The organism is Paractinoplanes aksuensis (genome assembly GCF_024137025.1).
Taxonomy (GTDB): domain Bacteria; phylum Actinomycetota; class Actinomycetes; order Mycobacteriales; family Micromonosporaceae; genus Actinoplanes; species Actinoplanes aksuensis.
In genome coordinates, this window is sequence record NZ_JAMYJR010000030.1 from 1 (window position 1) to 183,011 (window position 183,011).

Annotated in this window: 174 protein-coding genes, 1 tRNA gene and 3 riboswitches; of the genes, 91 read left to right on the plus strand and 84 right to left on the minus strand. The window is 70.8% G+C overall.

From position 1 onward, the window contains the following. Positions 1 to 2,124: BTAD domain-containing putative transcriptional regulator (locus tag M1L60_RS26725; protein ID WP_253240279.1), on the minus strand; the 2,124-nt coding region annotated here is incomplete at its 3' end. 105 nt (positions 2,125 to 2,229) lie between these two features. Between M1L60_RS26725 and M1L60_RS26730 the strand changes: the two genes are divergently transcribed. The 4 genes from M1L60_RS26730 (at position 2,230) to M1L60_RS26745 (ending at position 5,817) form a co-directional block, all read left to right on the plus strand. Continuing rightward, on the plus strand, positions 2,230 to 3,294 hold the full coding sequence (locus M1L60_RS26730) for a class I SAM-dependent methyltransferase (RefSeq protein ID WP_253240280.1): 1,065 nt from the start codon (positions 2,230 to 2,232) through the stop codon (positions 3,292 to 3,294). Between the two features lie 885 nt (positions 3,295 to 4,179). Then, positions 4,180 to 4,614, plus strand: coding sequence for an SRPBCC domain-containing protein (locus tag M1L60_RS26735; protein WP_253240281.1), 435 nt, complete (start codon positions 4,180 to 4,182; stop codon positions 4,612 to 4,614). Beyond that, positions 4,601 to 4,930, plus strand: coding sequence for an ArsR/SmtB family transcription factor (locus tag M1L60_RS26740; protein WP_253240282.1), 330 nt, complete (start codon positions 4,601 to 4,603; stop codon positions 4,928 to 4,930). Before M1L60_RS26735 ends, M1L60_RS26740 begins: the two co-directional genes overlap by 14 nt. Positions 4,931 to 5,406: 476 nt before the next feature. Further along, positions 5,407 to 5,817, plus strand: a complete 411-nt coding sequence (locus M1L60_RS26745; RefSeq protein WP_253240283.1) for a hypothetical protein — start codon at positions 5,407 to 5,409, stop codon at positions 5,815 to 5,817. Between the two features lie 63 nt (positions 5,818 to 5,880). On the opposite strand, the gene M1L60_RS26750 is transcribed toward M1L60_RS26745, so the two are convergent. The 4 genes from M1L60_RS26750 to M1L60_RS26765 all read right to left on the minus strand — a co-directional run bounded on the left by M1L60_RS26750 (position 5,881) and on the right by M1L60_RS26765 (position 9,000). Then, positions 5,881 to 6,870, minus strand: a complete 990-nt coding sequence (locus tag M1L60_RS26750) for a LacI family DNA-binding transcriptional regulator (protein WP_253240284.1) — start codon at positions 6,868 to 6,870, stop codon at positions 5,881 to 5,883. A gap of 229 nt (positions 6,871 to 7,099) precedes the next feature. Further along, positions 7,100 to 7,669, minus strand: coding sequence for a DUF6518 family protein (locus M1L60_RS26755; protein WP_253240285.1), 570 nt, complete (start codon positions 7,667 to 7,669; stop codon positions 7,100 to 7,102). Beyond that, the gene (locus M1L60_RS26760) at positions 7,666 to 8,523 is read right to left on the minus strand and encodes a LysR family transcriptional regulator (RefSeq protein WP_253240286.1); all 858 of its coding nucleotides are present in this window, start codon (positions 8,521 to 8,523) and stop codon (positions 7,666 to 7,668) included. The genes M1L60_RS26755 and M1L60_RS26760 overlap by 4 nt, the downstream gene beginning before the upstream one ends. A 93-nt stretch (positions 8,524 to 8,616) precedes the next feature. Beyond that, positions 8,617 to 9,000, minus strand: coding sequence for a DoxX family protein (locus tag M1L60_RS26765; protein WP_253240287.1), 384 nt, complete (start codon positions 8,998 to 9,000; stop codon positions 8,617 to 8,619). A gap of 76 nt (positions 9,001 to 9,076) precedes the next feature. On the opposite strand from M1L60_RS26765, the gene M1L60_RS26770 reads away from it, so the two are divergent. Further along, the gene (locus M1L60_RS26770) at positions 9,077 to 9,922 is read left to right on the plus strand and encodes a sigma-70 family RNA polymerase sigma factor (protein WP_253240288.1); all 846 of its coding nucleotides are present in this window, start codon (positions 9,077 to 9,079) and stop codon (positions 9,920 to 9,922) included. A 167-nt stretch (positions 9,923 to 10,089) separates the two neighbouring features. Next, positions 10,090 to 10,860 (plus strand): SigB/SigF/SigG family RNA polymerase sigma factor, encoded by a 771-nt coding sequence (locus M1L60_RS26775; protein WP_253240289.1) that lies wholly within the window; start codon positions 10,090 to 10,092, stop codon positions 10,858 to 10,860. A 6-nt stretch (positions 10,861 to 10,866) separates the two neighbouring features. On the opposite strand, the gene M1L60_RS47600 is transcribed toward M1L60_RS26775, so the two are convergent. Beyond that, positions 10,867 to 11,760, minus strand: a complete 894-nt coding sequence (locus tag M1L60_RS47600; RefSeq protein WP_274622907.1) for an AbfB domain-containing protein — start codon at positions 11,758 to 11,760, stop codon at positions 10,867 to 10,869. A gap of 211 nt (positions 11,761 to 11,971) precedes the next feature. On the opposite strand from M1L60_RS47600, the gene M1L60_RS26785 reads away from it, so the two are divergent. The 8 genes from M1L60_RS26785 (at position 11,972) to M1L60_RS26820 (ending at position 17,095) form a co-directional block, all read left to right on the plus strand. Next, a complete protein-coding gene (locus M1L60_RS26785; protein WP_253240290.1) occupies positions 11,972 to 13,072 on the plus strand; it encodes a hypothetical protein in 1,101 nt (366 codons plus the stop codon). 60 nt (positions 13,073 to 13,132) lie between these two features. Next, positions 13,133 to 13,879, plus strand: coding sequence for a hypothetical protein (locus M1L60_RS26790; RefSeq protein ID WP_253240291.1), 747 nt, complete (start codon positions 13,133 to 13,135; stop codon positions 13,877 to 13,879). Between the two features lie 11 nt (positions 13,880 to 13,890). Next, positions 13,891 to 14,208, plus strand: a complete 318-nt coding sequence (locus tag M1L60_RS26795) for a type VII secretion target (protein ID WP_253240292.1) — start codon at positions 13,891 to 13,893, stop codon at positions 14,206 to 14,208. Continuing rightward, positions 14,201 to 14,926 (plus strand): hypothetical protein, encoded by a 726-nt coding sequence (locus M1L60_RS26800; RefSeq protein ID WP_253240293.1) that lies wholly within the window; start codon positions 14,201 to 14,203, stop codon positions 14,924 to 14,926. The genes M1L60_RS26795 and M1L60_RS26800 overlap by 8 nt, the downstream gene beginning before the upstream one ends. An 8-nt stretch (positions 14,927 to 14,934) precedes the next feature. Beyond that, the gene (locus tag M1L60_RS26805) at positions 14,935 to 15,273 is read left to right on the plus strand and encodes a hypothetical protein (protein WP_253240294.1); all 339 of its coding nucleotides are present in this window, start codon (positions 14,935 to 14,937) and stop codon (positions 15,271 to 15,273) included. Next, positions 15,270 to 15,923, plus strand: coding sequence for a hypothetical protein (locus M1L60_RS26810; protein ID WP_253240295.1), 654 nt, complete (start codon positions 15,270 to 15,272; stop codon positions 15,921 to 15,923). The genes M1L60_RS26805 and M1L60_RS26810 overlap by 4 nt, the downstream gene beginning before the upstream one ends. Positions 15,924 to 15,933: 10 nt before the next feature. Beyond that, positions 15,934 to 16,560, plus strand: a complete 627-nt coding sequence (locus M1L60_RS26815; RefSeq protein WP_253240296.1) for a LysE family translocator — start codon at positions 15,934 to 15,936, stop codon at positions 16,558 to 16,560. A 118-nt stretch (positions 16,561 to 16,678) separates the two neighbouring features. After that, a complete protein-coding gene (locus tag M1L60_RS26820; RefSeq protein WP_253240297.1) occupies positions 16,679 to 17,095 on the plus strand; it encodes a hypothetical protein in 417 nt (138 codons plus the stop codon). Between the two features lie 4 nt (positions 17,096 to 17,099). Here M1L60_RS26820 and M1L60_RS26825 read toward each other — a convergent pair whose 3' ends face one another. Continuing rightward, the gene (locus M1L60_RS26825) at positions 17,100 to 17,927 is read right to left on the minus strand and encodes a HEAT repeat domain-containing protein (protein WP_253240298.1); all 828 of its coding nucleotides are present in this window, start codon (positions 17,925 to 17,927) and stop codon (positions 17,100 to 17,102) included. Between the two features lie 64 nt (positions 17,928 to 17,991). On the opposite strand from M1L60_RS26825, the gene M1L60_RS26830 reads away from it, so the two are divergent. Both M1L60_RS26830 and M1L60_RS26835 read left to right on the plus strand, forming a co-directional pair. Next, the gene (locus M1L60_RS26830; protein ID WP_253240299.1) at positions 17,992 to 18,834 is read left to right on the plus strand and encodes a GNAT family N-acetyltransferase; all 843 of its coding nucleotides are present in this window, start codon (positions 17,992 to 17,994) and stop codon (positions 18,832 to 18,834) included. A 34-nt stretch (positions 18,835 to 18,868) separates the two neighbouring features. After that, entirely contained in the window at positions 18,869 to 19,879 is a 1,011-nt protein-coding gene (locus tag M1L60_RS26835; RefSeq protein ID WP_253240300.1) for an aldo/keto reductase, read from the plus strand. A 68-nt stretch (positions 19,880 to 19,947) separates the two neighbouring features. Here M1L60_RS26835 and M1L60_RS26840 read toward each other — a convergent pair whose 3' ends face one another. The 4 genes from M1L60_RS26840 to M1L60_RS26855 all read right to left on the minus strand — a co-directional run bounded on the left by M1L60_RS26840 (position 19,948) and on the right by M1L60_RS26855 (position 23,614). Further along, positions 19,948 to 21,084, minus strand: coding sequence for an alpha/beta hydrolase family protein (locus tag M1L60_RS26840; protein WP_253240301.1), 1,137 nt, complete (start codon positions 21,082 to 21,084; stop codon positions 19,948 to 19,950). Positions 21,085 to 21,171: 87 nt separating this feature from the next. Next, positions 21,172 to 22,281 carry an o-succinylbenzoate synthase gene (menC, locus tag M1L60_RS26845; RefSeq protein WP_253240302.1) on the minus strand — a complete coding sequence of 370 codons (1,110 nt, stop codon included), beginning with the start codon at positions 22,279 to 22,281 and terminating at the stop codon, positions 21,172 to 21,174. Continuing rightward, the gene (locus M1L60_RS26850; RefSeq protein WP_253240303.1) at positions 22,278 to 22,910 is read right to left on the minus strand and encodes a MurR/RpiR family transcriptional regulator; all 633 of its coding nucleotides are present in this window, start codon (positions 22,908 to 22,910) and stop codon (positions 22,278 to 22,280) included. The genes menC and M1L60_RS26850 overlap by 4 nt, the downstream gene beginning before the upstream one ends. Then, a complete protein-coding gene (locus M1L60_RS26855) occupies positions 22,907 to 23,614 on the minus strand; it encodes a GNAT family N-acetyltransferase (protein ID WP_253240304.1) in 708 nt (235 codons plus the stop codon). Before M1L60_RS26855 ends, M1L60_RS26850 begins: the two co-directional genes overlap by 4 nt. 55 nt (positions 23,615 to 23,669) lie before the next feature. Between M1L60_RS26855 and M1L60_RS26860 the strand changes: the two genes are divergently transcribed. The 3 genes from M1L60_RS26860 to chrA are packed head-to-tail and all read left to right on the plus strand — an operon-like array spanning position 23,670 to position 26,586. Beyond that, positions 23,670 to 24,752, plus strand: coding sequence for a M20/M25/M40 family metallo-hydrolase (locus M1L60_RS26860; RefSeq protein WP_253240305.1), 1,083 nt, complete (start codon positions 23,670 to 23,672; stop codon positions 24,750 to 24,752). Between the two features lie 9 nt (positions 24,753 to 24,761). Next, positions 24,762 to 25,454 carry an arsenate reductase/protein-tyrosine-phosphatase family protein gene (locus M1L60_RS47965; RefSeq protein ID WP_253240306.1) on the plus strand — a complete coding sequence of 231 codons (693 nt, stop codon included), beginning with the start codon at positions 24,762 to 24,764 and terminating at the stop codon, positions 25,452 to 25,454. Further along, the gene (gene chrA, locus M1L60_RS26870; protein ID WP_253240307.1) at positions 25,447 to 26,586 is read left to right on the plus strand and encodes a chromate efflux transporter; all 1,140 of its coding nucleotides are present in this window, start codon (positions 25,447 to 25,449) and stop codon (positions 26,584 to 26,586) included. The genes M1L60_RS47965 and chrA overlap by 8 nt, the downstream gene beginning before the upstream one ends. Positions 26,587 to 26,621: 35 nt before the next feature. Here the strand turns inward: chrA and M1L60_RS26875 are convergent, their stop codons facing one another. Together M1L60_RS26875 and M1L60_RS26880 are read right to left on the minus strand one after the other, a co-directional pair. Continuing rightward, positions 26,622 to 27,299 carry a DUF899 domain-containing protein gene (locus M1L60_RS26875; RefSeq protein WP_253240308.1) on the minus strand — a complete coding sequence of 226 codons (678 nt, stop codon included), beginning with the start codon at positions 27,297 to 27,299 and terminating at the stop codon, positions 26,622 to 26,624. A gap of 70 nt (positions 27,300 to 27,369) precedes the next feature. Continuing rightward, complete coding sequence (locus M1L60_RS26880; RefSeq protein WP_253240309.1) at positions 27,370 to 28,023, minus strand: hypothetical protein; 654 nt, start codon at positions 28,021 to 28,023, stop codon at positions 27,370 to 27,372. 311 nt (positions 28,024 to 28,334) lie between these two features. Here M1L60_RS26880 and M1L60_RS26885 point away from each other — a divergent pair, with 311 nt between their 5' ends. Next, complete coding sequence (locus M1L60_RS26885; RefSeq protein WP_253240310.1) at positions 28,335 to 29,243, plus strand: DUF5995 family protein; 909 nt, start codon at positions 28,335 to 28,337, stop codon at positions 29,241 to 29,243. On the opposite strand, the gene M1L60_RS26890 is transcribed toward M1L60_RS26885, so the two are convergent. Further along, complete coding sequence (locus M1L60_RS26890; RefSeq protein WP_253240311.1) at positions 29,233 to 29,703, minus strand: RrF2 family transcriptional regulator; 471 nt, start codon at positions 29,701 to 29,703, stop codon at positions 29,233 to 29,235. The two genes, M1L60_RS26885 and M1L60_RS26890, sit on opposite strands and share 11 nt — an antisense overlap. A 90-nt stretch (positions 29,704 to 29,793) precedes the next feature. Between M1L60_RS26890 and M1L60_RS26895 the strand changes: the two genes are divergently transcribed. After that, positions 29,794 to 30,534, plus strand: a complete 741-nt coding sequence (locus M1L60_RS26895; protein ID WP_253240312.1) for an SDR family oxidoreductase — start codon at positions 29,794 to 29,796, stop codon at positions 30,532 to 30,534. Here the strand turns inward: M1L60_RS26895 and M1L60_RS26900 are convergent, their stop codons facing one another. Together M1L60_RS26900 and M1L60_RS26905 are read right to left on the minus strand one after the other, a co-directional pair. Next, positions 30,535 to 30,855, minus strand: a complete 321-nt coding sequence (locus M1L60_RS26900; RefSeq protein WP_253240313.1) for an STAS domain-containing protein — start codon at positions 30,853 to 30,855, stop codon at positions 30,535 to 30,537. Between the two features lie 44 nt (positions 30,856 to 30,899). Further along, positions 30,900 to 32,552, minus strand: coding sequence for an FAD-dependent oxidoreductase (locus M1L60_RS26905; RefSeq protein WP_253240445.1), 1,653 nt, complete (start codon positions 32,550 to 32,552; stop codon positions 30,900 to 30,902). A 109-nt stretch (positions 32,553 to 32,661) separates the two neighbouring features. Here M1L60_RS26905 and M1L60_RS26910 point away from each other — a divergent pair. The 4 genes from M1L60_RS26910 (at position 32,662) to M1L60_RS26925 (ending at position 37,283) form a co-directional block, all read left to right on the plus strand. Next, positions 32,662 to 32,733, plus strand: a tRNA-Gly gene (locus M1L60_RS26910). A 162-nt stretch (positions 32,734 to 32,895) separates the two neighbouring features. Further along, entirely contained in the window at positions 32,896 to 34,437 is a 1,542-nt protein-coding gene (locus M1L60_RS26915) for an alpha/beta fold hydrolase (protein WP_253240314.1), read from the plus strand. A gap of 120 nt (positions 34,438 to 34,557) precedes the next feature. Continuing rightward, on the plus strand, positions 34,558 to 36,630 hold the full coding sequence (locus M1L60_RS26920) for an adenylate/guanylate cyclase domain-containing protein (protein ID WP_253240315.1): 2,073 nt from the start codon (positions 34,558 to 34,560) through the stop codon (positions 36,628 to 36,630). Between the two features lie 50 nt (positions 36,631 to 36,680). Beyond that, on the plus strand, positions 36,681 to 37,283 hold the full coding sequence (locus tag M1L60_RS26925; RefSeq protein WP_256517171.1) for a Crp/Fnr family transcriptional regulator: 603 nt from the start codon (positions 36,681 to 36,683) through the stop codon (positions 37,281 to 37,283). Positions 37,284 to 37,325: 42 nt separating this feature from the next. Here the strand turns inward: M1L60_RS26925 and M1L60_RS47605 are convergent, their stop codons facing one another. Continuing rightward, positions 37,326 to 38,495, minus strand: coding sequence for a calcium-binding protein (locus M1L60_RS47605; RefSeq protein ID WP_274622909.1), 1,170 nt, complete (start codon positions 38,493 to 38,495; stop codon positions 37,326 to 37,328). A gap of 199 nt (positions 38,496 to 38,694) precedes the next feature. Next, positions 38,695 to 40,329 (minus strand): methyl-accepting chemotaxis protein, encoded by a 1,635-nt coding sequence (locus M1L60_RS26940; RefSeq protein WP_253240317.1) that lies wholly within the window; start codon positions 40,327 to 40,329, stop codon positions 38,695 to 38,697. 178 nt (positions 40,330 to 40,507) lie between these two features. On the opposite strand from M1L60_RS26940, the gene M1L60_RS26945 reads away from it, so the two are divergent. Together M1L60_RS26945 and M1L60_RS26950 are read left to right on the plus strand one after the other, a co-directional pair. Next, positions 40,508 to 41,680: an alpha/beta hydrolase family protein gene (locus M1L60_RS26945; RefSeq protein WP_253240318.1), complete on the plus strand. Its 1,173-nt coding sequence runs from the start codon at positions 40,508 to 40,510 to the stop codon at positions 41,678 to 41,680. A gap of 12 nt (positions 41,681 to 41,692) precedes the next feature. After that, a riboswitch (SAM riboswitch) is annotated at positions 41,693 to 41,804 on the plus strand. 10 nt (positions 41,805 to 41,814) lie between these two features. Next, on the plus strand, positions 41,815 to 42,426 hold the full coding sequence (locus M1L60_RS26950) for a GNAT family N-acetyltransferase (protein WP_253240319.1): 612 nt from the start codon (positions 41,815 to 41,817) through the stop codon (positions 42,424 to 42,426). Here the strand turns inward: M1L60_RS26950 and M1L60_RS26955 are convergent. Beyond that, complete coding sequence (locus tag M1L60_RS26955; RefSeq protein ID WP_253240320.1) at positions 42,417 to 43,181, minus strand: sulfite exporter TauE/SafE family protein; 765 nt, start codon at positions 43,179 to 43,181, stop codon at positions 42,417 to 42,419. The two genes, M1L60_RS26950 and M1L60_RS26955, sit on opposite strands and share 10 nt — an antisense overlap. A 49-nt stretch (positions 43,182 to 43,230) precedes the next feature. On the opposite strand from M1L60_RS26955, the gene M1L60_RS26960 reads away from it, so the two are divergent. Beyond that, positions 43,231 to 43,749 (plus strand): CGNR zinc finger domain-containing protein, encoded by a 519-nt coding sequence (locus M1L60_RS26960; RefSeq protein WP_253240321.1) that lies wholly within the window; start codon positions 43,231 to 43,233, stop codon positions 43,747 to 43,749. 12 nt (positions 43,750 to 43,761) lie between these two features. On the opposite strand, the gene M1L60_RS26965 is transcribed toward M1L60_RS26960, so the two are convergent. Then, a complete protein-coding gene (locus tag M1L60_RS26965) occupies positions 43,762 to 45,951 on the minus strand; it encodes a glycoside hydrolase family 3 C-terminal domain-containing protein (protein WP_253240322.1) in 2,190 nt (729 codons plus the stop codon). A gap of 78 nt (positions 45,952 to 46,029) precedes the next feature. On the opposite strand from M1L60_RS26965, the gene M1L60_RS26970 reads away from it, so the two are divergent. Both M1L60_RS26970 and M1L60_RS26975 read left to right on the plus strand, forming a co-directional pair. Then, positions 46,030 to 46,587 carry a TetR/AcrR family transcriptional regulator gene (locus tag M1L60_RS26970; RefSeq protein WP_253240323.1) on the plus strand — a complete coding sequence of 186 codons (558 nt, stop codon included), beginning with the start codon at positions 46,030 to 46,032 and terminating at the stop codon, positions 46,585 to 46,587. An 88-nt stretch (positions 46,588 to 46,675) separates the two neighbouring features. Beyond that, positions 46,676 to 47,113 carry a CBS domain-containing protein gene (locus M1L60_RS26975; protein ID WP_253240324.1) on the plus strand — a complete coding sequence of 146 codons (438 nt, stop codon included), beginning with the start codon at positions 46,676 to 46,678 and terminating at the stop codon, positions 47,111 to 47,113. On the opposite strand, the gene M1L60_RS26980 is transcribed toward M1L60_RS26975, so the two are convergent. Both M1L60_RS26980 and M1L60_RS26985 read right to left on the minus strand, forming a co-directional pair. After that, complete coding sequence (locus M1L60_RS26980) at positions 47,094 to 48,107, minus strand: glutamate-cysteine ligase family protein (RefSeq protein WP_253240325.1); 1,014 nt, start codon at positions 48,105 to 48,107, stop codon at positions 47,094 to 47,096. The two genes, M1L60_RS26975 and M1L60_RS26980, sit on opposite strands and share 20 nt — an antisense overlap. Before the next feature lie 72 nt (positions 48,108 to 48,179). Beyond that, positions 48,180 to 48,773, minus strand: a complete 594-nt coding sequence (locus M1L60_RS26985; RefSeq protein WP_253240326.1) for a TetR/AcrR family transcriptional regulator — start codon at positions 48,771 to 48,773, stop codon at positions 48,180 to 48,182. Positions 48,774 to 48,886: 113 nt separating this feature from the next. Between M1L60_RS26985 and M1L60_RS26990 the strand changes: the two genes are divergently transcribed. After that, positions 48,887 to 49,174: a DUF1905 domain-containing protein gene (locus tag M1L60_RS26990; protein WP_253240327.1), complete on the plus strand. Its 288-nt coding sequence runs from the start codon at positions 48,887 to 48,889 to the stop codon at positions 49,172 to 49,174. Between the two features lie 3 nt (positions 49,175 to 49,177). On the opposite strand, the gene M1L60_RS26995 is transcribed toward M1L60_RS26990, so the two are convergent. Beyond that, positions 49,178 to 49,750, minus strand: a complete 573-nt coding sequence (locus tag M1L60_RS26995; RefSeq protein ID WP_253240328.1) for a DinB family protein — start codon at positions 49,748 to 49,750, stop codon at positions 49,178 to 49,180. A 93-nt stretch (positions 49,751 to 49,843) separates the two neighbouring features. Here M1L60_RS26995 and M1L60_RS27000 point away from each other — a divergent pair, with 93 nt between their 5' ends. Together M1L60_RS27000 and M1L60_RS27005 are read left to right on the plus strand one after the other, a co-directional pair. Further along, positions 49,844 to 50,683, plus strand: coding sequence for an alpha/beta fold hydrolase (locus M1L60_RS27000; RefSeq protein ID WP_253240329.1), 840 nt, complete (start codon positions 49,844 to 49,846; stop codon positions 50,681 to 50,683). Between the two features lie 10 nt (positions 50,684 to 50,693). Continuing rightward, complete coding sequence (locus M1L60_RS27005; protein WP_253240330.1) at positions 50,694 to 51,041, plus strand: cupin domain-containing protein; 348 nt, start codon at positions 50,694 to 50,696, stop codon at positions 51,039 to 51,041. Here the strand turns inward: M1L60_RS27005 and M1L60_RS27010 are convergent. The 3 genes from M1L60_RS27010 to M1L60_RS27020 are packed head-to-tail and all read right to left on the minus strand — an operon-like array spanning position 50,986 to position 53,846. After that, positions 50,986 to 51,858, minus strand: coding sequence for an SDR family NAD(P)-dependent oxidoreductase (locus M1L60_RS27010; RefSeq protein ID WP_253240331.1), 873 nt, complete (start codon positions 51,856 to 51,858; stop codon positions 50,986 to 50,988). The genes M1L60_RS27005 and M1L60_RS27010 overlap by 56 nt on opposite strands. Beyond that, positions 51,855 to 53,294, minus strand: coding sequence for a flavin-containing monooxygenase (locus tag M1L60_RS27015; protein ID WP_253240332.1), 1,440 nt, complete (start codon positions 53,292 to 53,294; stop codon positions 51,855 to 51,857). Before M1L60_RS27015 ends, M1L60_RS27010 begins: the two co-directional genes overlap by 4 nt. 48 nt (positions 53,295 to 53,342) lie before the next feature. Continuing rightward, positions 53,343 to 53,846, minus strand: coding sequence for a GyrI-like domain-containing protein (locus M1L60_RS27020; RefSeq protein ID WP_253240333.1), 504 nt, complete (start codon positions 53,844 to 53,846; stop codon positions 53,343 to 53,345). A gap of 216 nt (positions 53,847 to 54,062) precedes the next feature. On the opposite strand from M1L60_RS27020, the gene M1L60_RS27025 reads away from it, so the two are divergent. The 9 genes from M1L60_RS27025 (at position 54,063) to M1L60_RS27065 (ending at position 63,211) form a co-directional block, all read left to right on the plus strand. Continuing rightward, positions 54,063 to 54,248 carry a hypothetical protein gene (locus tag M1L60_RS27025; RefSeq protein WP_253240334.1) on the plus strand — a complete coding sequence of 62 codons (186 nt, stop codon included), beginning with the start codon at positions 54,063 to 54,065 and terminating at the stop codon, positions 54,246 to 54,248. After that, positions 54,249 to 54,446, plus strand: coding sequence for a hypothetical protein (locus tag M1L60_RS27030; protein WP_253240335.1), 198 nt, complete (start codon positions 54,249 to 54,251; stop codon positions 54,444 to 54,446). A gap of 72 nt (positions 54,447 to 54,518) precedes the next feature. Then, positions 54,519 to 55,622, plus strand: a complete 1,104-nt coding sequence (locus tag M1L60_RS27035; protein ID WP_253240336.1) for a uroporphyrinogen-III synthase — start codon at positions 54,519 to 54,521, stop codon at positions 55,620 to 55,622. Between the two features lie 185 nt (positions 55,623 to 55,807). Further along, a complete protein-coding gene (locus M1L60_RS27040; protein WP_253240337.1) occupies positions 55,808 to 56,656 on the plus strand; it encodes a sirohydrochlorin chelatase in 849 nt (282 codons plus the stop codon). 68 nt (positions 56,657 to 56,724) lie between these two features. Next, positions 56,725 to 58,782 (plus strand): molybdopterin oxidoreductase family protein, encoded by a 2,058-nt coding sequence (locus M1L60_RS27045; protein ID WP_308208542.1) that lies wholly within the window; start codon positions 56,725 to 56,727, stop codon positions 58,780 to 58,782. A 2-nt stretch (positions 58,783 to 58,784) separates the two neighbouring features. After that, positions 58,785 to 59,132: a molybdopterin oxidoreductase gene (locus tag M1L60_RS27050; protein ID WP_253240338.1), complete on the plus strand. Its 348-nt coding sequence runs from the start codon at positions 58,785 to 58,787 to the stop codon at positions 59,130 to 59,132. Then, positions 59,132 to 61,588, plus strand: a complete 2,457-nt coding sequence (gene nirB, locus M1L60_RS27055) for a nitrite reductase large subunit NirB (protein ID WP_253240339.1) — start codon at positions 59,132 to 59,134, stop codon at positions 61,586 to 61,588. Before M1L60_RS27050 ends, nirB begins: the two co-directional genes overlap by 1 nt. Beyond that, a complete protein-coding gene (locus M1L60_RS27060) occupies positions 61,585 to 61,881 on the plus strand; it encodes a Rieske (2Fe-2S) protein (RefSeq protein ID WP_253240340.1) in 297 nt (98 codons plus the stop codon). The genes nirB and M1L60_RS27060 overlap by 4 nt, the downstream gene beginning before the upstream one ends. Before the next feature lies 1 nt (position 61,882). Further along, positions 61,883 to 63,211, plus strand: a complete 1,329-nt coding sequence (locus tag M1L60_RS27065) for a nitrate/nitrite transporter (RefSeq protein ID WP_253240341.1) — start codon at positions 61,883 to 61,885, stop codon at positions 63,209 to 63,211. Positions 63,212 to 63,287: 76 nt separating this feature from the next. Here the strand turns inward: M1L60_RS27065 and M1L60_RS27070 are convergent, their stop codons facing one another. After that, complete coding sequence (locus M1L60_RS27070) at positions 63,288 to 63,623, minus strand: hypothetical protein (RefSeq protein WP_253240342.1); 336 nt, start codon at positions 63,621 to 63,623, stop codon at positions 63,288 to 63,290. A 34-nt stretch (positions 63,624 to 63,657) separates the two neighbouring features. Here M1L60_RS27070 and M1L60_RS27075 point away from each other — a divergent pair, with 34 nt between their 5' ends. Next, positions 63,658 to 64,695: a LacI family DNA-binding transcriptional regulator gene (locus M1L60_RS27075; protein ID WP_253240343.1), complete on the plus strand. Its 1,038-nt coding sequence runs from the start codon at positions 63,658 to 63,660 to the stop codon at positions 64,693 to 64,695. Between the two features lie 59 nt (positions 64,696 to 64,754). Here M1L60_RS27075 and M1L60_RS27080 read toward each other — a convergent pair whose 3' ends face one another. The 10 genes from M1L60_RS27080 to M1L60_RS27125 form a co-directional block, all read right to left on the minus strand. Beyond that, positions 64,755 to 65,414 (minus strand): hypothetical protein, encoded by a 660-nt coding sequence (locus tag M1L60_RS27080; protein WP_253240344.1) that lies wholly within the window; start codon positions 65,412 to 65,414, stop codon positions 64,755 to 64,757. 197 nt (positions 65,415 to 65,611) lie between these two features. After that, a complete protein-coding gene (locus M1L60_RS27085) occupies positions 65,612 to 66,565 on the minus strand; it encodes a glycine betaine ABC transporter substrate-binding protein (protein WP_253240345.1) in 954 nt (317 codons plus the stop codon). After that, positions 66,559 to 67,155: a GTP-binding protein gene (locus tag M1L60_RS27090; protein WP_253240346.1), complete on the minus strand. Its 597-nt coding sequence runs from the start codon at positions 67,153 to 67,155 to the stop codon at positions 66,559 to 66,561. Before M1L60_RS27090 ends, M1L60_RS27085 begins: the two co-directional genes overlap by 7 nt. Then, entirely contained in the window at positions 67,139 to 67,465 is a 327-nt protein-coding gene (locus M1L60_RS27095) for a DUF742 domain-containing protein (RefSeq protein WP_253240347.1), read from the minus strand. Before M1L60_RS27095 ends, M1L60_RS27090 begins: the two co-directional genes overlap by 17 nt. Next, positions 67,462 to 67,878: a roadblock/LC7 domain-containing protein gene (locus M1L60_RS27100; RefSeq protein WP_253240348.1), complete on the minus strand. Its 417-nt coding sequence runs from the start codon at positions 67,876 to 67,878 to the stop codon at positions 67,462 to 67,464. The genes M1L60_RS27095 and M1L60_RS27100 overlap by 4 nt, the downstream gene beginning before the upstream one ends. Next, a complete protein-coding gene (locus tag M1L60_RS27105) occupies positions 67,875 to 69,935 on the minus strand; it encodes a sensor histidine kinase (protein ID WP_253240349.1) in 2,061 nt (686 codons plus the stop codon). Before M1L60_RS27105 ends, M1L60_RS27100 begins: the two co-directional genes overlap by 4 nt. Before the next feature lie 201 nt (positions 69,936 to 70,136). Further along, positions 70,137 to 70,772 (minus strand): hypothetical protein, encoded by a 636-nt coding sequence (locus tag M1L60_RS27110; RefSeq protein ID WP_253240350.1) that lies wholly within the window; start codon positions 70,770 to 70,772, stop codon positions 70,137 to 70,139. Then, on the minus strand, positions 70,765 to 71,109 hold the full coding sequence (locus tag M1L60_RS27115) for a VOC family protein (protein ID WP_253240351.1): 345 nt from the start codon (positions 71,107 to 71,109) through the stop codon (positions 70,765 to 70,767). The genes M1L60_RS27110 and M1L60_RS27115 overlap by 8 nt, the downstream gene beginning before the upstream one ends. Before the next feature lie 5 nt (positions 71,110 to 71,114). Then, positions 71,115 to 72,449 (minus strand): reverse transcriptase family protein, encoded by a 1,335-nt coding sequence (locus M1L60_RS27120; protein WP_253240352.1) that lies wholly within the window; start codon positions 72,447 to 72,449, stop codon positions 71,115 to 71,117. 423 nt (positions 72,450 to 72,872) lie between these two features. Continuing rightward, positions 72,873 to 73,286, minus strand: a complete 414-nt coding sequence (locus tag M1L60_RS27125; protein WP_253240353.1) for an ankyrin repeat domain-containing protein — start codon at positions 73,284 to 73,286, stop codon at positions 72,873 to 72,875. 571 nt (positions 73,287 to 73,857) lie between these two features. On the opposite strand from M1L60_RS27125, the gene M1L60_RS27130 reads away from it, so the two are divergent. Next, a complete protein-coding gene (locus M1L60_RS27130; protein WP_253240354.1) occupies positions 73,858 to 74,211 on the plus strand; it encodes an immunity protein TriTu family protein in 354 nt (117 codons plus the stop codon). On the opposite strand, the gene M1L60_RS27135 is transcribed toward M1L60_RS27130, so the two are convergent. Next, positions 74,190 to 74,795 (minus strand): TetR/AcrR family transcriptional regulator, encoded by a 606-nt coding sequence (locus M1L60_RS27135; RefSeq protein ID WP_253240355.1) that lies wholly within the window; start codon positions 74,793 to 74,795, stop codon positions 74,190 to 74,192. The genes M1L60_RS27130 and M1L60_RS27135 overlap by 22 nt on opposite strands. 95 nt (positions 74,796 to 74,890) lie before the next feature. Between M1L60_RS27135 and M1L60_RS27140 the strand changes: the two genes are divergently transcribed. Together M1L60_RS27140 and M1L60_RS27145 are read left to right on the plus strand one after the other, a co-directional pair. Then, entirely contained in the window at positions 74,891 to 75,688 is a 798-nt protein-coding gene (locus tag M1L60_RS27140) for a siderophore-interacting protein (RefSeq protein WP_253240356.1), read from the plus strand. Positions 75,689 to 75,877: 189 nt separating this feature from the next. Next, on the plus strand, positions 75,878 to 76,978 hold the full coding sequence (locus M1L60_RS27145) for a DNA alkylation repair protein (protein ID WP_253240357.1): 1,101 nt from the start codon (positions 75,878 to 75,880) through the stop codon (positions 76,976 to 76,978). Here the strand turns inward: M1L60_RS27145 and M1L60_RS27150 are convergent. Next, positions 76,927 to 78,084 carry an acyl-CoA dehydrogenase family protein gene (locus M1L60_RS27150; RefSeq protein ID WP_253240358.1) on the minus strand — a complete coding sequence of 386 codons (1,158 nt, stop codon included), beginning with the start codon at positions 78,082 to 78,084 and terminating at the stop codon, positions 76,927 to 76,929. The genes M1L60_RS27145 and M1L60_RS27150 overlap by 52 nt on opposite strands. A 162-nt stretch (positions 78,085 to 78,246) precedes the next feature. Between M1L60_RS27150 and M1L60_RS27155 the strand changes: the two genes are divergently transcribed. From M1L60_RS27155 to M1L60_RS27190, 8 genes are all read left to right on the plus strand, one after another. After that, a complete protein-coding gene (locus tag M1L60_RS27155) occupies positions 78,247 to 79,980 on the plus strand; it encodes a flavin-containing monooxygenase (protein ID WP_253240359.1) in 1,734 nt (577 codons plus the stop codon). Positions 79,981 to 80,055: 75 nt separating this feature from the next. Continuing rightward, positions 80,056 to 81,174, plus strand: coding sequence for a substrate-binding domain-containing protein (locus tag M1L60_RS27160; RefSeq protein WP_253240360.1), 1,119 nt, complete (start codon positions 80,056 to 80,058; stop codon positions 81,172 to 81,174). 67 nt (positions 81,175 to 81,241) lie between these two features. Beyond that, positions 81,242 to 82,024, plus strand: coding sequence for an ATP-binding cassette domain-containing protein (locus M1L60_RS27165; protein ID WP_253240361.1), 783 nt, complete (start codon positions 81,242 to 81,244; stop codon positions 82,022 to 82,024). Continuing rightward, positions 82,021 to 83,217 carry a sugar ABC transporter permease gene (locus M1L60_RS27170; RefSeq protein WP_253240362.1) on the plus strand — a complete coding sequence of 399 codons (1,197 nt, stop codon included), beginning with the start codon at positions 82,021 to 82,023 and terminating at the stop codon, positions 83,215 to 83,217. Before M1L60_RS27165 ends, M1L60_RS27170 begins: the two co-directional genes overlap by 4 nt. Before the next feature lie 44 nt (positions 83,218 to 83,261). Beyond that, entirely contained in the window at positions 83,262 to 85,388 is a 2,127-nt protein-coding gene (locus M1L60_RS27175; RefSeq protein WP_253240363.1) for an AMP-binding protein, read from the plus strand. 20 nt (positions 85,389 to 85,408) lie between these two features. Continuing rightward, the gene (locus M1L60_RS27180; RefSeq protein ID WP_253240364.1) at positions 85,409 to 86,023 is read left to right on the plus strand and encodes a TetR/AcrR family transcriptional regulator; all 615 of its coding nucleotides are present in this window, start codon (positions 85,409 to 85,411) and stop codon (positions 86,021 to 86,023) included. 137 nt (positions 86,024 to 86,160) lie between these two features. Beyond that, positions 86,161 to 86,892: an SDR family oxidoreductase gene (locus tag M1L60_RS27185; protein ID WP_308208543.1), complete on the plus strand. Its 732-nt coding sequence runs from the start codon at positions 86,161 to 86,163 to the stop codon at positions 86,890 to 86,892. Beyond that, positions 86,889 to 87,893 (plus strand): phosphotransferase family protein, encoded by a 1,005-nt coding sequence (locus tag M1L60_RS27190; protein ID WP_253240366.1) that lies wholly within the window; start codon positions 86,889 to 86,891, stop codon positions 87,891 to 87,893. Before M1L60_RS27185 ends, M1L60_RS27190 begins: the two co-directional genes overlap by 4 nt. A 41-nt stretch (positions 87,894 to 87,934) precedes the next feature. Here M1L60_RS27190 and M1L60_RS27195 read toward each other — a convergent pair whose 3' ends face one another. After that, a complete protein-coding gene (locus M1L60_RS27195) occupies positions 87,935 to 88,273 on the minus strand; it encodes a hypothetical protein (protein ID WP_253240367.1) in 339 nt (112 codons plus the stop codon). A gap of 698 nt (positions 88,274 to 88,971) precedes the next feature. On the opposite strand from M1L60_RS27195, the gene M1L60_RS27200 reads away from it, so the two are divergent. The 6 genes from M1L60_RS27200 to M1L60_RS27225 all read left to right on the plus strand — a co-directional run bounded on the left by M1L60_RS27200 (position 88,972) and on the right by M1L60_RS27225 (position 93,719). After that, entirely contained in the window at positions 88,972 to 89,259 is a 288-nt protein-coding gene (locus M1L60_RS27200; RefSeq protein WP_253240368.1) for a DUF4287 domain-containing protein, read from the plus strand. Positions 89,260 to 89,298: 39 nt separating this feature from the next. Then, the gene (locus M1L60_RS27205) at positions 89,299 to 89,748 is read left to right on the plus strand and encodes a hypothetical protein (RefSeq protein ID WP_253240369.1); all 450 of its coding nucleotides are present in this window, start codon (positions 89,299 to 89,301) and stop codon (positions 89,746 to 89,748) included. 28 nt (positions 89,749 to 89,776) lie between these two features. Continuing rightward, the gene (locus M1L60_RS27210) at positions 89,777 to 91,192 is read left to right on the plus strand and encodes a pyridoxal phosphate-dependent decarboxylase family protein (protein WP_253240370.1); all 1,416 of its coding nucleotides are present in this window, start codon (positions 89,777 to 89,779) and stop codon (positions 91,190 to 91,192) included. A 62-nt stretch (positions 91,193 to 91,254) separates the two neighbouring features. Continuing rightward, positions 91,255 to 91,635, plus strand: coding sequence for a hypothetical protein (locus M1L60_RS27215; RefSeq protein WP_253240371.1), 381 nt, complete (start codon positions 91,255 to 91,257; stop codon positions 91,633 to 91,635). Next, positions 91,625 to 93,091 (plus strand): sensor histidine kinase, encoded by a 1,467-nt coding sequence (locus tag M1L60_RS47970; RefSeq protein WP_253240372.1) that lies wholly within the window; start codon positions 91,625 to 91,627, stop codon positions 93,089 to 93,091. The genes M1L60_RS27215 and M1L60_RS47970 overlap by 11 nt, the downstream gene beginning before the upstream one ends. Beyond that, complete coding sequence (locus tag M1L60_RS27225; protein ID WP_253240373.1) at positions 93,084 to 93,719, plus strand: response regulator; 636 nt, start codon at positions 93,084 to 93,086, stop codon at positions 93,717 to 93,719. The genes M1L60_RS47970 and M1L60_RS27225 overlap by 8 nt, the downstream gene beginning before the upstream one ends. A gap of 13 nt (positions 93,720 to 93,732) precedes the next feature. Here the strand turns inward: M1L60_RS27225 and M1L60_RS27230 are convergent, their stop codons facing one another. The 4 genes from M1L60_RS27230 to M1L60_RS27245 form a co-directional block, all read right to left on the minus strand. Beyond that, positions 93,733 to 94,224, minus strand: a complete 492-nt coding sequence (locus M1L60_RS27230; RefSeq protein WP_253240374.1) for an anthrone oxygenase family protein — start codon at positions 94,222 to 94,224, stop codon at positions 93,733 to 93,735. 71 nt (positions 94,225 to 94,295) lie between these two features. Next, positions 94,296 to 95,453: a serine hydrolase domain-containing protein gene (locus M1L60_RS27235; RefSeq protein WP_253240375.1), complete on the minus strand. Its 1,158-nt coding sequence runs from the start codon at positions 95,451 to 95,453 to the stop codon at positions 94,296 to 94,298. After that, a complete protein-coding gene (locus tag M1L60_RS27240) occupies positions 95,450 to 97,120 on the minus strand; it encodes an MFS transporter (RefSeq protein WP_253240376.1) in 1,671 nt (556 codons plus the stop codon). Before M1L60_RS27240 ends, M1L60_RS27235 begins: the two co-directional genes overlap by 4 nt. Before the next feature lie 46 nt (positions 97,121 to 97,166). Next, entirely contained in the window at positions 97,167 to 99,059 is a 1,893-nt protein-coding gene (locus M1L60_RS27245; RefSeq protein ID WP_253240377.1) for a Na+/H+ antiporter NhaA, read from the minus strand. A gap of 129 nt (positions 99,060 to 99,188) precedes the next feature. Between M1L60_RS27245 and M1L60_RS27250 the strand changes: the two genes are divergently transcribed. The 3 genes from M1L60_RS27250 to M1L60_RS27265 all read left to right on the plus strand — a co-directional run bounded on the left by M1L60_RS27250 (position 99,189) and on the right by M1L60_RS27265 (position 101,881). Further along, positions 99,189 to 100,286, plus strand: coding sequence for a sensor domain-containing diguanylate cyclase (locus tag M1L60_RS27250; protein WP_253240378.1), 1,098 nt, complete (start codon positions 99,189 to 99,191; stop codon positions 100,284 to 100,286). Positions 100,287 to 100,422: 136 nt separating this feature from the next. Continuing rightward, a complete protein-coding gene (locus tag M1L60_RS27260) occupies positions 100,423 to 101,037 on the plus strand; it encodes an RDD family protein (RefSeq protein ID WP_308208544.1) in 615 nt (204 codons plus the stop codon). Positions 101,038 to 101,092: 55 nt separating this feature from the next. Further along, complete coding sequence (locus tag M1L60_RS27265; RefSeq protein ID WP_253240379.1) at positions 101,093 to 101,881, plus strand: hypothetical protein; 789 nt, start codon at positions 101,093 to 101,095, stop codon at positions 101,879 to 101,881. An 8-nt stretch (positions 101,882 to 101,889) separates the two neighbouring features. On the opposite strand, the gene M1L60_RS27270 is transcribed toward M1L60_RS27265, so the two are convergent. Continuing rightward, positions 101,890 to 102,525 (minus strand): NAD(P)-dependent oxidoreductase, encoded by a 636-nt coding sequence (locus tag M1L60_RS27270; RefSeq protein WP_253240380.1) that lies wholly within the window; start codon positions 102,523 to 102,525, stop codon positions 101,890 to 101,892. Positions 102,526 to 102,599: 74 nt separating this feature from the next. Between M1L60_RS27270 and M1L60_RS27275 the strand changes: the two genes are divergently transcribed. Both M1L60_RS27275 and M1L60_RS27280 read left to right on the plus strand, forming a co-directional pair. Then, positions 102,600 to 103,190, plus strand: a complete 591-nt coding sequence (locus M1L60_RS27275; RefSeq protein WP_253240381.1) for a TetR/AcrR family transcriptional regulator — start codon at positions 102,600 to 102,602, stop codon at positions 103,188 to 103,190. A gap of 155 nt (positions 103,191 to 103,345) precedes the next feature. Further along, the gene (locus tag M1L60_RS27280) at positions 103,346 to 104,443 is read left to right on the plus strand and encodes a GNAT family N-acetyltransferase (RefSeq protein ID WP_253240382.1); all 1,098 of its coding nucleotides are present in this window, start codon (positions 103,346 to 103,348) and stop codon (positions 104,441 to 104,443) included. A 6-nt stretch (positions 104,444 to 104,449) separates the two neighbouring features. Here the strand turns inward: M1L60_RS27280 and M1L60_RS27285 are convergent, their stop codons facing one another. Together M1L60_RS27285 and M1L60_RS27290 are read right to left on the minus strand one after the other, a co-directional pair. After that, complete coding sequence (locus M1L60_RS27285; protein WP_253240383.1) at positions 104,450 to 104,992, minus strand: carboxymuconolactone decarboxylase family protein; 543 nt, start codon at positions 104,990 to 104,992, stop codon at positions 104,450 to 104,452. Between the two features lie 190 nt (positions 104,993 to 105,182). Continuing rightward, positions 105,183 to 105,845, minus strand: coding sequence for an HAD family hydrolase (locus M1L60_RS27290; RefSeq protein ID WP_253240384.1), 663 nt, complete (start codon positions 105,843 to 105,845; stop codon positions 105,183 to 105,185). Positions 105,846 to 105,875: 30 nt separating this feature from the next. Between M1L60_RS27290 and M1L60_RS27295 the strand changes: the two genes are divergently transcribed. After that, entirely contained in the window at positions 105,876 to 106,598 is a 723-nt protein-coding gene (locus M1L60_RS27295) for a siderophore-interacting protein (protein ID WP_253240385.1), read from the plus strand. A 221-nt stretch (positions 106,599 to 106,819) separates the two neighbouring features. On the opposite strand, the gene M1L60_RS27300 is transcribed toward M1L60_RS27295, so the two are convergent. Genes M1L60_RS27300 through M1L60_RS27310 form a run of 3 tightly spaced genes read right to left on the minus strand, consistent with a single transcriptional unit; the run spans position 106,820 to position 111,366 of the window. Then, entirely contained in the window at positions 106,820 to 107,185 is a 366-nt protein-coding gene (locus tag M1L60_RS27300) for a hypothetical protein (protein ID WP_253240386.1), read from the minus strand. A gap of 17 nt (positions 107,186 to 107,202) precedes the next feature. After that, entirely contained in the window at positions 107,203 to 108,987 is a 1,785-nt protein-coding gene (locus tag M1L60_RS27305) for a carbohydrate-binding module family 20 domain-containing protein (protein WP_253240387.1), read from the minus strand. A gap of 9 nt (positions 108,988 to 108,996) precedes the next feature. Then, complete coding sequence (locus tag M1L60_RS27310; protein ID WP_253240388.1) at positions 108,997 to 111,366, minus strand: alpha-amylase family glycosyl hydrolase; 2,370 nt, start codon at positions 111,364 to 111,366, stop codon at positions 108,997 to 108,999. A gap of 260 nt (positions 111,367 to 111,626) precedes the next feature. Between M1L60_RS27310 and M1L60_RS27315 the strand changes: the two genes are divergently transcribed. After that, on the plus strand, positions 111,627 to 112,433 hold the full coding sequence (locus M1L60_RS27315; RefSeq protein ID WP_253240389.1) for an AfsR/SARP family transcriptional regulator: 807 nt from the start codon (positions 111,627 to 111,629) through the stop codon (positions 112,431 to 112,433). Between the two features lies 1 nt (position 112,434). Here M1L60_RS27315 and M1L60_RS27320 read toward each other — a convergent pair whose 3' ends face one another. Beyond that, positions 112,435 to 112,656 carry a hypothetical protein gene (locus M1L60_RS27320; RefSeq protein ID WP_253240390.1) on the minus strand — a complete coding sequence of 74 codons (222 nt, stop codon included), beginning with the start codon at positions 112,654 to 112,656 and terminating at the stop codon, positions 112,435 to 112,437. A gap of 225 nt (positions 112,657 to 112,881) precedes the next feature. Between M1L60_RS27320 and M1L60_RS27325 the strand changes: the two genes are divergently transcribed. Together M1L60_RS27325 and M1L60_RS27330 are read left to right on the plus strand one after the other, a co-directional pair. Continuing rightward, entirely contained in the window at positions 112,882 to 113,583 is a 702-nt protein-coding gene (locus M1L60_RS27325; protein ID WP_253240391.1) for a hypothetical protein, read from the plus strand. 63 nt (positions 113,584 to 113,646) lie between these two features. Beyond that, on the plus strand, positions 113,647 to 116,094 hold the full coding sequence (locus M1L60_RS27330; protein WP_253240392.1) for a M36 family metallopeptidase: 2,448 nt from the start codon (positions 113,647 to 113,649) through the stop codon (positions 116,092 to 116,094). Here M1L60_RS27330 and M1L60_RS27335 read toward each other — a convergent pair. Then, positions 116,043 to 116,603: a hypothetical protein gene (locus tag M1L60_RS27335; RefSeq protein WP_253240393.1), complete on the minus strand. Its 561-nt coding sequence runs from the start codon at positions 116,601 to 116,603 to the stop codon at positions 116,043 to 116,045. The two genes, M1L60_RS27330 and M1L60_RS27335, sit on opposite strands and share 52 nt — an antisense overlap. A gap of 35 nt (positions 116,604 to 116,638) precedes the next feature. Next, on the minus strand, positions 116,639 to 117,448 hold the full coding sequence (locus tag M1L60_RS27340) for a phytanoyl-CoA dioxygenase family protein (RefSeq protein WP_253240394.1): 810 nt from the start codon (positions 117,446 to 117,448) through the stop codon (positions 116,639 to 116,641). Between the two features lie 52 nt (positions 117,449 to 117,500). Here M1L60_RS27340 and M1L60_RS27345 point away from each other — a divergent pair, with 52 nt between their 5' ends. Next, positions 117,501 to 118,505: a LacI family DNA-binding transcriptional regulator gene (locus tag M1L60_RS27345; RefSeq protein ID WP_253240395.1), complete on the plus strand. Its 1,005-nt coding sequence runs from the start codon at positions 117,501 to 117,503 to the stop codon at positions 118,503 to 118,505. Positions 118,506 to 118,597: 92 nt separating this feature from the next. On the opposite strand, the gene M1L60_RS27350 is transcribed toward M1L60_RS27345, so the two are convergent. Beyond that, positions 118,598 to 119,506 carry a hypothetical protein gene (locus M1L60_RS27350; RefSeq protein ID WP_253240396.1) on the minus strand — a complete coding sequence of 303 codons (909 nt, stop codon included), beginning with the start codon at positions 119,504 to 119,506 and terminating at the stop codon, positions 118,598 to 118,600. Between the two features lie 56 nt (positions 119,507 to 119,562). Between M1L60_RS27350 and M1L60_RS27355 the strand changes: the two genes are divergently transcribed. Continuing rightward, entirely contained in the window at positions 119,563 to 119,997 is a 435-nt protein-coding gene (locus M1L60_RS27355; protein WP_253240397.1) for a DoxX family protein, read from the plus strand. A gap of 27 nt (positions 119,998 to 120,024) precedes the next feature. Here the strand turns inward: M1L60_RS27355 and M1L60_RS27360 are convergent, their stop codons facing one another. After that, entirely contained in the window at positions 120,025 to 120,177 is a 153-nt protein-coding gene (locus M1L60_RS27360) for a hypothetical protein (RefSeq protein ID WP_253240398.1), read from the minus strand. A 16-nt stretch (positions 120,178 to 120,193) separates the two neighbouring features. Further along, positions 120,194 to 120,433 (minus strand): sigma factor-like helix-turn-helix DNA-binding protein, encoded by a 240-nt coding sequence (locus tag M1L60_RS27365; RefSeq protein WP_253240399.1) that lies wholly within the window; start codon positions 120,431 to 120,433, stop codon positions 120,194 to 120,196. Positions 120,434 to 120,545: 112 nt separating this feature from the next. On the opposite strand from M1L60_RS27365, the gene M1L60_RS27370 reads away from it, so the two are divergent. Then, complete coding sequence (locus tag M1L60_RS27370; protein WP_253240400.1) at positions 120,546 to 121,280, plus strand: SIMPL domain-containing protein; 735 nt, start codon at positions 120,546 to 120,548, stop codon at positions 121,278 to 121,280. Between the two features lie 71 nt (positions 121,281 to 121,351). On the opposite strand, the gene M1L60_RS27375 is transcribed toward M1L60_RS27370, so the two are convergent. Then, the gene (locus M1L60_RS27375) at positions 121,352 to 122,239 is read right to left on the minus strand and encodes an N-acetylglucosamine kinase (RefSeq protein ID WP_253240401.1); all 888 of its coding nucleotides are present in this window, start codon (positions 122,237 to 122,239) and stop codon (positions 121,352 to 121,354) included. Between the two features lie 95 nt (positions 122,240 to 122,334). Between M1L60_RS27375 and M1L60_RS27380 the strand changes: the two genes are divergently transcribed. The 8 genes from M1L60_RS27380 (at position 122,335) to M1L60_RS27415 (ending at position 131,050) form a co-directional block, all read left to right on the plus strand. Beyond that, positions 122,335 to 123,252, plus strand: a complete 918-nt coding sequence (locus tag M1L60_RS27380) for a MurR/RpiR family transcriptional regulator (RefSeq protein WP_308208547.1) — start codon at positions 122,335 to 122,337, stop codon at positions 123,250 to 123,252. Beyond that, the gene (locus M1L60_RS27385) at positions 123,249 to 124,001 is read left to right on the plus strand and encodes a sugar isomerase domain-containing protein (RefSeq protein WP_253240403.1); all 753 of its coding nucleotides are present in this window, start codon (positions 123,249 to 123,251) and stop codon (positions 123,999 to 124,001) included. Before M1L60_RS27380 ends, M1L60_RS27385 begins: the two co-directional genes overlap by 4 nt. Before the next feature lie 87 nt (positions 124,002 to 124,088). Further along, positions 124,089 to 125,432, plus strand: coding sequence for an N-acetylglucosamine/diacetylchitobiose ABC transporter substrate-binding protein (gene ngcE, locus M1L60_RS27390; RefSeq protein WP_253240404.1), 1,344 nt, complete (start codon positions 124,089 to 124,091; stop codon positions 125,430 to 125,432). Then, complete coding sequence (locus M1L60_RS27395) at positions 125,432 to 126,322, plus strand: carbohydrate ABC transporter permease (RefSeq protein ID WP_253240405.1); 891 nt, start codon at positions 125,432 to 125,434, stop codon at positions 126,320 to 126,322. Before ngcE ends, M1L60_RS27395 begins: the two co-directional genes overlap by 1 nt. Positions 126,323 to 126,402: 80 nt before the next feature. Then, positions 126,403 to 127,191 (plus strand): carbohydrate ABC transporter permease, encoded by a 789-nt coding sequence (locus M1L60_RS27400; RefSeq protein ID WP_253240406.1) that lies wholly within the window; start codon positions 126,403 to 126,405, stop codon positions 127,189 to 127,191. Positions 127,192 to 127,234: 43 nt separating this feature from the next. Further along, a complete protein-coding gene (locus M1L60_RS27405) occupies positions 127,235 to 128,428 on the plus strand; it encodes a glycoside hydrolase family 16 protein (RefSeq protein ID WP_253240407.1) in 1,194 nt (397 codons plus the stop codon). 105 nt (positions 128,429 to 128,533) lie between these two features. Beyond that, positions 128,534 to 128,627, plus strand: a riboswitch (glycine riboswitch). Then, a riboswitch (glycine riboswitch) is annotated at positions 128,628 to 128,726 on the plus strand. It begins immediately after the preceding riboswitch. A 23-nt stretch (positions 128,727 to 128,749) separates the two neighbouring features. Continuing rightward, positions 128,750 to 130,078: an L-serine ammonia-lyase gene (locus M1L60_RS27410; protein WP_253240408.1), complete on the plus strand. Its 1,329-nt coding sequence runs from the start codon at positions 128,750 to 128,752 to the stop codon at positions 130,076 to 130,078. A 168-nt stretch (positions 130,079 to 130,246) separates the two neighbouring features. Continuing rightward, entirely contained in the window at positions 130,247 to 131,050 is an 804-nt protein-coding gene (locus tag M1L60_RS27415; protein ID WP_308208548.1) for a lysylphosphatidylglycerol synthase transmembrane domain-containing protein, read from the plus strand. A 5-nt stretch (positions 131,051 to 131,055) separates the two neighbouring features. On the opposite strand, the gene M1L60_RS27420 is transcribed toward M1L60_RS27415, so the two are convergent. Further along, positions 131,056 to 132,057 (minus strand): tetratricopeptide repeat protein, encoded by a 1,002-nt coding sequence (locus M1L60_RS27420; RefSeq protein ID WP_253240409.1) that lies wholly within the window; start codon positions 132,055 to 132,057, stop codon positions 131,056 to 131,058. Positions 132,058 to 132,212: 155 nt separating this feature from the next. Between M1L60_RS27420 and M1L60_RS27425 the strand changes: the two genes are divergently transcribed. The 3 genes from M1L60_RS27425 to M1L60_RS27435 all read left to right on the plus strand — a co-directional run bounded on the left by M1L60_RS27425 (position 132,213) and on the right by M1L60_RS27435 (position 135,869). Next, complete coding sequence (locus M1L60_RS27425) at positions 132,213 to 134,129, plus strand: zinc metalloprotease (protein ID WP_253240410.1); 1,917 nt, start codon at positions 132,213 to 132,215, stop codon at positions 134,127 to 134,129. A 73-nt stretch (positions 134,130 to 134,202) separates the two neighbouring features. Further along, entirely contained in the window at positions 134,203 to 135,165 is a 963-nt protein-coding gene (locus M1L60_RS27430) for a DUF1996 domain-containing protein (RefSeq protein ID WP_253240411.1), read from the plus strand. Next, on the plus strand, positions 135,162 to 135,869 hold the full coding sequence (locus M1L60_RS27435) for an anti-sigma factor family protein (RefSeq protein ID WP_253240412.1): 708 nt from the start codon (positions 135,162 to 135,164) through the stop codon (positions 135,867 to 135,869). The genes M1L60_RS27430 and M1L60_RS27435 overlap by 4 nt, the downstream gene beginning before the upstream one ends. Before the next feature lie 192 nt (positions 135,870 to 136,061). Here M1L60_RS27435 and M1L60_RS47210 read toward each other — a convergent pair whose 3' ends face one another. The 10 genes from M1L60_RS47210 to M1L60_RS27490 all read right to left on the minus strand — a co-directional run bounded on the left by M1L60_RS47210 (position 136,062) and on the right by M1L60_RS27490 (position 146,318). Beyond that, positions 136,062 to 137,729: an NB-ARC domain-containing protein gene (locus M1L60_RS47210; protein ID WP_256517154.1), complete on the minus strand. Its 1,668-nt coding sequence runs from the start codon at positions 137,727 to 137,729 to the stop codon at positions 136,062 to 136,064. Between the two features lie 151 nt (positions 137,730 to 137,880). Next, positions 137,881 to 138,951, minus strand: a complete 1,071-nt coding sequence (locus M1L60_RS27450; RefSeq protein WP_253240413.1) for an MSMEG_0565 family glycosyltransferase — start codon at positions 138,949 to 138,951, stop codon at positions 137,881 to 137,883. Next, on the minus strand, positions 138,948 to 139,772 hold the full coding sequence (locus M1L60_RS27455) for a carbon-nitrogen hydrolase family protein (RefSeq protein ID WP_253240414.1): 825 nt from the start codon (positions 139,770 to 139,772) through the stop codon (positions 138,948 to 138,950). Before M1L60_RS27455 ends, M1L60_RS27450 begins: the two co-directional genes overlap by 4 nt. Continuing rightward, positions 139,772 to 140,593, minus strand: a complete 822-nt coding sequence (locus M1L60_RS27460) for a carbon-nitrogen hydrolase family protein (RefSeq protein WP_253240415.1) — start codon at positions 140,591 to 140,593, stop codon at positions 139,772 to 139,774. Before M1L60_RS27460 ends, M1L60_RS27455 begins: the two co-directional genes overlap by 1 nt. Before the next feature lie 190 nt (positions 140,594 to 140,783). Beyond that, positions 140,784 to 142,220, minus strand: coding sequence for an MSMEG_0567/sll0787 family protein (locus M1L60_RS27465; RefSeq protein ID WP_253240416.1), 1,437 nt, complete (start codon positions 142,218 to 142,220; stop codon positions 140,784 to 140,786). A 79-nt stretch (positions 142,221 to 142,299) separates the two neighbouring features. Continuing rightward, a complete protein-coding gene (locus tag M1L60_RS27470) occupies positions 142,300 to 143,352 on the minus strand; it encodes an MSMEG_0568 family radical SAM protein (protein ID WP_253240417.1) in 1,053 nt (350 codons plus the stop codon). Between the two features lie 5 nt (positions 143,353 to 143,357). After that, a complete protein-coding gene (locus tag M1L60_RS27475; RefSeq protein WP_184950449.1) occupies positions 143,358 to 143,870 on the minus strand; it encodes an MSMEG_0572/Sll0783 family nitrogen starvation response protein in 513 nt (170 codons plus the stop codon). A 12-nt stretch (positions 143,871 to 143,882) separates the two neighbouring features. Further along, the gene (locus tag M1L60_RS27480) at positions 143,883 to 144,686 is read right to left on the minus strand and encodes an amidohydrolase family protein (protein WP_253240418.1); all 804 of its coding nucleotides are present in this window, start codon (positions 144,684 to 144,686) and stop codon (positions 143,883 to 143,885) included. 64 nt (positions 144,687 to 144,750) lie between these two features. After that, a complete protein-coding gene (locus M1L60_RS27485) occupies positions 144,751 to 146,043 on the minus strand; it encodes an MSMEG_0569 family flavin-dependent oxidoreductase (RefSeq protein ID WP_253240419.1) in 1,293 nt (430 codons plus the stop codon). Beyond that, positions 146,040 to 146,318 carry an MSMEG_0570 family nitrogen starvation response protein gene (locus M1L60_RS27490; protein ID WP_253240420.1) on the minus strand — a complete coding sequence of 93 codons (279 nt, stop codon included), beginning with the start codon at positions 146,316 to 146,318 and terminating at the stop codon, positions 146,040 to 146,042. Before M1L60_RS27490 ends, M1L60_RS27485 begins: the two co-directional genes overlap by 4 nt. A 253-nt stretch (positions 146,319 to 146,571) precedes the next feature. On the opposite strand from M1L60_RS27490, the gene M1L60_RS27495 reads away from it, so the two are divergent. Beyond that, a complete protein-coding gene (locus M1L60_RS27495; protein ID WP_253240421.1) occupies positions 146,572 to 147,198 on the plus strand; it encodes a class I SAM-dependent methyltransferase in 627 nt (208 codons plus the stop codon). On the opposite strand, the gene M1L60_RS27500 is transcribed toward M1L60_RS27495, so the two are convergent. After that, complete coding sequence (locus M1L60_RS27500) at positions 147,165 to 147,821, minus strand: response regulator (RefSeq protein WP_253240422.1); 657 nt, start codon at positions 147,819 to 147,821, stop codon at positions 147,165 to 147,167. The two genes, M1L60_RS27495 and M1L60_RS27500, sit on opposite strands and share 34 nt — an antisense overlap. After that, positions 147,818 to 148,912 carry a sensor histidine kinase gene (locus M1L60_RS27505; protein ID WP_253240423.1) on the minus strand — a complete coding sequence of 365 codons (1,095 nt, stop codon included), beginning with the start codon at positions 148,910 to 148,912 and terminating at the stop codon, positions 147,818 to 147,820. The genes M1L60_RS27500 and M1L60_RS27505 overlap by 4 nt, the downstream gene beginning before the upstream one ends. 154 nt (positions 148,913 to 149,066) lie before the next feature. Here M1L60_RS27505 and M1L60_RS27510 point away from each other — a divergent pair, with 154 nt between their 5' ends. From M1L60_RS27510 to M1L60_RS27520, 3 genes are all read left to right on the plus strand, one after another. Beyond that, the gene (locus M1L60_RS27510; RefSeq protein WP_253240424.1) at positions 149,067 to 149,366 is read left to right on the plus strand and encodes a DUF6223 family protein; all 300 of its coding nucleotides are present in this window, start codon (positions 149,067 to 149,069) and stop codon (positions 149,364 to 149,366) included. Between the two features lie 190 nt (positions 149,367 to 149,556). Continuing rightward, complete coding sequence (locus M1L60_RS27515; protein ID WP_253240425.1) at positions 149,557 to 152,412, plus strand: Hsp70 family protein; 2,856 nt, start codon at positions 149,557 to 149,559, stop codon at positions 152,410 to 152,412. Between the two features lie 133 nt (positions 152,413 to 152,545). After that, positions 152,546 to 154,792, plus strand: coding sequence for an Hsp70 family protein (locus M1L60_RS27520; RefSeq protein ID WP_253240426.1), 2,247 nt, complete (start codon positions 152,546 to 152,548; stop codon positions 154,790 to 154,792). A 321-nt stretch (positions 154,793 to 155,113) separates the two neighbouring features. On the opposite strand, the gene M1L60_RS27525 is transcribed toward M1L60_RS27520, so the two are convergent. Beyond that, positions 155,114 to 155,746 carry a YoaK family protein gene (locus M1L60_RS27525; protein WP_253240427.1) on the minus strand — a complete coding sequence of 211 codons (633 nt, stop codon included), beginning with the start codon at positions 155,744 to 155,746 and terminating at the stop codon, positions 155,114 to 155,116. Between the two features lie 79 nt (positions 155,747 to 155,825). Beyond that, positions 155,826 to 157,751 (minus strand): Xaa-Pro dipeptidyl-peptidase, encoded by a 1,926-nt coding sequence (locus tag M1L60_RS27530; RefSeq protein ID WP_253240428.1) that lies wholly within the window; start codon positions 157,749 to 157,751, stop codon positions 155,826 to 155,828. Between the two features lie 101 nt (positions 157,752 to 157,852). On the opposite strand from M1L60_RS27530, the gene M1L60_RS27535 reads away from it, so the two are divergent. Further along, positions 157,853 to 159,001 carry an NAD(P)/FAD-dependent oxidoreductase gene (locus tag M1L60_RS27535; RefSeq protein ID WP_253240429.1) on the plus strand — a complete coding sequence of 383 codons (1,149 nt, stop codon included), beginning with the start codon at positions 157,853 to 157,855 and terminating at the stop codon, positions 158,999 to 159,001. On the opposite strand, the gene M1L60_RS27540 is transcribed toward M1L60_RS27535, so the two are convergent. From M1L60_RS27540 to M1L60_RS27550, 3 genes are all read right to left on the minus strand, one after another. Continuing rightward, positions 158,983 to 161,250: a putative bifunctional diguanylate cyclase/phosphodiesterase gene (locus tag M1L60_RS27540; protein ID WP_253240430.1), complete on the minus strand. Its 2,268-nt coding sequence runs from the start codon at positions 161,248 to 161,250 to the stop codon at positions 158,983 to 158,985. The two genes, M1L60_RS27535 and M1L60_RS27540, sit on opposite strands and share 19 nt — an antisense overlap. A gap of 126 nt (positions 161,251 to 161,376) precedes the next feature. After that, complete coding sequence (locus M1L60_RS27545) at positions 161,377 to 161,514, minus strand: hypothetical protein (RefSeq protein ID WP_253240431.1); 138 nt, start codon at positions 161,512 to 161,514, stop codon at positions 161,377 to 161,379. A gap of 304 nt (positions 161,515 to 161,818) precedes the next feature. Next, positions 161,819 to 163,228: an alpha/beta hydrolase gene (locus M1L60_RS27550; RefSeq protein WP_253240432.1), complete on the minus strand. Its 1,410-nt coding sequence runs from the start codon at positions 163,226 to 163,228 to the stop codon at positions 161,819 to 161,821. Positions 163,229 to 163,320: 92 nt separating this feature from the next. Here M1L60_RS27550 and M1L60_RS27555 point away from each other — a divergent pair, with 92 nt between their 5' ends. Further along, a complete protein-coding gene (locus M1L60_RS27555) occupies positions 163,321 to 164,484 on the plus strand; it encodes an outer membrane protein assembly factor BamB family protein (protein WP_253240433.1) in 1,164 nt (387 codons plus the stop codon). Here the strand turns inward: M1L60_RS27555 and M1L60_RS27560 are convergent. Continuing rightward, positions 164,481 to 165,716: a cytochrome P450 gene (locus M1L60_RS27560; RefSeq protein WP_253240434.1), complete on the minus strand. Its 1,236-nt coding sequence runs from the start codon at positions 165,714 to 165,716 to the stop codon at positions 164,481 to 164,483. The two genes, M1L60_RS27555 and M1L60_RS27560, sit on opposite strands and share 4 nt — an antisense overlap. 122 nt (positions 165,717 to 165,838) lie before the next feature. Between M1L60_RS27560 and M1L60_RS27565 the strand changes: the two genes are divergently transcribed. After that, positions 165,839 to 166,432, plus strand: a complete 594-nt coding sequence (locus M1L60_RS27565) for a TetR/AcrR family transcriptional regulator (RefSeq protein ID WP_253240435.1) — start codon at positions 165,839 to 165,841, stop codon at positions 166,430 to 166,432. A gap of 9 nt (positions 166,433 to 166,441) precedes the next feature. Here M1L60_RS27565 and M1L60_RS27570 read toward each other — a convergent pair whose 3' ends face one another. From M1L60_RS27570 to M1L60_RS27585, 4 genes are all read right to left on the minus strand, one after another. Next, positions 166,442 to 167,218: an MBL fold metallo-hydrolase gene (locus tag M1L60_RS27570; RefSeq protein WP_253240436.1), complete on the minus strand. Its 777-nt coding sequence runs from the start codon at positions 167,216 to 167,218 to the stop codon at positions 166,442 to 166,444. Beyond that, entirely contained in the window at positions 167,218 to 167,772 is a 555-nt protein-coding gene (locus M1L60_RS27575; protein ID WP_253240450.1) for a dihydrofolate reductase family protein, read from the minus strand. Before M1L60_RS27575 ends, M1L60_RS27570 begins: the two co-directional genes overlap by 1 nt. Positions 167,773 to 167,849: 77 nt before the next feature. Next, complete coding sequence (locus M1L60_RS27580) at positions 167,850 to 171,107, minus strand: tetratricopeptide repeat protein (RefSeq protein WP_308208546.1); 3,258 nt, start codon at positions 171,105 to 171,107, stop codon at positions 167,850 to 167,852. Beyond that, positions 171,040 to 172,647 carry a glycoside hydrolase family 13 protein gene (locus tag M1L60_RS27585; protein WP_253240438.1) on the minus strand — a complete coding sequence of 536 codons (1,608 nt, stop codon included), beginning with the start codon at positions 172,645 to 172,647 and terminating at the stop codon, positions 171,040 to 171,042. Before M1L60_RS27585 ends, M1L60_RS27580 begins: the two co-directional genes overlap by 68 nt. Positions 172,648 to 172,753: 106 nt before the next feature. Here M1L60_RS27585 and M1L60_RS27590 point away from each other — a divergent pair, with 106 nt between their 5' ends. After that, the gene (locus M1L60_RS27590) at positions 172,754 to 174,226 is read left to right on the plus strand and encodes an ATP-binding protein (RefSeq protein ID WP_253240439.1); all 1,473 of its coding nucleotides are present in this window, start codon (positions 172,754 to 172,756) and stop codon (positions 174,224 to 174,226) included. On the opposite strand, the gene M1L60_RS27595 is transcribed toward M1L60_RS27590, so the two are convergent. The 4 genes from M1L60_RS27595 to M1L60_RS27610 form a co-directional block, all read right to left on the minus strand. Continuing rightward, on the minus strand, positions 174,192 to 175,835 hold the full coding sequence (locus tag M1L60_RS27595; RefSeq protein WP_253240440.1) for a hypothetical protein: 1,644 nt from the start codon (positions 175,833 to 175,835) through the stop codon (positions 174,192 to 174,194). The two genes, M1L60_RS27590 and M1L60_RS27595, sit on opposite strands and share 35 nt — an antisense overlap. Before the next feature lie 295 nt (positions 175,836 to 176,130). Next, on the minus strand, positions 176,131 to 177,360 hold the full coding sequence (locus tag M1L60_RS27600; protein ID WP_253240441.1) for an MFS transporter: 1,230 nt from the start codon (positions 177,358 to 177,360) through the stop codon (positions 176,131 to 176,133). 9 nt (positions 177,361 to 177,369) lie between these two features. Then, positions 177,370 to 179,544: a putative bifunctional diguanylate cyclase/phosphodiesterase gene (locus tag M1L60_RS27605; protein ID WP_253240442.1), complete on the minus strand. Its 2,175-nt coding sequence runs from the start codon at positions 179,542 to 179,544 to the stop codon at positions 177,370 to 177,372. A 49-nt stretch (positions 179,545 to 179,593) separates the two neighbouring features. After that, positions 179,594 to 181,183, minus strand: coding sequence for an acyl-CoA dehydrogenase family protein (locus tag M1L60_RS27610; RefSeq protein ID WP_253240443.1), 1,590 nt, complete (start codon positions 181,181 to 181,183; stop codon positions 179,594 to 179,596). Positions 181,184 to 183,011 lie beyond the last annotated feature (1,828 nt).

Genomic DNA, 183,011 nt, shown 5'->3' on the forward strand with positions numbered 1-183,011 from the left:
GGTGTTGTATGGCGGTGTCGCGGCGGTCTTGTCGTCAGGCGGCGGCGTGACTGTTTTGTTGTCGTGCGGTGGCGCTGTTGTGTTTTCGTCGGGCGGTGCCGCGGTGTTGTATGGCGGTGTCGCGGCGGTCTTGTCGTCAGGCGGCGGCGTGACTGTTTTGTTGTCGTGCGGTGGCGCTGCTGTCTTTTCGCCGGGCCGCGGCGCGGCTGTCTTGTTGTCGGGCGGTGGCGCGGCGGTCTTGTCGGCAGGCGATGGGGCGGCTTCGGTCTGCGCGAGCACCTCTCGGACGAGACGCGTCTTTCCGATGCCGGCCACGCCGGTGATGGTGATCAGACGCGGTCGCCGGCTGGAAACCGCCTCGTCGATCAGGCCCAGTACGGCGCGCATCTCGTTGGCCCGGCCGACCATCGGCGTCTCGGCGTTCCACCGCACGGCGGCCGATGTCGCCCCTGGCATGGGTGTCGGGCCCTGCGCATCGGCGACCGGCGCGGTAAGCAGGCGGCGGGCGGCCAGCGGCGGATTGCCGACGGGCGTACGGTCGCCGAACTGGAACTCGGGGCGCAAGGCAGCTTGCCGGGTCCGGTCGGTGACCAGCAACGTGCGCGGTGCGGCCGCCGCGCGTAGGCGGGCCGCGGTATCGAGGACGGCGCCGCCGATCCCCGCCAGTTCGGACGCGACGATGATCTGGCCGGTGTCGGCGCCGAGAGCGATCGGGACCGGACTCCGCCGCAGGATCTCGGAGCCGGCCCACAGCGCGCGGTCGGCGTGATCCTCGCGGGCGGTCGGATAGCCGAACACCCCGATCACACCCCCACCGACAAGCGGTTGCACCGCCCCGCCCCACCGCGTGATCACTTCGCGCAGCAGTTCGGTCCATGCGACCATTTCGCGCCGGGCGCGCTCCGGGTCGGCGTCGGCGGCCTGTCCACGGATGCCCCGCAGATCCGCGTCCAGGACCGTGACGAGCTTTCGTTCCTCGTTGCTATAGCGATCGGTGAACCCCGGGGCCTGAGCCACGACGCCGTGGTGATCGGCGAGCCCCGACCCGGAATTTGCGATGCTCTGCTGATCGGCGAGCTCCGACCTCGGAACCGCGAGGTCGTGGTAATCGGGGAGCCGTAACTTCGGAGCCGTGAGGTCGTGGTGATCGGGGAGCCCCGACCTCTGAGCTGCGATGATTTGGTGATCAGCGATTCCCGACTTCGGAGCCGCGAGGTCGTGCTGATCGGCAGGCTGTGACTTCGGAGCCGCGAGGTCGTGCTGATCGGCAAGCTGTGACTTCGGAGCCGCGAGGTCGTGGTGATCAGGGAGCCGTGACTTCGGAGCTGCGAGGTCTTGGTGATCGGCGGGCCGTGACTTCGGAACGGTGAGATTGTGGTGATCGCCGAGCTTTGACCTTGGGCCCGGGGCCGGGGCTGGAGACAGCGCAGCGGGCCCGGCTGCTGCGGTCAGCTCGTGATGCATTTGCTGGAGGTCGGCGCGCGGTTCCACGCCGAGTTCCTCGCGCAATTGGACGACCAGCCGGTCGTACCAGCGCAGCGCCGAGTGCCGCTGGCCCCGGGCGATCTCGAGGCGCATCAACCGGGCGTACGCCTCTTCGTGCAGCGGATCGAGCGTCGTCAGCCGCACCAGGTCGGTTTCCGCCTGGTGCGGCCGAGCGTGGGCTGCGCGTTCGAGCAACAACTGGACGACGGCGTTGCGCAATTGCGCGCGGCGCGGCTCGGTCCAGTCGTCGAATATGTTCCCGGGAAGCAGATCGCCTGTGTACAACTCGAGCGCCGCTTGGCCGTCGCCCTGGTCACTCGCACGGTCGAACGCGTCGACGTCTGTCCACAGGCCGGATGTGTTCAGAACGAGCAGTCCGTCGCGCAGTTCGATGCGGTCGGTGCCGAGCACGCGCCGCGCGAAGTGCAAAGACTTGTTCAAACGCCGTACGCCCAGAGCTTGGTCAGCTTCCGGCCAGAGCAGGTCGACCGCTTCGTCCCGGTGCAGCCGACCGCGCAGCGCCAGCAGCTTGACCAGGGCGGTCGCGCCACTGCGCCGCCATTCACCGTCGGGCACGGACTGGCCGGCGACCTCCACCCGGAAGCCACCGAGCAGCCAAACGCGCAGGTCGGACGGCACGCGGTGATTGTGCGCCACAAACGCTCAGAGTGCGGACAACAAACGGACACAGAAGGGAAAACGTGCTGGCTACGGTGCCGTCAACTTTTCACGGAGGGCACGGACATGACTACGACAACGACTGTGGACGAACAGAAATTGATGGGGTTCGTCTTCAAGGCAGTGGGGGATTTCGGGGCGATGCTGGCCGGGTCGCTCGCGGTGATCGGCGACAAACTCGGGCTGTACCGGGCCATGGCCGGGGCGGGTGCGCTGACGCCGGCCGAGCTCGCCGACCGTACGGGAACGGCGGAACGATACGTCCGCGAATGGCTGTCCGCTCAGGCCGCGACGGGCTATGTGAACTACGTCGGCGACGATCGCTTCGAATTGCCGGTCGAACATGCGATCGCCCTCACCGACGAAAGCAGCCCGGCCTGTGTGATCGGCGGGTTCGAGCTCATGCTGGCCGCCGCGCGCTCGGCCGACCGGCTGGTCACGGCGTTCCGTACGGGAGCGGGGGTGGGTTGGCACGAACACCACGCCGACCTGTTCGAGGGCTGCGAGCGATTCTTCCGTCCCGGATACAACGCGCATCTGGTGGCAGACTGGATTCCCGCGATGGACGGCGTCGCCGACCGTTTGCGCACCGGTATCCGGGTCGCGGATGTGGGCTGCGGACACGGCGCGTCCACGATTCTGCTCGCGGCGGCCTACCCGGACTCGACATTCGTCGGCACCGACTGTCACGCGGAATCGATCGCCTCGGCCCAGGAAAAGGCCGCGGCGGCCGGCGTAGGCAATCGCACCCGGTTCGAGGCGGGCCGAGCCAAGGAACTGTCCGGCACGTACGACCTGATCTGCCTGTTCGACAGCCTGCACGACATGGGCGACCCGGTCGGCGTCCTGCGCCACCTGCACGACCGCCTGGACCCGAACGGCAGCCTGCTGCTGGTCGAACCGTTCGCCGGCGACGCGCTCACCGACAACCTGAACCCGGTCGGCGCGGTCTACTACGGAGCATCGACCCTGCTGTGCACGCCGAACTCACTCTCCCAGGAGGTCGGCGCGGCCCTGGGCGCCCAGGCCGGCGAGGCCCGCCTACGCCAGACGGCAGCGGAGGCCGGCTTCACCCGCTTCGAGCGGGTCGCCGAGACCCCGTTCAACCTCGTCTTCCAGGTACGACCGTAGGCGCTCGGACGAGCCTGAGCACGTCACCGGAGGATCGCCGAGACGTGCTCAGGCTCGCGCAGCCCCGCCCACCATGACGACACCGCCGAGACAGGAACACGTACCAAGACCCCAGTCGCACGCCGACCGACCCGCGGATCGCAGTCGTCGTGAGTCGCGCCGCCGCGATCGCCCACGCGCTGACGCGGTCCGCTCATAAACCCTGAACAGTGCCTTGCTCACCGTCCGATTGTCGGACTATCCGACTGCCGGACTATCCGACGCTTGATCACTTGATCGCCGGCCCGCCCAATTGCGGGCTGCCGGGTAACGGGTTGCCGGGCCGCGGGCTGCCGGTTCGCCGGTTCGCCGGGCCGCGGGGTCGCCGGTTCGCCGGGCCGCGGGGTCGCCGGTTCGCCGGGCCGCGGGGTCGCCGGTTCGCCGGGCTGCGGCTTCGCCGGGCTGCGGGGTCGCTGGGCTGCTGGGCTGCTGGGCTGCTGGGCTGCTGGGCTGCTGGGCTGCTGGGCTGCTGGGCTGCTGGGCTGCTGGGCTGCGGCGCTGCCGGGCTGCGGGGCTGCCGGGGCTGCCGGGGCTGCCGGGGCTGCCGGGCTGCGGGGCTGCGGGGCTGCCGGGTCGCGGGGCTGCCGGGTCGCCGGGTCGCGGAGCTGGGCCGCCCCCCGGACCATCCAATCGCCGGATCGCCGGATCGCCGGATCGCCGGATCGCCGGATCGCCGGATCGCCGGATCGCCGGATCGCCGGATCGCCTTTGGCCCTTTGGCCGGATGGGCTCATGGCCGGGCACGGGACCTCTGGGAAGTGTGGCGGATGGGCGGCTGGTGTTGACGCAACCAAGTGATTGCTATAGCTTGAGTGGCAACTGAATGGTTGCTACTTGGGAGTGAGTATGAGCTTTCCGGATCGGATCGAGCGGACGTTGCAGTTGGCGCAGCCGGTGGAGAAGGTGTGGGCGGCGCTGACGACGGCCGAGGGGCTGGGCACGTGGTTCGGCAACACGGCCGAGGTCGACCTGCGGGTCGGCGGCGAGGCGAAACTCGCATGGGAGAGCGGCGACACGGCGACCCTGACCATCGAGCGGGTCGAGCCGCCGACGGTGTTCGCGTACACGTGGCCGCTGCACGGGCTGCCCGACGGCGACCCGAGGCGTACCTATGTGGAGTTCACGCTGGCGCCCAACGGTGGCGGCACTACGCTGACCGTGGTCGAGTCCGGGTTCGCGCAGGCGAGCGGAGACGAGCACAAGACCGCGTTCTCGGGCAACACCGAGGGCTGGACGAACGAGTTGGGTGAGCTGGTCGCGTATCTCGATGGAAAACTCTGACCTGGAGTCGGTGGCGCAAGAGGTCTTCGCGGCCCTGGCCGACCCGAGCCGCCGGTCGATCCTGGCCACTCTGGCGGCCCGGGGCCCGGCCACCGCCACCGACCTCGCTGCCCAGTTGCCGATCACCCGCCAGGCCATCGCCAAGCACCTCACCCTGCTGGCCGAGGCCGGCCTGGTGATACCCGAGCCGGGGGAGCGCCGCCGAGTTCGCTATCGCCTCGACTCGGCCCCCATGAAAATCGCCCAACAGTTCCTGGGCGCCCTGGCCCGCGACTGGGACGGTCCCCTGGCCGCCCTACGCGACCGCCTCCGGTAACCGGTCGAACCAAACATCACCGTCTCGGCCTGTTGGTTTGGGCCTGGTGGCCTGGTGGCCCGCGAGCGCCGACAGTTGCGCACGCTGCCGTTCGCGGTCGCGGGCTAAATGCAGGCGCTGTCAATTGCGGCCGCGGGTTGTTGCATGCGCTGCCTATGCGGGCGCGGACTGTTGCATGCGTTGTTCGCGCGGGTTGTTGCGGGCACTGCCGGTAGTGGCGGATGGCTTTATTTATCATCGTTTATCAAGTTGGGGAATCGTTGATGTTTGAACCTACTGGCATGATTTTGGCTGATAAGGCGACTCGCCAGCATGTGTTGTCGGCTCGGCCGGACGCGCCTGTGGTGCCTGAGCCTCCGCCTCGGCGTCGAGGGGAGGCGTTGCGGCGGCTGGTGGTGACTGGTTTGCGCCGGCTCGCCGATCGGCTGGAGGCGCGGAGTGGGGCGGCATGTGCGTCCGGCTCGTAGGGTGCTGTCGTGCACGAGCTGAAGGAGTTTCGTCGTACCTGCTGTCTGGTGGCGGCTCGGACCGGTGGGCGGGTGGTCGAGTTTCGGGTCGCTGACGGAGTCACGCCCAACTTTCATCAAGCGATAATCGACTATCGCGAGCGGTTGGTTGCGGTCGTGATGGCTCGGGATACGGGGGTTGTTGCCCTTGCTGTTCCGCGAGGTGTCACCGGGGCGGTGCGGGAGGCGGGGCCGTTGACGTTTGTCGACTTCCCGAAGTTGACCGGGGCGCTGGTGGACAACGGGCGGTTTGTCGTGCTGACGACGGATGAGTTGGCGGGGCCGTTCAAGGCTGCGGAATGGCCGGCGCTCAGCTCGTACGACGTGCAGTCATGGAAGCCGGAAACGTTGGGCGAGACGCTCTACAACTACTGGGACTGATCTGGGTAGAACGGTTGCCGTCGACATCGCGGGCCTGGAAACCGGGGCGGTCTGAGATGGGCGCTAGTCGGGGGCTGTGCTTTGGCGGATCTGGAGGTTGGCGGGGAAGACGCAGCGCCAGTGGGGGGCTATCTGGCGGTTGATCAGGGCTCGGGTGGCGGCGGCGGCCATTTGTTCCACGGGCTGGTGTACTGAGGTCATGGGTGGGTTGGCGCACTCGGCGATCACGCTGTCGTCGAAGCCGACTACGGCTACGTCGTGGGGGATTCGGCGGCCTGCGTTTCCCAGGGCCTGCATGGCTCCGGTGGCCAGTAGGTCGCAGCCGGCGAAGATGGCGTCTATTTCTGGTTCTTCGGCCAGCAGGCGCTGGGTCAGCTCGTAGCCTGCCTCTCGGCGGAATTTGCCGGTGGCGGAGATTTCGGGGAGGCCCAGGTCGCGTACGGCGCGGCGGTAACCGTCGCGGCGGCCCTCGGCGCAGGAGTTGCCGTCGGGGCCGTGCAGGGCGGCGATTCGGCGGCGGCCCGTGGCGTGCAGGTGCTGGACTGCTGCGTACGCACCCTCGGGGTTTTCCAAGCCGACGAAGGGTAGGCCGGGGACGGTGGGGCCGATCGTGACCACTCGCTGGCACTGGCGGTAGAAATCGGAGGCCAGGGGGATCGGCACGTTCACCAGGAGGACGCCGAGGCTTACGGACGTGGCTATCCGGTTGAGCAAGGCTGCCGTGTTCAGTTCGTCGACCACGTGGACGCGTAGTTGGGCGTTGCTGCCGGCCAGCTCTTGCAGGATGCCTGCGGTGACTCGGCCGTAGTAGGGGCTGGTGCCGAAGACTGACGTGTCGTCGACGATCACCAACTCGACGACGTCGCCGTGGCCGGAGGCGAGCGCGCGGGCGATCGGGTCGGGGCGGTAGCCGAGATCGGCGATGACGCCGCGGACGTGTTCGCGGGTCTGAGCCGAGACCCCGGGGGCGTCGTTGATGACCCGGGAGACGGCGGCTTTCGAGACGCCGGCCTGGGTCGCGACGTCGGCCAGCGTGGGTCTCCTCTGCACCATCGGGCCAGTGTAGAAAATTCGGGGCGGTCGACGAATCGAGATTTCAGGCACCCCGGGTCCGCTTGTGGGCAGCATTGCCCGCGCTGATCGGCCCGCCGTCACGCCGCCTGTGATCACTAACTGGGTCATTCCGAGTGCTTTGCGCAATTTGCCCGACCAGGAAAGGCCGGGACGGCAGGGTGGGCCGGCGAAGGGCGGGCTGGAAGAGGGCTGGGCCGGTAGGGAGCGTTCAGCTGGGCGTCGAGGTGGGGCCGGACCGGAGGCGGGAGGACCATAGGGCCAGCCCGAGCAGGGCGATGCCGAGGACGGCTTCGGCGATGTAGACCGGTGCTGACAGGTGCCAGTGGATCACCTCGCGCCAGCCGGGGACGATGCGGGCCGACACGATGACCAGTGGTTCCAGGATCAGTAGCAGGGCTATTACCGTTGTCACGGCCCGGGGTACGTCGGTGGCGCGTCGGTTGAGCCAGGCACCGAAGGCGCCGAGGACAGGCCCGCTCACCAGGCCCGAGAACAGCCAGCGCCGGTTCTCGCGCAGCACATGAACGAGATGCCCGTCGTCGGCAGTGACGGCCACGACCACGTAGAAGCCGAGCAGGGCGGCCCCGGTCGCGATCAGGCCCAGGACGGCGCCGCGCAGCCGGGTGCGGGCGTGCAGCCCGGCCGCCAGCGCGATCAGGAGCCACGGCGTGCTGAGGTTGCCGATCGTGTCCCGTACGCCGTCGTGGTGGCCCTTGACCAGGGCGGCCAGCGCCCCGAAGAGCAGCGCGACCGCGATCACCCCGAGGAGGCGGCTCATCGGGTGCTCCCGTGCAGCCGCTCGAGGAGGGCTGCCACCCGCGGGTCGTCGGGGGCCGAGGGCTGGTGGACGACGTGGTAGGTGACCGGGGGCAGGTCGGCGACCGGTTTCGCCTCCATCCCGGGCGGGGTGGGCACGCAGCCGTTGACGATGGCCAGGCCGACCCCGAGCGCGGCGAAGTGGCTGATCAGCGGCCAGCCCTCGGCCTCCACCGCCACCGACCAGTCGGCGCCGGCCGCTCGTAATGACTGCTCGAGCTGCATCCGCTGCGGGCGGTGCTGCGGCGGCACGACGAGCGCTTCCCCGTCCAGGTCGGGCAGCGTGACCCGGCGTCGGCGGGCCAGGCGGTGGCCGGCCGGCACGAGCAGCACCTGTGGGAACGTGGTGAGCTCGGTGACCGTCAGGTCGTCCGGCAGCACGTCGAGAACGCTGACGCCCAGGTGGGCCTGACCACTGCGTACGGCGGAAAGCATCTGACGGTGATCGCAGTTGATCAGGCGCAGGCGGGTGGGCTGCATGGTGCGGATCGTGTCGCCGAGCAGGTAGAGGTAGGCGCCCTGCCCGGCCGCCAGCACCACGGGCCTGGTGGCGGTGGCCCCGGCGAACTCGCTCAGGAATTGCGTCAAACGCTCGTCGTGCGTGCGCGCGAAACGGGCCACCGCCTCGCCGTCGGTGGTGAGCACGAGCCGGCGCCCGTCGCGGTGGTAGAGCGGGCGGCCCAGTTCGGCCGCCAGCTTGCGGATCTTCACGTGCAGGGCGGGCTGCGAGATGTGCAGCTCGGCCGCGGCCCGGGTGAAGTTCAGGTGGTCGGCGAACACGGCGAACGCCGCCAGCGCGTCGGCCGAGACAGTCATGTCCCGGAACGTTAGTGCAGCGGCCGATGGGCGTCGCAGCGCGCGGACGATCGGCCTGCGCGACAGCCGCGGCCACCCGATGGCCGCTGTGGCTCAGTGGATCGGATAAAGGTCGAACCGACCCCAGGCCAGGAAGGCGAACAGGCTCAGATAGAACAGGTCGCCCGGCAGCAGCTTCCACTCCCGGCGGCGGAAGCGGGTGGTCGCGGCCCCGGCCATGAACAACGCCAGCCCGCAGGCCGCGAGCGGGGTCAGCACGGGCGCGACGCCGGACGCGGCCGGCAGGATCAGGCCCAGACAGCCGATGATCTTGATGGTTCCGATGGCTTTGAGGTGGGCGTCGCCGAAGTCGTCGACCCAGTGCTGGCTGGGCCTGAGGGCGCGGTAGCGCTGCCTCGGCAACAGCAGCAGACTGGCTCCGCCGGCGGTGAACGCGAGGGCGAGAGCACCGGCCAGGATCCACAGGGTGAGGTTCACGGTTGCTCCTTCTTGTTACGTCGGCCCGTCCGGGCTCGTCGTGGGGATGACGAGATCGAACGGGAAGAGGTAACCGATGAGGGCAGAGGCGTTCCAGGCACATCGTGAACGGCTGCTGGCGATCGCCACGCGGGTTCTGGGCAACCGGGCCGACGCCGAGGACGTCGTGCAGGAGGCGTGGCTGCGGCTGGCGCGCCAGGAGCCCGGAACGGTGGACAACCTGGCCGGCTGGCTCACCACCGTGGTCGGCCGGTTGAGCATCGATGTGCTGCGGGCCCGAACCGCCAAAGCCGAGATTCTGTACGACACCCCGCCGCACGAGCCCGTCGTCAGTGAGGACGATCCGGCGGACCAGGCGCTGCAGGCCGAATCGCTCGGGTTGGCGCTGCTGGTCGTGCTGGGCGCGCTGGGCCCGGACGAGCGGCTGTCGTTCGTGCTGCACGACCTGTTCGCGGTGCCGTTCGCCGAGATCGGCCCGATCATCGGCAAGTCGGCCGACGCGGCGAAGATGGCGGCCAGCCGGGCCCGCCGCAAGGTCCATGGCGCCGCCCGCCCCACCAGCGGCCTCAACCAGCAGCGCGAGGTGGTCGACGCGTTCCTGGCCGCGGCCCGCGACGGCGACTTCGAGGGGCTGCTGGCCGTCCTCGACCCGGACCTGACGTGGGAGGTGACGAGCGTCCGGGGTGTCACGGTGACGCGGGGCCGGGCCGAGTTGGCCCACGCGGCCGGGCGTGGTGGCGCGCTGGGCTTCACCGCTCGGCGCGTCCTGGTCGACGGGCAGCCCGGGATTCTCGCCTGGGGGCCGGCTGGGCAGCCGGTGGGCCTGATGGCCTGCACGATCGAGAACGGGCGCATGACCAGAGTCGTCTCGCTCACCGACCGCGCACAGCTGCGACGGATCGACCTACAATCGGCCGGGTGAAGTAATTGACGCACGACAACGACACTCGTACTTTCGGGTGGTCGATGGTCGTTCGTTGGGCTAGGGTCACAGCATTGAGTGACGGATGGCGCGTACCGGCCCGGCCGGAGCAGGCGCGTCAGTGGTGGGGACGTCCGGCAGCTCAACAGTGACGTGAAGGACTGTCCATGCCCACGACCATGACCAGCACCACTCCGGCCGACGCGGCCGAGCTCGTCAACGCCATGGCCGCACTCCCGGCCGAGCACCCGGACCGGTCCCGGCTGCGCGACCGTGCCATCGAGGCCTGGTTACCCCTGGCTCGCCACCTCGCCCAGCGTTACGCCAACCGTGGCGAGCACATCGACGACCTCTTCCAGACGGCCACGGTCGGCCTGCTCAAGGCGATCGACCGGTTCGACCCCCAGTTCGGGGTCGACTTCGCCGGCTATGCCATCCCGACCGTCGTCGGCGAGATCAAGCGGCACTTCCGCGACCGCACCTGGTCGATCCGGGTGCCGCGCCGCCTGCAGGAGATGCGGATGGCCATCACCGCCGCCAACAACGAGCTGACCCAGACCCTGGGCCACTCCGCGACGGTGGCCGAGATCGCCGCCCACCTGAAGGTCACCGAGGAAGAAGTGCTCGAGGGCCTCGAGGGCGGCCGTGCCTACTCGGCCACGTCGCTGTCGACCCCGGTCGGCATGGAGAGCGGCCTCGAACTGGGCGACACCCTGGGCGGCGAGGACCACGGCTACGAACTGGCCGAGGCCCGGATCGCCCTCGGCCCCGCTATGTCGTGCCTCACCGAGCGCGAGCAGCGCATCATCACGCTGCGCTTCTACGGCAACCTGACCCAGACGGAGATCGCCCGTCAGATCGGCGTCTCCCAGATGCACGTCTCCCGCCTGATCAGCCAGGCCCTGACCAAGCTCCGCACCCAACTCGCCGCCGGCTGACGACCGTCAGAGCGGGCGGCGGACGATGAACGCGGTGGCGTCCCGTCGGCTGATGACGACGCCGCCGCGTTGGGCGGCCAGGAAGTGGCCGGGGTAGTTCACGGATTCGAGCAGGACGGCGGCGTCGTTGTCGCGGGCCGGGCGGGGGCAGAATGTGGCGTCCTGGTCGTACAGACCGGAGCCGTCGCGGCGGTCCAGGCGCAGGACGTAGTCGCGGTGGCGCAGGAAGTAGCCGGGGAAGTTGCCGGCCTCCAACGAGAAGCACGCGTCGCGGGCCAGGCCCTTGCGGACGGTGAAGCGGGCGTCGTCGCGGGCCGGGCTGCCGGCGCCGACCGGGTCGAGGCGGGCCACGAAGTCGCGGTGGCGCAGGCGGTAGCCGGGGCGGTCGGCCAGTTCGAGGCCGACCGTCGCGCCGGCGGCCAGGCGGGGCGGCGGGGGCGTGGTCGGTGCGGTCGTGCGCGGCGGGGTCGTGGGTGGGGTCGTGCCAGCCTTCTCGGCCGGGCGGGTGCCGGCCCGGTGGTGGGTGGGCGTGCGGATCACCGAGCCTGGGCCCTCGCTGGTGGCGCTCGGCGCCGGCTCGACCGACACCGGGTCGGTCGGGTCGAGCGGTGGCGGCACGAAGCGCTGGGTCAGGGACGGGCCGGGGTCGTCGTCGCGCAGGGAGAGGGCGGTCAGACCGGCCACCGCGATCAGCACACCGGTGGCCACCGCGACCAGCGCGCGGCGGCCGGTGGTGCCGCGGGTGCGGGACGGCGACGAGGCCGGCCAGAACCCGGCGGGCAGCGCACGCCGGGGGAACTTCGTGGGGGGTGCGGGTAGGGGGAGCGGCCCGTTCGCGTCTCGGTAGGGCGGGACCCAGCCGCCGATCCGCAGGCGGTCCTGGCTGTCCTTCTCGGGCATTCTTGGTTCCGCTCCGCGCCATCGGCTAAGACACTTTTAAGCTGACGGAAAGGCATTCTTACGGTGAAATCGGCTAGGGGCAAGAGTGTTGCGCGTTCGGGCAGAGACTGAGCGGGCGCGTCCTCATCGAACTGTCGGCTGATCTCTCCCGTACTCCCCGGTGACGGCGCCCGGGCCCACGGTCGCCGCGGCCGCACCGAGGAGGCGCGCGATGGAAGGCTCCGCCCTCCCTCCGCCCAGTGACGACCATCAGACCGACACGTACGACAACAGCACGTACGCCGGATCGGCCGACCAGCCCGCCCGGTCCGGCACCGTGACGTTCCCCCGCATCTCCGACTACTGGCCGGAAGAGAACGGCCCCCGGCCCGCGGCGACCAGCGCCCGGCCCGCAGATGACGGCCCCCGGCCCGCGGCGACCAGCGCACCGCCCGTACCGGGAAGCGCCGCACCGAAGAGAGCCCGGCTGCGGCTGATCGCCGGTGCGGCCGGCGCGGTGCTGGTCCTCAGCGTCGGCGGTGTGGCCCTGGCCCGGCTCGGCGGCGGGGACGAGGACCCGGCGCCGTCACCCCCGGCGGCGGCCGACCCCGGCATCATCGTCGGCGGTACCCCGAACCCGCCGGTCTCGATCGCCCCGGCGCCCCCCTCGGCCGCCGTCACCACGCCACCGGCCTCGGCCCCGGCCGCCCCGGCGTCGCCGACGGCCCCGCCCGGCCCGGCCTTCGCCGCCGGCACCTTCGTGCTGGCCTCGGATCTGACCGAGCTCAACGTCACCCTCGGCCGCCCGTCGGGCAACGGCGTGGCCCGGGTCGGCTCGCCCGACGGCAGCGGCGTGGTGCCCGACGCCGACCTCGACGGCACCACCCTCGAGCTGACCGCCAGGAAGAAGGGCGACGAGGACGGTTCGGGCCAGGTCGACGTGGTGCTGGACGAGCGGATCGCCTGGACCGTCCGCATGGACGGCGGCGTCAAGCGGGGCATGTTCGCGATGGCCGGCGGCAAGGTGGGCGACTTCTATTTCGAGGGTGGCGCCGACCGCCTCGAGCTGACCCTGCCCCGGCAGGAACGCCAGATCGAGATCCGGATGGCCGGCGGCGTGCACCGCTGGACCATCGGCACCGAGGGGGAGTTCCCGGTCCGGGTCAAGATCCGCAAGGGGGCCGGTTCGGTCGACCTCAACGGCGACCGTGACGAGGGCGTCGACCGCGGGCGGACCCTGCGTGCGCAGGGCTCGGACACGAAGTCGGGTGGCCTGCGGATCGAGGCCGTGGCCGGCATCGGATCACTTTCGGTGGCCCCGCTCGAGGCGTAATGCGGCTTTTCCGCCGGGCGGGGTTGCAGGGCCTCTTCCCGTTTTGGGAGAGTCCACGGAATGTCGGACGATCGACTTGACCACCTGCACGAGCTGGCCGAAGAGGGCGCCGCCTTCGCCGGCCGGGCCCGTGCCGCCGAGCAGCGCGCGTCCGGCGCCACCGCGTCCGACCGCACCGGCGCGGTCACTGTCACGCTCGACGACGAGGGCCGGGTCAGCGGGGTCGCGGTCGGGTCCGGGTGGCGGCGGCTCATCGGGTCGCTCGCCCTCGACGAGGCCGTGATCGAGGCGGTCCGGTCGGCCGGCGAGCGCCGGTTCGAGGCCTGGGGCGACGCGTACGCCGACCCGGGGCCCGCCCCGGCGGCCGGGTTCGACCGCGACGAGTTCACCCGCCGCCTGCAGGACGCGGTGACCGGCAGCGGCCCGATGTCGGCCGAGGACAGTCAGGCCGCGCTGCGCGAACTGCTCGCCCTCGTCGAGTCGATCGACCAGGGGCTCGACGAGGCGTCGGCCGCGCTGACCGGGGCGCTCGCGGCGACGTGGACGGGGCGCAGCCCCGACCGGAAGGTCCAGGTCACGGTGACCGGGGGCGGTGACGTCACGGCCGTCGGTTACGACCGCCAGTGGTTGCTCCAGGCGCACGAGATCAACATCGCGCGGCAGACCGCCGCGGCGTTCCGCGCGGCCTACGAAGAGGCCGGGCGGCACGGCGTACGGGAGATTGTGGCCGACAGCCGTCTCGGTGAGACCCAGGTTCTGGCGCAAGACCCGGTGGCCCTGGCCCGGCGGCTGCGGCTCATCGACTGAACGGGGGAACGATGACGCTCAAGGCGGCGATCCAGGCGCTGCGCGTCGACGCGGCGACCTGGGACGAGACGTCCGGGGTGCTGAGCCACGCGGCCGGCGAGGCGGGCGCGCTCACGCTGACCGAGGGCGACCTGTCGTGGGCGAGCCGGCCGACCGGGCTGCTCGACACGTACGCCGAGATCCAGGCCAAGGTCGCGGCGCTGCTGGCCCAGGGCGCGCGGACCCATGCCGAGCTGGCCCGCACGCTCGACCAGGTCGCGACGGCCTACGAACGCGACGACGAGGAGGCCGCGGCGCGGCTCGGAGGGGTGTGGGACGTCCGTGACTAGCTCGACCGCGCAGGAGGACGACCTCATCGGCAAGATCATGTCTTTGCTGGACAAGGTCGAGCAGAAGACGAACGACCTCCAGAACTCGATCAACTCGAAGATCGGCTTCCTCCCCGGCTACCTGCAGGACAAGGTGCGCAGCGGCTGGAAGAGCTTCTGCGATTTCATGAGCAAGGTCTGGTCCGACGTGCGGCAGTTCGTCACGCACCTGGGCTCGCCCAGCACGCTCACCGCCACCGCCAACGCCTGGAGCGATCGAATAGGCGGCCCGGTCAGCGGCCGGGTCCAGACCGCCGAGGCCGGCCTGCTCGAGGTCGACACCAACTGGGACGGTGACGCCGCCGAGGCCTACCGGCAGATGCTCCCGTTGCAGAAGGCCGCCCTGGAAAAGGTCAAGACGGTCTTCACCGACGGCATCACGACGATGCTCGGCGAGATGGTCAAGGCCATCAACCTGTTCTTCGGCGCCCTCGTCGTCGCGCTGGGCGCGCTGGTCATCGGCATCGTCGGCGCGGCCTCGTCCTCGGCCACGATCGTCGGCCTGCCCGCCGCCCCGTTCATCGCGGCCGGCGCCGCCGGTGCGGCCGCGGCCGCGTTCTTCGCGGGTGGGCTCAACCTGAGGTCGACCGCGGAAGCGGCCAACAGCACGTTGCGCCAGAAACTGAACGACAACGTCGGCTACCACGACGGCGCCTGGCCGCCGGCCACCGTCAGCTGAGGCCCGCCGTGATCAAAGCGCTGCTGGCGGTGCTGCTGCTGTGCGAGGCCGGCCTGGCCTACATCGGCGGCCAGGCCTGGTCCACGCTGCACGAGGACGGCGGCATCAGCGGCCTGGTGCTGCTGGGCGCCACGGGCGCGGCCGGCGTCCTGGTGATGGTGGCCCTGCTGCTGGGCCGCACCGGGCTGGGCACGGCCCTGGCCTGGTTGCGCCTGGCCGGCGTGTTCATCGCGGGCGCGGTGCTGGTGGCCGTGGGCGAGCTGACGCCGGGCTTCGGCGGGCTGCTGGCCCTGTTCGACGCGTTGCTCGGCGTGGTGCTGGCCGGCTTCGTCCGCCGGGGCCGGTGATCTCGCTGGACCCGATGGCCGGCGTGCTCGCTTTCTTCTGTGTGGCGTCGCTGGGCCTGGTGGTCATCGCGGCCCTGCTGGCCGCCCGGCAGCGCCGCCGCCGCGCCGGGCGCATCGTCGCCTGGGCCGTGCACGCGGGGTGGCAGGTGGTCGAGCGCCCGGCCGTGGACTGGGGCCGCCGCCTGCCCGGGGGCAACCCCGAGGGCGTACGCATGCTGTTGTCGGGCCACGTCGGCGGCCGCCCCGTGCTGGTGGGCGAGTACGAGGTCACCGACGTCCAGGTGACCACGGGTGCCGACGGCACGGCGACGACCACCCCGCACACGCGGCACTGGGTGGTGAGCGTGGCCATCCTCAACCACCCGTGGGCGCCGGCCACCGTCACGACCCGCGGCCGGCTGTCACGCCGCACGAACACCACTGGCGATCCCGGCTTCGACAAGGCGTTCCGCATCGAGGGCGTGGTGGGCCCGTGGTGCACGCCGGCGCTGATCGCGGCCCACCTGGCCCGTCACGTGCCGGTGCCGTGGAGCGTGTCCGGCCCCGAACTGATGACCTGGACCGAGGGCCGCCTGCATCCGGCCCACCCGGTCGGCGACCTCGGCCCCCTGCTGCACCTGGCCGCCCTGCTCAACGGCCGACCGGCTTAGGATCGTCGCCATGGCAACGGGGACGCAGGTGCTGGTGTTCGCGGGAGTGGTCGCACTCGGGGCGATGTCGCCCGGTCCCGACTTCGCCGTCGTCGTCCGGCACGCGATCGTCTCGGGGCGGGCGCGGGGCATCGCGGCCGCGACCGGTATCGCGGCGGGAGTTCTCGTCTGGGCCGCGGCTGCGGCCACCGGGATCGCGGCGCTGATCGCCTGGGCGCCGGGCGTGCTGACGGGCGTCAAAGTGGTGGGCGCGGCCTATCTGATCTTCCTTGGGGTGCGCGCCTGGCGCAGCGGCGGCTCGGCGTCCGAGGGGGAAGCGGAACAGCCGGCCGGTCGCGGGCTTTGGGTCGCCTTCCGCGACGGATTGCTGACCAACCTGCTCAACCCCAAGGCGGCTGTCTTCTTCGTGGCGCTGCTGCCGCAGTTCCTGCCGGCCCAGCCCGGCGTCCTCGACACGATCACCCTGTCGGCCACCGCCGTCGTCCTCAGCCTGGCCTGGTTCGTCGCCGTCGCGGTGCTCTTCGCGTCCTTCCGGCGGCTGCTCTCGCGGGCCGCCGTGCGGCGGGCGATCGACCGGGCCATGGGTGTGGTTCTCATCGGACTCGGCGTCCGGCTCGCCGTCACCACCACCCGCTGAGCAAGTGCTGCGACCAGCGGCACGGGTGTGTCCGGGCCCGGCTGACCTGTTTGCGGTCGCGCGACCTCCTGACGGCGGCCACAACAATTCCACAACGGGGGTCGCTGAGACTGCTGGCATGCTCACAACAGCGAAAGTCAGCGGGAAGATCGCGCGGGCCCTGGTCGTACTGGGTCTCGTCGGGGGTGGGGTCGTCGTGGGTGGGGCGGCACCGGCCTCGGCCGCGTCGTGTCCGAGCCGGGTCGTGCTGCCGGCCGGCGTCTACGGCGGCGAACTGTGCCGGGGCAACACGTGGGTCGGGTCGTTCCGCGTGCACACCTATCCGAATTCCAGCCGGCGGCACATCATCGTGGCCGACAAGGCCGTCAACGGGCTCGCCTTCTCGGTCGACGTGATCGCGACCAACGACGAACTCACGCGCTACTTCGACCGGGACGAGGGTGGCAACGCGACCCACTACGACATCTGGTACCCGGCGAGCAGCTACTCGGCGTGCCAGAACTTCGTGCAGTGCGTGTCGTTCCGGGTCGGTTGACCCGTCAGGGCCGGGCTGCGGCGTCGGTGGTCTCGCGTTCGGCGATGGCGGTTCGGATGCGGCGCAGGGTGCGCAGGGCCTTCTTCGCCGCGGCGCGGACCTCGCCGTCGAAGACGGTGGAGCCGCGGTCGGTGGCCATCAGGTGTTCCAGGGTGGGTGCCACCTGGGGGTCGCCGGTGGAGCCGAGGGCGACCGCGGCCCAGTAGCGCTGGTTCGGGTCGGGGCTTCCGGTGGCGGCCAGCAGGCGGGGGAGGACCTCGGGGGTGAACAGGGCGAGCGTGCTCGCGAGGTAGCCGATCCGGGGGAAGCGCCGCTGTTCGAACTCGTGCCAGAGCGCCTCCAGGGCCTCGGGGCCGCCGATCCGGGCCAGGGCGTCGGCGGCGCGCTGGCGCAACCAGTCGGTCTCGTCGGCCAGCAAGGGGCTCAGGGTGGGCACGACCGAGGCGTCGCCGAGTTGGCCGAGCGCTTTGACGGATTCGTCGCGCACGATCCACTGCGGGTGATCGACCAGCTCTTGCAACTGGGGGACGGCGGCGCGGATGTTCATGGCGGCGCAGCCCATGGCCGCCCAGGCCTGGCAGTTGTACCGGGTGTCGGCCAGCGCGGCGAGCAGCGGCTCCTGCAGCGCGGGGTCGGCGAACACGTCCGCCTGGTTCATCGCGCGCGAGTACAGCGACCGGTGGAAGTTGCGGTAGTCCCGGACGAGCGTGTGCAGCGCGGCGAGCGCCGACTCGTCGGCGCTCGCGCGGGCCCGGTCGAGCAGGCGGTAGAGGTGCTCTTCGCGGGTCTCGAGATCGCCCGTGCGCAGACCGTCCAGGTCGGTGGAATTCACCGCCCGACCCTACGCGCTGCCGAAATTCGATTGTGTTGTCGCCAGGACGTGGTTGGTTCACCGTATGTCGATCACAATGCTGCGGGCGACGCCGGAATCTCTCGGTGAGCTTGTTGAGGCGATGTCGCAATGGCCGCGAACCGGTGGGCCGGTGCAGGTGCACGTGGGTGACCTCGGGTGGAAGTGGCGGTTCGGCGGACCGGCGCTGGCCGAGGCGGTCCGGGTGTGGACGCGGGACGGGCGGGTGGTCGCCGTCGGCCTGGACGATGACGGGTTGGTCCGGCTGGGCATCGCGCCCGAGGCGGACGACGACATCGAGCTCGCCGCGCGGATGCTGGCCGATCTGGAGGGCGTCGAGGTCGTCGAGGCCCGGGCCGGTGCCGCCTTCCGTGCTCTGCTGGCTCGGCGGGGCTGGGTGGCCGATGAGCCGTGGGCCCCGCTCGTGCGCGACCTGGCCGAGCCGGTGGCGGACTGTGGGCTCCGGATCGAGGTCGGCGGCGCGCACAACGTGCGGGACCGGGTCGAGGTGCAGCGGGCCGCGTTCGACAACTCGACGTTCAGCGAAGAGCGGTGGCACGCGATGGCCGCCGCGCCGGCCTATCAGCGGGCCCGATGCCTTATTGGGTACGACGACACGGGCGCCGCGGTGGCGGCCGTGACCGTGTGGTCGGCGGGCGAGGGGCGGCCGGGTTTGCTCGAGCCGATGGGCGTGCACCGGGATCACCGGGGACGCGGGCACGGACGGGCCATCACCGTGGCCGCGGCGGCCGCGTTGCGCGAGATGGGGTCGTCCAGCGCGACGGTGTGCACTCCGGCCGGCAACGTCGGGGGCGTAGCGACGTACGCGTCGGCGGGTTACACGCGGCAGCCGGACGTCACCGATTTGCGGCGGCCGATCGGCGGTTGACTTCGAGTGCGCTCGAAGTCCTAGCGTCGTCGGCATGCAGACGATCGAACTGGGCCGGACCGGTCAGCAGGTCAGCGCGCTGGCGCTGGGCGCCATGCGCATGGGCGGCGACACCGACGAGCGCGACTCCGTGCACATCCTCAACCGCTACCTCGAGATCGGCGGCTCCTTCATCGACACCGCCAACTGCTACGAGTGGTGGAGCCACCCGGGCACCCTGGGCGGGCAGAGCGAGGAGCTGCTGGGCCGCTGGATGCGCGACGGCAACCGGCGGGACCAGGTGTTCCTGGCCACCAAGGGCAGCGCGGTGCCGGTCTTCTCGCCGGAGTTGTGGGACGACCAGGGGCAGCCGAACTGGGAGCTGGCCCGCCGCACCTTCGAGGGGGCCGGCGCCGACACGTTGCGCCACGCCCTCGACGGCAGCCTGCGGCGCCTCGGCACCGACCACGTGGACCTCTACTACGTACACGTCGATGATCTGAACACGCCGCTCGAGGAGACGCTGGAGGCGTTGCACGGTTTCGTGACGGCGGGCAAGGTGCGCTATCTCGGGTGGTCGAACGTGCGCACCTGGCGGCTCGAGCGGATCCGGCAGCTGTGCGAGCGCAACGGCTGGACGCTGCCGGTGGCGGTGCAGCAGCAGCACTCGTACCTGCGGCCGGGGGCGTCGGCCGACTCGGCCTCCATCGTGAACTTCGAGCAGCTCGACTATCTGCGCGCGCACCCGGACCAGACCCTGGTCGCGTACTCGCCGATCCTCAAGGGCGTGTACGACAGCGCGGCCAAGCGGGACGGGCACTGGCTGATGGAGAACTACACCGGGCCGGACGCCGACGCGCGGCTGGCGGCGTTGGCCGAGGTGGCCGGGGAAGCGGGTGTCACGCCGAACCAGCTCGTGCTGGCCTTCTTGCTACAGCAAGAGTCGCCGCGGGTGCTGCCGCTGATCGGGCCGCGCACGCGCGAGCAGTTCGAGGGGGCGCTGCCGGCCCTGGACGTCAAGCTCAGCGAGGAGCAGCTGCGGCGGCTGAGCGAGGCCGGGGCCTGAGAAAAGTCTCACCCTCGACCTCAGGTTCAGCTTGAGGTCGAGGGTGAGACTTGGTGAGAAAGCGCAGGTCAGAAGCGCTGCGCGATCCAGTTGGCGACCCGTTCGGCCGAGACCGTGACCGCGGTGTCGTGGTCCTGGCCGGGCAGCGTGTCGTAGCGGACGACGGCGTTCTGGTCGCGCAACCGCTGGACCAGCGCGTCGGTCAGCGCGGCCGGAACGGTGGCGTCGTCGGCGCCCTGGACGATGAACACGGGGGCGGTCGTCCGGGTCTGGGCGGGCTCCACGTACTTGTAGAGCTCGTCCACCCACCGTTCCGGCAGCGTGCCGTTGTTCAGCAGCTGCGAGGGCATCAGGTTGGCGTAGGCGCCGAGGATCTCGTACAGGCAACCGGTCCTGAGCACCCCGAGGCGGCGCTCGGCCGGGGCGGCCAGCACGTCGGCCGGCTTGAACGAGGGCTCGACCGCGTTGAGGCCGAACAGCGCCATCACCAGGTAGCCCTTGCCCTCGGACTGCGGGATCAGCTCGGCCAGGGTGCGTACGCCGCTGGTCGGCGCGATGCTGACCGTGCCGCGCAGCTGCAGCTCCCTGTCGTACGAGCCGGCGAGCTGGTTGGCGAAGAGCGCGGCCTGCCCGCCCTGGGAGTGGCCGTCGACCACGTACTGCGGGGTGAGATCGTCGTCGAGGTGCCGGGCCGCCCGCACGCTGTCGATGATCGACCGGCCCTCGCTGTTGCCGATCAGGTATGGATGCGGGTCGCTGGTGCCGATGCCCGGGTAGTCGGGGGCGGCCACGGTCCAGCCGCGCCGCAGCAGTTCGCCCACCGCGGTGCGGGCCTCGGGATAGAAGGCCTGCTGGTTGGTCGAGGGGGCGCACTGGTCGGCCAGCCCGACGGTGCCGTGGGCCCAGGCGACGGTCTTGTTCTTCCGGCGCTCCTTGGGCGTGATCACCAGCCCGGTCGCGGTGATCGACCGGCCGCGGACGTCGGTCGTGACGTAGGTGATCCGGACGGCGTCGCCGAGGCGCCGCAATTCGTCGGGCAGGGTGGCCGCGGCCTTGCTGACCACGGTGCCCGGGCGTTCGGGGTTCCACTGGAAGACGTGGTTGCCGTCGGTCGAGGCCAGAGCCGGCGCCGGGGCGACGGCCGTGCCGACCACCATGGTGGCGGCGAGGAGGCGAACGATCATCTGTCTGCGCACGGACGTCATCGTCGACTGCTCAAAAGCGACTTTTGGTACGCCGCACCGCGCTCGATCGGGTGATCAACGCCCCGGCATGATGCATCCTGACCTGCGCTAAGGCAAGATCAACCGGTCCGCCGCGGTGGTTTCGACAAATTCAAGATCAGGTTCCCGGCCCAGCCCGTACGCCGTGGACACCGCGACCATCCCGTCCGTGGCGACGATCGGCTCGGTGGTGACGTCGCGGGCGTAGTACTTGTCCGAGCCCGACACGTCGGACGGCAGCGTGAACCCGGGCAGCGCGCTCAACGCCACGTTCGCGGCCCGCCCGATCCCGAACTCGTGCATGCCCCCGCACCACACCGGCACCCCGTGCTCGGCCGCGACGTCGTGCGCCCGCACGGCCGCGGTCAGCCCGCCCATCCGCGACACCTTGATGTTGAGGATCCGCCCGGCGCCCAGCCGCAAGGCCGTCACCAGGTCGTCCACCTCTTCGACGGACTCGTCGAGGCAGACCGGGGTGGCCAGCTGCTGTTGCAGGTCGGCCAGATCGGACAGGGCCCGCGGCGCGTACGGCTGCTCGATCATCAACAGCCCGAGCCCGTCGAGCTCTTTCAGCACGGCGAGATCAGCCGGCGTGTAGGCCCCGTTCGCGTCGACGTGCAGCGGCACCGACGGATAGGCCGACCGCACGGCCTTGACCGGCTCGACGTCCCAGCCCGGGGCGATCTTCAGCTTGATCCGGCGGTAGCCCTCGTCGACCCGGGGCCCGACCTGAGCCAGCAGGCGGTCGACAGTCGATTCGATGCCGAGCGAGACGCCGGCCTCGACCTCGGTCCGAACACCACCCAGGGCCCGGGCCAGCGGGACGCCCTGCGCGGCTGTCCACAGCGACCAGGCGGCCATGTCGAACCCGGCCCGCGCGAACTGGTTGCCCCGCACCTTGGCCAGCGCCCGGGCCAGCTCGGCCGGATGCTCCCACTCCGCGGCCAGCACGATCGGCGCCAGGTGGTCGCGGGCGATCGCCCAGCACGTGGCCACCGTCTCGGCCGAATAGAACGGGCCGCTCGGCGACGCGATCTCGCCCCAGCCCACCGTGCCGTCGGTCGCGGTCAGAGTGAGCAGGATGTGCTCGAGCGAGCGCTTGGCGTGCGAGCTGGTCTGGAATTCGTGCACGAGCGGCAGCCGCACGCGGCGCAGCTCGACGGTGCTGATGCGAGTCATGTCGGGTCCACGTAGAGGTCGAGTTCGGCGGCGAGGGCGTCGCGGTCGTGCAGGCGGCGGCCCGCGCCCTTGGAGCTGGCGATGGTCAGCGTGGCCAGCAGGTGCAGGGCCAGCACGACCGAGGTGGGCGAGCTGGCGTACGAGGCGGTGTCGGTGCCGATGACGACCCGGGTGCTCGCCCGGTCGGTCAGCGGCGCGTCCTCGGCGTCGGTGATCAGCACCAGCTCGCCGCCGTGGGCGACGTAGGCCTCGGCCACCGACACCGTCTCGCGCCGGTAGCGGGACATGGCCACCGCCACGAGCAGGTCACCCTGACGGATGTCGCCGAGCACGTCGAGCGGGCGCACGGTGGCTCCGTCGACGAGGTGCACGCCTGAGAGCCCGGCACTGAGGTCGGCCGCGAGCAGGGACGCGTACGCCAAGGATTTGCCGTTACCGAGCAGGTAACGCCGCCGGGCGGACACTATTCGAGCAGCGGCCTGTTCGATCGCGTCGTGCTCGGCCGCCCACGAGAGCGCCTTGTCGAATGCTGTGCGCTGCTGGTCGAGCACTCGATGCTTGAGCACGTGGGCCGAGCGGCGCTGCACGTTTCGTTCGAAGCGATCAGCGGGCGACGGCAAAGTGCTCACGGTGTGCACCTTTCGAACGTGTAGACCGCGCGATTGTCGTGGCGCTCGACCCGGACGAGCCGGCCGGTCGCGAACTGCTCGATGAGTTCACGGCGGAGCACCGTACGGTCGGCGGCCTCGGGCGCGGCTGTCCGTTCGCCGGCCGGTGCGCTCACGGTTGAGCACTCGTGTTCCACCGCGTGCGGCCCGGCCAGGTCCCACGAGACGAGCAGCCGGTCCGACGCGCCGTCGCCGTAGTAGTCGGGCAGGAACCTGATCGCGGTCGCCCCGAGCACACTGAAGTTGAAGTGGGCGTTGCGCAATGCGTACGGGTCGAAGGTCCACCGCATCGTCCGCGCCCCCGTGGCCCGGGCCGTCGCGGCCTGCGCCTGCTTGAGGCGGCGGCCGACGCCGGTGCCCTGCGCGCCGGGGGCGACGACCGCGGCCTGCGAATAGTGGTAGAGCTCGCCGTGGTCGACCGCGCTGAACCCGTAGCAGAAGCCGACCATCGCCCCGCCCGGGTCGAACGCGCCCAGCACCGAGCCCGAGTTCTCGCCCAGCGCGGCCAGCAGCCGCGGGCTGATGCCGAACTCGGGCTGGTCGTACCCGAACACGTGCCGGTACAGCGCCGACGCCGCCGACCACTCGCCGAGCCCGGCCAGGTCGCGCACCACGATGCCCATCGCGCCCTCCCGGGATGAAGATACGAAACGTATGACCGTCATCGTGCACCGTGTTGTGCGCGTTGACAACGTGCCGCCGGAAACTTAGCGTTCGCATATGCTGGACGCGCTGCGCACCTACACGTTGCTCGAGTCGCCGACCGGGGAGGCCCGGGCGCTGGCCGCGCTGGCCGAGGTGCTCGAGACGGACGCGGCCCGGGCCGGGTTCGCCACTGCTCGCGAGGGCGACCACCTGCTGTGGACGCTGCCCGCCCGCGACACCCGGGGCGGCGAGTTGCTGCTGCTCAGCCACTACGACACGGTGTGGCCGGTCGGGACGCTCGAGACCATGCCGTGGTCGGTCGACGGTGACACGATCCGCGGTCCGGGCGTCTACGACACCAAGGCCGGCCTGGTCGCGCTGTTCGCGGCGGTCGAGCGGGTCGTCGCGTCGGGGCGGCCCCATCCCGAGGTACGGGTGATCGTGGTGGCCGACGAGGAGATCGGCTCGCCCACGGCCGGCGAGCTGGTGCGGGCCGAGGCGAAGCGCGCGACGGCCGTACTGGGAATGGAGCCCCCGCACCCCGGCGGCGACCTGAAGACCGGGCGGCGGGGCAGCACCCGGGCCCGCATCGAGGTGACCGGCCTCGAGTCGCACGCCGCGCTCGACCCCGAGGCCGGCGTCAACGCCATCGACGAGCTGGTCGACCAGCTCGTCGCGTTCCGGCAGGTGGTGGCCGGGCGGCCCGTGCTGCTCAACGCCGGCACGATCACCGGCGGCGGCCGCACCAACGTCGTGGCCGGCCACGCCCACGCCGACCTGGGGCTGCGCTTCCTCGACCCGGACAACGAGCAGGCCGTGCTGGGCGCCCTCGACGCGCTGACCCCGATCCGCGACCGGGCGGTGGTGCGCGCGAGCCTGCTGGCCCACCGCCCGACCTGGCGCCCGAACGAGGCCACCGACCGGCTGCTGACCCGGATCACGCAGGTCGCGGCCAGTATCGGTCAGACGCTGGCCGGTCACCCGGCCGACGGCGCGGCCGACACGAACACGACCGGCGCGCTGCTCATCCCGACCGTCGACGGCCTGGCCCCGCCCGGCGGCGGCGCCCACGCCCGGCACGAGTGGGTCTCGCACGAGGGCATGCGGGCCCGCGCCGACCTGCTGGAGGCGCTATTGCATCAAACCAGTTTGATGTAACCTGCGGGCGTGACGACCGACCCGCCTGCGTTCGTGACGGCCGCCGGTCACCCGTTGCGCTGGCAGCTGCTGGGTGAGCTGGCCCGCACCGACCTCGCCGTGCGCGAGCTGACCGCGCGGGTCGGCCAGCCGCAGAACCTGGTGTCGTACCACCTGGGCAAGTTGCGCAAGGCCGAGCTCGTGCGGGCCCGGCGCAGCAACGCCGACGGGCGCGACACGTACTACACGCTCGACCTGGCCCGTTGCGAACGCCTGCTCTGCGGCGCGGGCGCCGCTTTGCACCCCGCGCTTCGGCTGACGGCGCCGGCCGTCGCGCCCGCGGTGACCGGGCGGGTGCTCTTTCTGTGTACGGGCAACAGCGCGCGCTCACAGATGGCCGAGGCTTTGCTGCAGCATCGCACCGGCGGCGCCGTGCGGGCGTTCAGCGCGGGCAGCCGTCCCAAGCCCATTCATCCGTACGCCGTGGGTGTCATGGCCGACCGCGGCATCGACATCTCCGGCGCCCGGCCGAAACACGTCGACGAGTTCGCCGGCCAGCAGTTCGACCAGGTGATCACCCTGTGTGACAAGGCCAAAGAAGTCTGCGCCGGCCGCATCCACTGGAGCCTGCCCGAACCGGCCGACCGCCCCGCCTTCGCCCAGGTCGCCGACGAACTCGACCGCCGGATCGGTTTCCTGCTGCCGACGCTGCCGCATGCTTGAGCCGCACCGGGCCGGTCTGGCCACTGTCCTCAAGGAGTGGGGTCGGATCGGGTGCATCGGGTTCGGTGGGCCGCCGTCGCACATCGCACTGTTCCGCAAGTTGTGTGTGGACGATCGGAAGTGGCTCGACGCGCAGGAGTTCGAGGACGCCATCGCGGCCTGCAACCTGCTGCCGGGCCCGGCCTCGACCCAGCTGGCGATCTTCTGCGCGTGGCGGGTCCGCGGCCGCGCCGGGGCCCTGGTCGGCGGGGCCGCGTTCATCCTGCCCGGCCTGATCGCGATCCTGGTGCTGGCCGCACTCTTCCTCGGCGACCCGCCGACCTGGGTCCGGGCCGCCGGTGCGGGGGCGGGCGCCGCCGTGGCCGCGGTCGCCCTTCAAGCCGGCGTCTCGCTGATCCCGGCCGGTTGGCAGCGGAAGCCGAGCCGTCGCCGCTGGACCATCTATCTGGTCCTGGGAACGGTGGCGGCCGCGACCGTCGGGCCGTGGCTGGTGCTGGTGCTCATCGCCTGCGGCCTGGCCGAGATCCTGGCCCAGCGGCTGCCCGGGCCGACCCGGCGGCCGTCGATGGCGTTGCCCGTTCTGGCTCTGGGCGGCGGGGCTCTGCTGCCCCTGGCCTGGACGGCGCTGAAGGTCGGCGCGCTGTCCTACGGCGGCGGGTTCGTCATCATCCCGCTCATGCAGGCCGACGCCGTCGACCAGCACCAGTGGATGACCGCGGCCGAGTTCCTCAACGCTGTGGCGCTCGGTCAGATCACCCCGGGCCCGGTCGTGCACACGGTCGCGGTGGTCGGTTACGCGGCGGCCGGGCTCGGCGGCGGCCTGTTCGCCGCCGCCGTCGCCTTCAGCCCCTCGTTCACGTTCGTGCTGCTGGGCGCCGACCGCTTCGACCGGCTGCGGGGCAACGCGCGGGTGCGGGCCTTCCTCGACGGGGCCGGGCCGGCCGCGATCGGCGCGATCCTGGGATCGGCCATCCCCCTGATCCGGGCCCTGACCGAACCGTGGCAGTACGGCGTGCTCGTCGTCGCCGCCGTCCTCACGCTGGCCGCCCGCCGCGGCCCGGTGCTGACCCTGCTGACCGCGGCCGCGGCCGGCGTGATCATCGTCCTGGCCGGCGGCTCCCTCCCGAGCTGATCAGGAGGCGGGCCGGCGGCTCTTTCCCGAGCTGATCAGGAGGCGGGGCCGTACAGGCGGGCGATGTCGGGGGAGTCGAGCCAGCCGCTGTAGGCCGGTGACTGCGGCCAGCCGTCCGGGGAGTCCTGCCACTCTTCCTGCCGGCCGTAGGGCAGCGTGTCGACCAGGGCGAACGTGTGGGTGAGCTGTTCGACGCCGCGGCCCGAGGTGTGCCACGTGCGATAGACGGTGTCGCCGTCGCGCAGGAAGACGTTCAGCCCGAAGCCGCCGCCGGCCGGGGCGTCGACGTCGGCCCCGAACGGGCTGTCGGCGGTCGAGTACCAGGTCATCGGGTTGCCGACCCGTTCGGCGTACGCCAGGGCGTCCTTGATCGGGCCCTGGGTGACGACCACGAAGCGGGCGTCGTAGTTCTCGAGGAAGCCCAGCCGGGTGAAGACCGAGGTGAAGCTGGTGCAGCCGCCGCACTGCCACTCGGCGCCCGGCTCCCACATGTGGTTGTAGACGATCAGCTGGGACTTGCCGTCGAAGATGTCGGCCAGCCGCACCGGCCCGTCCGCCCCGACCAGTGTGTAGTCGGGCAGGCGGACCATGGGCAACCGCCGCCTCCGGGCCGCGATCGCGTCGAGTTCGCGCGTGGCCGCCTTCTCGCGGGCGCGCAGCGCGTCCAGTTCCTTGGCCCAGGTCGCCTGGTCGACCACCGGTGGCATAGCCATGATCAATCCCCTTTCGGCACGGTGCCTCTCAGGGGTCAGACTCGCTCAAGCCGGCGAAGTCATCGGCGAATCACAGCAGAACGTCGAGAATTCTGGTGGCCCGGTTCTCGTGTTGATCGTAGGCGTCCGGCACGGCCGAGCGCTGCACGGTCTGAGCGGCCTCGCCCAGGCCCTTCGACTCCCAGTCCGGCACCTTGAGCAGCCGGTCGTAGAAGACGTCGGCCGCGTAGCGCGGATTCATCAGCTCGGCCACGCTGCCCCAGCCCTGGCTCGGGCGCTGCTGGAACAGGCCGAGCGAGTCGAAGTCGTCGCCGCTGCCCTCGTTGGGCCGGTCGAGCGAGCCCGGGACCGACGGGTTGGCCAGGTTGCGCAGGCTGGACTCCTGCAGGCCGGTCATCACGGCGACCAGCATCGCGCGGCGGGGCAGGTCACGCTCGCGGCCGACCTCGACGATCACCGCGGCGTTGTTCATCTGGGCCTGGTTAAGGCCCTTCACCGGTCGCGGGGGCGTCGCCTTCTTCTTCGCGGACGGGGTGGGCGTCGGTTTGGGCTTCGGCTTCGACGTGACCGCGGCGCGCACCTTGTTCCGGGTCACCGGCTGCGCCCGCTGCTGGAGCGCGGCGTCGATCGCCACCGGGGCCGGGGCCGGTTCCTCACCGCGGCTGGTGACGACGATCCCGCCGGCTGCGGCGGCCACGGCGCTCATCGTCACCAGGATGGTCACCGTCCGGCCGGACCGCCGTCGCCGGTGTCGCCGGCGCGGTGACCAGTCGGTGTCGTAGAGACTCGGCCGAGGCGGCACCCCGAGTGGGAGCCCGTCGACATAGGCGACTCTCGGCCGCGCGGCCGTTCCGTCGATGGGGTGATCCGGGTACGCCGGGGCCACTAACGCGACCGTCCTTTCCCTCGGGCCTGAGCTTCTCCCCGTCAGTACGGTGGAATCGGGTGCCCGGATCACTACAGTGAGCGAACTGCCGGGACGTTTTGCCGACAAGTCGATGGCGCCGGGGCGGCCGGGTCGCGAAGCTGTTCCGCATGACGGGCTTCGATCGCGGTCGGGCGCGCGACAGCGCCGAGCTTCTGCGCGTCAAGCGGCTCGAGTTGTCCGCCCTGGCCATCCCGGCCGGGCGCGGCTGGAGTCCGCTGCACGAGAAGGTCACCGAGGCGCTCGACGGGCATCCGGCCGACATCGGCGAGGTCATCACCCGGCTCGTGACCGTGCAGGCCATCCTCGACGAGCTGCCGCCGAGCCGGGCCGCCAACCGGGTGTCGGCGTTCAACGAGCTCTACCTGAAGATCACCCGCCGGGTCGACCACGCGCTGGTCACCGGGGTCAACTCGCCCGACTTCCTCGAGCTGCTGGACGTCGAGTTCGCCAAGCGCTACTTCGACGCGCTGACCCTGTGGAACAACGACGACGAGGAAACCCCGGACGTCTGGGAGGTGCTCTTCAAGCGGGCCGGTGACGTGCGGATGAGCCGCCTGACCGCGGCCATGCTCGGGGTCAACGCGCACATCAACCACGATCTGGCCCTGGCCCTGATCGGCACGTGGAACGAGCTCGGCGCCCCCGAGGCGGCCGACGACGTGATCCATCCCGACTACCTGCTGGTCAACGAGATCTTCTACCAGGAGATCCCGCCCCTGCGCCGCGGCTTCTCGACCCGCTGGCAGCTCGAGCTGGACGAGTTCGTGGGCCCGCTCGACGACTGGAGCCAGCGCATCCTGGTCACCGTGACCCGGGCCCGCGCCTGGGACCAGGCCCGCCGGCTGTGGCTGCTGCGCCACGACACCGACGACTTCGAACAGGCCCGCCGCACCATGGACCGGGCCGCCTCGCTGCTGGCCGAGTGGGCCATCATCGGCGACCGCCTGGTCACCCACACCGGCACCGGCGTGATCGGCAGCTGGCGTCTGCTGCGCAAACTCCTCGTCAGGCGGTGAGCCAGCCCCGCAGCACCGTGAAGGCGTCGGTGTTGTCGCCGGTGACCTCCTGGGCCAGGTCGGCGACGGTCACCGCCCGCAGCGCGGCCCGCCAGGCCTGATCGGCGACGGACATCGTCCGCGCGATCGGGCACGGCCGCAGGCAGGCCTCGGGCGGGGTGGCCAGCGGCCCGCGCTGCCGGATCTCCGTACAAGTGAAGGCTGGTTGGGCTCCGTCGACCGCCTCGACCACGTCGAGCACGGTGATCCCGTCCGCCGGACGGGCCAGCTCGTAGCCGCCGGCGTGGCCCTGGGCGGCCCGGATCAGCCCGGCCCGGGACAGCGCCTGCAGCTGTTTGGCCAGGTAGCTGCTGGACACGTCGTGCAGCTCGGCCAGGCGCACGGCGGGCACGGGCCGGTCGGCCGCGCTCAGCACGACGGCGCAGTGCAGGGCCCACTCGACCCCGCCGGACATCTTCATGGTCACACTCTACTCACTTGACTCGGACACAATGAGTCCGAGTAGACTCGGACAGGGATTATCCGAGTTTATTGTTCAGGGAGCAACACCATGAAGGTTGTCGTCGTCGGTGGTACCGGCCTGATCGGGCGCAAACTGATCCCGCTGCTCACGGCCAACGGGCACGAGGCGGTGGCCGTCTCGAAGTCGACCGGTGTCGACGTGATCACGGGGGAGGGGCTGGCCGACGCGCTGCGCGGGGCCGACACCGTGGTCGACCTGACCAACGCGCCGTCGTGGGGCGACGACGAGGTGCTCGCGTTCTTCACGACCTCGGCGCGCAACCTGGCCGCGGCCGAGCAGGCGGCCGGCGTACGCCATCACTTCGCCCTGACGATCGTGAACGCCGACACGATCCCGGACTCCGGCTACATGCGGGCCAAGGTGGCGCAGGAGAAGGTCATCGCCGCGAGCGGCATCCCGTACACGATCGTCCGGGCCACCCAGTTCTACGAGTTCATCGGCATGATCGCCGGCGCCGCCACCGTCGACGGTCAGGTGCGGGTGACCTCGGCCGCGTTCCAGCCGGTGGCCGGGGACGACGTGGCCGCGCTGCTGGCCGAGCTGATCGACCAGCCGCCGCTCAACGGCCTGATCGACCTGGGCGGGCCCGAGGTGCAGCCGATGAGCACCTTCGTCAAGCGCTTCCTGGATGTCATCGACGACACCCGCACGGTGGTTCCCGACCCGGCCGCGGGCTACTTCGGGGCCACGATCGACGACTCGTCGCTGACCACCCGCGACGGCGCGCGCATCGGCGCCACGACCTTCGCCGAGTGGCTGAGCAAGTAACTACAGGCCGAACACGTGGCCGAGCCCCGTCACCTCGATCGCCTTGCGGACCGGCGGGGACGGCTCGGCCAGCGTGAGGGTCACGCCACTGGCGGCCGCGCTGTTGCGGGCGCTGACCAGCGCGCCCAGCCCGTACGAGTCGATGAAGTCGAGGCCGGCGACGTCGATCCGCAGGTAGCGGACGGCGGGATCGGCCGCGATGGCGGCGAGCTGGTCGCGCACGGCGTCGGCCCGGTCGAGGTCGAGCTCGCCGCTCAGCGCGGCGACGACCAGGCCGTCGGCGTCCGCCGGTTCGTACACAATCGTGGCGTCCAAGGGCATTGGCCCAACCTACCCGCCGACCGCCACCGCTACACGGCGAGAGATCAACTCGGGCCGGCCGCGATCGCCTGGTGCACCGAGCGCACCGCGCTGGCCCCCTCACCGACCGCCGCGGCCACCCGTTTCATCGACGACCACCGCACGTCGCCCGCCGCGAACACCCCCGGCACGCTGGTCTCGAACGGCAGCGGCCCCCGCCCCACCCCGGTCCACCGGTCCCCCAGCTGAACGTCGGTCGGGACGAACCCCCTCTCGTCCAGCGCCACGTCGGTCAGCCAGCCGGTGGCCGGGGTGGCCCCGATGAAACAGAACAGTCCGTGACAGCCGCACGGGTCGGGGTCACCGCCCGTGGCCAGCGTGACCTCCTCGAGCCGGTGCCCGCCGCTGAGCCCGGTCACCTCGGTCGAAGTGCGCACGGTGATCCGGGGATCGGCCCGCACCCGCTCGACCAGGTAGGTCGACATCCCCTTGGCCAGGTCGTCACCGCGTACGGCCAAGGTCACCGCACCGGCGTGCCGCGCGAGATAGAGCGCGGCCTGACCGGCCGAGTTCGCGCCCCCGATCACCGTCACCGGCAGCCCGGCCACAGCCCGCGCCTCGAGATCGGTCGCGGCGTAATAGATGCCCGACCCGACGAAGTCCTTCCACCGGTCCAAAGGCAGATTTCGGTACGCCGCCCCGGTCGCGATCAAGACAGTCCGCGTCACCACCTCGGTGCCGTCGACCAGCGTCAGCACGTGCCCCTCGTCCGCGCGACGCATCCCGACCACCGCGCACGGGCTGGCCAGGTGCGCCCCGAACTTGAGCGCCTGCACCACGGCCCGCGCCGCCAGCTGCTCCCCGCTGAGCCCGAACGGGAAGCCGAGGTAGTTCTCGATGCGCGAACTGGCCGCGGCCTGCCCGCCGGTGGCGACGGAGTCGAGCAGCACGGTCTCGAGCCCCTCGGACGCCCCGTAGACGGCGGCGGCCAGCCCGGCCGGCCCCGCGCCGACGATGGTGAGGTCGGCCACCCCCTTCGGCGTACGCCGGAAAGTAAGCCCGAGCCGATGGCTGAGCGTGCGCGGTTCCACGTTGCGCAGCGTGACCCGCGGCAGCACGGCCGCCGGCAGATCGGCGTCGGTGAGCCCCGCCGCCGCGATCTCCTCCCGCCCCTCGGGGGAGTGCTGGTCGACCCACCGGTGCGGCATGTCCTGCCGGATCAGGAAGGTGCGCAGGGCCAGCCCGCACCCGTTGGTCTCGTCGGCGATGACGGCCAGGTTGCGCCCGGCCCGCTGCACGAGCAGCTGGCGCCGGGCCAGGAACGAGCGCAGCAGCAGGTCGCTGAGCTCGGTGTCCTTGGCCATCAGGAGCCGGAACTGATCCGGTGGCACCCGATGCACCACACCGGACGCGACCGCCCGCGCCGACAGGATGCGCGACTGCCCGGTCAGCAGGTTGAGCTCACCGACGAACTGTCCCGGCTTGGCCCCCAGCGGCGGCGCGTCGTGGAGGTCTCCCAGCGCCACCTCGATCTCGCCCGACTCCACGAGCAGCATGTCCGCGTCGTCGTCGCCCACGTCGAACACGACCTGACCCTCGACGATCGGCTCGGGCCGGCCGTAGGCGGCCACGCGCGCGAACTGGACCTCGTCGAGGAACGGGAAGGCCGCCTTCATGAGGTCTTCGAACCGCTCGCCGAGCTCGGGAAAGGATGACATCACCACGCGGCTGATGCTGCCACCGCCCCCGCCCCGGAACAATCCGTACGTTGACTGGCCGGGGGCGTCGCGCATCACCCGCCACCGATCCGGTAAGGTTTCACTCGTCGCGGACGTGGCGCAGTGGTAGCGCATCACCTTGCCAAGGTGAGGGTCGCGGGTTCGAATCCCGTCGTCCGCTCTTTCGGTCTCCAGGCCTTGAAAACCCCTGAACCTCGTCGGTTCGGGGGTTCTTTGTTTCCCGTTCCGGTTCGGTGTCCTCGATCCGGCAGCGTCGGCCGGGCCCGGCCGGATAGCGTCGGGAACCATTCTTCACGGGGGATTCGGTCACTCAGGAGAATCGATGTCACGGAGATATCCGATCATCTATGTTCGCGGATTCGCCGGCAGCACGCGGGGGATCACCAAAGCGGTCGACGACCCGTTCTACGGATTCAGTGCCGGTTCCACCCATGTGCGGGTCGGCGGCAACGGCGACCCCATCTTCTATCAATTCGAAAGCCCTCTCGTCCGGCTGGTCACCGAACTGAATTACAAGTTGCTCGTCGAGGGCGGTCAGGAGTCGTACCTGGACCGCGCGGCGCCGGGGGAAGTGCCCGCTGACTCGGTGTGGATTCATCGGTTCTACGACAAATCGGCTTCGTCGTGGGAGAGCCGGAATCGAGACCGAGGCGGCGCCCAGCCCTTCGTCCTGGAGGCCGCGGCCGAGGACCTTCTGCGCTTCGTCGAAAAAGTGCTGGAAAAGACGGGGGCGCCAAGGGTCCACCTTGTTGCGCACTCGATGGGTGGGCTCATCTGCCGGTCGATGATCCAGCGCGTTATTCCCGACCGTAACGAGCGGGAGCAGCCTGGGCGCCCGGAAGGCCGGAAGGCGGCCGACTTCGTCGATCGGCTCTTCACCTACGGCACACCGCACGGCGGGATCGAGTTCGCGTTCGGTCTGGGCCTGGTCGAGCAGGTGCGGGACGAGTTCGGCCTCGGTGGCGGGGACATTTTCGGCCCGGACCGGATGTTTTCCTATCTCACCCCTTCCGTGGGGCGTCAGGGTGGGATTCCGGCCGGGTGGGACCCGCGCGTGAACCCGGATCCGCGGAACTTCCCGACCGAAAAGATCTTCTGCCTGATCGGCACCAACGCCGATGACTACGCGGTCGCGCTCGGTCTGTCATCGCGAGCGGTCGGCACAAAAAGCGACGGCTTGGTGCAGATCGAGAACGCATTGGTCACCGGAGCCAATCATGCGTACGTGCACCGTAGCCACAGCGGACGTTACGGAATGGTCAACTCGGAGGAGGGCTATCAGAATCTCACCCGCTTCCTGTTCGGCGAGATCAAGGTCACGGCCGACCTGAAGAACCTGGTCCTGCCGCAGGCCGACGAGTTGACCTGGCAGGCCGAGACCCGGCTGGCCGTCCGGGGGCTGCCCGTCCTGCTGCACGAACAGGTCGCCGAGCACCATTGCCCCATTCTGATCGAGAAGCGACGGCCCGAGGACCCCGCCGACCGGCCCGTGCCACTGGTTACCAGCTACCTGCGCCTGGATCAGGCCATAGGGAAATTCATGCGCTACACGCTGCACGTTCGCCTGCTTTCTCTGCGGGAGCACGACAGCGTTTTCTTCTGGAACGATCACATCGAACAAACCACCGACTTCGACGACATCCTCGTCGTCGACGTCGAAAATCGTGGCAACGCCATGGTCGGCTGGGCGCAATGGGCGTCCAAGATCGACACGCCGCTCAGGGACTACCGACCGACCGGCGAGCCACTGGCCGACCTGGACGATCGCGACGGCGCATGGTTGGCCCGGGTGCCTCTGCCGCCGGCCGGGGGTTTCGTCGGAGCGAACGCGCACGTGGAGCTGAGGGCGCAACCGGAGGAGTAGTGGCCGCGTGCCGGCCATGCCGGGTGCTCCGGCTTGCCTTGCAGTCGGTGGGGAAGCCGGCTGTTCCGATCGCTGATTTCTGACACAGTTGGGCTGGTCAGGGGCGATTAGGGTGAGCGGATGCCGGTGGGTCGCGGTGGCGCGGCGCGTGTGGTGGTCTGGGTTGCTCATCTGAGTGCGCCGATGGCCGGTCTCTGGCTGCTCGTGGCCCGGCCCGATCTTGACGTTCACTGGCAGCACGAGCCGTCGCATTTCTGGTTGGTGCTGGCGGTCGCGGTGGTCAGCCTGGGGCTTGCGATCGTCATCAATCAGGCGGCGCGGCGCCGCGGTGACACGCGGTTGCTGCTGGTCGCGCTGTCGTTCCTGGTGGCGGCCGCGTTTCTCGGGCTGCACGCGGCGGCCACCCCGCAGGTGGTCCTCGATGCGCGGAACGCCGGTTTCGCGTACGCCTCCCCGGTCGGGCTCACCCTGGCCGCGCTCTTCGCGGCGGCCAGCGCGGCTGATCTCTCCGCGACGGCCGAGACGCGGCTGCTGCGCTGGTCGGGCTGGTTGCGCGGGCTCGTGCTGGCCCTGGCCGGGGCGTGGGCCGTGGTGTCGTTGACCGGGCGGCCGCCGCTCAACCGGGTGCCGGGGGCCGGCGAGGACACGACGGCGATCCTGCTGGCCGCGGTCGGGTTCGTGCTGTTCGGGTACGCGGCGGTGCGCTACTACGTGCTCTACCGGCGGCGGCGCGCGGTCATGCTGCTGTCGGTCGTCACCGCATACGTCCTGCTCGCCGAGTCGGCCGTGGCCATGGCCCTCGGCACGAGCTGGAACGCGTCGTGGTGGTTGTGGCATGTGCTGATGGCCGCCGGGTTCGGCTATGTCGCGTACAGCGCCTGGGTGCAGTACCGCAACGAGGGTGCGGCGTCGGGGCTGTTCGCCGCGGTCGGGCGGGAGGAGACCGTACGTCAGTTGCGCGCGGAGTACAGCGCGGCGCTGGAAGGCCTGGTCGAGGCGCTGCGCAGCGGCGAGCGGACGGCGGCCGCCACGGAACGGGTGGCGCAGCGGTTCGAGCTCACCGACGGTCAGGCCGCCGTGCTGGGCCGGGCGGCCGACGCGCTGATCGCCGAGCGGGATCAGATCCGCAAGCTGGGGGCGCTGGTCGCCATCGGGCAGGACGCGCGGGTCAAGGTGGCCGACTTCGAGTTGCTGCGCGGGGCGGTGCACCGGGTGGCTTCGGTTTTCGACGGTTACACCGTACGGATCGCTTTGGTCGAAGAGGACCGGCTGGTGTTCCCGCCCGTGCCGGCCGCGGCCGCGCCGGTCGAGGTCCGCACCGTACGCGTGGCTCAGGCAGCCCTGGCCGCGGGCGACGACGTGGAGGACGAGGGCACGCTCTACCTGCCGTTCGTGGTCAAGGGGCACCCGGCGGGGGTGCTGATCGCGTCCCACGAGGGGCCGGTGCCCGAACGGGACGCCGCCCTGCTCGCCTCGCTGGCGGCCCAGATCGCGATCGGGCTCGAGAACGCCCGCCTCTACCGCAGCCTCGACGTGCTGTTCCGGCAGTACATGTCGCCCGACGTGGCGACTGCGCTGGTCGCCGATCCCAGCCAGGCCGCGCTGGGTGGCGCGGTGGTCGAGGTGACCTCACTCTTCGCCGACCTGCGGGGGTTCACCACGTTCTCGGAACGGTCGTCGCCGGCCCAGATCGTCGACATGCTCAACCAGTACTTCGATGTGGCCACCCGGGTCGTGCTGGCCGAGAACGGGACCGTCGTGCAGTTCGTCGGGGACGCGCTGATGGCCCTGTTCAACGCGCCGGCCCGGCAGCCCGACCACGCTCTGCGCGCGGCCCGGGCCGCGCTTACCATCCAGCGGGAGGTCGACCGGATCGCCGCCGTACGGCCGGACTGGCCGCGGTTCCGGATCGGTGTCAACACGGGGGAGGCGCTGGTCGGCAACATCGGCGGGGAGGCGCTGCGCAACTTCAACGCGATGGGGGACGCGGTCAACGTGGCGGCCCGGCTCGAGTCGCAGGCCGCGCCGGGGCAGGTGGTGATCGGCGCCGCCACCCGCGACCGGATCGGTGACTGCGCGCAGGTCACGCCCCTGGGCGACCTGATGGTCAAGGGGCGGGTCCAACCGGTGCCCGCCTTCGTGCTGCACGGTCTGCGAGGGGAGAACCCGTGGTCCATGAGCCTGGTCTCCTGACCCGCACCGATCCGCTGCTGGCCGAACAGGACCAGCGGGATCTGCTGCGGATGGGCCGGCGGCGGTGCTGGCCGGCCGGGGCCACGCTGTTCAGCGAGGGCGACCAGTCGACGACGGTGGTGCTCGTGCTGAGCGGCCGGGCCAAGGTGTTCTCGCTGACCGAACAGGGCGGTGAGGTGCTGCTGGCCATCCGCGGGCCGGGCGCCCTGCTGGGGGAGATGTCGGCCCTCGACGGAGCTCCCCGCTCGGCGTCGGTGTCGGCCCTGGAACCCCTCGAGGCGTACGTCGTAGGGGTTTCCGCCTTTCTCGACTTCCTCGCCACCCACCCCGAAGCGGCCGTGCGCATCATCCGGATGATCGTGTCGCGGCTGCGCGACGCCGACCGCAAGCGCGTCGAGTTCGGCACGTACGACGCCCTGGGCCGGGTCGCGCTGCGGCTGGCCGAACTGGCCGACCGGTTCGGGGCCGAGGCCGGCCACGGCGTCCGCATCACTCTGCCCCTCACCCAGGACGAGCTGGCCGCGTGGACCGGGTCGTCGCGCGAGTCGGTGACCAAGGCCCTGCGCACCCTGCGCCGCCAGGGGATCATCGAGACGAGCCGCCGCTCGGTGTCGGTGGTCGACCTCGACCGGCTGCGCGACCGCGCGCGATGACAGCGGCCGCGCCTCGCGCGGCCGCTGTCATCGGTTGAAGGGTCAGGGCAGTTCGCAGCTGTTCCGCAGGTCGCCCGGGTTCGAGAGGCAGATGTCGGTGCCCGCGCCGCCGAAGTTGCGGTCGTTGGCGTTCACCCCGTCGAGGCTGTTCAGCCGGTCGTTGCCGGCGTCACCGAACAGGAAGTCGTTGCCGGCCCCACCGGTGATGGTGTCGTTGCCGACCCCGCCCCGCGAGACGTCGTTGCCGGCGTCGCCCCGCAGGGTGTCGTTGCCCGCCACCCCGGTCTGGGTGTCGTTGCCGGTGCCGCCGTTGACGACGTCGTTGCCGGCCCCGCCGTCCTGCCGGTCGTTGCCCGCGCCACCCGACAGGTTGTCGTTACCCGCGTCGCCGCGCTGATTGTCGTTGCCCGCGCCACCCGTGAGGATGTCGTTGCCGGCCCCGCCGAGCTGCTGGTCGTTCCCGGCGTCGCCGGTCAGCCGGTCGTTGCCGGTCGCCCCGGACTGGGTGTCGTTGCCGGTCCCGCCCAGGTGCAGGTCGTTGCCGACCCCGCCGAACTGGCGGTCGTTGCCGCTGCCGCCGACCAGGACGTCGTTGCCCGCGTCGCCGAACTGCAGGTCGTTGCCGGCCCCGCCGTCGAGCCGGTCGTTGCCGGCGCCGCCGCGCTGCAGGTCGGCCCCGAGACCGCCGACGAGGGTGTCGACCCCGGCGCCGCCGTTGGCCACGTCGTTGCCGGCGCCGCCGTCGAGCCGGTCGTTGCCCGCGTTCCCGGACAGCGTGTCGTTGCCCGCGTTGCCGTTGATCGTGTCGTTGCCCGAGCCGCCCGACAGGATGTCGTTGCCGGTGCCACCGTTGATCGTCGAACGGGTGCTGGTGCGGTTGGTCACCCGGTCGTTGAGGTTGCCGGAGTTGATGACCATCCGGGCCACGCCGTTGGCCGAGCAGCGGATCGTGTTCGCGATCGCCGTGCAGCCGGCCCCGGCCACCAGGTTGTCCCCGGTGTCCCGGACGAAGAAGAAGTTCCCGACCCGGTCGACCGTGATGTTGTTGGCCCGGTTGGCCGACGCGTTCACGACCAGCGCGTTGCCGGCCTTGAAGACGTTGGTGACGGCGTGGGCCGGCGCGGACAGGACGAACGCGGGAGCGGCGCCGGCTACGGCCAGAACGGCGAGCCGGAGCATCCGCCGGTGGGTCGCGTTCTGCAGTGGATTCATGTGCTTTCTTCCCCCCTGGAAGGTCTCGCACCCTGGAACGGGCACCGCTGAACCTTCGCAGCCGAAAGGGCTCGGGTATGAGGAAGAATTACGCGCCGGAACTGGTAAAAATGCCTGTTGAAACTGCCACCCAATTGCTAATCGGCGCTTTCTTGCATCTCCTTGCTACTATTCCGCACGCATTCCATGGTCGCAATGTTTACACCCGGAAGGCCGAAACGACACTGCGCAACTCGGACGACATCCGGGCCAGGTCGGCCGTGGCCTCCTGGGTCTCGGCGACACTCTGACTCGTGAGCCGGGCCGCCTCGGCGACGCCGGTGATGTTCTCGGCGATCTCGCCCGACCCGGCGGCGGCCTCGGTGACGCTGCGGTTCATCTCGGCCGTGGTCGCCGTCTGCTCCTCGACGGCCGACGCGATGGTCGTCTGGAAGTCGCTGATCCGCTCGATGACCAGCGAGATCTCCTCGATCGCGGCCACCGCCCCGCTGGTGTCGGACTGGATCGCCTCGACCCGCTTCGAGATGTCCTCGGTGGCGCGGGCCGTCTCCTGGGCCAGATCCTTGACCTCGCTGGCCACGACCGCGAAGCCCTTGCCCGCGTCGCCGGCCCGGGCCGCCTCGATGGTGGCGTTGAGGGCCAGCAGGTTGGTCTGCTCGGCGATCGAGGTGATCGTCTTGATGACGTTGCCGATCTCGGCCGACGACTCACCCAGCTTGCCCATCGTCGCCGAAGTGGTGGCGGTGACGCTGACGGCTTCCGAGGCGACCCGGGCCGCCTCGGCCGCGTTCTGCGAGATCTCGCGGATCGAGGCGCCCATCTGCTCGCCGCCGGCCGACACGCTGTCGACGCTGCGCGAGACCTGCTCGGCCGCGGCCGACACGGCCTGGGCCTGCGCCGACGTCTCCTCGGCGGTGGAGGCGATCCGGGTCGTGGTGTCGGTCATCCGGTCGGACGCGCCGTTCAGGGAGATCGCCGAGGCCTCGATGGTGGCTACCGTGGCCCGCAGCCGGGTCATCGCGGTGTCGAGCGAGCGGCCCATGCGGCCCGGTTCGTCGGCGCTGGTCAGTCCGGTCGTCCGGGTGAGGTCGCCGTCGGCCAGGCCGTCGCACACCACCGTGACCTTGCCCAGTGAGCCCACGATGCGGCGGGCCACCCAGAACCCGAGCCCGACGGCGAGGGTCAGGCCCACGACCAGCATGATGATTGCCCGGTTGCGGTTGGTGGTGTAACCGTCGCGGGCGGCAGCGGCATTGCGCGCGGCGTCCTGCGTCTCGTCCTCGTCGAGCGCGGCCACCGAGGCAGCCACCCGGTCGAGGATCGGCATCGCTTCGGCGTCCCGGATGTTCGCCCAGGCGACCAGGTCGTTGCGTTGGCCGGTCGGCAGCAGCCGGGTGCGAGCGACCTCGAGGTAGCTGTTCCAGTCGGACTGCAACCGGTCGATCACCGCCGGGTCGCCGGCCGGCGTGCTGTTGCGGTAGGCGGTCATGGCAGCCGCGAAGGCGTTGGTGTCCTGCTGGAACAGGGTGGTGAACTTCTGGACGGCCGCGTCGGACGTGGAGAGGGCCTGGTTCGCCGTGTCCAGCCGGACCTCGCTCACCTCAGACCGGATCTGCCCCACGGCTTTGATGCTGGAGACGTTGGACTCGTAGATCAGCTGAGCCGAGGCGCTGGCGTTCTGCAGAGCGATCAGGCCCATGATCCCGACGATCAGGGCCACCAACGCGGCCACGGCCACCGCGGACAAGACCTTGACGCTGACGCCGAGGTCGTCGAACGAACGCCGGCCCCGCGGTGCGGCGGCGATCGGCTCGCTCAGCGCTATGACGCTCATGTCACTCTCCGTCTGCTGATCTGCTTCCGGCCTGCACTCCAGTATCGCGAATAATTCTCGGCAAAGCGGCATGTATCGGGAATGTCGCGATCGTTGGCATGCGGTAGTTCCGCACTAGCGCCAATGAGTTTGCTGTGCCAACCTATTGAGCGGCCGCTCACTAGTAGCAGGAGGCGTAATGACCCACTTGTCCCGCCGGGGCCTCATCTTTGCCGCGCTGGGCGCCGGACTCGCCGGCGCGCCCGGACTCGCCGGGCGCGCTTCCGCAGTGCCGGCCACCGGAGCGCAGCGCATGGTCCTGCCGGCGCCGACCGGTCCGCACGGGGTCGGCACGGTGGCGCTGCGCCTGGTCGACCGGTCGCGCCCGGACCCGGTGGCCGGCCCCGGCCACTACCGCGAGCTGATGGTCAGCGTCTGGTACCCGGCCCGCGACACCGCACGGCATCCGCGGGCCGTCTGGATGCCCGACCCGCTCCTGCGCGCCCTGCTGGACTTCAACGGGATCCCGGGCCGCTCAGTGGGCGCCCCGCCGATCACGGCCGGGCACGTGAGCGCGCCGGTGTGGCGCTCGGCGGGCCCGCTACCGACCGTCGTGTACTCGCCCCTGGCGCACGACCAGCGCGCCGACACCACGATCGTGGTCCAGGAACTGGCCAGTCACGGCTACCTCGTGGTCACCGTTGACCACACGTACGACGCGTTCGTCGAGTTCCCCGACGGCCGCCGCCTCACCCCGCTCGACGAACCGTCGCTGGGCGCCCGCGACTTCGCCGACGACATCCCGTACGTCCTGGACTGCGTCGACCGGCTCGCGGCCGGCCGGAACCCCGATGCCGACGGCAAGCCGTTGCCGCCCGGCCTGGCCGGCGCCCCCGATCCGCGCCGGATCGGCATGTTCGGCACGTCGAAAGGCGGGACCGCGACCGCGCTGCTCATGGGTCTGGACCCGCGCGTCCGGGCCGGGCTCAGCCTGGACGGCCCGATGGAGCCGCTCATCGAGGACGACCTCGACCGGCCGTTCATGCTGATGACCGCGGACTACCCGCGGGACACGGCGCCGGTGGCCCAGTTGTGGTCGCACCTCACCGGCTGGAAGCTCAATGTCCAGGCCGACGGCGCGGTCCACAACGCGTACGACGACTACCAGGTGCTGTTGCCGCAGATCGGGGCGGCGCTCGGGTGGAGCGAGGAGGAACTGCGGTCGTGGGCGGGCACCCTGCGGCCCGGCCGGGCGGTGCGCATTCAGCAGGCGTACCCGCTCGCGTTCTTCGACCTGCACCTGCGCGGGCGCCGGCAACGTCTGCTCGAGGGCCCGAGCCCGGCCTTCCGCGAGATGCGTTATCTGCCATAGCATCGCCGGAGCGGTCATGAGTGCCAGCGCGTAGCCCCGGCTTTGCTGGCCGGCAACCCTCCACGTGGCGGGGTGCCCCGGGTGATGACCGGGCTCGGCGGTGGGCGCCGGGCAAGCCACGAACGGAGATCGCCGTGCCCTTTCCGTCAACGCTCGCCGCGCCGGTTCTGCAAGGCGTTCGCGTACGGCTGGAGCCGCTCAGCCGCCGGCATACCCCTGATCTGGCCGCGGCCGCCGGGGAGGATCGGGCCTCGTACCAGTTCACGTGGGTGCCGACGGCGGCCGAAGTGGACGGTTATCTCGACGAGCAGCTGGCCCGGGCGGCGGCCGGCATGCTGATGCCCTTCGCGCAGATCGACCTGCGCACCGGGCGGGCGGTCGGCGCCACGGCCTACTGGGATCCGCGGCTGTGGCCGGGTCGCGACGTGCTCTGCGCGGTCGAGGTCGGTTTCACCTGGCTGGCCGCCTCGGCCCAGCGCAGCGGCATCAACCGGGAGGCCAAGTTTCTGCTGTTCGCGCACGCGTTCGAGCAGTGGCAGGTGGCCCGGGTCGACCTCAAGACCGACGCCCGCAACGCCCGCTCCCGGGCCGCGATCGAGGCGGCCGGCGCCCGCTTCGAGGGCGTGCTGCGGAGCTGGTCCCGTTCGTGGGCGCCGGGCGAGGACGGACAGCTCCGCGACTCGGCGATGTACTCGATCATCGCCGCCGAGTGGCCCGACTGCCGCGCCCGGCTCGCTCAGAGGTAGAGCGAGGCCAGCCGGCCGACCATGGCCACGACCACGACCACGAGAACGACGCGGACGAAGCCGGCCCCTCGTTTCAGGGCGGTGCGGGCGCCGAAGCGGGCGCCGAGGATGTTGCAGGCGGCCATGGCCAGGCCCAGCTTCCACAGGACGTGGCCGCCGGCCGCGAAGACCAGCAGCGCGCCCAGGTTGGTGCCGACGTTCAGGATCTTGGCGGTGGCCGAGCTCGCGACGAAGTCGAAGTTGAGCAGAGCGGTGAACGCGATGATCAGGAACGTGCCGGTGCCGGGCCCGAAGACGCCGTCGTAGAAGGCGATCACGGTGCCGGCCAGCAGCACGGCGGCCAGGCGGCGGCGCCAGGTGCGGGTCGGCTCGTCGACGATGACGCCGAAGTTGGGCCGGGCCACCACGAAGGCCAGGACGGCCAGCAGCAGCACCATGACGGCGGGACGGAAGTACTCGGCCGGGATGTGCGAGGCGGTCAGGGCGCCGGCCGCCGAGCAGGCGACGGCCAGCGCCGCGGCTGGACCGGCGATCCGCCAGTCGATCTTCGTGCGCCGCGCGTACGTCACGGCGGCCACGGTGGTTCCGCAGATGCTCGCCACCTTGTTCGTGCCGAGGGCCGTCACCGGCGGCAGGTTGGGCAGGCCGAGCATGAGCGCCGGGACGAGCACGAGCCCGCCCCCGCCGACCACCGCGTCGACCCAGCCCGCCGCGGCCGCCACGGCCAGGAGCACAACGATGTATTGCCATTCCACGTCCGGATGTCCCCTTCTCAGTCGGAGATCATCCTGGTGTAATGGCTTTGTGCATCTCAACCCTTACGGCGAGGATGCGGTGCGGCTCGCCCTCTCCCTGGTCACCGACCCGCCGGCCACCGACGACGACCTGGTCGCTCGCTGCCTCGCATACGACCTGGTCATCGAGTTGCCGGTGACTGCGTGGGACCGTCAGGCTACGGCTGAGTTCCTGGCCGAGTGGTTGACCGTGATTGACGCCACGGTGCCCGCCGAACGGGCCCGGCGCCTCAACGACCTGCTGCGGTTCGCCTCGGCCTACCCCCGGCTGACCGACCATGCCGACGACGGCTGGCACATCCACTACCGTGACCCCGACCAGCCGCTGGCCTCGGTGCTGCGCACGCTGATCAGCGTCGGCACCGCCCTGCACCTGGCCGGCCGGGGCATCCACCGGCTGGGCCGCTGCGCCGCCGACGGTTGCGCCCGCCCGTACGCCGACTTCAGCCGGACCGGGAAGCAGACCTACTGCTCCCCGGCCTGCGCCAACCGCTCAGCCGTCCGCCGCCATCGGGCGCGGGCCCGGTGACGGCGGTGGCGGTCAGGCGTTGACCTGCTTGACCATCTCGGCCACGGTGTCGACCGAGAACGGGCTGCCCGGGAACAGCGCCAGCCGGTCGAGCGGCATGCCGCCCAGCAGCTCGAACTCGCCGTCGCCGCCGGCCGCCGCCACCAGGGGGCTGTCGCCACCGGAGGCGAACGCCTCGCGCAGCACCTCGGCGCCGCGCGGGTCGGTCATCCATTCCGACACCGTCGAGTCGGCGGCCAGCGGCCAGCGCGAGTCGGGGGAGCCGGCCACCGTCACGGTCGCCGTGGCCCGCAGGTCGCGGGAGGAGGCGCCGGCGGCGAACTCGTAGTCGCCGTCCTCGACCACCCAGCGGCCGAGCCGGGTGTCCCAGTAGGCCAGGTCGTCGCGGGCGATCCGCACGGTCACCGCGGCGGTGGCGCCGGGCGCGAGGTCGACCGGGGCGAAGCCCTTCAGCTCGCGGGGAGCCCGCCGCACGCGGGAGCCGGGCTTGGCCACGTACACCTGGACGATCTCGCGACCCTCGCGAGCGCCGGTGTTGGTGACCGGGACGGTGACGTCGACGCCGTCGGGGCCGGCGACCGCGGTGGCCTCGCCGTAGCTGAACGTGGTGTACGACAGGCCGAAGCCGAACGGGTAGGACACCGGCTGCTCGCGCGCGTCGAAGCCGCGATAGCCCACGTGCAGGCCCTCGCCGTAGCGCACGAAGCCGGCCTCGCCCGGGAAGTCGAGGTGGGACGGGTGGTCGGACAGCTTCAGCGGGATCGTCTCGGCCAGGCGGCCCGACGGGTTGACCCGGCCGAAGAGAACGTCGGCGATCGCGCTGCCGCCGGCCTGACCGAGCAGCCAGGCCTCGACGAGGCCGGGCACGGACGCGTCCCAGGGGGCGGTGCGCACGACGGCGCCGTTGTTGAGCACCACGACCGTACGCGGGTTGGCCGCGACCACCCGCTCGATCAGGGCGAGGTGGGCCGCGGGCAGGTCGAGGTCGGCCCGGTCGGCGCCCTCGGTCTCGCGGGTGGTGCCGACGAAGACGACAGCCACGTCGCTGCCCTCGGCCAGCGCGACGGCCTCGGCGATCAGGGTCTCGTCGGCCGCGTCGCTGTCGGTGCGGTAGCCGGGGGCGAAACGGACCGGGGCGGTCGTGGTCGCGGTGATCTCGGTGAGCGCGTCGTCGAGCCGGGTCGGGGTGATCTGCGAGCTGCCGCCGCCCTGGTAGCGCGGGGTGCGGGCGAACTCGCCGAGCACGGCCACGGACTGGCCGTCGGTGCGTAGCGGCAGGATGTCGTCGTCGTTCTTGAGCAGCACGATGGCCCGGGCCGCGATCTCGCGGGCCAGCGCGTGATGGGCCTCGGCGTCGTACGGGCCGGTGGCCGGCGCCGACTTCTCGACCATCGCGCGGATGCGGGCCACGGCCGTCTCGAGCACCTCGGCCGGCAGCTTTCCGTCCCGTACGGCTGCGGCCACCACGGCGTCGCCGGCGTCATCGGGGCCGGGCATGGTCAGGTCGAGGCCCGCGGCCAGCGCGGCCACCCGGTCGACGACCGCGCCCCAGTCGCTGACGACCAGGCCCTCGAAGCCCCACTCGTCGCGCAGCACCTCGGTCAGCAGCCAGTGGTGCTGCGAGGCGTAGACGCCGTTGACCTTGTTGTAGGCGCACATGACGGTCCAGGGCTGGGCCTGGGTGACGACCCGCTGGAACGCGCGCAGGTAGAGCTCGCGCAGCGTGCGCTCGTCGACCTCGGCGCTCACGGTCATGCGGTCGGTCTCTTGATTGTTGACCGCGAAGTGCTTGAGCGAGGCGCCGACGCCCTTGCTCTGCAGGCCGCGCACCCACTCGGTGGCCAGCACGCCGGAGAGGATCGGGTCCTCGCTGAAATATTCGAAGTTGCGGCCACCGAGCGGGGTGCGCTTAAGGTTGATGCCGGGGCCGAGCAGCACCTGCACGTCCATAGCGCGGCACTCGTCGCCCAGCGCCTCGCCCATGCGGTGCAGCAGCGCCGGATCCCAGGTCGAGCCCGAGGCCACGGCGGGCGGGAAGCAGGTGGCGGGCCGGCCGGCCAGCATGTCGCCGGCGTCGCTCTGCAGCCGGACGCCGTGCGGCCCGTCGGTGAGCGTGATCGCGGGGACGTCGCCCGCGGCCGTCGTCTTCCAGAAGGCGCTGCCACTGGTGAGTGCGGCCTGGTCGGTCAGCTCCACGATCATCCTTACTGAGTACCTAGTAGGTAATAGCTTGTGAGTAACATACGCTTCACAGTGTGTGGCGAACAAGGGGTGAGCGAGATGTATCGGCGTGATCGGGCGCGGCTGCCGGCCGCCGAGCGCCGCCGCCAGATCGTCGAGGTGACGACCCACCTGATCGCCGAGCGCGGCTTCTGGGGCCTGTCGATGCAGGACGTCGCCGACGGCTGCGGGCTCACCGTGCCCGGCCTGCTGCACCACGTCGGCTCGAAGGACGGGCTGCTGCTGGCCGTGCTCGACCACCGCGACGAAGAGGACATACGCTCGGTCAACGAGCAGGCGCCGGCCTCACTGCGTGAGACGTGCGTGGCCCTGGTCCGGCGCAACGCGGCCCAGCCCGAGATCGTCCGGCTCTTCGCCGTGCTCGAGGCCGAGTCGCTGACCCCCGACCACCCGGCCCACGCGTACTTCAACGAGCGCCAGCAGCGCACGGTCGAGATGCTCGCCGAGCTCGCGGTCGACGCCCAGGACCCGGCCGCGCTGGCCCGCCAGGTCGTCGCCCTGATGGACGGCCTGCAACTGCAGTGGCTGCGCTATCCCGAGACGATCGACCTGGTCGCGGAGTGGGAACTGGCGTCGGCCGCGCTGTTCACCCCTTGACATCGCGCCCGCAATAGCGGCATCTAGGCGTATGCCCCGCGGCGTTGCGAGGTCCGCGGGTCGAACTCACGGCGAGGAGAGGGCGACCATGCGGATCAGCGACATTCTCCGGGTCAAGGGCGAGCGGGTGGTGACCGTGTCACCCGAGGCGGACGTGACGGAACTGCTGGCCGTCCTGGCCGAGCACAAGATCGGCGCGGTCATCGTGAGCCGCGACGGCGACCGGGTCGACGGCATCGTCAGCGAGCGCGACATCGTCCGGGCCCTGGCCGCCCGGGGCGCGGCCGTGCTGACCGAGCCGGTGGCCACGATCCACACCACCGACGTGCGCTCGGTGACCCGCGACGCCGTGCTCGACGAGGTGGAACGGCTGATGACCGAGCGCCGGTTCCGGCACGTGCCGGTGATCGAGGACGGTTCGCTGCGGGGCGTGGTCAGCATCGGCGACGTGGTCAAGTTCCGCATCGACGAGCTCGAGCACGAGCGCAGCAGCCTCGAGGAGTACATCACCGGCGAACGGGCCTGACCTCCCCGGTGCGGGCGGCGAGCACCTCGTCGGCCGGGCAGCGGCCGCGCATCACATAGCGTTCGGTGAACTCGGCCACCGCATCCCGCAGGTCACGGCGGGCGCCGTGCCGGGACAGGGTTCCGTACGCCTCGACGAAGCACCCCCGCGCGGCCGCCGCCAGCACCGGGTCGGTGAGGGCGTCGCGCGCCGCCCGCTCCCACAACCGCGGCTCGGCGGCCAGCGGCGCCGTGATCTCCTCGGCCGCCGCGGCCGCCCGCGGGTCGTCGAGCAGCACCGAGGTCACCGCGACCACGACCCGCCACCCGTCGCCGGGCGGCCGGTCGGCCACGTCGATCTCGAGGTGCCCGCGCGCGGCCACCGGCGGCCGCAGCGCGTCGACGTGCCGCACGAGATCGCTCAGCCGGGGCCGGGCGGCCGCGCGGAACGGACCGTCCGCCCCCAGCACGTACGCGGCCCAGGCCGCCCGCGGATCGGCGATCGGCGACAGGACCGGGTGGTCCCGGTGACGCGACTGCCGGGTGCTGCGCCAGCCGGTGGGCTGCCCGTCACGCAGCGGCGAGTTGGCGAAGGCGGCCGCCAGCACCGGCGCCAGCGTGTTGGCCAGCGCCCAGCGCCGCCGCAGCCCGAGCGGGCCGCCGCCGTCGAGCCCGGCCTCGAGCGAAACCCGGACACCGCCCCCGTCGTGGCCCTCCGGCGCCGCCGCCGCGCCGAGCAACGGGAGCGGGTCGGCCAGGTCGTCGGCCATGCGGTCGAGACAGGTCTCGAGCCCGGGCGACGGCGGCCCGCTGACCACCGCCAGCCGGGCCGACCGGGCGGTGAGGAACCCGTGGCGCAGCACCGGGCGCAGGGCCAGGGCCGTGAGCAGGGCGTCGGGCAGCCCGGGCGGGCCCAGCGGCAGGTCGACCTCGGCGCCGACGAAGCCGGGGGTGGCCGGCGAGAAGGCGTGCTCGGTGAGGAGCAGGGCGGCGGCTTGCTCGGTCAAGGTGGTCACGCGTCGCCTCGCTGACGGTCGCGGTCCGGCGGGAACCGCGCCACCATAGCATTCCTATCTGCTGGATAGGTATTAGCTGTTCCGCCAGGGCTTGAGACAGTGCTGGACCAGCGCGTGCTGGCGCTGGGGGTCGGCCGCTTCGGCGTCGAGCACGGCGTGCACCTGCTGCCCGACGGCGATCGACAGCAGCACATCGGCCAGGCAGTCGACGGCCAAGTGTCTTACCAATTCGCCGTCCTCGACCGCCTCGCCGAGATGGCGGCGGACCCGGGCGCCCCACATGTCCAGGGCGTCCGCCTGCCCGGCGGTGATCTGCCGGTCGACCGCCAGGCGCCCCCAGAAGCCGACCACCACCTTGGCCTCGTCCCGGGTGTGCCGGGCCATCGGCATGATCTCGCGCAGCATGGCGTCGAGCGCGGTCAGTCCACGCCGGCCCTCGGTGGCCGCGGCTATGCGGGCGTCGGTGCCGACCAGCACCTGCCGGCAGGCCGCCGCCACGACCGCGTCGAGGCTGTCGAAGTAGTGCCAGAGCGCTCCCGCGCCCACGCCCAGCTCGGCCGCGATCGCCCGGCTGCTGGCCGCGGCCGGGCCGTCCCGGCCCACCACCGAGAGGTACGCGTCGACGATCTCGCCGCGTCGCTGGTCGTGGTCCACAATCTTGGGCAACCGCCTGTCCCCGTCCCTCTCCGTGCCGCACCGCGGCGCCGCGCCGCATACCCCTCCCGCCCGCACTTACACGCCTGAATTTCGACAGAGACCGGCGTCGCTATGGTGGGGCCATGGATTTGCGGTTCACGGGGGAGATCTGGTTCTGGCGGGGCCCGGCGCCCTGGCACTTCGTCACCGTGCCCGACGAGGAGTGCGCCGCCCTCGAATCGGCGTCCTCACTGGTCAGCTATGGCTGGGGGATGATACCGGTGACGGCCCGGATCGGCGGCACCGACTGGACGACCTCGCTGTGGCCCAAGGACGGCAAATACATCGTGCCGATCAAGACAGCCGTCCGCCGCGGCGAGAAGCTCGAGATCGGCGACACCGTGACCGTACACCTGACCGTGGCGGCCTGAACCTTACCCGCGGAAGGTGAAGTGGCCGGAAACGGGCCGCCAGCCATCGGGCGGATCCTCTCCGGTGCGACCGTCGACCGACTCCCGCAGCAGGTCGGCGTGGCCGGTGTGCCGGCTGTACTCCTCCACGAGGTCGAACACGATGCGTCGCAGGCTGAAGCGGGCGCCGTCGGGCAGCGGCCGGCTTGCCAGCTGGTCGAGACCACCGTCGGCCAGCGCGGCGTCGAGCCGGGTCCGCGACCGGGCGACCGCGTCGTCGTACCGCGCGTACAACGACGCCGGTTCGTCGTCGGCGGCCGAGTTGAACTCCGCGTCCTCGTCGTCCGGATCGAGGTCGTCCCAGCCCGTCAGCGGTTCGCCGAAGAACCTCGTGGCGATCTTGTAATCCTCGACCAGGGCCAGATGCTTGAGCAGGCCGCCCAGGGTCAGCGTGGAAGGGCCCAGCCGGGCGCTCAGGCCGGTGGCGTCGAGGCCGTCGACCTTCCAGCGGAAGGTCGCGCGCTGCCGTTCGAGCGCGCCCAGCAGATGTCCGGTCTCGGTGCCGGCCAGCGGCGGCTCCCAGGGAATGTCGGTCATGCCCCGACCATAGTGGCCATTCCGGACGGTCGGCTTCCGGAAACCGTGGGCTCCCGGTCCGCCGGGCGGGCGCGCGGGCAGTAGGGTCGCCGCGTGACTGAGCACGAACGGCGCGACATCGCCGGACTCACCTGCGCCGACTGGAACTCCGCGGCGGCCGGCCCGGCCGTGCTGGCGCTGCACGGGCTGACCAACACGTCCGAGGTGTGGCGGGCGCTGGCCGAGGCGGTGCCGGGCACCCGGGTGGTCGCGCCCGACCTGCCGGGGCGTGGCGGATCGCTGACCGCCCAGGCCGCGCCGGGGCTGGCCGGGCACGCGGCCGAGGTGGTGCGGATGGCCGACGAGTGCGGGCTCGACGACGTGGTGCTGGTCGGCCACTCGATGGGCGGCTACCTGGCGCCCCTGGTGGCGGCGAAACTGGGTTCCCGCGTACGTAAATTGGTGTTGCTCGACGGCGGCGTGCTGCCCGAGCCGCGATGGACGCTGCGCCCGCTCGTCGTACGCGCGCAGTGGAAGTTGATCGTGCGCCCGCTCGGCAAGGCCTTCCCCGACGCGGACACGTTCGTCGACCAGGTGGAGGGCCGGGCCATCGCCCGCCGCCCCGACCTGCGGCCCCGGCTGCAGCAGTGGGCGGCCTACCTGCTCGACCCGGCCGGCCGGCCCCGCACCGACAACGCCCGCCTGGTCGACGACGCCGTCGACACGCTGACCGGCGAGGCCACCCTGCCGTTGCTGGCCGGGCTCGACGTTCCCGTCCACGTGATCCTGGCCGAGCACGACGGCGACGACTCCACCCGCCCGTTCATCACCGACCGCGCCCTCGAGGCGGGCCGGGCCCAGCTGCCCCGCCTCACCGCCGAACGTATCCCGGCCAACCACGTGACGATGCTGTTCCACGACGCGACGCCCCGAGCGGTCTTTGCGGAGCAGTAGGGTCCCGCGCGTGGAGATTCTGGATTACGGGGCGGACACGGGCCGGACGATCGAGGCGTACGGCAGCGTGGGTCTCACGGCCAAGGCCGTGGTGCGGGCCGACAACCTTGCGGTGACCGTTCTGCGGGTGGCGGCCGGTGGCGAGGTCGGCCGGCATCCGGCGCCGGTGGGCCAGTTGATGCTGCTGACCGAGGGTAGCGGGTCGGTGCGGTCGGGCGACGGCGAATGGCGGACCGTCGTGGCCGGCCAGGGCGTGATGTGGCAGCCGGGCGAGGAGCACACCACCCGCGCGGCCGAGGACCTCACTCTTGTCGTGCTGGAGATGGACGGTCTCGAGCCGGCCGTGTCCGGCCGTTGACCGCGGCGGTGACCAGGGCGATCAGCTTCGTGTGGCCGACCGGGGCGAGGCGGGCCAGCAGGTCGGGGAGTTTGGCGCTGGAGGCGATCAGCAGGCGGGCCCGGCGGCGGGTCACGGCGTCGAGGATCTGGGCCGCGGCCTTCTCGGCCGGGAAGGTCAGCAGGGCGTCGAACGACTTCAGTTGCGGGGCCAGTTCGGCCACGGGCACCTTGCTGCCGATGCGGGCGTTGACGGCGATGCTGGTGCGGATGCCGCCCGGGTGCACGGTGGTCACGCCCACGCCGTTCTCGGACAGTTCGGCCCGCAGCACCTGGCTCAGGCCGCGCAGGGCGAACTTGCTGGCCGAGTACGCGCTCTGCCCGTACGGCGCGATCAGGCCGAACAGGCTGGACACGTTGACCAGGTGGCCGCCCGGAGTCGCGGTCAGCGCGGGCAGCAGGGCGTGGGTCAGCAGCATCGGGGCGCGGAAGTTCACGTTCATCACGGTCTCGAACTCGTCCACCGTGATCTGGTCGAAGCGGCCGCCGAGGGCGATCCCGGCGTTGTTGATCAGCAGCCCGAGCCGGGGATGGGCGGCCAGCACCTGATCGGCGACGGCGGTGACCTGGTCCCGGTCGCTCAGATCGGCCTTGATCGTCTCGACGGTCAGTGCCGGGTGAGCCTCGCGGATGCGGGCCGCGACGTCGTCCAACGGCGAGACGTCGACCAGCACGAGATGACTGCCGCGGCGGGCCAGACCGTACGCCAGTTGCTCGCCGATGCCGCTGGCGGCGCCGGTCAGGACGGCGGTGCGCCCGGCGAACCGGTACGGGGTCATGGGGTTGCCTCCTGGAAGGTCATGTCGCGGGTGACGTCGGCCCGCGGGGTGGTGATCACGTCCCGCAGGTAGTTCTGCCGCACGATCCACGGCGCCCGGTCGCCCTGGCGCGGGAAGAGGTCGAGCGCGCGCTGCACGTACCCCGACGACAGGTCGAGCAGCGGCCGGCCGGTGCCGCCGGGCGAGGTCGGGGTGGCCACGGCGAGCCCGTGCCGGTCCATGTGCCGCAGCAGCCGCATGACGTAGCGGTGCGAGAGGTCGGCCCGCAGCGTCCACGACGCGTTGACGTACCCGATGCAATAGGCCAAATTCGGTACGCCGCTGAGCATCAACCCACGGTAGGCCGCGCGCTCGCCGATCTTCACCAGGGCGCCGTCGACCGACACTTCGACGCCCCCGATGGGCAGCAGTCGCAGGCCGGTGGCCGAGACGACGATGTCGGCCTCGAGCACGCGCCCCGAGCGCAGCCGGATGCCCGACGGCACGAACCGGTCGATGTGGTCGGTGACCACCGACGCCCGGCCGGCGCGGATCTCTTCCCACAGGTCGCCGCCCGGGATCACGCAGAGCCGCTGGTCCCACGGGTCGTAGGTGGGCTTGAAGTGCTCGTCCACATAGGCCTCGTCGCCGAGCCCGCGCACCGCCATCTTGCGCAACGCTCGGCGCACGCGCTGCGGCCGGCGCCGCGCGAGCTGATAGAAGCCCTGGGTGAGCAGGATGTTCTTGGCCCGGGCGAGCGCGTTGGCGGGCCGCGCCGGCAGCACCCGGCGCAGGGCGTCGGCGATCACATCGCGGCGGGGGAGCGAGGTCAGGTACGTGGGGGAGCGCTGCAGCATCGTCACGTGCGCGGCGGTCGGTGACATCGCGGGCACCAGCGTCACGGCGGTCGCACCACTGCCGATCACGACGACGCGCCGGCCCCGATAGTCGAGGTCGCTCGGCCACGACTGTGGATGAACGATCCGGCCGCCGAAAGCGGACAGGCCGGGGAAATCGGGCTGGTACCCGGCCTCGTACGAGTAGTAGCCCGTGCAGGCGTACAGAAAACCGCAGGTCAGCGTGGAACCGTCGACCAGTCGCACGGTCCAGCGCGATTCGCGCGACGACCAGTCGGCCGTCACCACCCTGGCCCCGAACCGGATGTGGCTCGTGATCCCGGCGTCGTTCGCGGTCTCCCGGATGTAGGCCCGGATCTTGTCCCCCGAGGCCAGCGACTGCGTGTCGGTCCACGGCCGGAAGGGGTAGCTCAGCGTGAACATGTCCGAATCGGAACGCACGCCCGGGTAGCGGAACAGATCCCAGGTGCCGCCGATCGCCTCCCGAGCCTCCAGAATCGCGTACGTCTTGCCGGGAAACGCCGCCTGCAGACGCCACGCGGCCCCGACCCCGGACAGACCCGCCCCGATGATCAGGACGTCGAACTGGTCACCGTCCATGGCTGGTCTCCTCCCGGTACGCCGGCGTTCCTCTACCAGAGGTATCTGTTACCCCTGAGTAACGTCAAGCATGCGGACGGCGAGCTCGATCTGCCAGCGGGTCTTCATCCGCTCGGTGCGGGGGTCGGTGAGGTAGGCCTCGTAGCGGCAGGCGAAGCGGTCGCCGGTGGGATTCTCGAGGACGTCCATCGGGAGGTTCTGGGCGCGGATCCAGGTGAGCAGGGTTTTGTTGGCCTGGCGGCCGTGGTTGACGTATTTCAGGAATGCGTAGTCGCCGGCGGGGAGGGTGCCGGGTATTACGCGGTTGTCGCCGTTCACGGGCTTGTCCAGGATGACGCCTACTTCTACGTCCATGTCGGCTTCCATTGCTACGACGTGCAGGCGGAAGAACGTGTGGCCGTAGGTCAGGTCGCGGGTGTCGAGCCATGTGTAGAGCTCGTCCATGAGTTTGTCGCGGACGGCGAACATGCCGCGGAACGGGGTCACCACGCGGATGCCGGCGGTGTGCTGTTCGGGGCGGGTGGCCACGGCGGGACCCTCGAGAATCTCCACTCCGGCAGATTAGTGGCCCTCTTGGTTACGTACGGAAATGGGTCTGTGACTCTTTGTGAGCGTACGAATGTGATTCTGTCTGATCGCGCTCTTGACCTCGGACTTTAGGGTTTTCGGCGGGGCGGATCGGGGGGTGGAAAAGGTCGGACCGCCGTGTGAGATTGGTTCGCGGTGTCTGCGCTCGAACGCGCGGCTGAAGCGTTCGAGGAGGATCGGTTGGACAGCGCTGACTTCGCCCTGCAGGCCTACGACGAGGGGCGGGCCGACGGTGTGGCCGGGCGTCGCGACCAGGAACGCGGGCAGGACGCGGACTATCGCGTGGGTGTGGCCGACGGCGAGCTCGAGGCGTTCGAGACCGACCTGATCGCGGCCATCCGCAAGGCGATGGACGGCAAGCGCTGAATGGACGACGAGATCTTCGCGTACGTCACGGGGCGGTCCGACGGCATCGCCGGGCACCGTGACCCGGTGCGCGCGGCCGACGTGACCACCGGGGCGGACTACCGGATGGGGTTCCTGGACGGGCGGATCGAAGTGTTCCACCTGCTCGCCGCCGTGCGCCGGATCCAGGACGAGTCGGACGGCGACTTCCTGCGCTGAGGTGACACCGGCTTATTGCCCCCGAAACACGGCGACGACATTGCGGTAACCGGGCCTGGGAACGCTGACGGGATGACCGAGGGCGCACTGACCGGCTTCACCGTGGCCGTGACCGCGGAACGGCGGCGCGACGAGATGGCCGCGCTGCTCACCCGGCGCGGCGCCCGGGTCGTCACCGCCTCGGCCATCAGCATCGTGCCGCTGGCCGACGACGACGCGCTGCACGCGGCCACCGAGGCCTGCATCGGGCTCGCCCCCGACCTGGTCGTGGCCACCACCGGATTCGGATTCCGCGGCTGGCTCGAGGCGGCCGAGGGCTGGGGCCTGGCCGAACGGCTGCGCGAGGTGCTGGGCCGGGCCCGGATCATCGCGCGCGGGCCCAAACCGTGCGGGGCGATCCGCGCGGCCGGGCTCACCGAGGACTGGGCCGCCCCGACCGAGTCGACCGACGAGATCCTGGAACGACTGCTGGCCGAGGGGGTCGCCGGGCAGCGGATCGTGGTGCAGGAGCACGGCGAGCCCCAGACCGAGTTCGTGGCCGCCCTGCGCGGGGCGGGCGCGGCGGTCGTCGAAGTGCCGGTGTACCGCTGGGTGCTTCCGTCCGACCTGGGTCCCGTACGCCGCCTGGTCGATCAGATCGCGGCCGGGCAGATCGACGCCGTGACGTTCACGAGCGCGCCCGCGGTCAAGGCGTTCCTGCAGGTGGCGGGGGAGTCCGAGGCGGTCGTGCTGGAGCGGTTGGCCGGCGGCACCCTGGCCGCGTGCGTCGGGCCGGTCACGGCGGCTCCGCTGGCCGAGAAGGGGGTGCCGTTCGTCATGCCGGAGCGGTACCGGCTCGGGGCGCTGATCAAGACGTTGACCGATGAGCTGCCGCGGCGGTCGGTGAAGCTGGGGGTGGCCGGGTCGACGCTCGAGATGCGGGGGCACGCGGTGCTCATCGACGGGGTGCCGCACACGCTGGCACCGGCGGCGATGGCGATCCTGACCTCGTTGGCGGCGCGGCCCGGGGTGGTGGTGTCGAAAGAGCAGTTGATCGCGGCTCTGCCCCGGGGCAATGACGGGCATGCGGTTGACGTTGCTGTGGCTCGGTTGCGGAGTGCGCTCGGGTCCGGCCGCCACATCGAGACGGTCATCAAGCGCGGCTACCGGCTGCGCCTGGACGAGCCCGCCGCCTGAGATTTTGCGTTGCCGGGGCCGATTTCCTGGTCGGAGCGGCTTCCTGGCCGGGGCCGCCCTCTTGGCCGGTGCGGCTTTCTGGCCGGGGCTGCCCTCTTGGCCGATGCGGCTTTCTCGGCCGGCGAGCGCAACAGCTGAACGGCCGCAACGTCGCGGTGAAGCCCTCATGATCGGAAGGCCTTCGCATGCCCGCTCTCATTGCCGTTGCTCACGGAACCCGCAGCCCCGCCGGTCAGGCGCAGATCCGCGACCTCGTCGCCCGGGTCGCCGCTCGCCGGCCTGGTCTGGACGTCCGCCTCGCCTACGTGGACGTGCAGGAGCCCAAGGTCGCCGAGCTCACCCGCGTGCTGCCCGATGCGGTAGTGGTCCCTCTGCTGCTTTCCGCCGGCTATCACGTACGGGTCGACATCGCCGAAGCCGTGGCCGGCACCTCGATTCCGGTGACGAAGCCGCTGGGACCCGATGACGTGCTGCTCGCCGCCATGATGCGCCGGCTGCCCGACGCCGACGCCGTGGTGCTGGCCGCGGCCGGTTCGTCCGACCCCGCCTGGCGCGCCGACGTCGAGAAAGTGGCGTCCGATCTTGATCTTGCGGGGTGCCGCCGCCTCCCCCGCCCGCCCGGGGTTGGGGTTGGTGGTGGGGGCAATCCTACTCAGCGCCAAGTCAACGGAAGCGAGTTGTCCACAGGCGCCGACGGTCCAGCCCGGCATCCATCCACAGGCGCCGACGGTCCGGCTCGGTTCCCGTTCGCAGGCGCTGATGGTCCGGGCGGGTACCGTGCTCCGGTCTCCGTCGGATACGTCTCCGGGCCGGGGCCTCGGGTGGCCGACCTCGTCGCCGGCCTCCGGCAGCGCGGTGCCCGGAGAATTGCCGTAGCCTCGTACTTCCTCGCCGACGGCCTGTTCTATCGCAGCCTGCACAAGGCCGGCGCCGACGCCGTCACCCCGCCGCTCTGTCTCGACCCCGCCGTGACCGACCTCGTGCTCCGCCGGTACGAATCCGCTCTCCTCACATCGGCCGAGCGCCGCTTGTAGGGTTTTTCGTACGCCGCCGCAACGGCCACGGTCTCGCCGCTAAACAATCAGCTCCGAGTATTCGGGGTGTGACGGCGACCGATACGCACTGCCCCTACTGCGCCCTGCAGTGCGGCATGACGCTGACCCCCGAGATTCCGCGGGTCCGGCTCGAGCCGCGCGATTTCCCGGTCAACAAGGGCGGCCTGTGCGCCAAGGGTTTCACCGCGGCCGATCTGCTCGACCACAAGGATCGGCTGCTTACCCCGCTCGTGCGCAAAAGCGACCGGAACAGCCCGCTGCGCGAGGCCACCTGGGACGAAGCGCTCGACCGCATTACCGCCGCCATCACTACCGCGCAGCAGAAGTACGGACGGGACAGCGTCGGCGCTTTCGGCGGGGGCGGGCTGACCAACGAGAAGGCGTACGCGCTCGGCAAGTTCGTGCGGGTGACGTTGCGCAGCTCTTCGATCGACTACAACGGGCGCTTCTGCATGTCGAGCGCGGCCACCGCGGCCAACCGTTCCTTCGGTATCGACCGCGGGTTGCCGTTCCCGATCGAGGACATCGCTCAGGCGAAGACCGTTCTGCTGGTGGGGGCGAATCCGGCCGATGCCATGCCGCCGAGCATGCAATACCTGGACGCGGGGCGGGAGCACGGCGCCCGCCACATCGTCGTCGACCCGCGGCGGACGAATACGGCGGCCGGGGCCTATCTGCACCTGCAACCGTTGCCGGGCACGGATCTGGCGCTGGCCAACGGATTGCTGCATATCGCCATTCGCGAGGGGTACGTCGACCACGACTATATCGCGGCGCGCACGACCGGATTCGAGGCCGTGAAGGCGGCCACCAACTCGTATTGGCCGGAGCGGGTCGAGCGCCTGACCGGCGTACCGGAGAACCGGCTGCGGGAAACGGTGCGCCTGCTCGCGACGGCGGGCCCGGCGATGATTCTGACCGCCCGCGGCGCCGAGCAGCACAGCAACGGCACCGACACCGCGCAGGCGTACCTCAATCTGGCTCTGGCTCTCGGTCTGGTCGGCCGGCCCTTCTCCGGGTACGGGACCATCACCGGGCAGGGCAACGGTCAGGGCGGCCGCGAGCACGGGCAGAAGGCTGATCAGCTGCCGGGCTACCGGAAACTGGACGATCCGGCGGCTCGGAAACACGTGGCCGCCGTGTGGGGAATCGATCCCGACGACCTTCCGGGGCCGGGCAAGTCGGCGTACGAAATGCTGACCGACGACCGCCTGCGGGTGCTCATGGTGCTGGCCAGCAACATTGTCGTCAGTGCCCCGCACAGCAATCACGTGCGCAGCAAGCTGGAAGCCCTCGATTTCCTCGTCGTCTCCGACATTTTCCGGTCCGAGACGGCCGAGCTCGCCGATGTCGTTCTCCCCGTCGCCCAGTGGGCCGAGGAGGAGGGCACGATGACCAATCTCGAGGGCCGCGTTCTGCGCCGCAAACGTGCGTTGCCGCCGCCGCCCGACGTGAAGTCCGACCTCGAGATGCTCGCCGAACTGGCGGCGCGTCTGGGTCGGCACGAAAGCAGCGACCCCCGCGTGGTCTTCGACGAGTTGCGCCGGGCCAGTGCGGGCGGCATCGCCGATTACGCCGGTATCACCTATGAGCGGATCGAGCGCGAGGACGGCGTTTTCTGGCCCTGCCCCAGCGAGGACCATCCGGGCACGCCCCGTCTTTTCGCGGACGGCTTCCCGACCGCGAACGGCAAGGCGAAACTCATCGCCGTTCATCATCGGGACCCGGCCGAGATGCCGGACAAGCAATTCCCGTACGTGCTGACGACCGGCCGCAACATGCAGCACTACCAGAGCGGCACTCAGACCCGGCGGGTGAAGGCGCTCAACGTGGCGCTGCCCGAGCCTCGCGCCGAGATCCACCCCGACCTGGCCCGCCGCCACGGCATCAACGACGGCGACCTGGTCGAACTGCGCAGCCGCCGCGGCGTCGCGGTGCTGCGGGCCCGGCTCTCCGACGGGATCCGCCCGGACACCGTCTTCGCCCCCTTCCACTGGCCGGGCGCGAACGCGCTGACCGATCCGGCCCTCGACCCGCACTCGCGGATGCCCGCCTTCAAGGCGTGCGCGGTCGCCATCACCCGGCATGAGAAAGGAACCGATTAGCGGTGCACTCCACCCCACGATTCCTGCAAGGCGTCTTTTCGTTCGAGGGCAAGGGTCTCGAACGGCCCGCGCCGATCGATCCGGCCCTGTCCTACGTGGTGCCGAACGGCATCACCGCGCAGGCCGTCTATTTCCGGGGCGGCAACGCCGCGGCCGAACTCGTCAGCGTGGTGCTGATGCGCGACGGCAGCCCGATGCGCTATTTCCCGATCGGGGCCAAGAGTGACGTCCACGTGCCGCTGCGCGTGGTCGAGGATCTGGCCGCGGGCACGACCGTGGAGCTGTGGCTGGCCGCGCCGGTCGGGGTCTCCGGCGCCGTCGTCGTCGACCTCGGGCTGGTGGAGATCTGATGCGGCCGCGCCTGGTCGTCATCGGCAACGGCATGGCCGGGGCCCGCACGGTCGAGGAGATCCTCGCCCGCGGCGGCGACTTCGACATCACGATGTTCGGCGACGAGCCGTACGGCAACTACAACCGCATCATGTTGTCCAACGTGCTCGCGGGCGTCGAGGACGAGTCCGGCATCTTCCTGAACGACCTTTCCTGGTACGCCGACAACAACATCACGCTGCACACGGGCACCCGGATCGAGCGCATCGACCGCCACGCCAAGCGGGTCTACTGCGAGGACGGCACCGAGACCCCGTACGACAAGCTCATCATCGCCACCGGCAGCCGCGCCTTCGTGCCGCCGATCCCCGGTCTGCACCGGCCCGGCCGCGGCTACCACCAGGGCGTGTTCGCGTTCCGCACGCTCGACGACACGCGCTCGATGATCCGGTACGCCCGGGAGCACGAGCGCGCGGTCGTCATCGGCGGCGGGCTGCTCGGGCTGGAGGCGGCCCGGGGCCTGCAGAACCACCTGCCGCACGTCACGCTGATCCACGCCGCCGGTCACCTGATGAACGCGCAGCTGAACGAGGTCGCGGGCGAGACGCTGCGGGCCACCATCGAGGCCAAGCTCGGCATCGAGGTCGTCGTCAACGGGCGTACGACCGAGATTCAGGGCAAGCACGCGGTGACCGGGGTCAAACTCGGCGACGGGCGGGTCATCCCGTGCGACGTCGTGGTGGTGGCGGCCGGCATCCGGGCCAACGCCGAGATGGCCGCGGCCAGCGGGCTGGTCGTCGAGCGGGGCATCGTCGTCGACGACCAGATGCGCTGCCAGGACGAGGACGACATCTACGCCGTGGGGGAGTGCGCCCAGCACCGGGGCGAGACCTACGGGCTGGTCGCGCCGCTGTGGGACCAGGCCAAGGTGCTGGCCGACCACGTCACGGGCGTCAACCCGTACGCCGAATATCACGGGTCGCAGGTGGCGACCAAGCTCAAGGTGGCCGGCGTCGACGTGGCGGCCATGGGTCTGCAGGCGCCCGAACGGGACGACGACGAGTCGCTCACGTTCACCGAGCCGCGTAAGGGCATCTACAAGAACGTCATCATCCGCGACGGCCGGCTGGTCGGGGCCACGATGGTCGGCGACGTCAAGAAGGTCGCGTTCCTCATGCAGGCCTTCGACCGCGGGCTGGCCCTGCCCGAGGAGCGGGCCGAGCTCATGTTCGACCTGGGCGGCCCGGCTGGTGAGGTCAAGGTCGAGGAGATGGCCGACGACGAACAGGTCTGCAATTGCAACGGCGTCAGCAAGGGCGCGATCTGCGGAGTGGTCCAGGGTGGCTGCAAGACGGTCACCGGAGTCATGGACAAGACCCGCGCCGGAAAGGGCTGTGGCACCTGCAAGCCGCTCGTGCAGCGGATCGTCGAATGGGCCGCGGGCGGCGAGGTCGAGGAGGACCCGGCCGCCTCCTTCTACGTGCCGGGCATTCCGATGCCCAAGCCGGAACTGATGAACGCGATCCGGTTGCACTCGCTCAAATCCGTGTCGGCCGTCTTCGCGACGCTGGGCGGTGAGGAGGACGCGAAAAGCAAGATGGGCCTCGCGTCGCTGCTCAAAATGATGTGGGGCGGCGACTACGTGGATGAGCGCGACGCCCGGTTCATCAACGACCGGGTGCACGCCAACATCCAGCGCGACGGCACGTTCTCGGTGGTGCCGCAGATGAAGGGCGGCGTCACCACTCCGGCCCAGCTGCGGCGCATCGCCGAGGTGGCCGAGAAGCACGACGTGCCGATGGTGAAGCTCACCGGTGGACAACGGATCGACCTGCTCGGCATCCCCAAGGAGAAGCTGCCCGAGGTCTGGGCCGATCTGGATATGCCATCCGGTTACGCGTACGGCAAGAGCTTCCGGACGGTCAAGACCTGTGTCGGCTCGGACTTCTGCCGGTTCGGGGTCGGCGACTCGACCGCCCTGGGGATCGCGCTCGAGGAGCGCTATCAGGGCATCGAAGGGCCGGGCAAGATGAAACTCGCGGTCACCGGCTGCCCGCGGAACTGTGCCGAGGCGTACGTGAAGGATCTCGGAGTTGTCGCCATCGACGGCGGCAAATGGGAGATCTACGTCGGCGGTGCGGCCGGCGCCCACATCCGCAAGGGGGATCTGCTCACGACGGTCAGCACCCCTGAAGAAGTCATCACGCTGACCGGGCGGTTCCTGCAGTACTACCGCGAGAACGCGAATTGGCTGGAGCGGACGTACGCGTTCGTGCCGCGCGTCGGCATCGACCGGGTGCGCGAGATCGTGGTCGACGACGCCGACGGCATCGCCGCAGCTCTCGACGCCGCGATGGCCGCCTCGGTCGCTGCCTACCGCGATCCCTGGAAGGACCGCGAGGAACCGGCAACCCCGGGCCAATTCCGTACGTCACTGCCGTTGACCGTCCTGCCGCAGGTCCCGGTGCGCGCATGAGGGCCATCGGGTTTCTCGACGAGATCCCGCCCGGTGAGGGACGGACCTTCGCCGTCGACGGGGAGATGGTCGCCGTCTTCCGCCTGCGGGACGGTTCCGTACGCGCCACGCAAGCGGTCTGCCCGCACAAGGGCGGCCCGCTGGCCGACGGCCAGATCGACCTCAAGCAGGTCGTCTGCCCGCTGCACCTGAACGCCTGGGACCTCAGCACCGGCTGCTCGCTCAGCGGCCAGCCGGACGTCGCGGTCTACCCGGTGCGCATCGACGACAACAAGATCCTGCTGGGGGAATGACATGACCGCGACCCTGCCCACCGCCCGGCCCGCCCCCTCGATCAAGGGCCACTGGATCGACGACTGGCGGCCGGAGGACCGGACCTTCTGGAACGAGACCGGCGCGCCGATCGCCCGGCGCAACCTGATCTTCTCGATCACCTCGGAGCACATCGGCTTCTCGGTCTGGTCGCTGTGGTCCGTACTCGTGCTGTTCCTGGGGCCCGAGTACGGGATCGACCCGGCCGGCAAGTTCCTGCTGACCGCCGTGCCGACCCTGGTCGGGGCGGCGCTGCGGATCCCGTACAGCTTCGCCGTGGCCCGCTTCGGCGGCCGCAACTGGACGATCTTCAGCGCGGCCCTGCTGCTCGTCCCGTCGTTCCTCGCGGCGTTCCTCATCCGCCCCGGCGTCGACTTCTCGACGCTGCTGATCATCGCGGCGGTGGCCGGCGTCGGCGGTGGCAACTTCGCCTCGTCAATGACCAACATCAACGCGTACTATCCGGACCGGCTCAAGGGGTGGGCGCTCGGCATCAATGCCGGCGGCGGCAACCTGGGCGTGGCCGCGGTGCAGCTGGTCGGTCTGTTCGTGCTGGCCGTCTTCGGTGCGGGTCACCCCGGCATCGTGGCCGGCATCTACATCCCGCTGATCGTGCTGGCCGCGCTCGGCTCGGCCCTCTACATGGACAACCTGTCGCAGGCCCGCAACGAGAAGCGCGGCATGCGCGACGCCGTCCGCGAGCCGCACACGTGGGTGATGTCGCTGCTCTACATCGGCACGTTCGGCTCGTTCATCGGCTTCGGGTTCGCGTTCGGCCAGGTGCTGCAGGTGCAGTTCGCCGACGTGTTCAGCACCCCGGTCAAGGCCGCGTACCTGACATTCCTGGGACCGCTGCTGGGCTCGCTGATCCGCCCGGTCGGGGGCGCCCTGGCCGACCGGCTCGGGGGCGCGCGGGTGACGTTCTACAACTTCATCGCCATGGCCGTGGGCGCGTCGATCGTATTGCTGGCGGCCCAGATGCGGTCGCTGCCGCTGTACATCGTGGGATTCATCGCCCTGTTCGTCTTCAGCGGGGTCGGCAACGGGTCGACGTACAAGATGATCCCGGCCATCTTCAAGCGCAAGCACCCGGGCGACGACCACGAGGCCCGCCGCCTGTCGGGCGCGGTCATCGGCATCGCCGGGGCGATCGGCGCCTTCGGGGGTGTGCTGGTCAACCTGGCCTTCCGCCAGTCGTTCCTGACGACCAAGGAGGCGGACGCGGCGTACCTGGCGTTCATCGCCTTCTACGCCCTGTGCGTGCTGGTCACGTGGGCCGTCTACCTACGCCCCGGCACCACCCGGGTCTGACCCGATCGCGGCGAGCGCCCGGACCGCCAAGGTACGGGCCTCGTCGTCCTCGGCGATGCCGCGCCACCAGGACGTCCTAGCGGCGCAACATCTCGTCCGCGACATCGTCGGTGCGCTCGCCCAACTCGTTGTGCAGCGCCGCGAAACACCGCAGTACGTCCAGGATCCCGGCCCGCTCCGGCACGGTCGGCTCCCGCACGAAGCGAATCAGGACCGGCACCACCGGGACGGCGGCCGAGTACACCGCCCCGCCCTGGTGATAGACGGCCGTATCCAGCTTGTCCAGAGCACCGGCGCTGGTCGCCGGATCGGTCATCGCGCCCAGCCACCCCGGCACGTCCTCAGCCGACCCGTACGCATGCGTCAGCGAGGACCAATCGACCTCGCCCACCCCGTCCAGCAAATCGGCCATGACGCATATTAGGCCGGGCCCGTAGGGTCGTCGTATGACGGATCAACGCCCCACGCTGGCCGACGTCGCCCGGGCGGCCGGGGTTTCGATGGCGGCCGCGTCGCGGGCCATGAACGGGGCCTACGGCGTCTCCGAGGCCGTACGGCACCGGGTGCGTTCGGTGGCGGCCGAGCTCGGCTTCGAGCCGCACGCGGTGGCGCGCGCGCTGGCCACCGGGCGGGCCAGCGCGGGCCGGCGGGAGCGTATCGAGGTGCTGATCCTCGACCCCGATCCGGACGCGATGAGCGCCAAGCCGTTCTACGGGCGGGTGCTGACGGGTGCGATGCGGGCCCTGGGCGACCAGGGCATCGCGCTCGAGGTCCGCCGGGTCTCCACGCTGCCGGTGGACGACGCCGATCCGCCGTTCGGACGGCTCCTGATCAACGTGCCGGGTGACGCGGGGGCCGCCTATGCCCGCCGGGGCCGGGCCGTGGCCCTGGGCCGGTCCGCGCCGGGCGTCGCCTTCGTCGCGCCGGACAACGACAGCGGTGGTCATCAGGCCGCCGCTCACCTGGTGTCCACGGGGCGTCAGCGCGTCGGTGCCGTCTTCGGCCCGCCCACACCGTGCGCCCAGGAGAGGAAAGCCGGTTTCCTGCGAGTGATGGCGGGCGCGGCCCAGGAGGTGGCCGTCGCCGACGGCGACTTCACCCGCGCCCGGGCGTACGCGGCGGCCCAGGAGTTGCTGGCCCGCGATCCGAAGCTCGACGCCGTGTTCGCCTCTTGCGACGTCACCGCCATGGGCGTGCTGCAGGCGCTGCGCGAGGCGGGGCGCCGGGTGGCCGACGACGTGGCCGTGGTCGGCTTCGACGGCAGCGCCCTGGCCGAAGCGGCCGACCTGTCGTCGGTCTACATGCCGGTCGAGGACGAGGCCGCGTCGGCGATCCGGCACCTGCTGGATCCCGTGCTGCCCGCGCCCGCCCGGCTGCCGACCAGGCTGACCGTGCGCGGATCGAGCGTCAGCCGCCCGCGAGGAAGGCTCGACGCTGGTCCTCGGTGCCCGACGGGCCCGGCTTCTCCTGGGGCGAGTCGGTAGCGACCGTCTCGACGGTGTCGTCGGGCCGGACGCGAGCCGGCAACGTGCCGAACCGGGCCTTACGAGCGGCTTCGACGTTCTCCTTGTCCATCCGCTGATGTTCGCACGGCCCAGGCGAAGAGGGCAGGTGCGACCAGGACGAGTGTCGTCAACGAAGCGGACGTGACGACTTCACCGGCCGAGGGCGGGATCTCCGGCAGGACGGTGAAGAGACAACCGCGGTAGACGGGGATTCCGTCGTCCGGTGGTGGTGGGGGCACTTGGAAAGCTGTCTGCTCCAGCGTTCTGAGGACGAAAGTGCCGTAAATCAGGGCCACCACCACGACCAGTGCCGAGGCCGCACGGGCCGGCGCCCGGTGCCGGTCCAGCCGGCGTGCGGCGTGGAAGGCCGCGATCAGGGCGCAGAACCGCATGACGGCCGCGGCCTGCTGGTAGCGCAGCTGCCCCCGCCAATAGTCGTAGTGGGCCGCGGTCAGGCAGCCATCGGCTCCGATCCCGGACTCCGTCGGGTACCGGGTCAGCTCCGCGGCCAGGTCGACCAGGGCGGCCGCCGTCAGGAGCAGGCCGAAGACGTACAGCACGGAACCGTGGCGCCCCCGCAGGCCGCTGGACAAGACCGCCAGGGCCGCCGCCGCGGCGCCGTACTGCACTGCGGTGGCCTCGAAGATGTCCGCCACCACCGCGACACCCACGGCGGCGGCGAAGACCCAGTGACCCATCCCTGGATTGTGCGCTGGCTAAAGGGACTAAACCGGCCAATCGCCGGGGCCGACTGCTGGAGGCCTGCTGATTCAGAGTCGGCTGATGGAACTCGATGTCACCACCGGTGCGTTCGACCTGCTGCGCCAGGATGCGGTGCCCGAGATCGAACAAACCGAGGCCGACGCCCTGAAGTACCGGTACGAGTAGCCGCGGTTCAGGAGGGGAGCCAGTCCTGCCAGGTCGGGCGGTTGGCGTCGAGCCAGTTCTGGGCGGCCTGGTCCGGGGGGAGTTCGGCGATGGTGAGGTCGCGGGCGACGGTGTTCTGGTCGTCGTTGGTCCAGGTGAAGTTTTTGATCAGGTCGGCGGCGGGGCTGCCGGATTCGGCGAAGGGCTTGGCGGCGATCTTTTCCAGGTCGTAGGGCTGGTAGTCGCAGGCGACCGTCTTGGGGTCGGCGTCGCAGCCGGGGGTGTAGCGGGGCAGCGTCACGTGGGCCAGGGGGATTTCCGAGAGCAGCCACTGTGGCGCGTAGAAGTAGCCGATCAGTGGGGTTCGCTCTTTCTCGGCTCGGCGGAAGGCTGCTATCAATGCGTCCTCGCTGCCGGCGTGGACGACCGTGAAGTTCAGGTCGAGGTTGCGGATCAGGGCGGCGTCGTTGGTGACGAAAGAGGGATCGCCGGCGAGGAACTGGCCCCTGCGGCCCGACTTCTCGGTGCGGAACAGGGGCGCATACTTGTTGAGGTTCTGCCAGTCGGTTATGTCGGGGTGCTTTTTGGTCAGCCACGGTGGGACGTACCAGCCGATCACGCCTCGGTTGCCGGTCAGGCCCAGTTCGACGGCCACTTTACGGTCGTCGATATAGCGCTTCTTCAGGTCGTCGTGGCCCCAGTTCTCCAGGATCACGTCAAGTTCGCCCCGGGCCAGGCCTGCCCACGATTCTTCTTCCGTACGGGCGGAAAGGACCACTGTGCAGCCGAGTTCCTGCCTCAGCAGGTAGCTGACGACTGCCACGTTCGCGGCGTAGCCGGACCACGGATTGACGGCTATGCGCACCGTTCCGCACGTGGTGGCGCGCGGCACGCCGGGGGCGGGGGACAGGGCCGCGGGTGTGCCGGTGCAGCCGCTGAGCAGAAGCACGACCAATGCCGTACGCAACAAGGCTTTCACCATGCCGACCCCGCGTGCGCCTTGGCCAGCCGTTGGGCGAGCACCTCTTCGGTCAGGGCCATCAGCACTCCTTTGACCGATTCCCGGCGGCGCGCGTCGCATTCGACGACCGGCACTCTCGGGTCCACGCCCAAGGCGTCGCGGACCTCGGACAGGTCGAAACGGCGGGCCTGCTCGAAGGTGTTGACGCCGATCAGGAACGGGATGTCGTGGTCCTCGAAATAGTCCACGGACGGGAAACAGTCCTCGAGGCGGCGGGTGTCGAGCAGCACGATCGCGCCCAGGGCGCCGTCGACGAGGTCGTCCCACAGGAAGGCGAAACGGTCCTGGCCGGGGGTGCCGAAAAGATAGAGCAGCAAAGCGTCGTCCAGTGTTATCCGGCCGAAGTCCAGGGCCACCGTGGTCGTCGTTTTGGCGCGTACGGCGGAAGTGTCGTCCACCCCGACCGAGCGTTCCGTGAGTTCGGCCTCGGTCACCAGCGGCTCGATCTCGCTGATGGCCCCCACGAAAGTGGTTTTGCCGACGCCGAAACCACCGCTGATGACTATCTTGACGGCGACCGGCGCGAGGGCGGCGCTAGAGTGCGCTGACACGGTCCCTGATCCTTTCGATGACAGCGAGCGGCAGCTCGCCCAGCTGGTCCTCGATTTGCAGGTGACCGGCGGCCAGTAGATCGGCGGCCAGCACCCGCACCACGCCGAGCGGCTGCCGCAGCGCCACCGCGAGGTCGGCCAAGGCCTGCGGGGTGCGGCACAGCTCGACCATCCGCCGCGCCTCGAACCGCAAACCGGCCGTGGACGGCGTCGCCGCGTGCAGCAGCGTCTCGACCCGCAGTCCGTCGTAACCAGGGTGCGTGCGGCCGCCGGTGACCATGAACGGGCGGACGAACGGGTCGGCGGTCATGGCCGCAGGTGCTGCCGGGAGTCGGCGATCAGCGCGGGTGTCAGCAGCGCCCCGAACCGTTCGGCCAGGCGCGAGATCTCGTAGCCGACCAGGCCGACGTCGCAGTCGTCGCCGGCCACGACGCCCAGGCAGCTGCCGCCGGCCATCACCGAGACGAGCAGGAAGCCCCGCCGCATCTCGATCATGATCAGGCGCAGGGCCTCGAAGTCGTAGCGGCGGGAGGCGCTGCGGGCCACGCTGGCCAGGCTGGACACGATGGCCGCGAGGTGGTCGGCGTCGCCGCGGTCGAGCCCCTCCGACGCGGCGATCAGGAGCCCGTCCGACGAGACGGCCACCGTGTCCCGTACGCCGTCGGTGTTCTGGACGAAGTTGCCCAGCAACCAGTTGAACTGGTGGGCGGCCTGCACGGTCATGGTTGAGCTTCCTCGGGCTGGGCGCCGCGCGCGACCCCGCTGCGGAACGCGGTGAGGCGCGACCGGGTGTCGTCGGGGGCGAGAGCGGGGTCGGGCGGGGCGGGATGCAGACGGGCCACGCGGGGTGCGCGCGGCGGGCGCCGGGGCAGGCCGTTGGGCGTACGCCCGTCAGGGGCCGGGCGCTGCTGGGGAAGGGCGGGAGCGGGCAGATACTCGACCGTGACCGGCGGCGGTGGGGGCAGCGCGGGCTCGGCCACGATCAACGCCGCCGGCAGCGCGACCCGGGCGGTCACCCCGGTCACCGGCGACGGGGTCAGCACCACCTCGGCGCCCAGATCACGGGCGAGCCGGCCCACCACGTAGTGGCCCAGGTAGCGGGCGGGCGCGACGAGGAAGTCGGCCTCGCCGCGCAACCGCTGGTTCGCCTCGTCGAGGTCGGCGCCGGTCATGCCGACCCCCTGGTCGACGACGGCGATCAGGTAGCGGTCGCCGACCAGCCGGCCCTGGATCTCGACCTCGACCTCGGGCGACGAGAAGGCCAGCCCGTTCTCGACCAGCTCGGCCAGCAGGTGGGCCACCGCGCCGGCCGCCGTCCCGGCCAGCCGCACCTCGTCGATCCGGCGCAGCGTGACCCGCCGGTACTCCTCGACCTCGGCCACCGCGGCCCGCACCACGTCCTCGACCGGCACCGGCTCGAAACTCGGCCGGGGACCGGACGCCCCGACCAGCACTAGCAGGCTCTCGGCGTTGCGGCGCATGCGGGTGGCCAGGTGGTCGAGCTCGAACAGGTCGGCCAGCCCGGCCGGATCGGCCTCCTCGCGTTCGAGCCGGGTGATCAGCGCCAGCTGGCGGCGCAGCAGGTTCTGGTGGCGGCGGCCCAGGTCGGCCAGGCTGTCGGTGGTGCCCCGGCGCAGGTGGGCCTGCTCGGTGGCCAGCGCGTAGGCCGTGCGCTGGACCCGGTCGAGCGCGTCGGCCACGGCGTGGACCTCGGCCGTGGCGTCGGCGGGGGCGGTCATGGGCGGGGGCTCGGCATCGGCCTCGCCCGCGGCTACCCGGCGTACGGAAATCGGCAGTTTCTCCCCGGCCAAGCGCGAGGCGAGGTCGGCGAGTTCGGTCAGCGGGCGGGCGATCGAGCGGGACGCCGCGACAGCCAGCGCGATCGCGCCCGCCACGCCGAGCAGCACGAGCACCCCGAGGCCGATCATGCGCCGGGCCGCCTGGTCACGCAGCACCTCGGCCCGGGCGTTGATCACCGAGCCGACGTGCTGCTCGAGCCGCAGCAGGTCGTCCAGCATCGTGGTGTGGGCCGACCACCACGACTGCGGGTTGACCGTCAGGGCCCGGCCGTCGCCGGAGGCCAGCGCGAGATCCTCGAAGTAGCGGGCGACCTGGGCCGCGCCGGTGCCGAACACGTAGTCGGCCGAGGCCCGCTGCGCGGTTGTGGCGTAGCGGGCGAAGGTGGCCAGGGCCGCGTCCCGGGCCGAGCGCATGGTCACGAACTGCAGGAACTCGCCGGTGCGGAACCCGCCGGCCGAGAAGACGCCGTTGAGGAAGGCGCGCTCCTGGGCGATGGCCTCCTTGGCGTCGCCGAGCGCCCGCAGTGTGGCCGCGCCCCGCCGCAACTCGGCGTCCCCCTGGCCGTCGAGGTCGGTCTCGAGGCGGCTCAGGTCGCTGATCCGGGTGGTGTAGAAACCGAAGGCCGCGGCCCGGCTCACGGTGGCGGCGTCGGTGCTGATCCGCACCCCGTCGAGGGCGTCCAGCGGGCGGGTGAACAGTGGATCGAGGCGGGTGCGGCGCTCGTCCACGCGGGCCCGGGCCGGCCCCAGCTCGGCCCGGAACCCGGCATTGCCGCCGAGCAGACCGGCGGCCAGGCCGCGCTCGGTCTGCAACTCCTGCACGAGATCCTGTACGGCGAGAACCTGCCGGACGGCCCGGGCCGCGCTCACGGCCCGCTCGTACCCGCGGGCCTCGATCGCCACGACGACGGCCAGCAGCACCAGGACGGCGGCCACCGGCAGCGCGAGGGTCCGCGCCACCCGACGGCGAATGGTGGTCACGAGCAGTCACCCCTGTCGATCTTCACGCTCCGCGCTCGTACGGCGTCGGAACGCTATCGACCGGGATGAGCGATAGTCCACGCCCGACCGTCAAGACAACCCGAAAGAGGCGGCAGGATCGTCAGCAGGCCGGCCAGCGAATCGATCCCGCCCCGGCCGGCCGCGTCCAGCGTGGGATCCAGCAGGACGACGCGCCGCCCGCTACGGCCGGAGCTCACGGGCGAAGTTCTCGGCGGCCAGCAACTGGTCGTCGTCGAGGCGGCGGGCGGCCCAGCCGAGCGCGACCACGTCCTCGGGCCAGGCGTGATCGAAGGGCCACGGTGTCGGTGCGACGTCGAGGCCGACCAGCGGGGCCAGCCGTTCGAGGGGGATGCCGGTGAGGCGGGCGACCGCGTTGACGAACTCGTCGCGCATAGGGATCCGGTCCGCGAAGGCCATCGAGTACGTCGAGGTCGACACGTACGGGCCGCCGCCGACCAGCATCAGCAGGGGCGCGTCCAGGTCGATGTTGCGGTTGTTCAGCAGCCGGCGCAGCAGCGTGCCTGCCGTCGGCTCCCGGCCGTCGCTCGGGAACGGTCGGGTACGTGGTCTCGTGCGTACGGGAAGATCGTCGACGAAACGCCGGAGCTGGGCCACCTGGTCGACGGTCATCCGGCTCGCGTGCCATCGCAGCAGGCTGCCCACGCCGGACCGCCGGGTGAGCTCGGCCGGGGCCAGATCGTCAGGCACATTTCGTACGGCCAGAATGAACACTTCGGAGGCGTGCAGACCCAGGGTGGGAGCCAGCCGGCGGAGCGCGTCGTCATCGAGGTCGTCGAAGGGCGGCCGGTCACTCAACGGGGCCGCCGCCGAAGCCGATCTCGTTCCCGTCCGGGTCGCGGAAGATCGCTTTGCGTACGCCGTTCTCGTAGGTTTCCAGGGTGGCCGGTTCGAGTCCCCGGCGGGCGATCGCGGCCAGGCGCGCGTCGAAGTCGCTGACGAAGATGGTCTGCAGCGAGTGGCCGGCCCGGTCGGGCAGCACTTCGATGTAGAGGTAGCGGTTCTCGGCCAGCTCCCACACCGCTTCGGTGTCGTTGGGCAGGAACGAGGGCTCGGCGCCGAGCAGCCGCTTGTACCACGCGGTGGCGGCGGCGTAGTCGCGTACGGGCACGCCCGCGAAGAGATCTACGGTCATGCCGCTCAGGCTAGAGCGCGGGCGAGCAATGCGTGGAGCTTGGTGGCGCGGGCCGGGTGGCGGTGCGACATCCAGGCGACCCGCCCGGCCAGGTGGGCCGCGAAGTCGACGAGGCCGTCGCGGTTGGCCTCGTCGAGGCCGTGCGTGGCCGCGTTGTGCAGGATCGCGCGCAGCCGGTCGTACTCCTCGCGGGGCACGGCCGGCCGCGAGTTGACGACGAGGCCGGTCAGCTCCTGACGCTGCGACTGGCGGCGCACGCGCGTCTTGCCCGGGTGGACGTGGAAGCCCTCCTCGGCCGCGATGCGCCCGGTCAGCGTGACCAGCCGGTCGACCCGGGACCGGCTGAGCGAGCCGGAGAAGGCCAGGTCGTCGGCGTACCGCCCGTAGGTGATCCCGAAGCGCTCGGCCAGCGCGCTGAGCCGGCGATCGAGGCGGAAGGCGCACAGGTTGGCCAGCGCGGGCGAGGTCGGCGCGCCCTGCGGCAGGTGCGGCTGCCGCAACAGCGCGGCCAGGTGCGGGTCGGGCGCGGCGCGAAGGACCCGGGCGGGCGTACGGGTGGTGGTCAGCGCGGTGAGCGCGTGCGCGACCGGTTCGGGGTAGCCGATGCCGCGGAACAGCCCGTAGATGCGGGCCGCCGTGATGCTCGAGAAGAAGGCGCGTAGGTCGAGGCTGACCAGCACCTCGGCCCCGGTGTGGGCGCGGGCGAACGTGTGCACGCCCCGCCCCGGCACGAACCCGTGGACCCGGTCGTGCACCGGCACGGCCGCCAGGATCTCCTTGAGCACGCGTCGTTGCAGGTCACGCATCCGCGGTTTGGGCGCCTCGATGAGCCGGTGCGGCTTCCACACGTACCGGTAGTGGCGCAGCCGCTCGTCCGTCGCGTGCCGGTTGATCTCGCGCCGGTCGGCGAACCAGTCGAGCGCTTCGCCGTCGAGCCCGAGGAACGCGGCCAGCTCGGCCAGGTCGCCCAGGGCCGGAGCACCCCACCGCATCCGTACGACCCTCGTGGGCCCGACGATCCGGCGCAGGATCGAGGCTTCACGGGCCAGGCCCCGGTTGATCAGGAACTGACGCAGCTCACGAGGCCGGTCGCGAGGAGCCCGGGGGTACGCGTGGAGGGTCGCCGCCACCAGCCGCCGCGCCCAGGGCGTACGGGGCCCGGCCACCGCCCGGACGGCCGACAGCATCGCGGCCGGCCGCCAGTCCGTGGTGAGCAGAGCGTCGGCCAGCGCCCCGGCCACCGGCGGCGGGGCGGCAGCGTGCCCTGACGAAGCCCGGTCGTGCCCGCGCTGTGCTGCGCGAAGCGCTGGGACGCGCCGGCGATGCGCTGCGATACTCAACAAGCCACCCTCGGGGTTGCCCCGAAGAGCCCCCGCCACCGCGAACGGCGGTCGACGGCCAGCTCAGAACACGCTGCCACCCGGCCAGCATAGAGACCCGAACCAACCCACCCCACCAACACCGCAAATGACCCCGACCGCCGCCCAGCCCGATTCCCCGCCCAGCCAGGATCGCCGGCGCTGCGGCGCTGCGGCGCTGCGGCGCTGCGGCGCTGCGGCGCTGCGGGGGACCCCGCTGCGGTGCTGCGGTGCTGCGGTGCTGCGGTGTTGGGGTGCTGCGACGCTGCGACGCTGGGTGCTGGGTGCTGGGTGCTGGGTGCTGGGTGCTGGGTGCTGCGGCGTTGCGGCGTTGCGGCGTTGCGGCGTTGCGGCGTTGCGGTGCTGGGGTGCTAAGGCGTTGGGATGCTGCGGGCAGACGGGCCTTCAGTGACGCGCGGGTTCCGTCATCAACGCCAGGGTTTTGTGATGGTCTCCGGCTTCGGCCCACTCGATGGCTGTCCGGCCGTGGCCGCCGTCCTCGCGTAAGTGTGGGTCGGCGCCGGCCGTCAGCAGTTCTCTGACTGCGGCGTCATGTCCCCAACAGGCGGCGCCGCAAAGCGGTAGGCCCTCGTCGCCAGCGCCGCTCTCGTGGTTCGGGTCGGCTCCCGCCGCGGCCAGTACGCGTACGTTCGTGGCCATGTTCTGCACGCTTGCGCGGTACAACGGGGTGGTTCCGTAGCGGTCGGGCTGGTTCGGGTCGGCTCCGGCCCGCAGCAGGGCGGCGACCCGCTGGGAGGTGCCGCATCCAGCCGCGTCCAGCAGGTGTCGTTGCAACTTCTTCCGGCGGCGCCTCTTCACGCAAACCATTATGCGAAGCAGCGCCGCCGGGTTGGGGAACAGGTTGATCAGGGCCGCCGTCCGGTTGCTGGCCGACGGCGGCCCGGCCGCGCGGCGGCGCCGCAATTCGCTGTCGTCGCGCGGCGGCTTCTCGTTAGTGTCATCGCTGATCGCTGATCGCTGATCGCTGATCGCTGATCGCTGATCGCTTACCGATTACCGATTGGTGGGACGAGGTATGACGCTGCCGCGCAGGGGCTCACGACGGATCGTCGTCGACGGGATCGAGTATCGATGGCTGGTTCGGCGCCGTCCCACGTACAGCCAGGGCAACGGGTGGTCTCCGTTGAGGTTCGTGGTGGAACGGATGCATCAACCCGGCGCCCCGTTGGTGGTGTCGCTCGCCTGCGCTCACCCGAGCAATTGGTTGGGGCGGCCGAGCGAGCCGGTGCTGCCGGGGATGGTCGCGGCCCAGATCCGTCACGCGGTAGCCGCGGGCCGGCAACACAGGCGACCGGGGCCACCCGTTCGAGTGGTGCTGCCGTGAAGTTCTGTTGGGAGCTGCCAACGCCGCCTTCCGGATGGTGTCGGCGTGACGTTTCCGGTGGGGGCGTTGGCGTTGGCGGTCGAGGAGCGGGCTGATGTCTGGGCGGCGCTGGGTTTGCGCCCGGTGGTGCTGCCGGTCGCGCCGAACTATCGCAAAGCGATGGCCGGCGTGCAGTTCGAGTCGGCCGAGTGGCTGTCGGAGATCTTGGTGTGGACCAGCGGCGAGACCGAACTCGAGACGTTGCGGCTGAGTGACGACCGGATGGTCGAGAAGCACTACGACCTGGCGGAACCCCGCGACCTGGCCGTCGTGGTCGACGAGCTGATCGGCCTGCTGACGCGGGACACGATTCCCGCCGATGCTGCGGTCTTTCCCGACTACTGGGCACCCCGCAGATAGCGGGTCACCATGTCGACCAGTTCGGATTCGAGAGCTTCGACCGAGACTGCGCGGGGGTAGGCCAGGAGTTTGTGCGTGTTCATCTCGACCGTGAACGTGATCAGTTCGGCGGCGGTGTCGAGGTCGCGTACCGCCACGTCCGGGTGTTGAGCCAGTAGGTCGCGGACCTGGGCGACCCTGGTTCGCTCGTGGCGGGTGATCGTTTCGAGCAGTTCCGTCGAGAGCGGCGCCTGCTCGATCATGATGCGGAGCAGTTGCGGGTCGTCGTCGTGGTTGGTGATGGCGTCGCGGACGAGGGCCCGCACCAGTGCCCGCAGGCTGCCGGGGGAGAAGTCGGCGTTGACGGGCCCGGCCCCGCGGTCGATGTGCCGGATCAGCAGCTGGGCCAGGATGGCGTCCTTGTTCGGGTAGTACTGATACAGCGAACCGATCGAAATGCGGGCGCGTTCGGCGATGCGGTTGGTGGTGCCGGCGGCGTAGCCGTGCTCGGTGAAAACGTGAGCAGCGGCGGTGAGGATGCGTTCGCGGGTGAGCTCCGCCCGCACCTGGCGGGGTTCGCGACGTGGGGAAAGGCCCGACGTCATCGGCAGCCTCCTCGAGACGGCAAAAGCGAGTAGCCAAAGAGCTGAGCGATTACTCACAATAGTGGAGTGAGCTGCAATAACAAGGCCGTGAGCCGATGATTCCCAAGGTCAGCCTGCCCCGCTCGCGGGTGATGATCACGCTGGCTGTGCGGCGCCGCGAGTGGCTGTCGCCGGGCTTTGCGAGCGTCACCCTCGGCGGCCCGGCCGTGCGCGACCTCGTGGTTGCCGGCAACGACCAGGCCGTCCGCCTCTTCTTCCCCCGGGCCGGACAGGCCGACCTGCGGATGCCGACCCTCTCGAACGAGGCCTGGATGGCCCAGCTGCTGCTGATGCCGAAGTCGGTGCGCCCCTGGGTGCGCAACCTGACGATCAGACGCGTACGACCGGAGGAGGACGAGCTCGACATCGAGTTCGCCGTGCACGCGGATTCGCCGCTCTCGTTCTGGGTACGCCGGATCGAGCCGGGCGACCCGGCCGGCATCTTCGACATCGGCACCATGTACCGCCGTCCCGAGGACGCCACAGCCCAGCTGCTGGTCGGCGACGAGACCGCCCTCCCCGCCGTGCTATCGATTCTCGATTCCACGCCACCGTCGTTGCCCACCCAGGTCTTCCTCGAAGTGGCGGCCACCGCCGACATCCGACCGCTCGACCCGTCCGACGGAGTCACCATCCACTGGTTCGGCCGCGACGATGCCCAGCGCCCCGGCGACCTGGCCCTGGAAGCGGTCCGGCGCGCCGAACTCCCCGCCGGTCAGCTGTACACCTGGATCGCCGGCGAATCCCGCCTCGCCACCTCGGTGCGACGGCACCTGGTCAACGACCGCGGCCTCCCCAAACGCGACATTTCGTTCTTCGGCTACTGGCGCCTGGGCCGCTCGTCCCCGGGCTGACGGCTTCGCCGAATCTGTGGCGGCTCGTGCCGGCCGTCGCGCTCTGTCCGGCACCGGCCGATGCGGGCCGAGCAGCGTCCGTTCGTCGAACTCGCCGGCACGTCGAACTCGCCGGCACGTCCGAACGCGCCGGGGAGCGGAGTGGCCTCGATCATCGATTATCGAGAAGCGTTGGCGGAGGATGGCGGCATGCCATTTGCTGATGAGCTGATCGGGGTCGGGGTGGCCGAGGGCTTGGCCCGGGCCATCCGGGCCGCCGCGCCGGGCCGGGCGCTCCCCACCCTGCAAGCCGCGCCCCACCAGCTCGACGGCCTCGCCCTGCGCGAACGGGCCGACCTGTTGCGCGACGCCCTGCTGACCGACCTCCCCGGCAGCTACGCCGACCTGGCGAAAGTCGTGCGAACCGCCCACGCCAACGGCCAGGACTTCGGCGGCTGGATGATCTGGCCGGTCACCGCGGCCGTCGCGACCCGCGCGGTCGAGGACGGCCGCGTCGCGGCGTTCGACGACGCCATGGCCATGATGGCCGAGCTGACCGGCCTGCTCACGGCCGAGTTCGCCATTCGTACGCTGTTGCGCCACGACCTCGACCGGGCCCTGCCCACCATGCTGGCCTGGACCGGTTCCGATGACGCCGACGTGCGCCGGCTCGCCACCGAGGGCAGCCGGGCCTACCTGCCCTGGTCGATCCGCGTGCCCGAACTGCTGCGACGACCGGAGGCGACCATCCCGATCCTGGACGCGCTGTTTCGCGACCCCAGCGAGTACGTTCGCCGCTCGGTGGCCAACCACCTCAACGACCTCAGCCGCGACCACCCCGATCTGGTCGCCGCCACGGCCGCCCGCTGGCTCGCCGATCCGGACGGGAACACGGCCCGGGTCGTCCGCCACGGCCTCCGTACGCTGATCAAGCGCGGCCACCCGGCCGCCCTCGCCGTCCTCGGCTTCACCGGCGACGCCCTGAAGCTCGAGGCGCCCACGCTCGACACCGAGGTCGTGGCCATCGGCGACACCGTCGAGTTCCGAGCGTCCGTCCACAACACGGGCGCCACCGCGGCCCGGGTCGCCATCGATTACGTCGTGCACCACCGCAAGGCCGACGGCGCCCGGACCGCCAAGACGTTCAAGCTGACCACCGCTACCCTCGAACCCGGCGCGAGCCTCGAGGTGCGCCGCAAGCATTCGTTCCGCGTCATCACGACCCGCCGCTACTACCCGGGCCCGCACGCCATCGGCCTTCAGGTCAACGGCGTCGCCTCCGACCTGGTCACGTTCGAGCTGACGCCGTAGCGGCGGACCGCGCGCCGGGCCAGCGAGCCGCGGTGCACCTCGGACGGGCCGTCGTAGATGCGGAACGGGCGGATCTCGCGGGCGATGCGCGCGACCGGCAGATCGGCCGAGACGCCGGCCCCGCCGCACAGCTGGACCGCGCGGTCGGCCACCCGGTGCAGGGCCTCGGCGCCGAACACCTTGGCCAGGGACGTCTCCTCACGGCCGGGCCGGCCGGCGTCGAGGGCGCGGCACGCGGTGAGCAGCAGCGACCGGGTCGCGGCGAGGTCGATCTCGTTGTCGGCGATCATCAGCTCGACCATGCCGTGCCCGGACAGGCCGCGGTCGTCGGAGTAGGCCACGGCCGCCTCGTGGGCCCGCTGGGCAGCGCCGAGCCAGCGCATCACGTGGGTGAGCCGGGCCGGGCCGAGGCGCACCTGCGCGTACCGGAAACCCTGGTCGACCTCGCCCAGCACGTCCTCGGGGCCGACCGGGACGTCGGTCAGCTCGAGCTCGCAGTGGCCGCCCAGCATCGACTTGTCCATGGTGGTCACGTGCCTGATCAAGTGGATCCCGGGGCGGTCGGCGGGCACCAGGAACATCGTCGCGCCGCCCTCGGTGCGGGCCATGACGATCAGGAAGTCCGCGCCGTCGGCGCCGGTGATGAACTTCTTGCGGCCGTTGATCCGCCAGTCGTACGCGGTGGTCAGCAGCGCGTTCGGGTCGGAGCCCGCGCCCGGCGGCGGCTCGGTCATCGCGAACGCCGACCGCACCGAGCCGCGTGCCAGCGGCTCCAGATATTGCTTCCGCTGCGGCGCGGAGGCGACCTCGTCGAGCAGGTGCAGGTTGCCCTCGTCGGGCGCGTTGATGTTGAGCGCCATCGGCCCGAACAGCGAGCGCCCGGCCGCCTCGAAGACCGGCGCGCGCTGCTCCATGCCCAAGCCCATTCCCCCGTACGCAATGGGAGCGTGCGGCGCGAAGAGGCCGGCCTCCCGGGCCTTTTGCTGTAGCAAAACGCGCACCTGCTCGCCGCCCGCCACCTCGATGTCGCCGTCCGACTTGTCCTCCACGGGCAACACATGATCGTCGATGAACGAGCGGGTGCGTACGGCAATGTCGCTGGTCATGGGCGACCCTTCGTGACGATCCCGTTAAGGAAATGTTGCCGGGAGTGTTGCCTGTCACACGGGTGAAGGTCCACACTCTTGGCTACCGAGCGAGCGCTCGGGCTGTATCAGCTTGATACGGACGGGAAGGGCGCGTCAATGGCGACGGAGACACATCAAGCCATGACAACCGAGGTCACGGCGGAGGCCACGTTCGCCGCCTGGCTCGACCGACTCACCGCGGCCCTCGAGGCCGCCGACGCAGCCGGCACCACCGCGCTGCTCGCCGAGGACTGCTGGTGGCGCGACCTGCTCGCGATCACCTGGGACCTGGGCGTCTACCACGGACGCGACAGGGTCGCGGCCATGCTGACCGACCACCTGACCCCGGACTCCGTCACCAACATCGCGATGGTCACCGAGTTCGGCCCGCGTTTCCAGGGCGACGAGGTCGTCGAAGGCTTCATCACGTTCGAGACCCCGCTCGGGTACGGGCGGGGAGCCGTCCGCCTGCGGCCGGAGAACGGGCAATGGGTGGCCTGGACGTTGATGACCGAACTCGACGACCTGCGCGGGCACGAGCGCCGGATCGGCCCGCACCGCTCCAAGGGCCCGCGGCACGAGGCGACCGGCAACTGGCTCGACGAGCGGCGCGAACACGTGCGCTACTCCGGCCGGGAGCCGGAGGTGGTCGTGCTCGGCGCCGGCCAGGGCGGGCTCGCGGTCGCGGCCAACCTGGGCCTGATGGGCGTGGACACGCTGGTGCTCGAGAAGAGCGAGCGGGTCGGCGACGGCTGGCGCAAGCGCTACCACTCGCTGGTGCTGCACGATCCGGTGTGGGCGGACGCGTTGCCGTACATGCCGTATCCGGAGTCGTGGCCCGTCTACTGCCCCAAGGACAAGATCGCCGACTGGTTCGAGTCGTACGCGTCGGCCATGGAGCTCAACGTCTGGACCTCGGCCGAGATGACGTCGAGCAGCTACGACGAGGCCACCGGGCGCTGGACGTTGCGGGTGCAGTTGCCGGACGGCGAGCGCGTCGTCCACCCGCGCGACGTCATCCTGGCCACCGGCGCTGCGGGCGAACCCAACGTACCGAATGTGCCTGGTCTTTCGTCCTACACCGGCGTCAGTTACCACTCGAGCAAGCACAGCGCCGGTGGCGACTGGGCCGGGCGCAAGGCGGTCGTCGTCGGCGCTTGCAACAGCGGCCACGACATCGCACAGGACCTGTACGAGGCCGGCGCCGACGTCACGCTCGTGCAGCGCTCGTCGACCCACATCATCAGCCAGGAACACGGCATTCCGGCCATCTTCGGCAGCAACTTCGTCGAGGGCGGCCCGCCGACCAAGTACGCCGATCTGCTCGCCGCGGGCACGCCGTGGCCGCTCGTGCTCGAGATGGCCAAGGAGGGCGTCCAGGACACCGCTCGCAAGGACGCCGATCTGCTGGCGGCGCTGGACGCGGTCGGGTTCAAGCGCAACGACGGTCCCGACGGCACCGGCTTGATGGGCTACGCGCTGGCGTACGGCGGCGGCTACTACATCGACGTGGGCGCTTCCCGGCTGATCGCCGACGGGAAGATCAAACTCGCCCAGGGCTCCGGCCTCGCGGAGTTCACCCCTTCCGGCGTACGTCTGGAGGACGGCCGGACCCTGGAGGCCGACCTCGTCGTCCTCGCGACCGGTTACCGCAACATGCGCGAGACGGCTCGCCGGCTCTTCGGTGACGTGGTCGCCGACCGGCTACCGCTCGTCCTCGGCATCGGCGAGGACGGCGAGATCGGCGGACTGTACCGGCGCACGGGACACCCCGGGTTCTGGTACATGGGCGGGCCGCTGGCCTGGGTCCGCATCTACTCCAAGCACCTCGCACTCCAGATCACCGCGAAGCACGCGGGGATCCAGCCGGAGTAAACGCTTTTCATACGATGCCGCCGGGCGTTTCGACCCGGCGCGATACCTCATGCCCTTTCGCAGAGGAGTCAGCCCGTGAAACGTCTTGTACCCGTCGCCTGCGCCAGCCTTCTTCTCATTTCCGCCTGTGGAAGCGGAGACTCGTCGTCGTCCGCTTCCGGCGGAGACTCGAAGAAGCTCGTCTACTTCATGGCCCCCAACACCACCCCCACCCGCTACATCCAGCAGGACGGGCCGGCCTTCGAGAAGGCGATCAAGGCACTCGACCCCAGCGTCGAGGTCAAGTTCGTCAACGCCGGTGGCGACTCGAACCAGCAGCTGCAGCAGGCCAACGCGGCCATCGCGGCCGGGGCCAAGGCGCTGGTCGTCGTCGCGGCCGACCCCAACACCAGCGCCGGGCTGCTGCAGGCGGCCGAGCAGGCCAAGGTGCCGGTCATCGGGTACGAGAACCCGCCGGTCAAGGGCACGATGTACGCCCAGGTCATCTTCGACCCCGAGAAGGTCGGCGAGCAGCAGGCCACGTACTTCGCTTCACAGGTGGCCGACGGCAAGCTGGGCGCCAAGCCGGTCAAGGTGGCCCGCCAGTACGGCAACAAGGGCGACGTCTACACGACCCAGATGCTGGCCGGGCAGAACAAGGTGATCGAGCCGCTGATCCAGAGCGGCGACATCCAGGTCGTCTGCGAGGACTACATCAAGGACTGGGCGCCCGACAACGCGACCAAGGCCACCGAGCAGTGCCTGACCAAGACCCAGAACGGCGTGGGCGCGTTCTTCGGCTTCTACGACGGCATCACGGCCGGCATCATCGCCGCGCTCAAGAACAAGAACCTCAAGACCCCGGTGTACGGCGGTCAGAATCCCGAATTGACCGGGCTCCAGTACATGTTGACCGGGGACCAGCAGGACAACGTGCTGAAGGCGTTCTCGGTCGAGGCCGAGGCGGCCGCGAAGATCGCGCTGGCCGCCGCCGGGGGTCAGGCGCCACCGGCCGACCTGGTCAAGGACACGATCGACAACGGCGCGATGCAGGTGCCGACGGCCAAGCTCGAGTCGACGCTGATCCACCTCGAGGACGGGAAGGACCCCGGCGACGCCGTGCAGAAGGCAGTGGACCTCGGCATCTTCACCTGGGCCCAGATCTGCGAGGGTCCGGCGGCGTCCACCGAGACCTGCAAGACCCGGAACAAGTAGTCATCGTTCTTTTGGCTTTGTTTAGGGACGGTCGGCCCTCTCCGGCCGTCCCGCGGGGAGGACGTCCATGAGCTTGCTCGAGCTCACCAAGATCTCGAAACACTTCGGCGGCGTACGGGCCCTGCACGAGGTCGACCTGTCGGTGGACGCGGGTGAGGTGGTCGCGCTCATCGGCGACAACGGCGCCGGCAAGTCCACGCTCGTGAAGATCGTGTCCGGGGTGGAATCGCCCGACACAGGGGAGATCCGGGTCCGTGGCGAGAGTGCCCGCCTGGTGTCACCGCGGGCGGCGGCCGAGGCCGGGATCCGTACGGTGTTCCAGGACCTTTCGCTCTGCGACAACCTCGACGCGGTGCAGAACCTGTTCCTGGGCCAGGAGAAGTACGGCCCGATGTGGTCGGGCCGGCGAATCCGGCGGCACGTCATGGAGGAGCACGCGCACCGGATCCTCGAGTCGTTGTCGGTCAAGTTGCGCTCGCTGAACACGCCGGTGGTCGCACTCTCGGGCGGGCAGCGGCAGGGCATCGCGATCTGCCGGGCCCTGATCAGCGACCCGGCCGTGGTGATCCTGGACGAACCGACCGCCGCCCTGGGTGTGTCCCAGCGGGCCGAGGTGCTCGACCTGATCCACCGCCTGCGCGACCAGGGCCGCGGCGTGGTCGTGATCTCGCACGACATGAAGGACGTCCGCCAGGTCGCCGACCGCGTCGTCGCCCTGCGCCTCGGCTCGAAGGTGGCCGAGTTCCGCCGCGGCGAATACACCCCGTCCGACCTGGTCGGCGCCATGACCGGCGCACACGAAGGAGACTCTTCCGTTCCGGCCGGCGCGACTGAAGGAGACGAGCTGTGAGCACCGCGACGGCGTCGGCGCCGGACACTCAGCGGACCCCGGCCGGGCGGGCGATCGAGATGGTCACGGGTGGGAACCGCAGCATCCCCGTGCTGATCGTGCTGGCCATCATCTGGACCGTCTTCTACAGCCAGAGCTCGGCCTATCTGAGCTTCCAGAACATCACCAACCTGACGTTGCAGATCGCGACGACGGCGATCCTGGCCCTGGGCGTGGTCTTCGTCCTGCTCGTGGGCGAGATCGACCTGTCGTCCGCGGTGCTCTCCGGGGTGTGCGCGGCGATCGCGGCCGGGTTGGCCGTCAACAGTGGGCTGGCGTTGCCGCTGGCCATCGCTGTGGCGATCGGCGCGGGCATGGCGATCACGCTCATCGAGGCCCTGGTGATCACGTTCGGCGTGCCGTCGCTGATCGTGACGCTGGGCGGCATGGTCATCCTGCAGGGCCTGATCCTGGTCGTGCTGCCGCCCGAGTTCACGGTCAGCGTGGCCGGCACCTCGTTCGCCAAGATCGCGAGCACGGCGGTTCCGGCCGGCGCCAGCTACGTGCTGGCCGCGGTGGGAACGGTGGCGTTCGCGGCCTACCGGTTCTTCGTCTATCGCGAGCGGATATCCACAGGCACGCGGACGTCGCCGGTGTCGATCGTCGTGCCGTCGGTGCTCGTGGCGGTCGTGCTGTTCGGCGGCGTCTACACGCTGACCCGCCAGCGCGGCCTGCCGATGCCCGTGCTGATCGTCGCGGTGATGCTGTTGATCGCCTGGTACTTCACCACCCAAACCAGATACGGCATCCACTTGTACGCCGTCGGTGGCGACCGCGAGGCGGCCCAGCGCGCCGGTGTCCCGGTCCGGCGGATGGTCATCTACTCGTTCCTGATCCTGGGCGCCTGCGCGGCCGTAGCGGGCATGGTCGATGCCTCCCGTCAGCTGGGCGTGTCGGTCACCTCAGGCGCCGGCCCCCTGATGCTGAACGCGATCGCCGCCGCCGTGGTCGGCGGGACCAGCCTGTTCGGCGGCCGCGGCTCGATCTGGTCGGCGATCCTGGGCGCGCTGGTCATCGGCTCGATCAGCAACGGCGTGCAACTGCTGGGCCTGACCACCGAGGTCCAGTACTTCGCGACCGGCGCGGTGCTCATCATCGCCGTGGCGGTGGACGTGGTCCTCACCCGCGGTTCCCTCTGGCCGGGCCGACGCTGATGAAGTGGATACCCGATCCGCTACGAGTCCACGACACCCGCATCGTGCGCTTCGCCGAGTGGCTGAACGATCAGGGCCGAGCCCGCCTGACCGACGTGACCGACTACCGCGAACTGCACGCCTGGTCGGTAGCGTCCCCCGGCGACTTCTGGTGCGCAGTAGCCGAGTTCTTCGACGTCGAATGGGCCTCACTGCCACAAGAAGCGCTGGCCGACCGACGAATGCCCGGCGCCGTATGGTTCCCCGGCGGCAAACTCAACTTCGGCCGCCACCTGCTACGCGCCGGCCGCGACGACCAGGCCGCAGTGATCCTGGTCGCCGAAGACGGCGAGAAAACCATCCTGACGTACGCCGAACTACGCACCCAGTCCGGCGCGGTAGCCGGCCGCTTGCGCGCCCTGGGCGTGGAGCCCGGCGACCGGGTAGCCGCCTACTTGCCCAACTGCATCGAGGGCGTAGTGGCGTTCGTGGCCACAGCAATGGTCGGCGCAGTCTGGGCCCAAACCGGCCTCGACTACGCACCCCCCTCAGCCGCCGAACGCATGGCCCAACTCGCACCCAAGATCCTGATCGCCGGCACCGGCTACCACTTCAACGGCAAGGTGCACGACCGTCGAGCCGCAGCCCAAGAACTACGCACCCTGCTCCCATCCCTACAACACACCATCACAGTCGAAACAGCCGGCGTGCCCGCCTCCGACAGCGCCACCACCCCACCCGAACCGGATGTCCACTCCAGTTCGGCCCCGACAAAAGTGCCGGCCGCGCTGATTCCGAATGTTCACCCCGCTCCGAGCCCGGATGCGGTGGCGCCCCCGCCCGTTCCGGATATCCACACCGCTTCGGGGGGCGACGTGCTTGCGGCTGCCTCGGGGCCGAGCGTGCTCTTGGGTGCGGAGTCGGAGCGGGAGGGCGTGGTAGCGCCGACTGTGGAGGCTCTTGCGTCGAGTACTTGGGGGGAGGCGTTGGGGGCGCCGAGTGTGCGGGAAGCAGTGGCTGTTGGGTTTGATCATCCGTTGTGGGTTTTGTTCACGTCGGGGACTACGGGTAAGCCCAAGGGGATTGTGCATGGGCATGGGGGCGTGTTGCTTGAGCAGCTCGTTTCGCCTGGGTTGCATATGGATCTGGGGGCTGGGGACACGTTCTTCTGGTATACGACGCCTAACTGGATGATGTGGAACGCGCAGGTCTGTGGGCTGCTGTTGGGGTCCACCATCGTTCTGTACGACGGGAAGCCGACGTTTCCGGGGCCGGATGCGTTGTGGCGGGTTGTTTCTGAGCTCGGGGTTTCGGTGTTCGGGACCTCGCCGGGGTATCTGGAGGCTTCGCAGCGGGCCGGGCTGGAACCGGATATCCCATCCGTTCGGCTGGTTGGGGTTACGGGGTCGGTGTTGCCGTCCACAGCTAATGAGTGGTTCCGTGCGAACGTCAGCCATACTGTCCAACTGGGGTCCATGAGCGGTGGCACTGATATCTGCGGCATTTTTGTCAGCAGCGCGCCGACCGCGCCTGTGTATGACGGGGAGATCAGCGCGCCGGCCCTGGGGGCGGCGGTTGAGGTGTGGGACTCGGCGGGGCAGCCGGTGGGGGACGGGACGCCGGGGGAGATGGTCATTACCGAACCGATGCCGTCGATGCCGCTGTACTTCTGGGATGACCGGGACGGGCGGAAGCTTCGGGACACGTACTTCGATGTGTTTCCGGGGGTGTGGCGGCACGGTGATCTGATCGAGCGGACCGAGCACGGTGGGTTCGTCATCCTCGGGCGCTCCGACGCGACGATCAACCGGCACGGCGTACGGCTGGGGTCGGCCGAAATTTATGCCGCGATCAGTGACCTGCCGCAGGTGACCGACGCCCTGCTCGTGGGGGTGGAGCAGCCGGACGGTGGGTACTGGATGCCGCTGTTCGTGGTGCCGGACGGCGAGCTGGAGCCGGACGCGGTCAAGCGGGTGATCGCCGAGCGGACCTCGCCTCGGCACGTTCCCGACGACGTCATTCTCGTGCCGGGTTTGCCGCATACGAGGACGGGCAAACGCCTCGAGGTTCCGGTCAAACGTATCCTCCAGGGCGCCGATCCCGAGCGCGTGATCGACAGGGGTGCTGTCGATGACGCCGGCGCGCTCGACACGCTGATCGCGGCGGCGCGCGCGGGACGGGGACAGCCGTGAGCACGACGAAAGAGGCGAAGATGTCAGCCCAGACCGCGTGGCGTGAGTACGAGGAGCAGGACCTCTCCAACATCCTCGGCGCGGCCCTGCAGGCCTTCTTCGAGCACGGCTACCACGGCACCACGACCCGCGACCTGGCCCGCCGTTCGGGGCTTTCGGTGCCGGGGGTCTATCACTACTACCCGTCCAAGCAGGACATCCTCTTCGATCTGATGAACGTGATCATCGATGAGCTGCTCGACCGTAGTAAGCAGGCCCTGGCGGCGGCGCCGGGTGATCCGCGGGCTCAGTTCGACGCGCTGGTCGAGTCGCTGTTGCGGTTCCACATGTATCGGCGGATCGGGGCCACGGTGTCGACGGCGGAACTGCGCAGCCTCGAGCCGGAGAACCGGCAGCGGTACGTGGCCAAACGCGACGAGCAGCAGCGGATGCTCGATCGGGTGATTCTGGACGGCGTACAGGAAAACGCTTTTGCTACTCCGTATCCGAAGGATGCCAGCCGGGCCATCGCTTCGATGTGCGTGGGCGTGGCCTCGTGGTACCGGCCGGACGGGTCGCTGCCGGTCGAGGCGTTGCTGGAGCGGTACGCGACGATCGCCCGCTCGATCGTCGGCATCCCGGGCGAGACAGCGTGAGCACCGCTCGGCCGGCGCCGGCGGCGGATACCTCATCCGGATTCGGATGGTCGGCGGCGAGGGGCGGGGGTAGTTCCGAAGTTGGGCGCTCGGGGCCGGAGAGCCGGGCCTCCGCCGAAGCCGGGGGCTCGGCGCTGGTGCCCGGTGCTTCTGCCCCAGGCGGTCGGTCGGCTCTGGTCACCGGTGCTTCGCGGGGGATCGGGCGGGGGATCGCGCTGGCGTTGGCCGAGCAGGGGTGGCGGCTCACGGTGGTGGCGCGTGACCCGGATCGGCTGGCGGCGGCCTTTGCGAGCGTCGACCCGGGGCAGATCGACAGGGTGGCTGTCGATCTGGCCGCTCCGGATGCGGCTGATGCCGTTGTGGATGCGTACAAGGGAAAGAACTTGTCCTTGGACGCTTTGATCCTGGCGGCCGGGGTGGGGTCGGCGGCGCCGCTCGACGGGTACTCGATGGGGCGTTTCGACAAGCAGTTCGCGCTCAATACGCGTGCGCCCTTCGTTCTGGTCAGTCAGTTGCTTCCGTTGCTGCGCGAAGGTGAGGGCGGGCGAGTCATCGCCCTGGCCTCGATCGCCGGTGTGCACGCCGAGCAGTCGCTGGGCGCTTACGGGGCGAGCAAAGCAGCGCTGCTGGCGTTGTGCCGCGGCATCAACGTCGAGGAGTCGGCGCGTGGGGTGTCGGCTACGGCGATTGCGCCCGGGTATGTCGACACGGACATGAGCGCGTGGGTGCATGACACTGTGCCGCCCGAGACGATGATTCCGGTGGATGACGTTGTGCGTACTGTGATGGCGATTTTGTCGTTGTCGCCACGCAGTGTGATTGACGAGATCGTGATGCGCCGGGCCACCGCCGTGGGACATCACGCATGAGCCTCGACGTCGGCGGGGTGGGGGCGTTCCTCGCCGAGCGTGGAATCCCCGTGAGCGGGCCGCTCAGCAGCACGCTGGTCAGCGGGGGGCGGTCCAATCTGACGTACGCGGTCACCGACGGCACCCACCGCTGGATCGTGCGGCGGCCGCCGGTCTCGGGACTGACCCCCTCGGCGCACGATGTGGCTCGGGAGTGGCGGGTGACGCAGGCGCTGCAGTACAGCGCGGTCCCGGTGCCGCCCGCGGTCGCGTTGTGTGAGGACCCGGGGGTGATCGGGGCGCCGTTCGCGGTGTCGGCGTTCATCAGCGGGCTGGTCGTGCGGACCCGGGCCCAGCTCGATGCGTACACCTCGCGGGAACTCGAGGCGTGCGTGACCGAGCTGGTGCGGGTGCTGGCCGATCTGCACTCGGTCGACGTCGACGAGGTCGGATTGGGTGGGCTGGGGCGGCCCGACGGCTTCCTCGAGCGCCAGGTGCGCCTGTGGTGGCGGCAGTGGACCGAGGTCAAGAGCCGGGATCTGCCCGACGCGACGGCGCTGCACAACCGGCTCGTCGAAGCCGTGCCGGTCCGGTCGGCGCACATCGGGGTGGTGCACGGCGACTTCCGGATCGACAACACGATGCTCGACAGCGCCGACATCAGCAAGGTGCTGGCGGTGGTCGACTGGGAACTGGCCACGGTCGGCGACGTGCTCACCGACATCGCGCTGATGTGCGTGTACCGTCAGCCGCAGCTCGACCCCATCCTGGGACTGGACGCGGCCTGGGCCAGTGATCGGCTGCCGTCGGCCGATGCCATTGCCGAGGCGTACGCCCGCCGGCGCGGCATCAGCCTCGACCATTGGCCGTTCTATCTGGCCCTGGCCAACTTCAAACTGGCCGTCATCGCCCAGGGCATCAGCTACCGCGCGCGGCAGGGCGCCGCCGCCGACCCCACATCGGCCCAGGCCGAGGAGGCCGTCCAGCCGTTGCTCGCCGCCGGTCTGCGGGCTCTGTCCTGATGGCCGGCGCCCCACGAGGCGCCGGCCACCGTTGATCGTGACTAACCCTGGACGAGCTTGTACTCGGCCGGAACCTTGCTGAGGGTGGCGATGCTGATGTGCGGCCACGCCGCCCGCTCCGGCAGCCCGTCCTCGCGCGGGCTGAAGAAATTCAGCATGACGACCTGTGAGTACTGCAGGCGCATGAGCGGTTTCCCGGCCTTGTCCTTCTCGGCCAGTTCCTGAATCCAGAACGTCGACTTCATGCTGACCGATTCGGCCTCGCGGGTGGAGAACGGCAGGTTCAGCACGCCGCCGCTCTTTACGGTCGAATCGACAGTCAAGGTGGTCGTCCGGACGATGTTCGCTCCCATGTTCGCGAAGCGGAGAATTTCGTTCATGTCGGCCGGATTTAACCCGGGGAACCCAGGGACTTTTTTGGTGTCGACGTCACCATGAATAGGTGGTCGATGTAGTGCTTGTACGGCTCGAGATAGGGTTCGGACTTGAAATCGTAATCCGGATGTCTTCGAAACGACCCGACGGCAGCCCGCTGATCGGCGGGATCTCCGGCATGTCGTCCTGAGTGTGTCCGACCGGCTGAGCGCGAGGACGGCGCCTTGTGGAAGGGCAGGGCGATCATATTCCACCCGGTGCCCTTTCCGGTCCAGACGCCGAGCAGATCCTGCAGCGGCCCGAGATCGTACTTGGGTGGGGCGCCGCGATTGGTCAGGCTGGCCGTAGGCAGGCGGCGGGACGACTTCCGCGAATGTGCGGGTACGAAGATCGGGTTGCTCTGGTGTGGTCATTTAATGCTCCTGGTAGCGAAACAAGGCTGAATGGTCAGGACCCCGATGCCGCAGGTCATGGCACCTGCCAAAGAAGGGAAATAAATGCGACACGCCAACGCCACACTCGCGGGTCGCTGTATCCGTCTACGGCAGTATCGGCAATGCAGTATGCAGCCGGAAATGGCAGGTGATAATCATTCAAGGTACTGTGGTGAGCCGCGTCACACCAAAGGGTCGATGACTTCCGGACGCCCGGGTGGTCTGACGACCGGACAGGCAAGAACTCCCCGTAGCGGAAGGCGACAACGATGAGCTTCCAGGCGTACCTCGACAACATCGAGGCCAAGACCGGACTGACGCCACGTCAGTTCATCGCGCTGGCCCACGAGCGGGGGCTCGACGAGCCGTCGACCAAGGCCGGGGCGATCGTCGAGTGGCTCAAGGAGGACTACGGTCTCGGCCGGGGCCACGCCATGGCCCTGGTCCACGTGATCAAGAACGGCCCCAAGATCGGCGACAAGCACGTCGGCGCCTCCGGTCCGCATCGCGACGAGTCGGACACGCTGTGGCTCGACGGCGTGGCCAACCGTCCATGACCTGGATCCCGGACGAAGGTGGGTTATAGGCTCCGCCGGGTGTCGTCTGTTGCCACTTTCCACCTCGTCAAGATGGGTGAGCTGCGGGAAATCGCCAGCGCGGCCCGGTCCGGCCGGGCCGGTGAGGCGATCCTGCGGTTGGGTGAGATGCCCACGCGGCATTACGACTGGTCCGGGTACGTCATGGTGAACGTCTTGGACAGCCTGGATGAGCTGGGCGTCGAGCTGGAGAGCCCGCGCCTCGCGGAGGAGTCCGCGGCGATCAACGCGGATTTCGACTACACCACGCTGATCACCGACGACGCCAAGGTGTACCTCGATCGGCTCGATCCGGGTGGGTACGAGCCGGGCGACCTGCTTGACGGGCCGATCGAGCTGGGGCTGGACGGCGACGAGGCCCGGGCGGCGATGGTGGAGACACTGGCGTCGCTGGGGTCGATCATTGCGGGACTGGCCGACGACGACGTGCTCCTGCTGCATATCGGCTGATGGCTCGGCAGCGTCGTAGTCTGCTGGCATGGCGGATCTTCTGGGGCAGGTTCACTCGGCGGCCGGGGACTACCTCGCATCGTTGGCGGCGCGGCCGGTGCAGGATCGGGACGCGTTGGCGCTGCTGGCCGAGCTGGGTGGGCCGCTTCCGGAGAAGGGGAGTGAGCCCGGCGAGGTGATCGAGCGGCTGCTGCGGGTGGGGGCGGCCGCGGGCACGGCGTCGTCGGGGCCCCGGTTCTTTCACTTCGTGACCGGGGGAGTGACGCCGGCGGCGCTGGCGGCGGACTGGGCGGCGGCGTTGTTCGACCAGAATGCGTTCTCGAAGATCTCGTCGCCGTTCGCGCACGAGGTCGAGACGGTGGCCCTGCGGTGGCTGCGGGAGCTGTTCGGGCTGCCCGAGTCGTGGGGTGGGGCGCTCGTCGGTAGTGCGACGTTCGCCAACTTCACCTCGCTGGGGTGTGCCACGCACTGGTGGGGGTTTCAGCTCGGGGTCGACACGGCCGAGGACGGGCTGGCCGAACTGCCGCGGATGCCGGTGCTGTCGTCGGGCTACGTGCATGCCAGCGCGCGCAAGGCGTTGCAGATGCTGGGGCACGGGCGGAACTCGGTGACGGTCTGCGCGCGGGACGGCGTGGGGCGGGTCGATCTCGGGGTCATGCGGCACCACCTGAACCGGCTCAAGGGCGCGCCCTCGGTGATCATCGCCAACGCGGGCGAGGTGAACGCGGGCGACTTCGACCCGATCGGCGAGCTGGCCGAGCTGGCCGCCGAGTTCGGGGCGTGGTTGCACGTCGATGGCGCGTTCGGTTTGTTCGCCGCCCTTTCTCCGCGTACGGCCCATCTCGTCGAGGGCATCGGCCGGGCCGACTCGATCGCGGCCGACGCGCACAAGTGGCTCAATGTGCCGTACGAAAGCGGGTTTGCTCTGGTTCGTGATCAGGCCCGGCTCGGGTCGGCGTTCGGGATGCCGGGGGCGGCCTATCTGCCGGGGCCCGGGGATCCGGCGAGCGGCTACGCGCTGTACGGGCCGGAGTCCTCGCGCCGGGCGCGATCACTGCCGATCTGGGCGACGCTGGCCGCGTACGGGAAACAGGGTCACCGCGAGATGGTCGAGCGCCACCTCGATCTGGCCCAGCACCTGGCGGCCCGGGTCGACGCCGCGCCCGAGCTGGAGCGGCTGGCCGACGTTCCGCTGAGCATCGTGTGTTTCCGCGCGGCGCCGGCCGGGGTGGCCGACCTCGACGACTTCAACCGCCGCCTCGGCGCGGCCCTGCTCGAGGACGGCCGGGTCTACGCGGGCACCACTTTGTATGACGGTCGGATCGCCCTACGACCGGCGATCGTCAACTGGCGCACCACCGAGGCCGACATCGACCTGTTCGTCGACGTCGTGCGCGAACTCTCCCAGAAGGTGTCCCACGAAGTCGGGACACGCGCATCGTGACCGGTGGGACGGTGCATTCCTAACTTGAAGGCCCTCGACAACGTTCATGAGGAGGGCTTCTGATGGGACGCATGACCCGCTCGACCGCGCTGAGGATCGCGGCCGCCCTGTCGGTGCTGGTGGCGATCATCGGCATCACGCTGTTCGACCTGCCCAACCTGGTGCTCGGCGCGCGCGACAGCGAGGCGCCGTTCGGACTGGTGCTGGGCAGTTTCACGTCCGGCGTGCTGGCGCTCGTGGCCGCGTACGGCGCCTGGCGGTTGCAGAAGTGGGGCGCGGTGCTGCTCATCGCGGTCAACGCGTTCTGGATCGTGCAGGCGGTGAGCTCGCTGCTGTTCGACCGGACCAGCGCCGAGATGCTGTTCGCGTCGCTGATGCTGGTGCACCACATCGTCGTCATCTCGTTCTGCCTGTGGCGGGAACGGGTCGTCAGTGCGGTCTGACGTGGCCAATCGCCGCCTCTACCAGCTGCTCTTTCCGTTCCTGCTTATTTGGTACGCCTTCGTGGTGGCGGGACTGGTGGCAGCCGTGGCCACCTTTCCGGACCGGCCGATCGGATCGCTCGACGAGATCCCGTGGTGGTCCCACGCCATCGCGTTCGCCGTGGTCGCGGCCACTTGGGCGCCGGTGTCGGCCTACCTCGACCGCGGGGTGCACCAGCTCGCGTTCGGACAGCGGGACAACGCGTACGAGGTGGCCGGACACGTGTCGAGACAACTGCTCCCGTCGGTGGCGGCGGCTCTGGCGGGCACCATGGCCCTGCCGTACGTGGAGATCGAGTCGGACGGGCGGGTCGTCACCTCGTACGGGAAAGTGCCTGAAGGCGCGTCGATGGTCGAGATCGCGCTCACGTATCAGGACGAGCGGCTCGGCACGCTGCGGGTGAGCGCGCGCCGCCGGCGGGACCGGCTGTCCGCGGCCGATGTACGACTGTTGGACGATCTGGGCCGGCAGGTGGCGATGACCCTGTACGCGGCCCGGTCGCGCGAGCAGTTGGTGGCGGCGCGCGAGGAGGAACGGCTGCGGATCCGGCGCGACCTGCACGACGGGCTCGGGCCGACGTTGGCCTCGCTCGGGCTGCGGCTGGGGGTGCTGCAGCGGACTGTCCGGGCCGACCCGGCGGCGGCCGCGGAGCTGGCGGGGGAGTTGCGCGGCGACGTCCGGCAGGCCACGGCCGACATCCGCCGCCTGGTCTACGAGCTACGGCCACCCCTGCTCGACGAATTCGGGCTGGTCGACGCGTTGCGCAACCTCCGGTCGGGCGACACTCTTTCCCGTACGGTGTCCGCACCGGAGCCGATGCCCGCGCTCCCGGCCGCGGTGGAGGTGGCGTTGTACCGGATAGCGGCCGAGGCCCTGCACAACGCGGCCCGGCACGCCTCGGCCACGGAGTGCGCGGTGAACCTGGCGGTCACCGCGTCCGCGGTCACGCTGACGGTCACCGACAACGGGTGCGGGCTGCCCGCCGATTACCTGGCCGGGGTGGGCCACCGCTCTATGCGGGAACGCAGTAGCGAGCTCGGCGGCGTCCTGGCCATCGGCCCCGCCCCCGCGGGCGGCACCTGCGTCGCGGTGACGTTCGCTCTGGGAGCCCGCGACCCCGCGGCCGAAGCTCGCGACGTCGCGGCTGGAGCTCGCGTCCCTGCGGCTGGAGCCCGCGAGTCCGCAGCTGGACCGCGCGTCCCTGCGGTTCGACCGCGCGACCCCGCGGCCGAGGTTCACGTCCCTGCGGCTGGAGTCTGCGAGTCCGCGGCTGGACTGCGCGACCCTGCGGTTCGGCCGCGCGTCCCTGCGGCTGGACCGCGCGACTGCGCGGCCGAAGTTCACGACCCTGCGGCCGGAGCTCGCGACCGCGCGGGCGGAGCTCACGACACCGCGGGCGGCGGTGCCCATGCCTGAGCAGATCACGGTGCTGGTGGTCGACGACCATCCGCTGTTTCGCAAAGGGCTGCGGGCGCTGCTGGCCACAATGCCGTCGGTGGACGTGGTCGGGGAAGCGGTCGACGGCAAGTCCGCCGTGGAGCTGGCGCGGTCTTTGCGGCCGCAGCTGGTGCTGATGGACCTGCACATGCCGGGCGGGGACGGGCCGACGGCGATCCGCGCGCTCGCGGCGGCGCCGGATGGGCCGCACATCCTCGTGGTGACGATGTTCGAGGACGACGACTCGGTGTTCGCGGCGTTGCGGGCCGGGGCTCGGGGCTACGTGCTCAAGGACACCGACGACGACGAGATGACCCGGGCCATCCTGGCCGTCGGGCACGGCGAGGCCATCTTCAGCGCGGCCATCGCGTCGCGGATCGTGGCTTTCTTCGCCGGCCGCCCGCCGGCCGAGCCGTTCCCCGGGCTCACCGCCAGCGAGCGCAACGTGCTGCAGCTGATGTCGCGCGGGCTGCCCAACGACGTGATCGCGGCCCAGTTGCAGCTCAGCGCCAAGACCGTACGCAATTACGTCAGCAACGTCTTCGCCAAGCTGCACGTGGCCTCGCGGGCCGAGGCGATAGCCCGGGCCCGCGACGCGGGTATTTAGGACCGGTCAGGCCCTAGCCGAGCTCGCCGCGGACGACGAGGGCCCAGCACAGGCAGCCGAACGCGGCCGTGGTGGCGAGCGTGCGGACCAGGTTCCAGGCGGTCCAGCGGGCTTCGTCGAACGTGGCGCGGGCGGCGGCCAGGTCGGGGATCTGGTCGGGGGCGCCGGCCGCCTTGAGGGCGTCGTTCATCGGGACGTTGATGCCGATGGTGACGGCGAAGACGATGATGTAGAGGACGAGGGCGGCCAGTACCCACGGCAGGATCCTCGCGCCGGGGCTGAGGAACGCCGAGACGGCCGTGAACAGCAGCGCGCCCAAGAAACTGATCATGAACCAGGGGTTGATGATGGCCCGGTCGAGGGCCTGGAAGGCGCCCACGAACGTCCGGTCGTCGGAGCGCCCCAGACCGACCATCACGGTGTGCTGGTAGAGGCCGAACACGCCGGCCATCAACCCGGTCGTCATCGTTGCCGCGATCAGCGCGGTCACTCTCAGTGCGAACATGCCTTCAGTCAACCGGCGCGGCGCCCGCGGTTCCATCGTCGAGCGTCCACACCCCATGCGCGAGACGCTGGTCAGTCGTCGATCGCCTGATACACGGCCGTCCACAGGTCGGTCCAGAGCGGCAGGGTCTGGTCGCCGGCGTGCGCCCGCTGCACGATGAAGATCGCGGTCAGGTCCTCGGCCGGGTCGTTGTACCAGGCCGTGCCGTAGTAGCCGGGCCAGCCGTAGGCGCCGGCCGACAGCCCGAGGCGGTTCTGGCTGGTCTGGACGGACATGCCGAAGCCCCAGCCCCGATCGGCGAAGTAGTCCGGACGGAAGCCGGAGACCGCCTTCTGGGCCGGGGTCAGATGGTCCGTGGTCATCAGCCGCACCGACGGCCGCGAGAGCACGCCGCGGCCGCCCGCCATCAGAGCCGAGGCGAAAGCGAGATAGTCGTCGGCGGTCGAGGCGAGCCCGCCGCCCCCGTTCTCGAAGGCCGGCTGCCGGCTGAGCAGCCCGTCGGGGCCGTCCTCGATCTTGGTGGCCACTTCGGCGTCGTACGCGGTGGCGAACCGGGCCATGCTGCCCGGGCTGACGACGAAGCCGGTGTCGGTCATGCCGAGCGGTTCGAACACGCGCTCGCGCAGGGCCGCGCCGAAGCTCGTGCCGGTGGCCCGGGCGATGAGCTCGCCGGTCACGGCGGCGGCGGTGTCGTACAGCCAGCGCTCGCCGGGCTGGTGCACGAGCGGCAGCGCGCCGAGCCGGGTCAGGAAGTCGGCCGGGGGCGGGAAGCCGATGTCGTCGAGGGCGTCGGCGATCGGGACGGTGCCGGGCTCGGCCGGGACCATGCCGGTGCCGAGCGTGTACGTCAGCAGGTCACGCAAAGTGATCGCCCGCTCGGCCGGGACGGTGTGGTCGAGCGGCCCGCTCGGGTCGGCCAGCACGGACATGTTGGCCAGCTCGGGCAGGAACTCGTCGACCGGGTCGTCCAGGCGCAGGGTGCCGTCCTCGACCAGGGTCATCGCGCAGGCAGAGACGATCGGTTTGGACATGGAGGCGATACGCACGATCGTGTCGGTGGCCATCGGGGTGGTCGCGCCCGGGCCCTCGTACGCGAGGTAGCCGGTCGCCTCGACGTGCACCTGGCCGCGGCGGGAGAGCAGCGCGAGCATGCCCGGGGCGAAACCGTCGTCGACGCGGCGCTGGAGCTGGGTGCGCAGGCGGGTCAGGCGCTTCGGGGCGAAAGTCACTGAGGTTTCCTCCGGGCTCGGCGTGCGGCGATCAGAGTCCACACTAGATCGATCACGATGATGAAGGTCCAGCTGCGACCGGCGGCGTAGACGAAGGACTCGCCGCCCTCGCGGGTGCCGTTGAGGGCGTCGCCACTGCCCCGGGCCAGGTCGAGCAGCCAGGACTCGGCCAGGACGAGCAGCACGATCTGGGCGATGGTGTAGATCGCGGCGTGCTCGATGAGCCTTCGGTACGGAGATCGGGCCGGTTTCGGCTCAGGCCGTGGCTCGGCACCCGTTGCGTCCCCGGCCGGCGTGGCGCCGTGCCGAGCTCTAACGGGCGGGACCTCTGCAGGCGTGTCGACACGCGAGGCGTCCGCAGGGGACATGTTGGCATGCGGGGCGTCTGCAGGCGGCGTGTCGACACGCGTGGCGTCCGCGGGGGTCGTGTCGGCATGTGGGGTGTTCGGCGAGGTCGTGTCGGGATGCGGGGTGCCTTCCGGTTTCGGGGCGACGACCGGTGGGGGCGGCGGCGGTATGTCGGGCACGCCGACGGCGCGGACCGACCACGGCACGAGCACGGCGCCCGAGAGGATCACGGCGGCGGCCACGGCGCAGGCCAGCGCCCAGGAAGCGGCGTCGTAGAGCACCCCGGCCGCCACCGAGCCGATCAACGCGCCGAGCAGGACGGCGGCCTCGTAGGCGCCCATCCCGCGCCCGACCCGCGCGCCCGACGCCTCGGCGATCACCGCCTGCTGGATCGGGATCACGGCGGCCCAGGCCACCCCGCTGAGGATCCACAGCCCGGCGATCACCACGACCGGCGGCGACCAGGCCAGGGCGGCCGCGAACACCGCCGACGACACCGAGGCCACGGCCAGCACCCGCGTGCGCCCGTAACGCACCACGAACCGGTGCAACCACGTCGGCAGCAGCGCCATGACGATCGCGCCGGGCAGGAACACGTACGCGATCTGGACGACCTCGAGCTCGAAATGCCGTTGCAGGTGCAGCAGGAGCAGCAGCCCGATCGCCGCCTCGGCCGCGATCGTGATGACGACCGCGAGCAGCATGGGCCGCAGCCGCCGCCAGGTGCTCCCCGGCAACGGCGGCGCCGGCGGAACCACCCGGGCCGGCGCGCTGAGCAGGGCCGCCGCCGCGAGCAGACAGGCGGCGGCGCAGGCCAGGAAGACGTAGCGATAACCGGCGACCTGCAACAGCGTGAGGCCGGCCACGAAGGCGATCCACGACCCGTTCTCCTCGGCCGCGGTCAGCTTGGCGAACACGGCCGAGTCCTCGGCCAATCGCTCGGCGGCCATGGCTCGTACGGAAACCCAGAGCAACGCACCACCCACGCCGCCCACCGCGGCGGAGCCGAAGGCGATCGCCAGATCGCCGGCGAAGGCGTAACCCACGCAGGACAGCGCGTAGAGCAGCGCCCCCACGGCCGCCACCCGCCGCCGATCCCGGACGTCGGCCAGCCACCCGGCCACCGGCCGAGCCGCCATCGACACCGCCAGCTCGACCGCGACCAGCAGCCCCACCTGCGTGGCGCTGGCCCCCACGGCCGCCCCGGCCCACAACGGCAGCACGAAGTCGAGCAGCTCGCGCGGCCCATTGGCCAGCGCCGCCGCCCCCTGAACGCGCGCCTCCCGGACCTTGGCCGGCGCCCCCGCTACCGCTTCCACGCCCGAAACTCTAAGGGAGCCGTACGACAGATTCTGTCCGCCGAGGTCAGTGGCGTTTGGCGGCGATCTTGGCGCGGACGCGGGCGACGCGGATGGCTTCCTTCAGGGTTTGGACGTCGTACGAGCCGTAGTGGCGGCGGCCGTTGACGAAGAACGTGGGGGTGCCGGAGACGCCGCTCAGGTCGGCTGACTCGAGGTCGGCGGTGATTCTGTCCTTGCAGGTCGTCTGCATCATGTCGTCGTGGAACTGGTCCTGGTCGAGGCCCAGCTCGCCCGCGTAGCGCAGCAGGTCGGCGATGCGCAGGTGGTCCTGCTGGGTGAACATCAGGTCGTGCATCTCCCAGAACTTGCCCTGCAGGCCGGCCGCCTCGGCCGCCTGCGCGGCCAGCTGAGCCTGCGGGTGCACGTCGGTCAGCGGCAGGTGACGCCACACGTAGCGCAGGTCGTCGTCGGTCAGCAGCTCGCGCACGATCGGTTCGGCCCGGCCGCAGTACGGGCACTGGAAGTCGCCGTATTCGACCAGGGTGACCGTGGCGTCGGCCGGGCCGCGCACGTGGTCGCGGTCGGGGTCGACGTCGGGGATCAGGTCGATCAGCTCCTCGACGTCGCCCAGCAGCGCCATCGCCTTGCGCGGCCGCGGCAGCCGGTTGGTCACGAAGAAGACCGTCCACGTGATCAGTGAAGCGGCCGGGATGGCCAGCAGCAGCCCCAGCTTGGCCTCGGACAGCTCGGGCTCCTCGAAGGCCAGGTTGGCGATCAGGAACGACACGGTGAAGCCGATGCCGGCGATCGTCCCGGTGCCGAGCACCGACGCCCATCCGGCGCCCGGTCGCACGCGGCCCCGGGTCGCCAGCGTCACCAGGGCGGAGACCCCGGTGATGGCCAGAGGCTTCCCCACCACGTACGCGAAGAAGACGCCCAGCGTGACCCGCGAACCCAGCGCATCACCCAGAAAGCCGGCGTCGATCACGATGCCCGCGTTGGCCAGACCGAACAACGGCACGATCAGGTAGCTCGACACACCGGACCAGGTGCGGGTGAGCCGGTCGTTGGGGGACAGCGACTGCAGCAGGCCGATCCGGGCGAAGCGCGCGAGTTCGGGGGTGGGCTGCTCGCGGAACGAGCGGAACAGGTCGCTGGCCTGCTCGAGGTCGTTGCGACCGGGTGTGTACGCGGCGGCGGCGAGGCCGATGGCCAGGCCGGACACCACCGGGTCGATGCCGCTCTCGAGCGTCGCGCCCCACACGACCAGACAGACCGGCAGGTAGACGAACCCGCTGCGCACGCCCGCCCGCACCATGACCAGTGTCAGCAGGAACGCCAGCGCCGCCACGAGCAGCGGCATGAAGCGTATGTCGTCGGAGTAGGCGACCGCGATGACGATCAGCGCGACCACGTCGTCGACCACCGACACGGTGACCAGGAACAGCCGCGCCTGCACCGGGATGTGCCGCCCGACCAGGGCGAGCAGGCCCAGCGCGAGCGCGGTGTCGGTCGACATCGCCGCGCCCCAGCCCGCGCCGCCCGCGTGGCCGTGGTTGAAGGCCAGGAAGATGCCGATGGGCAGGGCCATGCCGACCACGCCGGCCAGGGCCGGCAGCACGAAACGGCGCCGGTCGCGCAGGTCGCCGAGATCGAACTCGCGCCGCGCCTCGAGCCCGACGACCAGGAAGAACAGCGTCATCAGCCCGCTGTTGACCCATTCCCGCAGGTCGAGCGCGATGCCGTGCCGGCCGAACTCGAGGCTGAGCTCGGTGTGCCAGAACGACTCGTAGCTGCCGTCGGACATGTTGGCCCAGAGCAGGGCGGCCACGATGGCCGCGACCAGCACACCGGCGCTGCCCGCCTCGGTGCGGAGGAAGTCGCGCAGCGGCGTGGCGACCCGATGCTTCCACCGCGTGATCTTGGTGGAGTCGTTCAGGTCGGTGGCGTCAGTCACGGATCACACCCAAGCACGCCGTAGGCCGCCCCGCCACAGTCTGTGACCTGCGCCTATTGAGACCTGCCTTTCACCGCGGCCCGCGCCGGATAAGATCCCTGGTTCGGGGACGCGGATCGGGGAGGCGGCTTGACCAGCATCGAGGATCTGTCGTCGCAGCTCTCCGACGCCCTGGCCGAGCTCGACGGCCTGCGGACGCTGCACGAGGTCAGCAAGGCGGTGCACGCCAGTCTCGACCTGACGGCGACGATGGACGCGGTCGTGCACGGCGTCACCCGGGCCTCGGGGTTCGAGGTGGCCGTGGTCAACGTGCTGCAGCCCGACGGCGACTTCGCGGTCGTCTCGGTCGACGGCACCGAGGAGATCCGCCGTTCGCTGCTGGGCACCACGACCAGCCCGGCCAACTGGGACGAGCTGTTCGGCAAGGCCGAGCGGTGGGGCTCGCTGTACTTCGTCGACCACAACAACGACATGCCCGACGCGATGATCACCTGGACATCGGAGACGTTGACCGTGCCCGCCGGCCCCGGCGGCTGGCACCCCGAGGACATGCTGTTCGCACCGCTCACCGCGCCGGCCGGGGAGCTGGTCGGCATCCTGAGTGTCGACCTGCCGCGCGACGGCCGCCGGCCCGGCCCGGTGCAGCGCGAGATGCTCGAACTGTTCGCCCAGCACGCGTCGACGGCCGTGCACCACGCCCGGCTGCACCACGAACTGGCCGAGAGCCGGGCCCGGCTGCACCACGCGGCCACCCACGACCCGCTGACCGGGCTGGCCAACCGGACGCTGCTGCGCGCGTTCACCGACGAGCTGGCCGGGCGCACGGGCGGTGAGGTCGGCGTGATGGTGATCGACCTCGACGAGTTCAAGGCGGTCAACGACGCGGGCGGGCACGACGCCGGCGACGAGGTGCTGCGGACGGTGGCGGCCCGGATGGCTGCCCTGGTCGGCCCGGACGACCTGTTGGCCCGCACCGGCGGCGACGAGTTCGTGCTGGTCGCGACGGGCGAGGGGGTGGACGACCGGCTGCGCGCCGTGGCCGAGCGGGTGCACCGGGCGCTGGCCGAACCCGTCGAGACCCGCACCGGTCCGTGCCGGGTCGGGGCGAGCATCGGTCATGCGTATGGGGAGTGCTGCACCGACTTCGCCCAGCTCGCCTCGGCCGCGGACGCCGACATGTATCGCACCAAGCAGCGCCACCGGGCCAAGCGGGCCTGGGTCGCCTAACGCCTGACCCTTTCCGCGCAGGCGCTCGAAGCCGTCGAGCATGAGGTCGAGGGTGAACTCGAACTCGGTCTGACTGTCGCACCAGCCCAGCGTCGGGTCGCCGGCCGCGTGGACCTCGGCCGCGACCATGGCGGTGATGTGCGGCATGGCCTCGGCCATGGCGGCCAGGTCGGCCTCGGCCATGTCCGGGGCCTCGGGCTTGAAGATCGCCGCGTTCGGCCTCGTGAACGCCGTCGCGGTGCTGGTCAGCGCGCGGGTCTGCGGCGGCCCGCGCCGAGCCTGGTTGGCGCCCGTCCGGCATGATCGGGCCATGACGTACGCAACGGGTGCCTCCGAGGTCCGGGTCACCGGCCGCCGGGTCGTCGCCACCATCATCGACGGCCTCATCTTCGGCCTGATCAACGGCGCGCTGGTGTCCGCGTTCGGCGTGGAGGGGACGGACTCGGGCTTCGGGCTGACCAGCTTCAACAACACCGGCACGGTCTGGCTGAGCGTCATCGTGCTGCTGTATTACACGCTCTTCGAGGGCCTGACCGGGCTCACGATCGGCAAGTGGGTCACCGGCATCCGGGTCATCGACGCCGGGAGTGGCGGGCGGCCCGGGTTGTTGTCGGGCTTCGTGCGTACGCTGCTGCGGTTGATCGATGGTTTCCTCGGCTACCTGGTGGGCTTCCTGATCGTCATCAACTCGGACCGGCGCCGCCGGCTGGGTGACATGGCGGCCAAGACACTCGTCGTCCGCTCCCGCTAGCTTCTTCTTGCCGGCCGAAGCTGCGGGCGGGGTGGATTGGTCCTAGGGTGGGCGCGTGCTGCTCAATGCCGAGCCCGTGCGCGTCCTCGGGGACGCTGACAATCCGCGGCTGCGCTTCTCCTCCTCCCCGTCGGAAGAGCGCTCCGATCCGCGCCGCCTGCTGTTCGTCGACGACAAGCCGGCGTTCGAGCTGTCGTTCTGGTGCGGCACGTGCCAGATCCTCTTCCAGCGGCAGGAGGGTTCGACCGAGACGTTCTCGGCCGAGGGCGACGACCTGATCGAGGCGTTCGGCTCGTTGCTGCCGCGGGGTGACTACCAGCCGCTGCAGCTCGAGATCCGGCCGCGCCTGGTGCAGCCGTCGCGGCCGGGCGACTACTTCGCCGAGGAGCAGGTGGCGACCTGGGGCCTGGACTCGTTCTGGGGCTTGCCGGTCTACCCCCGAACCCCCTATTACCGTACGTTCGAGACCGCGATCGACGACAACGCGCACCTGTACGAGTTCGTCGTCCCGATGGTCCCGCCGAGCTGGAACGAGCGGGCCCAGGTCGAGAAGTACGCCTCCGACCTGGCCGACGGCGAGGTCGCCACGGCCGTGGCAGTGTCGATCCTCGACGTGAGCCTGCCCGCCACGGACGACGGCTCCGACTACTACTCACACTGGGCGCTGACCCACTTCCTGCTCGACGGCCACCACCGCATCCAGGCCGCCGCCGAATCCGACCGCCCCATCCGCCTGCTCTCGCTGCTGTCCGTCGACCACAGCCTCGGCGCCCCCTCCGCGGTCGCCCGCGTGCCGGCGCTGCGCGCCCAACCAGCCCAGTCCCGAACCCCGCACCCAGCCTGAGTGCTCGTTCACCGGGCGACCGAGGTGGTGGCGCGGACGGTGGTGGGGTCGGTCAGGGTGTGCAGGATGTGGGCGGCCAGGTCGGCTCGGGTGATCACGCTGGCGCGGGGGACGTTCTGGTTGATCGCTGTGCGGTAGTTGCCGGTGGCGGGCGCGTTGATGAGGCGGGGCGGGCGCACGATCGTCCAGTCCAGATCGGTCGCCTGCACCAGTTCTTCCATGTGGCGCATGTCGGCGTACGCATGGCGGAGCACTCGGCCCAGCACTGGCTTGATCACTGCGCGGACGAAGGCGCCGTCCTGACTGTCGATGTGCATGCCGCTGTTGCTGACCACGACCAGCCGGCGCACGCTGTTCTGCCGCATGGCCTCGATGATCGATCGGGCGCTGTCGGTGCAGACGGTCGTGGGGGAGCGGGCCTCCCGGGAGCCGATCGCGGAGATCACGGCGTCGCGCCCCTCGAGGGCGGGGGCGATGGCGTCCGGGTCCATCACGTCGGCCGCCAGCACTTGCAACGACGGCGCCTCGAAGGCCAGTCGGGTCGGGTCGCGGACCACCGCTGTCACATCATGACCGCCCGTGCACGCCTGCCGGACGACTTGCTCGCCCGTGCCACCTGTGGCCCCGAAAATGGTGAGTTTCATGGCTTCTCCCGGTTGGTGAGTGCTCACTAACCACTATGGTTAGTGAGCACTCACCACCCTGTCAAGGAGCGCTGTTGAGCACCCGCGAACGCATCGTCACCGCCGCCGCCGAGGTCATCCGCGACCGCGGCCTGGCCCGGGCCACCACCAAAGAGATCGCCCGCGCGGCCGGCCTGTCCGAGGCGGCGCTCTACAAACACTTCCGCGACAAGACCGACATCTTCCTGGCCGTCCTGGCCGAACGCGGCCCGACCAACCTGGTCGCGGTGCTCGGCGCCCTACCAGAACGCGTCGGCCGGGAACCCCTCACGACGGTGCTACGCGACGTGGTGCTCGCGGCCGCCAACGTCTACGACCAGGCCTTCCCGATGGCTGCCTCGCTGTTCGCCGAGCCGGCCCTGCTCGCCGCCCACCGCACAGCTCTGAGCGAACGCGGTATCGGCCCGCAAATCCCCAGCCAGGCCCTTGCCGCCTACCTGCACGCGGAACAGCAGATCGGCCGCGTATCCGAGGACGCCGACCCGACGGCCGCAGCGATGGCGCTGCTGGGCGCCTGCTTCCACCGGGCCTTCCTCGGCCACTTCACGGAGCATTCGACAGACCTGCGCAAATTCGCCACCACCCTCATCGAAACAGTCCTGGCCGGCCTCACCCCACGCCCATGAACACCAGCGGCCGGCGTCGACCGCACCGTCGAGAGCGTGGCCGGTAAATCAGGTGACAGGGGCGGGTGGCTGGGGCAGCATGACGGCGCCACGGAAGTCGACAGGGAAGGAGGGCGCATGTTCACGCATCGCGAATCGACGCCCAGGAGGCTTCGTTGTTCCGCACCATGGTCGAGTCCGACCTTGATTTTGTTCTTTCCTGTCTGACCGAGCCGTCCGTCAACACGACGACCGCCGAGCGGTTCGTCGCCTATCTCGACAGCGGTAGCTATCGCCCCGCCTGGACCTGGCTCGCCTTCGACGGCGACGCTCCGGTCGGGCTGGCCGTCTGGTGGGGGTTTCCCGACGGTGAGCGGCCACTCGCCCTCGACTGCCTGTGGGCCGCGCCGGGCGTCGCCGATCCCGTCCCGATGTGGGCCGGGCTGATCCGCCAGGTGCCGCCGCCGGCCGAGTACCACATCTTCACCCAGCCCGACAGGCGCGACGATCCGCAGATCACCACACGCCTCGCCGCCGCGGCCGAGGCTGGTCTCACCACCGTCACCGAGCGTTTTCGGTACGAATGGACGAGCGCTCAGCCGCTGCCGGAGCGCTCGACCCGCCTGACGTTCCGGCCCGCCTCCGACGAGGAGTTCGTCGACGCCTTCGAACAGATCTCGGTGGACAGCCTCGATGTGGCCACCCGTTCCGGTGTCGCCCGGATCGGTGCCCACGCGCAGGCCCTCGAAGACGTGGACGACTACAAGTCGATGCGCGGCCCCCGCGAATGGTGGCGGCTCGCTTACGACAATTCCGGCGCCCTGGTCGGCTGCGCCCTACCCTCGGCCAACGACGGCGGCCCAGTGGTCGGCTACGTCGGCGTGCTCCCGTCCCAACGCGGCCACCACTACGCCGACGACCTGCTCTCCGAGATCACCTGGATGATCACCGAAGCCGAAGCCGAAGCCGAAGCCGAAGCCGAAGCCGAAGCGGATACCGGGGCTTACGCGGACGCCGGGGCCGGGGCTGATGTCGATGCCGACGCTGCGGGCGATGCCGAAGCCGAAGCGGATACCGCAGCTGGAGCGCATGCCGGGGCCGGAGCCGATGTCGGTACCGAAGCCGCGGCCGCAGGCGGTGCGGAAGCCGATGTCGTGATCGCCCTCGGAGCGGTCACGATCCGGGCCGACACCGATAGTACGAACGCGCCGATGGTGGCCTCGTTCGAGCGGCTCGGCTACCGCCGGTTCGCGTTGCGGGTGGTTGCCTCGTAGGGGAGTTCAGGCGAGGTAGCCGCTCTCGACCACGCGGGGAGCGGCTGCCTCGTACGGGGTCCGGTCGGTGGGGGCCAGCGTGCCGAGTGCGTCGACATAGCGGTTGAACATGCTGAAGGCGGCCGCGATCAGCACCACGTCGTGGATCTCGGCGTCGGTCGCCCCGGCCGCCCGGGCGTCCTCGATCAGCGACGGGGTCACGTCGTGCCCACTGACCTGGGTGGCCGCCGCGATCTTCAGCAGCGCCCGGAGTTTCTCGGGGATCGGGGCGGTCGACGGGTCCGCGCACACCTGGTCGACCAGCGGCCGTCCCTCCTCAAGCTGGGCCGCGGCGAACGCGCCGTGCGAGTGGTGGCAATAGGTGCAGTCGTTGCGGTCCGAGACGTAGGCCGCGACCAGCTCCCGCTCGCCCCGGCTGAGCGTGCTCGGCCCGCGTAGCAGAGCCTCGGCCAGCTCCATCAGCGGCCGCCCGGTGGCGGGCCGGTAGCGCAGCAGCCCCCGGATCCCCGGGTTGACCGTCTCATCCAGACCCAGATCGATGTATGCCATGCGACGATCCTGCCCGGTCCAGCGCCGCCTGGACCACGCCGCGGCCCCGCGCGGCGACAAGAGCCCGGCGCGGCGACAAAGGCCCGGCGCGGCGACAAAGGCCCGGCGCGGCGACAAGAGCCCGGCGCGGCGACAAGAGCCCGGGCGCGGCGACAAGACCAAGGCCGAGCGCAGCACCGGGGGACACGACCTACGAGAGAGCGGCCTGCGGCAGAAGCTCGTCGAGGGCGCGGATCACCCCTTCGGCGGAACGTGCGGCCGAGCGATCGAGCGTGACCCCGTGATACCCGAGCTCCCGTGCCGCCGCGACGAGGGCGGGATCGTCGTCGACGAAGAGGCATGACGGGGGCTCGAGCGACAACAACCGGCTGCCCTCGGCGTACATGCGGGGGTCAGGTTTGCGGCACCCGAGCACCTCGGAAATGGCGAAACCATCGAAGTAGTGGCCGATGTCGAGCCCTGCGAACGTCGCTTCGAGGCCGGCCCAGTTGTCCGAGACGACCGACATGCGCAGGCCGGCTCGGCGGAGGCGTTCGAGGGTGGGGCGGGCGTCGGGGTAGAGCTCGATCACCGGGCCGGCGGCCGGCGCCTCCAACTGCTGCAGGAGTACGGGTGACGGCTCGATGCCGAGCACCGTGAGCATCGTTCGGTGGTAATCCGTGCGGTTGGCTGTGTCGGCGCTCGCATCGAGAAATTCCTGACCGGCCCGAACGGCGTACGGGAAGAGGTCTTGCCGCATTTCGGGGTGGTGCGTGACGACGATGCTCTCGAAGTCGTAGCGGGGATTCCAGCGGCCGCCGACCGGACGGGTCAGCACGCCACCGGCGTCGAAGAGAACTCCGCGGATGGGCATTCACCAAACCCTATCCGTTAGGGTCTCGCGGTGAGTTCTGCGCGGCGTGCCTCGATGCCCACGCGGGTGCGGTCGGTACGCGACCTCACGCCGGCCATGCGCGAGATCGAGCTGGTCGGCCCCGACGTGCCCCGACTGCGCATGCGACCCGGCGCGCATGTCGTCGCCCGCATTCCCGACGGCGACACGATCGCGCGGCGCGTCTACTCGGTCTGGCGCCACGACCCGCGGTCGTCCCTGCTGGTGCTGCGCGTGGCCCTCCACGACGCCGGCGGCCCCGGCTGCACGTGGGCCCGCACGGTCACTGTCGATAATCGCCTATCGATTGAACCGCCCCGCACCAAGATCACCATCGACGAATCGGCCCGGTTCCACCTGTTCATCGGCGACGAGACGGGAGCCGTCCCGCTGCTCGCCATGCGCGCCGCCCTGCCCCGCGCCGCCGCCACCTACGGCGTCTTCGAGACCACTGATCCGTCCGACGAGGTCCCTGATTTCGAGGGCCGGGCTCCTCTGCCGTGGGTGCACCGGGGCCAGGCGCCGGCGGTGGCATCCCGGGTCCTGCTGCGCGCCGTCCAGGATCTCGACCTGCCCACCGGCCCCGGCGCCGCCTATCTGGTCGGCGAGAGCGACACCTGCCGCCTGCTGCAGCGCCACCTCGTCGAGCAGCGCGGCTGGAACCGCCACGCCATCCGCGTCCAGCAACAGTGGGCCCCCGACCGCCCCGGCTTCGGCGCCGGCCGGGACGACTGACGGCGGGAACGCGGCGAGCGCCGGCGCGAGTGGGCGTGCCCCAACAACTCGCTCGGCCAGCGCCCGCTGAGCGCCACGCCGGCGGACAACAGACATTGGGCCCTGGTCACGCGCCAGGGTGACCAGGGTGATCAGGGCGCCTCGGCTCCCCGCCGCCGACGATCACCATGACGTGGTTCCGGGCTCCCCGTGGACCCCGGTCGTCGTCTGCTCAGCCCGCTTCAGCCCTGCGGGTTGTCGTCGCAGCCCGGGTCGTGATGGCGGCCGTCCTGCTCCCATGCGTCCTCGAAACGGAGCCCCAGCTCGTCCGGGAACCATGACGTTTCTTCGGCGGTCACCACCAGCAGTCCGTGTGCTCCTACGGGTTCGGTGATGGCGGCCTTCAGGTCGGCCGCGCCGGTGTCCGGGACCAGCCAGCGGTCGGTGCGGATGGTGGCGTGGCCGTCGGTGTTCGCGACGATGTGGCCCCAGACGGCCTGGTCGGCGCAGCTGATCATCCCGGATTCGGCGATGCTCGCCGCGGGCTGCGTGGAGGTGCAGCCCGCGACGAGCATCGCCACGGTGAACAACACTGCGGACCGCGTCATGCGGTCCAGTTAAGCAGTCAGGACCGCCAGCTGTCGTTGACTGTCAGGGTGCAGGCCGAGCCGGTGTTGAGGGTCCGGTTGCCGCCGGACTCCCAGGCCACCGACGAGCCGTTCTTCTTCACGTACTTGTACTCGACGGCCGTGTTGGCGGGCAGGTTGACCGTGCCCCGCCAGACCGGGTAGGTCGCCGAGGACAGGGCCACGCCGCCGCTGGTGTTCCAGTTGCTGAGCTCGGCCCGGTTGCCCAGGACGAACACGTTCTCGCCCCAGACCGTGGTCGCGTTGGCGGCGAACGTCACCGCCACCGTGGTGCAGCCGGTGGGCGGCGGGGTGGTCGGGCCGGTGCCCGTGCCGCGGGCGTTGATGTGCAGTGCGAGCATGCCGTTGGCCGGGACGGTCGCGGTGAATTGGCCCGAAGCGTTGACCGTGTACGCCGTACCTGTGCAGGCGCCGTTGGCGAAGTCGCCGTTGGCCACGTCGCAGTAGGTTCCGGCGGGCAGCGACGTGCTGAACGTGCGGTTCAGTGACCCGCCCCGGTTGAAGACGGCGTACGCGTTGGATCCGCGCCCGAAGCCGATCTGGTTGCCGCCGTTGGACCACCAGTTGGTCAGGCCCGTGCCCGCGGCCGCGTTGTGGAAGCCGACCAGGTTGGCCGTCGTGCGCCACCGGTGCTCGCAGGCCCAGCCGGACGAGCAGTTGACCGCGGTCGTGGTGCCGTTCGAGGTCGCGGGCGGCCCGGCCTCGGGGTTGCTGAACGTGAACGACGACATGACGGCCGGCGTCCCGTACGGGTAGGCCAGCATGAACGCCTCGGCCAGCGCGTAGTTCGTGCCGTCCTTGTAGGTCAGCTTGGCCCGCCCGTTGCGCTGGGTGTCGTGGTTGTCGATGAAGGCCACCGCGTCGCCGCTGGACAACAGCATCTGGCTCGGCAGGTTTTGCAGATTCTGCAGGTTGCCGTCACGGAAGGCGTTGCCGACCACGTCGCCGTAGCGGAACTCGGTCACGTCACCGATGCCGGTGTACTCGGTCGGGCTCGGCTCTCCGGCCCCACCCTCGATCGTCTCCTGGAAGAAGTACGGGTTGCCGTTGAGCTGCCCGTAGATCGCCTGCAGGTCGGCCACCGGCATGTGCTTGGCCGCGTCGACCCGGAACCCGTCGACGCCCAGCGAGATCAGGTCGTTCAGGTACGCGACGAGCTTCCCGCGCACGTAGGAGGATTCGGTCTTGAGGTCGCTGAGGTCGACCAGTTCACAATTCTGGATCTCCCACCGGTCACCCCAGTTGGCGATGTCGTCGTTGCCGTTGCGCCCGCAGTGGTGGAAGTCGTCATTTCCGAACGGCACCGCGGGGTACGAGTAGTGGCTGTACGACGTCCCGGCCGAGCCCGTGCCCGTCGAGGCCCCGCCGGCCATGTGGTTGATCACCGCGTCGACATAGATCTTGACGCCGGCCGCGTGGCACGTGCTCACCATGTTCGCGAACGCCGCCCGGTCGCCGCGCCGCGTAACCAGCTGGTAGCTGACCGGCTGGTAGTCCTGCCACCACGGGTAGCCCGCGCTCGGCAGCACCACGTGCTCCTGCGGCGGTGACACCTGGACGCCCCCGAAGCCTTTCGGCCCGAGCACATTGGTGCATTCCGAAGCGACCGACGCCCATGGCCATTCGAAGAGGTGCACGATCGCGTCCCGCGCGCCGGGGTTCGCGTCCGGTTTGGCGTCGGCCTGTTCGGGCCGGCCCACCACGGCGATCGCGACCACCGCGGCCAGCAGCGCTGCTATCAGCGGTGCGGCGTATTTCTTCATCGATTCTCCTTACTTCAGGTACGGGCCGTCGGACCCGACCTTGCCGGGGGCGGGGTTGCCGGAGAGCGTGAGCACGTAGGCGCGCAGATTGCCTTTACCGCTGACCGAGGCGGCGAGAGTGCCGTTCGTGACCGTCTTGACGTCACCGGTCACGGCGTCGGTGTAAGTGCCGTCGGGAATACCGGTGAACGTGGCGCTGCCGGAAATGGTCACCAGCACGAAGCTGTCGGTGCTGCCGTTCGTGTAGCGGCGCTTGAACGCCATGTTCCCGCTGACGCCCTCGGTCGAGTACTGGCCCATCTGCAGCGCGGGAACGGCCCGGCGGATCTGGTTGAGCCGTTGCAGGTGCTTGACGAGCGGTTTCGACAAGGTCGTGGCGACCGCGCCGCTCGCACTGCTGACCACGCCGTAATCCGAGGCGGTGACCGATCCGGCCACGTGGTCGCCGTAATACGCGCGGCCGGTGGTGGCGAGCGGACATGTCGGGCCGCAGTCGATGCGTTTACCGGCCTGGAACTCGATCTCGGAGCCGTAATACAGCGTCGGAATGCCGCGGAACGTCCACATCAGCGCCATGTTCTCGGCCCAGGCGTCGGTGCCGCCGTCATAGCGTACGGAGGACTTGTTGGGCCCGTAGTCGTGCGAATCGACATAGACCGTGTTGTAGGTCGCGTCGTTCACCGAGTCGTCGGTGTCCTTGCCGTTGTTGAAGGCGTTGGACGCCTCGCCGAAGTTCATGTGCATGCGCATGTCGATGATGTTCATGCCGCTGAACTGGCTGCGGTCGGGCGCGTGATAGCTGTTCCCGCTCAGGAAGGCATTGGTCGACGTCGGCTGGTTGCCCGAGCCCTGCCCGTTCTCGTAGTTGTACTGCTCGAGCGCGGCCTGGGTGTCGTCGGCGCTGTAGTCGCGCCGTTCCTTCCAGGTGAAGAACTGGGCCGAGTGGTTGACCGAGCCCCGGTTCCACTTGTCGTGCACGAACGCGGCCACCTCGCCGAACACGTAGAAGTCGTCGGCCTTCCGAGCGCCGTACTTCTGGGTCAGTTTCTGCTTGATGGCCGGCAGGAAACGGCGGTTCCAGGTGACGCGGGGAATGTGCACGGCGGTATCGATGCGGAAACCGTCGACGCCCATCTCGATGTACCGGTTGTAGACGTCGATCAGGTATTGCTGCACCGTCGCGTTCTCGGTGTTGAAGTCGGCCAGGTCCTCGTGGAGCCAGCACGACCGGGCGTCCTCACCCTCCCAGTTGCCGATCCAGCACTGGTGAAAAAGGTTCGCCGGGAACATGCCGCTGGTCGGCGACGGCCATTGGCAGTTGTGCACCGTGTAGCCCTCGGCACTCTTGCCACCGGTCGGCGTCCCCCAGTTGCGGCAGGTGTTGCCGGCCGGTTCGGCCGTGCTCCAGAGGTCGCCGTTGTAGGTGCGGCCCGCCGCGTTCTCCTCCAGGGGGTCGTACTGTTTGCCGTCGACCTTCGTGCTGTAGAAGGCGTCCCACTGGCCGTCCTGAGCGCCCCACACCTTGGGAACGAACAAGCCGTTGGCGCCCCACCGGGAACTGTGGTTGTAGACGACGTCCTGGTAAATCTTGATGCCCTTGGCGTGGGCCCGGTCGATCAGATCCTGATAGCCGGCACCGGGCGATTCGAGCCGTGTGTCGACCCGGTGGAAGTCCCAGCCGTGATAGCCGTGGAAGTCGTAGTCGGACCGGTTGAGCACGACCGGGGTTACCCAGAGGGCCGAGAAACCGAGGCCCTTGATGTAATCGAGTTTGTCGATCAGACCCTTGAAATCACCGCGGAACATCGGGTCGTCGGTGGCCGCGTTGCCGGATTTGACGTGCTGGCTGCCGCCGCGGTTGTTGCTCGCATCCCCGTCGGCGAACCGGGCCGTCATGACGAAATAGATGCTCTCCTTGCGCGGGTCGCCGCCGAGCATCTCGCCGCTGGTGACCGGCGTCGTCGGGGGAGGTGTGGTCGGCGGAGGAGTGGTGGGCGGAGGCGTCGTCGGTGGCTGTGTGTTCGTGCACGGATCGACGGCGGAAACCACCCCGCCCGACACGACCACCGTCCCGAGGCCGGTGCTGTAGTTGCGGCCAGAGTTGTTGTCCCAGGTGCCGGCGCCGTTGTTGAAGGTGATCTGGAGTCCGGAGGCCGACCCTGTGTCGAGATCCTTGCGGTACCAGCCGGTGCAGGCTGCATCCATGCGGACCCCGGGCACGGCTGTCCAGGATCCTCCGGTCGGCGCGTAGTGGATGTTGACCGTCGACCACGTGGCCGGCGGTTTGTAGTAGACCGTCGCGGTGGTGGCCGCGACCGCCGCGACAGGCACCAGCGCGAGGCCGAGGGGGACGGCGAGGAGCCATCGGGGCAGGGGCACGGGTTCCTCCAACGACCTGGGGTTTCAACGACAGGCATCGCTGCATGGGAACCGCGGCACCGCTACCACCAGGGACGGATCCGGTGACAGGGACGTAATCCCGCGTTCACATTGGAACGGACCATAGCAAGCGCTTGCAGCTGGTGGAAGAGCTTGCAGCGATCTATGCATCTAGATGCCGATCGGACTGTCCCTGATCCGACCGCCCCAGGGACGCCGGGCGCTCGTAGCGTGGGGGGTGGCCGTCCCGGAGGTGCCGCATGGACGATCACGCCCGAATCAGCCTGCTGACAGCGGAGAAGCCGTGCTCGCTCCTCGCCGTCCACGTGCTCGGCCCGTTCCTGGTGACGCTGGACGGGGTGCCGGCCGGCCTCTGGCACGGCGGGCGCAACGAGTCCCTGTTCGCCTATCTGCTCACCCACCGTAACCCGTGGCCGTCCCGCGAGACGCTGATGCACGCCTTCTGGCCGGACTCCACCCCGGAGGCGGCCCGCAACAGCCTGAACGTCGCCCTGCACGGCCTGCGGCGGGCGCTGCGCACGGTGACCGATCGGCCGATCATCGTGTTGCGCGGCAACCGCTACGGCCTCGACCCGGCCGTGCGTCTCTGGCTCGACGTCGACGAGTTCGACCGGCACCTGCGGCAGGCCCGGCGGTTCCACCTGGCCGGTGAGTCGGACGCGGCGGTGCGGGAGTACGAGGTGGCCGACGGGCTGTACCGCGGTGATCTGCTGGCCGAGAGCCCGTACGAGGAATGGCCGTTGCTGCCCCGCGAGCAGTGGCGACTCGCCCACATCGACGCGCTCGACCACCTGAGCAGCCTGTCGTTCGCGGCCGGTCGGTACGCGGCGGCGGCGGGCCTCAGCGCCCGCGTCGTCGAGGGTGATCCCTGCCGGGAGGCGACCCATCGGCGGCTGATGGTCTGCCACAGCCGGCAGGGTCAGCCGCACCTCGCCCTGATCCAGCACCGGGTCTGCGCGGCCGCGCTGTGGCGGGACCTGGGCGTGGAGCCGAGCCCGGAGACGCAGGACCTCTACCAGCGCATCCGGCGGCACGAACCGGTCTGAGTCACGGCCAGCGGATGCCGTTGGCGTTCAGCCAGCGCAGCTCCCGCTCGGGTACGTCGCCGACGGGCCGGTCGTGACGCGCGCCCACGTGCACCACGCTGTCGTCGCCCGGCAGCAGGACGATCCGCTCGAAGCGGGGCGGCCAGCGCAGCAGCAACCGGCGTCCGCAGCTCGCGCAGTCCCACTCCTCGGAGCCGGTCTCGCCGGACTTCACCACCGTCATCTCGTGAGGAACCACTGTCGTCTCCCGGTCACTCGGCGCCCTCCCGGGGCCCGGGAGACGACAGAGTTCCCGCTGGAAGGCGCCCGCGAAACCTTCCGGGCGTGCCATTCGCTTAAGGCCGACGGGCCGCACGGCTAAGTGGCCGGGCGACGCCGATTAAGCGACCGCTGCAACAGTCGGGCCCGTCACGCCCCAGGGGCAGCACCACCTCGAGGAGGCTCCACCATGACCACGACCAAGGACGAGATCACCATGAGCGCCGGCACGGCCGCGCCGGCCGCACCGGTCGCCGAGCCGGCCCCGCCGCCGGTGCCGCCCGAACTGCTGGAGCGGGCCGGGGACACCGGTGAGGAACTGCTCGAGCGGTTCAAGACGGGCCTACAGAACCGGCGGGACGAGGAGGCCGAGCAGCGCCAGGCGCTCGCGCAGCAGCTGGGCCAGCCCCGCGTCGGACCGTACGTGGCGTTCGACCTGTACGCCTTCAGCCCGATCCAGTTCGGCGGGCCGCCGCCGTACCAGCCCAGCAAGATCATCGCGGCCGGCGAGTGGGCCGTCATCTACACGGTGATGTTCGTCAACCCGCAGGTCGACATCGCGAACGGGTTCGCCGTGCCGCCGACGACCCAGCTGAGGGGCCGCCGCTACCGGGTCACGATGGAGCAGGTGAACCTGACCAATGTGACCAACGGGCCGGACGACTTCCGGCCGGGCCGGTTCGTCGGCCCGGTCTCTCCGTTCACGCTGATCCCGTTCTGGTTCCGGGCCCCGTTCCCGGTCCGCAAGCCGCAGTTCTTCGAGGCCAACCTGGCCGTCGACATCATCGACGCCGGTCAGCCCTACGCGGCTTTCGCCAGCACGATCATCGACGTGGACTCGGGACGGGTCCAGGAGAACATTCCGCTGCGGTACCTCGTCTACCCGGAGTGATCGCCGACCGGGCGCCGTCGGTCACGGGCCGGCGGCGCCCGCCACCATGGCCAGGGAGGGACCATGAGCCGGGAAGTTGACCTTCGTAGCCCGGTCGCGGAGCCGGACGAGCAGCGCCTGCGGACGCTCGCGCGGACCGTCTCGGACCGCCTGCCCGGCGCGCAGACGGCCCGGGTGGCCGCGCTCGACCGGATGACCGGTAACGCGGCCCGCATCGAACTGACCAGCGGCGACGCCGAGCCGGGGAACTACGCCGCGCGGGCCCTGGCCCACCTGCGACTGGTCGAGCCGCTGCTCGGGCTGACCGCGGCCCAGCCGGCCGAATTCGTGCCCGACCCGGTCGTGCAGGCCACCGGGGCCGGCGCCCACACCGTCCACCTGCGGCAGCAGCACCAGGGGATCCGAGTGTTCCAGGCGGCCCAGGCGGTGGTCTTCGACCCGTCGGGCGCGCTGGCCTCGACCGCCGGCAGCACCGTCACCATCGACGAACCGCTGGACGCTGAACCGGGCGTACGGGTCGAGGATGCTGTGCTGGCCGCCGCCCGGCACGTGGCCCTTCCCGAACCCGACGAGCTCGGCCGGTACGACCAGTTCCAGGAGCCGTTCGATCCACCGGCGGTCGACCTGGACACCTTCGCACCGCGGGTCACGACCGTCCTCGACGGAGCCCAGGACCGTACGACCGTGCTGGACCCCGGGCCGTTCGCCGAGCCGATCACCGCGGCCCTGATCTGGTTCCCGCTGAGCCCCGGCGACACCCGGCTCGCCTGGCGGGTCACCCTCACCATGCCCGGCCACGTGCAGCGCTTCGTCGTGCTCGTGGACGCCCGCGACCGGGCCGTGCTCTACGCCCACCAGACCGTCCTGTCGGCGGCCGCGGTCGGCGACGTCTATCTGGTCGACGGCGGACGCGAGCGGCAGCGGATCGACTTCCCGCGGACCCTGACCGACTACGGGCTCGACGCGCCGCCCGGTCTGCCCGCCGGCTTCCCCGACCCGTGGCTGGCCGGCGAGGAGACCGCGGGCAACAACGTGGTCGCCCACCCGGGCGACGCGGGCCGGCCCGCGCGGGGCCGCCAGGACGACGGCCGGCTGACCTTCGCCCCCGAACCGGAGAGCGCCGATCAGCAGGTGCTGAACGCGTTCGCGCTCACCTGCTCGGCCCACGACTTCTTCTACCTGCTCGGCTTCACCGAGGCCGAGGGCAACTTCCAGCGCGATTCGCTGGGCCGGGGCGGGGCCGGATCCGACCCGGTGGACGCCCGCGTGTTCCCCGGCCCGGTGACCGGCACGGCCTCGATGGCCACCCCGGCCGACGGCCGCAGCCCGGTGCTCCGGCTCGGTCTGGTCAGCCGGACCGGCCGGCACACCGCGCTGGACGCGACGGTCGTCTTCCACGAGTTCAGCCACGGCGTGACCAACCGGTTGGTCGGCGGCGGCCTGGACACGCACGCGCTGGACGAACCCCAGAGCGCCGGCATGGGCGAGGGCTGGGGCGACTTCTTCGCCTGCCTCCACACGGGGACCGACGTCGTCGCGGCCTGGGTCGTGGACCGGCCGGTCGGCATCCGCGGCCACCGCTACGACGACAAGCATCCCGGTCACTTCGGCCGGCTCGGCATCGAGTACCGGGAGGTGCACGAGGTCGGCGAGATCTGGTGCGCCACCCTGATGGAGATGACCCGCCGGCTCGAGTCCGACCAGCTCGCGCTGCGTCTGGTGATGGATGCGCTGAAGCTCTCCCGGGCCAACCCGAGCTTCCTGGACATGCGCGACTCCATCCTCGCCGCGCTGTCCGACCTGCGGACGGCCGGGCGGCTGTCGGCCGACCGGCACACCGAGGCCCAGCGGGCTGTCTGGGGCGCGTTCGCGCGGTTCGGCATGGGCCCGGCCGCCCGTTCGTTCGGCGCCCGCCTGCAGGGGATCGGGACCGACTTCACGACCCCGGCCGACCCGGTCCCGGCGGCCCATCCGGTCCCGGCGGCCGAGCAGGTCCGGCCGATCTATCTGGTCACTCTGGTGCTCGACGCCGAGGGGGAGGTGCGGGAGCAGCACGTGGCGCAGGCCGACGGCGAGCCCGGCGTCAGTACGACGCTGCCCGACGGCGGCCGTCAGGTGCAGTACTTCGTGGAGACCGCCGAGCCGGTGACGGTGGACGGTCCGGCGCCGGCCGGTCTCGCCCTGGAGGTGGCGGACCTGCGCTTCGCCTCGGCCACGAGCGCTCCGGGGGCCGGGCCGGACCGCCTGACCGCGACCATGACCTTTGCGCTCACCGGGTCACCCGGCGCCCACTACCTCGCCCACGTGGTCGCGACCTCGGCCGACACCTCGGAGACCAAGGTCGTCGCCACCTCGTTCGGCCGCCTGCCGGCCGACACCACCGCGGGCGAGACGACGATGGAGTTCCCGGCCCCGGCCCCGGGCCGCTACCAACTGCTGGGCGGCATCATCGTGGCCCCCTACGAGGTGCTGGGAGTCGCCTCCGGCCCGTCGCTGCGGGTGGTGCCCTGAGTGGTGAAGGTGATGAACGTGTCGGGTGGCCGTGAGTCCGGGGCGGGTCCGTCGTGGATGCGCCAGCGGTCGCCCGCCACCTCGGTGGCGATGCGGGACCAGAAGGCTTCGACGCCCGGGTTGTAGCGCTGGAAGCCGATCTCCCAGCGGCCGGGGGCCCGGGCGATCATCTGGAGGGCGGCTTCGCGGCCGACGCCGGTGCGACGCAGGGATCGTACGACGAAGAAGGCGTTGACCGAGGTGCCGTCCCCGTCGGCCGGGCCGGTCAGGAGGAAGCCCGCGGTGTGGCCGGCCGCGGTGATCAGCCAGGCCCGCCGCCGTGAATCGTCGGCCAGGCGGAAGCGGTCGAGCTCGCGGAAGTTGAAGCTGCCGTCGGCGTTCGGCAGCAGCCCGAAGGAGTCGGACAGGTCGTACCGGAAGAGCTGGCCCAGATTGTCGAGGACGGCCTGGTCGCCGCGCTCGAGCGGCCTCAGCGTGACGGGGTGGGACGGCGGTCGGGGCGGTTTCACGGCTTCCCAAGGCATCCCGGCAGCGTGCCACGCGCTCAGGCGTCGCCCATGACGAGGCCCTCGATCGTGTGTTTCTGGGTGATCGGGGTCAGCTCGTCGACGATCGGGCAGTGCAGGTGGTCCTGGACCAGCGGGGGGAGGGAATCCCAGTAGGCGCGGGTGACGGCCATGGCGTGCTTGTCGCGGTTGGTGCCGTCGGGGGCGTCCACGCCGAGGACCAGCACCGGGCGCGACTTCTGCGACTTGTTGGCGGTGCCGCGGTGGATCGTGAGGGCCGAGCGGGCCGAGATGTCGCCGCGCTGGGGGTATTTGCGCACGGCCAGCTGGTTGTAGCGGTCGTAGTGCGTCCGCGGCGGGAACATGGCGTGGCCGAACTCGGGGCTGTCGTCGAACTGGGTGCCCGGCGCGATCTCGAACGGGCCCATGTCGTCGGTGGTGTCGACGCCGGTGAGGTTGAAGGCCAGCGAGTCGAGGCGACGCTCGTCGCGGGTGACGGCGGGCATCGGGAAGTCGCGGTGCCACGGCTGGTTGACCGCGCCGGCGAACGGGATGTCGAAACCGAGCTCGACGATCTCGTAGGCCGGGCCGAGCACCGACGTGCAGACGGCGACCAGCCACGGGTGGGTCACCAGGTCGACGAAGCCGCGCAGCTGCTCGGGGTGGATCTCGACGTAGTAGCGCTTCGGGCCGCGGCCCACGGCGCCGCCCTCGCGGTTGATGGCCTCGGCGAACGCGACTTCGATGTCCTCGCGCATGGTGTCGGCCCACTTGGGGCTGAACGCGCCCTTGCGCGCGGTGATGCCGTCGCGGTAGATCGTGTCGGCTTCATTGATGAAAGTCCTCATGAAGCTCATGTTGCAACGTGGCATGCCACGTTGCAAGTCCTAGGATGAGCGCGTGAGCGTCAATTTGCGACAGGTGGCCGAGCGCGCGGGCGTCTCGGTGCGCACGGTGTCCAACGTGGTGTCCGGCTTCGCGCTGGTCGCCCCCGCGACCCGCGAGCGCGTGCAGCGGGTGATCGACGAGCTGGGCTACAAGCCGAACGCCGCGGCCCGGCACCTGCGCGGCGGCCGATCGGGGCTGGTCGCGCTGGTGCTGCCCGAGATGGCGTCGCCCTACTTCGGCGAACTGGCCGGCCTGCTGGCCGACCGGGCCGAGGCGTACGCGTGGACGCTGCTGGTGCAGCAGACCGGCGGGGACGCCGGCCGGGAAAGGGAACTGCTCGACGGCGTACGCGCCCAGGCCGTCGACGGTTTGATCATGAGCCCGTGGGGATTGTCGCCGAGCGATCTGACCCGCCGGCCCGGCAGCGCCCCACTGGTGCTGCTGGGTGAGCAGGACGCCGGCGGCCTGCTCGACCACGTCGCGATCGACAACGTGGACGCCGCCACCGAGACGACCCGGCACCTGATCGCCACCGGCCGGCGTCGCATCGCCGCCATCGGCCTGCAACCGCACCTGGTCAACGGCACTGCCGCCCGCCGCGCCGAGGGCTACCGCCGAGCGCTGGCCGAGGCCGGGCTGCCCGCGCTCGAGGTCCCGGTCGAGCGTCTGCACCGGGCCGACGGGGCGGCCGCGATGACCCGGCTGCACCATTCCGGGGCCGAGGTCGACGCCGTCTTCTGTTTCAGCGACCAGTTGGCCCTGGGCGCATTGCACGTGGCCCTGTCGCGTGGCCTCAACGTGCCCGGGGATCTGGCTGTGGCCGGCTTCGACGACATCGAGGACGGCCGGTTCGCCCACCCGGCGCTCACGACGATCGCGCCCGACAAGCCGGCCCTGGCCGACGCTGCCCTGAAATGCCTGTCCGACCGTCTGGCCGACGTCCACGCCGAGCCGAAACGCCTGGTCGTGGCCCACCGACTCGAGATCCGGGCCAGCACTGCCGCGCGCACCTCTTGAGTTTGTCAAGCTGGCCCAACGCCGCCCTACCTGCTCGGCCGAACGATCCGCTTCGTCACGATCGCCCTGGCCCCCACCTGGTCCGCTGACGGTCAGGCGGCGACGCGTGGTTGTTCCGCGGCCTCGCGAAGGCCGCGTCCGAGGGACGTTTCTCGCAGGGCCCGGGCCAGGATCAGGCCGACCGGGATGGCCAGGACGATCAGCACGAGATCCTCGTCGCCGGGCTGGACGGCCGGGTTGGCGGCCAGCCAGGTGAACGGCCGGCCGATCGGCAGCAGGATGGTGACCAGGGTGAATGTCAGGAACAACGCCGGCAGCGCGATGGCCGTCACGAAATAACCGCCGCCGATCAGCAGCACCGTGAGGGCCAGGACGGCCAGCCACCGGAACCCGCTCGGCTGGGGGACGGCGAGGCGCAGCACCCACGGCGCCGCCGCGGCCAGCGCCGCGATCACCACGGTCGTGCCGGCCGAATGCCGTCCGGCGGCCGCCGTGACCGCGATCAGGGCCAGCAGCGAACCGACCGCCGCGCTGCCCAGGTTCAGGCCGGTCTCGACATCGGTCGGTGACTCGGTGGCCGTGGCCACCCCGGCCGCGACCGCCGCCATGATCGACACCGTGAACAGGACGGACGGATCCGGCTCGTCCGCCACCGCCCTGACGACAGCGCAGCCGGCCGCCGCGACCAGGCCCGCCCCGACGGCCAGCGCCACCCCACCGGAATAGCCGGCCCGGTCCAGACCGACATCGACGGCCAGCCCGGCCAGTCCACCGACGGCCGCGCCCCAGGTGGCCCGGCGGCTCCCGCGGCCGAGGGTGATCAACACCAGAACCAGGGCGAGCAGCGCACCCCAGCGCAGCTCCCGCCCCCAGTAGATGTTGTTGCCACCTTCCGCCGCGGGCGGCGTGAACAGGGCGACGCCGACTGCCCACACCACCGCCGAGGCGACGGCCAGCACCGGAAGGACGAACCGCCGAGCCGCGTCGCGGGAAAGCATCATGGCGCCAGACGCTACCGAACGGGCGCCAGAATCCAGGACCGAGCACAATGCCGGGAGTGATCGAGCGGAAAGAGGCGGCCATGTGGCGGGCGGCGGGGCAGGTTCTTCTGGGCGCGGTCCTGCTGTTCACCGGCACGGGCCATCTGACCTTCGCCCGTACGGAATTCCAGGCCCAGGTCCCGGCCTGGATCCCGATCGACGAGAACGTCGTCGTGATCGCCTCGGGCGTGGTCGAGCTGCTTCTCGCGCTGGCCTTGCTCGCCACCTGGCGGCAGCCCGCCCGGGCCGTCGTGGGCGCGCTGACGGCCGTGTTCTTCGTGGCGATCCTGCCCGGCAACATCGCGCAGTTCACCGAGCACCAGAACGGCTTCGGCCTCGACACCGACGCGGCCCGCGCGATCCGCCTGCTGTTCCAACCCGTACTCGTCGTCTGGGCCCTGGTCGTCACCAGCGCTGTCCCCGTCCTGCGGTCGCTGCGCCGGAGGCCATGAACGCGCTGTGCCGGTGAGGGCCTGCTTTCAGCACCCGGGCCAAAGCGGGCGTCCCGCCCCGGTGCGGCCCGATGCGGCGTCGGACTCGGCGATCCGGAAACCGAACTCCTCGAGTTCGCCGAGAACGGCGGTGGCCGCGGTGAGCAGTCGAGGACCCTGTGGATCCCCCGTCGGATCCATGGGGGCAGCGTATCGATCAGCGTGTGTTCGTGGTGGTCAGCATTTCGGAGAGGTGGCGCATCGCGTGGTAGAGGTGGGCCTTGGCCGCGTCGGGGGAGAGGCCCAGGGTCCGGGCGGCCTCGGTGGTGGTGCGGTGGCGGAAGTAGGTGGCGACCAGGATCTCGCGGTGGTGGGGCTGGAGCTTGCGCAGCAGCAGGTCGGCCGGTGGCCGCGACGATCTGCGGTTCCGGGCGGGGTCGGCCTGGGTGATGGGCATGTCTTTCACTGTGGTCACCGGGCGGGGCGGACTCCAGTGAGCACCTGCGGCGTAGTCGCCCGGTCACAGGGGGATGCGGGGCTTTTGCTAACCGGACATATACCCTGAAAGAATGAGAAAGCACTCAAGACCCGTGGCCGTCGTTCTGGCCGCTGCCGTCGCGCTGTCGTCGGTGGTCGCCGGGGGTACGGCGTACGCCTCGAGCGGCGCCGCGGCCGAGCAGTTGTGGGAGAGCGTGACCGTCACCGGTCAGGGCGAGTCGTTCGGCCGGCCGGACCGGCTCGACGCCAGCTTCGCCGTCGAGACCAGCTCGGCCACCGTGGCCGACGCCCTGAAGAAGACCAGCACGGCCGCCGTCCGTATGCGCGACGCGCTGGTCAAGGGCGGGGTGGCCAAGGCCGACCTGCAGACGTCGAACGTCAGCATCAACGCCACGCGCAAGGACGACGGGGCGATCACCGGCTACACCGTCAACCAGGGCCTCACCGCCAAGATCCGCGACCTGAAGCAGGGTGGCGCGCTCATCTCGGCCGCCGTGTCGGCCGGTGGTGACGCGGCCCGGCTCAACGGCACGTCGTTCGCCATCGAGGACGACTCCGCCCTGCTCGCCGCGGCCCGCAAGAAGGCGTTCGCCGACGCGAAGCGCAAGGCCGGCCTGTACGCGCGGGAGGCGGGCCGCCCGCTGGGCCGCGTCGTGAAGGTCAGCGAGGGCGGCCCGGTCCAGTGGGGACAGGGCGGATCGCACAAGTTCGCCTCGGACGACGCGGCCGTGCCGCTCGAGCCCGGCCGCCAGAGCCTGACCGTCAGCGTGACAGTGGAATGGATGCTCGACCCGGCAGCGAAGTAGCCACAACGCGGCCCGGCGTGTCGGCACGCCGGGCCGGTGGTGGTCCGTCTCGAAGATCGGCGCGCCGGACGCTACCGGCCTTCCGCCACCCCGCCCACGCGGGCGGCCAGGCGGGCGGCGCCGGCGGCCGGGTCGGTGCTGGTGAAGGTCTCGACGCCGCGAGCCCGCAACAAAGAGCGCACTTCGTCGCGTACGGGTGTGTGGTGGGTCAGGAGGCTGCCGGCCAGCACGACCGGGCCGTCGGTGGCCAGCTCGTCGAGCGACCGCACCAGCTTCTCGGCGGCGGACGACGTGATCGCGCGGGCCAGCGGATCGGCGTCCCGCGCCCGCGCGCACACCAGTGGAGCCAGCGCGTCGATCTCGGCGAACGGCAGGTGTTGAGCCCAGGCGACCAGGGCGTCCGACGAGACCGCTCCGACCTGCGCGGCGACCGCGGCTGCGAAGGGTGACGACCACCGGCGTACGGCAATGCGCAGTGCTTCCAGGCCGATCCAGCGCCCCGATCCGAAGTCGCCCAGCAACCACCCGTTGCCGTCCACTGTGCGCACCACCCGTTCGCCGTCGACCTCGGCCGCTATGGCGCCGGTGCCCGCGATCAGCACCGCGCCCGCCGAGGCCGGCGTTCCGGCCGCGAAGGCCGTCACCACGTCGCCGACGACCACCATCGGTCCGGTCAGACCCAGAGACTTCCAAGCGTTTTCGTACGGTGCGAGTCCTTCGGCCGAGGCCAGGCAACTCGTCCCGGCGATGCCGAGCACGCCCCGGGCGACCCGCGACGGCGCAACCGATCCGAGCGCCTCGCGCAGGGCGGTGCCCATGGCGCCGGCCGCCGCCTCGAAACCGACCGTCAACGGGTTGCCCGGGCCCGCCGCGCCGCGGCCGACGATCGAGCCCGCCGCCGTGGCCACGACGGCCCGGGTCGAGGTGCCGCCCGCGTCCACGCCCACCACCAGGTCCATGGGAGGGATCGAAACATAGGAAACAGTTATTGACTAGAGGCGTCCGCGGTCGTAATTTTCATCAACAACAGCCATTGATGAAAAGGATGACCGACGTGACGGGTGAGAGCGGAGGCCTGCTCGGGCGGCTGCGCATCGAGGGACCGCAGATGCCGGAGGCCCTGGCGCGCATCGCCGAGACGATTATGGCCGATCCGGAGACGGCGGCCCATGCGAGCATCGTCGACCTGGCCGAACGGTCCGGCACCTCGACCGCGACCGTCACCCGGTTCAGCCGCACGCTGGGCTTCAAGGGCTACGCCAACCTGCGGGTGGCCATCGCCACCGAGACCGGGCGGGCCGAGCAGGCGCGGTGGGAGACCGACATCAGCGGCGACATCGCCCCCGGGGATCCGCTGACCGACGTGCTGGCCGTGGTCACCGCGGCCGACACCCGGGCCATCCAGGACACCGCGGCCGGCCTCGACGTGGCCGCGGTCGAGCAGGTGGCGGCCGCGATCGCCGAGGCCAAGCGGGTCGAGATCTTCGGGCTGGGCTCGAGCGGCACGTCGGCCCGCGAGATGGCGTTCCGGCTCGAGCGCATCCGCGTGCCGGTCTGGCACCGCACGGATTCGCACACCGCGCTGACCAACGCCGCGCTGACGCTGCCGGGTGACGTGGCCATCGGCTTGAGCCACTCCGGGCGTACGCGGGAAGTGATCGAGACGCTGGCCGAGGCGGCCGATCATGGCGCGCTGACCGTCGCCGTGACGAGTTTCAGCCGCTCGCCGCTGGCCGAGGTGGCCGACATCGTCTTCACCACCGCGGTGCAGGAGACGACGTTCCGGCTGGCCGCTCTGTCCGCGCTGCACTCGCAACTGCTGGTGCTCGACACGATCTATGTCGCGGTCGCCCAGCGCACCTACGAGCGGACCGCCGACGCGCTGGAACTGACCGTGCGCGCGGTCGACGCCCACCGACTGCCCGAGAAGATCCCGTCCCGCAAGCGCGGGCGTTCGAAAGGACAGCCGTGAGCGTCACCAGCAATGACTACCTGGCCGCCGTGAGAAGAGCCGTCGAACGTGTCGGCGGCGGTCAGGACGAGCAGAAACAGCAGGCGGCCGATCTCCTGGCCGAGGCCGTCGGCAACGGGGGAGTGATCCAGGCCTTCGGGTGCGGGCACTCCGAGGCCCTGGCCATGGAGATCGCCGGCCGGGCGGGGGGACTGGTCCCGACCAACCGGATCGCCCTGCGCGACATCGTCCTCTACGGCGGCGAGCCCCTCGAGGCACTCGCCGACCCCACCGTCGAACGCAACCCGGAGGTCGCCCACCGGCTGTACGAGCTGGCCCCGATCAAGCCGGACGACGTGTTCGTGATCGCCTCCAACTCCGGCATCAACGGCGCCGTTGTCGAGATGGCGCTGCTGGTCAAGGAGCGCGGGCACAAGCTCGTGGCGATCACCTCGGCCGAGCACTCGGCCGGGGTGACGAGCCGGCATCCGAGCGGGCGCAAGCTCGGCGAGATCGCGGACGTGGTGCTCGACAACGGGGCCCCGTACGGCGACGCGACCTTGCCGCTGCCGGGCGGGGGCGCCGTGGGGGCGGTCTCGTCGATCACCGCGGCCCTGCTGGCCCAGCAGATCGTCACCGAGGTGGTCGCGCGGCTGCTCGCCGCCGGGATCACCCCGCCCGTCTACCTGTCGGACAACGTGCCCGGCGGTAAGGAACACAACGCAGAGATCGAGGCGCGGTACGCCGGGCGCATCCGGCGCACCGCATAGGAGGCAGAGCCCGTCATGAACCCTGATTCCCAGGTCAGACCCTATCCCACCCGACGAACGATCTTGAAGTCAGCTGCAGTTCTCTCGGTGCCGGCATTAGGTGGCTGTGTCACCGCCGGTAAAGAGTCAGGTGAGACGAAGGCCGGCGGCGCCGAGAAGACGGCCGAGAACCCACTCGGGGTCAAGGCCGACGCCCCGCTCGAGGTGGTCGTCTTCAAGGGCGGGTACGGCGACGAGTACGCGGTGAAGGCCGAGGCGACCTACCAGCAGAAGTATCCGCAGGCCAAGATCGACCACAAGGGCCTGCAGAAGGTCGGCGAGGCCATGCAGCCCCGGTTCGTGGCCGGCACCCCGCCCGACGTCGTCGACAACACCGGCGCCGGACGGCTCGACATCGCCACGCTGGTCAGCGCCAACCAGGTGACCGACCTGGCCGACCTGCTCGACGCGCCCAGCCTCGACCAGCCCGGCAAGAAGGTGCGCGACACGTTGCTGCCGGGCGTGGTCGACGACGGCACGTTCGCCGGCAAGACCGTGGCGCTCAATTTCACGTACACGGTGTGGGGTCTCTGGTATTCGAAGTCGCTGTTCGCCGACCGCGGCTGGACGTACCCCAAGACCTGGGACGAGATGGTCGCGCTGTGCGCCGAGATCAAGAAGGCCGGCGTCGCCCCCTGGACCTACCAGGGCAAATACCCGGAGTACATCAACGACCCGCTGCTCTCGATGGCGGCCAAGGCGGGCGGGGCCGACCTGGTCAAGGCGGTCGACAACCTGCAGCCGGGCGCGTGGAAGCAGGACGGGCTCGTGCAGGCGGCCACCGCGTTCGCCGAGCTGGCCGGGCAGGGTTACCTGATGAGCGGCTCCGAGGCGCTGTCGCACACCGAGGCCCAGGCCGCGTGGTGCCAGAAGAAGGCGGCGTTCATCCCGTGCGGCTCCTGGCTCGAGGCCGAGCAGAAGGGGGTCGCGCCGGCCGGTTTCGACATGGTCATGGGCACGGTGCCGGCCCGCTCGTCGTCGGACAAGCTGCCGGTGACCGCGGTGCAGGCCGCCAGCAGCGAGTCGTTCCTGGTGCCGGCCAAGGCCAAGAACGCCGCCGGCGGTCAGGAGTACCTGCGCATCCTGTTCTCGAAGCAGTCGGCCACCGCGTTCGCCGAGGCCAACAGCACTCTGCCCGCGGTAGCCGGGGCCACCGACGGGCTCACCCTCTCGTCGGGGCTGGGCTCGGTGCGCGACGCGGTCACGGCGGCCGGTTCCGACACCTTCACCTATCGATTCCGTACGTGGTACGCGCCCCTCGCCAAGGCCGTGGACGACGCGACGGGGGAGCTGGTGAACAAGCGGATCAGCCCGGCCGACTGGTCGACCCGGATCCAGAAGGCGGCCGACGCGGTGGCCAAGGACTCGTCCGTCACGAAGTTCACCCGCTGATGAAGCACGGCCGCTGGCGGTTCCTGCTCGGCGCGCTGGTGCCGGCCCTGGTGCTGCACGTCGTCTTCGTGCTGTCGCCGTACGCGCAGGCGTTCTGGCTGTCGCTGACCGACTGGACCGGGGTGGCCGGCGAGGCGCAGTTCGTCGGGGCGGACAACTACGTCCGCCTCGGCGGCGACTCCCTGTTTCTCGACGCGGTGCGCAACAACGCCCTGCTGCTCATCGTGGTGCCGCTGGTGACTATTGCCATCGGGCTGTTCCTGGCCTCGATGCTGCGCACGTCGTCGCCCCGGCTCGGGCAGGGCTACCGGATCGTCTACTTCTTTCCGCAGTTGCTGTCGCTCGTGGTGATCGCGGTGTTGTGGGGGTTCGTCTACAACCCGAACACGGGACTGCTCAATTCGGGGTTGCGGGCGATCGGACTGGGCGGGCTGGCCCATTCGTGGCTGGCCGAGCCGGCGTTCGCGCTGATCGCGGTGATGGCGGTGCTGGTCTGGTCGTCGGTCGGGTTCTATGTCGTGCTGTTCAGCGCGGCCATCGAGGGGATTCCGCGGGAATTGTTCGAGGCGGCTCTGCTCGACGGGGCCGGCAAGTGGGCGACGTTCTTCCGGGTCACGCTGCCGCTCGTCCGGGAGTCGGTGCAGGTGGCGTTCGTCTATCTGGGGATCGCGGCCCTTGACGCCTTTGCCGTCGTGCAGGTCATGACGGTGGGGCCGGGTGGGCCCGATGGAGCGACCGAAGTCATCGGGCTCTCGCTTTATCGGACGGCCTTCACGTACGGGAAGTTCGGTTATGCGTCGGCCATGGGGGTGGCGCTTTTCTTCGCCACGTTGACATTGGCCGTGCTTGCTCTTCGGTCGGGCCGTAAGGAAAGGCTGGAGTTGGCATGACGCTGTTGCAAACCCGGCCCTCCGTTGATGCGCCGGCGCCTGTGGTTATCAAACGGACAAATCCTCTTCCGGGTCTGGCGATGTTCTGCTGGGCCGTGGTGACGGCGTTGCCGCTGCTGTGGGCTGTGATCAGCTCGTTCAAGACGGACGACGAGATCTTGAACTCGCCGTGGTCGCTGCCCGCGTCGCCGCAGTGGGACAACTGGGCGCGGGCCTGGACGGCGGCCAGCATCGGGCGCTATTTCCTCAACAGTCTGATCGTCGTCGGCTCGGCCCTCGTGCTCACGATGCTGCTGGGTTCCCTGGTGGCGTACGCGCTGGCCCGTTATGAATTTCGCGGCAACCGGGCGATCTATTACACGTTCGTCGCGGCCATGTTCTTCCCCGTTTTTCTGGCGCTGGTGCCATTGTTCTTCGTGGTGCAGCAACTGGGCCTGCTGGGCACCTACGCCGGACTGATCCTCGTCTACACCGCGTACGCCGTGCCTTTCACGGTTTTCTTTCTGCATTCGTTCTTCCGTACGCTGCCGAGTGAGATCGCCGAGGCCGCGTTCCTCGACGGCTGCTCGCACGGCGCCGTCTTCTTCCGAGTCATGCTGCCGCTGGCCCGGCCGGGCCTGGTCGCGGTCGGCATCTTCAATTTCCTCGGGCTCTGGAACCAGTATCTGCTGCCGCTGGTTCTCAACCCCGACCCGGACCGGTACGTCCTGGCGCAGGGTCTGGCCGCCCTGTCGGTCAGCCAGGGGTATCGCAGCGACTGGAGCGGCCTGTTCGCCGGCTTGACCATTGCCATGCTGCCGGTGCTCATCGCCTATGTCGCGTTCCAACGGCACATCCGCGCCGGAATGACCGCCGGCGCGGTCAAGTAGTTCCCCCTCGTCCCCTCTTATTGATCGTGGGAGGAGTCTGCTCGTGAGAATCGACAGACGTAAATTCGCCGCCTTGTTGGTGGCCGCGCTTTCCGGGGTGGGCGCCGTTGCCCTGGCCTCGGAATCCGCCTCGGCCGCCGACTGCGGCTACCTGTTCGACGACTTCAGCTACAGCTCGTCGTCCGACCCCGCACTGACCGCCAACGGCTGGACACCCCGCAGCTACCAGGGCGGCCCGGGTGTCCCCGGGGCCAACTGGTCGCCGTCCAGCATCTCGTTCCCCACCAACAACGGTCAGAAGGTCATGCAGTTGACCGCCTCGACCGACGGCACCGCGGCCGGCACCAATCACGCCGAGCTCTATTCGACCCAGAAGCGCTACCTGGAGGGCACCTACGCCAGCCGGGTCCGTTTCACCGACACGCCGGTCAGCGGCAACGACGGCGACCACATCAACCAGACGTTCTTCACGATCAGCCCGCTCAACGGCGACCTCGACCCCACCTACAGCGAGCTCGACATCAGCGAATACCTGCCCAACGGCGGGTGGGGCGAGCAGGGCCCGATCAACTACCAGACGACCTGGTACACCTATCGCAACGAGCCTTGGTACGCCGACAACCTGCATTCCGAGCAGCGGAGCTCGCTGGACGGGTGGCACGACCTGGTGGCCCAGGTGGCCAACGGGCACGTCGTCTACTACATCGACGGCGTGCAGGTCGGCGATCACGGTGGCAAGTTCTTCCCGCGCCAGACGATGACCATCAACTGGAACCTGTGGTTCATCGACACGGCCACCCACACGGGTGGGCTCTCGACCTACATCCAGCAGGTCGACTGGGTGTTGTTCGCCAAGAACCAGGTGCTGTCGCCGGCCCAGGTGACCTCGCGGACCGGCGGTTACCGGACGGCGGGCAGCACGTTCGTCGACACGGTGGCCTCGACCGGCGGGTGCACGAACAACCCACCGACGACGCCACCGACCACCCCGCCCACGACACCTCCGACGACCCCGCCCACCACGCCGCCGCCGGGCACCGGCTGCAGCGACGCGCCGAACTGGGCCTTCTCGTCGGTTTACACCGGCGGCAACCTGGTGAAGCACGAGAAGAGCAAGTTCGGCGACCCGAGCGGGCCCAAGTCCGGTGACGGCGTGCACCTGTGGCGCGCCCGCTACTGGACCCAGGGCTCGGAACCGGGCTGGACCGAGCAGTGGCAGGACCTCGGCCGCTGCTGACGCGTTAACCTGATGGAAGCGGGGTCTTCGGGCCCCGCTTCCGCACGCGATCTTGACCCGTTCACCGGGACGTCGATAGCTTTCGTCACACAACTGAACAGCCACTTGACCGCCGCGGGAGAGTCTCCGCCTTCCGCGGGGCGCCGAAGGAGCAACTTCTCCCTCAGAATCTCTCAGGCATCCGTACCGCGATGGTCAGGCAACTCTGGAAAGCCGGGTCTACTGGCCCGCGCCCAAGGTGCAAATCGGTGCTCGGCGTGCCGATGAAGCTCTCAGGCCCCATGACAGAGCGAGGGAGCCACCTCTCGAAGGAGCTTCCGCATGGCTGTGTCCGTTTTCGACCTGTTCTCCGTGGGTATCGGCCCGTCCAGCTCGCACACCGTCGGCCCGATGCGCGCGGCCGCCATGTTCGCCCGCAAGCTGGACGACCGGACCGCCTCGGTGCGGGCCGAGCTGTTCGGCTCGCTGGGTGCGACCGGGCACGGACACGGCACCCCGAAGGCGGTGCTGCTCGGGCTCGAGGGCTCGGACCCGGAGACGGTGGATGTCGCGGCGGCCGACGATCGGGCCGCTGAGATCAACAGCCGAGGCCTGCTGACGCTGCCCTGCGGCACGGACGTCGAGGTCGACGTGGTGCTGCACCGGCGGCGCACGCTCCCGGGCCACCCCAACGGCATGACGTTCACCGCCCTCGACCCTTCGGGCGCGTCGATCTTGAGCAAGACGTACTACTCGGTCGGCGGCGGATTCGTCATCTCGGAGGGCGGCGTGCTGCGGCCGGCGGCCGTCGAACTGACCCATTCGTTCGCGAGCGGTGATGATCTGCTGGCCCTGACGACGTCGACCGGGTTGTCGATCTCGCGGCTGATGCTCGAGAACGAGACGGCCTGGCGCTCGCCCGACGAGGTGCGGTCGGGGCTGCTGAACATCTGGCGGGTCATGCAGGAGTGCGTGGCGGCCGGGCTCGATGCCGAGGGCGTGCTGCCGGGCGGGCTCAAGGTGCGCCGGCGGGCGGCGGCCACGGCCCGGCAGTTGCGGGCGGCCGGGCGCGCTCCGGAGCACGCGATGGAGTGGCTCACCGCGTACGCCATGGCCGTGAACGAGGAGAACGCGGCCGGCGGCCGGGTCGTGACCGCGCCCACCAACGGCGCGGCCGGCATCATCCCGGCCGTCTTGCACTACTACCTGCGGTTCGTGCCCGGCGCCGACGACGAGGGAGTGGTGCGCTTCCTGCTGGCGGCGGGCGCGATCGGCCTGCTGTTCAAGGAGAACGCCTCGATCTCGGGGGCCGAGGTCGGCTGTCAGGGCGAGGTCGGCTCGGCCTGCGCGATGGCCGCGGCCGGACTGGCCGAGGTGCTGGGCGGCACCCCCGAGCAGGTCGAGAACGCGGCCGAGATCGGCATGGAACACAACCTGGGCCTGACCTGCGACCCGGTCGGCGGCCTGGTGCAGATCCCGTGCATCGAGCGCAACGGCATGGCCGCGGTCAAGGCGGTCACGGCGGCTCGCATGGCCCTGCGCGGCGACGGCCGCCACCACGTCTCCCTCGACAAGGTCATCAAGACCATGAAGGAGACCGGGGCCGACATGAAGGTCAAATACAAGGAAACCGCCCGCGGCGGCCTGGCCGTCAACGTCATCGAGTGCTGACCGGCCGGGGTCAGCGCCCGGGGCTGTGAGTGTTCGGCCAGTGTTCGTGACTCGAACATCACAGTAAGTGGCCGAGGTTGATCGCGTTTGCCAGGATCACGACGTGCCTCGTACCCGACCTGAGCTGCGAAGGCCCGCGGGCGTGCGGACGCCCGGCAGCAGCGGCAGATCTTCCAGGCTTTCGGCGTACGGCTGGGAGCGCGCTTCACCATGGCCGTGACCATGTCCCGGACCGCGATCTCGATCTCGATGCCGGTCGGCTCCGCGGTCTCGGCCGGCTACGCGGGCCGGCAGTACGTGCGGGCCGGCGCCTCCAAAGAGATCGCGGCCGCCTCGATGATCGTCTCCGGGCTGGCCTCGATCGGCGGGCTGGCCCTGCTCTACGTGGCCGGCGGCGCGGCCGTGCTGACCCGCGATCCGGGCCTGCTGGCCGGGCCGGAGCCGCTGATCGTGATCGGTGGTCTGGTCACCCTGACGGCGGGGGCGGTCGTCGGCGGCCGCCGGCTGATGCGCCGGCCGGTCGAGTCCGGGTCCGAACGCCCGCAGGCCCTCGTGCGCCGCGTGCTCGCCTCGGCCCGCGAGGCCTGGCAGGCCGGGGCCGCCCTGCGCGCCCGCGAGTGGGTGGTCGGGGTGCTCCACTACGCCGTCAACTGGCTCACCGACCTGCTGTGCCTGGTTGCCGCCTGCCGGGCCGTCGGGTTGCCGGTCGGCATCACCACCCTGGCCGGCATCTATCTGGGCGTACAGATCGTCCGCCAGGTCCCGCTGACCCCGGGCGGCGTCGGCGTGATCGACACAGCCCTGGTCGCCGGCCTGACCGCGGCCGGAGCCACCGCCGTCACCGCTGCCGCCGCGGTGCTCATCTACCGTCTGATCTCGTGCTGGCTCCTGCTGCCGGCCGGCGGGATCGCGGCCCTCTGGCTGCGCCGCGACCTGAAGCCGGCCGAGTCCACGCCCACCGGTCGCGGCTGAGCCGCTCAGGACTGTTTTCGGCGGCGGTGGGCAGCCTTGCCGCGGGGGCCGTCGGGGCGGGGCATGCCGCCCATCCGGATCAGGACGCCGCGGCGGGTCTCGGCGGCCGCCCGGGTCCGGGGGTGGCTCGCACCGAGGGCGCCGACCAGGCGGTCGACCGTGTCGTCGAGCAGCTTGCGGGCGGGGAGCAGGGCGCCCGCGGCGATCAGCGCGCGGGACAACTCGTGGGCGCAGCGCAGGGTGTCGGGGTGGTCCGAGCCGAGCACGTCGCGCCAGCCTTTGTGCAGTTCGGCGGCGATGGTGCGAGCGGGACGGGCCTTGCCCCGGTGCAGCAGGCTCTCGACCAGACGGCAGGCGGCGGTGCGTAGTGCCTCGTCGGTGCTGTGGGCAGCGTCCGAGGCGATCAGGTGCGGGGCCAAGGCGGCCCAGCGGGACCAGGTCGCCGAGGCCTCGACGTCGTCGGGAACGGCCGCGGCGACCAGTTCACCGGCGTACGCCCGGCAGACCTCGGTGGCCGCGCGGCCCAGGTCGTCGCACACTGCCGTCCGTACGGAATCGGGAATCAACAGGCCGTCGGGGCCGCGCCGGGCCAGGCCGGGCTCGATCAGGGCCGCCACCAGGCCGTTGAACTGCATCGGGGCGACCCCGCCGAGCGGCCGCGGCAGCCGGCGCAGCGACCGGGTGAACACGTCGACCGGCACCGGCGCCTCGTGCAGCACAGCGCACAGGCAGAGCAGCTGGGCCGCCGCGGGATTCTCGTCACCCAGCGACTCGATGGCCGCACCGACGTCGACCGGAACCGGCGCCGGCTCGCGCTGGCGGGGCACGTCCCGTGCGGCCTCGTCGGCCTGCTGCCGGCGCAGCCGGGCCCCGAGGGACCGGCCGTCGGGCGGGTCGTCGTCACCGGGCCGGGGAACGGGCACGGTGGGCTGTGCGGTGGCCGGGACGGGCTCGGGCGCCCCCATGACGGCAACCTCCTCGGGCGGTGCGGGATGCGCGTACGTCATGGGTTTATAGCGGCCGGGGCGGGCGTCCGGCGGCCTGTCCACCTATCGAGTGACAGAAATGCCCTGTTCGGGGAGCCGGGTTCCCGGCGGCCGGTCCGGAGCCCGTCTGTTCACAGGGCCTTCCCATCGGCCGTCGGCGATGGTTACGTGTCCGCATGAGACGGAGAGGCGCCTTCATCGCATTGATGGTCGCCGCACTGGTCGGGGCGTCCGCCACCCCGTCCGGGGCCGCGGCTCCCGCATACCGTTATCACTTCCTGAATCCGGGCGGTCAGCCCAGACTGACCGAGACGGTGCCGGTCAATGTCGTGTTCCTCGGCTACGAGCCGGGCCAGGTCGGTAAGGCGGCCTTCACGGGCGAGCTCGCCAAGAAATACGAGCCGGTGGTCCGGTCGCGGCTCTCCTACGACGTGGTCGAAAAGCTCGGCATCACCTACAAATATGACTACAAGCTCAAATACACCGATCGTGCGTACGAGGACAAGTTCTTCCAACAGCTCTCGAAGCTGGCCAAGCCGGCCCCGCTGACGCAGTACCAGACGGCCTACAACGCGCAGCCCGAGGGCGTTCTCGACGTCACCGCCAACCACACGATCGACGGCCCCAGCGTCGAGAAGTGGCTGGCCTTCCACCCACCGGCCGGTGTGGACACCCGGCGCAACACCGTCTTCTTCATCAACTGGTACGGGCGGGCCGACTTCAAGTTCCACGTGTACACCAAGACCGGCGAGCCCGACCCTGACACCGGCTACGACTTCGGCGCCAACCGCGAGAGCCGCAAGATGATCGCCTGGGGTGGCACCACGGCCGACGACGAGGAGAACGGTCTGGGCGCCACCCGCCGGGTCTGGTTCCACGACCTGTCGGCCGGGCCCGAGGCCAAGACGGTGAACTACGACGTCACCAACCCCGACGTCGACGGGGACGACGAGCCCGACTACCGCATGCCGCCGATCTGGGAGTACCGGGCGGGCGGCTTCCGCGCACCGGGCGCTCTGGCCGGCGACCTCGGCAAGATCACTCGTTACGTGGCGCTCAACCTGCTGATGACGACCTCCCCGCTCTACCCGGTCGAGCTGCCGACGGCCGAGCCCCCGCGGTCGATCAACATCGACAGCAACACGTACGAGGGCTGGCCGGGTGTCGACGCCTCGCGGCAGTACATGACGCCGAGGCTGGTCGTCGACGAGCTTTCCGAGCTGCGCTGGCGCAACAAGCTCGACTACGACAACCAGGACTTCGCCCTCGACACCAAGAACCGCCAGTGCTACGACGGGTTCGAGGCCGGCGTGAGCTGCTATCCCGACAGCGGCCTGCCGTCGGACGCCAACCTGTTCCTCTACAACCGCGACAACCTGGCCCGCACCAAGGACGACGGTCGCAAGGTCGACTACGAGCTGCCCGTCTTCAACTACGTGCTCCCGCCGGACGTCGATCCGTCGCTGCTCGGCTTCGCCGACGACGACTGGGCCACCGGCGACCAGTCGTACGTGTTCAACTTCCTCTCCCAGAGCATCGTCGAGAGCGGCTACGGGCTGAGCACGACGACCATCCACGAGGTCGGTCACCATCTGGGTCTGTCGCATCCGCACGACGGGTACGACAGCGAGACCGGGACCGACTACGGGCCCTCGGGAGCCACCTTCTTCGTCTGGGTGGGCGACGAGAGCAACTCGATGATGAGCTACATCGACGTCAACTGGGACTTCTCGCAGTTCGACCGCGACAACAGCGACCGCTTCCTGACCGCCGCGTACTGGGAGGCGGCCAACCGGCTCGCCGCCACCGTTCCGGCCGGTAAGGCGGGCAAGGTGCGGGGCGACCTGACCAAGGCCGACGCGCTGCTCGGCCTGTCCAAGGCGGCCTTCGCGAAGCACGAGTACCGGGCGGCGTACGCGCTGGCCGACTCGGCCTACGGCAAGGTCGTCGCGGCCGCCAAGAAGGCCGGGGTCGACCCGAACTCGGCCGCCAAGGCCATGGCCGCTGAGGCGCAGGCCGACCGCGGAAAGTCCGATCTGCACAGTCCGCACGAGTTCATCGACACCCTCGAAGGTCCGCGCGCCCTGCCGTGACGGCCGTCGCCGCCGCGCCGTTCACTCACGGCGCGGCGGCCCGCGGGGGAGCCGGTCTGGGTATCGTCGAGGCATGTCGATGGCCTCGGCGCGGCGGGTGATCGCTGTCGAAGCGGTGCTGGCCGTGGTGCTGCTGGTCAGTGCGGCCGCGATCTACTTCGTCCGGAACTCCTGGGGGCCGTACTACACGACGATGGACGACGCCGAGGCCGTGCCGGCCGCGGTCCGGCCGGTGGCGGGGGCGTCCACCGGGTCGTACGCGTGGGACTGCGGACGCAACGAGCGGGGGCACCGCAACACGGCGAACATCGTGGTCACGCCGGGTAGACCGGGGCCGGTGCATCACCTGCACGACTACATCGGGAACCTGGGCGTCCAGGTCGACTCGACGGTGGCCGATCTGGCGGGAAAACCGACAACTTGCTCCAACGGTGACGCCTCGACCTACTACTGGGCCGTGCTGCGACTTGCCGGGCCGAGCGACAATGAACACGGCGGGCCGGTTCAGGTGCCGATCTCGCTGACCATGACCTACCACGGCAACCCGCTCGGGCCGGTGCTGCCGATGCCGCGACTGCTGCGCGCGGCCGTCGGTGACGCTTACGCTCACACGAACGGCGGCGCGCTCGCCCGCAGCCGGTGGACCTGCTCCGACGCACCCGAAAGGCAGACCATGAAGTATCCGCTCTGCGACGACGGTGCTGCCGTGGTGCGGATCTTCGACTTCCCGAGCTGCTGGGACGGCCGCCAGATCGACAGCGTCAACCACCGGCAGCACGTGGTGTTCCCGGTCACCGGCGGCGGCTGCCCGGTCGGCACGTTCGCCGTCCCGCGGCTCCAGATCACCATGGCGTACGCGGTACCACCCGGCACCCGATACCAGATCGACGCGTTCGACGACCAGGACCACGACCCCGCCACCGACCACGGCTTCCTGGTCAACCTGATGCCCGACCCGGTCATGGCCCGCGTCGTGAAGTGCCTCAACAACGGCCAGGCGTGCGACGAGACCGCGACAAAACGGACGGCCCAATGAGCGCCGCCGAGCACGCCGACATCGCCGGCTACCTGCTGGACACGCTGACCCCCGAGCAGCGCCGGGCCACCGACGAGCATCTCGCCGTCTGCGCCGAGTGCCGCGACGAGGTCGAGTCGCTGCGCGAGTGGAGCGCCGCCCTGGAAGCAGTGCCCGAGCCCATGCTGCTCGAAGGTCCACCCGACGGCGGCGACCTGCTGTTGCAGCGCACGCTGCGTCAGGTGCGCACCGAGTCGACGTCCCACTACCGCCGCCGTACGGCCCTGGTCTCCTCGGCCGCCGCCGTGCTCGTGGCGGTGGCGATCGGCGGCGGCGTCCTGGCCGGGCGCACCACCGCCCCCGAGACGCCGTTGGCCCAGCCCACAGCCACCGCGTCTTCGCAACCCACCACCATTCCGGGCACCCGCACGGCGACCGCGGTCGACCCCACCACCGGCACCCGCATGACGGTGGCCGTGGCCCCCGCCGCGGGCTGGGTGCGGGTCAACGCCGCGGTCGCGGGCATCCCGGCCGGCGAACGCTGCGTGCTCGAGGTGGTGGCCAAGGACGGCTACGTCGCCCAGGCCGGCAGCTGGCTGGTCTCGCCGGCCGGCGAAACCGGCGGCACCACCCTGAACGGCAGCGCCCTGGTCGCCCCCGAGGACGTCGCCTCGGTCCGAGTCGTCAACACCGCCGGCAAACAGTTCGCCAGCGTCACCATCTGACCGATGGGGGCGGACCGCCCGGATCTCGCCGCCGACACCGCACAGCTGATCACCCTGGCCGAACTGCTGCGACCCGCCCCACGACGCCCGCACCACCGCCGTCTCGTGTTCAGCCGCGACTGACCGCCGGGGCCGATCGGAGTTCGCCGGCCTCGGCCGGTCTCGCTCGGCGTGGTGGCGGGGCGACTGTCGTCAGAAGAGGGTCGGGGGCTGCTCCAGGACGTCGGGGGCGCCATCGAGATGGCGGGCGAGCCGGGCGCCGAGGTCGGGCCGGCCGTGTGCGGTGGCGTGGGTCGCCATCGCGGCCAGGGCCGGGCGTTCGGTGTCGAGCCAGGTCAGCGCGGCGGCGGGATCGGTCAGATCGGGCGCGGGGGTGCCGGCCGCAGCGGTCGGGCTGGGTTCACGGGCGTGTCCGGCGGGGAGCGGTTCGTGCGTGGGTGCGGCTGCGACCGACGCTCGGGGTGGTGGGTGCAGGGTGTTGTGGGCGGCGGCGCTCGCGGTCAGGTAGTAGTCGAGGAGGCGGGTCAGGGCGGCCTGGCGTTCGGCTGGGGGGTCCTGGTCCTGGGCTCGGGTTGCGGCGTAGGCGCGTACCAGGTCGTGCACTGTGTAGCGGCCGGGGGTGGGCTCGTGGATCAGGTGGTCGGTGCGCAGGTGGTCCAGCCAGGTGCGGGCGGTGGGGAGGTCGGCCCGGGCCAGGGCGGCCACGGCGTACGCGTCGAAGTCGGGGCCGGGGTGCAGGGCGGCCAGCCGCAGCGCGCGTTGGCCGGCGGGGGACAGGTGGCGGTAGGAGAGGTCGAGCGCGATCTCTACGTCGGAGTCGAGGCGGCGGTCGCGGTGGCGTTCGCTGAGGCGGTCGGCGTGGTCGGTCAGGGTCCAGCCGGGGCTGGTGGTGATGTGGCCGGCGACCAGGGTCAGGGCCAGGGGCAGGTGGCCGCACTGCTGGGCGATCACGGCGACCGCTCGCGGATCGGGGCCGACCGGCACGCCGGGTACCGCACCGGACAGGAAGCTCGCCGCTTCGTCGGCCGTGAACACCTCGACCGGCACATGGATGACCGAGGGCAGCCCGGTCAGGTGTCGGCGACTGGTGATCAGGGCGACGCAGCCGGGAGCGGTCGGCAGCAGTGGGCGTACCTGGCCGGAGGTGGCGGCGTTGTCGAGAACGACCAGGGCCCGTACGCCGATGAGCTGCTTTTGATAGGCCGTGGTGAGCGCGTCCAGGCCCTTGGGGATACGGCTGCCGGGCACCCCGAGCAGCCGCAGGAAGCCGTCGAGCACGGCCGACGGGTCGGCCGGGGGCTGCTCGGCGTCGGGGTGGAAGCCGCGCAGGTCGACGAAGAGCAGCCGGTCGAACGGCTCGTGCCCGTGCAGCCGGTGGGCGGCGTGGACGGCGAGCCGGGTCTTGCCCACACCGGCCATCCCCTCGAGGGCGACCACCCCTGCGGCCCGGGCCGCTGACAATCGACCGAGTTCCTGGCGACGGCCGGTGAACCCGGGGAGGTCGGGCGGGAGCTCGCCGTGGACCCGCACCTGGGAGACGGCCTCGATCTCGCCCGCCACCGCCCGCAGGGCCAGGCGCCACCGTCCCACGTAGGCCTCGTCGGGGTGCAGGGCTCGCGCCACGGCCAGGACGAGCTCGGTGTTCATCCGCCGCCGACCGGCCTGGAACGCGTGGGCGACGGTGGAGCGCCGGGCCAGGTCGGCCGGCTTGCGTCCGGCCGCGGACCAGGCCGCGTTGACCCGCTCCTTGATCGTCTCGTAGGACGGGTCGCCCGCCTCGATCTTCAGCAACCGCAGGCGTTCGACCAGCTCGTCGAGGGAACCGGCCCCGGCCGGGTCGGGCAACGGGGGCGGCGGCATCGCCAAAGGTTAATGGCCGTCCAAGTTCGTCCGAACTTCGGTCGCGGGATCGTCACCACCATCACACTCGACCGCGGCCGGTCCCGCGCTTCACTCCCCCAGCAAGCGCGGGACCGGTCCCGTGCTCACGCCTGCTGACGGGGGCCGGCCGTCAGGCCTCGGTGAGGTGAGGGGACGACAGCGATTCGTAGAACGCGACATGCCGGCGGGCGGCAGAATCCCAAGTGTGGGCGGCAGCCAGGGCTCGGCCGCCGTCGCGGCGGAGCGGGTCGGGTTCCCCCACGGCCTCGAGCAGGGCCGCGGCCAGAGAGGACGGGTTGTGGCCATAGTGCACGGCTGGCCCGAAGACCTCGCGAAGCACCGGCAGGTCGCGGACGACGACGGGGACGCCGGCGGCCAAGGCCTCCATGGCGGCCAGGCCGAAGCCCTCCTTGGTGGACGGGAACGCGAAGGCGGCTGCGCCGGCGACCAGCGAAGGCAGGCTGTCGTGGTCGACCGGGCCGAGCACCGTGGGCGCGATGTCGAGGGCGGCCGCCTGTCGGTCCCATGCGGCGCGATAGTCGCGGTAGTCGAACAGGGTTTCGCCGCCGGCTATGACCAGGCGCAGGTCGGGGCGGGACGTGCGCAGTTCCGCGTAGGCGGCGAGCAGGTCGAGCGAACCCTTGCGCGGCTCGATGCCACCCACCGACAACACGTACGGATGCTCGCCGCGCTGTGGGACGGCCGAGGCGAAACGCTCGTAGTCGACGCCGTTGGGGATGACCATGGGGGACAAGCCCCAACCGGCCGACAGTTCGGTGGCGACCGCCGACGACACGCAGATATGGGCGTACGGGCGGATGATTGCTCGTTCGTGACAGGCGATCAGTTCCGGGGTCGTGAACTGATCGAGGTGGTGCACGGTGCGCACACAACGGTCCACGGCGTTGGCACTGATGCAGTCTTGCGCGTGCACGATGTCGTACGCGGAAGGGGTGAAAGCCTCTCGCAGCAGCGCGATCGAGCGGACGATGCGCGCGCCCACGCTCTCGCCGGCGCGATCGGGGAACGGCACGACGGCCAGGCGCACCCGCGGGTCGACCGCACGGAAGAAGCCGCCGCCGCGGCCGAGGGTCCACACGGTCACCTCGTGATCGAGCGCGGCGAGCGCCTCGGCCAGCGCGAGCGTGTGCACGACGCCGCCGCGCGGGCGGGTCGAATAGGTCAGCAGCGCTATTTTCACCGGTAGGCCTCCGGGCGCAGTTCGCCCAGGTGGCTGAGCACGCGGCGGGCGCCGGCGATCTCCGCCTCGACGTCGAGCTCGGCCACCGCCAGACCGGCCTTGGCCCACGTACGGGCCAGGACGTTCCCGGCCGGGCCGACCACCTTGGCCTGGCCGAGGAAGCGCATGCCGCCGGCCGCGCCGGTCTGGTTGGACGACACCACGACGATCTGGTTCTCGGCCGCTCGGGCGCAGTCGTACAGGTCGAACAGGCGGGACTGCCTGTCCTGCGACATCTTGGGCGCGGCGTTGGTGAGGCTGGCCGGCCACGCGGACAGGCAGGCCACGATCTGGGCGCCGTCGACGGCGAGCGTGCGGGCCGACTCGGGGAACGTCTTGTCGTAGTCGATCAGCATGCCGATCCGGCCCATCGGGGTGTCGAACGAGGCGAAGCTGTTGCCGGCGCGATAGATGACGCCCTCGGCCGCGGGCAGGTGCACCTTGCGATGGCGGCCGAGCACGCCGTCGCCGGTCAGGCAGACCGCGGCGTTGTAGCGGTCGTCGCCGTCGGCCTCGCAGAAACCGACGCAGACGACCATGTCGCGGGCCGCCGCTGCGATCTGGTCGAACAGCGGGTCGTCGGGTTTGAGCGCGGGCGGGAACGCGGACGGGTCGGGGTGCCGCAGGTCGGCCAGGTAGCCGCCGAGGGCGGCGTCGGGCAGCACGAGCAGGCCGACGCCGGCCGCGCGGGCGTCGCCGATCAGCTTGCCGATCCGGCCGAGGTCGTGGTCGAGGTCGCGGCCGAAGTGGGCGGCGACGGCGGCGACCCGGATGGCCGGCATCAGGCGGTGGCGTACGCGGCCGGCCGGCGGTCGCGCAGGTGGCCCATGTAGCGGCGGGCGTCGGTCAGCGCGCCGGCCACGTCCACGGTGGCCACCGCCATTCCGGGAGCACAGCCGGTAGTGGCCAGGACGTCACCGCCGGGGTCGACAATCTTGGCGCTGCACACGAACCGTAGCGAGCCGAAATGACCGGCCTGATTGGCCGAGATCCACACGACCTGGTTCTCGAGGGCGCGGGCCCGGTCGAACAGATCGAACCGCCGCGTCCACCGGTCGTCGGCCAGGTCGTCGGGGGCGTTCGTACGGCTGCCCGGCCAGGCCGAGACGCACACGATGATCTCGGCGCCGTCCAGGGCCAGCGAGCGGGCCGACTCCGGAAAGGCCTTGTCGTAACAGATCATCAGCCCGAGCCGGCCGACCGGCGTGTCGAACGCGGCGAACGAGTCGCCCGACGAGTAGCTGGCGTCCTCGCGCAAGGGCTGGTGCACCTTGCGGTGGTTGCCGAGCACGCGGCCCTCGCCGACACAGACCACGCTGTTGTACCGGGTTCCGTCGCCCGCGTCCTCGCAGTAGCCCGCGCAGACGACCATCTCGCCAGCGATGTCGGTGAGCCGCGCGATCTCGGGGCCGTCCAGCCGCAGGGCCGGGGGCAGTTCGGCCTGGCCGTTCAGGTCGGCCAGATAACCGCCGAGGCAGGCTTCGGGCAGGGCCAGCAGCCGCACGCCGTCGGCCCGGGCCGCCTCGACCAGCTTCTCGACCCGGATGAAGTCATCCTCGAGATCACGGTCGAACGCCTCCGCGACCGTCGCCACCTTGATCATGCTGTACCTCCTGCGATGTCCGTTACCGTCGCGCTGTCCGTTCCTGTGACGTCGCGCGCCTCCGCCTGCGTGCAGTGGCTTGCGCCGCAGCTCCAGGGGGCGCTGTTCACGCTGCGGTTCCCATGCCCGTGGCGCCGCGCGCCTTCGCCTGCGTGCAACAGCTTGCGCCGCAGCTCCACGGTGGCGCTGTTCACGCCGCGGTCCCCATGCCGGTGACGCCGCTGGTCAAGGCGATGGTGAGTTCGCCGTCGGGCCAGCGCAGGCGTACGCCCGCACCTGCCACCAACTCGCCGCAGTTCGCCCCGACCGCCGGGCCTGAGGACGCCGCCCCCGGCGACGTGGATGCGGCGGAATCGGCGGCCGCCGTCGCAGGTCCGGATGACGCGCGCGCGTTCGCCGCCGCCCCGGGCGCATCCGTGGTGAGCATGGCGAAGCCCGGGAAGCAGGTCAGCCAGTCGCCCACCGTCGCGGCGGCCGGACGCGGCACCGCGGCCACGTCCAGGACGGCGCCGCAGCCGCTGGCCTCGGTGAGCATGCCGAGCGTCCCCACGATCCCGGCCATCGACACGTCCTTGGCCGCCGCGGGTCGGGTGGCCGCCACGTACCCCTGCATCTGCCGCAGCTCGGCACCGGTCCGCCGACTGGTCGAATCCCACTGCCGCCCCTGATAGCCGGGTCGCCAGCCCCCACCGAGATCAGCCGTCAGCCGTACGCGATGACCGGGCCGCCCGCCCCCGCCGGGCACCGGGTTCGCCGCCCGCCCGAGCGCCGTCGCCGAGAGTGCGGCCGGCACCCCGAGCTGTGTGTGACCGCCCAGGACCGGAATACCGTACGCATCCGCCGCCCGCTTGAGCCCGCCGAGGATCCGGGCCGCGTGGCCGGCGTCGCGCGCACCGACCGAGTTGAGCAGCCCGACCGGCGTCGCGCCCATGGCCGCCAGGTCGTTCACATTGACCAGAACCGCGCACCACCCGGCCCAGTCCGGGTCGCGTTCGACCATCGACGGCAGGATCGCGTCGCACGCGGCGATCAGATCCGTTCCCGGTACGGGGGCTCCGTCGTCCCCGACGAACCCGGCGCCGCCCGGAGCGAGCCCGTCGAGCAGCCCGCCCAGCGGGTGCTTGGTCGCCGCGGCCAGGGCGGCGATCCGCCCGATCGGCCACCGCATCAGGTGGTGCGGCCGTCCGGCCACGGTGACCGCGCGCACCGCCTCCCACCCGAGCCGCTCGAACATGCGACGGAACCGAAGCTGAACGGTGGCGTCGAACCGCAACGCCCCCGCCTGCTCGGCCGCCGCACACGCGGCGTGGATGAGCGCGGGCCCGATCCGCTGCGCGCCGCGCACCGCGGGATCGACCACCAGCCGGCCGCCCTGCCACCACCCGATGTCCGGCCCGTCCGTGGCCGGCCCCAGCCGCACGCCCCCGAGCAGTTTGCCGTCCGGACTGCGCGCCTCGAGCACTATCGTGCGCGAATCGTCATCCCGATCGTCCAGATCGCTCGTCGCGAACAGTTTCTGCTCGTCCACGAACACTTTCCGGCGCAGTCGGTAGTAGTCGGTGCGCGTTCGCGCAGGCTCGATCAGAAACCGCGGCGACCCGAGCAACGCCGGAACAAGCTCAGTCACGCCGCACCTCCGGCAAAGTCACGCGAGCGACCCGCACGCTCGCCCATCCGCGCGTCGCTGCTCGTCGGCGAGTGGCGGGTCATCCGCCGGCCGCCTGGAGGACGCCGCAGGCTCCGCATGCGGCGCAGCCGGCGGACTGGTCGGCGCCGAGCATCCCGGCCGCCTGCAGCAGCGCCGCCACGCGGGACGAGACGTCTCGTACCAGCGACGGCGCCGGGCCGGCGATCCCGTCGCGCCGGGCCAGCGTGCCCGCCATCGGGCGGAAAGGGACGACGAACGGATAGACGCCGCGGGCGATCAGCTTGCGACAACCCTCGACCAGCTCGTCCGGGTCCTCACCCAGGCCGATCAGCAGATACGTCGAGACCTGATTGCGGCCGAACACTTCGACCGCGTAGTCCCAGGCCGCCTCGTACTCGGCCATCGGCACCGAACCCTTGCCGGGCATCCACTTCCGGCGGATCTCGTCGTCCAGGGCCTCGGCGTGGATGCCGATCGACACCGCGCCCGCCTCCCGCAGCTCGCGGAGGACGGCCAGGTCGCCCGGCGGCTCGATCTGCACCTGGATCGGCAGGCCGGGCACGGCTTCCAGCACGGCGCGTACCGAGCGCACGAGGTTGCGCGCGCCACGGTCGGGGCCGGTGGTGGTGCCGGTGGTCATCACCATCTGGGTCACGCCGTCGAGGCGTACGGCCGCTTCGGCCACCTCGGCCAGTTGCGCCGGTGTCTTGGCGGCGACGGTCGCCCCGGCCCGCAGCGACTCCTCGATAGTGCAGAACCGGCAGCGCTGCTCCTCGGCGTACCGGATGCAGGTTTGCACGACTGTCGTCGCGAGCACGTTCTTGCCGTGCAAACGCGCAATTTTCTCGTACGGAATGCCGTCGGATGTGGTGAGGTCGTAGAACTGCGGGCGGTGCACGACCGACAGGGACAACCCCGTGTCGGACTCGCCCAGCCAGAGCTTGTTGTCGCGTACCTCGTACGGGCTGTGGGGGTTGATCGGAAGGGCGGCATTGCCCCCGTCGATCACGAGGTGGCCGTCGTCGCTGGGGCCGGCCCCCGCCGGGCGGCGCACGGGTGTGGGCACCCGCACGCCGCGGACGGCGAGGTCGGCTCGTACGTCGATAGACACGAGGATCAGAGCTGGTAGGTGGAGTTGATGATCGCGCCCTTGCGGGCGTAGTGGATCAGCGCGTCCTGCACGTCGAGCGGGTGCGTCGGGATGACGCCCTCGATCAGGTCCTCCTCGCGGGCGCCGTGCAGCGACAGCCCGAACCGGCAGCAGTAGACCTTGCCGCCCTCGGCCATGAACGTCTTGAGCGAGTTGTTGATGTTGTGCTCGCCCGGGAACGCGCTGGTGCCGGTGGTCGGGAAGCCGCGGGTGGCCAGGCAGTTGAGCGAGCCCGGCCCGTAGAAGTAGATGGCCGCCTCGAAGCCCTTGCGCAGAGCGCGGGTGGCCTGCAGCACGGCGACGAAGCTGACCGACGACTCGTGCGCGATGCCGTGCACGAGCGTGAAGTAGCTCTGCCCCTCCTCGGCCTTGTAGTCGGGGAAGACCTTGGTGCCGCCGTAGATGCTGGAACCCTCGGCCAGCGCCGGGTGGGGGATCTCGTTGAGGCTCTTCTGCTCGAGGTCGGTGAGGTCGGTCATGGTGTTCTCCTTCTAGGCGTACAGCTGGTTGAAGTTGGTCTTGAATACGGCGTCGCTGAGCTCGCGCCCGGCCGCCGCGGCCTGGAGGCGGGCCAGTTCGCCCGCGTGGTCGCCCCACGGTTCGTCGCTCGCGAACAGCACCCGGTCGGCGCCGAGCCCGCGATGGTCGATCTCTTGCGCGAGCCAGCGCGGGGCGAACCCGATGGCCCACGACAGGTCGGTGTAGACCTGTTTGCCGGCGGCGATCCAGTCGAAGAAGCGGCCGCCGATCAGCTTGATGTGACCGCTCATCCCGCCGCCGAAGTGGACCAGGTGGATCTTCACGTCGTCGCCGTGGCGGTCGACCAGTTGCCCGACCTTGTCGATGTCGGACGCGGCGCCGGGCGAGGTGTGCACATGGACGACCAGGTCGTGCTCGCGGGCGGCGGCGAAGATCGGCTCGAGCCCGGGGTCGTCGATGCTCCCGCCCAGCAAGAAGCTGATCTTGAGCGCTTTTACGCCCGGCTCGCCGGCGAGTTTCAGGGCCTTCGTCGTACGGGCGTGATCGTCGGCCTTCGCGCTGACCCACAGCCCGCACCGGATCCGGTCGTCCCGCGCCGCCGCCTCGACCACCAGGTCGTTGAAGCCGAACGCGACGTCGGGATCGGGCACGCCGTAATTGGGCAGGATCAGCGCGCGCTCGGTCTTCTCCCGGTCCAGGTCCCGGATGAGCTCGTCGATGGTGGCGCGAGCGGTCACGTCCGGACTCACCGGCGGCCCGCCGTAGAACGGAAAGGCCGGCAGTACGCCGAGATGGCGATGGGCGTCGTTGGTCATGCTGTGCCTCCTGGGGCATGCCCTCCTGGCCCTACGACCGCTTCGCTCACTCCGGTGCAGTCGGTCATGCCGCCCACTCCAGGTCGGGGTAGGTCTCCGTCGGGGTGCCGGCCAGCCAGCTCACGCCGTCGGTGACGCGCCGGCGCCGGGCCTGGGTGATCCGACCGGCCAGGTGCTCGGCGTCGCGGGCCACCCCGGCGAACCGGCCCGAACCCCAGGTGTGTTGCCATGGCAAACCCAGGAAGTACAGCCCCGGGCAGCTCGTGACCCCGCGGTCGTGGGTCGGGTAGCCCCGGCCGTCGAAGATCGGCACCTCGATCCAGCGGTGGTCGCGGTGGAAGCCGGTGGCCCAGACGACGCTGCTGATCTGCTCGGTCGGCAGCGCCGGCACTGGTACGCCGGGCGTCCACACCGGCTCGTACCGCGGTTCCTCCGGCGCGTCGAGTCCCGCCCGGTCGACGTACGCGTCAATGGCGTTCTTGATCCCCTCGGCCACCGCGTCGGCGTTGTCCAAGTTGCGCGCCAGATCGTCGCCGAACGTCAAGGAAACGCCGTCAACGCTCAGCAAACGGCCATGAAGCTGCATCCCCTGCTGAGCGAACCTGCGCAGATCGATGTCGCGCCCGCCGCCGCGTCCGGTCATGTAGTGGTTGGCCCGCAGCCGCACCTCGTCGGCATCGCCGAAATCGTGCACGCTCTTGTCGTAATGGCCCATCTCCTCGAGCCAGGCCAGCGTGTCCCGGCCCCGGTAGCGACGGGCGGCCCGGGGCGCGCTGCCGACCGCGAGATGCACACGCCGCCCGGCCAGATGCAGATCCTCGGCGATCTGGCACCCGGACTGCCCGGTGCCGACCACCAGCACGTCACCGTCGGGCAGCTGGTCCGCGTTGCGGTACTGCGAAGAGTGCACCTGCACCACACCCGACGGGAACTTCTCGGCCAGCCTCGGCATAGCCGGCCGGTGATAACCGCCGGTCGCGACGACCACTTGGTCGGCGGTGACCCGGCTGTCGCTCGTCAGAAGCTCAAAGGCGTTTCCCGTACGGCGTAGCCGGCTCACCGACACGCCTTCGCGCAGCGGCGGGTCGAAACTGGCCGCGTACTTCTCCAGGAAAGTGACCACTTCGGACCCGCTCATGAACCCGTCCGGGTCGTCCCCGCTGTACGCGTAGCCCGGCAACCGGCACTGCCAGTTCGGCGTGACCAGGCAGAACGAGTCCCAGCGGCGGTCGCGCCACTCGTGCCCGACGCGGTTCCGCTCCAGCACCACGTGGTCGGTGCCGCTCTGCCGCAGGTGCCAGCTCATCGCCAGCCCGGCCTGCCCGCCCCCGATCACGGCGACGCTCACGTGGCTCACGGCTCGATCCCTTCGACGAGGACGTCACCGGCGGGCTGAGCGGCCGCCCGGGCCTCGACCGAGGCGAGGCTGCGGGCGGCGTTGCCGCACGGGAACCCGTACGCCCGGCGCACCCGCTCGCCGGCCTCGGTCAGCGCGGCCCGGCTGGTCGCGACGAAGTCGCCGACCGCCATCCGCTGCCCCACGGCGAAGAAGTCCTCGACCACGGTCGAGGGCGAATAGATCCTCTGCGCTTCGCCGTCCGGCCAGCGCACCAACACATAGCGTTCCGGCATCGCGAACCCCTAACCGGCCCGTCCGCCCAGGTAGGCGGCTGGTGATGGGACACAGTCAAGAAATCGCGCGTTTCCCCGACGTTTCCTCCGGAACAATCCGCCGTTAGAAACACCTCACTTCGGCCCCCGATGACAGCGGTGTTTCCGGTGTGCTGCGGCGTTCGGCGCGGCGGCCTCCGCGTACGCCGAACACCGCCCCGACTACGCGCGGGCCGCGATCCGCTGGGCCCTCGAACCCGCACCCGGCCCCCGCGTGCTCGACCTCGGCGCCGGCACCGGGAAGCTCTCGGCTGCCCTGCCCGGTGACGTCACCGCGGTCGAGCCCGACCCGGCCATGCTGGCCGAACTGCGCCGCGCCCGGCCCGGGACGCGCGCGCTGGCCGGCAGTGCCGAGGCGATTCCGCTGCCCGACTCATCGGTCGACGCGGTTGTGGCGGGCAACGCGCTGCACTGGTTCGACATGACGGTGGCCGGCCCCGAGATCGCCCGGGTGCTGGCGCCCGGGGGAGTGCTGGCCGGCCTGTGGAACGTGCTCGACGACAGCGTCGACTGGGTGGCCGGCCTGGCCCACGTGGCCGGCCCCGCGGTCGTCGGCCCGCGCGACACCCCGGCCGCGTGGCGCGCGGCGATCGCCCACCTTCCCGGCGAGCGGGCCGAGTTCGCGCACGGTCAGCACCGCACGGCCGAGTCGCTGGTCGCGACCCTGGCCACCCGGGCCGGCCTGCTGGTCATGGCCGGGCCGGAACGCGAGGCCACCCTCGACCGCATCCGCGCCTGTCTCACGAGCCGTCCCGAAACGGCCACCGGCCCGTTCACCCTGCCCATGCTCACGTGCGTGGTGCGCGCTCAGCGGTTCGGCGTGACCAGCCCGGACTCGTAGGCGAAGATCACCAGCTGGGCACGGTCGCGGGCATGGAGTTTGGTCATGGCCCGGTTCAGATGCGTCTTCGCGGTCACCGGGCTGATCACCATGCGGGCCGCGATCTCGTCGTTGGACAGACCGCGGGCGGCCAGGGCCACGGCCTCCCGCTCGCGGTTGGTCAGGTGGCGCAGGGCGGCGCCGGTCCGGCGGGGCGGGTCGGCGACATAGCGGTCGATCAGGCGCCGGGTGATCGAGGGGGCCAGCAGCGCGTCGCCCCGGGCCGCCACGCGGACGGCGTGCAGGAAGTCCTCGGGTTCGATGTCCTTGACCAGGAAACCGGCCGCGCCCGCCCGCAGCGCGTGGAACACGTACTCGTCCAGGCCGTAGTTGGTCAAGATCACCACGTGGACATCGGCCAGGGTCTCGTCGGCGGCGATCCGCCGGGTCGTCTCGATGCCGTCGGTCACCGGCATGCGGATGTCGACCAGCGCGATGTCGGGCCGGTGCTGCCGGGCCAGCGCCAGCCCCTCGTCGCCGTTGCCGGCCTCGGCCACCACCGCGATGCCCGGCTCGGCGTCGAGCAGAGCGCGGAAACCACTGCGGATCAGCGGCTGATCGTCGACGAGCAGAACCCGGATCATGGCGTACGGTCCACCGGCAGCACGGCCTGCACCGTGAACCCGCCCTCGGCGCGAGCCTCGGCCCGCAACCGGCCGCCGAGCGCGGTCACCCGCTCCCGCATCCCCAGCAGCCCGATGCCCGGCACCGGCGAGTTATCCGGCGTGGCCCGCCCGTCGTCGTCGACCTGAATGGACACAGCACCCGCCTGATAACCGATCCGGACCGACGCGCTGGCCGCCGCCGCGTGCCGGGTCACGTTGGTCAGCGACTCCTGCACGATCCGGTACGCGGTCCGGTCCACCGCCTCCGGCAGGTCGGGCCGCCGCCCGTCCACCGTGAGCGTGGCCGCCAGTCCGGTCGAGCGAATTTGGCGTACGAGGTCCGGAACGTGCTCCAACCCGTGCGGCGGCGCCCGGTCGTCGTCGCGCAACGCCTCCAGCGTCGCCCGCAACTCCCGCGACGCCTCCCGCCCGGCCTCCCGGATGGCCACCAGCGCCTCGGGCACCGGCTCGCCGCGCCGCCGGGCCAGGTGCACCGCCGCCTCGGCCTGCACCTTGATGACGGAGATCTGATGCGTGAGCGAGTCGTGCAGTTCCCGGGCCAGGTGCAGCCGCTCCTCACCGGCGCGGCGCAACGCGATCTGCTCCCGGGTGCGTTCGGCCTCGTCGGCCCGGCGCTCGGCCTGCCGCAGGGCCTCGCCGGCCGCACCCGCCGCGATCAGCCAGGCCAGTTCAAGAACGCCCCGGGCCTGGTCAACCGCCTCCCCGGCGCCATCCGACCCGGACAGCAGCGCGGCCCCCGGCAGCGCCGCCAGCACCGCAACGCTGACCACCACCGTGGCCAGCCGGTGCCCGGCCCGCACAGCCGAATAAACAGCAACCAGGTATGCCACAGCAAAGACCTCGAAGCCGGCCGCCCGATAGCCCACCGCGCACAACCCCGTGACCACCAACACGGCGAGGGGGTAACGGGTCCGCCCGCCCAGCGCCAAGCCACCCGCGGCGAGCAGCACGAACCCGAGCACGCCGCTGGGCCACCCGTCGAACACCAGGATCGCCGCCACCGCAACAGCGACAACCGCGTCCCGGACGTCGATGCGCGTCCTGCCCATGCGGGCACCATAGCCGGGTCCGGCCCCCGGCGACTCCCACCAACGAAGCAGCACGACTACCACGTACGCGGTAGTCCGCGCGTACCCCCGACGCGGCACCGAATGTCCACAGCGGCACGACGCGCCCAACCCGCCTGGCCACCACGCTCGAAGGATGTATGACCACGAGATCGTCGCCGCTGCCGCCTACACCTTCACTACAAGCCGAATCTTCGCCACCGCCGGCGCCTTGATCGCACTGGCCGGCGTCGTACTCGCCCGGTCCAGCAGCCGCCGCCGAGCCGTGGCCGCGGTGACAGCGAGCCTCATCGGCCTGCTGACCGGCGGGTTGGTGATCGCGCTGGCCGACGGCGGACCGGGTAGCGGAAGCGGCGTCGTGGGCGGTTACGTCGCGCTTGTCCTCGGCCTCATCGGCGCCGGCCTGGCCCTTACCCGCAAGCGCGCTGATCGGTAAGGATCTGAAACTCCGGCCGCGCCGGGCATCCGCTGAACCCACCTGGATGGGGGATCGCGCCGCGCGGGTCGGCGGCCGACACTGCACCCCTATGACTGGGGAGGCGTGGCCGGCGACGGTTGGGCCGCGGGTCGGTGTCAGCGTCGGCCGTGTCAACACGGCCGCTGCGCTATGGGAACCGGGACGCGGTGTGCGGCCGTTGCTGCCCCCGACGTCGTTCGGGCCCGGCCGGCTGGACGCCGTCTTCGGAGCCGTGGCCGCCGAAGTGCACCGGACTGTCGGTCCGGTATCGGTGGACGCCGTGGTGAGCTGCCCGCTGAGTTGGGACGCGGCCGAGCGCGACGCTCTCGCACTGGCGGCCGCGCTCGCAGGGCTGGGCACTGTGGAGGTCGTCGCCGAGCCGTTGGCGGCAGCCTCCTGGCTGGAGGACACGTCGGCCACCGGCTCGGTGCTGGTCGTCGACGTGGGTGCGGTGACGGCCGACGTGACGCTGGTGCGCCGGGTGGCGTCCGGCTTCGAGACGGTCGCGGCCGAGACCGTACGCGGCGCGGCGGGGGAAGCGCTGGATGCGGGGCTGACCGAACTCGTACGCACCTGGGTTGCCGTGGCCGGCGGGCTGGGAGCCTGGTCGCGGTTGCGCCAACCGGCCACGACGCACGACGAGCGGGCCCGGCAAGAACTGACCGCGGAGATCGTCGCGGCCCGGGAAGCGCTGTCGTGGCAACCGAGCGCTGCGCTGCACGTGCCGCTGGCCGACGTGACCGTGACCGTTCCGGGAGCGCAGTTCGAGGCGGTGGCGGCCAGGGTGCTCGAGCCGGTCGTACGAGCCGTCGCGGCGGTGCTCGCCAGGTCGACCGGCCCGGTGACGGTGTTGCTGGTCGGCGGCACGAGCCGGATGCCGTTGCTGGCCCAGCTCGTCGCCTCGGTGAGCGGGTCCCGGGCCTGGCTGGCGCCGGTGCCCGAGCCGGAACTGGTGGTCGCGCGGGGGTGCGCGACCTGGCCGCGACGGGCCCTGCTGGACGACGACGTCCGGTTCACCGTGTACCGGCCCCGTCGCCTGACGCCCGGCGAGTGGGAGTCGCTGCTGCTCTACGCCCACAAGTCCGACCCGGTCGCGGGTTCGCCGGATCCGCTCGCCGAGGTCGAACGGCGGGCCCGGCAGCACTTCGGGGGCAGCGGGGCCCGATCCCACTCGGTCGACGCGGCCCGGCCGTTGACCCGCGGTGCGGCGCTGCGAGTGGTTCCGGAGCTGGACGGGGCCGAGTGCAACCCGCCGAGCGCCGAACTGCGCTGGCAGGAGGCGGTCCATGAGGTCGCGTTCCGGGTTCGGCCGTTGCTCGGTGCCGGGCAGGTGGTTCGTGGTTCCGTGCGGGTCTGGTGCGGGCCGCTCGTGCTGGGCGAAGTGTCGGTCGCGCTGCCGGTGGGCGGTGCGCCGACCGGAGCCGCGCCGCTGTCGCCCGAGCCGATGAAGCGATACCGCCGGATCTTCCCGTCCTACTCCAGCCGCGACCGGGACGTCGTCCGCCAGTTCGTGGTGGCTGCGCAAGCGTTGGGCGACACGTACCTCCAGGACATCCTGACCCTGCGCGCCGGCGAGGACTGGGACCAGCGGCTGCTGGAGCTGATCGCCGAGGCCGACGTGTTTCAGCTCTTCTGGTCGAGCAACTCGATGACCTCACCGAACTGCCGCCGCGAATGGGAACGGGCCCTCGCCCTGCGACGGCCCTCGTTCGTGCGCCCGGTGTACTGGGAGGATCCGCTGCCCCGGGCGCCGCACCTCGACCTGCCGCCGGCCCAGCTCCAAGCCCTGCACTTCGCCAAGGTCCCCGTCCTGGTACCGGCCGCATCGCCGACCGCCGACCAGGCACCGATACCCATGAACGCAGGCGGCTCGTCAGCCGCCGGCTGGCGGACGGCCGGGGACCTGAACGCTGTGCGACAACTATCGGTTCCTCCGCCACCTCCGCTGTTCAAGAGTGATCAATCTTGGGAACTACCGGCTTGGCCGCCTGCTGCGCTTGATATGTCGCCTGAACCGCCGGCGTGGCGACCTGCTGAGCCTGATCGGGGCCCGGAACTTTTTGCGCGGCCGGCTCAGTCGTCCGAGGTCGTCGACTTCGATTCGGCGGGAACCGGTCGGCACAGGGCACCGAGGGGGCAAACCGGTCCGGCGCGGCACGCCGCGGACGACACGGATCCACGCCAGGCGCGGAGTGTTCCACCACCGTTCGAGCCGCAGCGCCGAGTCCGCCGGGCTGCATCCGAAACGCCTGGTTACGACGGTTTCAAACAAGCGTACGGCGGTGTGTCGCCCGCCTACGGCGCTGACGGCACTGATCCGGGCCGCCGGGCTGGGCGCGAAACTCCTCCTACCGACCGTTTCCAGCAGGGGTACGGCGGGGTGTCGCCCACCTTCGGCGCTCCGGAGAGGCCCGCTGAGCGCCAAAGATATGGCGAGCCCACCGCCGGTGGTGCGACCGGAGACGTGCCCAGGGCCTCTGGGAGGCGATTCGGTGGGACGGCGCGCGGCGGTGTGCCGCCGGAGCGGGCCGCGGATCGAGCTCCGGCGGTGGGAAGCGCGGGCAGAGCGTCGGTGGTCGGCCGCGCGGACCGGGTGGCGAGGGCTGAAAATGCGGGCCGGGCGTCGGTGGGCGAGGGAACTGGCCGGGCCACAGTGGGCCGCGCCTCGGCGGGGCGGGCGTCGGTCGGACCGGGTTCCGGGTCGGCCCGGGCCTCGGTGAGGCCGGCGGGGGTCGGGGGACCGGGGCACCGCGACCCAGGGGACCCGCACCGGAAGTTCGACGGGGGTCACGCCGGGAGGCGTGCTCGGCGCCGGGCCGGTTTCCTGTGGCTCGCGACGGGGTTGATCGTCGGGGTTCTGGGGCTCTTGTGGTTGGGTGCGGCGCTCATCGGCGGGAGGGCCGCCGCAAGCATCGTTCTGGGTGTGGTCGCCGTCGTGGCCGGCTCGACGCTGGCGGTCGTCGGCGGGTGGCGGTTGAAGCTCGAGCGCACGGGCCGCAGGGCGGGCGGTGGCCGAGTGCAGTGATCCGGGTCGCTGGGGATCGGGCGTGATCTCCGTCGCAATGAGCGTGATTTCTCCGCTTTGATGGCGGGCTGTCGGCCGAGCGCACCTGATTGGGGGAGGCGCTCAGGCGGCTGGCAGTCGACACTGCTCCCCTATGAGTGGGGAGGGATGGGCGACCTCGGGCGTCACGCGGCTGGGCATCAGTGTCGGCAGCGTCAACACCGTCGCCATCCTGGACGAGCCGGGGCGGGAGCCTCGGCCGTTGATGGTCAACGGGTCGCCGTTGGTTCCCTCGGCGGCGCTCGGGGTGGATGGGCTGCTTCCCGCCTTCGGTGTCGTCGCGAGTGAGTTGCGTGGGGTCGGCGCGGTCGAGACGGTGGTGAGTTGTCCGCTCGGGTGGGACGCCGCGGAGCGTGAGGCGCTGGTAGGGGCGGCTGCGGCGGCGGGGCTGGGTCGCGTCGAGATCGTGGACGAGCCGGTCGCGGCGGCCTCCTTGGTGGGGGACACGCCCTGGGTTCTCGTGGTCGACGTGGGTGCGGTCACGGCGGACGTGACGCTCTTACGCCGTACGCCGGGTGGGCTCGACGTCACCGCCGCGCAGAGCCTGCCGGACGCGGCGGGGGACGCACTCGATGCGGGACTGACCGAGTTGGTGCGGTCTTGGGTGGCGGCATCCGGTGGGTTGCCGGCCTGGGAGCGGCTCGACCGGGCCGAGACGCCCGACGACGAGAACGCGAGCAGCAAGCTGATGCTCGAGATCGTGGCGACCAAGGAGGCGTTGTCGCGGCAGCCGAGCGCGGCGTTGTTCGTGCCGCTGGCCGAGATCGGCGTGACGGTGCCGCGGGTGCAGTTCGAAGCGGTGGCGACCCGGGTGTTCGAGCCGGTGGTGCGGGCGGTCGCGGACGCGCTGACGAACGTGGTCGAGCAGGTCACCGTGCTGCTGATCGGTGGCACCAGTCGCGTTCCGGTGCTCCGGCAGCTCGTCACCTCGGCGGCTGGGCCCTACGCCGTCATCCCGGCCGTGCCATCCCCGGAACTCGTGATCGCCGAGGGCTGCGCCGCCTGGGCCGGCCGGGCCGCGACCAGCCGGTCAACGGACGATTGGGCCGGTCGTGAGGCGGCCAGCCGGCCGGTGGACGGTTGGGCCGGCCGCCACAGCGCGCCGCTGCCCCAGATCGAGCCGTCGGTGGACAGCAGCGGCCGGCACACCCGGCCCGACGGGGGATGGCCGTTCGCCGAAGCACGGCACGGCCGGTCCGAGGAGACCGGCGTCGGTCGGCGCCGCCGGGCCGAATCGCCGGACGATCTGCAGAATTCCGGCGTTTTCAGTACGGAATCCGGCGGCGGGCATCGCCGGGCCGAGCCCGACGGCTCGGAACACGGCCGCCGTCGCGCCGATTCAGGTCCGCCGGCCGATTCCGGTGTCTTCGGCTCCGGACCCACTGGCCTGGCCGATTCCGGCGTCTTCGGCTCCGGGCCCAGCAGCTTGGCCGACTCCGGCGTGTTCCGCGCACCCACTGGCAGCGTGGAGGACTCGGGCGTCTTCCGGTCGGGCGCGGTGGACGGTCAGCGCCGGGCCGAGCCGCCAGGCTCGGAGGACTCTGGTGTCTTCCGCCCCGGCTCCGCAGCACGGCCGGTCGGCTCGGAGGATTCAGGCGTTTTCCGATCGGACGCGGCAGGCCGTCGCCGCCGCGCCGAGTCAGCGGGCTTGGAGGACTCAGCCGTCCACCGATCAGGCGATGCGGCCGGTCAGCGCCGGGCCGCGTCGGAGGATTCTGGTGTCTTCCGGCCGGGGGCGGCGGGCGGTCGCCGCCGGGCTGATTCGGCAGGCTTGGAGGACTCTGGTGTCTTCCGGTCTGCCGCCGCAGCAGGGCCGGGCAGCGTCGAGGATTCGGGCATCTTCCGATCGGACGCCACGAGCGGCCGACGCCGGGCCGCGCCCGCCGGCCTCGAGGATTCGGGCGTGTTTCGGTCGGGTGCTGCGGCCGGCCCGGCCGACTCAGGCGTGTTCCCGGTGCCGAGATCTGGTCTCGAGGACTCCGGGGTGTTCCGTTCGCGCGCGGTCGACGAGCACCCGGACACGACCGGCCGCCGCAAGGTTGAGCTGACCGACGATCCGGAACCGTCGGGTGGTTTTCGCGCGTTCTCCCGTCCCGTCTCCCGGGGCGCCGAGGCCGCCCGGACCGGCGAGCCCGTGGTCGAGGAGAAAGAGAACCGCCTCATGGTGGCCGGCCTGGGTCTCCTGCTCGCCGGCCTCGCCTGGTTCCCCGTTCTGGTCGTAGCCGGCGGCGCCGGCCTGGCTCGCTTCGTTCCGGGTGTTGCGGCCGCCCTGATCGGCGTCGTGCTGCTCATCGTCGGCTCGGGCCGTGCGAAACCCGGGCCGGGCCGTCCCCGACGATGATCGACAAGCCCGGCGGCCGGTGGGCATACTCCGGCAGTCCGGCAGTCCGGCAGTCCGGCAGTCCGGCAGTCCGGCAGTCCGGCAAGACGGTCAGCGCGGCAAGACGGTCAGCGTGGCGCCTGGGCCAGGTAGTTGGCGGCGCGGAAGTACAACTGCCCGGCCGTACGGGATTGGGACGCCGCCAAGACGGTCAGCCCAGCATGACTGGTGGCCCAGCAAGACTGCCGGCCCGGCAAGACTGGCAGGCCAGCAGCCCGGCGAGACCGGCGAGACCGGCGAGACCGGCGAGCCGGTGGTGGGCGGCTGCGCGGTTCGCTTCGGTCAGGCGCTCGGAACGCTGACCCCCGGAAGCAGTGCGAGCGCCACCACTGACGGCACCAACGGCAGCGCCGCGCCGAGCAGCGGGTCGCCCGTGATGGCGAGCGCGCCGACCAGAGCACCGGCCACCAGGGCCAAGATCGACAGGATGCGTACCGTACGAAATTCGGTTCGGCCGTTGGCCAAGCTCTGCATGAGGCTGGTCAGAGTGCCCGTCACGAAGGTGGTCGTCACCCCGGATCGGGCCTCGATGGTGCGCCCGATCACGGTCTGGCAGGCCATCGCCACCGCCGACAGCGCGATGAACACGCACAGCCACAACCGCCCGAGCGGCCGGTCCGCGACGGCGTACCCGGCGAGCACCAGGGCCTGGACCACCGTGGCCACCACGAGCAGAACGCGGGCGTTGCGAACCCGGAAGCCCAGATAGGTGACCAGCGCGAAGGCGACCACGGCCACGCTCGCGCCGATCAACGTCGTCAGGTAGTTCGGCCGCTGGTAGAGCCCGACCAGGATCAGGTTCCCGGTCATGTTGGCCGTGAAGATGCCGCCGAGCTGCAGGAACGCGAAGGCGTCGGTCGCCCCGGCCGCGAACGACAACACGACCGCGACGGCCGGAGTGGTTGCCTTGCTCATCCCCTTGATCTTCGCGACCGGAGTGGGGTGGAGGCAACCCCGTCACGGTGGCCGGCGACCACCGTGACGGGCGGACTCGTCAGGGCAGCAGCGGCTGGAACCGCTGGGGCGCCGACCGGTTGGCCGAGGGCGCCGTCGTCACGGCCGGCGCGGTGGCCCCGGGCGTCGGCAGCTTGCCCACGAGCGGCAGCGTCAGCGAGCTGTGCCGCAGGTCGAGCCGGATGGTGGCGCCGGTCGACTGCGGGGTCGAGTACTCGTTGTCGCTGGCCTGCACGATCAGGCCGAGCACGTGACCGGCGGCGATCCGCTGGTCGGTGGCCTGCAGCGGCACGGTCACGTCGTACCAGCGGCCGGGATGCAGCGGCGTGACGAACCGGAGTGAGACGCGGTGGGCGGCGTCCTGCCAGCCGCGGGTGACGATGGCGTGGTCGCTGGTCACCACGTTCTCGGCCGTGTCGCGGTAGCAGGCGTCGTCGGCGGCGGTCGACGCGCCCCAGCACGACTCGGTGGTCAGCGTGGTGATGCCCTCGCCGCGGGCCTGGTAGTTGACCCGCGTCGCGGTGCCGTAGTCGACGAGCCGGGCCGTCAGCTCGGTCGTCGGCCGGTCGACCTGCACCCGCAACGACACGGCCGGAGTGCCCGAGATGCGTACGCCCTGAGTCAGCGGCCCGGACAGGAAGGCCACCCGGCCCGGTACGGCGGCGCCGGGAGTCCCGACGGCAGCGGCCTCGCTGAGATCGGGGTTGTCGGTCCACGTACGGAAACCGCTGCCGGACCGACCACCCAGCGTGCCCGTCGTCCCATTGCCGTCACCGAGCGCGACCTTCGTCTTTCGCGCCGCGGCGGCGGGCCAGGTCCGCTCGTCGACCCACGTGCCCGGCGCCGTCTCGATGGTGACCTGCGGTTCGCGCTCGATGCCGTTGCGCAGCCCTTGCAGCCAGCGGTCGAACCACTTGTGCAGCGTCTCCACCCACTCGCCACGGCGGATGTCGAACGGGTCGACGTGGCCCTGCTGCGGCAGCCACAGCTTCTTGGGCACGTTCAGCCGGTTCCACCATTGCGCGAACTGCGTGGTCGTCACATTGGTGTCGTTGATGCCGTGCGCGATGAACACGCTGGCCTTCACCCGGTGGGCGTTCGGTCGATAATCGCGAGCGGCCCAGTAGGCGTTGTAGTTGCCGGTCGCGTCGTCGCTGCCCTCGTCGAGCTGCTTCACGACCGGGTCGCAGACCCCGGCCGGACGCCCGTTGACCACCCGGTGCAGATACTCGGGGTAGTCCTCGGACCGCAACACTCCGTTGTAGCGCTGATAGTCGTACCAGCTCGAGATGGCCGAGATCGGCACGATCGTCTCGAGGCCCTCGACGCCGGTCGCGGCCACCCCGTTGGCCACCGACCCGTCCCACGACTTGCCGATCATGCCGGTCCTGCCGTTGGTCCAGCGCGTCGCCACGGCCGGGGTCCCATCGGCGTACGTGGCCCGGCCCCGGCCGTTCAGCCAGTCCACCACGGCCTTGGCGCTGAGCACCTCCTCACGCCCGCCGACGTCCATGCACCCGGTCGACCGGTTGGTGCCGGCCAGGTCGGCCGCGACGAACGCGTACCCACGCGGCACGAAGTAGTTGTCGTAGTACAGCGGCTGCTTGGTGATCGTGCCGTTCGCGTCGTACTGCTTGAGCTCGCTCTCGTTGCCGCGCCCGCAGCACGAGTAGTACGGCGACGCCTCGAGGATGACCGGCACCTTGATCCGCCGGTCGGCCGCCTCACGCGGTCGCACGATGTCGACCGCGACCCGGTCGGGCACGCCGTCGAGGTCGTTGTCCAGAGTGGTGTGCACCCAGACGCTTTCCCGCACGGCGTTCTCGTAGGAGTAGACCGGCACAGTCTGACCGGCCCGGATGTGTGGTGTCCCGGCGGCTTCGGCCGGTGCGACGGCGACGGTCAGTGTGGCCCCGACCCCCGCCACGACGGCGACAACAAGCCCGCGCATTCGTAGCCCTGACATCGACGCATCGTATTACGTCGATGGCTTGGCGCGCCCCGGTCGAAAGCGCGTGAGGCGGCCCACGTTGACGCTCCTGAACCCGGATACCTAGTGTCCGAGTTATGAGGACGAAGAACGTGGTAGTGATCGGCGGTGGTTTCGCCGGTGTGTGGAGTGCGGCCTCGGCGGTGCGCGCGGCCCGGGCGCTGGGCGAGCAGGTGCGGGTGACGCTGGTCAGCGTGGGTGACGACCTGGTGATCCGGCCCCGGCTCTACGAGCGTGATCCGGCCCGTATGCGGGTGCCGCTCGACCGGATCCTGGGGCCGGTGGGCGTGGAGCGGGTGGCCGCCACGGTGCGCCACATCGACTGGCAGCGGCGCGAGGTCGAGACCGAAGGCGGACCGACACTGCCGTACGACAAATTGGTTCTGGCCGCCGGCAGCCAGGTCGTCCGTCCGGAGCTCGAGGGCGCCGAGCACCTGTTCGACGTGGACACGCTGGCCGCGGCGACCGCGCTCGACGACCATCTGCGCGAGCTGCCCGCGGGCGAGAAGGTCGTCGTCGTGGGGGCCGGATTCACCGGTCTGGAGCTCGCGACCGAGCTGGCCCCGCGCTTTCCGGTCGTGCTGGTCGACCGGTCCGAGGTGGTCGGCGCGGCCTTGGGCGAGGGCCCGCGCGGGCCCATCGAGCAGGCGCTCGACGAGCTCGGCATCGAGCGCCGGCTCGGTGTCACGGTCGAGACGGTTTCCCCGTACGAGGTCCGCCTGAGCACTGGCGAGGCCATCCCCACCCGCACGGTCGTGTGGACGGTGGGCACGGTCGCCAATCCGCTCACGGCCCAGATTCCCGGCGCCCGCGACCGCCTCGGCCGCCTGCTGGTCGACGAGTTCATGCGCGTGCCCGGGGTGCCCGACGTCTACGCCGCCGGGGACATGGCCGCGGCCGACACCGGGGGCGGGCAGTTGTCGATGCAGAGCTGCCAGCACGCCCAGCCGATGGGCAAGTGCGCCGGCTGGAACGCGGTGACCGACCTGGCCGGCGGCCCGGCGATGTCGTTCGCCCCCGACCCGTACAGCAATCATCTCGATCTCGGCCCGGCCGGCGCGGTCGCGACGGTCGGCTGGGACCGCACGGTCAGCCACGCGGGCGAGCGGGCCAAGGCCGAGAAGCAGGTCATCAACACAAAGTTCATCTACCCGCCCGTCGACGCTCCCGAGGCCCTGCTGCTGCGGGCCGGTCGGCAGTCCAACCGTCAGTCGGCCGGCGTCTGAAAGCGTTCGACCAGCCCGGGGTCGCCGAAGACGGTGACGCCGGCGTCCCCGAAAGGAATCGCGCCGAGCCAGCGGGTCACCTCGTCGGCCGGTCCGGGGCGGCCGATGTGGTAGCCCTGGGCCAGGTCGCAGCCCCATTCGCGCAGCTTGTCGAGGGTGTTCGCGTCCTCCACGCCCTCGGCCACGACGATGATGTTCAGGGCGTGGCACAGGTCGATGGTCGAGCGCACGATGGTGGCCGAGCGGGCCTCGGTGAGCAGGTCGGCGATGAACGAGCGGTCCAGTTTGAGCTCGCGGGCCGTGTGCAGGCGGCGCAGGTACGACAGCGTCGAGTGGTGGGTGCCGTAGTCGTCGATCGACACGTCGACGCCCATCGCGGTCAGGCGGTCGAGCACCCGTTCGGTGGCCGGGCAGTCGGTCAGCATCATGGTCTCGGTGATCTCGACGGTCAGCGCCCGTGCGGGCAGCCCGTGCAGGTCGAGCAGTTCGGCGATGTGCTGCGGGAACTGCTCGAACCGCAGGTCGGTGGCCGAGGCGTTGACCGCGACCGACACCGGATGGCCGTCGGCGTGCCACTGCGCGCACTGCCGGATCGCCTGCGACAGCACGTTGTGGGTCAGAGCCGGCATCAGGCCGTTCTGCTCGGCCATGGGCAGGAACACGTCGGGGAACAACCGCCCGAGGCTGGGGTGCTCCCAGCGTACGAGGGCCTCGAACCCCCGCACCACGCCGGAGTTCAGGTCGAGCTTGGGCTGGTAGTGCAACACCATGGCATCGGTGCCGGCGTCGCGGCGCAGGGCGGCCGTCAGCTCCAGGCGCCGGCGCGACTCCTGATCGTCGTCGCGGCGGTACGCGACGTGCCCGCCCCCGGCCCGCTTGGCCTTGTACATGGCGATGTCGGCGTGCTGGAACAGCGCGTTGGCGTCACCGGCCTCGTCCAGCGCGATGCCGATGCTGACGTCGATGGTGATCTGCACGCCGTCGACCCGGAACGGGCGCCGCAGCTCGTCCCGGATCCGCGCGGCCAGCCGGTTGGCCTCGGCCGGGGTCAGGCTCACCCCGGACATGACCAGCACGAACTCGTCGCCGCCGAGCCGGCCCAGCACGTCCGAGCTGCGGGTGATCAGCTGCAGCCGGTTGGTGACCTCGCGCAGCAGCTGGTCGCCGGCCGGGTGCCCGTACGAGTCGTTGACCTCCTTGAACCGGTCCAGGTCGAGCAGCAGCATGGCGATGGGCGCGCGCTGCGGCCCGGTTATCAGCCCGTCGACGTGTTCGAGCACGGCCCGGCGGTTGGCCAGCCCGGTCAGCGGGTCGCGCCGCGCCTCGTCGTGCCGCTCCCGGCCCACCGACTCGAGCTCGCGCAGGGCCAGGAAGACGCGGCTCACCACGAGCACGAGGGTGAGCCCGGCCAGCACCACGGTGACGGCCGACAGCCGTACGCGGGTGGCCACCATCAGCAGCACCAGCGCCCCCACGGCGAACCAGATCGGACCGGCCAGCCGGGACGTCACCGGCCGGACGGCCGCGCCCGCCGTGCGGTGCCAGGCCGCGAAGCCGAGCAGCGTCAGCCCGGTCAGGTAGAGCACGTTGATCAGCCCGCCCGACGCGTACAGCCCCTGGGCCGAGAGCACGACGTAGCCGGTGTCGGCCAGGACGAAGGTCGCGACGCCGGCGGTGAGGAACGGGTTGCGGACGCCGGCCGTCATCCCGCACAGCAGCGTCCCCAGCAGCAGGGAATCACCGAGCGGATAGGCCAGCGCGACCAGTTGCGCCCAGCCGTGCCCCTGCGCCCCGCCCAGCAGGACGTCGACCACCAGCACTGAGAACAGCGCCGACCCACCGAGCCCGGCGATGGCACCGTCCAGCACCAGCCGCCGCGGCAGGCGAAGACCGCCGAAAAGTCCGAGAATCGCACAGTACGCGAAGGGATAGAACGACAGCCAGGCCAGGTCGGCCAGCGACGGGAACGGCAGCTTGCCCCCTTGCAGCTGCACCACCCACGTGTACGCCGTGCCGGTGGCGTAGCAGCAGACCCCGGCCGCGATCAGCCCCCAGACCGTCCGGTGGGCCCGCACGAACACGGCCCGCCCCACGACGAGCAGCGCCACACACAGGTAGACAGCGTTCAGCGCCACCCCGGCCGCCCACGGCGCCGGCCCGGCCACGACCGGCAGGTGCGCGGCGGCGAACACCAGCGTCAGGGCAACCGCGCCGGCGCGCAGGGCCGTGATGACCGCGCGCGTCCCCATGCCCGCCCCATCGACCGTCCCCGCCGGTTCCTGAGCGTTGAATGTGGGGTTCGGCGGTCTGATGCTGGTGCGCCGCCGCTGGCCGGTGGCCGTGCTGGTGGTGCCCGGGGCCGGGCTGCTCGGCTACTACGCGCTCGGGCTGCCGCCGATCGGGCTGGCTCTGCCGGTCGGCGCCGCGCTCCACTCGGCCACCGAGGCGGGCCGGCTGTGGTGGGCCGTCGGATCGGGCGCGGCGTTGGTGACGATCTCTTCCCTGGCCCGCACGCTCGGCGGCGAGGACCCCGGTTACCTGTACGGCTACGAGCTGCCCACGACGGTGGCCGTGATGGCGTCGGCGATCCTGCTGGGTGAGGTGGTCCGCTCGCGGCGGCTGTGGCGGTCCGAGGTGGCCGGACGGGCCGCACGCGAGGCTGAGCGCCAGGTGCAGCACGAGCGGCTGGCCCTGGCCCGCGACCTGCACGACGTGCTCGCACACGATGTCGGTGGTGACCCTGCACGCCGACGTCGCCGCCGAGGCGCTCGAGTGACCGCGCCCAGCTCGTCGTCGTCGCCTACCGCACCGGGCTGGTCAGGCCATAGGGCAGGACGCGCCGGGCGGGGGCACGGCCAGGTCGATCAGGTAGCGGTCGACGGCCGCGGTGGTGCACGGCGTGTTGCCGTACGCGCCGTGGCCCGAGCCCTCGTAGGTGACCAGGCGGCCGGAGCGGCCGAGCTGGCGGGCCACGTTGGCTGCCCACACGTAACCCGTGCGCACGTCGTGGCGGGCGTTGAGCAGCAGCAGCGGGCGGTCGGTGGTCACGTGCAGGCGGCCGGGTGGGTTGGCCACCGGCGACGGCCAGCCGAGGCAGGCCCGCACGGCCAGCAGACCGCCGCCGTACCGGACGTCGGGGGCCACGGCCCGGGCCGTGCGCACCAACCCGGCGTACGCGGGGAAGTCGCGGACCTCCGCGGGCCAGTCGGCGCAGAAGACGGACGAGACCAGGGGCGGCAGCTTGATCTGTGGGGCCTGCCCGGCGTCCAGGGTGGCGATGTCGCGCGACAGGCCGGCGCGGTCGGGGGCGGCGAGCCGGGCGATGGGCAGCATGGAGATGTCGAAGGCGGTGACGCCCGGGTACTCGCCGCGGTCGGCCCGGTTCAGCACCTCGCGCCAGGTTGCCCGCACGTCCTGGCCGCTCAGCGCGCATTCCGTGCGGGTGGGGGAGCACCACGCCACGAACTCGTCGAACCCGTCCTGCGCGGCGAGGGCCTGGGTGCGGACGAACGCGCGCACGCCGAGGCTGTGGTCGAAGACGCTTTCGAGCACCATGGCCCGTACGCGATGGGGGTAGCGCGCCGCGTACTGCTGACCGAGCAGGGTGCCGTAGGAGCTGCCGTGAAACGTCAGTTGTCGTTCCCCGAGGGCGGCGCGCAGCGCGTCCAGGTCGCGGACGGCGTTGAGCGTGTCGGCGTGGTCCCACACCCCGCTGGTCGGACGGCAGGCGGCCCACGCCGCGCGGTTGCCGGTCACGGTCCGGTCGAAGTCGGCCTGGCCGGCCAGCAGTCCGGGCGGGGCCAGGTCGAGCGAGCATTTCGGGCCGGCGCTGCGGGCGACGCCACGCGGGTCGAAGCTGACCGTGTCGAACTTGGCGAGGATCTCGGGGCTGAACCGGTCGCCGCGGCGGATGCGCTCGACCCCGGAGTCGCCGGGCCCGCCCGGCCCGAACACCAGCGTCCCCACCCGCGACTCCGACTTGGCCGGGCGCCGCGCGACAGCCAGCTCGAACGTCGGGCCGCCGGGCTGGTCCCAGTCGACCGGTAATCGCAGCTTGCCGCACTGCACGATGTCGTCGACGGGCACCTTGGGCACGTCGTCCGCGCACTTCGTCCAGACGATCCGCGGCTGGGGCCGGTCGGCGCCCGCGGCGGGCGGGGTGGCGGCCAGCGCCAGCCCGGCCCCGATGGCGGTCACGGAAGCGATGATGCTGCGGCGACGGATCATGCCGTCCATCCTCGACAGTGGCCGCACCGAGAAGACATCAGGTGATGCCCTGAGGCCACCCTGGTCTTGCCCGGGGCTGACATGGTGGGCCCATGCGCCGCCTGCTGGTTCCGCTGCTGGCCGTCCTCACGGTGGCCGGCTGCTGGGTCCCGCCCGAGGCCTACGAGCCCACGCTGGCCAACGAGCCGCTGGTCGAGATGTACCGGGTCGCCTCGCCGGTGCCCGCCCCGGCCGAGGGGCGGCGGCAGTGGGTCTTCACCGACCGCGAGAGCGGTGTCGTCGCCGAAGGCAACAAGCTGGCTTCCGTCGACTTCGAGACCGGTCTGGTGCGCTGGATGAAGACCCTGCCCGGCAACTACGCGGCGACCAGCGCGAACCGCCCGATGGTGCTGGAGGGTCACCTCGTCCTGCCCGGCCGGGACGGGTCGGTGCGGGTGATGTCGCGCTGGTCGGGCGACCCGGCGTGGGAGCGGAGGTCACCCGGCGGCCGGATCACGGTCGCGGGCAGCGGCCCCGAGGCGATCGTCGTCCACACCCGGTGCGACGAGCGCGGATGCGACCTGACCGCGCTGCTGCTCGAATCGGGCCGGCAGGTGTGGAAAGTAAGCACCACGGAACGGGTGACGTTGACCGAGGGCCTGATCGCGGTGGGCCGCAAGACGATCGTGGCGCGGTCGCCGCTCGACGGCCGGACCCTGTGGACCATCAATACGCCGCCCGGCCCCATGCCCGTGTTGAAGCCGAGCCTCTACCGCCTCGCCGTGATCACTCCGCCCAGCGGGCCCGACTGCCGCATCACGCTGCGCGGATTCGAGTCGGGGACGCAGGTGTGGCGGCAAAATCTGCGTTCGTGCGACTTCGACCCCACGCTGGACGGCCTCAATCTGCCCGAGCCGGGCCGGGTGACCGTGCTCGACGAGTACCACGGAACGTTTCGCGTGAAGCATCTCAACCCCGGCGAGCAGCTGGTCACCGCCGATCTGGCCTGGTCGCCGACGGGCGGCTACCGGATCTGGCGGGAGTTCCCGGAGTCGATCGGTGTCCCAGCCCCGGACGACGGCCGCCCGTGGGGTCTGAAGGCCGGGTCGGGCTGGCTGCTCGCATCCGGTCCGGGCGTGGTCTTCTACGACTTCTCGCGCGGCATGCGGCGCAACTTCGGCGGGGCCACCGCGTTCCACCTGCACGGCAGCAACCGCCTGATCTACCAGGTCGGCGACCAACTGGTCGGCCTCGGCGCGGTACGGCCGCCGTCCTAGCGGCGGTGCACCACGGCCCGGCCGCCCTTGGCGGGGGCGACGGCGATGCCGCGGCTGTGCGGGCGTTCGGCCGGGTCGGTGGTCGGTTCGAGGATGAAGTCGCGCTGGATGGTGCGCAGGACGACGTTCATCTCGAGCGTGGCGAACGCGGCGCCGATGCAGCGCCGCACGCCGCCGCCGAACGGGATCCAGGCCGCGGTGTCGGCCCGGGCACCGACGAAGCGGTCCGGGTCGAAGACGTACGGGTCTCCGAAGAGCGCCGGATCGTCGTGCAGCAGGGCGATGGCCGCGGTGACCACCATGCCGCGCGGCAGCGTCCACCGGCCCAGCGTCAGCTCGTCGCGGCGGACCTGGCGCGAGGTGATCTCGACGACCGGGCGCACCCGCTGCACCTCGATCAGGGTGGCCTCGCGCACCTCGTCGTCGCCGAGCCGGGCGAGCACGGCCGGGTGCCGCCGCAGCCGCTCGACGGCCCAGGCCAGCGTGGTCGCGGTCGTCTCGTGCCCGGCCGCGAGCAGGGTCAGCAGCTGGTCGGCGATCTCGCTGCGGCTCATCGGCGAGCCGTCGTCGTAGCGGGACTGCACCAGCATGGCCAGCACGTCGTTGCGTTGGTCGAGCGCGGGGTCGGCCCGGGCCCGGTCGATCAGCCGGTTGACGATCGCGTCGTACTGCCGCCGGTAGCGGCCGAAGCGCGCGCCGGGCCCGTAGCCGCCCAGATCGCGCCGTACGACCGGCAGTACGGCCAGGATCGAGCCGAGCTTGACCATCGGCGGCAGCAGGGCGCGCAGCTCGTCGAGTTCGGCCCCCTCGGCCCCGAAGACGGCGCCGAGGATCACGTTGAGCGTGATGCGCATGGTCGACGGCATGACCGGGAACGGCGTGCCCTGCGGCCAGGCGGCGGTCTCACGCTGCGTCTCGCGTTCGATCAGGCTTTCGTACGCCCGGAGCCTGCGCCCGTGGAAAGGCGGGGTCAGCAGTTTGCGTTGCCGGCGGTGCTCGTCGCCCTTGATGGCGAAGAAGGAGCCTGGCCCGAGCACCGAACCCAGGTTGGCGTCGGGTGTGTCCGCGTCCTCGGGGCTGGCCTGGAACATCTCGCGCACCTCGCCCGGGTCGGCCAGCATCACCATGCGGCCCAGGTTGAGCGACTGCACGGTGAAGGCCGACCCGTAGCGGTCACGCAGCCGTTCCATGGTGCGCTTGCGCGAGATCGCGAACCCCAGTGACTGGATCAAGCGCGGACTTGTAGGACCGTCGGGCAGTAGTACAGCCATCGCGACCTCCCCCTGGTACGCCGACGTACCAGTCCGACGGTACGCTCGCGTACCAGGATCGGGCAAGAGGTAGCGTGTGCCACGTGACGACCCTCGACGTGCCCGCCGACACCGGGTACCGCCGCCGCCTGATCGACGGGCTGGCCGCCTGCATCCGCGAGCGCGGCTACCCCGACACGACGGTGGCCGACATCGTCCGGGCCGCGCGCACGTCTCGGCGTACGTTCTACGCGCAGTTCGCCGACCGCCAGGAATGCCTGGTCGCCCTGCTGCACGAGACCAACCAGCGCACGATCGCCCGCATCGCGGCCGCCGTCGACCCGGCCGCCCCTTGGGACACCCAGACGCGCCAGGCCATCGAGGGCTGGATCGCCGCCGTCCAGGCCGACCCGCCGATCACCCTGAGCTGGATCCGCGACGTGCCCGCGCTGGGCCCGGGCCGGGCCCGCCAGTTCCAGCGCGAGACCATGAGCAGCTTCGTCGCCATGATCCGCCGCTTGACCGACACCCCGCAGCTGGCCGCGGCCGGCCTGCGCCCGGCCCAGGACCAGACCGCCGTCATCCTGCTCGGCGGCCTGCGCGAACTGATCGCCATCACCGTCGAGGAGGGCCGAGACGTCACCACGATCACCGACGTCGCCGTCGACGCCACCGCCCGCCTGCTCGGCCCGCGCTGACCCGGCGGCCTACGGTCGGGCGGCGAGCCGCTGGGCCTGTCCGGCGTGGACGTCGGTGACCCACTCCCAGCCGGCGGGGGCGGCCGGGCCGATCCGCGGGTCCGAGGGCTCGTCGCCCGCCGCCAGGGCCAGCACGTACGCCCGGTCCCGCTCGATCCGGGCCTTCAGGTCGTCAGCCGTGCCGATCGACCCGTGACCCGGGACGACGGCGTCGGCGCGCACGCCTTCCAGCAGCCGCAGGGCGGCCAGGTAGTCCTCGACCGGGTCGGCGGCGTCCAGGTCGAGCATCGGGATCAGGACGTCGGACAGCATGTCGCCGGCCAGCAGCACCCCGTCGACCACCAGCGCGGCATGGCCCGGGGCGTGGGCCCGGTGCTCGATGATCCGCGCCTCGGGGCCGTCCCACGGGACCCGCTCGGCGCCGGCGGGCAGGCCGGTGATCTCACCGAGCAGGTCGAGCGGCACGTCGTCGGCGATGCCGGTCGGTTCGAGGTGGTCGTGGATCTCGGCCCGGTCCTGCTTCCGGGCCTCCTCGGCGCAGCGGGCCGTGCCGTAGCGGGGCGGCGTGCCGAGCCGGGGGTGCCAGAGCAGGTGGTCCCAGTCCGGATGCGTCGAGAAGCCCGCCACCACGGGCCGGGCCAGGTCGTCGGCGAGGCAGGTCAGCTCGGCGGCGAGCAGCCCGGCGTCGATAAGCAGCACGCCTTCGCGACCGTCGACGACGGTGGTGTTGGTCTGCAGGAACTCGCTCTGGTGGATCCGCACACCATCCGCGACCGGTCTCAGCATCAGCTCACCACCGCGTATCGCTGCATCGTGACGCCCTGGGGGAACGATTGCTGTTCGAGCAGGTCGAGTTCGACCCGCCCGTCGTGGTCGTCGAACAACGGGCGGCCCGAGCCGAGGACCACCGGGTGCACGAAGAGCAGCAGCTCGTCCAGGAGCCCGGCCCGCAGCAGCTGGGTGGCCACCGTCGCCCCGCCCACACCAATCGTGCCGTCGGTCTCGGCTCGCAAGGTGGCGAGCTGCCCGATCGCGTCGTCGCCGCCGATGATCCGGGTGTTGTGGTCGGCGGTGTGCCGGGTGCGCGAGACGAGCACCTTGGGGGCTGTGGTCCAGAGTTCGCCGTACTCCCGCATGAAGTCGGGCAGCGACTCGTCCGTGCGCGCCTGCGGCCAGAACTGCTCCATGATCTCGTACACCACCCAGCCCTGGACCAGCGCCGACAACGCCCGCACCCGCTCGTTGAACTCCCGGTGCAACTCGTCGCCGATGCGCATCCACTCACCCCCGCCGTTCTCGCCCGGCGCCTGCTCGATCCGCAGATCGAGCGACACATTCATCCAGTACGAGCAGCGGCCCACGGCTGTCCTCTTCCGTAGTGGTTGCGAGTTGCAACCACTCTAGGGTGCGTCGGCCGCTAGAGCCCGCGGGCGGTGCGGACGCCGGCCAGAATTCCGGCGCGGTCCAGCGCGACGATACGAACCAGCAGCTGATTGGTTTCGGCCACCACACCGGCGGCAGTTGTCACGGCATCGGCTCGGGCGAAGGCGTCCGCCGCCTCGCCGGCGCGAGCGGCGTCGCTGGTGGCGGCCGCGAGTCCACTCAGCGCTAGAGCCCGAGCCTGCAGCGCGGAAACGTTGCGATCAGCTAATGCCAACAAGCCGTCGGCGGCCGCGACAGCGCCGGTGAATGCCGCCAAGGCTTCGTCGCCCCGGTCCAGTTCGAACAGGGCCATGCCCTCCAGCAGCCGCAGCGTCGGCTTCACCGCAGGGTAAGGCAGATCTCGGGCTGAGACGGTCACGGCCAGCGCCTCAGCCGCTTCGCCCAAAAGCAGTCGAGCTTGAGCTAACCACGACCGGCCTTCAGCCGAAGGCTCAACGTGGCCGGTTTCCTCGGCAATCGTGATCGCCTGTTTCAGCAGCGTCGCCGTACCCTGCAGGTCACCCGAGGCGAGCCGGACTCGACCCAAACAGTTCAGTGAGCACGCCTCGATGTAGCGGTCGCCGATGTCGCGGGCGATGGCTAGGGCCTCGGTGTCGAGGTCTATGGCTACACGATAGCTACCCAGAGCGACGTGGCAGCTCGCGAGGTTGGTCAGGCTGATGCTCTGACCCTCGCGGCGGCCGAGGTCGCGGTTGATGGCTAGGGCTTGAGCGTGAAGGCCGAGGGCTTGTTGGTAGTCACCCAGGTCGTGGTAGCAGAGTCCGAGACTGCTCAGGTCGGCACCTTCGCCTCTGCGGTCGCTGATGTCATGGTCGACGGCCAAGGCTTGGGTATGCAGGTCGATGGCTCGTTGGTAGTCGCCCAAGTGGCGGTGACTGAGGCCGAGATTGCCCAGGTCGTTGCCTTCGGCCTGTCGGAAGCCGATCTCGCGGTCAAGGGCCAGGGCTTGGGTGTGCAGGTCGATGGCTCGTTGGTAGTCACCCAAGTCGTTGTGGCAGAGTCCGAGGTTGCCCAGGTTGGCGCCTTCGCCGTGGCGGTCGCCGATCTGGCGGGCGATGGCCAGGGCCTGGTTGTGCAGGTCGATGGCCCGCCGGAGGTCACCCAGAGCGCCGTGGCTCAGCCCGAGATTGCCAAGGTGGATTTCGTCGTCCACGGGGTTCGAGATGCGCCCGTGGATACGGGCGTGCAGGGCGACCAGCAGGCGGTAATGTCCCCAGACCTGTAGATAGTCGAAGTCGAGATCGGCCAGGACGTTGGCTGCGGTGTCGTAGTCGCCGGTGTCGCAGCGTAGCTCGAACTCGGCCAGCTGGGGTCGTACGTCGTCCAGGCCACGCCAGGATGCGCGCGGGCTGCGGACTTGCGCATAGTAGTCGGCAGCGCGAGCCTGTAGTCCGGCCAGCGTGAACTCGGCCGCGGAGTCGCCGGGGCCACCAGCCGGGAGTTGACTACGTGCGTAGTCACGATCCAGCGGGTGTAGATAGTACTGCCCGTTCTGGAACCCCACGAGGCGCCGCCGCACCAACCGTTTGAGGATCGGCGCGGCGTCGATTATCGGGTTGACCGGGCTCAGCAGAAAGTCGATGGCCACTGCGGATACGGGTCCTGGATAGACGGCAAGGGCCTGCATCACCTGTTGGGCCGACAGGTCCAGTCGTTCGTACGCTTCCCCGACCAGCACCTGCATCACGCGGTCCTCCGGCAGCTGCCGAGTGCGGTCGAGCAAATCTTGCGCCGTAACAGTGTCGTCGCCGTCCAGAATGGCCTTCACGGCTTCCAGGGCGCGCGGGAAACCACGCGTAAGCCCGTGCAGCCCGTCGAGCACCTCATCCGGAGCATCACGCAGCCCCAGTCGCCCGTCGTCGTCCAGTGCCTTCAGGACGATCTGGGCGTCTCGTACGCCCAGGCCCGCATCCAACCGCAGCTGCCGTTGTCTGGCCGGCTCCAGTTTCAGCAGTTCGCCGGGCGTCACCCGAGTTGTGGCGATCACCGTGACCGCGTGCTCCGGCGCCGTGAGCACCGCGGTCAACGTCTCCCGTAGGGCTGGCTCCTTGAAGGTCTCCTTCTCGCCATCCATCACCGACTCGAGGTTGTCCAGCAGGACGACCACCGGCTTGCCCGAGGGAAATGCCTCCAGCAGGGCGAGCATTACGTTGCGGGGACTGTGGTGCGGGTCCTGATACTGCCGCCGAACGGGTTGCGCGGCCTCGGCCGGCAGCAACTGCAGCAAGTCCTCGATCAAGCTCGGATACTCGATCGGGTGAACTCCGTTGTGGCTCAGATACACGATGCCGCCGACAGAAATCTGACCGAGTTCGCCGTCCCTGTCCGGGATCCGGGTCGACTCCAGTGCTCGGAGGAGGCGGCAGACCATCGCGGTTTTGCCGATCCCACCGCGACCCACCACGGTCACTGCCCGGATCCCCGGGTCGCTCACATATTTGGCCAGCAGTCCGGTCTCGACCTGCCGGCCCTGGAACCAGGTCGGCGCGGTCGCCGGCGGCGGGTTGATGAACTTCGACGCCCGCACCGGCTGCGGCTCCGCCGGTACCTGCTCCCGCTGCATCCCACTCTCGATGCGGCGGCGGGTGTCAGCCAGGTCGCGCAGCGAGCGTTCCACCAACTGCCCCAGCTTGGCCGGCTCGGCGAAAGACTGGGTGGTCAGCCCGCTGTCGCGAACTCGACGGCGGAACGCGTCCTGCCGCTCGCCGAAATCCCGGTCCATCAAGTGCGCGGGCGGAATGCGCACATTCTCGGCGTCCGGATCGAGGACGAACACCAGCCGGTTCAGGCCGGCCTCGGTGGCGGTGTCGAACTCCAATTCCGTGTACGACACCACCGGCTTGTCCCGCACCGGAGAGCCGTACCGGGTGCCCAACAACCCGACGTACACATCAGATCCCCGGACCTGTCCCTCACACAGATGGGCAGGGCGCCGATCCGCGGCCGGAAAGTCGAGCATATCGACCGGAACGTGGCCGGCGGCGATGATCGCCCGTTCCACCTCGGACACATACGATCGTCCTCGGGGGAACTCTCGGAGCTCTGAGGTGTGTGAGATGAACACCCGCCAGGGTCCATCAGAGCGCATCGGGCCTCCGCCAATCAGCACGTTCGCAGCGGTGACCCACCGTAGCCCGGCCACTGCGGGCACGAAAGAGTGCCCTTCAGTAAATGGTCCAGACGGCGGTGTCCCCGGCCAGGGTGAGGCGACCGTTCGACGGGCCGGCCACATCCGGGGCCGACGCCAGCAGCACAGTGGTGGCCGGGACGGTGACCTCGGTGCCGCCCATGTTGATCCAGCACGTGATCGGGGACGGGTCGCCGTTGCGGGCGACCAGGTCGACCCGGATGACGTCACCGTCGAGGGTCACGGTGGCGCGGCCCGAGCCGAGGGCCGGGTGCAGTTTCCGCAGCATGAGGGCCTGCTGGTAGAGGGTGAAGGTCGAGTTCGGGTCGGATTCCTGGCGGTCGACGGCGTACGAAGGCCAGCCGGCGGGCTGGGGGAGCCACGGCGTGGCGGCCGAGAAGCCGGCGTTCGGGTCGTCCGCCTCCCACGGCATGGGGATGCGGCAGCCGTCGCGGCCGGGGCGGCGGCCCTGGGAGCGGAAGAAGATCGGGTCGCGACGGTCCGCGTCGGGGACATCGGCCTCGGGCAGGCCCAGCTCCTCCCCGGCGTACAGGTAGGCCGATCCCGGCAGGGCCAGCATGAGCAGGGCGGCGGCGCGAGCGCGGCGCTCGCTGCCGTAGCGGGTGACCTGGCGGGCCTTGTCGTGGTTGCCCAGCACCCACGGGGCGGGGGCGCCGACCGTCTCGAACGCGGTCAGCGCCTCGGCGATGGTGTCGGCGAACGACGACGCGTCCCAGTCGCTCTTGAGCAGGCGGAACTGGAAGGCGTGGTGCAGCTCGTCGGGGCGCGCGTACAGCCCGACCTCGTCCAGGTCGGCCAGCGACACCTCGCCGACCAGCATCTTGGGCTCGTCGTACGAGTCGCACAGGGCCCGCCAGCGGCGCCAGATCTCGTGGACCTGCGGCTGGTTGGTGGTCATGGCCTGCTCGGGGCCGTGCCCGAACAGGGTGGGGGAGTAGATGCCCGGATTGTCCCGGTACGACGGGTCCTTGAACAGCCCGTAGGCCACGTCCACGCGGAAGCCGTCCACCCCAAGATCGAACCAGAATTTCAGCGTACGGTCGAAGTCGTCCGCCACGTCCGGGTTGTCCCAGTTCAGGTCGGGCTGCTGCGGGGTGAACAGGTGCAGGTACCAGCGCCCGTCCGGGGTCCGGGACCAGGCCGGCCCGCCGAACATGCTCTGCCAGTTGTTCGGCGGCTCCTCGCTCGCGGGCAGGAAGTGGTAGCAGGCGGCTTCGGGGCTGTTGGGGTCGGCGAGGGCAGCCTGGAACCACGGGTGCTGGTCGCTGGTGTGGTTGGGCACGATGTCGAGCAGCACCCGCAGGCCGAGCGCGTGGGCGTCCTCGACCAGGCCCCGCACGTCGTCGACCGTGCCGTACGCGGGGTCGACCGCCCGGAAGTCGATCACGTCGTAGCCGCCGTCGGCTCCGCCCGACACGTAGTGCGGGGTCACCCAGACCGCGTCCACACCCAGTTCGGCCAGGTAGGGCAGCCGCGAGCGCAGGCCGGGGAAGTCGCCCACCCCGTCGCCGTTGCCGTCGGCGAACGAGCGCAGATACACCTGGTAGACGACGGCGTCACGCCACCACGGGTCGCGGGTGACGAACTCGGCGGGGCGCGTGTCCTGCATCGGCTCGGCTGACATGCCGGACCGATCGGCCGCCCGGACGGGGCCCCGCGCGAAGGCAACGAACGGCAACCCGTGTGCGCCCGTGTCACTCTGGATAGGTCGACACCGCTGGGAGGAACAAATGTCCGAAACGCGGCCACGAGGTGAGTCTTTCGAATACGCCGGGGCTATTGTCGAGCTGGTCGACGCGCCGACCGTGCTGGCCGCGGCCCGGGTCAACCCGGTCGAGCTGCTGCGCCGCGCCGACTGGCCGTCACCCGTGCAGCGGGTCGACCTGACCGTGGCCAGCGCCGACCGCCCGGACGGCCCGGTGCACACGTTCTCGGCCGCGATCAGCACCGCCGAGGAGCCGCTGTCCAAGGAACGCATCCGCAAACTGGTGCTCGGGACCGACCCGATCGGGCTGCTGCTGGCCAAGCGGATCGAGGCCGGCGACCCGATCGCGACCCGGATCGTCGACAACATCGGGGCCGCGGCCGCCGCGGCGTACAAAAAACTGGGTCTTGATCGCGCCACCACGCCGGTGACCCAGCGTGAGCCGGGGACCCTGGCCGACGCCGTGGTCGGGCTGCAGGCCGAGCTGACCTACGACGAGACGGGCACGGTGGTGCGGCTGCACGCCGAGGTGCCGCGCGACGACGTCACCCCGGCCCACCTGCAGGCCTTCGTCGGCCTGACCCTGCAGGCGGTGATCGAGCTCGCCGGTCCGGAATCGCTGACCGGCCGCAAGTACGCGGTGAGCCGTGAGGCGGTGGCGTCGAAGGTGCCCGCGACCACACAGACGGTCACGCTCGACATGGTGGGCGGGCTGGCCGACGTGGTGGCCGAGCTGCGCGAGATCGCGGTGTCGTTCCGCCACCCCGAGGCGATGGCCCGGTGGGGCGCCCGGCGTCCGCAGGGCCTGCTGATGTACGGGCCGCCCGGCACCGGCAAGACCATGCTCTCGCGGGCCCTGGCCAACGAGATCGGGGCCGACTTCCGCGAGATCCGTACGCCGGAGATCCTCGACAAGTGGCTCGGCGGCTCGGAACGCAACATCAAGCAGATCTTCCGCGACGCCCGCCGCTACCGCGTGCCCACGCTGATGCTGTTCGACGAGTTCGACTCGATCATCAGCTACGCCGGCTCCGGCGGCGACGCGGCCAGCCAGGCCATCAACGCCGTGGCCGGCATCTTCAAGCAGGAGATGAACGACCTGATCGAGGCCAACCCCAACGTCATCGTGGTGGCCACGACCAACTTCCCGCACCGCGTCGACGACTCGCTGATCCGCTCCGGCCGCTTCGACGTCAAGATCAGCGTCCCCAAGCCCGACGAGGCCTCCCGCACCGAGATCTTCCGCAAGATGATCCACGGCCTGATCGCGGCCCACGAGGCCCCCGGCTTCCGCATGTTCGCCGAAGACCTCGACCTGACCGCCCTGGCCGCGGCCAGCCACGGCATGACCGGCGCCGACATCAAGGAAATCCTGCGCCGCGTCCAACTCTCCAAGGCCATGCAGGACGCCCGCACCGGCGGCCAGGTAGCCCCCATCACCACCGACGAACTACTGGCCAGCGTCAGGGAACTGCAGGGACCGACGGGCCCACGCTGAGCGCAGCCCGCCGCTGCAACGCCTCACGCTCGGCGTCGGGGATCGTCATCGACGCCGCCAGCAGGCCGACGAGCCCGTCGACCTGGGTGTGGTCGACGTCAGCGGGGAAGAACCACTGCAGGTTCTCGTCCCGCGTGATGACGTCGACCGTCAGACGCCCGCTCTTGTCCGGCGTCGTCGCGGACCGCACGTACCGCACCTGCTCGATCGGAATCTCCTGACGGACCTCACCCTGCTCCAGGAACCCGTTGGCCTTGGCCGTGAGGATGCGCCGATCCGTGACGGCGACGAGCGTCCGCGACGGCCCGGTCAGCTTCTCCTTGGCCCCGCTGAAGATCGACGACACCGAACCGGAGGTGTCGACCTCGTCGGAGAAGCCGAGGACCTGCAGGTTCTCGTCGTCGCGCAGGAACCACCGCAGGATGCGCAGGCTCGGCTCGACATCGGCCGAGGCGGGCGCGCAGACGACGCCCGGACCGGCGAGAGCTGAGGGCGCCGGGTGCAGAGCGTCGGCCAGCGGCTCGAGCGCCTCGAGCAACCCGGCCGCGGTCTGGCGGGCCGCGTTCGAGTCCTTGTTCTTGCCCGGCAGCGGCAGGGTGGCCCGTCCGGGCAGCTCGGCGATGATGCGCAGCTCCCGCCGCAGCGAGTCGACGAGGCTCGTCGTCACGGCGAGGGCGGATTCCAGCTCTTTCCCGGTACGCCCGGCGAGCTCCTCGACGAGGCGGGCCTCGGCGGCGTCCTCGGCCCCGGCCGCCCGGGCCCGCGCGGCGTGCAACGCCTGGTATCCGGTCCACGCCTTGACCGAGGACAGCAGCGCGTAGGCGTCGAAGAGCACGGCCTCGGCGTTCGTCTCGAGATACTGCCGGCGGGCCCTCGACTCGAGTTTCTGAATCTGCCGGATGTGATCCCCGACGTTCAGCCGGTACAACTCGAGCTGCGTCTGCAGGGCCGCCCGCCGCCCCGCGACGCTGTCCCACAGCGAGGTCGGCACCGATCCGACCGCCCGCGCCTGGTCGACCACCTGGTCGATGGTGGCGACCAGAGCCGTCAGTTCCGCCCACTGCCCGTGGCGGATGGTCCTGAGCACCTGCCCGGTCAGCGCGATGTTCGTGCGGGCCAGGCCGGCGATCTCGCTCAGTTGCATCTGCATGGCGATCATGGCCAACGCCGGCCCGACTGCCGCCGCGATTCCGGCTGCGTTCACCGCTGTCACCGGGATGAGGCGGGCCTGACCGATGAAACGGCCGTTGGCCATCACCGTTCCGAGGTTCGCGCCGTCCTTCACCGCCAGCCGGCCGCCGGCGGCGAGCAGGGCCCGGGTCTGGTCGCTGATCCGATAGAGCCCCTGAACGCTGGCGAACGCGTTCCCCAGGTTGCCGGCCACCGTCGCGGCGTTGCCCATCGCGCCGAGGAACGAAGAGATCCGGTCGCGGTCGACGGTCGGCACGAGACCGAAGTCGATCAGGTCGAGTTCGAGGTCGGCCGGAACCGGGCCGAAGACGACAGCGACCCCGGGGAGGACTTCGGCCAGGACGGTCGAGTCGGCGTCCTCGGTCCGGCCGTCCTCGCCGGGCTCCGCGATTTCCTTCGAGTCCGACGAGTCAAGCATGCGTTTCTCCTCCTCGCGTCGGCGCGCGCCGACCGGGCCCACCGTGGCCCGGCTAGTTGATCACATCGACGAGCGGGAGCGCCTTCCCCTGGGCGGGTGGGTCGCACCGCCGACTCGTCCGTCCACGACGGCCGGTCGGCGGGTGGCGGTCACACGTGCTGCGAGGCTCGGTTGCGGACCTATTAGGTGACCGTGCCGGTGCCGGTGACGGCGACGATGAAGGCCAGGGCCACCGTGACCCACTGGCCGTCGGTGATGGTGTCGAAGCCGGTGTTCTTGCCCTGTCGCCACCTCCTCAGGCTGAGGGGGCGCCGACCGGCGAGTTGGATACATGGGTGCTGCGCCACGGCAGCAGGGCCGAGCTGGCCAGGACGCCCAGGCCGCAGATCAGCAGGGCTGTGCGCAGGCTGGTGACGGCGGCCAGCACGCCGCCGAGGGCGATGAAAGCGGGCTGCACCGTGCGCGACGTGATGGACCAGCACGTGATCACCCGGGACAGGTAGCCGTCCTCGGTCTCGGTCATGCGGTAGGTGGCGAAGGCCGGGTTGAACACGCCCGAGCCGAAGATGGCCACGAACTCGACCAGCATCATCAGCAGCATGCCGGGCACCCCGGCCGGCAGGAACGCCAGCACCCACAGCCACAGGGCGCGGCCCACGCCAGACACCAGCAGCACCCGGCGGCGGCCGAAGCGGGTGGTGAAACGGCCGACCGTGAGCGCGCCGAGTACGCCGCCCAGACACGCCACGCCCCAGGCCAGGCCGTACTGCCAGGGCGCGAGGCCCAGGTCGCGCAGCATCAGCACGGTGAGCAGGGGAGAGGCGGCCATCATGGCTCCGCCGAACAGCTGCGCGTTGATGAACAGGGCGCGCAGGCCGCGGTGGCCCGCGATGTACCGCCAGCCGGCGGTGATCTCGTGCCACTTCGAGGCGCTGGGACGGCGTACGGGTGGGGGTGGCTCGGGGGTTCGCAGTGATCGCACCCCCAGCGCCGAGAGCAGAAAACTCACGGCGTCCACGGTGATCGTCCAGGCCACGCCGAGCAGGGAGGTCAGCGCGCCGCCGAGGGCCGGCCCCGAGCTGTAGGCCGTCCAGAACGTCGCCTCGAACCGGCCGTTCGCGGCGTCGCGGTCCTCCGGGCCGACCAGAGCCTTCAGGTGTACGCCGCTGGCCGCCGCGAACAGGATCGTGCCGATGGCCTGCACGACCGCGACCAGGCAGAGCTGGGCGTACGTCAGCACCCCGGCCAGCATCGCCACCGGGATGCTGACGATCGCCGCGAAGCGCAGCAGGTCGGCCCCGATCATCACGGGGCGTTTGCGGCGGAACTCGATCCACGGGCCGGCCGGCAGGGCCAGCGCGGCCGCGGCCAGGCCGCCCAGCGCGGCCAGCAGCGAGACCTGGAGCTCGCCGACGTCGAGCACCAGCACCGCGACCAACGGCAGGGCGCCGAACCCGATGCCGGTGCCGAACTCACTGATCGCGTACGCCGACCACAGCCGGCGGAAGTCGGAGCCCAACGCCACCCGGGCACCCTACCCGGCGGCAACCCCGATGCCGTTGAAGGCGGGCTCGGGCACGGGACGGCCGAAGTGGTAGCCCTGCGCCAGCCGGTAGCCCAGCTCGTACAGCGACCGGGCCTGCTCGGCCGTCTCCACTCCTTCGGCCACGGCGGTGAGGCCGAGCCCGTCGGTGACCTGGATCAACGCGGTCGCGATGACGGCGTGCCGGCCGGCCATGGCCAGGTTGTCGACGAACGACTTGTCGACCTTGAGTACGTCCACCGGCACCGTCTGCAGCAGGCCGAGCGACGAGTGCCCGGTGCCGAAGTCGTCCAGCGCGATATTGACGCCGAGCTCGTGCAGCTCCTCGACGGCCCGCACGGCCACGCCGCCGCCGAACACCGCGGTCTCGGTGACCTCGACGATCAGGTGACCGGGGGCCATCCCGGTGCCGGCCAGGGTGTCGGCCACGACCTCGACGAAACCGGGCTCGGCGAGCTGCCGGGCCGAGACGTTCACGCTGATCCGCTCCGGGGCGAATTCCCCGTACGCCGCCTGCCAGGCCACGAACTGGGCGCAGGCCGTCCGCAGGATCCACTCGCCGAGCTCGACGATCAGGCCATTGCGCTCGGCCACGGGGATGAACACGGCCGGGCTCGACCGGCCCCAGCGCACCAGCGACTCGACGTAGCGGATCTCGCCGTCCGGCAGCGACACGATCGGCTGGTAGACCAGGGTGAACTGGCCGGCGTCGAGCGCGGCCCGCATCTCGGCGCCCAGGCGGGCCTCCTCGTCGGCCCGGTCGTCGAGCTCGACCACGTACCGGCGGAACCGGGCCTTGGTGGTCTTGGCGGCGTACATGGCGACGTCGGCCCGGCGCAGCACCTCGACCGGCTCGGTGCCGTCGGCGATGCCGATCGCGGCCCCCACCAGCAGCTCGTGCCCGTCCACGGCGAACGGCTCGCGCAGTGCCCCGGCCAGGCGGTCGACGATCACGTCGCCCTCGGCCGCGGTCGCGTCGGCCAGCAGCAGGGCGAACTCGTCGCCGCCCATCCGGGCCAGCAGGCCCTCACCGTGCAGCTCGGCCCCGAGCCGGGCCGCCACCGCGATCAGCAGGTGGTCGCCGACGGCGTGGCCGTGCCGGTCGTTGACCTGCTTGAAACCGTTCAGGTCGAGCAGGCAGACCTGGGGCGCGCCGGATTCGGCGGCGGCTCGCAGGCGCAGTTCGAAGAGCCGGCGGTTGGCCAGGCCGGTCAGGTCGTCCCGCATGGCGAGCTGCTCGAGTTCGGCCGACTGGCGCTGGGTCTGCCCGACGAACCCGCCTAGCCGGATCACCACGAGCGCGAACAGCACGACGGCGCCGACGCCGATCGCCGACCAGTTGATCTCTTCGCCGCTCGCACCCTGCAGGAACAGGACGGCGGGCACCGTCATCGTGACCCCGCCCAGCAGCACCAGGCGACCGCGGCCGAACCGCGGGCGGGCCCCGGGCGTCTGCCCGATGCGGCTCATCGACGGATGCAGCGCGGCAGCGCCCCACAAGACGTAGGCGAGCATGTAGCCGGCGTTGAGGTGCCCGGCGTGGGCACCGTCGTCGAGGCTCCACACCACGTCGACGGCGAAGTTCAGGGCGCAGCCCGCGGTCAGCAGCCACAGGCTGGTCACGCGCGTGCCGGGCCGGCTGACCAACCGGGTCACGACCACGCACATCACGACGTCGCAGGTGGGGTAGCCGACGGTGACCAGGCGCGCGAACAGGGGTTCGCTCGGGTCGCCCAGGGTCGGCTGGATGACGAAGACCCAGTAGACCAGCCCCACCCCGGCGGCGATGATCGCGGCGTCGATGCGGCCGGCCGGCTCACGGCGGCCGCGGCCTCGCGAGATCGTCATCAGCCCGGCCACGAGCAGCGGGTACGCCACGAAATACACGAGGTCGTCCCAGAACGGGTAGGGACGCTCGGCCAGGAAGAAGCCGATCACTTCGTACGTGGTGTCGGCCGCGACAAAACACAACACCCCGGCGGCGAAGGTCCACCAGGCGAGGGCGGCGGTGGGGCGGTGCCGCCGGATGCCGGTGACGATCACGGCCACCGCGACCAGGCCGAGGCCGTTGTAGACCAGGGTCAGGGCGAGGTGGCCGTCGGGCAGCAGCGGGTAGGCGGCACAGACCAGCGCCCCCGCCACCATCCAGACCCACCATGAACGCATCACTTGCCGGATCGGCGGGAAACCGGGCGGTCTGAACAATCGGTGGTTGCTACGCGGGTGCGGCCCGCTCCACGATCGCGGCCGTGTCCGCCCGCGCGGGCAGGGTGCCGAACGTGTGACCCCACTCGCCACCGAGCCGGCTGGCACAGAACGCGTCGGCCACGGCCGGGGGAGCGTACCTGATAAGAAGTGAGGCCTGCAGGACCAGAGCCATCCGCTCGGCGGTGCGGCGTGCGTCGTCCTCGGTCGGCGTTTTTTCGAGCTCCCGCAAAGCTTCGGCCAACCGCCGATTCTCCTGAGCGGCCGGAACCACCTCGGCCCGGAAGGCCTCGCGGCTGTCGGGTTCGCGCCGCAGCGTACGCAGGATGTCGAGGGCCTGGACGTTGCCGGAGCCCTCCCAGATCGAGTTGAGCGGCGCGTCCCGATAGAGCCGGGGCAGCCCCGACTCCTCGACGTAACCGTTGCCCCCCAGGCATTCGAGCGCCTCACCGACCACGGCCGGCTGCCGCTTGCACACCCAGAACTTGCCCACCGCCACCGCCAGCCGCTGAAACGCCTGCTCGCCGCGGTCGACCGCACCGGCCAGCCGCATCGAAAGCAGCGTGGCCGCCTCACTCTCGAGCGCTAGGTCGGCCAGCACGTTGCGCATGACCGGCTTGTCGGCCAGCAACCCACCGAACGCCGACCGGTGCCGGGTTTGATGGATCGCCTGGTTCAGCGCGGCCCGCATCCCCGACGCCGACCCGGTGACACAGTCGAGCCGGGTCATGGCCACCATCTCGATGATCGTGCGGATACCCTGCCCCGGTTCGCCGACCAGCCAGGCCACGGTCTCGTCGAACTCGGGCTCGCTGCTGGCGTTGCTGCGGTTACCGAGCTTGTCCTTGAGCCGCTGAATGCGGAACGTGTTGCGCTTGCCGTCGGGCAACACGCGCGGCACCAGGAAACACGAGAGCCCCTGCGGCCCCTGGGCGAGCACGAGGAACAGGTCGCACATGGGCGCGCTGGTGAACCACTTGTGGCCGCGCAGTCGCCACGTGCCGTCACCCGCGTCGGCGGCCCGGGTGGTGTTGGCGCGGACGTCCGAGCCGCCCTGCTTCTCGGTCATCCCCATGCCGGCCAGGAGGCCGGTCTTAGCAGCGGGCGTACGCAACCCGAAGTCATACGTACGGGCCGTGAGCAACGGTTCGTAGGCCGCCGCCAGCTCCGGCGCGTGCCGCAACGCCGGCACCACGGCATACGTCATCGAAATCGGACACGAATGCCCCGCCTCGACCTGGGACCAGACGTAGAGCCCCGCAGCCCGCGCGACGTGCGCCCCTTTTCGCGTATCGGCCCAAGGCGCGCCGGCCAGGCCCTCCCCGACGGCGACCTCCATGAGCCGATGCCACGAGGGATGAAAATCGACCTCGTCGACCCGGTGCCCGTACCGGTCGTGCGTGATCAGCCGAGGCTCGAACCGATTGGCCTCGTCGGCCCACCGCTGCGGCTCGGCCGTCCCCGCGAGCTTCCCCAGCCGGTGCAGATCCCCGACTGCCCAGGCCGCACCCTCACGCTCAACGGCCCCCAACAACCCCACATCAGCCGCAACGTCATAGTCCACCAGCGGCGGCGCCTGGTTGAAGACCTCATGCGTCATCCCGCCAATCTACCGCCGAGTAACTTCCACGCACCAGAACCCACTTCTCAACACCACAGACCACCACGGCGACAAGCAAGTACCTACCGCAACCGAGTCGCGGCCGGGCGCCGTCGACATTCATGCCGAGGCCACTCGCAAGTCCACGGATCTGCCGAGAATCGGACACCCGATCAAGAGCCCGTGCACGTCACAACGACACCACAATATCGGCGGCGCCGTCCCTGAACCGTTCACGAATAAGGTAATTTGCCGTGAATCCGCTACCGGGTAAAGTAGCTTGAAGACAGGCGAAAACTCCGACCAGGACGCCGCGGCCCGGCAACAATCAGGGCGGCTGCAGCGGCATTCTCGAACCACGCACAGATGACCTGACACGCTGGAAAAAGCGTACTGTTTCGCGCGGACAAATGCACGCCGCTATGTCATCAAAGATGGCGAAACGGTTGCTGGAATTGCTGCCTGCTTCCCGGCCGGTGGCGGAATTCCCGTATACGGCAGGCCGTTGATCCAGCCGGTTCCCAAGGGCAGTCTTCTGCTGGTCGACAGCAGGCGGCCTGTTGTTGACGCAGTCTGATGTCTGTTCAGTGCGCCGGTGAGACCGTCGTCAGTAGTGCTGTGACGCCCTCGATGGCGTCGGTCGGCGGGATGTCTGGCCGGAATGCTGTTGCTGAGCGAGTCGGCCGGACACCGCGACGTCAGCGCGGCCCGCACCTCCAGCGGCAGCGTGACGCCGGCCGCGGGCCGATCAACAGGTGCCGCTGGGCTACGCGGTTGTGGCCTGACCGGCTGTGGTCGACCGGCTGGCTCCCGCGGGCGAGCAGGTGATGTGTGACCGGCCGCGGCCGGCGGATCGGCTGATGCCGGCCGGACGACACGTATCCGTGCGGCGACCGGTAGCGGCCGGTCGAGGGCAGGCCCCGTCGGTCTCGCCCCGGTCACCGGCGTTGCCGCGGCGACCAGGCCCGATGCGCCCGCAGCCCCCAGCACCACCACCGGCGTTACCGCGACGACCAGGCCCGATGTGTCGGGTGTCTCCGTCTCTGGTGCCGGTGTCGCGGCGGTGTCCTGGCCCGATTCGTCGGCTCTAGCTTTCGCGGCTGCCGGGTCTGGCGTCTTAGCGTGGCCGCTGTGCCGGGCAGGCTCCGCCGCAGCAGCGCGATCTGCGGGAGGCGCGTGATCAACGGGCCGGGGCCGGTCGGCTGGGTCCGCGGCGGTGGGCGGGTGTTGCGGACCGGCCGGTGCACCGCCACGGGGCACCGGGCGGGTGGCACTGGTCTGTTCGTCCCAGATCAGCGGTGGTATCGGATCCACCTGATCATGCAATCCCAGCGCCCCGCACTCCCGCGAACAACCGTGCAATCGGCACAACTTTGTTGCATGCCGCCTTTTCAAACCCCAGTTCCGGCGGCGTGCATGATCGCGGCGGAACTTTTCTTTGTCCGGCGAATAACGACGCGACCGGGTCCGATCCCGCCAGGCCGTGATCTCTGACCGGGAGAACAAACTCAATTGCGCCATACGCTATTATCCCGAACTCGGGCCGCGACACGCCAAACAAAATCCATGCCAATTCCGGAAAGTGCTGGGAAGTGGAGCAAGAAGTCCGGTAACCGGGAAACACAGCCCTGAACCAAACACTCGCGTAAGACGTATCGAGCGCGCACATCTGCCGCGACTCGTGCGTGCGGAGTGGGCGTGACGTCAATCTGGTGCAAGCCTTGCTGGTTCGTACGTGACTAACACTCCAGTGAGGTGATCTCAGCGAGGGAAAGGCTCCCGATCTGAGCGACACGGGCATACCTGGACAGGCCGGGCGGTGCTGGAT

What these genes read in the sequence shown, in the direction of transcription:
- M1L60_RS26730 (WP_253240280.1), top strand. Translation starts at nt 2,230, where the DNA reads ATGACTACGACAACGACTGTGGACGAACAGAAATTGATGGGGTTCGTC.
- M1L60_RS26735 (WP_253240281.1), top strand. Translation starts at nt 4,180, where the DNA reads ATGAGCTTTCCGGATCGGATCGAGCGGACGTTGCAGTTGGCGCAGCCG.
- M1L60_RS26740 (WP_253240282.1), top strand. Translation starts at nt 4,601, where the DNA reads ATGGAAAACTCTGACCTGGAGTCGGTGGCGCAAGAGGTCTTCGCGGCC.
- M1L60_RS26750 (WP_253240284.1), bottom strand. Translation starts at nt 6,870, where the DNA reads ATGGTGCAGAGGAGACCCACGCTGGCCGACGTCGCGACCCAGGCCGGC.
- M1L60_RS26755 (WP_253240285.1), bottom strand. Translation starts at nt 7,669, where the DNA reads ATGAGCCGCCTCCTCGGGGTGATCGCGGTCGCGCTGCTCTTCGGGGCG.
- M1L60_RS26760 (WP_253240286.1), bottom strand. Translation starts at nt 8,523, where the DNA reads ATGACTGTCTCGGCCGACGCGCTGGCGGCGTTCGCCGTGTTCGCCGAC.
- M1L60_RS26770 (WP_253240288.1), top strand. Translation starts at nt 9,077, where the DNA reads ATGAGGGCAGAGGCGTTCCAGGCACATCGTGAACGGCTGCTGGCGATC.
- M1L60_RS26775 (WP_253240289.1), top strand. Translation starts at nt 10,090, where the DNA reads ATGCCCACGACCATGACCAGCACCACTCCGGCCGACGCGGCCGAGCTC.
- M1L60_RS47600 (WP_274622907.1), bottom strand. Translation starts at nt 11,760, where the DNA reads ATGCCCGAGAAGGACAGCCAGGACCGCCTGCGGATCGGCGGCTGGGTC.
- M1L60_RS26785 (WP_253240290.1), top strand. Translation starts at nt 11,972, where the DNA reads ATGGAAGGCTCCGCCCTCCCTCCGCCCAGTGACGACCATCAGACCGAC.
- M1L60_RS26790 (WP_253240291.1), top strand. Translation starts at nt 13,133, where the DNA reads ATGTCGGACGATCGACTTGACCACCTGCACGAGCTGGCCGAAGAGGGC.
- M1L60_RS26795 (WP_253240292.1), top strand. Translation starts at nt 13,891, where the DNA reads ATGACGCTCAAGGCGGCGATCCAGGCGCTGCGCGTCGACGCGGCGACC.
- M1L60_RS26815 (WP_253240296.1), top strand. Translation starts at nt 15,934, where the DNA reads ATGGCAACGGGGACGCAGGTGCTGGTGTTCGCGGGAGTGGTCGCACTC.
- M1L60_RS26820 (WP_253240297.1), top strand. Translation starts at nt 16,679, where the DNA reads ATGCTCACAACAGCGAAAGTCAGCGGGAAGATCGCGCGGGCCCTGGTC.
- M1L60_RS26830 (WP_253240299.1), top strand. Translation starts at nt 17,992, where the DNA reads ATGTCGATCACAATGCTGCGGGCGACGCCGGAATCTCTCGGTGAGCTT.
- M1L60_RS26835 (WP_253240300.1), top strand. Translation starts at nt 18,869, where the DNA reads ATGCAGACGATCGAACTGGGCCGGACCGGTCAGCAGGTCAGCGCGCTG.
- M1L60_RS26840 (WP_253240301.1), bottom strand. Translation starts at nt 21,084, where the DNA reads ATGACGTCCGTGCGCAGACAGATGATCGTTCGCCTCCTCGCCGCCACC.
- menC (WP_253240302.1), bottom strand. Translation starts at nt 22,281, where the DNA reads ATGACTCGCATCAGCACCGTCGAGCTGCGCCGCGTGCGGCTGCCGCTC.
- M1L60_RS26855 (WP_253240304.1), bottom strand. Translation starts at nt 23,614, where the DNA reads ATGACGGTCATACGTTTCGTATCTTCATCCCGGGAGGGCGCGATGGGC.
- M1L60_RS26860 (WP_253240305.1), top strand. Translation starts at nt 23,670, where the DNA reads ATGCTGGACGCGCTGCGCACCTACACGTTGCTCGAGTCGCCGACCGGG.
- chrA (WP_253240307.1), top strand. Translation starts at nt 25,447, where the DNA reads ATGCTTGAGCCGCACCGGGCCGGTCTGGCCACTGTCCTCAAGGAGTGG.
- M1L60_RS26875 (WP_253240308.1), bottom strand. Translation starts at nt 27,299, where the DNA reads ATGGCTATGCCACCGGTGGTCGACCAGGCGACCTGGGCCAAGGAACTG.
- M1L60_RS26885 (WP_253240310.1), top strand. Translation starts at nt 28,335, where the DNA reads ATGACGGGCTTCGATCGCGGTCGGGCGCGCGACAGCGCCGAGCTTCTG.
- M1L60_RS26890 (WP_253240311.1), bottom strand. Translation starts at nt 29,703, where the DNA reads ATGAAGATGTCCGGCGGGGTCGAGTGGGCCCTGCACTGCGCCGTCGTG.
- M1L60_RS26895 (WP_253240312.1), top strand. Translation starts at nt 29,794, where the DNA reads ATGAAGGTTGTCGTCGTCGGTGGTACCGGCCTGATCGGGCGCAAACTG.
- M1L60_RS26900 (WP_253240313.1), bottom strand. Translation starts at nt 30,855, where the DNA reads ATGCCCTTGGACGCCACGATTGTGTACGAACCGGCGGACGCCGACGGC.
- M1L60_RS26905 (WP_253240445.1), bottom strand. Translation starts at nt 32,552, where the DNA reads ATGTCATCCTTTCCCGAGCTCGGCGAGCGGTTCGAAGACCTCATGAAG.
- M1L60_RS26915 (WP_253240314.1), top strand. Translation starts at nt 32,896, where the DNA reads ATGTCACGGAGATATCCGATCATCTATGTTCGCGGATTCGCCGGCAGC.
- M1L60_RS26920 (WP_253240315.1), top strand. Translation starts at nt 34,558, where the DNA reads ATGCCGGTGGGTCGCGGTGGCGCGGCGCGTGTGGTGGTCTGGGTTGCT.
- M1L60_RS26925 (WP_256517171.1), top strand. Translation starts at nt 36,681, where the DNA reads ATGGGCCGGCGGCGGTGCTGGCCGGCCGGGGCCACGCTGTTCAGCGAG.
- M1L60_RS47605 (WP_274622909.1), bottom strand. Translation starts at nt 38,495, where the DNA reads ATGAATCCACTGCAGAACGCGACCCACCGGCGGATGCTCCGGCTCGCC.
- M1L60_RS26940 (WP_253240317.1), bottom strand. Translation starts at nt 40,329, where the DNA reads ATGAGCGTCATAGCGCTGAGCGAGCCGATCGCCGCCGCACCGCGGGGC.
- M1L60_RS26945 (WP_253240318.1), top strand. Translation starts at nt 40,508, where the DNA reads ATGACCCACTTGTCCCGCCGGGGCCTCATCTTTGCCGCGCTGGGCGCC.
- M1L60_RS26965 (WP_253240322.1), bottom strand. Translation starts at nt 45,951, where the DNA reads ATGATCGTGGAGCTGACCGACCAGGCCGCACTCACCAGTGGCAGCGCC.
- M1L60_RS26970 (WP_253240323.1), top strand. Translation starts at nt 46,030, where the DNA reads ATGTATCGGCGTGATCGGGCGCGGCTGCCGGCCGCCGAGCGCCGCCGC.
- M1L60_RS26975 (WP_253240324.1), top strand. Translation starts at nt 46,676, where the DNA reads ATGCGGATCAGCGACATTCTCCGGGTCAAGGGCGAGCGGGTGGTGACC.
- M1L60_RS26990 (WP_253240327.1), top strand. Translation starts at nt 48,887, where the DNA reads ATGGATTTGCGGTTCACGGGGGAGATCTGGTTCTGGCGGGGCCCGGCG.
- M1L60_RS26995 (WP_253240328.1), bottom strand. Translation starts at nt 49,750, where the DNA reads ATGACCGACATTCCCTGGGAGCCGCCGCTGGCCGGCACCGAGACCGGA.
- M1L60_RS27010 (WP_253240331.1), bottom strand. Translation starts at nt 51,858, where the DNA reads ATGACCCCGTACCGGTTCGCCGGGCGCACCGCCGTCCTGACCGGCGCC.
- M1L60_RS27015 (WP_253240332.1), bottom strand. Translation starts at nt 53,294, where the DNA reads ATGGACGGTGACCAGTTCGACGTCCTGATCATCGGGGCGGGTCTGTCC.
- M1L60_RS27030 (WP_253240335.1), top strand. Translation starts at nt 54,249, where the DNA reads ATGGACGACGAGATCTTCGCGTACGTCACGGGGCGGTCCGACGGCATC.
- M1L60_RS27035 (WP_253240336.1), top strand. Translation starts at nt 54,519, where the DNA reads ATGACCGAGGGCGCACTGACCGGCTTCACCGTGGCCGTGACCGCGGAA.
- M1L60_RS27040 (WP_253240337.1), top strand. Translation starts at nt 55,808, where the DNA reads ATGCCCGCTCTCATTGCCGTTGCTCACGGAACCCGCAGCCCCGCCGGT.
- nirB (WP_253240339.1), top strand. Translation starts at nt 59,132, where the DNA reads ATGCGGCCGCGCCTGGTCGTCATCGGCAACGGCATGGCCGGGGCCCGC.
- M1L60_RS27060 (WP_253240340.1), top strand. Translation starts at nt 61,585, where the DNA reads ATGAGGGCCATCGGGTTTCTCGACGAGATCCCGCCCGGTGAGGGACGG.
- M1L60_RS27065 (WP_253240341.1), top strand. Translation starts at nt 61,883, where the DNA reads ATGACCGCGACCCTGCCCACCGCCCGGCCCGCCCCCTCGATCAAGGGC.
- M1L60_RS27070 (WP_253240342.1), bottom strand. Translation starts at nt 63,623, where the DNA reads ATGGCCGATTTGCTGGACGGGGTGGGCGAGGTCGATTGGTCCTCGCTG.
- M1L60_RS27075 (WP_253240343.1), top strand. Translation starts at nt 63,658, where the DNA reads ATGACGGATCAACGCCCCACGCTGGCCGACGTCGCCCGGGCGGCCGGG.
- M1L60_RS27080 (WP_253240344.1), bottom strand. Translation starts at nt 65,414, where the DNA reads ATGGGTCACTGGGTCTTCGCCGCCGCCGTGGGTGTCGCGGTGGTGGCG.
- M1L60_RS27085 (WP_253240345.1), bottom strand. Translation starts at nt 66,565, where the DNA reads ATGGTGAAAGCCTTGTTGCGTACGGCATTGGTCGTGCTTCTGCTCAGC.
- M1L60_RS27095 (WP_253240347.1), bottom strand. Translation starts at nt 67,465, where the DNA reads ATGACCGCCGACCCGTTCGTCCGCCCGTTCATGGTCACCGGCGGCCGC.
- M1L60_RS27100 (WP_253240348.1), bottom strand. Translation starts at nt 67,878, where the DNA reads ATGACCGTGCAGGCCGCCCACCAGTTCAACTGGTTGCTGGGCAACTTC.
- M1L60_RS27115 (WP_253240351.1), bottom strand. Translation starts at nt 71,109, where the DNA reads ATGACCGTAGATCTCTTCGCGGGCGTGCCCGTACGCGACTACGCCGCC.
- M1L60_RS27135 (WP_253240355.1), bottom strand. Translation starts at nt 74,795, where the DNA reads ATGACGTCGGGCCTTTCCCCACGTCGCGAACCCCGCCAGGTGCGGGCG.
- M1L60_RS27140 (WP_253240356.1), top strand. Translation starts at nt 74,891, where the DNA reads ATGATTCCCAAGGTCAGCCTGCCCCGCTCGCGGGTGATGATCACGCTG.
- M1L60_RS27145 (WP_253240357.1), top strand. Translation starts at nt 75,878, where the DNA reads ATGCCATTTGCTGATGAGCTGATCGGGGTCGGGGTGGCCGAGGGCTTG.
- M1L60_RS27150 (WP_253240358.1), bottom strand. Translation starts at nt 78,084, where the DNA reads ATGACCAGCGACATTGCCGTACGCACCCGCTCGTTCATCGACGATCAT.
- M1L60_RS27155 (WP_253240359.1), top strand. Translation starts at nt 78,247, where the DNA reads ATGACAACCGAGGTCACGGCGGAGGCCACGTTCGCCGCCTGGCTCGAC.
- M1L60_RS27165 (WP_253240361.1), top strand. Translation starts at nt 81,242, where the DNA reads ATGAGCTTGCTCGAGCTCACCAAGATCTCGAAACACTTCGGCGGCGTA.
- M1L60_RS27180 (WP_253240364.1), top strand. Translation starts at nt 85,409, where the DNA reads ATGTCAGCCCAGACCGCGTGGCGTGAGTACGAGGAGCAGGACCTCTCC.
- M1L60_RS27190 (WP_253240366.1), top strand. Translation starts at nt 86,889, where the DNA reads ATGAGCCTCGACGTCGGCGGGGTGGGGGCGTTCCTCGCCGAGCGTGGA.
- M1L60_RS27195 (WP_253240367.1), bottom strand. Translation starts at nt 88,273, where the DNA reads ATGAACGAAATTCTCCGCTTCGCGAACATGGGAGCGAACATCGTCCGG.
- M1L60_RS27200 (WP_253240368.1), top strand. Translation starts at nt 88,972, where the DNA reads ATGAGCTTCCAGGCGTACCTCGACAACATCGAGGCCAAGACCGGACTG.
- M1L60_RS27210 (WP_253240370.1), top strand. Translation starts at nt 89,777, where the DNA reads ATGGCGGATCTTCTGGGGCAGGTTCACTCGGCGGCCGGGGACTACCTC.
- M1L60_RS27215 (WP_253240371.1), top strand. Translation starts at nt 91,255, where the DNA reads ATGGGACGCATGACCCGCTCGACCGCGCTGAGGATCGCGGCCGCCCTG.
- M1L60_RS27225 (WP_253240373.1), top strand. Translation starts at nt 93,084, where the DNA reads ATGCCTGAGCAGATCACGGTGCTGGTGGTCGACGACCATCCGCTGTTT.
- M1L60_RS27230 (WP_253240374.1), bottom strand. Translation starts at nt 94,224, where the DNA reads ATGTTCGCACTGAGAGTGACCGCGCTGATCGCGGCAACGATGACGACC.
- M1L60_RS27260 (WP_308208544.1), top strand. Translation starts at nt 100,423, where the DNA reads ATGTGCGGCATGGCCTCGGCCATGGCGGCCAGGTCGGCCTCGGCCATG.
- M1L60_RS27270 (WP_253240380.1), bottom strand. Translation starts at nt 102,525, where the DNA reads ATGAAACTCACCATTTTCGGGGCCACAGGTGGCACGGGCGAGCAAGTC.
- M1L60_RS27285 (WP_253240383.1), bottom strand. Translation starts at nt 104,992, where the DNA reads ATGGCATACATCGATCTGGGTCTGGATGAGACGGTCAACCCGGGGATC.
- M1L60_RS27290 (WP_253240384.1), bottom strand. Translation starts at nt 105,845, where the DNA reads ATGCCCATCCGCGGAGTTCTCTTCGACGCCGGTGGCGTGCTGACCCGT.
- M1L60_RS27300 (WP_253240386.1), bottom strand. Translation starts at nt 107,185, where the DNA reads ATGACGCGGTCCGCAGTGTTGTTCACCGTGGCGATGCTCGTCGCGGGC.
- M1L60_RS27305 (WP_253240387.1), bottom strand. Translation starts at nt 108,987, where the DNA reads ATGAAGAAATACGCCGCACCGCTGATAGCAGCGCTGCTGGCCGCGGTG.
- M1L60_RS27315 (WP_253240389.1), top strand. Translation starts at nt 111,627, where the DNA reads ATGGACGATCACGCCCGAATCAGCCTGCTGACAGCGGAGAAGCCGTGC.
- M1L60_RS27320 (WP_253240390.1), bottom strand. Translation starts at nt 112,656, where the DNA reads ATGACGGTGGTGAAGTCCGGCGAGACCGGCTCCGAGGAGTGGGACTGC.
- M1L60_RS27325 (WP_253240391.1), top strand. Translation starts at nt 112,882, where the DNA reads ATGACCACGACCAAGGACGAGATCACCATGAGCGCCGGCACGGCCGCG.
- M1L60_RS27330 (WP_253240392.1), top strand. Translation starts at nt 113,647, where the DNA reads ATGAGCCGGGAAGTTGACCTTCGTAGCCCGGTCGCGGAGCCGGACGAG.
- M1L60_RS27340 (WP_253240394.1), bottom strand. Translation starts at nt 117,448, where the DNA reads ATGAGGACTTTCATCAATGAAGCCGACACGATCTACCGCGACGGCATC.
- M1L60_RS27350 (WP_253240396.1), bottom strand. Translation starts at nt 119,506, where the DNA reads ATGATGCTTTCCCGCGACGCGGCTCGGCGGTTCGTCCTTCCGGTGCTG.
- M1L60_RS27360 (WP_253240398.1), bottom strand. Translation starts at nt 120,177, where the DNA reads ATGGATCCGACGGGGGATCCACAGGGTCCTCGACTGCTCACCGCGGCC.
- M1L60_RS27365 (WP_253240399.1), bottom strand. Translation starts at nt 120,433, where the DNA reads ATGCCCATCACCCAGGCCGACCCCGCCCGGAACCGCAGATCGTCGCGG.
- M1L60_RS27370 (WP_253240400.1), top strand. Translation starts at nt 120,546, where the DNA reads ATGAGAAAGCACTCAAGACCCGTGGCCGTCGTTCTGGCCGCTGCCGTC.
- M1L60_RS27375 (WP_253240401.1), bottom strand. Translation starts at nt 122,239, where the DNA reads ATGGACCTGGTGGTGGGCGTGGACGCGGGCGGCACCTCGACCCGGGCC.
- M1L60_RS27395 (WP_253240405.1), top strand. Translation starts at nt 125,432, where the DNA reads ATGAAGCACGGCCGCTGGCGGTTCCTGCTCGGCGCGCTGGTGCCGGCC.
- M1L60_RS27400 (WP_253240406.1), top strand. Translation starts at nt 126,403, where the DNA reads ATGTTCTGCTGGGCCGTGGTGACGGCGTTGCCGCTGCTGTGGGCTGTG.
- M1L60_RS27410 (WP_253240408.1), top strand. Translation starts at nt 128,750, where the DNA reads ATGGCTGTGTCCGTTTTCGACCTGTTCTCCGTGGGTATCGGCCCGTCC.
- M1L60_RS27420 (WP_253240409.1), bottom strand. Translation starts at nt 132,057, where the DNA reads ATGACGTACGCGCATCCCGCACCGCCCGAGGAGGTTGCCGTCATGGGG.
- M1L60_RS27425 (WP_253240410.1), top strand. Translation starts at nt 132,213, where the DNA reads ATGAGACGGAGAGGCGCCTTCATCGCATTGATGGTCGCCGCACTGGTC.
- M1L60_RS27430 (WP_253240411.1), top strand. Translation starts at nt 134,203, where the DNA reads ATGTCGATGGCCTCGGCGCGGCGGGTGATCGCTGTCGAAGCGGTGCTG.
- M1L60_RS27435 (WP_253240412.1), top strand. Translation starts at nt 135,162, where the DNA reads ATGAGCGCCGCCGAGCACGCCGACATCGCCGGCTACCTGCTGGACACG.
- M1L60_RS47210 (WP_256517154.1), bottom strand. Translation starts at nt 137,729, where the DNA reads ATGCCGCCGCCCCCGTTGCCCGACCCGGCCGGGGCCGGTTCCCTCGAC.
- M1L60_RS27455 (WP_253240414.1), bottom strand. Translation starts at nt 139,772, where the DNA reads ATGCCGGCCATCCGGGTCGCCGCCGTCGCCGCCCACTTCGGCCGCGAC.
- M1L60_RS27460 (WP_253240415.1), bottom strand. Translation starts at nt 140,593, where the DNA reads ATGATCAAGGTGGCGACGGTCGCGGAGGCGTTCGACCGTGATCTCGAG.
- M1L60_RS27475 (WP_184950449.1), bottom strand. Translation starts at nt 143,870, where the DNA reads ATGACCGACCTCACCGACCTCGAGCAGAAGAGCCTCAACGAGATCCCC.
- M1L60_RS27480 (WP_253240418.1), bottom strand. Translation starts at nt 144,686, where the DNA reads ATGACCAACGACGCCCATCGCCATCTCGGCGTACTGCCGGCCTTTCCG.
- M1L60_RS27490 (WP_253240420.1), bottom strand. Translation starts at nt 146,318, where the DNA reads ATGCCGGAACGCTATGTGTTGGTGCGCTGGCCGGACGGCGAAGCGCAG.
- M1L60_RS27500 (WP_253240422.1), bottom strand. Translation starts at nt 147,821, where the DNA reads ATGATCCGGGTTCTGCTCGTCGACGATCAGCCGCTGATCCGCAGTGGT.
- M1L60_RS27505 (WP_253240423.1), bottom strand. Translation starts at nt 148,912, where the DNA reads ATGGGCAGGACGCGCATCGACGTCCGGGACGCGGTTGTCGCTGTTGCG.
- M1L60_RS27510 (WP_253240424.1), top strand. Translation starts at nt 149,067, where the DNA reads ATGTATGACCACGAGATCGTCGCCGCTGCCGCCTACACCTTCACTACA.
- M1L60_RS27520 (WP_253240426.1), top strand. Translation starts at nt 152,546, where the DNA reads ATGAGTGGGGAGGGATGGGCGACCTCGGGCGTCACGCGGCTGGGCATC.
- M1L60_RS27525 (WP_253240427.1), bottom strand. Translation starts at nt 155,746, where the DNA reads ATGAGCAAGGCAACCACTCCGGCCGTCGCGGTCGTGTTGTCGTTCGCG.
- M1L60_RS27530 (WP_253240428.1), bottom strand. Translation starts at nt 157,751, where the DNA reads ATGTCAGGGCTACGAATGCGCGGGCTTGTTGTCGCCGTCGTGGCGGGG.
- M1L60_RS27535 (WP_253240429.1), top strand. Translation starts at nt 157,853, where the DNA reads ATGAGGACGAAGAACGTGGTAGTGATCGGCGGTGGTTTCGCCGGTGTG.
- M1L60_RS27540 (WP_253240430.1), bottom strand. Translation starts at nt 161,250, where the DNA reads ATGGGGACGCGCGCGGTCATCACGGCCCTGCGCGCCGGCGCGGTTGCC.
- M1L60_RS27550 (WP_253240432.1), bottom strand. Translation starts at nt 163,228, where the DNA reads ATGATCCGTCGCCGCAGCATCATCGCTTCCGTGACCGCCATCGGGGCC.
- M1L60_RS27555 (WP_253240433.1), top strand. Translation starts at nt 163,321, where the DNA reads ATGCGCCGCCTGCTGGTTCCGCTGCTGGCCGTCCTCACGGTGGCCGGC.
- M1L60_RS27570 (WP_253240436.1), bottom strand. Translation starts at nt 167,218, where the DNA reads ATGCTGAGACCGGTCGCGGATGGTGTGCGGATCCACCAGAGCGAGTTC.
- M1L60_RS27575 (WP_253240450.1), bottom strand. Translation starts at nt 167,772, where the DNA reads ATGAATGTGTCGCTCGATCTGCGGATCGAGCAGGCGCCGGGCGAGAAC.
- M1L60_RS27580 (WP_308208546.1), bottom strand. Translation starts at nt 171,107, where the DNA reads ATGTGGCCGGCCCGTCGAACGGTCGCCTCACCCTGGCCGGGGACACCG.
- M1L60_RS27585 (WP_253240438.1), bottom strand. Translation starts at nt 172,647, where the DNA reads ATGTCAGCCGAGCCGATGCAGGACACGCGCCCCGCCGAGTTCGTCACC.
- M1L60_RS27590 (WP_253240439.1), top strand. Translation starts at nt 172,754, where the DNA reads ATGTCCGAAACGCGGCCACGAGGTGAGTCTTTCGAATACGCCGGGGCT.
- M1L60_RS27595 (WP_253240440.1), bottom strand. Translation starts at nt 175,835, where the DNA reads ATGCTTGACTCGTCGGACTCGAAGGAAATCGCGGAGCCCGGCGAGGAC.
- M1L60_RS27605 (WP_253240442.1), bottom strand. Translation starts at nt 179,544, where the DNA reads ATGCGTTCATGGTGGGTCTGGATGGTGGCGGGGGCGCTGGTCTGTGCC.
- M1L60_RS27610 (WP_253240443.1), bottom strand. Translation starts at nt 181,183, where the DNA reads ATGACGCATGAGGTCTTCAACCAGGCGCCGCCGCTGGTGGACTATGAC.